The sequence below is a fragment of the Candidatus Eremiobacteraceae bacterium genome, from assembly GCA_035295225.1.
In the GTDB taxonomy this organism is placed as follows: Bacteria; Vulcanimicrobiota; Vulcanimicrobiia; order Eremiobacterales; family Eremiobacteraceae; genus JABCYQ01.
Genome location: DATGJI010000052.1, coordinates 1 through 230,686, shown reverse-complemented (window position 1 = coordinate 230,686; position 230,686 = coordinate 1). Strand labels below are relative to the sequence as shown.

205 protein-coding genes and 1 tRNA gene (1 of these 206 cut by a window edge) are annotated in these 230,686 nt (G+C 61.5%); 133 read left to right on the top strand and 73 right to left on the bottom strand.

Annotated features, from left to right (window positions below; all coding sequences use genetic code 11):
- The 3 genes in view from VKT51_09420 to VKT51_09410 are tightly spaced (at most 5 nt apart) and all read right to left on the bottom strand, a layout consistent with a single transcriptional unit that may run on beyond the window.
- Positions 1–135: the beginning of a hypothetical protein gene (locus tag VKT51_09420; protein ID HLJ84376.1), read on the bottom strand. 576 nt of this gene lie to the left of the window's left edge; the window shows 135 of its 711 coding nt (coding positions 1–135); its start codon is at positions 133–135; the stop codon falls past the left edge of the window.
- Positions 132–1,124: a slipin family protein gene (locus VKT51_09415; GenBank protein HLJ84375.1), complete on the bottom strand. Its 993-nt coding sequence runs from the start codon at positions 1,122–1,124 to the stop codon at positions 132–134. Before VKT51_09415 ends, VKT51_09420 begins: the two co-directional genes overlap by 4 nt.
- Positions 1,125–1,129: 5 nt before the next feature.
- Positions 1,130–1,516, bottom strand: coding sequence for a GntR family transcriptional regulator (locus tag VKT51_09410; GenBank protein HLJ84374.1), 387 nt, complete (start codon positions 1,514–1,516; stop codon positions 1,130–1,132).
- Between the two features lie 684 nt (positions 1,517–2,200).
- Between VKT51_09410 and VKT51_09405 the strand changes: the two genes are divergently transcribed.
- From VKT51_09405 to mqnC, 7 genes are all read left to right on the top strand, one after another.
- A complete protein-coding gene (locus VKT51_09405; protein HLJ84373.1) occupies positions 2,201–2,698 on the top strand; it encodes a hypothetical protein in 498 nt (165 codons plus the stop codon).
- Between the two features lie 43 nt (positions 2,699–2,741).
- Positions 2,742–4,475 carry a ribonuclease J gene (locus tag VKT51_09400; GenBank protein ID HLJ84372.1) on the top strand — a complete coding sequence of 578 codons (1,734 nt, stop codon included), beginning with the start codon at positions 2,742–2,744 and terminating at the stop codon, positions 4,473–4,475.
- 5 nt (positions 4,476–4,480) lie between these two features.
- Positions 4,481–5,389, top strand: a complete 909-nt coding sequence (locus VKT51_09395) for an ABC transporter permease (protein ID HLJ84371.1) — start codon at positions 4,481–4,483, stop codon at positions 5,387–5,389.
- A 119-nt stretch (positions 5,390–5,508) separates the two neighbouring features.
- Positions 5,509–7,746: a DNA translocase FtsK gene (locus tag VKT51_09390; protein ID HLJ84370.1), complete on the top strand. Its 2,238-nt coding sequence runs from the start codon at positions 5,509–5,511 to the stop codon at positions 7,744–7,746.
- 53 nt (positions 7,747–7,799) lie between these two features.
- Entirely contained in the window at positions 7,800–8,888 is a 1,089-nt protein-coding gene (locus tag VKT51_09385; GenBank protein ID HLJ84369.1) for a CofH family radical SAM protein, read from the top strand.
- A 3-nt stretch (positions 8,889–8,891) separates the two neighbouring features.
- Positions 8,892–9,728, top strand: coding sequence for a menaquinone biosynthesis protein (locus VKT51_09380; GenBank protein ID HLJ84368.1), 837 nt, complete (start codon positions 8,892–8,894; stop codon positions 9,726–9,728).
- Positions 9,721–10,806: a cyclic dehypoxanthinyl futalosine synthase gene (gene mqnC / locus VKT51_09375; GenBank protein HLJ84367.1), complete on the top strand. Its 1,086-nt coding sequence runs from the start codon at positions 9,721–9,723 to the stop codon at positions 10,804–10,806. The genes VKT51_09380 and mqnC overlap by 8 nt, the downstream gene beginning before the upstream one ends.
- Positions 10,807–10,894: 88 nt before the next feature.
- Here mqnC and VKT51_09370 read toward each other — a convergent pair whose 3' ends face one another.
- The 3 genes from VKT51_09370 to mnmA form a co-directional block, all read right to left on the bottom strand.
- Positions 10,895–11,485, bottom strand: coding sequence for a hypothetical protein (locus VKT51_09370; GenBank protein HLJ84366.1), 591 nt, complete (start codon positions 11,483–11,485; stop codon positions 10,895–10,897).
- 12 nt (positions 11,486–11,497) lie between these two features.
- Positions 11,498–12,115 carry a hypothetical protein gene (locus VKT51_09365; protein HLJ84365.1) on the bottom strand — a complete coding sequence of 206 codons (618 nt, stop codon included), beginning with the start codon at positions 12,113–12,115 and terminating at the stop codon, positions 11,498–11,500.
- A 103-nt stretch (positions 12,116–12,218) separates the two neighbouring features.
- Complete coding sequence (gene mnmA / locus VKT51_09360) at positions 12,219–13,340, bottom strand: tRNA 2-thiouridine(34) synthase MnmA (GenBank protein ID HLJ84364.1); 1,122 nt, start codon at positions 13,338–13,340, stop codon at positions 12,219–12,221.
- 129 nt (positions 13,341–13,469) lie between these two features.
- Between mnmA and VKT51_09355 the strand changes: the two genes are divergently transcribed.
- The 8 genes from VKT51_09355 (at position 13,470) to secA (ending at position 22,306) form a co-directional block, all read left to right on the top strand.
- Positions 13,470–14,258 carry a helix-turn-helix domain-containing protein gene (locus VKT51_09355; protein HLJ84363.1) on the top strand — a complete coding sequence of 263 codons (789 nt, stop codon included), beginning with the start codon at positions 13,470–13,472 and terminating at the stop codon, positions 14,256–14,258.
- 7 nt (positions 14,259–14,265) lie between these two features.
- Positions 14,266–14,754, top strand: coding sequence for a YajQ family cyclic di-GMP-binding protein (locus VKT51_09350; GenBank protein ID HLJ84362.1), 489 nt, complete (start codon positions 14,266–14,268; stop codon positions 14,752–14,754).
- Positions 14,754–16,139 carry a 30S ribosomal protein S12 methylthiotransferase RimO gene (gene rimO / locus VKT51_09345; GenBank protein ID HLJ84361.1) on the top strand — a complete coding sequence of 462 codons (1,386 nt, stop codon included), beginning with the start codon at positions 14,754–14,756 and terminating at the stop codon, positions 16,137–16,139. Before VKT51_09350 ends, rimO begins: the two co-directional genes overlap by 1 nt.
- Positions 16,140–16,154: 15 nt before the next feature.
- Positions 16,155–17,495: an LCP family protein gene (locus VKT51_09340; protein HLJ84360.1), complete on the top strand. Its 1,341-nt coding sequence runs from the start codon at positions 16,155–16,157 to the stop codon at positions 17,493–17,495.
- 37 nt (positions 17,496–17,532) lie between these two features.
- Positions 17,533–18,315 carry a polysaccharide deacetylase family protein gene (locus VKT51_09335; protein ID HLJ84359.1) on the top strand — a complete coding sequence of 261 codons (783 nt, stop codon included), beginning with the start codon at positions 17,533–17,535 and terminating at the stop codon, positions 18,313–18,315.
- 244 nt (positions 18,316–18,559) lie between these two features.
- On the top strand, positions 18,560–19,117 hold the full coding sequence (gene raiA / locus VKT51_09330) for a ribosome-associated translation inhibitor RaiA (GenBank protein HLJ84358.1): 558 nt from the start codon (positions 18,560–18,562) through the stop codon (positions 19,115–19,117).
- 144 nt (positions 19,118–19,261) lie between these two features.
- The gene (locus VKT51_09325) at positions 19,262–19,501 is read left to right on the top strand and encodes a hypothetical protein (GenBank protein ID HLJ84357.1); all 240 of its coding nucleotides are present in this window, start codon (positions 19,262–19,264) and stop codon (positions 19,499–19,501) included.
- A 63-nt stretch (positions 19,502–19,564) separates the two neighbouring features.
- Positions 19,565–22,306, top strand: a complete 2,742-nt coding sequence (gene secA / locus VKT51_09320; GenBank protein HLJ84356.1) for a preprotein translocase subunit SecA — start codon at positions 19,565–19,567, stop codon at positions 22,304–22,306.
- 1,181 nt (positions 22,307–23,487) lie between these two features.
- Here the strand turns inward: secA and VKT51_09315 are convergent.
- Together VKT51_09315 and VKT51_09310 are read right to left on the bottom strand one after the other, a co-directional pair.
- Positions 23,488–23,898 (bottom strand): hypothetical protein, encoded by a 411-nt coding sequence (locus VKT51_09315; GenBank protein ID HLJ84355.1) that lies wholly within the window; start codon positions 23,896–23,898, stop codon positions 23,488–23,490.
- 57 nt (positions 23,899–23,955) lie between these two features.
- Positions 23,956–25,068 (bottom strand): hypothetical protein, encoded by a 1,113-nt coding sequence (locus tag VKT51_09310; protein HLJ84354.1) that lies wholly within the window; start codon positions 25,066–25,068, stop codon positions 23,956–23,958.
- A gap of 97 nt (positions 25,069–25,165) precedes the next feature.
- On the opposite strand from VKT51_09310, the gene VKT51_09305 reads away from it, so the two are divergent.
- Together VKT51_09305 and VKT51_09300 are read left to right on the top strand one after the other, a co-directional pair.
- Complete coding sequence (locus VKT51_09305; protein HLJ84353.1) at positions 25,166–26,410, top strand: MFS transporter; 1,245 nt, start codon at positions 25,166–25,168, stop codon at positions 26,408–26,410.
- 69 nt (positions 26,411–26,479) lie between these two features.
- Positions 26,480–26,884, top strand: a complete 405-nt coding sequence (locus VKT51_09300; protein ID HLJ84352.1) for a VOC family protein — start codon at positions 26,480–26,482, stop codon at positions 26,882–26,884.
- Positions 26,885–26,977: 93 nt separating this feature from the next.
- Here VKT51_09300 and VKT51_09295 read toward each other — a convergent pair whose 3' ends face one another.
- Positions 26,978–28,177: a hypothetical protein gene (locus tag VKT51_09295; protein ID HLJ84351.1), complete on the bottom strand. Its 1,200-nt coding sequence runs from the start codon at positions 28,175–28,177 to the stop codon at positions 26,978–26,980.
- 400 nt (positions 28,178–28,577) lie between these two features.
- Between VKT51_09295 and prfB the strand changes: the two genes are divergently transcribed.
- Positions 28,578–29,657, top strand: a complete 1,080-nt coding sequence (gene prfB, locus VKT51_09290) for a peptide chain release factor 2 (protein HLJ84350.1) — start codon at positions 28,578–28,580, stop codon at positions 29,655–29,657.
- 9 nt (positions 29,658–29,666) lie between these two features.
- On the opposite strand, the gene VKT51_09285 is transcribed toward prfB, so the two are convergent.
- A complete protein-coding gene (locus VKT51_09285; protein ID HLJ84349.1) occupies positions 29,667–30,014 on the bottom strand; it encodes a hypothetical protein in 348 nt (115 codons plus the stop codon).
- A 63-nt stretch (positions 30,015–30,077) separates the two neighbouring features.
- Between VKT51_09285 and VKT51_09280 the strand changes: the two genes are divergently transcribed.
- The 7 genes from VKT51_09280 (at position 30,078) to VKT51_09250 (ending at position 37,305) form a co-directional block, all read left to right on the top strand.
- Positions 30,078–30,560, top strand: coding sequence for a hypothetical protein (locus VKT51_09280; protein HLJ84348.1), 483 nt, complete (start codon positions 30,078–30,080; stop codon positions 30,558–30,560).
- 517 nt (positions 30,561–31,077) lie between these two features.
- On the top strand, positions 31,078–31,977 hold the full coding sequence (locus VKT51_09275) for a glycosyltransferase family 2 protein (GenBank protein HLJ84347.1): 900 nt from the start codon (positions 31,078–31,080) through the stop codon (positions 31,975–31,977).
- Positions 31,974–32,675, top strand: a complete 702-nt coding sequence (locus VKT51_09270; GenBank protein HLJ84346.1) for a uracil-DNA glycosylase — start codon at positions 31,974–31,976, stop codon at positions 32,673–32,675. The genes VKT51_09275 and VKT51_09270 overlap by 4 nt, the downstream gene beginning before the upstream one ends.
- Complete coding sequence (rlmN, locus tag VKT51_09265) at positions 32,672–33,793, top strand: 23S rRNA (adenine(2503)-C(2))-methyltransferase RlmN (protein ID HLJ84345.1); 1,122 nt, start codon at positions 32,672–32,674, stop codon at positions 33,791–33,793. The genes VKT51_09270 and rlmN overlap by 4 nt, the downstream gene beginning before the upstream one ends.
- A gap of 7 nt (positions 33,794–33,800) precedes the next feature.
- The gene (locus VKT51_09260) at positions 33,801–34,703 is read left to right on the top strand and encodes an ATP-binding cassette domain-containing protein (GenBank protein HLJ84344.1); all 903 of its coding nucleotides are present in this window, start codon (positions 33,801–33,803) and stop codon (positions 34,701–34,703) included.
- Positions 34,700–35,992, top strand: a complete 1,293-nt coding sequence (locus VKT51_09255; protein HLJ84343.1) for an ABC transporter permease — start codon at positions 34,700–34,702, stop codon at positions 35,990–35,992. Before VKT51_09260 ends, VKT51_09255 begins: the two co-directional genes overlap by 4 nt.
- Before the next feature lie 20 nt (positions 35,993–36,012).
- Positions 36,013–37,305, top strand: a complete 1,293-nt coding sequence (locus VKT51_09250) for a glycine--tRNA ligase (protein HLJ84342.1) — start codon at positions 36,013–36,015, stop codon at positions 37,303–37,305.
- A 2-nt stretch (positions 37,306–37,307) separates the two neighbouring features.
- Here VKT51_09250 and VKT51_09245 read toward each other — a convergent pair whose 3' ends face one another.
- The 5 genes from VKT51_09245 to VKT51_09225 form a co-directional block, all read right to left on the bottom strand.
- Positions 37,308–37,805 (bottom strand): hypothetical protein, encoded by a 498-nt coding sequence (locus tag VKT51_09245; GenBank protein ID HLJ84341.1) that lies wholly within the window; start codon positions 37,803–37,805, stop codon positions 37,308–37,310.
- A 113-nt stretch (positions 37,806–37,918) separates the two neighbouring features.
- Positions 37,919–38,224 carry a hypothetical protein gene (locus tag VKT51_09240; protein HLJ84340.1) on the bottom strand — a complete coding sequence of 102 codons (306 nt, stop codon included), beginning with the start codon at positions 38,222–38,224 and terminating at the stop codon, positions 37,919–37,921.
- A 74-nt stretch (positions 38,225–38,298) separates the two neighbouring features.
- On the bottom strand, positions 38,299–38,658 hold the full coding sequence (locus VKT51_09235; protein ID HLJ84339.1) for a helix-turn-helix transcriptional regulator: 360 nt from the start codon (positions 38,656–38,658) through the stop codon (positions 38,299–38,301).
- A complete protein-coding gene (locus VKT51_09230) occupies positions 38,655–40,544 on the bottom strand; it encodes an alpha/beta fold hydrolase (GenBank protein HLJ84338.1) in 1,890 nt (629 codons plus the stop codon). The genes VKT51_09235 and VKT51_09230 overlap by 4 nt, the downstream gene beginning before the upstream one ends.
- On the bottom strand, positions 40,544–41,311 hold the full coding sequence (locus VKT51_09225; GenBank protein ID HLJ84337.1) for a 3-oxoacyl-ACP reductase: 768 nt from the start codon (positions 41,309–41,311) through the stop codon (positions 40,544–40,546). Before VKT51_09225 ends, VKT51_09230 begins: the two co-directional genes overlap by 1 nt.
- Positions 41,312–41,469: 158 nt before the next feature.
- Between VKT51_09225 and VKT51_09220 the strand changes: the two genes are divergently transcribed.
- Complete coding sequence (locus VKT51_09220) at positions 41,470–43,338, top strand: aspartyl protease family protein (protein HLJ84336.1); 1,869 nt, start codon at positions 41,470–41,472, stop codon at positions 43,336–43,338.
- A 57-nt stretch (positions 43,339–43,395) separates the two neighbouring features.
- On the opposite strand, the gene VKT51_09215 is transcribed toward VKT51_09220, so the two are convergent.
- Positions 43,396–44,136 carry a beta-ketoacyl-ACP reductase gene (locus tag VKT51_09215; protein HLJ84335.1) on the bottom strand — a complete coding sequence of 247 codons (741 nt, stop codon included), beginning with the start codon at positions 44,134–44,136 and terminating at the stop codon, positions 43,396–43,398.
- 255 nt (positions 44,137–44,391) lie between these two features.
- Between VKT51_09215 and ppdK the strand changes: the two genes are divergently transcribed.
- The 5 genes from ppdK to rpoD all read left to right on the top strand — a co-directional run bounded on the left by ppdK (position 44,392) and on the right by rpoD (position 53,011).
- Positions 44,392–47,481 carry a pyruvate, phosphate dikinase gene (gene ppdK / locus VKT51_09210; protein ID HLJ84334.1) on the top strand — a complete coding sequence of 1,030 codons (3,090 nt, stop codon included), beginning with the start codon at positions 44,392–44,394 and terminating at the stop codon, positions 47,479–47,481.
- 7 nt (positions 47,482–47,488) lie between these two features.
- Complete coding sequence (locus VKT51_09205) at positions 47,489–48,733, top strand: hypothetical protein (protein ID HLJ84333.1); 1,245 nt, start codon at positions 47,489–47,491, stop codon at positions 48,731–48,733.
- 104 nt (positions 48,734–48,837) lie between these two features.
- Complete coding sequence (locus tag VKT51_09200; protein HLJ84332.1) at positions 48,838–49,920, top strand: deoxyguanosinetriphosphate triphosphohydrolase; 1,083 nt, start codon at positions 48,838–48,840, stop codon at positions 49,918–49,920.
- A 37-nt stretch (positions 49,921–49,957) separates the two neighbouring features.
- Complete coding sequence (gene dnaG, locus VKT51_09195) at positions 49,958–51,751, top strand: DNA primase (protein ID HLJ84331.1); 1,794 nt, start codon at positions 49,958–49,960, stop codon at positions 51,749–51,751.
- A 57-nt stretch (positions 51,752–51,808) separates the two neighbouring features.
- A complete protein-coding gene (gene rpoD, locus VKT51_09190) occupies positions 51,809–53,011 on the top strand; it encodes an RNA polymerase sigma factor RpoD (protein ID HLJ84330.1) in 1,203 nt (400 codons plus the stop codon).
- A gap of 76 nt (positions 53,012–53,087) precedes the next feature.
- Here rpoD and VKT51_09185 read toward each other — a convergent pair whose 3' ends face one another.
- Positions 53,088–53,360, bottom strand: a complete 273-nt coding sequence (locus VKT51_09185; GenBank protein ID HLJ84329.1) for a hypothetical protein — start codon at positions 53,358–53,360, stop codon at positions 53,088–53,090.
- Between the two features lie 113 nt (positions 53,361–53,473).
- Between VKT51_09185 and VKT51_09180 the strand changes: the two genes are divergently transcribed.
- The 6 genes from VKT51_09180 (at position 53,474) to VKT51_09155 (ending at position 60,468) form a co-directional block, all read left to right on the top strand.
- On the top strand, positions 53,474–55,030 hold the full coding sequence (locus tag VKT51_09180; GenBank protein HLJ84328.1) for a peptidylprolyl isomerase: 1,557 nt from the start codon (positions 53,474–53,476) through the stop codon (positions 55,028–55,030).
- A gap of 47 nt (positions 55,031–55,077) precedes the next feature.
- Positions 55,078–55,698, top strand: a complete 621-nt coding sequence (locus VKT51_09175; GenBank protein HLJ84327.1) for a TetR/AcrR family transcriptional regulator — start codon at positions 55,078–55,080, stop codon at positions 55,696–55,698.
- Positions 55,699–55,730: 32 nt separating this feature from the next.
- The gene (locus VKT51_09170) at positions 55,731–57,848 is read left to right on the top strand and encodes an alpha/beta fold hydrolase (GenBank protein ID HLJ84326.1); all 2,118 of its coding nucleotides are present in this window, start codon (positions 55,731–55,733) and stop codon (positions 57,846–57,848) included.
- 82 nt (positions 57,849–57,930) lie between these two features.
- A complete protein-coding gene (gene modA, locus VKT51_09165; protein HLJ84325.1) occupies positions 57,931–58,593 on the top strand; it encodes a molybdate ABC transporter substrate-binding protein in 663 nt (220 codons plus the stop codon).
- Positions 58,577–59,404: a molybdate ABC transporter permease subunit gene (gene modB, locus VKT51_09160; GenBank protein ID HLJ84324.1), complete on the top strand. Its 828-nt coding sequence runs from the start codon at positions 58,577–58,579 to the stop codon at positions 59,402–59,404. The genes modA and modB overlap by 17 nt, the downstream gene beginning before the upstream one ends.
- Entirely contained in the window at positions 59,401–60,468 is a 1,068-nt protein-coding gene (locus tag VKT51_09155; GenBank protein HLJ84323.1) for an ABC transporter ATP-binding protein, read from the top strand. Before modB ends, VKT51_09155 begins: the two co-directional genes overlap by 4 nt.
- Before the next feature lie 83 nt (positions 60,469–60,551).
- Here VKT51_09155 and VKT51_09150 read toward each other — a convergent pair whose 3' ends face one another.
- The gene (locus VKT51_09150; protein ID HLJ84322.1) at positions 60,552–61,580 is read right to left on the bottom strand and encodes an NHL repeat-containing protein; all 1,029 of its coding nucleotides are present in this window, start codon (positions 61,578–61,580) and stop codon (positions 60,552–60,554) included.
- A gap of 776 nt (positions 61,581–62,356) precedes the next feature.
- On the opposite strand from VKT51_09150, the gene VKT51_09145 reads away from it, so the two are divergent.
- The 16 genes from VKT51_09145 to VKT51_09070 all read left to right on the top strand — a co-directional run bounded on the left by VKT51_09145 (position 62,357) and on the right by VKT51_09070 (position 79,047).
- Entirely contained in the window at positions 62,357–63,094 is a 738-nt protein-coding gene (locus VKT51_09145; protein ID HLJ84321.1) for a flagellar basal body rod C-terminal domain-containing protein, read from the top strand.
- Entirely contained in the window at positions 63,091–63,870 is a 780-nt protein-coding gene (locus VKT51_09140) for a FliM/FliN family flagellar motor C-terminal domain-containing protein (protein HLJ84320.1), read from the top strand. The genes VKT51_09145 and VKT51_09140 overlap by 4 nt, the downstream gene beginning before the upstream one ends.
- The gene (locus VKT51_09135; protein ID HLJ84319.1) at positions 63,867–64,136 is read left to right on the top strand and encodes a FliM/FliN family flagellar motor switch protein; all 270 of its coding nucleotides are present in this window, start codon (positions 63,867–63,869) and stop codon (positions 64,134–64,136) included. The genes VKT51_09140 and VKT51_09135 overlap by 4 nt, the downstream gene beginning before the upstream one ends.
- An 8-nt stretch (positions 64,137–64,144) precedes the next feature.
- Positions 64,145–64,795: a flagellar type III secretion system pore protein FliP gene (locus VKT51_09130; GenBank protein HLJ84318.1), complete on the top strand. Its 651-nt coding sequence runs from the start codon at positions 64,145–64,147 to the stop codon at positions 64,793–64,795.
- On the top strand, positions 64,753–65,070 hold the full coding sequence (locus VKT51_09125; GenBank protein HLJ84317.1) for a flagellar biosynthetic protein FliQ: 318 nt from the start codon (positions 64,753–64,755) through the stop codon (positions 65,068–65,070). The genes VKT51_09130 and VKT51_09125 overlap by 43 nt, the downstream gene beginning before the upstream one ends.
- 3 nt (positions 65,071–65,073) lie before the next feature.
- Positions 65,074–65,787, top strand: coding sequence for a flagellar biosynthetic protein FliR (locus VKT51_09120; protein HLJ84316.1), 714 nt, complete (start codon positions 65,074–65,076; stop codon positions 65,785–65,787).
- Positions 65,784–66,869: an EscU/YscU/HrcU family type III secretion system export apparatus switch protein gene (locus tag VKT51_09115; GenBank protein HLJ84315.1), complete on the top strand. Its 1,086-nt coding sequence runs from the start codon at positions 65,784–65,786 to the stop codon at positions 66,867–66,869. Before VKT51_09120 ends, VKT51_09115 begins: the two co-directional genes overlap by 4 nt.
- A complete protein-coding gene (locus VKT51_09110; GenBank protein HLJ84314.1) occupies positions 66,806–68,914 on the top strand; it encodes a flagellar biosynthesis protein FlhA in 2,109 nt (702 codons plus the stop codon). Before VKT51_09115 ends, VKT51_09110 begins: the two co-directional genes overlap by 64 nt.
- Complete coding sequence (locus VKT51_09105; GenBank protein ID HLJ84313.1) at positions 68,911–69,573, top strand: HD domain-containing protein; 663 nt, start codon at positions 68,911–68,913, stop codon at positions 69,571–69,573. Before VKT51_09110 ends, VKT51_09105 begins: the two co-directional genes overlap by 4 nt.
- A gap of 114 nt (positions 69,574–69,687) precedes the next feature.
- Positions 69,688–70,989, top strand: a complete 1,302-nt coding sequence (gene secD / locus VKT51_09100) for a protein translocase subunit SecD (protein HLJ84312.1) — start codon at positions 69,688–69,690, stop codon at positions 70,987–70,989.
- An 8-nt stretch (positions 70,990–70,997) separates the two neighbouring features.
- Positions 70,998–72,254 (top strand): protein translocase subunit SecF, encoded by a 1,257-nt coding sequence (gene secF / locus VKT51_09095; protein ID HLJ84311.1) that lies wholly within the window; start codon positions 70,998–71,000, stop codon positions 72,252–72,254.
- Positions 72,217–73,137, top strand: coding sequence for a cation diffusion facilitator family transporter (locus tag VKT51_09090; protein HLJ84310.1), 921 nt, complete (start codon positions 72,217–72,219; stop codon positions 73,135–73,137). The genes secF and VKT51_09090 overlap by 38 nt, the downstream gene beginning before the upstream one ends.
- 246 nt (positions 73,138–73,383) lie before the next feature.
- Complete coding sequence (locus VKT51_09085) at positions 73,384–74,607, top strand: hypothetical protein (protein ID HLJ84309.1); 1,224 nt, start codon at positions 73,384–73,386, stop codon at positions 74,605–74,607.
- 101 nt (positions 74,608–74,708) lie between these two features.
- Positions 74,709–75,992 (top strand): hypothetical protein, encoded by a 1,284-nt coding sequence (locus tag VKT51_09080; GenBank protein ID HLJ84308.1) that lies wholly within the window; start codon positions 74,709–74,711, stop codon positions 75,990–75,992.
- 346 nt (positions 75,993–76,338) lie between these two features.
- Positions 76,339–76,920, top strand: a complete 582-nt coding sequence (locus VKT51_09075) for a hypothetical protein (protein HLJ84307.1) — start codon at positions 76,339–76,341, stop codon at positions 76,918–76,920.
- A 1,404-nt stretch (positions 76,921–78,324) separates the two neighbouring features.
- Entirely contained in the window at positions 78,325–79,047 is a 723-nt protein-coding gene (locus tag VKT51_09070; GenBank protein ID HLJ84306.1) for a hypothetical protein, read from the top strand.
- An 822-nt stretch (positions 79,048–79,869) separates the two neighbouring features.
- Here the strand turns inward: VKT51_09070 and VKT51_09065 are convergent.
- On the bottom strand, positions 79,870–81,747 hold the full coding sequence (locus VKT51_09065) for a hypothetical protein (protein HLJ84305.1): 1,878 nt from the start codon (positions 81,745–81,747) through the stop codon (positions 79,870–79,872).
- A 155-nt stretch (positions 81,748–81,902) separates the two neighbouring features.
- Here VKT51_09065 and VKT51_09060 point away from each other — a divergent pair, with 155 nt between their 5' ends.
- Positions 81,903–82,697 carry a hypothetical protein gene (locus VKT51_09060; protein ID HLJ84304.1) on the top strand — a complete coding sequence of 265 codons (795 nt, stop codon included), beginning with the start codon at positions 81,903–81,905 and terminating at the stop codon, positions 82,695–82,697.
- Positions 82,698–82,806: 109 nt separating this feature from the next.
- The gene (locus tag VKT51_09055; protein HLJ84303.1) at positions 82,807–83,451 is read left to right on the top strand and encodes a hypothetical protein; all 645 of its coding nucleotides are present in this window, start codon (positions 82,807–82,809) and stop codon (positions 83,449–83,451) included.
- Positions 83,452–83,525: 74 nt separating this feature from the next.
- Here VKT51_09055 and VKT51_09050 read toward each other — a convergent pair whose 3' ends face one another.
- From VKT51_09050 to sat, 3 genes are all read right to left on the bottom strand, one after another.
- A complete protein-coding gene (locus tag VKT51_09050) occupies positions 83,526–84,353 on the bottom strand; it encodes a PHP domain-containing protein (protein ID HLJ84302.1) in 828 nt (275 codons plus the stop codon).
- Positions 84,350–84,916 (bottom strand): adenylyl-sulfate kinase, encoded by a 567-nt coding sequence (gene cysC / locus VKT51_09045; protein HLJ84301.1) that lies wholly within the window; start codon positions 84,914–84,916, stop codon positions 84,350–84,352. Before cysC ends, VKT51_09050 begins: the two co-directional genes overlap by 4 nt.
- A gap of 142 nt (positions 84,917–85,058) precedes the next feature.
- On the bottom strand, positions 85,059–86,231 hold the full coding sequence (sat, locus tag VKT51_09040; protein HLJ84300.1) for a sulfate adenylyltransferase: 1,173 nt from the start codon (positions 86,229–86,231) through the stop codon (positions 85,059–85,061).
- 211 nt (positions 86,232–86,442) lie between these two features.
- On the opposite strand from sat, the gene VKT51_09035 reads away from it, so the two are divergent.
- From VKT51_09035 to VKT51_09025, 3 genes are all read left to right on the top strand, one after another.
- Entirely contained in the window at positions 86,443–87,360 is a 918-nt protein-coding gene (locus VKT51_09035; protein HLJ84299.1) for a sulfotransferase, read from the top strand.
- Positions 87,357–88,346 carry a sulfotransferase gene (locus VKT51_09030; GenBank protein ID HLJ84298.1) on the top strand — a complete coding sequence of 330 codons (990 nt, stop codon included), beginning with the start codon at positions 87,357–87,359 and terminating at the stop codon, positions 88,344–88,346. The genes VKT51_09035 and VKT51_09030 overlap by 4 nt, the downstream gene beginning before the upstream one ends.
- A 163-nt stretch (positions 88,347–88,509) precedes the next feature.
- Positions 88,510–89,529, top strand: a complete 1,020-nt coding sequence (locus tag VKT51_09025) for a sulfotransferase (GenBank protein HLJ84297.1) — start codon at positions 88,510–88,512, stop codon at positions 89,527–89,529.
- Here the strand turns inward: VKT51_09025 and VKT51_09020 are convergent.
- Complete coding sequence (locus tag VKT51_09020) at positions 89,513–90,553, bottom strand: glycosyltransferase (protein HLJ84296.1); 1,041 nt, start codon at positions 90,551–90,553, stop codon at positions 89,513–89,515. The genes VKT51_09025 and VKT51_09020 overlap by 17 nt on opposite strands.
- A gap of 60 nt (positions 90,554–90,613) precedes the next feature.
- Between VKT51_09020 and VKT51_09015 the strand changes: the two genes are divergently transcribed.
- From VKT51_09015 to VKT51_08965, 11 genes are all read left to right on the top strand, one after another.
- Positions 90,614–91,570, top strand: a complete 957-nt coding sequence (locus VKT51_09015; protein ID HLJ84295.1) for a sulfotransferase domain-containing protein — start codon at positions 90,614–90,616, stop codon at positions 91,568–91,570.
- 119 nt (positions 91,571–91,689) lie between these two features.
- Positions 91,690–92,982, top strand: a complete 1,293-nt coding sequence (locus VKT51_09010) for a nucleotide sugar dehydrogenase (protein ID HLJ84294.1) — start codon at positions 91,690–91,692, stop codon at positions 92,980–92,982.
- 99 nt (positions 92,983–93,081) lie between these two features.
- Positions 93,082–93,528 (top strand): hypothetical protein, encoded by a 447-nt coding sequence (locus tag VKT51_09005; protein ID HLJ84293.1) that lies wholly within the window; start codon positions 93,082–93,084, stop codon positions 93,526–93,528.
- A 53-nt stretch (positions 93,529–93,581) separates the two neighbouring features.
- Positions 93,582–94,553, top strand: coding sequence for a polysaccharide biosynthesis/export family protein (locus tag VKT51_09000; protein ID HLJ84292.1), 972 nt, complete (start codon positions 93,582–93,584; stop codon positions 94,551–94,553).
- Between the two features lie 29 nt (positions 94,554–94,582).
- Positions 94,583–95,431, top strand: a complete 849-nt coding sequence (locus VKT51_08995) for a hypothetical protein (GenBank protein ID HLJ84291.1) — start codon at positions 94,583–94,585, stop codon at positions 95,429–95,431.
- Between the two features lie 81 nt (positions 95,432–95,512).
- On the top strand, positions 95,513–97,663 hold the full coding sequence (locus VKT51_08990) for a polysaccharide biosynthesis tyrosine autokinase (protein HLJ84290.1): 2,151 nt from the start codon (positions 95,513–95,515) through the stop codon (positions 97,661–97,663).
- A 30-nt stretch (positions 97,664–97,693) separates the two neighbouring features.
- Positions 97,694–99,703: a nucleoside-diphosphate sugar epimerase/dehydratase gene (locus VKT51_08985; protein HLJ84289.1), complete on the top strand. Its 2,010-nt coding sequence runs from the start codon at positions 97,694–97,696 to the stop codon at positions 99,701–99,703.
- A complete protein-coding gene (locus VKT51_08980; GenBank protein ID HLJ84288.1) occupies positions 99,648–101,033 on the top strand; it encodes a nucleotide sugar dehydrogenase in 1,386 nt (461 codons plus the stop codon). The genes VKT51_08985 and VKT51_08980 overlap by 56 nt, the downstream gene beginning before the upstream one ends.
- Complete coding sequence (locus tag VKT51_08975) at positions 101,030–101,986, top strand: hypothetical protein (GenBank protein HLJ84287.1); 957 nt, start codon at positions 101,030–101,032, stop codon at positions 101,984–101,986. The genes VKT51_08980 and VKT51_08975 overlap by 4 nt, the downstream gene beginning before the upstream one ends.
- The gene (locus VKT51_08970; GenBank protein ID HLJ84286.1) at positions 101,983–103,503 is read left to right on the top strand and encodes an O-antigen ligase family protein; all 1,521 of its coding nucleotides are present in this window, start codon (positions 101,983–101,985) and stop codon (positions 103,501–103,503) included. The genes VKT51_08975 and VKT51_08970 overlap by 4 nt, the downstream gene beginning before the upstream one ends.
- A 1-nt stretch (position 103,504) precedes the next feature.
- Positions 103,505–104,671, top strand: coding sequence for a DegT/DnrJ/EryC1/StrS aminotransferase family protein (locus VKT51_08965; protein ID HLJ84285.1), 1,167 nt, complete (start codon positions 103,505–103,507; stop codon positions 104,669–104,671).
- Between the two features lie 231 nt (positions 104,672–104,902).
- On the opposite strand, the gene VKT51_08960 is transcribed toward VKT51_08965, so the two are convergent.
- Positions 104,903–105,247, bottom strand: a complete 345-nt coding sequence (locus VKT51_08960; GenBank protein ID HLJ84284.1) for a hypothetical protein — start codon at positions 105,245–105,247, stop codon at positions 104,903–104,905.
- Between the two features lie 88 nt (positions 105,248–105,335).
- Between VKT51_08960 and VKT51_08955 the strand changes: the two genes are divergently transcribed.
- The 5 genes from VKT51_08955 to VKT51_08935 all read left to right on the top strand — a co-directional run bounded on the left by VKT51_08955 (position 105,336) and on the right by VKT51_08935 (position 111,774).
- A complete protein-coding gene (locus VKT51_08955; GenBank protein HLJ84283.1) occupies positions 105,336–106,472 on the top strand; it encodes a hypothetical protein in 1,137 nt (378 codons plus the stop codon).
- Between the two features lie 209 nt (positions 106,473–106,681).
- Positions 106,682–107,956 (top strand): hypothetical protein, encoded by a 1,275-nt coding sequence (locus VKT51_08950; GenBank protein ID HLJ84282.1) that lies wholly within the window; start codon positions 106,682–106,684, stop codon positions 107,954–107,956.
- 114 nt (positions 107,957–108,070) lie between these two features.
- The gene (locus tag VKT51_08945) at positions 108,071–109,351 is read left to right on the top strand and encodes a glycosyltransferase (GenBank protein HLJ84281.1); all 1,281 of its coding nucleotides are present in this window, start codon (positions 108,071–108,073) and stop codon (positions 109,349–109,351) included.
- 105 nt (positions 109,352–109,456) lie between these two features.
- The gene (locus tag VKT51_08940) at positions 109,457–110,659 is read left to right on the top strand and encodes a glycosyltransferase family 4 protein (protein ID HLJ84280.1); all 1,203 of its coding nucleotides are present in this window, start codon (positions 109,457–109,459) and stop codon (positions 110,657–110,659) included.
- Positions 110,656–111,774, top strand: a complete 1,119-nt coding sequence (locus tag VKT51_08935) for a sulfotransferase domain-containing protein (GenBank protein HLJ84279.1) — start codon at positions 110,656–110,658, stop codon at positions 111,772–111,774. The genes VKT51_08940 and VKT51_08935 overlap by 4 nt, the downstream gene beginning before the upstream one ends.
- 95 nt (positions 111,775–111,869) lie before the next feature.
- Here the strand turns inward: VKT51_08935 and VKT51_08930 are convergent, their stop codons facing one another.
- The gene (locus tag VKT51_08930; GenBank protein HLJ84278.1) at positions 111,870–113,069 is read right to left on the bottom strand and encodes a glycosyltransferase family 4 protein; all 1,200 of its coding nucleotides are present in this window, start codon (positions 113,067–113,069) and stop codon (positions 111,870–111,872) included.
- 174 nt (positions 113,070–113,243) lie between these two features.
- Here VKT51_08930 and VKT51_08925 point away from each other — a divergent pair, with 174 nt between their 5' ends.
- The gene (locus VKT51_08925) at positions 113,244–114,251 is read left to right on the top strand and encodes a sulfotransferase (protein HLJ84277.1); all 1,008 of its coding nucleotides are present in this window, start codon (positions 113,244–113,246) and stop codon (positions 114,249–114,251) included.
- Positions 114,248–114,697 carry a hypothetical protein gene (locus VKT51_08920; protein HLJ84276.1) on the top strand — a complete coding sequence of 150 codons (450 nt, stop codon included), beginning with the start codon at positions 114,248–114,250 and terminating at the stop codon, positions 114,695–114,697. The genes VKT51_08925 and VKT51_08920 overlap by 4 nt, the downstream gene beginning before the upstream one ends.
- Here the strand turns inward: VKT51_08920 and VKT51_08915 are convergent.
- On the bottom strand, positions 114,677–115,714 hold the full coding sequence (locus tag VKT51_08915; GenBank protein ID HLJ84275.1) for a sulfotransferase: 1,038 nt from the start codon (positions 115,712–115,714) through the stop codon (positions 114,677–114,679). The genes VKT51_08920 and VKT51_08915 overlap by 21 nt on opposite strands.
- Positions 115,715–115,828: 114 nt before the next feature.
- On the opposite strand from VKT51_08915, the gene VKT51_08910 reads away from it, so the two are divergent.
- Complete coding sequence (locus VKT51_08910; protein HLJ84274.1) at positions 115,829–117,307, top strand: sugar transferase; 1,479 nt, start codon at positions 115,829–115,831, stop codon at positions 117,305–117,307.
- On the opposite strand, the gene VKT51_08905 is transcribed toward VKT51_08910, so the two are convergent.
- Positions 117,291–118,208, bottom strand: a complete 918-nt coding sequence (locus VKT51_08905) for an XrtA system polysaccharide deacetylase (protein HLJ84273.1) — start codon at positions 118,206–118,208, stop codon at positions 117,291–117,293. The genes VKT51_08910 and VKT51_08905 overlap by 17 nt on opposite strands.
- A gap of 89 nt (positions 118,209–118,297) precedes the next feature.
- On the opposite strand from VKT51_08905, the gene VKT51_08900 reads away from it, so the two are divergent.
- Complete coding sequence (locus tag VKT51_08900) at positions 118,298–119,599, top strand: polysaccharide biosynthesis C-terminal domain-containing protein (GenBank protein HLJ84272.1); 1,302 nt, start codon at positions 118,298–118,300, stop codon at positions 119,597–119,599.
- Here VKT51_08900 and VKT51_08895 read toward each other — a convergent pair.
- The 5 genes from VKT51_08895 to VKT51_08875 all read right to left on the bottom strand — a co-directional run bounded on the left by VKT51_08895 (position 119,592) and on the right by VKT51_08875 (position 123,833).
- Positions 119,592–120,155, bottom strand: coding sequence for an SIS domain-containing protein (locus tag VKT51_08895; protein ID HLJ84271.1), 564 nt, complete (start codon positions 120,153–120,155; stop codon positions 119,592–119,594). The two genes, VKT51_08900 and VKT51_08895, sit on opposite strands and share 8 nt — an antisense overlap.
- A 76-nt stretch (positions 120,156–120,231) precedes the next feature.
- Positions 120,232–121,245, bottom strand: a complete 1,014-nt coding sequence (locus VKT51_08890) for a hypothetical protein (GenBank protein ID HLJ84270.1) — start codon at positions 121,243–121,245, stop codon at positions 120,232–120,234.
- A 317-nt stretch (positions 121,246–121,562) separates the two neighbouring features.
- Positions 121,563–122,807 carry a DUF6596 domain-containing protein gene (locus tag VKT51_08885; protein ID HLJ84269.1) on the bottom strand — a complete coding sequence of 415 codons (1,245 nt, stop codon included), beginning with the start codon at positions 122,805–122,807 and terminating at the stop codon, positions 121,563–121,565.
- On the bottom strand, positions 122,807–123,142 hold the full coding sequence (locus tag VKT51_08880; protein ID HLJ84268.1) for a YciI family protein: 336 nt from the start codon (positions 123,140–123,142) through the stop codon (positions 122,807–122,809). Before VKT51_08880 ends, VKT51_08885 begins: the two co-directional genes overlap by 1 nt.
- Positions 123,143–123,269: 127 nt before the next feature.
- On the bottom strand, positions 123,270–123,833 hold the full coding sequence (locus VKT51_08875) for a hypothetical protein (GenBank protein ID HLJ84267.1): 564 nt from the start codon (positions 123,831–123,833) through the stop codon (positions 123,270–123,272).
- Positions 123,834–126,445: 2,612 nt separating this feature from the next.
- Between VKT51_08875 and VKT51_08870 the strand changes: the two genes are divergently transcribed.
- A complete protein-coding gene (locus VKT51_08870) occupies positions 126,446–127,705 on the top strand; it encodes a hypothetical protein (GenBank protein HLJ84266.1) in 1,260 nt (419 codons plus the stop codon).
- A 690-nt stretch (positions 127,706–128,395) separates the two neighbouring features.
- On the opposite strand, the gene VKT51_08865 is transcribed toward VKT51_08870, so the two are convergent.
- From VKT51_08865 to VKT51_08835, 7 genes are all read right to left on the bottom strand, one after another.
- Positions 128,396–128,713, bottom strand: a complete 318-nt coding sequence (locus tag VKT51_08865; protein HLJ84265.1) for a hypothetical protein — start codon at positions 128,711–128,713, stop codon at positions 128,396–128,398.
- 121 nt (positions 128,714–128,834) lie between these two features.
- Positions 128,835–129,920, bottom strand: a complete 1,086-nt coding sequence (locus VKT51_08860; protein HLJ84264.1) for a hypothetical protein — start codon at positions 129,918–129,920, stop codon at positions 128,835–128,837.
- Between the two features lie 56 nt (positions 129,921–129,976).
- Positions 129,977–130,975 carry a hypothetical protein gene (locus tag VKT51_08855; protein HLJ84263.1) on the bottom strand — a complete coding sequence of 333 codons (999 nt, stop codon included), beginning with the start codon at positions 130,973–130,975 and terminating at the stop codon, positions 129,977–129,979.
- Between the two features lie 117 nt (positions 130,976–131,092).
- Positions 131,093–131,344, bottom strand: coding sequence for an alanine-zipper protein (locus VKT51_08850; GenBank protein HLJ84262.1), 252 nt, complete (start codon positions 131,342–131,344; stop codon positions 131,093–131,095).
- Positions 131,345–131,565: 221 nt separating this feature from the next.
- Positions 131,566–134,430, bottom strand: coding sequence for a hypothetical protein (locus VKT51_08845; GenBank protein ID HLJ84261.1), 2,865 nt, complete (start codon positions 134,428–134,430; stop codon positions 131,566–131,568).
- Positions 134,427–134,675, bottom strand: coding sequence for a hypothetical protein (locus tag VKT51_08840; GenBank protein HLJ84260.1), 249 nt, complete (start codon positions 134,673–134,675; stop codon positions 134,427–134,429). Before VKT51_08840 ends, VKT51_08845 begins: the two co-directional genes overlap by 4 nt.
- Before the next feature lie 163 nt (positions 134,676–134,838).
- On the bottom strand, positions 134,839–135,354 hold the full coding sequence (locus tag VKT51_08835) for a hypothetical protein (GenBank protein HLJ84259.1): 516 nt from the start codon (positions 135,352–135,354) through the stop codon (positions 134,839–134,841).
- Positions 135,355–135,535: 181 nt separating this feature from the next.
- Between VKT51_08835 and VKT51_08830 the strand changes: the two genes are divergently transcribed.
- The 6 genes from VKT51_08830 to VKT51_08805 all read left to right on the top strand — a co-directional run bounded on the left by VKT51_08830 (position 135,536) and on the right by VKT51_08805 (position 142,622).
- Positions 135,536–136,594 carry a hypothetical protein gene (locus VKT51_08830; GenBank protein HLJ84258.1) on the top strand — a complete coding sequence of 353 codons (1,059 nt, stop codon included), beginning with the start codon at positions 135,536–135,538 and terminating at the stop codon, positions 136,592–136,594.
- Complete coding sequence (gene cas1, locus VKT51_08825) at positions 136,515–137,909, top strand: CRISPR-associated endonuclease Cas1 (GenBank protein ID HLJ84257.1); 1,395 nt, start codon at positions 136,515–136,517, stop codon at positions 137,907–137,909. Before VKT51_08830 ends, cas1 begins: the two co-directional genes overlap by 80 nt.
- 112 nt (positions 137,910–138,021) lie before the next feature.
- Complete coding sequence (locus tag VKT51_08820; GenBank protein HLJ84256.1) at positions 138,022–138,675, top strand: DUF6610 family protein; 654 nt, start codon at positions 138,022–138,024, stop codon at positions 138,673–138,675.
- On the top strand, positions 138,665–139,381 hold the full coding sequence (locus tag VKT51_08815; protein HLJ84255.1) for a hypothetical protein: 717 nt from the start codon (positions 138,665–138,667) through the stop codon (positions 139,379–139,381). Before VKT51_08820 ends, VKT51_08815 begins: the two co-directional genes overlap by 11 nt.
- Positions 139,382–139,412: 31 nt before the next feature.
- Entirely contained in the window at positions 139,413–140,312 is a 900-nt protein-coding gene (locus VKT51_08810) for a hypothetical protein (protein ID HLJ84254.1), read from the top strand.
- 39 nt (positions 140,313–140,351) lie between these two features.
- A complete protein-coding gene (locus VKT51_08805; protein ID HLJ84253.1) occupies positions 140,352–142,622 on the top strand; it encodes a restriction endonuclease in 2,271 nt (756 codons plus the stop codon).
- Between the two features lie 16 nt (positions 142,623–142,638).
- Here VKT51_08805 and VKT51_08800 read toward each other — a convergent pair whose 3' ends face one another.
- On the bottom strand, positions 142,639–143,256 hold the full coding sequence (locus VKT51_08800) for a hypothetical protein (GenBank protein ID HLJ84252.1): 618 nt from the start codon (positions 143,254–143,256) through the stop codon (positions 142,639–142,641).
- A gap of 143 nt (positions 143,257–143,399) precedes the next feature.
- On the opposite strand from VKT51_08800, the gene VKT51_08795 reads away from it, so the two are divergent.
- From VKT51_08795 to alr, 8 genes are all read left to right on the top strand, one after another.
- Positions 143,400–143,936, top strand: coding sequence for a hypothetical protein (locus VKT51_08795; GenBank protein HLJ84251.1), 537 nt, complete (start codon positions 143,400–143,402; stop codon positions 143,934–143,936).
- The gene (locus tag VKT51_08790) at positions 143,933–144,460 is read left to right on the top strand and encodes an adenine phosphoribosyltransferase (GenBank protein ID HLJ84250.1); all 528 of its coding nucleotides are present in this window, start codon (positions 143,933–143,935) and stop codon (positions 144,458–144,460) included. The genes VKT51_08795 and VKT51_08790 overlap by 4 nt, the downstream gene beginning before the upstream one ends.
- A 4-nt stretch (positions 144,461–144,464) precedes the next feature.
- Positions 144,465–145,469: a GNAT family N-acetyltransferase gene (locus VKT51_08785; protein HLJ84249.1), complete on the top strand. Its 1,005-nt coding sequence runs from the start codon at positions 144,465–144,467 to the stop codon at positions 145,467–145,469.
- A gap of 146 nt (positions 145,470–145,615) precedes the next feature.
- Complete coding sequence (locus VKT51_08780) at positions 145,616–147,001, top strand: hypothetical protein (protein ID HLJ84248.1); 1,386 nt, start codon at positions 145,616–145,618, stop codon at positions 146,999–147,001.
- A gap of 141 nt (positions 147,002–147,142) precedes the next feature.
- Positions 147,143–148,579, top strand: a complete 1,437-nt coding sequence (locus VKT51_08775; protein HLJ84247.1) for a hypothetical protein — start codon at positions 147,143–147,145, stop codon at positions 148,577–148,579.
- An 89-nt stretch (positions 148,580–148,668) separates the two neighbouring features.
- The gene (locus tag VKT51_08770; GenBank protein HLJ84246.1) at positions 148,669–150,849 is read left to right on the top strand and encodes a bifunctional (p)ppGpp synthetase/guanosine-3',5'-bis(diphosphate) 3'-pyrophosphohydrolase; all 2,181 of its coding nucleotides are present in this window, start codon (positions 148,669–148,671) and stop codon (positions 150,847–150,849) included.
- 7 nt (positions 150,850–150,856) lie between these two features.
- Positions 150,857–151,306 carry a D-aminoacyl-tRNA deacylase gene (gene dtd / locus VKT51_08765; protein HLJ84245.1) on the top strand — a complete coding sequence of 150 codons (450 nt, stop codon included), beginning with the start codon at positions 150,857–150,859 and terminating at the stop codon, positions 151,304–151,306.
- Complete coding sequence (gene alr / locus VKT51_08760; GenBank protein ID HLJ84244.1) at positions 151,303–152,373, top strand: alanine racemase; 1,071 nt, start codon at positions 151,303–151,305, stop codon at positions 152,371–152,373. Before dtd ends, alr begins: the two co-directional genes overlap by 4 nt.
- A 103-nt stretch (positions 152,374–152,476) precedes the next feature.
- On the opposite strand, the gene VKT51_08755 is transcribed toward alr, so the two are convergent.
- Together VKT51_08755 and VKT51_08750 are read right to left on the bottom strand one after the other, a co-directional pair.
- Positions 152,477–153,022 (bottom strand): TlpA disulfide reductase family protein, encoded by a 546-nt coding sequence (locus tag VKT51_08755; protein ID HLJ84243.1) that lies wholly within the window; start codon positions 153,020–153,022, stop codon positions 152,477–152,479.
- The gene (locus VKT51_08750) at positions 153,019–156,162 is read right to left on the bottom strand and encodes a hypothetical protein (protein ID HLJ84242.1); all 3,144 of its coding nucleotides are present in this window, start codon (positions 156,160–156,162) and stop codon (positions 153,019–153,021) included. Before VKT51_08750 ends, VKT51_08755 begins: the two co-directional genes overlap by 4 nt.
- A gap of 524 nt (positions 156,163–156,686) precedes the next feature.
- Here VKT51_08750 and rpsF point away from each other — a divergent pair.
- The 7 genes from rpsF (at position 156,687) to VKT51_08715 (ending at position 162,531) form a co-directional block, all read left to right on the top strand.
- Positions 156,687–156,968: a 30S ribosomal protein S6 gene (gene rpsF / locus VKT51_08745; GenBank protein ID HLJ84241.1), complete on the top strand. Its 282-nt coding sequence runs from the start codon at positions 156,687–156,689 to the stop codon at positions 156,966–156,968.
- An 89-nt stretch (positions 156,969–157,057) separates the two neighbouring features.
- The gene (locus VKT51_08740) at positions 157,058–157,498 is read left to right on the top strand and encodes a single-stranded DNA-binding protein (GenBank protein ID HLJ84240.1); all 441 of its coding nucleotides are present in this window, start codon (positions 157,058–157,060) and stop codon (positions 157,496–157,498) included.
- A gap of 82 nt (positions 157,499–157,580) precedes the next feature.
- Entirely contained in the window at positions 157,581–157,838 is a 258-nt protein-coding gene (gene rpsR / locus VKT51_08735; protein HLJ84239.1) for a 30S ribosomal protein S18, read from the top strand.
- A gap of 22 nt (positions 157,839–157,860) precedes the next feature.
- The gene (gene rplI / locus VKT51_08730; GenBank protein ID HLJ84238.1) at positions 157,861–158,310 is read left to right on the top strand and encodes a 50S ribosomal protein L9; all 450 of its coding nucleotides are present in this window, start codon (positions 157,861–157,863) and stop codon (positions 158,308–158,310) included.
- Positions 158,311–158,333: 23 nt separating this feature from the next.
- Positions 158,334–160,229, top strand: coding sequence for a Lon family ATP-dependent protease (gene lonC, locus VKT51_08725; protein HLJ84237.1), 1,896 nt, complete (start codon positions 158,334–158,336; stop codon positions 160,227–160,229).
- Positions 160,226–161,566, top strand: coding sequence for a replicative DNA helicase (dnaB, locus tag VKT51_08720; protein HLJ84236.1), 1,341 nt, complete (start codon positions 160,226–160,228; stop codon positions 161,564–161,566). Before lonC ends, dnaB begins: the two co-directional genes overlap by 4 nt.
- On the top strand, positions 161,566–162,531 hold the full coding sequence (locus VKT51_08715) for a sulfotransferase (protein ID HLJ84235.1): 966 nt from the start codon (positions 161,566–161,568) through the stop codon (positions 162,529–162,531). The genes dnaB and VKT51_08715 overlap by 1 nt, the downstream gene beginning before the upstream one ends.
- On the opposite strand, the gene VKT51_08710 is transcribed toward VKT51_08715, so the two are convergent.
- Positions 162,528–163,448, bottom strand: a complete 921-nt coding sequence (locus tag VKT51_08710; protein ID HLJ84234.1) for a sulfotransferase — start codon at positions 163,446–163,448, stop codon at positions 162,528–162,530. The genes VKT51_08715 and VKT51_08710 overlap by 4 nt on opposite strands.
- Before the next feature lie 121 nt (positions 163,449–163,569).
- Between VKT51_08710 and VKT51_08705 the strand changes: the two genes are divergently transcribed.
- From VKT51_08705 to VKT51_08680, 6 genes are all read left to right on the top strand, one after another.
- A complete protein-coding gene (locus VKT51_08705) occupies positions 163,570–165,069 on the top strand; it encodes a hypothetical protein (protein ID HLJ84233.1) in 1,500 nt (499 codons plus the stop codon).
- 221 nt (positions 165,070–165,290) lie between these two features.
- Entirely contained in the window at positions 165,291–165,827 is a 537-nt protein-coding gene (locus VKT51_08700; protein ID HLJ84232.1) for an arsinothricin resistance N-acetyltransferase ArsN1 family B, read from the top strand.
- A 66-nt stretch (positions 165,828–165,893) separates the two neighbouring features.
- Entirely contained in the window at positions 165,894–166,970 is a 1,077-nt protein-coding gene (locus tag VKT51_08695) for a multicopper oxidase domain-containing protein (protein HLJ84231.1), read from the top strand.
- Entirely contained in the window at positions 166,967–167,992 is a 1,026-nt protein-coding gene (locus VKT51_08690) for a multicopper oxidase domain-containing protein (GenBank protein HLJ84230.1), read from the top strand. Before VKT51_08695 ends, VKT51_08690 begins: the two co-directional genes overlap by 4 nt.
- A gap of 163 nt (positions 167,993–168,155) precedes the next feature.
- Complete coding sequence (locus tag VKT51_08685; GenBank protein ID HLJ84229.1) at positions 168,156–169,442, top strand: hypothetical protein; 1,287 nt, start codon at positions 168,156–168,158, stop codon at positions 169,440–169,442.
- Between the two features lie 153 nt (positions 169,443–169,595).
- Positions 169,596–169,671: transfer RNA gene (locus VKT51_08680), tRNA-Thr, on the top strand.
- 9 nt (positions 169,672–169,680) lie between these two features.
- Here VKT51_08680 and VKT51_08675 read toward each other — a convergent pair.
- Positions 169,681–169,989, bottom strand: coding sequence for a cupin domain-containing protein (locus VKT51_08675; protein ID HLJ84228.1), 309 nt, complete (start codon positions 169,987–169,989; stop codon positions 169,681–169,683).
- Positions 169,990–170,297: 308 nt separating this feature from the next.
- On the opposite strand from VKT51_08675, the gene VKT51_08670 reads away from it, so the two are divergent.
- The 3 genes from VKT51_08670 (at position 170,298) to VKT51_08660 (ending at position 172,092) form a co-directional block, all read left to right on the top strand.
- Positions 170,298–170,756: a hypothetical protein gene (locus VKT51_08670; protein HLJ84227.1), complete on the top strand. Its 459-nt coding sequence runs from the start codon at positions 170,298–170,300 to the stop codon at positions 170,754–170,756.
- 262 nt (positions 170,757–171,018) lie between these two features.
- Positions 171,019–171,801, top strand: a complete 783-nt coding sequence (locus VKT51_08665) for an SDR family oxidoreductase (GenBank protein HLJ84226.1) — start codon at positions 171,019–171,021, stop codon at positions 171,799–171,801.
- Between the two features lie 72 nt (positions 171,802–171,873).
- Positions 171,874–172,092 (top strand): DUF1059 domain-containing protein, encoded by a 219-nt coding sequence (locus tag VKT51_08660; GenBank protein HLJ84225.1) that lies wholly within the window; start codon positions 171,874–171,876, stop codon positions 172,090–172,092.
- Between the two features lie 14 nt (positions 172,093–172,106).
- Here VKT51_08660 and VKT51_08655 read toward each other — a convergent pair whose 3' ends face one another.
- A complete protein-coding gene (locus VKT51_08655; protein ID HLJ84224.1) occupies positions 172,107–173,816 on the bottom strand; it encodes a GAF domain-containing protein in 1,710 nt (569 codons plus the stop codon).
- A gap of 130 nt (positions 173,817–173,946) precedes the next feature.
- On the opposite strand from VKT51_08655, the gene VKT51_08650 reads away from it, so the two are divergent.
- Genes VKT51_08650 through VKT51_08640 form a run of 3 tightly spaced genes read left to right on the top strand, consistent with a single transcriptional unit; the run spans position 173,947 to position 178,776 of the window.
- A complete protein-coding gene (locus VKT51_08650; GenBank protein HLJ84223.1) occupies positions 173,947–175,602 on the top strand; it encodes a peptide ABC transporter substrate-binding protein in 1,656 nt (551 codons plus the stop codon).
- Positions 175,590–177,239: a peptide ABC transporter substrate-binding protein gene (locus VKT51_08645; protein ID HLJ84222.1), complete on the top strand. Its 1,650-nt coding sequence runs from the start codon at positions 175,590–175,592 to the stop codon at positions 177,237–177,239. Before VKT51_08650 ends, VKT51_08645 begins: the two co-directional genes overlap by 13 nt.
- Before the next feature lie 10 nt (positions 177,240–177,249).
- Positions 177,250–178,776: an amidohydrolase gene (locus tag VKT51_08640; GenBank protein ID HLJ84221.1), complete on the top strand. Its 1,527-nt coding sequence runs from the start codon at positions 177,250–177,252 to the stop codon at positions 178,774–178,776.
- Here VKT51_08640 and VKT51_08635 read toward each other — a convergent pair.
- Complete coding sequence (locus VKT51_08635) at positions 178,773–179,720, bottom strand: YafY family protein (protein ID HLJ84220.1); 948 nt, start codon at positions 179,718–179,720, stop codon at positions 178,773–178,775. The two genes, VKT51_08640 and VKT51_08635, sit on opposite strands and share 4 nt — an antisense overlap.
- Before the next feature lie 54 nt (positions 179,721–179,774).
- Here VKT51_08635 and VKT51_08630 point away from each other — a divergent pair, with 54 nt between their 5' ends.
- Positions 179,775–180,209, top strand: coding sequence for a VOC family protein (locus VKT51_08630; protein HLJ84219.1), 435 nt, complete (start codon positions 179,775–179,777; stop codon positions 180,207–180,209).
- Positions 180,210–180,287: 78 nt separating this feature from the next.
- On the top strand, positions 180,288–180,488 hold the full coding sequence (locus VKT51_08625) for a hypothetical protein (protein ID HLJ84218.1): 201 nt from the start codon (positions 180,288–180,290) through the stop codon (positions 180,486–180,488).
- A gap of 21 nt (positions 180,489–180,509) precedes the next feature.
- Here the strand turns inward: VKT51_08625 and VKT51_08620 are convergent, their stop codons facing one another.
- Both VKT51_08620 and VKT51_08615 read right to left on the bottom strand, forming a co-directional pair.
- A complete protein-coding gene (locus VKT51_08620) occupies positions 180,510–181,067 on the bottom strand; it encodes an NUDIX hydrolase (GenBank protein ID HLJ84217.1) in 558 nt (185 codons plus the stop codon).
- 181 nt (positions 181,068–181,248) lie between these two features.
- Complete coding sequence (locus VKT51_08615; GenBank protein HLJ84216.1) at positions 181,249–181,479, bottom strand: hypothetical protein; 231 nt, start codon at positions 181,477–181,479, stop codon at positions 181,249–181,251.
- Between the two features lie 315 nt (positions 181,480–181,794).
- Here VKT51_08615 and VKT51_08610 point away from each other — a divergent pair, with 315 nt between their 5' ends.
- The 4 genes from VKT51_08610 to VKT51_08595 are packed head-to-tail and all read left to right on the top strand — an operon-like array spanning position 181,795 to position 188,308.
- Positions 181,795–182,577, top strand: a complete 783-nt coding sequence (locus VKT51_08610) for an ABC transporter ATP-binding protein (protein ID HLJ84215.1) — start codon at positions 181,795–181,797, stop codon at positions 182,575–182,577.
- Positions 182,578–182,582: 5 nt separating this feature from the next.
- Positions 182,583–184,205, top strand: a complete 1,623-nt coding sequence (locus tag VKT51_08605; protein HLJ84214.1) for a hypothetical protein — start codon at positions 182,583–182,585, stop codon at positions 184,203–184,205.
- Between the two features lie 49 nt (positions 184,206–184,254).
- A complete protein-coding gene (locus VKT51_08600) occupies positions 184,255–187,518 on the top strand; it encodes an efflux RND transporter permease subunit (protein HLJ84213.1) in 3,264 nt (1,087 codons plus the stop codon).
- Between the two features lie 7 nt (positions 187,519–187,525).
- Complete coding sequence (locus tag VKT51_08595; GenBank protein ID HLJ84212.1) at positions 187,526–188,308, top strand: enoyl-CoA hydratase; 783 nt, start codon at positions 187,526–187,528, stop codon at positions 188,306–188,308.
- Positions 188,309–188,355: 47 nt separating this feature from the next.
- On the opposite strand, the gene VKT51_08590 is transcribed toward VKT51_08595, so the two are convergent.
- Entirely contained in the window at positions 188,356–188,880 is a 525-nt protein-coding gene (locus VKT51_08590) for a hypothetical protein (protein HLJ84211.1), read from the bottom strand.
- 24 nt (positions 188,881–188,904) lie between these two features.
- Here VKT51_08590 and VKT51_08585 point away from each other — a divergent pair, with 24 nt between their 5' ends.
- Complete coding sequence (locus VKT51_08585; protein HLJ84210.1) at positions 188,905–189,483, top strand: DNA-3-methyladenine glycosylase I; 579 nt, start codon at positions 188,905–188,907, stop codon at positions 189,481–189,483.
- 35 nt (positions 189,484–189,518) lie between these two features.
- Here VKT51_08585 and VKT51_08580 read toward each other — a convergent pair whose 3' ends face one another.
- Entirely contained in the window at positions 189,519–189,845 is a 327-nt protein-coding gene (locus tag VKT51_08580) for a zinc-ribbon domain containing protein (GenBank protein ID HLJ84209.1), read from the bottom strand.
- A 189-nt stretch (positions 189,846–190,034) separates the two neighbouring features.
- Here VKT51_08580 and VKT51_08575 point away from each other — a divergent pair, with 189 nt between their 5' ends.
- Positions 190,035–190,742, top strand: a complete 708-nt coding sequence (locus tag VKT51_08575) for a TMEM175 family protein (GenBank protein ID HLJ84208.1) — start codon at positions 190,035–190,037, stop codon at positions 190,740–190,742.
- A complete protein-coding gene (locus tag VKT51_08570; protein ID HLJ84207.1) occupies positions 190,739–192,748 on the top strand; it encodes a S9 family peptidase in 2,010 nt (669 codons plus the stop codon). The genes VKT51_08575 and VKT51_08570 overlap by 4 nt, the downstream gene beginning before the upstream one ends.
- A 158-nt stretch (positions 192,749–192,906) precedes the next feature.
- Here VKT51_08570 and VKT51_08565 read toward each other — a convergent pair whose 3' ends face one another.
- Both VKT51_08565 and VKT51_08560 read right to left on the bottom strand, forming a co-directional pair.
- A complete protein-coding gene (locus VKT51_08565; protein ID HLJ84206.1) occupies positions 192,907–196,062 on the bottom strand; it encodes a TonB-dependent receptor in 3,156 nt (1,051 codons plus the stop codon).
- A gap of 223 nt (positions 196,063–196,285) precedes the next feature.
- Complete coding sequence (locus VKT51_08560; GenBank protein ID HLJ84205.1) at positions 196,286–196,516, bottom strand: hypothetical protein; 231 nt, start codon at positions 196,514–196,516, stop codon at positions 196,286–196,288.
- A gap of 366 nt (positions 196,517–196,882) precedes the next feature.
- On the opposite strand from VKT51_08560, the gene VKT51_08555 reads away from it, so the two are divergent.
- Positions 196,883–197,557: a hypothetical protein gene (locus tag VKT51_08555; protein ID HLJ84204.1), complete on the top strand. Its 675-nt coding sequence runs from the start codon at positions 196,883–196,885 to the stop codon at positions 197,555–197,557.
- 64 nt (positions 197,558–197,621) lie between these two features.
- On the opposite strand, the gene VKT51_08550 is transcribed toward VKT51_08555, so the two are convergent.
- The 3 genes from VKT51_08550 to VKT51_08540 are packed head-to-tail and all read right to left on the bottom strand — an operon-like array spanning position 197,622 to position 200,009.
- The gene (locus tag VKT51_08550; protein HLJ84203.1) at positions 197,622–198,230 is read right to left on the bottom strand and encodes a response regulator transcription factor; all 609 of its coding nucleotides are present in this window, start codon (positions 198,228–198,230) and stop codon (positions 197,622–197,624) included.
- On the bottom strand, positions 198,227–199,108 hold the full coding sequence (locus tag VKT51_08545; protein HLJ84202.1) for a trypsin-like peptidase domain-containing protein: 882 nt from the start codon (positions 199,106–199,108) through the stop codon (positions 198,227–198,229). Before VKT51_08545 ends, VKT51_08550 begins: the two co-directional genes overlap by 4 nt.
- Positions 199,095–200,009 carry a trypsin-like peptidase domain-containing protein gene (locus VKT51_08540; GenBank protein HLJ84201.1) on the bottom strand — a complete coding sequence of 305 codons (915 nt, stop codon included), beginning with the start codon at positions 200,007–200,009 and terminating at the stop codon, positions 199,095–199,097. The genes VKT51_08545 and VKT51_08540 overlap by 14 nt, the downstream gene beginning before the upstream one ends.
- A 115-nt stretch (positions 200,010–200,124) precedes the next feature.
- Between VKT51_08540 and VKT51_08535 the strand changes: the two genes are divergently transcribed.
- Positions 200,125–201,963: an ABC transporter ATP-binding protein gene (locus VKT51_08535; protein HLJ84200.1), complete on the top strand. Its 1,839-nt coding sequence runs from the start codon at positions 200,125–200,127 to the stop codon at positions 201,961–201,963.
- Positions 201,964–201,967: 4 nt separating this feature from the next.
- Positions 201,968–202,534, top strand: coding sequence for a dihydrofolate reductase family protein (locus tag VKT51_08530; protein HLJ84199.1), 567 nt, complete (start codon positions 201,968–201,970; stop codon positions 202,532–202,534).
- A gap of 73 nt (positions 202,535–202,607) precedes the next feature.
- Here the strand turns inward: VKT51_08530 and VKT51_08525 are convergent, their stop codons facing one another.
- A complete protein-coding gene (locus VKT51_08525; GenBank protein ID HLJ84198.1) occupies positions 202,608–202,979 on the bottom strand; it encodes a VOC family protein in 372 nt (123 codons plus the stop codon).
- A gap of 133 nt (positions 202,980–203,112) precedes the next feature.
- Between VKT51_08525 and VKT51_08520 the strand changes: the two genes are divergently transcribed.
- The gene (locus tag VKT51_08520; protein HLJ84197.1) at positions 203,113–203,715 is read left to right on the top strand and encodes a TMEM175 family protein; all 603 of its coding nucleotides are present in this window, start codon (positions 203,113–203,115) and stop codon (positions 203,713–203,715) included.
- On the opposite strand, the gene VKT51_08515 is transcribed toward VKT51_08520, so the two are convergent.
- Entirely contained in the window at positions 203,712–204,428 is a 717-nt protein-coding gene (locus VKT51_08515) for a pirin family protein (protein ID HLJ84196.1), read from the bottom strand. The genes VKT51_08520 and VKT51_08515 overlap by 4 nt on opposite strands.
- A gap of 144 nt (positions 204,429–204,572) precedes the next feature.
- Between VKT51_08515 and VKT51_08510 the strand changes: the two genes are divergently transcribed.
- A complete protein-coding gene (locus tag VKT51_08510) occupies positions 204,573–204,926 on the top strand; it encodes a helix-turn-helix domain-containing protein (GenBank protein ID HLJ84195.1) in 354 nt (117 codons plus the stop codon).
- 19 nt (positions 204,927–204,945) lie between these two features.
- Here the strand turns inward: VKT51_08510 and VKT51_08505 are convergent, their stop codons facing one another.
- Positions 204,946–206,004 carry an ion channel gene (locus VKT51_08505; protein ID HLJ84194.1) on the bottom strand — a complete coding sequence of 353 codons (1,059 nt, stop codon included), beginning with the start codon at positions 206,002–206,004 and terminating at the stop codon, positions 204,946–204,948.
- Positions 206,005–206,392: 388 nt separating this feature from the next.
- Between VKT51_08505 and VKT51_08500 the strand changes: the two genes are divergently transcribed.
- The 5 genes from VKT51_08500 to VKT51_08480 all read left to right on the top strand — a co-directional run bounded on the left by VKT51_08500 (position 206,393) and on the right by VKT51_08480 (position 212,256).
- Entirely contained in the window at positions 206,393–206,884 is a 492-nt protein-coding gene (locus VKT51_08500) for a peptidylprolyl isomerase (protein HLJ84193.1), read from the top strand.
- A gap of 8 nt (positions 206,885–206,892) precedes the next feature.
- Positions 206,893–208,146: a branched-chain amino acid ABC transporter substrate-binding protein gene (locus VKT51_08495; protein ID HLJ84192.1), complete on the top strand. Its 1,254-nt coding sequence runs from the start codon at positions 206,893–206,895 to the stop codon at positions 208,144–208,146.
- 61 nt (positions 208,147–208,207) lie between these two features.
- The gene (locus VKT51_08490) at positions 208,208–208,699 is read left to right on the top strand and encodes a (2Fe-2S)-binding protein (GenBank protein HLJ84191.1); all 492 of its coding nucleotides are present in this window, start codon (positions 208,208–208,210) and stop codon (positions 208,697–208,699) included.
- Entirely contained in the window at positions 208,696–211,140 is a 2,445-nt protein-coding gene (locus VKT51_08485) for a molybdopterin cofactor-binding domain-containing protein (protein HLJ84190.1), read from the top strand. Before VKT51_08490 ends, VKT51_08485 begins: the two co-directional genes overlap by 4 nt.
- A 111-nt stretch (positions 211,141–211,251) precedes the next feature.
- Positions 211,252–212,256 carry a xanthine dehydrogenase family protein subunit M gene (locus VKT51_08480; protein HLJ84189.1) on the top strand — a complete coding sequence of 335 codons (1,005 nt, stop codon included), beginning with the start codon at positions 211,252–211,254 and terminating at the stop codon, positions 212,254–212,256.
- A 1-nt stretch (position 212,257) separates the two neighbouring features.
- Here the strand turns inward: VKT51_08480 and VKT51_08475 are convergent, their stop codons facing one another.
- The gene (locus VKT51_08475; protein HLJ84188.1) at positions 212,258–214,450 is read right to left on the bottom strand and encodes a hypothetical protein; all 2,193 of its coding nucleotides are present in this window, start codon (positions 214,448–214,450) and stop codon (positions 212,258–212,260) included.
- A gap of 51 nt (positions 214,451–214,501) precedes the next feature.
- Positions 214,502–215,272: an RDD family protein gene (locus tag VKT51_08470; GenBank protein HLJ84187.1), complete on the bottom strand. Its 771-nt coding sequence runs from the start codon at positions 215,270–215,272 to the stop codon at positions 214,502–214,504.
- Between the two features lie 51 nt (positions 215,273–215,323).
- Here VKT51_08470 and VKT51_08465 point away from each other — a divergent pair, with 51 nt between their 5' ends.
- Entirely contained in the window at positions 215,324–216,298 is a 975-nt protein-coding gene (locus VKT51_08465; GenBank protein ID HLJ84186.1) for a stage II sporulation protein M, read from the top strand.
- 113 nt (positions 216,299–216,411) lie between these two features.
- Here the strand turns inward: VKT51_08465 and VKT51_08460 are convergent, their stop codons facing one another.
- Genes VKT51_08460 through VKT51_08430 form a run of 7 tightly spaced genes read right to left on the bottom strand, consistent with a single transcriptional unit; the run spans position 216,412 to position 223,695 of the window.
- Positions 216,412–217,761, bottom strand: coding sequence for a DUF58 domain-containing protein (locus tag VKT51_08460; protein HLJ84185.1), 1,350 nt, complete (start codon positions 217,759–217,761; stop codon positions 216,412–216,414).
- Positions 217,762–217,764: 3 nt separating this feature from the next.
- On the bottom strand, positions 217,765–218,754 hold the full coding sequence (locus VKT51_08455) for a MoxR family ATPase (GenBank protein ID HLJ84184.1): 990 nt from the start codon (positions 218,752–218,754) through the stop codon (positions 217,765–217,767).
- Positions 218,702–219,919 carry a DUF4350 domain-containing protein gene (locus VKT51_08450; protein ID HLJ84183.1) on the bottom strand — a complete coding sequence of 406 codons (1,218 nt, stop codon included), beginning with the start codon at positions 219,917–219,919 and terminating at the stop codon, positions 218,702–218,704. The genes VKT51_08455 and VKT51_08450 overlap by 53 nt, the downstream gene beginning before the upstream one ends.
- Positions 219,916–220,866 carry a DUF4129 domain-containing protein gene (locus VKT51_08445; GenBank protein ID HLJ84182.1) on the bottom strand — a complete coding sequence of 317 codons (951 nt, stop codon included), beginning with the start codon at positions 220,864–220,866 and terminating at the stop codon, positions 219,916–219,918. Before VKT51_08445 ends, VKT51_08450 begins: the two co-directional genes overlap by 4 nt.
- Positions 220,863–221,876 (bottom strand): hypothetical protein, encoded by a 1,014-nt coding sequence (locus VKT51_08440; GenBank protein ID HLJ84181.1) that lies wholly within the window; start codon positions 221,874–221,876, stop codon positions 220,863–220,865. The genes VKT51_08445 and VKT51_08440 overlap by 4 nt, the downstream gene beginning before the upstream one ends.
- Positions 221,873–222,796, bottom strand: coding sequence for a hypothetical protein (locus tag VKT51_08435; GenBank protein HLJ84180.1), 924 nt, complete (start codon positions 222,794–222,796; stop codon positions 221,873–221,875). Before VKT51_08435 ends, VKT51_08440 begins: the two co-directional genes overlap by 4 nt.
- Entirely contained in the window at positions 222,796–223,695 is a 900-nt protein-coding gene (locus tag VKT51_08430; protein HLJ84179.1) for a hypothetical protein, read from the bottom strand. The genes VKT51_08435 and VKT51_08430 overlap by 1 nt, the downstream gene beginning before the upstream one ends.
- Before the next feature lie 64 nt (positions 223,696–223,759).
- On the opposite strand from VKT51_08430, the gene VKT51_08425 reads away from it, so the two are divergent.
- Positions 223,760–224,728: an asparaginase gene (locus VKT51_08425; protein ID HLJ84178.1), complete on the top strand. Its 969-nt coding sequence runs from the start codon at positions 223,760–223,762 to the stop codon at positions 224,726–224,728.
- Positions 224,729–224,754: 26 nt separating this feature from the next.
- Here VKT51_08425 and VKT51_08420 read toward each other — a convergent pair whose 3' ends face one another.
- The 6 genes from VKT51_08420 to VKT51_08395 form a co-directional block, all read right to left on the bottom strand.
- Positions 224,755–225,870 carry an amidohydrolase family protein gene (locus VKT51_08420; GenBank protein HLJ84177.1) on the bottom strand — a complete coding sequence of 372 codons (1,116 nt, stop codon included), beginning with the start codon at positions 225,868–225,870 and terminating at the stop codon, positions 224,755–224,757.
- 2 nt (positions 225,871–225,872) lie between these two features.
- A complete protein-coding gene (locus VKT51_08415; GenBank protein ID HLJ84176.1) occupies positions 225,873–227,219 on the bottom strand; it encodes a phosphomannomutase/phosphoglucomutase in 1,347 nt (448 codons plus the stop codon).
- A 186-nt stretch (positions 227,220–227,405) separates the two neighbouring features.
- Positions 227,406–227,816, bottom strand: coding sequence for a GNAT family N-acetyltransferase (locus VKT51_08410; protein ID HLJ84175.1), 411 nt, complete (start codon positions 227,814–227,816; stop codon positions 227,406–227,408).
- 8 nt (positions 227,817–227,824) lie between these two features.
- Positions 227,825–228,607: a PhzF family phenazine biosynthesis protein gene (locus VKT51_08405; protein ID HLJ84174.1), complete on the bottom strand. Its 783-nt coding sequence runs from the start codon at positions 228,605–228,607 to the stop codon at positions 227,825–227,827.
- A 3-nt stretch (positions 228,608–228,610) separates the two neighbouring features.
- Entirely contained in the window at positions 228,611–230,059 is a 1,449-nt protein-coding gene (gene glnA / locus VKT51_08400) for a type I glutamate--ammonia ligase (GenBank protein ID HLJ84173.1), read from the bottom strand.
- A 152-nt stretch (positions 230,060–230,211) separates the two neighbouring features.
- Positions 230,212–230,686 (bottom strand): hypothetical protein (locus VKT51_08395; protein ID HLJ84172.1); only part of this gene is annotated, 475 nt, incomplete at its 5' end.

Genomic DNA, 230,686 nt, shown 5'->3' with positions numbered 1-230,686 from the left:
CCCGACAGCGTCGCGCTTGATCGTCACTGTAGCCGACGAGACCTGTCCGCCGGTTGCGATATCGTATGTGTACGTGCCGTCGGGCGGCGCGGCCGCAGCCGCAACCGCCGCGGCAAGAAAAACCGCTGCGATCATCCGTTTCCTCCTGAAGCTGGGGAAGGCGGCGCGGTCGGGCTCGCTGCCGTCAATCCTGGCAGCGCCCCGCTCAAAGCCGACAACCCCGTTATCGCGCCCAGGCCCATCGTCTCGACGGCCGTGCTCGGCACGATGATCATTGCCCCTCGCTCTTTCAAGCCTTCGTAGAGCATATTCATAGCCCGCAAGTGCAGCGCTACGTTGTTGCCTTCGTATTGCTTCGCGGCTTCCATGAAGGAAGCCGCGATCTGTCGCTCGGCGTCTCCGAGGATAACGCGTGCTTCGCGCTCGCGCTCTGCTTGGGCCTGTCGGGACATGGCATCCTGAAGGTTGTCGGGGATCTTGATATCGCGGATCTCGACCGACTGCACCGTGATCCCCCACGGTGTGGTTCGGGCGTCGATGGTGTGCTGGAGCTTGTCGTCGACGGCTTGTCTATTGCTGAGGAGGTCCGAGAGGTTCGTGGTTCCGATGATGTCGCGCAGCGCGGTCTGGGCCGCCCATCCGATCGCGTCGCGGTAGGAGGCGACTTCAAGCGCGGCCTTCTTGGCATCCCACGCTACCCAGAAGAGCACGGCGTCCACGTCGACCGGCACGGTATCCTTGGTCAGCGTTTCTTCAGCGGTGAATGTGCTGGTCTGCACGCGTTGATCGATCCACGCCGCGATCGTGTCGACCGCAGGTATAAGGAAGAACACGCCGGGGCCGGCGAGCGCGCGGAAGTGGCCGAACCGCAAGACCACCGCGCGTTCCCACACCGTTGCGATCTGCAGTGTGACGAGGAGCAAGACGGCGACGATCAGCGCGGTGACGACGCAGACGGGATTGCCGATCGTCGCGGTGCCGATGACGCCGGCGAGCGTGATGATGCCCGCCAAGAGCCACGATACCGGATTGCCGAAGTGGATGGATGCGGTTCCTTGCGCCACGGCGCCCGAGGGACCCGATGCGTCCTTCGAGGCGGATGGCGTGCTGGTGATGATTGGCATCTCCATCATTCTCCTTCGTGGTCTTCGCGCGCGATGCGCGCCACAGCGTCGATGAGTTCCTTGGGTGCGAAACCGAACGCTCGCGTTTCCCCGAGCGCGCGGCGCGCGATGTCGTTCAGCCGCGTGATCCGCGCAGCGTCGTCTTCGGGCCGCCCGCCGCCCGCGATGAATGTTCCGCGACCGCGCTTGCTGACGAGGACGCCCTCGCGTTCGAGCGCGGCGTAGGCGTGGTTGACCGTGTTTGGGTTGATCGCAAGGGCCACAGCGACTTCGCGTACCGTCGGCAGTTGGTCGCCGATGCGCAACGAACCGCGGGAGATCGCATGCAGCACCTGCTCTCGGAGCTGGACGTAGACCGGAATGGCGCTTGCCGAATCCAGGTGGAAGAGCACTACTCGTTCATATCCTGTCTCATTGTCCTAGTGGTTTAAGACATCGTAATCATAGCGGTCAAACGGGTAGCTTGTCAAGCGTTATCGTCAGCGATCCGATTGACCGAAATTTTAGGTCGTATGACCGAAATTCCGGTGCGATGCCTTGCGGATTTAGTATACTTGTCTCATGAAAGGCAATAGCCTAGATCAGAGATCACGAGCCTTCGGATCTCTGCTGCGAACGGACATACTCATTCTGCTCGCACTCCTCGAAGAAAGCTACCCGCGCGAACTTGCACGCTTGACGGGTTCCAGTTTGTCGTCCGTCCAGCGGATCGTCGCAGCGTTCGATGCCGAAGGTCTCACGGCGTCGCGGATCATCGGAAAAGAAAGGCGCGTCTCTGTCAATCCTCGATATTTCGCCGCGCGCGAACTCGGCCGGCTCCTTGCCAGACTAGGCGAAGCGAGAGAAGACCTCCGAACACTCGCGTCGACGTTGCGGCGTCGTCCAAGACGCGCTCGAAAAACACTTTGAAAATCGGTCAATTCTCTTCGCCCAAGAGGTTGATATCGACGTCGTACGGCGATGGAGCGCCCGCGAAGGCCACATGTTGAAGTTCGAATCGTTCTTGACGTTGCTCCAAAGCCACAAATAAGCGGCGGCCGGTTTCCGCGCGGCCAGCGACGCGGGATACGCGCGCCATGACTACGCTCATTGCGGCCGCAGCTCTCAGCGCATTGCTTCACGCGCGCCCGAAACGGAAGCGCCACCCGGCGGCGCCGCGTTCAACGCCCATAGCGACCGAGCGCGTCATCCGGCGCCGCGTTGTCCGGCTTGCGGTGATCGCCGCGCTCACACGCCGCGAAGCGGCGCTGGAAGATTTCTTGGCGCTCACCGAGACGGAGACGCCCCTCGTCAGACTCGATACGGCGATGAATCTCTCCGATATCGAGGTCGGCCCGTCTTCGATCATACTCGATTTTCTCGGCAGCCCGATCGTACACGCCAGAGTGCGCAATCAGTCTCACCAGCCGTTCACCGGCTTGCTCATCGCGCACGTCGAAGACGCCGCTGGAAGAAACGTCGACCTCGCATACGCCGTGGATTCGATCGCGCCCGGCGAATCTCGCTCGATCGAGATGCTCTGCCCGGCACAATTCCAACCGGCCGCATTGCGATGGACCTTGCAGCCCTGGTGAAACACGTGGGGGCAAATAGCGCGCCGGCGGCGAATGAGCCCATATGCTACATGAGTTTTTCCCGGTCGCGAGCACGCGCGATTCAAATGACCCTTTGCCCGATCCGCCCCGCGACGGCCAATACCTCCGAGTCATCCCCCTAGGCGGTTGCGGCGAAATCGGCCGCAACATGACGGTGTTCGAGACGCGCGATGACATCGTGGTCGTGGACGCCGGCGTCCAATTCCCGGAAGAAGAGATGCTCGGCGTCGACCTGGTCATCGACGAGATCACCTATCTGCTCGAGCGCAAACGCAAGGTGCGCGGTCTGCTTCTGACCCACGCGCACGAAGACCACATCGGGGGCGTTCCTTACTTCCTCGCCCAACTCAACGTGCCGGTGTATGGGACGGACGTCACGCTTGCGCTGCTGCGCGGCAAACTAAAAGAGCACAAGATCCAAAACGTCGTCACGCATATCGTAGAAGCCGGCGAAACCGTCACGGTCGGCGGCATCGGCGCGCACTTCATCAATGTCACGCACAGCGTCGCGGGTTCGTGCGCGATCGCGCTGCATACACCGCTCGGCACGGTCATCCACACCGGCGACTTCAAGTTCGACCAGACCCCCATCGACGGCAAGCCGACCGACATGGCCGCGCTCGCCGGTTACGGCAATGAAGGCGTGCTGCTGCTCTGTTCGGATTCGACGAACTCGGAGCTTCCCGGTCATACGCTTTCGGAGCGCGTGGTCGGAGAGACGTTTGCCGACATCTTCGCGCGCGCAGAAGGGCGCATCATCGTCACGATGTTCGCTTCGAATGTGCCGCGCCTGCAGCAGACCGTGGACGCGGCGGCGCGCCACGGCCGCAAGATCTGCTTCGTCGGCCGCAGCATGCTCAACGTGTCGAGCATCGCCATGGAGCACGGCTACCTGAACATCGAGCCTTCGCAGCTGATACGCGAGCACGAGCTCGCGTCGTATCCGCCGGAGCGCATCGTCATCTGCACCACGGGCAGCCAGGGCGAGCCGATGTCGGCGCTCACCCGCATGGCAGCGCGCGATCATCGGAAAGTGAAGCTCGTCCGAGGTGACACCGTCGTGATCTCGGCGACGCCGATCCCCGGCAACGAACGCAGCATCGGGCGGACGATCAACAATCTCTTCCGCCTCGGCGTCAATGTCATCTATGGCAAGCAGCGGCTGGCGCACGTCTCCGGACACGGTTGCCAAGAAGAGCTGCTGCTCATGCTCAATCTCACGAAGCCCAGGTACTTCATCCCGGTGCACGGCGAATACCGAATGCTCGTGCAGCATGCGCGGCTCGCGTTCAAAACAGGACTCGAGCAAAGTGACGTCTTCGTCGTTGAAAACGGCGACGTGATCGAGTTCACCGATCGAGATACGGTCGCGCGCGTCGGCAAAGCGCCCGCAGCGCCTGTCTACGTCGACGGTCTCGGCGTGGGCGATGTCGGCACCGTGGTGCTGCGCGATCGCCGCCATTTATCGGGCGACGGCATGATCATCGTCACCGTCACGATCGATAGCGTCGACGGCAAAGTCCTGGCCGGACCGGACATCACGTCGCGCGGCTTCACGTTCGACCATTCGGCTTCGGCCGACGGCGTGCTCGACGAAGTGCGGCGCGAAGCGCACACGATCATCGAAGAGGGCGCCGACGCCGGCATCACCGAGTGGACGGCGATCCGCGACGACATCCACAAAGGACTGTCCAAGTTCGTGTTCGACCGCACAAAACGCAGACCGATGATCGTTCCGGTGGTCATGGAGATCTAGGCTCGATGGCGCTTGCCGCATCGACATACGCCGATGCCGCGCTGCACGAGGCGCCATACGTTTCAGTGTGGGCGGACACATGGCGACGTTTTCGCAAAAGTCCGTCAGCGCTCATCGGGCTCACCATCATCGCCGCGCTTGCCGTCTGCGCGATCTTCGCGCCGGCACTTTCGGGTTGGCGCGATCCGCTTGCCCAAAATCTTGCGCCCGCGGCCACGACGCTGCCCCCGTCGTTAGCCCACCTTGCCGGGACCGACAAACTCGGGCGCGATATCTTCACGCGGCTCGTGTTCGGCGCGCGGCTTTCGGTCGAGATCGGTTTCGTCTCCGTCGGAATCGGCCTGTTGCTGGGCACGTTCATCGGCATGACGGCCGGCTTCTGGGGCGGTTGGCTCGACTCGGTCGCGATGGGTTTCATGGATGTGATGCTTGCGTTCCCAAGCATCATACTTGCGATCGCCGTCTCGGCCGTGCTCGATACGCGCGTGAGCGACGTCGTCAAGTTGTTCATCGCCGTCGGCGTCGTCGGCATACCGGTCTATGCGCGCATCGCGCGCGCGTCCGTGCTCGCCGTCAGAGATATGGAGTACGTCGAAGCGGCGAAGGCCATCGGCAACGGCGTACCCGCGCTGCTGCTCAAGTACGTGTTGCCGAACATCATGGCCCCGCTGCTGGTGCAGGCCACGCTAGGCGTCGGCACCGCGGAGTTGGATTCTGCCGGACTGTCGTTCTTAGGTCTCGGCATCCAACCGCCGACCGCGGAATGGGGTTCCATGCTCAACGACGCGCGCGATTACTGGCTGTCTGCTCCGTGGGCGCTGCTCTTTCCGGGAATCGCGATCTCGCTGACCGTGCTCGGCTTCAATCTGCTCGGCGACGGCTTGCGCGACGCGCTCGACCCAAAATCTCGATGAGATGATGTGGGGCGGACCTTTATGGTCCGCCGGCGGGCCGTGAAGGCCCGCCCTACATTCGCGATGCGCAGGCAGCGTTTGGCGCGCTATCGAACATCCGTGCGCATGGTTGGGGACGCATGAGCCGCGCGAAATCGGCCGCTAGATCGCGCCGAGTCGACCCGTTACCGGGCCTCACGCTCAATCTGGAAATCCTTGGCATCGGCGTGCTCTGCGTCGCGCTTCTGTGCGCGCTTGCGCTCTGGCTGCCGCGGGGCCACTCAGGCACCATTGGGCCGATCGCCAACGCGACAATGCACGCATGGTTCGGCGGCGGTGCCTGGATATTGGTCGTCGCGCTTGCTACGATCGCCGTCATCATCTTCCTCGAACTGCACGTGCTGCGCATGATGGCGATGTTCGCCGGCTGCGCGATCGCGGAGTTCCTCGTGCTCGATGCGCTGCTCGGCATGGGCGGCCGCGGCGGCATCGTTGGTAACGCATTGGCGCACGGGTTGGTGTGGCTGGGCGGCTCGGCCGGCGCGACTATCATACTGTTCTTCGCCCTCGTCGCGTTCTTCGTCGCGCCGACGGGAATCTCGCTCAAGCGCGTTTTCGGCGCTACCGCCATCGGCGCCGCGCGAGCGGGCGCGAATGCCGGCAGATTGATCGGCGCCGGCGCACGAGCGTTGCAGCGACCCATCGATAGAGTCGATGCCGTCGAGCACGCCGCAATCGCCCCGGCCGCCATCGGGCCGACGCTCGTTGTCGAACCGGAGATCGAAACCGACGACGACATCGAACCTGCCGCCGCGGACCCGACGCTCGTCGTCGGTCAGGATCACATCGAGCCGCTCACTCGGGTAAAGCCGGCGCAATCACCGGCGCCGCTGGACGTCATCAGACCTGCCGCTCCCGAACCTAAACCGCAAAAACAAGTGCGCCAGCCGGTGAGCGCCGGCGGATACCGTCTGCCCGATTTGTCGTTGTTCAATCCGCCGGAAAAGCGCGTGCACGACGAGACGAGTGCGGCGAAAACACTGGAAGAGACGCTTGCGTCGTTCGGCGTCGAGGCGACCGTGACGCACATCGAGCGCGGCCCGAGCGTGACGCGCTACGAGATGACGCCGGGGCGCGGCGTGAAGGTCAGCGCGATCAAATCGCTCTCCGACAACATCCAGCTCGCGCTCGCCGCGCAGAGCGTGCGCATCGAGGCGCCGATTCCCGGCAAAGGCGCCGTGGGCATAGAAGTGCCGAACAGCGCGGTTTCGATCGTGTCCATGCGCGAGATATTGGACTATCTCCCGAAGGTCGAAGGCAAACTTTCCATCGGCTTGGGCAAAGACATCACCGGCCGCGCCGTGATCGCCGACCTCGCGCGCATGCCGCACTTGCTCGTCGCCGGCGCGACCGGCGCCGGCAAGAGCGTCTGCCTCAACGTCATCCTCGCATCGCTTCTGTCGACCTGCACGCCCGAACAAGTGCAGCTGCTGCTCGTCGATCCGAAGCGCGTCGAGTTGACCGAATACAACGGCATCCCGCACCTCATCAAGGAATGCATCACCGATCCGAAGCTCGCAGCAGGTGCGCTCTACGAACTCACGCGCGAAATGGATGCGCGCTACGAGCGCTTCGCACGCGCCGGCGTTCGCAAGATCGAAGAGTACAACGCGGAGAATCCGGACGACAAGCTTCCTTATATCGTCGTCATCATCGACGAACTCGCCGATCTCATGCTCGTCGCTCCCACGCGCGTCGAGACGAGCATCTGTCGCATCGCGCAGCTCGCTCGCGCCACCGGCATCCATCTCGTGGTCGCCACGCAGCGGCCGTCCGTGGACGTCATCACCGGGCTCATCAAGGCGAACATCCCATCTCGCATCGCCTTCGCCGCCTCATCGCAGGTGGATTCGCGGACCATCCTCGATATGGCGGGCGCCGAAAGACTGCTCGGCCGCGGTGATATGCTCTATCTGCCCATCGATGCGCCGAAACCGATCCGCGTGCAAGGCGCGATGGTGGCGAGCGATGAGATCGAGCGCTTGTGCGAGTTCTGGCGCGGCCAGGACGACCCGGAGAACCGGCTGGATTTCGAGCTCACCGAAGTCGAGGAAGACGGCAGCGGACCATCCGACGAATTGGCCCTAGACGCGACGAAGATCATCATCGAACGGCAGATGGCGTCGGTCGCGCTTCTCCAAGCGGAATTGAAGGTCGGCCATCCGCGCGCGGTGCGCCTGATGAAGATACTCGAGGAGTATCGCGTCGTCGGTCCCGCCGAAGGCACGAAACCGCGGAAGATCCTCGTCGGCGAAGCCGACATGCCGCAGCTCGAATCGCTCCTCGCACCCCGGCGCTCCGAGCAGACGCTGTTGTAAATCTCGCTGCGAGCGGAGGCTGCCCGCAGGTTGTGCGAGAACCGAAACGAGCCGTGACCACGACTGCAGCGATGGGCGCAATCGCAGAGAAGATCCGCGCCGGAGTGCCGCTCGACCGCGCCGACGGCGTCTTTTTGTACGAGCGGGCGCCGTTCCACGAACTGGGCCGGCTCGCGCACGAGGTCCGCACGCGCAAGAACGGTGATCGCGCGTACTACGTCTTCAAGCGCTATCTCAACACCACGAACATCTGCTACGCAGGCTGCAAATTCTGCTCGTTCGCCGCATCCGAAAAAGAAGCGCGCGCGGTGCGCATGTCGGTCGAAGAAATTCTCGACAAAGCGTGCGCCGAGCCGGCCGATTACGACGAGCTGCACATCGTCGGCGGCCACGATCCCAAGCAGACGAGCCTCGAGTATTGGATTCCGATGATCGCCGAACTTCACGCGCGCATACCGCACGTGCAGCTCGCGCTCTTCACGGCGGCCGAGATCGACTATATGTGCAAGCGCGCACGCTGCTCGTACGAAGACGGGTTGACGCGCATGCGCGACGCCGGTCTCACAGCGCTCAACGGCGGCGGTGCGGAGATCCTCGTCAAGCGCGTGCGCGACATCGTCTGCCCGCACAAGGCGTCGGCCGAAGAATGGCTGGAAGTCCATCGCGTCGCGCACCGCCTCGGCATCCGGACGAATTGCACGATGCTCTATGGTCACGTCGAGAAGATCGAAGAGCGCGTCGAACATCTCGCGCTGCTTCGCGAACTGCAGGCGCAGACCGGCGGCTTCAAGTGCTTTGTGCCGTTGCCGTTCCACCCGGAAGAGAACGATCTCGAAGAGTACGGATGGACCGACGGCATCGATGACTTGCGCACCATCGCCGTCTCGCGGCTCATGCTCGACAACGTCGACCACATCAAAGCGTACTGGATCTCGTACGGCATCAAGATCGCGCAGCTTGGCCTGCACTTCGGCGCCGACGACATCGACGGCACCGTGCATAACGAACAGCAGATCTATCGCGATGCGGGCAGCAAGACCGATCAGAGCACGCCTGCGCAAGAACTGAAACGGGCGATCGAAGAAGCGGGCTTCGTGCCGACCCGGCGCAACCTGTTGTACAAGGTCTTGGAACCGGCGTAAGCAGTGATCCGCTGCGGCCGCATCAGTTACACAAACGATCTGCCGATATACGCCGCGTTCGACGCAGGCGCCGTCGACTTTCCGGGGACGCTTGTCGCCGGAGTCCCCACTGCGCTGAATGCGCGCTTGTCCGGCGGCGAACTCGACATCAGCCCGATCAGCTCATTTCATTTCGCGAAGAACGCAGATGCGTTCATCCTGCTCCCGGACGTCTGCATCGGTGTACAGCGCGAAGTGCGCAGCATCTATTGCATTTCGCGCAGACCGCCCGCCGATCTCGCGGGAGTGAAGATCGCGGCGACGCGCGAGAGCGCGACCGGCCGGAACCTCTTCGCAACGATCTGCGCCGAGCGTTACGGATTCGTGCCCGACTTCGTCGAGTCAGATGATCCGCTTGCCGCATACCGCGCCGACGGATCGCCGTGTCTGCTGATCGGCGACGCGGCGATCGACGGGTTCTTCGCCGCGGAAAAGGGCGAGGCGCACGACATCGGCTTGCTCTGGCACGAGCTGACCGGACTCGGCATGGCGTACGCGGTCTGGGCGGTTCGCCGCGCAGTCGCAGCGGACCGTCCGACCGACGTCGAGTCGGTGGCGGCCGCGCTTCGGCGCGCCAAGGCCTGGGGCGCCGAGAACATCGATAGCGTGATCGCGGCGGCGCAATCGGCGCACGCTCGGCCAGCCGGTTTCTACCGCGACTACTTCCGGACGCTGAATTTCGACTTCGACGGCGCGGCGCGGCGCGGTCTGATGCGATTTTTCGAGCTCGCCGTCAGACACCGGCTGCTCAACGCGGTGCCGCACCTTGAGTTTCTGCGCGAGGTCCACACGCATGTCTGAAATCGCAAGTCTGCTCGATCGCGCCGCCGGCGGCGGGCGTCTCACGTACGACGAGGGCGTGCGCGTCTATCGGGAAGCCGACCTTCATGCCCTTGGCGCGGCTGCACACGCGCGGCGCGAGCAGCTGCATCCGGGCGACGAAGTCACGTACGTCATCGACACGACTATCAACTACACGAACATCTGCAACGTCCACTGCACGTTTTGCGCGTTCTTCCGGCCGGAGGGTCACGCCGAAGGCTACACGATGACGCACGAGCAGGTGCTCGAGCGCGTCAAGTTCGCCGCGGATCAAGGCGCAACACAGATCATGGTGCAAGGCGGCGTCAACCCGGATCTCCCGATCGCCTACTACATCGATCTCTTCCGCGCTATCGGCGAGCGCTTTCCGGATGTGGACATCCACTCGCTTTCCACGAGCGAGATCTGCGGCATCGCGAAGCGCGAGTCCATGAGCATCGAAGATGTGTTGACGACGCTGCGCGCCGCGGGTTTGAAATCGTTGCCGGGCGCCGGCGCCGAGATCCTCGTGGAGCGAGTGCGCAAGCGTATTTCGGCGCGCAAGATCGACGACGACCGGTGGCTCGAGGTCATGCGCATCGCGCAGCGGCTCGGCATGCCGACGACGGCGACCATGATGTTCGGCTCGATCGAGACCGATGCGGAGCGCATTCGCCATCTGGACGTGCTGCGCGAGCTGCAAGACGAGACGCATGGATTCACGGCGTTCATTCCGTGGTACTACGTGCCGTTCAAGACCCCGCTCAAGGGCAAAGAGGCGACAGGCCTGGAGTACTTGCGCGTCCTCGCGGTGAGCCGCCTGTACTTGGACAACTTCGACCACTTGCAGTCGTCCTGGCTGACGCCGGGGTTGAAACTCGGTCAGCTCGGACTGATGTTCGGTTGCGACGACATGGGCGGAACGATTTTAGAAGAGAAAGTCGTCACGCTCGCCGGAAGCACGAACACGGCAAATCGCGCGGAGTTGGAGAAGAACATCCGTCGCGCCGGCTACCGGCCCGTGGTCCGCGACACGTACTTCAACCGCCGCGACTACCCGCTCGCCACCGCCGGCTAGATTTCCGCTTGGATGTTGAAGGGGCCGACGCCAGTCGGCCCACGTAATTGTTCGCCGGGCCGACTGGCGTCGGCCCCTTCATCGCCGATTACCGGGCGGCGACGCGGAAGAATTCGATCAGTGTGTCGACGGGCGGAGGAAGCGGCAGCGATTTCGTCACGCCGGTGAAGAAACTATCGCACACCGCGTGCGGCGCGAACGACGCAAAACGTTTGACGAATTCCTTGACGTTGAGGTCGGTCGAATACGTCGCAAGCGGGCCAAGCGTCTTGCGGAAGTTGAACGACGCCGCCATGATGTACCAGAGCGAGTCAACGCCGTCGACGCGGATCGCGAAGGCATAGAGCAGCTCTTCTTTCGTCACGGTGACCGCGCCCTTGGAGACGTCTTTTCGGATCGGCGTCAGCGTGGCTTTGGCGACGAACTGCACCGACGCCGTGGCAGCCGGATTCAATTCTTTGAAATGCGCAACCGACTCATGACGGACGCGCGCGCCGTGAAGCGCGCGGATACGTTCGACGGGAACGATGACTTCGGTCTCGTCGTCGTCAAGCGTGACCCGGATCTGCTTGGCGGCGTCATCGAAGAAGAGCGTCTTCACGCGCGAGTTCGGCGGAAGCTTGACGCCGAAGTCGGAAATCGCCGAGTCGTTGATCGTTTGGTCTGTCTGATCGGTCACGCCGATGACTCCTTACGTGGACCACGGCTCGCTCGTGTAGTTCTGGACATGCTGATCCGGAAATTCGCCGCTCAGTTTCGTCTGTACCAGTTGTTCGAGCAGAGCTCGCCCCGCCTCGTCGGCGAGATTGACGGCCACGATCTGATATGGCGCCTCGGGATCGTTGGCATTGGTCGCCGCCGACTCCACCATCAGGTTATCGGCCGGATCGTACCAATCGCGCGTACGCGTTTCGCCCTGCGTGACGAGGACATCGTAGTACTCGACATGGCCGCGGCGGTGCACCTTTTGCGCCTTGACCGACGCTTGAAATTGATCGTTCATCACACCTGGCGCAGCGCCGAACGGCCCTTTGTACGCAGGGTCTTTGATGATCGTGATCACGACTGCGCGATCGTTCTCGAGTATGATCTGACCGAACGGATAGATCATCACGTCGGCGTTGATGCCGCCGACTTTGAACGGTCCGCTCGAAGTCGGCTTCCCTAGGATGGCCTCGATCTTGTCACGCGTCACGCCGGGGACGACGCCCGGCCGATAGCCGAATGATTGCGGCGGTGTCGTCGAGCATGCTGCGAAAGCGAGAATCGCGGTCGCCGCAGCGAAACTCGCAAGCGATTGTCTGATCATAGTACCTCACAAGTTCGTAGGTGTGTACCTCTTACCCATCTTGGAAGGCGGGCCAATGTAGGGCGGGCCTTTATGGCCCGCCGGCGGACCATAAAGGTCCGCCCTACGAGGCGATCACGCCGGAGGCCAGCACTTCGACATCTGCCTCGTCGTAGAGCACGAGCAGTTGCCCCGGTGACGCCATGGGCACCGGCTGAACAAGAGAAACTCGCAGGCCGCCGTCCGCGGTCAGCCGTGCCGAGGCTTCGATCGGCGTACTGCGGTACCGGCAGACGGCGCGACCATGCGCGACGCCGCCCACGAATCGTTCCGGTCGCACGATATTCGCATCCGTGCAGTCGATGACGGCGCGCGCAAGATCGGCGCGCTTGCCGACCGTGACGGTATTCGACGCGCGATCCGTCGACACGACGTACCACGGACCGCCGGCGCCATCCGTCACGGAAAGACCCTTGCGTTGTCCGACGGTGTAGTTGAGCAGACCATCGTGCGTGCCGACGCGCTTACCCTCGACCGAGACAATAGGACCTGACGCCGCGCTCTCGGGAAATCGACGAGCGATGAAACCCCGGTAGTCGCCATCGACAAAACACAGATCCATAGAGTCGGGCTTGTCGGCGACATCGAGGCCGCGCTCACGGGCGACATCTCGCGTTCGATCCTTTGAGAGTTCGCCGAGCGGGAGCACGAGTGCGGCGAGTTGATCCTGCGCAAGTCCGGCGAGCATGTATGACTGGTCCTTGCCTCGATCGACGGCGCGAAGGAGATGCGCGCCGTCATCGTCGTGGGCGATGCGCGCATAGTGGCCGGTGACGATCGTGTCGGCTCCCAGCACTCGGGCGAAGTCGAGCAGCGCGCCGAACTTGACGAAGTTATTGCAGGCGACGCATGGATTGGGCGTGCGGCCGGCCAGATATTCGGCGCAGAAATAATCCACCACAGCTTGCTCGAACGCACGTTCAAAATTGACGACGAAGTGCGGAATCCCGATCGCCGCAGCTGCGCGGCGCGCATCTTCGTACGCGGTCGGTCCGCAGCACTGGCGCACTTTTTCGCTCAGCTCGCCATCGCCCGGGCTCCAAAGGCGCATCGTGACGCCGACCGCGTCGCGACCCGTTTCGCACGCCAAAGCGGTCGCCACGGCGCTGTCGACTCCGCCGCTCATCGCCGCCAGCGCTCGCCCCGAAAGGCGCAGCTCCGAATCCGGCGCCGCCATCGTTTGCATGATCACTCGCTGTACCGGTGCGTCCCGCTAAAGGACAATGCTACACCTCCTTTAATTCTTCAATATCACGCCGCGTCCATTCACGCAGATCTGTCGTCCGGGTGCGGCCATCCATACGCGAGAGCGCCCATGTCAGGCATCGGCCAGCGACTGATCGACGCTCGCGAAGCGCGCGGGCTCACCGCCGCAGACGTCGCCAAGAAGCTTCGCATTCGTACGATGTTCGTCGACGCGCTCGAACGCGAGGATTGGCGCGCGATCGGCGATCCGATCTACGCGCGCGGGTTTCTGAAGAACTATGCGCGGCTCGTCGGCCTCGACGCCGACCGTCTGGCGGCGGAGGCGAACGAAGAGATCTCTGCCGATGACCCGCGCCCGGCGATCAGCGCCTTCGTGCCGATCCAAAGAGGCGTGATCGATTCGCGCGAGAACCGCGCAAACGTCTTGGCATGGGTCGTTCCGATCACCGGCGTCGTAGCGGCGCTGCTCGTCGCGCTGGTCGTGGTGAATGGAATCGGATTGCTGCGCGGCGGGGGAAACGCCGGTGCCGTCGCGACGGAATCGTCGCCGTCGCCGACGCCGCTTCCGAGCGCATCGTCCGTCGACGCGAACGCTGCCGGCGAAGAGATGGCAGCCAGCCAATCAGCGCCCGTGGATCTGCGAATCGCGGTGACGCAGCCGTGTTGGCTCTCGGTGACCGTAGACGGCAAACGCGTGCTGTACTCCACGCTGCCGACGGGGAGCGTGCGAGAGTTTCGCGCCGATCGAGAGATCACGTTGCGCGCGGGCAACGCCGGCGGCATCGTAGCGACGATCGACGGCAAGGACATCGGCTCGCTCGGGCGAGTGGGCCAGGTAGAAGATCGAGTGTTCGCGATCGCGACACCGGCACCGGCGCCGACGAGCGGCGCGCAATGAGAGAGGCATGAGCGAATATTCGTTTGACATCATCTCCAAGGTGGAGAAACAGGCTCTCGAAGACGCAGTCAATCAGGCGGCGCGCGAGATCGCGACGCGTTTCGATTTCAAGAATTCGAAATCGTCCATCGAACTCAAAGACACCACCATCACGATCGTCGCCGACGACGATATGAAGCGCAAGAACGTCATCGATATCCTCGCAGGCAAGGCCGTCAAGCGCGGGATCTCGCTGAAGGCCTTGGAATACGGCAAGCCGGAAGCCGCATCCCAGGGGACGTTGCGCCAAGTCGTCACCATCACGCAAGGCATCGCGACCGAACGCGCAAAGAAGGTCACCGAAGCGATCAAGAATTCGAAATTGAAAGTGAGCACGAAGATCCAAGACGAGCAAGTGCGGGTCAGCAGCAAGTCGAAGGACGACCTGCAGAAGACGATGGAACTCGTGCGCGGGATGGATCTCGATTTCGCGGTGCAGTTCGTGAACTTCCGCTGATGGCCGTCGCGGCGCAGCGGCGCGTCTATCTTGCGAGTCTCGGCTGCGCCAAGAACCTTGTCGATAGCGAAGTGATGCTCGGATCGCTCACGTCCGACGGCTGGGCCGTCACGACCGAAGCGGACGACGCCGACGCGGTCATCGTCAATACGTGTGCCTTTATCGATCCGGCAAAAGTGGAATCCACCGATGCGATCATGCGCTACGCAGCTGCCAAGCGACCCGGTCAGACGCTGGTCGTCGCGGGCTGCTTGGCGCAGCGCTACGGCGCCGACCTTCGCGAACTCATCCCCGAAATCGACGCGGTGATCGGCACCGGCGCGTTTCCGAAGATCGGCGAGATCATCAGCGAATCGTCGGCCGGCGGGCGGCCGTTGCATCTCGAGGATCGCGATGCGTACGTCGAGCGCCTCGGCTTCTTGCCGCGCATGGTCACGACGCAGCGAGCCACCGCATACTTGAAGGTATCTGAAGGCTGCAACCACGTCTGCGCGTTCTGCATCATTCCGACGCTGCGCGGACTCGGAAAGAGCCGCACGATCGCATCGCTCGTCACAGAGGCACGGGCGCTGGTCGCCGGCGGAGCGCGAGAACTGAATCTCGTCGCGCAAGACACGTCGGACTACGGCCGCGACATCGGCCTCAAGGACGGTTTGCCGGATCTCATCCGTGCTCTCGACGAGATCGAGGATCTGCGTTGGGTACGGCTCCTCTATCTCTATCCCACGTCCGTCAAGCCGTCGCTCATCGCAGCGATGCGTGCATCGTCCAAAGTCGTGCCGTACGTGGACATGCCGCTGCAGCACGCGCATCCGGTCGTGCTTCGCGCCATGCGCCGTCCACCCGATCCCGAGCGCTACCTCGAGCTTTTCGCCGCGCTGCGCGAGGCGTTGCCGGCTGCCACGATACGCAGCACGTTTATCATCGGATTTCCGGGGGAAACCGAGGAACACGTCGACGCCTTGATCTCGTTCCTCGAACGTGCAAAGCTCGACCGCGTCGGGTTCTTCACCTATTCACGTGAAGAGGGCACCGCCGCGTACGCGTTAGCCGATCAGATCCCGATGCGCGCGAAGAAGGCGCGTGCGGCCCGCTGCCGCGACGTGCAGCGCCGCGTCGCAAACGCGAACGACGGCGCGCGGGTCGGCGAGGAGCTCGACATTCTCATCGAGGGAACGCGCACGCTGCCTGTTGGATCGCCTGTTCGCGACGCGCTGGGCTCCCGGGCGATCTGCTTCGGTCGATCGGTTCGGGAAGCGCCCAACGTCGACGGTCTGGTCTATGTCGGCGGCTCTCACACCGTCGGCGAATTCGTCCGAGCGCGCGTGATCGGACACACGGAATTCGACCGCTACGCGCAGCCGCTCGTCGCCGCAGAGCGGTAGAAAGAAGCGCACGACGTGCCCGACCCAACCGAGGGAGACTCGACGCAACAGCCGTTCGATCCGGCCTCGCAAGGCGCGGATCTCGACTACGTTGCGGATTCAGTCGATCATGACGTCGCCGCAGACGTAACCGCTGCCGCGCCCGCAGGGCCGCCGCCGGGACGCAAGCGCACGATCGCGATCGCGGTGGCCGCGTGTCTCATCGTGCTGGTCGGCGCCGGATTCGCGGGATTCGTGCGCGACCGCGGCCGCGAAGCGTTTCCGGGCCTCTTCGAGCCTGATCTCACGCAAGTATTTGGAAAACCGAAATTGCGCGTGCTCGTCCTCGGCGAAGACGACAATTGGACCGGGAACGACGAAGTGTACACCGCCCTCTCGCGGTCCGACACGAACATCGCGGTCTCGATCGATCTCAAGAGCAAGAATATCGGCGTGCTCTCGATTCCGCGCGACCTCTGGCTGGACATACCGAAATCCGGATACGGCAAACTCAACGAAGCGATCGCCGATGGCGGCCCGGAGCGCACCGAAGCGACGCTTGTGAAGAACCTTGGCACGCCCGACTTCGACTACTACATGGTGTTGAAGATCGACGCCACGAAGAATCTCGTCGACGCGATCGGCGGCTTGGACGTGAACGTCGAAAAAGACATGGACTACGACGACAGCTGGGGCCACTTCCATGTGCACCTGAAAAAAGGCTATCAGCACCTGAACGGTGATCAGACGGTCGGCTATATACGCTATCGTCACGACGAAGAGGGCGATTTCGGCCGCATGCGCCGGCAGCGGCAAGTCATGCAGATCCTCGCCGCGCGGCTCAAAGACCCATCGATCGCGCTGCACGTGCCGCAGCTTCTTTCGATCGTGACAAAGAATGTTCGCACCAACATGCCATACGACAAGATGCTCGCGCTCGCATACGCCCTCCGCGACATCACCCCGCAAATGGTGCACACGGGTGAGGTACCAACCGACATCGGCTACACCGATGGCCAATCGGTGCTCTATCTGCAGCCGCAAGCATCCGCGCAGATCGTGCACAAATATCTCGTCGTCGGTTTCGATGGTTCGTTCGACCCGTCGACCGTGAGAGTGAAGGTCGAGAACGGGTCCGGCAGGCCGGGCGCCGCGGCCGCGATGGCCGACGCGCTGCGTCAAAAAGGCTTCACGGTGATCGAGACCGGCAATGCGAAGCGCTTCGGCGCGGCGCACACCTCGATCGTCGGGCCGAATCAGACGATCCTCTCCATGGTCGCAAAAGATGTGCCGGTGGCTAACATCAAGACGACCACGGGACCCGTGGAAGGCGGCGACGTCGAGATCGTCGTGGGCCAGGACTATCGCATTCAATAGGGCATGGCGCTGGGCGGCCGTCATCGCGATTGCGATCGTGACGGTCATCGTCGCGCGGCGCTGGATACACCACGCGCAACTCGAACTCGTGCCGGTCATCGTTCCACCCACGACGCCGGCGACGGAAATCGTCAATCCTCCAGCCGCCTCGATCGCGGCCCGCATGTGGCTCGACGTCCGCGACACGTTCTCCCATCCGGCGCGGCAACGGCTTGCGGTGTTGACGTTCGACGATGGTCCGTATCCGGTGACGACCCCCGTCCTGATCGATCGGTTGAGCGAATTGCGCGTGCCTGCCGAGTTCTTCTTCATCGGCCGCGACGCGCGCGAGCAGCCTGCGATCGCATCGCAAGCGATAGCGGCGGGCGTGGGCGTCGGCAATCATTCACTGACGCATCCCGAGATGTCGACGCTTCCGTATTCGAACCAAGCCGAGGAGATCGCCGACGGCGCTGCGGCTATTCTTGCGGTCACGGGTGTGCGGACGACGTATTTTCGCCCGCCGCACGGCAACTATAACGCCGATACGATCGCAGCGGCCCGAGCCGCCGGCGAGACCGTCGTCCTCTGGGACGTCGATCCGGGTGACTGGCGAACGGTGACGCCGGATCAAATAGTCGACGCGGTGACCGCGCAGGCCAAGGCGCCGGCGGTCATCATCCTACACAACGGAAAAGACGCGACGGTCGAAGCGCTTGGACGGATCGTGGCGTCGTATCGCCAAGCCGGTTTCACGTTTGTCTCGCTCGACGAGCTCCGGCAGCGCGTGCCTCTGGCTGAGATCAACGACCCGCAGCGCGTCCCCATGTCAAAAATCTGAAGGGGCCAACGGTAGCCGGCCCAAATCTCGAAGACCTCATGCGTCGTCAAATAATCAAGACTCGCCCCCGCACGCCCTACATCATCGCGCGTATCGTGATCATTGTAGCGCTTCTCGCGGCCGCGGTGGCCGGCGGAGAATGGTATTCCGCCCACCACCACGCGCATGCAGTGGCGCCATGGCAGGAACAGGTTTTTTCCGGCATGAACTCGCCACGCCCGCTCCGACCTTCCGGGTGACGAGCATGCAACTGTTGATCAAGGGCAAGAACCTTCGCGTCACCGATGCACTGCGCGAGTATGCCGAAGAAAAGATCGGACATCTCGAACACTACATCGATCACGGCATCATCGACGGCCACGTGACGATGCGCACGGAACGCAACGACCAGATCGTCGACGTCACGCTCAATCTTCGCCACTATCTCATCAAAGCGGAAGAACGATCGCCGGACATGTACGCATCGATCGACTTGGTGCGCGACCGGCTCGAACAGCAGATCCGCAAATATAAGACGCGCCGGCGAGAACGGCACCATCGCCAAAACGGCAGGATCAGCGCCGCTGAAGTCGGGCTTGCCGCTGTCGAGCCTGAAGAGAGCGCAGACGATGTCCCGAGTGCGCCCCGCATCGTCCGTTCGAAGCAGTTCGCCGTCAAGCCGATGGACGCAGAAGAGGCCGTGCATCAGATGGAACTGCTCGGCCACGATTTCTTCGTCTTCTTGAATGCCGAGACGGAACAAGTCAACGTCCTCTACAAGCGCAAAAGCGGCGACCTGGGCCTGATCGAACCCACGGTCTAACACGCCCTCGTTCTACCGAAGGGGCCGACGCCAGTCGGCCCAGTTCATTTTCGCCGGGCCGACTAGCGTCGGCCCCTTCAAACAAGTCGCCCCCTCCAAACTAGTGGGGGCCGAGCTAGCCGGCGCCGAATATACCAAGACCGTATGCTCATCTCACTCGTTCTGGCAGCCGCGCTCATCGTTCCCGATGCCGCGCGCCTGCCGGCCAGGTGCAATGCCACCGCGATCGCCCGCGTGATCGCCGTCTGCGCCACGCAGCACGTCGCCGATCGCCCGGCCGCGCGTCTCAACCACGACGTCGCCGCCCCGAGCGAGGCGCTCGTCCGGCGCGAGGCACCTCCGATTCCCGCACCCTCATCTCTGGCAGTCCAGCTCCGGCGTTAAGACGGCGCGGCCCTCATCACCGCCGCACTCGATCTCAAAACGCAACCGGAGGAACCGCAAACCTTGTCTGTATTCACATCGATCAAATCGTGGGTCGACGGAAACGACCGCGAAGTCGCACGCCTGCGCAAAAGGGCGCTGCGCATCAACGAGCTTGAATCGTCGGTCGCGCAGCTCAGTGACGAAGATCTGGCGCGCAAGACCGTCGAATTCCGCGAGCGGCTCGAACAGGGCGCGACGCTCGACGATCTGCTCGTCGAAGCGTTTGCCGTCTGCCGCGAGGCGGCCAAGCGAACGCTCGGCATGCGTCACTTCGACGTCCAGCTCATCGGCGGCATGGTCTTGCACGAAGGCAAGGTCGCAGAGATGCGCACCGGCGAGGGCAAGACGCTCGTGGCAACCCTTGCGATCTATCTCAACGCGCTTGCGGGCAAAGGCGTGCACTTGGTCACGTCCAACGACTATCTCGCGAAGCGCGATGCCGAATGGATGGGTCCGATCTATCGTTCGCTCGGCCAGAGCGTCGGCATCATCCAGCATTTCTTGCCGCCGCACGAACGTCGCGCGGCGTACGCGAGCGATATCACGTACGTCACGAACAACGAAGCGGGCTTCGACTATCTGCGCGACAACATGGCGCCGCGCGTCGACTATTGCGTGCAGCGCGACCTGAACTACGCCATCGTGGATGAAGTCGACTCGATCTTGATCGATGAGGCGCGCACGCCGCTCATCATCAGCGGGCCGCCCGAAGCCGTCCTCGGACCGAACTTCAAAGATCCGACCCACATATACGAGCAGTTCGCGCGCAACATCATGCCGCAACTCGTGCGCGACGAAGATTACACCGTCGACGAGAAGATGCACGCCGTGCCGATCACCGAAAAAGGCGTCGCTAAGGTCGAACGGCTCCTCGGCGTGCAGAACCTCTACGACACCGTGAACCTCGAGCTGACGCACCAACTGCAGGCGGCGCTCAAGGCGAAAGAGCTTTTCCGCAAGGACGAGCAGTACGTCGTGCAAGATGGCCAGATCATCATCGTCGATGAGTTCACCGGCCGGCTCATGCACGGCCGGCGCTACTCAGACGGCATTCACCAGGCGATCGAAGCCAAAGAAGGCATCAAGGTGAAGAGCGAGGATCAGACGCTCGCCACGATCACCTTCCAGAACTATTTCCGCCTGTACAAGAAACTCGCCGGCATGACGGGTACCGCGAAGACCGAGGAGCGCGAATTCCGCGAGATCTACGGCCTCGACGTACTCGTGATTCCGACGAACCAAGCCGTCGCGCGCCGCGACCACGACGACGTCGTATACAAGAACGAAGAGCAGAAGTTCAAGGCCGTCATCAACGAGATCGTCGAGCGGCACAAGGCCGGGCAGCCGGTGCTTGTGGGCACTCGGTCGATCGAAAAATCCGAGCGTCTTTCCGGCTACCTCTCCAAGCGCGGCATTCCGCACAACGTGCTCAATGCGAAATACCATGAAAAGGAAGCTGAGATCATCAAAGATGCCGGCCTGCCCGGCAAAGTGACGATCGCCACGAACATGGCCGGCCGCGGCGTCGATATCAAACTCGGCGAAGGCGTGACCGCTGTCGGCGGCCTGCACATCATCGGCACGGAGCGTCACGAATCGCGGCGCATCGACAATCAGCTGCGCGGCCGGTCGGGTCGGCAGGGTGATCCGGGCTCGTCTCGCTTCTATGTCGGACTCGACGACGAACTCATGCGGATCTTCGGCGGCGACCGCATCAAGGGCATCATGGAATCGCCGCTCTTCAAGCTCGAGGACGACACGCCAATCGAGGCGGGCATCCTCACGAAGAGCATCGAGAACGCGCAGAAGAAAGTCGAAGCGCACCACTACGAGAGCCGCAAGCACGTCCTCGAATACGACGACGTCATGAACAAGCAGCGCTCGGTGATCTACGCGGAGCGCCGCAGCGTGCTGGAAGGCTGCAATCTCCGGCCGTCGCTGACCGAGATCGTTCGGCTGAAGAGCCAGCAAGCCGTTGATTCGAACTGCGCCGACACCGTGCATCCGCACGAGTGGGATCGCCCAAGGATCATCGCCGAACTCGAGCAGTCGGTGCACGGCATTTCCAAACGAGTCACACCCGAACAGTTGCTGCCGCTCTCCAAAGAGGAGATGGTCGATCTGCTCGCGCGCGAAGGCGACCAGATCTATACCGATAAGGAAGAGCGGATGATCACGCGCTATCCGCAGCTCGAAGAGCAAGGGCTGCGCGACGGTCTGCGGATGCTCGAGCGCGGCACGATGCTGCAGATCATCGATCGGCTCTGGATCGACCATCTGTACACGATGGACAGTCTCAAACAGGGCATCGGCCTGCGAGGCTGGGGTCAGAAAGACCCGCGCGTCGAGTACGAAAAGGAAGCATTCGAGCTCTTCGAAGATCTCAAGGTCACGATACAAGACGACTTTCTGCAGGCGATGTATCAGGGCGATGATTTCCACATCGTCGTGCAGCCGCCGCCACCACCGGCCGGTCTTGCACCCGAAACGCAGCAAGCAAACGGCGCCGCATTGCCTGCGGCCGAATCTGCACCGTTTGAAACCGCGGGAGCAACTGCTGGAGCAGCAGCCGGTGCGATGGCCGCAGGCCGAACGCTGCCGCTCGATCCAAACGCCGCGAAGCGCTTCGACCAACTTCGTTCAAACCGCGACGACACCGCGCCGCGACAACCTGTTCGCAAGACCGAAGGCGCACGCGTTGGCCGCAACGATCCGTGCCCATGCGGATCCGGCAAGAAGTATAAGAAATGCCACGGCGCATAACGCTGCTCGGCCTACTTCTGAGTTATGTGTGCCTAGGCTGTTCTGGTAAGACGGCTTCTCAGGTCTATGGAGCGACAGCGCCCACTGGCTCTTGTTTGGAATTTCTTCCGACGACAGCATATTTCAAAATGCAGCACTTGTCAGATTTGGATCGCCGTTGGATGTTGGCCATTATTAAGTCGCTCCCGGTCGCAGATCAGAAGCAGGTTAGGTGGACGCGAGTATCAACTGACGGCAGACGGTACGCAGTGCTGTACATCAACGAGGTCTCACAGCCCCCTGTCGTCATCGCGGACCGATTTGGACCGCCACACGTGATTGACCGCAGATACGCAAATGCAGCTCTGCAACACATGTACGTCTGGCCTTGCAATGGAACAGAGTTCGCAGGCCCCCCCAACGCGTGAGTTGAGGCCGATCGGCCGTTTTGTCATCAATTGTGCTTCACAGGGCTATTAATGCGAATGCACGCCCGACTCGGAGGGCCTCTATCACGCCCTTAAACGGAGGTCTCAATCAAAATGATTCCATTAGGCCGCTCAATTCTCGCGTCGATGTTCGTCACGGCGGTTGCACTTGGTGCCAGGGGTGATCCGCTACCGTCGGCGACGACATCGCCAGTCGCGATATCTTCGCCAGATTTCGTGGGTGACTCGAGGCCAATCCTAACGATGGGCGGGAACTTTGCGGCCGTAATGGTCACGGCGTGTCAAGAATTGACACGCCAATACCATGTCGCATGCAGCGACAAGTCGATTGTCGGAGGCAAGATTGCCATCTTTGACCGCGGCGACCACTACAGCGTCCTTTTCCTTCATGAGCCGCCCCGAACTCTTGACGATTTCTACGCCGAACCGGTTTACAAGTGATGGTTTTCTGGCATCTGATCTACGGAGCCCGCGTCAAGTAGATTCCGCATGCAGACTGGTCGCGCCAGCCACCGAAGTTCCTTCGTGGTCGGCGTCGACGCCGTGGCGACGGTTGAGAAGTAGGAAAACGATATCCTCGCCCAGGTGAGCGCTCAGCGCGAGTTATCCAGCAACCTGGCCGTCGACGGCGCCTGAGTCAAGCCGGAACCTGTGAAAACCCCACGTCTCGCTCGCATCAACTTGCGAAATATTACGCTGCAAACCTCACAACGTTCGCGCTCGGCCTGCAAATTTGCGATGCGGAGTTACGTCTCAAATCATCGGGCTAGCATTCGGCGCGTTTGAACGTCGCAGATTCCACAATCCGTACGCCGAGAGGATCGCGGAGAAGGCGGAGGTCACGGCGAGCGCGAGGAGAGTCCAAACGAAGAAAAATGTTCCGCTGGACTCGGCGAGGGCTCCGGCCGGCAGTCCTCCGGCTCGGTTCACGTGAACGGTAAAGACTACCAGTCCCGCGATCGATCCGAGGAGCATGATCACGTGCCCCGATCGCCGATCGGCGAGCACGAGCGACCCGTATAGCCAGATGACGAGGACAGCGATTGCCACGACGTTCAAGACCGGGGACCTATCGGTCCCATAGACGATGTCATCCGTAAAATGAAGCGAGAGGAGGATGATCGAGAGCACGGACGTGGTGGTTAAGACGGTGCTGCGCTTCATGCGAACTCCTCGGTCGGAGGCGGTAACTTCGGATATCTGACGTTGGAAACGCCGACACTAATATGTCAGCTGAACCAAGAACTCTCCGCTCCATAGGGTTTCAAGGTTAGCCCGGCCCCAGCCGCTCTGTCCGATATACATGCTTGTGAGCCGCCAGTCTGCAGGGTTTGAGTCCATCAGCCCATCGGGAGAGCCCCCGCTGATGAGCGCTCTTAAGCGCGGGGCGAGGTTGATGCCGTTCATAGTCAGCGCGTCTCCTTGATTGAGGAGATTATGTCCATAACTCGTGATGGGGTCGCCAATGCAGTACGGTTGGGTGCCCTGGCAAAAGAATTCAGTCGGCGGACCAGAGACACAGCCCTGCCCGGGCAGGGTGCCCTGGTAGCATTCTAAGGCGACCTCCAGCTGGTAAAAAAGAGTTTGGCCTGTTGTCGAATTGAAGATGAGAGACGGTATGACTTGGCTCTGATTCACTCCGCATTCAAAACTCGACGTGGATTGGGATGCCGCCAAGACCGTAATGGTTCCCTGGAAGTCAAGGTTTGTGATCTGATCCAAAGTGGGAATGGCTCCGCTGGGATAGGCGCCGGCCGGTAGAATACCACTCGGATTTGTCTGGACGAACCCTGGGCCGTTTGGCTGAAGAAAGAAATCAAACTCTTGGGGGATTGAGCCGCAGTACGTCGTCGCGGTTTGACCTAAGGTAGTCGAGGTCCAAGTCGCTGAAGCTGGATTACTTTGAAAAGTCACTGACATGGGATCATAGGCCGTCGCCAATGTGGATGAGGTGTATAGAGTCTCGGTCGACGAAGGACTTGTGATCACAAAAGGCTTCCAGTTCACCCCAGACTGTTGGCCCCACGACAGGACATTCCAATTGGCGCCAGAGCCGGTTGCATATACGACCGGATAAGGGAACAGAGTGCTAAGGAGAGCAAAGTTGTTCGTGGCATTGAATGGTTCTACGATGCAATTGCCTGTGCAACGCTTGACCGGAGGCGGCGGTGCAACACCTGCAGATCCGCCGCCGCCACCGCACGCCGACAGTTGAAAAAGCGAACAGAGCGTAAGACCTTCAGCGAACAACACAGCGAAGCGAACAACGGCATACTTCCGGTTCATCGGAAAACCTCCGTAGGGATCGACTTCCCGGTTCTTGCGCAAAGCCAATGACTGAAAGCCAATCTACCACACTTGTGTTAGTCAGCGTGTGCGACTTCGGACCTGCAGGTGATTTCACATTCCGGGAAACGTCGGTGACGTCCTAATGTCGGATCTTCCTAAGCCCGGAAATCGCCTCTGGCGCCATCCTGACTTCGCGAGGCTTTGGACGGGCCAGACGATCAGCCTGTTTGGAAGCAGCATCACCGCGCTCGCACTCCCCAGCGTCGCAATTCTCACGCTGGGTGCACATGCATACCAAGTCGGCTTACTGGAAGCCGCTCAATTCTTGGCGTTTCCCATGTTGGGATTGCCCGCTGGCGTTTGGGTAGACCGGTTGCCCCGCAGAGCGGTCATGATCACCGCCGACGTGGGTCGCGCCATGGCGCTCGGATCCGTTCCCCTAGCCTGGGCCAACCATATGCTCACGCTCGGGCAGCTCTATGTTGTTGCGCTCGTCGTCGGCGTCCTAACCGTTTTTTTCGACGTGGCATATCAATCGTATCTGCCCACGTTGATCGATCGGGTCGACTTAATAGAAGGCAATTCGAAACTGGAGATCAGCCGCTCGGCTTCAGATGTGGCCGGCAACGGTTTCGCGGGCATTCTCATACAGTGGCTTGGCGCTCCGCTGTCCGTCCTCGTTGATGCGCTGTCGTTCATCGGTTCAGTGGTCGGTCTCGCGGCTATTCGGAAACGCGAGGTAGTGGCATCTTCCTCCGCGATCTCAACCGGGTTCTTTCAAGAGCTTCGCGCCGGCGTCGAAGTAGTTTACAAGAATCCGGTCTTGCGCAACATAGCAGCATGCACGGCCACAAGCAATCTCGGCAGTGCTATGATCGGAGCCGTATTCCTGATTTTCGCGTACAGAAGTCTGCATCTCGCACCAGCGCTCGTGGGCGGCGTGCTTGCGTTTGGGAATCTCGGCGTTGCGGGCGCATTTCTTGCCGCCGGCATTGCACGTCGGTTTGGATTTGGCAAGACGCTGTTGCTGACCAGCATCATGGGCGGGGTCGGCATCCTTGTCACGGCGCTCGCCGCTTTCGGCCTTCCCATGATTTTCTTGTTGCTAGCGCAACTGCTTCAATCATTTGCCTACCCAGTCTACAATGTCAATCAGGTGAGTCTTCGCCAAGCCATCGTCGCACCGTCACTGCAAGGCCGGATGAACGCAACGATGCGCACGATAGTTTGGGGGACGCTGCCGATCGGCAGCGTACTCGGGGGAATAATCGGAAGCACGATCGGCGCGTTGCCGACAATCGTGATCGCGGGGCTTGTGTCCTTGGCAGCGGCTTTGTGGATCCGCTTTAGTGCCGCCTTTCGGTTCACCAGCATACCAACCGCTTGACGACAGGATATCGACAGTCCGGGAAACGAACCGCCACGCCTCACGCATCTCAGAGAAAGGTCATACATGTTGGAGTTGCAACCTTACCTTTTCTTCTACGGCAAGTGCGAAGAGGCGCTCAATTTCTACAAGAGCATCTTTGGCGGCACGATCGACTCGCTCATGCGCATGAAGGAAGCGCCGCCCGAAATGCCCGCGCCGCCGAACTGGGGCGACAAGATCATGTATGCGCGGTTCGAATCGGGGGCGGTGAAGTTCAGCGCTTCGGACGGACGCCCCGACACGCCGAACGTGGACGGTAACATCTCGTTATCGTTATCGACGCGCGATGAAGCTGAAGCGACGCGGATCTTCGACGCGCTTGCCAAAGGCGGCGAAGTCGAGATGCCGCTCGGCGAGGTGTTCTGGAGCGCCAAGTTTGGCGTGCTCAAGGACAAGTTCGGTCTCGAATGGTTTGTCAACTGCGAGAAATAGCAGGCCGTCGCACCCGCTCACAGAGCGAACAAGCCAAAAGAAAATCGGCCGCCCCAAAGGCGGCCGATGGCGCATAACGACGCTTATGTCGATTTAGTGGCAGATCGGCCCCGCCCCGTGCGTGAACGTGCCGCCGAGCGAGTAGAATCCACCGGTACCTATTGACGGGCTCTGGCGATAGAACCACGAGAAGAACGCCAAGTCTTGAACCTCGTAGGTGAACCCGTTGTCAGTCACATTGAACGTCGTGCCGCTCAAGGGGTCGCCGACCTCGAGGTTGTTCTGGCAGCCCGAAACTTGACCGGTGTGGCCCCACGCGGGCGTTGGATTGTTGCCGAGCGGATCGTCCATCCACTCGCCGATCTCGTGGCTCAACGTCGCAGTATTCCAGCCGTTGAAGATACCTTGATCGACGTACGCAGACTCGCTGTAGGTCTGCGTGGCGGTTCCGCCATTGATACCGACCGCCTCGTGGTAGCCGAGCGTGCAGCAGTTGCTCGGGCTGTTCTCAAACAGAACCGTGTTGTAGTTGATGCCAAGCGCCAAGTCGCCGGGCTTGTTCACAAATTGCTTCAGCGCGGCTTTGTAGCCGGCGTCAAACCAGCTGAAATTCACCTCGCCAAGAGGCGGGCAGCCTCCTTGGCTTTGCGTGAAGCCTTCATTGGAAGGTACGGTGACGTCGAACAGAATCGTGCCGTCTTGTTTGAGCACCACGTGATAATTCGTGCTCTTGACGTATTTCCAAAAGTTGGCGCGTTGGAAAGCATCTTCGAACTGCGTCTTGCCGACGTTTTGGCCGTTCGAAATATAGTCGATGTTGTTCGCGATGATGGGCGAACCAAGCACGCGCGAGACGACGGAATGGCTGTCTCCGCATCCGGGCAGGATCGGGCTGAGCACGACGCCGTTTGAGAAGTGGAAACGAAGTTCGACCAAAACGAATTTCACCGTCGTGCTGCTCTTCTGCGTGAGCAACGGGCTCGTACCAACCATCTTGAAGGCATATTTCTTTTGATTGACGGGCGAGACGATAGAAGCGCTCCAAAGCGGAACGGTCTTACCGGTGGCTGCCTGCGTGTCGAGAGTGGTCATGTCGACGCCGTCGGGCGGAACGACTCGGTATATCTCTTTATAGTTGTGGCGCTGCGCCCACGTGGAGGTTTGCGCTGGTGTCGCAACGAGATGAGATGCCTGGAACGAGGGCACTGCCGCGACGGCCGACCGGCCGCTTGCGAGCGCGACAAAAGCCAATGCCAAAATCACCAACGACGATCGAGTCGTGCGTACTGTCACCGGTGTCTCCTTCTTAACAAAAACTCAGACAGCGGCCATAGACCGGCGCGCTATTGCTGACGATGCCTGGCTTGCCGCAAATCGGCGCGCCTCCCTCCGGACTTTCGACCCAGGCCTGCTGTGCAATGCTCTAGCTGTCGCTTGCCGTCTAAGGTTTTCATGTTCACGCTATCGCGGGCAGTTCGCCGGATATTCGCGCCGAAAGGTCTCACGACGATGCGGTAGGCAAATGCAATGCGAGAGCGGCCATCTTCCGATGATGGCCTCCTGAGTTGGCAGCGCATCGATCTTCAGTCCGCCGATTTTCGAATTCCTTGAGACATCGGCGGGTCCGCGGACGGCGGACCATGAAGGTCCGCCCTACATCCGATGAGACATATGAACGAGCAGTTGAAGACCGATCTCGCGCGTATCGACGACCGCCTGCAGACGCTGCGGGTGCGGCTTTGACTATGCCGAAAAAGTCCGAACCGTAGACGAACTCGAACGGGAAACCCACGACCCATCCTTTTGGAACGACGCGCAAGCCGCCCAGAAGCACATGAAACGGCTTGCCGACATTCGCTCGGACATCGACCCATTGACCGCTCTGGGCGTGCGCTCCGCCGAGCTCTCTGAATTCGCGCAGCTATCGGACGCCGAGCCCGCGCTCGAGGCGGAGATCGCGGCGGCGGTCGCGGCGCTCGCAAACGATATCGACGCAGCCGAAATGACGGCCGTCTTCGACGGCGAGTACGACTCGCACGACGCGATCGTGAGCATCCACGCGGGGGCGGGCGGCACTGAAGCGTGCGACTGGACGTCGATGCTCTTGCGCATGTATCTCCGCTGGGCGGAGCGGCACGGCTACCGCGCTGAGATCGTCGACAGTCTTGACGGAGACGAAGCCGGACTCAAAAGCGTGACCATACTCGTCCAAGGCAAGAACGCATATGGCTACTTGGAGAGCGAGCGCGGCGTGCATCGGCTCGTGCGCATCTCGCCGTTTGACGCTGCAAAGCGGCGCCACACTTCGTTCGCATCGGTCGACGTGACGCCGGAACTCGAAGAGACGGATAAAGAGCCGGAGATCCGTCCGGACGAGATCGAGATCGAAACATATAAGAGCGGCGGCGCCGGCGGTCAGTATGTCAACAAGACCGAGAGCGCGATCCGCATCATCCACAAGCCGACGGGAATCATCGTCGCCTGTCAGACGGAACGTTCGCAGCTCGCAAATCGCAACCGCGCGATGAAGATGCTTGCGGCCAAGCTCGCGCAGCGCGAGCGCGACGAGCGCGCCGCGAAACTTGCCGCGCTCACCGGCCAGAAGAGCGCGATCGAATGGGGCAGTCAGATCCGTTCGTATACGCTGCAACCGTATACGATGGTCAACGATCACCGCAGCGACGTCAAAATCACCGACGCGCAAGGAGTGCTCGACGGTGACCTTGACCCATTCATGTGGGCCTATCTGCAGGGACGCAGGCGCTCGAAGTAGCGCCCGCGGTCAGGAACGGTGGAGGGCCATGCCTTCCGCGTTCAAGATGTAGATCTGGTCGGCGTGCCGCTGCCCGAGCAAATTCTGATCGTAGTAGACTTTGACGAGCATATTCCGCTGCAGGCTCGTCATCTGATACGTGGTCTTGCCGTCCGACGAGAACAGCTTGTTGAACTTCGGCAGGATCAGAAAGCTAAGGGTCTGCGTGGCCTCCGTGTTGACCACCTTGATGTTGTTCGTGGAGACGTGGACGACGTAACCGGTCCAGATCTTATCCACGGCAGCGGCCGGCGCGGCCGGCAACAACCAGGACGCCACTGCTAGCGATAGAACGAATAGCAAAAATTTACGTTTCATAGCTGTTTTATCCCCATAATTTCGAGCGCGTAAACACTCGGTAGCCAGAAAGGTTAAGGTCATATGACCGGCATCGCTTTCGTCGTAGCGGCATTGATCGCTCTTAACGGCTCGCCGCAGCCCATGGACTCACCGGCGCCCGCGCCGCCGGCCGCGACGGCGCAACCCGCGCCGGCGATGTCAGCCCCCGTTCCGGCTCCGGCAGCCACACCCGCGAGCCCCGTGCAAGTCGAGTCGTGTAACGTGTCATATAACGGAAACGTGCTGGTCGGAACGACCGGCAAGCTCGTGATCAATTTCACGAACTATGGAAGCGTCGCGGCAGACGTCATCCGCTTTCACGTGCAGTACGGCGATCAGAGTCTCTTCATCCGCGACGTCGGCACGTTTTCGCCGGGGATTGAGATACAGCACAAGTTCAGTTCGTTCGAAGGCGACTTGCAGCTCTCACCGCTACTGACCGGTCAGAAGCCGGTGATGTGCACGGTCGCCTGGTCGCACTTTGTCAACGGCACGATCTGGCCAGCGGCTGCGACGACACCGTGAGATAGGGCGGACCCTTGCGGTCCGCCAGGCGAACCATAAAGGTTCGCCCTACAGCGAAGCCAGGCGAACCATAAGGTTCGCCCTACAGCAAAGAAAAGGTTCGCCTCACCACCCGCCCGAAAATACCACACGTATCAATCCCGCGGTTCGCTAGAGATAGACCAATGTGCGAGCACGACGGGGAAAGGGGGGTGGTCGCCGTCAGTACAGACAGTCCGCGTTTTCACCAGGACCTAACGGTCGGCGAAGCATTCGCTCTGCACCCCGGTGCCAGAGCGGTCTTCGCGAACTTCCACTTGGGAGGCTGTGCAAATTGTTCGATCTCTGAGTTTGAGACGATCGAACAGGTCAGCGAGGGGTACGGGATTCCGTTGTCAATGATTCTGGACGCCCTCAACTCCCTTGACGGAGCACCCCATATGCCGGCAGAGAAAGCATCCTGACGGCAGGCGCGCAAGCGCCATGAACGAGCGCCAGAAATGGCGCTCGTTCTTTTTTCTAGAACAGGCGCGAGACCATGGCGCACGTATCCGTCATCATCGTATCCTACAATGCCGCCGACGAACTCGAGCTGGCGTTGCGGTCGATAGGCGCGCTGCCCGAAGTTGTCGCTGACCCCAGGCTCGCCGAAGTCATCGTTTCCGAAAACGGATCCGCCGACGACTCCGTGGCGCGCGCCAAGGCGGCATATCCCGGCGTTCTCGTGATCGAGAACAAGGCAAACCTGGGCTTCGCAAAGGCATGCAACATCGGCGCGCGCGCGGCGACGGCGCCGCTGCTGTTCTTCTTCAATCCGGACGCGCGCGCGAAGCCCGGCCTGCTCGCGAACGCCCTCGCATATTTCCAGACGCATGCCGACGTCGCGATGGCCGGCTGCAAGCTGCTGGACGAAGATGGCCGGCTCGCCGAATCGTGCGGCGAATTCGACACCTGGTGGCAATCGTTTCTGCGGAGCTCGGCGCTCGGCGATCTGCCGCTCTTTGCAAAACAGGCAAACGGCTACGCGCTGCGCCAGTGGGACTACTCATCGGAGCGCGACGTCGATCTCGTCGTCGGCGCCGCGATGTTCATCCGCGCCGACGTCTTCAAGCGGCTCGGCGGATTCGACGAACGCTATTTCCTCTATCACGAAGAGATCGATTTCGCCCACCGTCTTCGCGACGCCGGCCTGCGCGTGGTCTACCTGCCGCAATGCGTCGTCGTGCACGGCAGCGAGAAGGGCGGCTCAAAGAAGACCTGGGGTGCAGCCGGCGTCTTGGGCTGGCGGCAGCGGAGCAGAAGGCTCTACTGGATCAAACGCCACGGTTACCTTTGGTACTACTCGTTGTGCGTAGCTCTCGCGGGTCGATACGTCGTCGCGCTTGCGATTCTCGTCGGTGTCGTGCTCGCGGTGCGCCGCGCGGTTGCACCGCCGTGACCGACGAGCGCGCCATGGAGCTTGCCGCGCTTCACGCCCGCGTCGACGCCTGCAGGCGCTGCGCGATCGGGTCGACGCGCACGAAAGTCGTCTGCGGTGTCGGCGACCCGCGCGCTCGGCTGGTAATCGTCGGCGAAGGCCCGGGCGAAAACGAAGACCGCATCGGGGAGCCGTTCGTCGGCCGCGCGGGCGAACTGCTCACGAAGATGCTCGCCGCCATCGATCTGCGCCGCGACGACGTCTTCATCACCAACACGATCAAGTGCCGCGCGTGCGTCGTCGAGGGCGGCCAAGTGCGCAATCGCGCGCCCATGCAAGAAGAGCTGGCGAACTGCCGCCAGTACCTCGATGAAGAGTTGGCCATCATAAAACCTCGCGTCATCCTTGCGCTCGGTGCGCCCGCGGCGAAGTCGTTCTTGGGTGCGGCCTTCTCCATCACGCGCCAGCGCGGTATCTGGTACGCAGGACCTGCCGGCACCGACTTGATGGCCACGTTTCATCCGGCATATCTCTTGCGTTTGACGGGCGGCGAGATGACCCAGGTGAAAAAACTCGTCTATGCCGATTTGCTTGCCGTGCGCACGAAGCTCGATGATGCGATCGCCGATGAGGGGCGGCCGGAGAACGCGTCGCCGGCGACGAAAACAGACGATGAAGGATCGCCTGCACAGCTAGCATTTGGAGACCTCGTCGATTGACGCATTCCGCTCTTGAGACCACGGCGCCGCCGGCAGCCCGCGATGCCGCGGTCATCTGGTGGTCGTCGCGCGTCAAAGAGGCAGGCTTCGCTTCGACGGATGAATTCGCGCAGGCGCACGCGCTGCCGCGATATCGCCTCGGGCAGATCTACCGCGCAGCCACCAAGGAGCTCATCGAATCGTTTGAGCGCATAAGTGTGCTGCCCGCAGAATTACGGGCGACGCTTTCGAAGACGCTGTCGCTTTCAAGCGTCACCCTGGAACGTGAGGCCACGTCGAAGGATGGCCAGACCACGAAGTTTCTCTTCAAACTTTCGGACGGTAAGCAGATAGAAGCCGTCCTCATGCGGCACACCGGCGGCCGGACGACGGCGTGCATCTCGTCCCAAGCGGGTTGCGCCCTGAAGTGCGATTTCTGCGCGACCGGCCAAGGCGGTTTCTTCCGCAACATGTCCGCGCTCGAGATCTTCGACCAAGCCGTTTTCGTGGCGCGCCGGGCGCGCGCCGAGAATCTTCCGCTGACCAACCTCGTCTTCATGGGCATGGGCGAGCCTTTTCTGAACTACGATGCGGTGATGGATTCGGTCGCACTGCTTAACCACGGTGAAGGGTTCAACCTCGGCGCGCGCCATATCACGATTTCGACTGCGGGCGTGGTTCCCGGCATCGACCGTTTCAGCCGCGAAGGCGTGCAGATAAATCTCGCGATCTCGCTGCACGCCCCCGACGACGATCTGCGCACGAAACTCATGCCGATCAACAAGAAATGGCCGATCGCCACACTCATGAAGGCGGTCCGGTCATACATCGCCGCGACCAATAGAAAAGTGTTCTATGAATACTTGATGCTCGCCGGCGTGAACGACCGAATCGAAGATGCGAAACAACTGGCCGACCTGTTGGGCGGCCCGCTCCATCACGTGAACTTGATTCCCTACAACGCGACGGACGCGTCGTTCACGCGATCGCAGCCGGCCGCGATGCGACGATTTCAAGAGCTCTTACGCGCGCGGGGTGTTCCATCCACTATCCGCCATACCATGGGCGACGACATCGCGGCGGCGTGCGGGCAATTGCGCGTCGAGACGCTCTCGACATCAGCCTCGAGCGCACGGTAAGGAGATCATGTTAGAAGTCGACTCCATCTCGAAAGCCTTTCGCACGGTTCAAGCCGTCGACCGTCTCTCGTTCACGATCGAGCGCGGCCGCGTCTTCGGCTTGCTCGGACCGAACGGCGCCGGCAAGACGACCACGATCCGCATGGTCCTGGATATCATCGTCCCTGACAGCGGCGAAGTGCGTTGGGGCGGCAAGCGCGTGGACGGCGATCTGCGCCGCACGTTCGGCTATCTGCCCGAAGAGCGCGGCCTGTACCCCAAGATGAAAGTCGTCGACCAATTGATGTTCCTCGCGCGTCTGCACGGCGTTGACGACGACGCCGCGGCAAAGCGCGTCGCGGAACTGGCGGCGTCGCTGAACCTCACGGAAAAACTCCAGTCCACGCCGGCCGAGCTTTCGAAAGGCAATCAACAGAAGGCGCAGTTCATCGCGGCGATCGTGCACGATCCGCCGCTGCTCGTGCTCGACGAGCCGTTCTCCGGCTTCGATCCGATCAACGTCGAGGTGGTGAAGGCTTCGATACGCGAGCTAGTGGCACGCGGAACGACCGTGATGCTCTCCAGTCACCGCATGGAGCAAGTGGAAGAGCTGTGCGAGGATATCTGCATCATCGATCGCGCCCGCGCGGTTCTATCCGGCAACCTTCGTGCGATCAAGACCGGTTGGCCCGCGCGCTTCGTGCGCATGACCGCCATGCCGGACACCGCATTCCTGCGCGCGTTTCCGGATGCGGCAATCCGGCCGTCAAATGACGGTTTCCTTGCACTGACGATTCCGGCGACGACAAGTCCGGCCGAATTGCTGCGCGCAGCGATGGCGGCAGGGTCAGTCGACCACTTCGAAGTGGTCGAGCCCTCGCTCAACGACATCTATCTCCACGCGGTGAAACCGGAAGAGGCGCACGCTTGAACACCACCTGGATTCTCATCAAGCGCGAATTCATAGAACGCGTCAGGCAGCGGTCGTTTGTCGTCGCGACACTGCTCGGCATGATCGGTATCGTGCTCCTCGCTTTCATGCCCGCCGTCTTCGGCTCGTTCGCCAAATCCAGCGCAACGCGTCTCGGTATTGTCGGACCGGACGCAAAGATCGCAGACCAAGTCCTCGTCGCCGTCCGCCCGACCGGCGATCGAATATCGATTCTCCAGACGCGCAGCGCCGGACCGGACCTCCCGCCATCGGCGCGTTCGGCGTTGGATAAGGATCAATTCGACGCAGTGCTCGTGGCATACCGCGACGCCCGCGGGGCGCTCGGCTTCACGTACTATCCAAAATCCGCGGCATCGCTGCAGGACGGGAACACGATACAGCGCGGTCTGCAAGACGTCGTGCTGCGGACCGTCGGTTCGGGTGCGCTCCAACGCGCAGTGCAACGCGCCGAAAAATTCCCGTTCGCGGTCAAAAGCCTGAACACGCGGTTCAAGAGCGAAGGCGAGGAATTCTTCGCGACCGCCATCGTCTACGTGCTGCTCATCATTCTCTATATCGCCGTGCTCGTCTACGGCGTTCAGGTCGCGATGGGCGTCATCGAAGAGAAGGCCAATCGCATCATGGAGATCATGATCGGCGCCGTGCGGCCGTCGCAGCTTCTCGCGGGCAAGATCTTCGGGATCAGCGCCGTCGCGCTCGTCCAATTGGTGCTCAACGCGATCGGCGCCGCGATCGCGTCGGTGATCGCGGGCGTGATGTATGCGCCGGCCGCACAACAGATGGCTTCGTCGCCGGCGTCGCAGGCGGCCGTTTCAAGCGTGTTGAGTCAAGGACTGCCTCACGTCCCGTGGTCGACGCTCGGTTATCTCATCGTGTTCTTCTTCTTGGCGTTCTATTCGTATTCGGCGCTGTACGCCGGTATCGGTTCGCTGCTCTCGAAACCCGAGGAAGTGCAACAGTACTCGATCGTGTTCATGCTGCCGTTCATCGCCGCATACTTGCTCGCCATTTTCGCGTTGAGCAATCCGGACGCGCCATTCGTGATGTGGGGATCGTTGATCCCTCTCATCAGTCCGCTGTTGATGTTCACGCGCATCGCGCTCGTGCCGGTGCCGTGGTGGCAGATCGCAGCCTCCGTCGGCCTATCACTGCTCACGATTTGGGGCCTGACGATCCTGGCCGGCAAGCTCTATCGAGTCGGTGTGCTCATGTACGGCAAGCCGCCCTCGGTCAAAGAGATCTGGCGCGCGCTGCGTGCCCCCGCATGACAACACGGCCGAAACCGACGATGGAAGAACTGACGGCGCTTTGCAAGCGCCGTGGTTTCGTCTTCCAATCAAGTGAGTTATACGGCGGCGTCAACGGCGCTTGGGATTACGGTCCGCTCGGCGTGGAGCTGAAACGCAACGTCCGCGAAGCGTGGTGGCGCGATATCGTCGTGCTGCGCGACGATATCGTAGGGCTCGACACCGCCATCCTCATGGCACCGGCCGTCTGGCGCGCATCGGGCCACCTGGACAATTTCCACGATCAGATGGTGGACTGCAAGACGTGCAAGAAGCGCTGGCGGGCCGATCAGCTCACGTCGGAGCGCTGCCCGTCGTGCGGCAACGCCACGCTCACCGAACCGCGCGCCTTCAACATGATGTTCAAAACTTCGATAGGCGCAATGGAAGATGCGTCCTCCGAAGCATATCTGCGACCGGAGACCGCCCAGGGCATCTTCGTGGACTTCAAACTCGCGTATCAGACCGCGCGCAAGAAGCCGCCGTTCGGAATCGCGCAGATCGGCAAAGCATTTCGCAACGAGATCACGCCCGGCAACTTCATCTTTCGCTCGCGCGAATTCGAACAGATGGAACTCGAGTACTTCGTTCCGAGCGATCCACCCGACGAGGCGATGCGATGGTACGACTACTGGGTCGAAGCGCGCTACGAGTGGTGGATGCGGCTCGGCGTGCAGCCCGAGCGCTTGCGTAAGACGCCGTATTCCGGCGCCGATCTCGCGCACTACAGCAAGGCGACCACCGATCTCGAGTACGATTTCCCGTTCGGCTGGGGCGAACTCGAAGGCATCGCGCATCGCGGCACGTTTGATCTGACCCAGCACGTGGCTGCGAGCGGAAAGGACTTGGCCTATTTCGACGAGGAATCCAAAGAAAAATACCTGCCGGCGGTCATCGAGCCGTCGCTCGGCGTGGATCGCGCGCTCTTGGCTTTCATGCTGGACGCGTACGAGCGTGAGACCGATCGCACGGTGCTCCACTTGCACCCGCGCCTAGCACCGTACAAAGTCGCGGTCTTTCCGCTCGTGCGAAACAAACCGGATATCGTGGACTTGGCGCGCCGCGTCGAACAAGGCCTCCGGCCGCACGTGCGCACGACGTTTGACGATTCCGGCAACGTCGGAAAGCGCTACTACCGGCAAGACGAGATCGGCACGCCGTTCTGCGTGACGATCGACTACGACTCGCTCGATGGGAACGACGCCACCGTGCGCGATCGCGACACGAAAGAACAAGTGCGCGTCTCCCTCGATATGCTCGAAGCGCATTTACGAACCGCCTTGGGAAGGATCTAAGGCTAGCGGATGCCGCCTTCGGACGAGACCGTCACTCGGCCGAGGAAGTGGTGCGCCACGCGGATGTAGTGCAGGTCGCCCGGCACCGGACCATGATAGCGCGCGATCGTCTCAACCGGGTTGACTTCGTACCAGCCATGGCGATATTCATGCGTCGGCTTATCGTGCTGAATCGTGAGGTTGCCGGTCACTTCCACGAGTTCGCCGCGGTGCAGGTGCATGCCGCGGATGAAATATTTCATCGCCCGATAGCGAACCGGAGCTTCCACCACCACGAAGTTGCCTCGGTGGTCGATCAAGTAGACTTCGAGGTCGCCGTCGATCTCGGGTGATTTATGCGAGAAATATCCGACGACATCGACTTTCGAGCCGACGGTCGCCGTCTGAATCGCGGCGATAGCGACCCGCTGAGGAGCGGGCGGCGGCGCCGCTTGCGCGCTCAAGGATACGACCGTCGCAGCCGCGGCGGTCGTAAGAGCGAGTAGAGATCTAAAGTTCATCATGAGAATGTTACCAGACTTCGCTTAGATATTGAAGGGGAAATCGAATGAAGCCGCGCTTTGCGCAAAAATAAAACGGCCGGCGTGATGCCGGCCGTCATCCTCGAAGGGAACTACTTGGCGGTCTTCTGGAACTTGTCGACCGTCTCGTGCTTGGCGGCTTTCGAGATCGACTCGGCGACCTTCAGGGCGTAGCCCTTCTGCAGCTCGAGGATCTGTGCCGTGAAGCCGAACGCGTTCTCGATGACTTGCGTGGGGTTCGGCATCGATTCGAAATTGAACGCGGTCTTGCCGGACATGTAATCCGACGTGGTCTCGCGCGCGGTCTGGAAGCCGGCGAGGCTCGCGTCCTGGACCTGCTTGACGGCGGTGATCACGTCTTCTTGGACTTTGCTGATGAACTCGTTGTAGGTCTTCATTTGCTTGGTGCTCCTTAGTTGACTTTGCATATTGCTGAATGCGTGCTAAGTATACCAAGCAGATGCTGTGCCTGTCAAGGGCGCTCGATGAAGCCCCGGTAGATCCGAAGGAGCGTGTCCTTCTGGTCTTTGCTGAGGCGCGAATCGCCGTGAATCGCCTGCTCCACGCGTCCCGCATCGTGGCCCTTCGTGCCGGCGTCGTCGTCGAGGAGGCCGGCCTGGTTGTACATAGTCTCGGCCGAGATCTGCAACGCGCCGGCAATGCTCTTGAGCACCTCGGCGGACGGCTTATAGAGACCGCGCTCAACCTGGCTCAAGTATGGATTCGAGACTTTCGTCATCTCCGCCAACTGCCGTAGCGAGAGATTCGCAAGCTCGCGCTGCGCGCGGATGAACTCGCCGAGATCGTTCCAGGGATTCTTCTTGCCTGTCATCGCTTCGTGCGCCGCCGTCGCGATGTCGCAGGCCGACTGACGCCGGCCGCCTTGCGGATTTTTGCGTCACGCGAAGCGGGTTTCGCGGGCCTGCCGTTCGCAGATTTGCCGTTCGCAGACTTGCCGTTGGCGCGGAGCGTGGTTGGGCGTTTTGCGCGCGTCGGCTCTGACAGCGGACCAGTCTCTCCGCGCACGTACAATCCGGGCGCGGCGTCGCCGTTCGGCAATTTCGGCGGCGCGACAAGCGCGCCGGAGCGTTTCTCAGCCCAAGCGAGCCAATGCTCCCACCAACTGCCCGCGGTAGCTGACGCGCGGGCGCGCCAGTCCTCCGCGCTCGTGCCCTTCGGCACGACGCCCGATGTCCAATACTTCGACTTCGGATTGCCCGGCGGGTTGACGATTCCGGCGACGTGGCCGCTGGAGGTGAGCGTGTAGGTCGCTTCGCCGGCCGTGAGTTGCGTCATGCGATAGGTAGCGTGCCACGGCGCGATATGGTCCGTCTCCGCGCCGAGCACGTAGAGCGGCGTGCGGATCTTGCTCAAGTCCACCGGCACCCCGAGGATCTTGAAAGCACCCGGCTTGACGAGAGCGTTTTGGAGATAGCACGAGCGCAGGTATTGCGAGTGCATGGCAGCAGGCATGCGCGTGCTGTCGCCGTTCCACGCGAGGATGTCGAACGCCGGCGGCTTGCGCCCCATGTACCAGTTGCTCACCACGTAGTTCCAGACGAGATCGTTCGCGCGCATCCAGTCGAACGTCCCCGCCATCGCGTCCGCTTCAAGGTACCCATGCTCGTCCATGCGCTTTTCGAGCCGCGAGATCGTGGACTCGTCCGTGAAAATCCCAAGATCGCCCGGCTCGGCGAAATCGATGAGCGAATTCGTGAGGGTCGTCCAGCCGATGCGATCCGCTTGTCCTTTCGCTTGGAGGTAGGCAAGCGCCAGCACGGCGAGCGTGCCGCCCAAACAGAGCGCCGCGATGTTGACGCGTTTGCTGCCGGTGATCTCCTGCACGCGATCGAGCGCCGCGAGCAGACCGAGCTTCAGATAGTCGTCCATCGTGAACTTCGCCATGGACGAGTCCGGATTGCGATACGAGATCGCGAACACCGTGAACCCGTGCGTGACGGCCCACTCGATGTACGACCGGCCGGGCGCGAGGTCCATGATGTAGTACTTGTTGATCCACGGCGGGCTGCAGAGAATCGGTTCGCTGTGCACGCGCGGGGTCTGCGGTTCGTACGCGAGCAATTCGATCAACTCGTTGCGCAACACGACGCGCCCCGGTGTGGCCGCGATGTTCTTGCCGAGGGCGAAACCGGAAGCGTCAACTTGGCGCGGCCGGCCGTTGTTGGAGCGCACGTCTTCGAGAAAATTCTCCATGCCGCGCAGCAAGCTTTCGCCGCCGGATGTCATCGCTTCGCGCACGACCGCAGGATTGAGCCATGGCACGTTGCTCGGCGCCAAAGCGTCGACCATCATCTGTGCTGCAAAGCGCGCCTTGCGCCGCGTCGCTTCCGGGAGCCGCGACGCCTCGACCAGCTGGACGAGCGCGCGCGAGCGGAGCAGATAACTCTCAAGCAAAGCCGCAAGCATGGGATTGGTCCGCCAGCCGTCGTCAGCGAAGCGGCGATCGCCGGAGGCCGGCGCGGCAGCGCTCTCCGGCGTCTCGCCGGCAAAACGTCGCAGCGCGTTCATCGCAACGGCCTGTTCGGACATCGCAAGCGTGCCAAGCCAAATGGAGAGTCGCGCGGGATCGAGCATGACATCGTTGATCGCCGCACGCAACGCGTCACCCAATGACGCCGGATCGACGCCCGTGACGTCGAGCCCATAGGCGATCTCTTCGAGCGGCGGCACCGTAGGAGTCGGGTTGGTCGCTCCCATCACATGTACCAGCCTCCGTTGACGCTCACGACTGCTCCGGTCAGATAGCCGGAGCGATCGTCGACCAAGAAGCGCACGACGCGCGCGATCTCGTCCGGCTCGGCGAGCCGCTTCACCGGCGTGTCGTTGACCGCGGCTTCGATCGCCGCGGGCGGCATCGCCGCCACCATGTCGGTGCCCACGAATCCAGGCGCCACCGCGTTGGCGGTGACGTTCGCGGCGGCGCCCTCAAGCGCGGTGGTCTTGGTGAGGCCGAGCAGACCGGCCTTCGAGGCGGCGTAGTTCGCCTGACCGAAGTTGCCCGCGAGGCCGACGACCGAACTCATGTTGACGATGCGCCCGCGCTTTTGTTCGAGCATCTGACCGAAGACCGCCTTGGTCATGAAGAACGGTCCGGTGAGGTTTACGCGCAGCACCGCGTGCCACTGATCGGTCGACATCTTTCGTATCGTCTTATCTTGCGTGATCCCGGCGTTGTTGACCAAGATATCGATGCTCCCGCGAGCGGCGAGAACTTCCGCTGCCGTGCGCTCGCAGTCCGCGTATTCTCCTACGTCGCCCTGAATGAACGAGAGCCGGCCTGCGGCATCCGCGGGCAGGCTCTTCGACAATGCGGCCGCTCGATCGCGATCGTCGGCCAGGCCGGTGATGGAGACCGCCGCCCCGTCATTCAACAGCGATCGCGCGATGGCCGCGCCGATGCCGCGTGCACCGCCGGTCACGATGGCGACGCGTCCGGAAAGTGTCGTTGTCGCTGAATCTGTCATGCGCTAAGTCTACCTAGCAACCGCTTTGCGCGTCAAGAGGAATCCTTGTAAATGTAGGGCGGGCCTTTAGGGCCCGCCGGCGGACCGTAAAGGTCCGCCCTACATCGCAATCGCATGAACAAATGAAACGTTTTGCACCGCCAACGGTAAGGATGCATATGAGCAACTTTAAAGTCGCTGCCGGAGCGCTATTGGTCCCCGGGTTGATCCTCGTCTTCTCCGTCGGTGTCTCGGCGGCGCCAAACGCGCAGGCAAGCGCGGTCATACGAAAATCTGCAGACGCGATGGGCGTCGCGGCTTTACACGGCGTCCGAACAATGCGGATCGACGCGGCCGTCTCAGCCGTGGGGCTTTCGGGGACCGGTAGTCAGTGGCTCGATCTGACGGCGCCTCGTTTTGCCGAGCACGCCTCACTGTTGCCATTGGTGCAAGACGATGGTTACGACGGCAACGTCGTTTGGAGCCGCGATCGCTCGGGTCTCGTCTGGAACGACGGAAGCGACGCAGGCCGGTCGACCGAGATCGACACGGCGTATGCGGCGTGCGGGGCGTTGTGGCGGCCGGATGCGGCAGGCGCATCGGTCACGTCCGCGGGAACGCAATCCGACAAAGGACGCACGTACGACGTCTTGTCCGTCGTTCCGTCGGGGTCGAAACTTCCGATCGCTCTCTGGTTCGATCACACCACGCACATGCTCAGTCGCGAGATCGTCGTCAACGGCCCACAAATCAGCACGACGACGCTTTCCGACTATCGCCGCGTCGGCGGCGCGATGTTTCCCTTCGCTGTCCACACCGAGACCAGCGATGGAAATTCATCGGACAGCAAAGTCACGCGCGTCGTGATGGATCCGCCGGGCGCCGACCAGCAGCTTCAGCGGCCCGCGTCCGCGGCGCATGATTTTTCGATGGCAAATGGCGCGACGTCGACCACCGTGCCGTTCACGCTGCATGAGAACCACGTGTATCTCCACGTGATGCTCAACGGCAAAGGGCCGTACTTGTTTATCTTCGATACCGGCGGCGCGAATATCATCGACCCGCAAGTCGCGCAAGAGATCGGCGCGCTCGGGAAAGGCAACTTGCAAGGAACTGGAGTGGGAGCCGCGACCGAGTCGTTCAGCTTTGCGGACGTGGATACGCTGCAGGTCGGCGACGCTGATCTGCGCCATCAGCTGTTCGCAGTGGTCCCCGTCCGCGCCGGATTCGGCGTTTCGACCGGCATGACCGTTGACGGACTCATCGGCTGGGAAGTGCTCGCTCGCTATATCACGAGCTTCAACTACGGCGAGAATCAGGTCGTGCTGACTTTGCCCGGAAGCGGGGCGGCACCCGCGGACGCGCACGTCATCCCCTTCGTCTTCGCGGGGACTCAGCCGCAAATCGCGTGCACGATCGATGCCATCCCGTCAGAATGCGCGATCGATACCGGCGCGCGTGATTCACTCACGCTCTTCGGCCCATTCGTCGCCGACCATCCCGAGGTCGTGCCGCAGGCGCAGACCGCTGTCGGCATCAACGGCTTCGGGGTCGGCGGTCCGTCGCTCGGAAAATTGGGGCGACTGCACAGCATCGGCATCGCCGACCTGCAATTGAGCAACCTCATCGCCGACTACACGGCCCAGACGCAAGGAGCGTTTGCCGCGCCGTTCATGGCGGCGAATCTCGGCGGGAATCTCTTGCGCCGCTTCGATGTCACGTTCGACTACGACAAACAGACGATGACGCTGGTTCCCAACGCAGCGTTCAACGATCCGGATCAATACGAACGGAGCGGCCTCTTCTTGGTGACGCAGAGCGGAAAAATCATCGTCGCGAACGCGAGGCCCGGCACGCCGGCGGCAGACGCCGGGATCGGGCGAGGCGACGTCATCACGACGATCGACGGTTCGCCGATCGGCTCGATGACGCTTGAAGCCGTGCGTGCGATCTTCACGAAACCGGCCGGGACCGTGATCCATCTCGGACTGACGGCGAAGGACGGAACGCAACGGACAGCCACGCTTACGCTGCGCGACTACGTGTAGTAGAAGAAGGGGCCGACTGTCGTCGGCCCCTTCTAAAATGCGCCGGCGTCGGCCCCTTCACATATCCAGGCCGCCGTTGACCGTATAAACAGCGCCGGTTATGTATGCGGATTCTTCCTCTAGCAGGAAGCGGACGACGCGCGCCACTTCGTCCGGCTTGCCAAGCCGGCGCATCGGTATCTTCTCCACGACCACATCGAGCGCGGCTTTGGGAATCGCGCCGACCATCTCTGTTTCGATGAACCCGGGAGCGACGCAGTTGACGGTGATGCCGCGGCGCGCCATCTCGAGCGCGAGACTCTTCGAGAAGCCGAACAGGCCGGATTTCGAGGCGGCGTAGTTCGCTTGCCCCACGTTACCGGTCTCGCCGATCACCGAGCTGATGTTGACGATGCGCCCGTAGTTGCGCTCGATCATGTGCTCGAGCAGCTGCTTGGTCATGTAAAACGCGCCCGACAGATTAGCGCGCAGCACCGCGTGCCAGTCGTCGATGGTCATCTTGCGCACCGTCTTGTCCACGGTGATGCCCGCGTTGTTGACGAGAAAATCGACGTGGCCGCGTTCGCCCAAGACCTCTTCCACGACGCGCTTGCAGTCCTCGGGGACGCCGACGTTGCCCTGGTGGATCGAAACCGAGTGACCCGCCGCCGTCAGCGACTTCTGCAGCGCTTCCGCGCCGGTCTTATCTTTTGCGTAGCCGGCAGCGACGTGTGCGCCTTCGCGAGCCAACATCGTCGTGATCGCGGCTCCGATGCCGCGCGTACCGCCCGTGACGATGGCGACGCGATCCTTGAACATGCAAGCCTCCCTGACTGTGAAGCAGAGCCGCCGTATTCCACCGCGGTTCAACGCATCCTCGGCTCGCGCGTCTGTGTCGTATACGTCGAATCGCGTGACACGAAATTTCTCGCGAGCGCGTCTGTCGAGAAAGGTTATTTCTGCGGGACACGAATCGTCTTAGGTGGATGCCTGCGCCCAAACGGCCGTCGCCCGCCCGACAAGAGGCGGTGCGGCCCTTTTATTGGCAAGCACCTCGCCCTGAGGAATCTCCTTTTGAAGACTGGCAAGTCCGTCAGCAAGACCAAGGCCGTCACATCGAAGAAGCCGGCCGCCAAAGCCGCGATATCGGCAAAGGCCGCGAAGCCGGCGAAATCCGCAAAATCCGTCAAGTCCGTTAAGGCAGTCGCGCCGGCGAAGCCAGTCAAAGTAGCAAGCTCGGCGAAGAACGGCAAGCCCGCTGCTCCGGCCAAAGGCCAGAAGCTGAGCGCGGCCGCTAAGACGATCAAGGCCGGCGAAGCGCTTGGACTCGTCATGGCGGAAGTCACGGAGACCGTTCCGGCTGCTCCCGTTGAAGTCTTGATCCCGCCGCTCGGCCATATCGACCGGCGGCCGATGCCGAAGTTGCCGACGCAGCGCGTGAAGACGCCGAAGAAGCTCGATCCTCCGAGCAAACTCCATCTGGGCAAGATGACGTACGCGTTCGAGGATGGCGGCGCGGACATGCGCGACCTTCTCGGCGGCAAAGGTGCGGGTCTCGGCGAGATGACACGCATCGGGTTGCCCGTTCCGCCGGGCTTCACGATCACGACCGAAGTCTGCCGCCGCTACGTCGAGCTCGGCCGCCAGTTCCCGCCTGGATTAGAAGAAGAGATCCACCGGCGCATCGCCGAGCTCGAGCGCAAGACCGGGAAGGAGTTCGGCGGCGAGACGAACCCGCTGCTCGTCTCAGTGCGCTCGGGCGCGCGCGTCAGCATGCCCGGCATGATGGACACCGTCCTCAATCTCGGGCTCAACAACCGTACGTGCAACGCGCTCGTCGTGCTGACGAAAAACGATAAGTTCGCCTGGGACGCCTATCGGCGATTCGTCCAGATGTTCGCGACCGTCGTGTTGGGGATGAAGCGCGATCCATTCGATGAGGTCATCGAACGCTACGTTGCCAAAGCGCGCATCCCGTCCGAGTCCGACCTCACTGCGCTCGCGTTCCGCAATATGACGAGCGAGTTCAAAGCGCTGGTCCGCCACTATACGAAGAAAGATTTCCCCGAAGACGTCTATTCGCAGCTGCGCATGGCGGTGGACGCCGTGTTCAATTCGTGGAACTCAAAGCGCGCGCAAGAGTATCGCAAACACGAGCGCATTCCCGACTGGTGGGGCACGGCAGTCAACGTCGTGACCATGGTCTTCGGCAACATGGGCGAAGATTCGGGTACCGGCGTGGCATTCACGCGCAACCCGTCCACCGGCGAGAAAAAACTCTACGGCGAATTCTTGCCGAACGCACAAGGCGAAGATGTCGTCTCCGGCAGCCGCACGCCGTTCAGCATCGCCGAGCTCGACAAGCGCAGTCCGAAACTGTTCAAGCAGTTCCTCGAGATCGCGGCGACGCTTGAGAAGCACTACCACGACATGCAGGACATCGAGTTCACGGTCGAGCGCGGCAAGCTCTATATTTTGCAGTGCCGCTCGGGCAAGCGCAGCGCCGCCGCCGCGATCCAAATCGCCGCCGACATGGTCAAGGAACATCACATCACGCGCGACGAGGCGGTGATGCGGATCGACCCCGGATCCATCCAGGCGCTGCTGCACGCACAACTCGACGACAAGGTCAAAGTCAAACCGGCCACTCGCGGACTGAACGCCGCACCCGGTGCTGCGACCGGCGTGGTCGCCTTCGAGCCTGATGAAGCGGTTGAACTCAAGCGCCAGAACAAACGCTGCGTGCTCGTGCGGCCCATGACGACGCCGGACGATGTGCACGGCATGATCGCGGCCGAGGGCATACTGACATCGCAGGGCGGGGCGACTTCGCACGCCGCCGTTGTGGCACGCGGGATGGGCAAGCCGGCGGTGGTGGGCTGCGAGGCCATCCTCATCGACTTGCGCGCGCGCCAGTTCACGATCAAAGGCACGAACACGGTCGTGAAGGCCGGCGATCCGATCACGATCGACGGAACGACCGGTTACGTGTATCTCGAAGAGATGCCGATGCAGGCCGCGCGGATCTCGCCGCAGTTCCAGCATATCTTGACCTGGGCCGATGAATACAAGCGGCTCGGTGTGTGGGCGAACGCCGACACGCCCGAAGACGCACAAAAGGCGCGCGATTTCGGCGCCGAAGGCATCGGGCTCTGCCGCACCGAGCACATGTTCATGCAGCAAGAGCGGTTGCCCGTCGTGCAAGAGATGATCATGGCGGAGACGCCGGATTCGCGCCGTAAATGCCTCGAGCAGCTGCTGCCGATGCAGCGCGAGGACTTCAAAGGCATCCTCAAGGCGATGAAGGGCCTGCCGGTCACGATCCGTCTGCTTGACCCGCCGCTGCACGAGTTTTTGCCGTCGCTCGAAGATCTGCTCGTCGAGACCACCGAGCTGCGGCTGACGAAGTCCGACGCGACATTGCTCGCGAAAAAGGACAAGATACTGCGCCGCGTGCGCGCGCTGCACGAGAGCAATCCCATGCTGGGCTTGCGCGTCTGCCGGCTCGGCATCGTCTATCCCGAGATCTATCAGATGCAAGTGCGTGCGATCGTCGAAGCCGCAGTCGAGCTGCGCAAGGAGAAGGTGGACGCGCGTCCGTTCATCATGATTCCCGGCGTGGGAACCGTCACCGAAATGATCGCGGTCAAAGGGCTTGTCGTCAAGGAAGCCGAGCGCATCATCAAAGAGGCCGGCGTGAAGCTCAGCTATCAAGTCGGCACGATGATCGAGCTGCCCCGCGCATGCTTGGTGGCGCACCGCATCGCGGATCACGCCGAATTCTTCTCGTTCGGCACGAACGATCTGACGCAGACCGTGTTCGGCTACTCCCGTGACGACGCCGAAAGCACGTTCATCCCCGCGTATCTTGAGAAGAAGATCTTGCGGGAAGATCCGTTCCAGGTCATCGACCGCGACGGCGTTGGCGAGATGATGCGCATGGCGATGGAGCGCGGCAGATCCACGCGGCCGGACATCAAACTCGGGATCTGCGGCGAACACGGCGGCGATCCAACGTCGGTCACGTTCTGCCACGAGCTCGGGCTGGACTACGTCTCCTGTTCGCCGTTCCGCGTGCCCGTCGCGCGAATGGCGGCCGCGCAAGCGGTACTTCGCGAACGCGCCGCAGCCGACAAATCTCCGAAGAAGAAGGATCAGGACTGACGCGGTGATGTTCGTCGCGCTCGCGGCCGCCGTCTCGCTGGCGGCCGGCGCGTCCTCTCCCGGCGTTCCGCAAGCGACTGCATCGCCGATAGTCCCTACAGAATCAGAAAGGGCGCTTTTCGAGCAAGGCCGTTCGGTGGAGCGGATCATGCTCGCGCTCGCTCACCCTCAGATATTCTCAATCGCGCTGCTGCGCGATCGCTCGCTAGCTGATCTCACAGCCTCCGAGACGCTGTTGGCTACCGGACCCGACGCCAAGAATTTTTCGCACCTAGCAGCGGAGCTAGAAACCCTGAGGCCTTTCATCGACCGCGGCGATAACGGCGTTGTCAATGGCGATCTGGGCGGCGGCGCATTCTTCGAGCCGTATATGACGAAGTCGCCGCCGAACCCCGAACAATGGTGGATCGTAGAGGCCGGGATGGCATCGGTCGACACCGACGCCGCGCGGGCCGACTTCATGGCCACCATGTTTCAATCCATCCATCCGTCGTGGCTTGCAGGGCACATGTCGTGGTCCGGCCGCTTCGCTTCGATCATGCCGCCGGGAAGCGCTGCGGTCGGGTCCGCATCACAACCTCAACCGCTCTCGCAGATACTTGCGTCGCCGTCGCCCGGGGCATCCAAAGCACCAAGTCTAAGCGAGACCGAACTCGAGTCGTATCAAGCTGCCGTCTCGAAGGCGCTTGCGGACGTATTCCCCGAACCTGCATTTCCAGCTGTGGCATACGGAACGGGCGACATCGCAGATGGTCGGCGCGGGATTGCTCTCGTGACGGCCGCTCAAATGCTCGACTCACCGTCGCTCCTCGGACAGCGCGAATCGCAGTCGTTCATCGACGAGTTTTTCGATTCTTTCGCGTCCAGCACGACAGATGCAGCATCGCGGACCGCGCTAGCTTCCGCGCGGGCACAGTTCGCCATTCCGGTTCATGCAGAAGACTACGGGTCCGACTCGCGCATCAAGGCCTTCTATAGCGGCCTCAAGGGCGTGACGATGAACGGTGCCCGGCTGAACCGGGAGCGCCTCGGCGAATACGCTGCGTTGGCCTTTGAAAATGCAACGTCGCTTAGAAATCTCAGCGACGACTCGACTATCAGGACACAAATAGGATCCCTATCGAACCTCGATGCGGCAGTGCCGGGACTTGCGAACGCACGCCTCGCGCTTGCTTCGGCCAAGTCGGGCGATTGGCTCGATATTCGCGCCAAGAGCCTCATCGTCGTCAACCTCATCATGGGTTCGAATTGAATCCACGTCGCCGACGCGCCGAGCGCTTCACCCCGCGTGAGAGAGGGTCCGCATCCGACGCGCCCGGAATCTGACCGGTAGGGAAGTGTGAACCGACTGGAGCCATGACCAAGACCCTTTCGATCCGCGAAGAACTCGAGGCCCGCGAAGCCGCAACGCTTTCGCCCCACGCGGCTTTAGCTAGCAATTCGCGCGGCCGGCAGATGCCCGAGCCGGAAGATCCCATCCGCACGTGCTTCCAGCGTGACCGCGACCGCATCATCCACAGCAAAGCGTTCCGCAGGCTGATGCACAAGACGCAAGTCTTTCTTTCGCCGCTCGGTGACCACTACCGCACGCGTCTCACGCATTCTATCGAGGTCATGCAGCTTTCGCGCTCCATCGCGCGAGGGCTCATGCTCAACGAGGATCTCGCCGAGGCCATCGCGCTCGGCCACGATCTCGGGCATTCGCCGTTCGGACATGCGGGCGAATCCGCGCTCACGGAAATCGGCTCGCAATACGATCCGGAATTCAAGTTCATCCATTCCCAGCAGAGCTTGCGCGTGGTCATGTACCTCGAGCGCCGGCACGACGCGGAGGGCTTGAACCTCACCGAAGAAGTGCTCGACGGCATCGCTAAGCATAGTAAGAACAAGGGCGCGCTTGCCGGATGGGCCGACCTGCCGTTCACGCTCGAAGGTCAGATCGTGCGTTATGCGGACCGGCTCGCCTACATCAATCACGACATCGACGATGCGATTCGCGCGGGCTTGATCGCGCAGGACGACCTGCCGCGCTCGGCGCTCGCGGTGCTCGGGTCACGCGGCAGCATCCGCGTCCAGACGGTCGTCGAAGATATGATCGCCGCTTGCCGCGGCAAGAACCAGATCAAACTTAGCGATCGGGTACTCGACGCGGTCGAGACGATCAAAGAGTATATGTACGAGCGCGTCTATCTCAACGCCGAAGCCAAGACCGAAGAACCGAAGGCGCAGAACATCGTCAAGCGGCTGTTCTCCTATTATATGGAACACCCGAGCGAGATGCCGCCGGAATTCGCCGAAGGTCTGTCGCGTGGCGACACGCTCGTCCGGCGCGTCTGCGACTACGTCGCAGGCTTCACCGATCGCTACGCGATCAAGAAATTCAAAGAACTCTTCGTGGATCCGCTGGAATCGCTGTTGCCGAAAGAGTGGGACGTGTGATGGCGCCGCGTATGCTTGCGGTCCCGGCGTAGCACAGATGCCATTCGATGCCGGCGTCGTTTCCCAGATCCAAGCGAAAGTCGATCTGCTCGCTTATGTCAGCCAGTATGTGACGCTGAAGAAACGCGGCCGCGAATATCTCGGACTCTGTCCGTTCCATGCCGAGAAGACGCCATCGTTTTCGCTCAACGCGGACAAACAGCTATGGCACTGCTACGGCTGCGACGCCGGCGGCGACCTCATCAAGTTCGTCCAGCGCTACGAGAACGTCGACTTCCCCACCGCCGTGCGCATGCTCGCGCAGCGTGCCGGTATCAGCCTTGAAGAAACGCCCGGAGCGGCGCGCAGGCGCAGCGAGCGCGAAGCGATCTACGAAGCCAACGCAGCGGCGCAGCGTTTCTTTGAGACAAGTCTGCGGCGCAATAGCTCGGCGCAAGCGTATCTCAAAAAACGCGGCATAGACGACGCGACGGCTCGCGCCTTCGGAATCGGCTATGCGCCCGATGCCTGGGACGAGCTGGGCAAATCGCTCGCGAAGAGCAGCATCGAGCCGCCTGTGGCGCATGCGGCAGGTCTCGTCAGGCAGCGCGAGCGCGGCGACGGCTACTACGATTTCTTCCGCAACCGCCTCATGCTGCCGATCTACAATCTCACCGGCGAGGTGATGGCGTTCGGCGGGCGAGCGCTCGACGACGAACAGCCCAAGTACCTCAACACGCCGAGCACCTCCGCGTATGCGAAAGGCAAACACGTCTACGCGCTCAACGTGGCGCGCCGCGCCGCGTCGGCAGACGGTGCGCTGATCGTGGTGGAGGGCTACCTCGATGCGATCGCCTTGCATCAAGCGGGTTTTGCAAACGCGGTCGCGAGCTTGGGCACGGCGTTCACGCCGGAACAGGCGCGCGAGCTGCGCCGCGTGGCAAGCAATCTTTATCTCTGCTTCGACGGTGATACCGCAGGCCAGGCCGCGACCGCGCGCAGCATCGATATGCTCGTCGAAGAAGGTCTTGCGGTGCGCGTCGTGACGCTGCCGGCCGGCACGGATCCGGATGAAGTCGTGCTCGGCGGCGGACGCGAAGCGATTCAAGCGTTGCTCGATGCGTCCACGCCATGGGTCGATTTCAAGATCGACATCACGTGCCGGCGCATCGCGGCGCGCTTTGCGAACAAAGGCGAGATCGCGCGCGAAGCGCTCGCCGTGATCGCGCACGTGCGCGATCCGATCGAACGCGATCAGTACGTCAAGGCCATGGCGCGCCGTTTGGACATTGATGAGGGCGCGCTGCGGCGTGCGAAGTACACGCCGGCGGCAAGCGCGGCGGTCACGGGCGCGCGTCGCGACGCCGATGCGCCGATCGTGCGCGCGCCGCATACAACGCGACCCGAACCGCCGTCGATCGAACGCGACCTATTGCAGATCGTGCTGAGCCGACCAGTATTTTTGGGCGTCGTCGCGGCGCGTGTGACGCCGGACGATCTCGAGGATGATCGCTTCCGGGAAGTTTTCGAGCAGCTGCTCGCGCACCGCGATGAAGTGGAGCGCGGTCTCAATCCGGTGAGCGTTTTGTCCGAAAACGAAGGGAGTGGAGAATTCGCAAAACTCGCGCTTTCGGCGCCCACGATGAGCGTCGAGGAAGATGAGCGGCGCCTCGCGCGAGTACTGGAACGCTTCGACCGCAGACGCGCGGAGCGGAGGCTTTCGAGCGTTGATGCAGAAATGAATGTGCTTCTGACCGAAGGACGTGCGGTGCCCAGCGCTTTGCGCGATGAATACAATGCGCTCGCGGTGCGCTTGTTCGGGCTTGACGCAGTGGGGAAGGGGGTGAGCTAGCGCGTGGCCACCACAAAACGGCCGAAGACGGCCGCGGATCCAACGAAGATTTCCAAGGTGACACCGATTACCGACGCACCGTCGGCACAAAACGGCGCAGGCGCTCCCGCATCCACAACTCGCGACGCCGCCGTGAAAGCGCTGATGGAGCGCGGCAAAGCCAAGGGCTCACTCACGTACGAAGAGATCGCCGCGATTTCGGCGGCATTCGACGAAGACGAACCCGATAAAGGCAACGAGCTCGTCGAAGACGTGATGGCGCAAGGCATCGAGATCACGGACATGCCCGATGCCGTCACCACCGATAAAGAGGGCGCCGAAGAGCCCGAAGAAGTCGACCTTACCGCGATTTCGTCGAGCATGTCGCTCGACGACCCGGTGCGCATGTACCTCAAGGAGATCGGCCGCGTGCCGCTCCTCGGCATGTCGCAGGAACAAGAGCTCGCCAAAGCCATCGAGGGCATGACGGACGAACTCGAACGCGCGCGATCGAGAGGCGTCAACCCCGACATGCGCACGGTCGACGCCGGCGATGCGGCGAAGCGCGATTTGACCGAGGCGAACTTGCGCCTGGTCGTGAGCATCGCGAAGAAATATGTCGGGCGGGGCATGCAGTTCTTGGACCTCATCCAAGAAGGCAATCTCGGCCTGATCCGCGCGGTCGAAAAGTTCGACTATAAGAAGGGCTACAAGTTCTCCACCTACGCCACGTGGTGGATTCGCCAGGCGATCACCAGAGCGCTCGCCGATCAAGCGCGCACGATCCGCATTCCGGTGCACATGGTCGAGACCATCAACCGATTGGTGAAGATCTCGCGCCAGCTGCTTCAAGAACTCGGTCGCGACCCGTCGGTCGAAGAGATCGCGCGCGAGATGAATCTCACGTCCGACAAAGTGCGCGAAGTGCTCAAGATCGCGCAAGAGCCGATCTCGCTCGAGACGCCGATCGGTGAAGAAGAGGACAGTCATCTCGGAGACTTCATCGAAGATCCCGAGGCCGTCGCACCGGCCGACGCTGCGTCCATGACGCTGTTGCGTCAGAAGACCGGCGATGTGCTCAAGAATCTCACCGATCGCGAGCGTAAAGTTCTCACGCTGCGGTTCGGTTTAGAAGACGGACATCAGCGCACGCTCGAGGAGGTCGGCCAGGAATTCGGGGTCACGCGCGAGCGCATTCGTCAGATCGAGGCGAAGGCGCTGCGGAAATTACGGCACCCGAGCCGCGGGAAAGCGCTCAAGGATTACTGGCAGGCGGAATAACCCAAAATCCGTTTTTTGTAGGGCGGACCTTTACGGTCCGCCGGCGGACGATAAACGTCCGCCCTACATAATCCGCCTATTTCGAAGCTTTTTTGCCTTCTTCGATCAGCTTCTTGACCTTTTGGCCGCCCTTCTGACCGATCGTCTCGTAGAATTTCGGCCCGTAGCGCGCGCGCGTTGACTCGCCGCCCTTTTTGCCCCCGAGTTTGCCTATGCTCTCGTAAAACTCGTGGCCATGCGTGCTGCGAGTCGCCTCGCCGCCTTTACGCCCGATGTTCTCGTAGAATTCGGAGCCATATCGTTCCTTGACGGTCTGGCCGCCCTTGCGCCCCGCCTCGCGGACCGACATTCCCCCCTGAGGCTTGTTGTTTTTTGCCATCTGGTATCATCTATATTACCCTCGTGCCGCAGCCCGAAACGAACAAAGGCCACCTCTCAGCGCGTGGCGTACCGGAATATCATATGCGACGCTCTGCAGGACACGCGTTCATTTTCGTTGTCTGTCTCGCGTCTTGTGCGCTCCTCGGCGCAGCTCCGACGCCCTCGCCAATTTCGGTTCCGGCGACTGACCAAACACCGCGCGCCACGACGCGGCCGAAACCCATACCGACGCCGAAGCTCACACCGCCGCCGGCAACCGCCGGCGCGAACACGCCGGATGGTATCATCGGCCCGCTCGAGCGCAACCGGAAGACAAACCCGTCGGCGCTTGCTCGCTACGTCGCATCCCAGGATCCGGCGCTCGCGGCACGCGCGGTGCTGGCGCTCGGCCGGCTGCGCAACCCGGCGGCGATACCGATGGTCGTTGCCGTCCTCGCCGATCCGGCGCGGCCTTCTGTGGTCCGCCAAATGGCAGCCTTTTCTCTCGGATTGCTGGGCACGCGTCAGTCGACAACGCCGCTGATCAACGCGACGCGCGATGCAGATCCCGCCGTTGCGGCTCTTGCATGCGACGCGCTCGGGCGCTTCGCGGGCGACGCCGCGGTCGGACCGCTGACGATCGCCCTCGCTTCGCGCGATGCCGTTGTGCGCCGGCGCGCTGCGATCGGCATGGGAGAAGCGGGGTTGCCCGCGACCACGCCTGCGTTGAGCAACGCCGCGCGCTCGAATGCGTCGCATGCCCTAGGCGCCACGTTCAATCGAGAGTCTGATCCGGAAGTCCGCTGGCGTCTCGCCTGGGCCATCGCCCGCGGCTACTATGGCTCGTCAGCGCCGGTGATGCGCCGTATGCTCGGCGATCGCGAAGAGCTCGTGCGCCGCTTCGGCGTGTACGGTCTCGGAAAACTCAAAGATCGCGCGAACGTGACGGCCGTGCGGCTCCTCGCTCGCGATCCTTCGTGGCGGGTGCGCGTCGAAGTGCGCAACGCGCTCAAAGCGCTGCGCGATCCGACGGTCGTCAACGTCACGCCGCCACCGGTGCCTGCCTCGGACAATTTCTTGCCGAAGCCTGTCGCGACCGGCGCGCCGATCGGCGATCATCCGCAAATCGCATTCGTGACCACGAAGGGCACGTTTGTCGTGGAGCTGTTCCCGGACCAGGCGCCTTATCAGGTCGACAATTACGTCTCGCTCGTGGATCGCGGTTTCTACAATCACACGAAGTTCTTCAGAGTCATCGCAGATTTTGTTATCCAGGGCGGCGATCCGACGAATACGGGCAACGGTGACGCAGGTTACACTATCCCGGCCGAGCTGAACCCGCTCGAGCAACTAACGGGTGTCATCGCTTTAGGGTTGAACTACGATTCGAAGACGAACACGCCGTTGCTCGATTCGGGTGGAAGCCAGTACTACCTCACGCAATCGCCGCAACTGCACTTGGACGCTGCGTTTTCCACGTTCGGCAGAGTGGTCAAAGGGCTTGCGGTGGTAGATGCGATTCGCGAACACGATCCGAACGTGCAGGACAATCTTTCCGATATCGCAGTGTCGGTCTATCGTTGCGAGCCGGTCACGCTGCAGACCGACGACGTCGAGCGCCGGCTGCGCAACGATGAGATCGGATACAACCCGCAGTGAGCGGCTCGCGCTGAACCTGTTTCCTCTCGCCGACGGATAGGACGCACGTGGCCAATCGCAGGCAACACATCATCGAGGCAGCGGGCGATATCGTCTATCGCAAGGGATTCGCCGGCACGACCGTTGACGATATGCTGCGCGCCGCCGGCGTGGGCAAAGGTAATTTCTACCACTACTTCCGCAGCAAAGACGACCTTGGGATCGCGATCATCGACGAGATCGCGAAGGGTCTCAACGGACCGGCGATGGACGAGATATTCTCGGTCGCAAAAGCGCCGCTGACTCGCTTGACCGACTACATCGAATACGTCAAGCGCCGGCGCCACGCCGATAATTGCGGCGAACCGCTTGCGAATCTCGCCGCCGAGCTCGGCCACGTCGAACGATTCGGCGATCGCGTACGCCGCGCGTACGTGGTGCTGTTAGACCGGCTCGAGAGCTGCGTGGCCGAATATGCTTTGGAGCGCGGCGCGGCGGTCGACGCCCGCATGATCGCGCGCTCGATGTCGATGCAGATCGACGGCGCGTGCTTGCTTTTCAAAGTCGATCGCGATAACGCATCGTTCGATGCGGCGATGGACGCTATCGTGCCGTCTGTTGAGACCGCCGTTCGCGCCGGCGCGCCGCAACAGCCCAGCCCGTCTCCTCGAACGACAGCTCAACGCTAGACGGTCAAGCACTGCTCTAGGAGTCTTGTGCGATGCGAGCACGCGAGCCGGACGCGTCGGGGTACGTCTCACGAGGCGCCGTCAGCCTCTATTACGAGATCTTTGGAACCGGGTCGCCGACGGTGCTGTTCCTCCCGACGTGGTCGCTCGTCCATTCGCGCGTATGGAAAGCGCAAATCCCTTACTTCGCTCGCCACTTCCGCGCCCTGACGTTTGACGGCCGCGGCAACGGCAAGTCGAGCAGGCCGGTCGAGCCAGCCGCGTATTCGCGTCAGGAGTTCGCCGACGACGCGATCGCCGTGATGGACGCGACGAAGACCGAAAAGGCGATCGTCGTCGGTTTTTCGATGTCGGGCGTGGACGCTGCCATGCTCGCGGCCGACCATCCGACGCGCGTCGCCGGCGTGGTGTTCATCTGCCCGGTCAGTCCCTTCGGCGAAGCGCTTCCCGAGCGCAAAGTCTCATGGAATGATGAACTCTCATCCACCGATGGCTGGGCGAAACACAATCGTCACTACTGGCTTCGGGATTACGAGGGTTGGCTGCGATTTTTTGCCGGCAAGCTCTTCACCGAACCGCACTCCACCAAACAGATCGAAGATATCGTAGGGTGGGGACGCGAGACGACACCAGAAATCCTCATCGCCACATACGAGAGTGAGGAGCCGGCATCGAGTTCCTTTGCAGACGCGACGAAGGCAAGAGACGCGTACAAGAGGATACGATGCCCGGTGCTCGTCATCCACGGCAGCGACGACGCCGTTATCTCGCAGACGAGCGGCGCGGGCGTCGCGGAGGCGACGAACGGTGCGCTCGTCGTCCTGCAGGGCGCCGGTCATGCCCCGCACGCGCGCGATCCCGTGAAGGTCAACCTCGTCATGCGGGCGTTCGCCGAATCGGCGGAGCCGTCGCACACCCCGCTGAGGCGCTGGCCGCGCGGCAACCGTCGCCGCAAACGAGCGCTGTATATCTCCTCGCCCATCGGACTCGGACACGCGCAGCGCGACGTATCGATCGCTCGTGAACTCCGTCGAATCCGGCCCGATCTTGAGATCGATTGGCTCGCGCAAGACCCGGTGACAAGGGTGCTGGCCGCCGAGGGTGAGCACATTCATCCCGCAAGCCGTTTCTTGGCCAGCGAGAGCAAACATATTGAAAGCGAATCGGCGGAACACGATCTCCACGCATTCCAGGCGATCCGCAACATGGACGAAATCCTCGTCAACAATTTCATGGTCTTTCACGACATCGTACGAGACGAGCCGTACGATTTGTGGATAGGCGACGAGGCGTGGGAGCTCGACTATTACCTGCACGAGAATCCCGAGGAAAAACGCGCGCCGTTCGTCTGGATGACGGACTTCGTCGGTTGGATTCCGATGCCGGACGGCGGCGAGCGAGAGCGGGTTCTCACCGCGGATTACAATGCCGAGATGATCGAACAGATCGCACGCTATCCGAGCCTGCGCGACCGCTCGATTTTTGTCGGCAACTTCGATGACGTGGTGGGGGATCGCTTCGGCCCGGATCTGCCGCTCATCAGCGAGTGGACGAAGACGCATTTCGATTTCTCCGGGTACATCACGGGATTCGATCCCGCACAATTCGTCGACCGCGCTCAGCTGCGCGCGGAACTCGGCTACAGCGCGGATGAGACGGTCTGCATCGTCACGGTGGGCGGTTCGGGCGTCGGCGCGCCGCTGCTGCGGCGAGTCATCGATTCGTATCCGTTCGCCAAGCAGCGCGTGCCGAGCTTGCGAATGATCGTCGTCGCGGGGCCGCGCATCGATGCCGCCTCGTTGCCAACCGCTGACGGTTTAGAAGTGAAGCCGTACGTCCACGAATTATACCGGCATCTCGCAGCGTGCGACATCGCGATCGTGCAAGGCGGTTTGTCGACAACGATGGAGCTCGCGGCCAGCCGGCGACCCTTTCTATATTTCCCGTTGCGCCATCACTTCGAGCAGAACTTTCACGTCCGGCACCGCCTCGAGCGCTACGGAGCGGGTCGTCACATGGATTACGAGGTCTCGACGCCGGAGGTCATCGCTGCGGCGCTGGCAGAGGAACTTGGCAAGGCCGTCACTTCGAAACCGGTTGAATCAGATGGCGCCGCGCGCGCGGCCTCTCGCATCGCCGAATTGATCTAGATCCGCGCTTCTTCGTTGTGCGCGGAGCACAACGCTCGCATACGGCCGCGCCGAAAGCGGCTCCATGATTGCTAGCATAACTTTGACAGTTTTCGCAGCCGCATCGCTCCACGCCGTGATGCCCGCGTTGGGACAGGCGTATACGACGGCTCATCCCGGTGTCACGCTGCGCTACGATTTCGACGGCAGCCAAGTGCTGGCCGCGCAGTTGAAACAAGGGGCGAGCGCAGACGTCTTCGTCAGCGCAGACTCGAAGACCATGGATACTGCGCGAACGGACGGCACGGTCGAACCTGCGGTCGTGATCGCCCGTAACGTGCTCGTGGTGGTCACGCCGCCGTCATCACCGGTCCACGCCTTGACGGACCTCGCGTCACCGAACGTGAAGGTGGCGCTCTGTGTGGATACGGCTCCATGCGGACGCTACGCACGGGCGGCGCTGAAGGCTTTGCACATCACGCCGAATGTCGCGACAGAGGAGATCAACGTCGAGGGTGTCGTGGAAAAAGTCGTGCTCAACGAGGTGGATGCGGGCATCGTCTATCAGACCGACGCCGTCGGCGCGAAACCAGGGACGTTGAATACTATCGCCATACCGGCCGAGGATCAGACGGCCGTGAATTACCCGGCGGCGGTCGTCACCACGAGCGCCTCGCAGGCCGACGCGGCTTCGTTCGTGACATTCCTAACCTCGCCGCAAGCGCAAGCGATTCTCAAGACCAGCGGATTTGTCCCCATCCACTGAAGACATCCGCAAGGGCGCGCTGATCCGCGACCGCCTGCTGGCGGTCGCCGCTGTCATCTTCGCGGCTGCCTTTGGCGGCTTCATCGCCTTGCCGCTGGCCGCGCTCCTCATCCACGTGCCGGTCAGCGCCGTCGGCTCCATGATGCAGCGCTCGATCGTGGTCGACGCCTTGCGCCTCTCGTTTGAGACAACACTGGCATCGGCCGTCTTGATCGTGCTCGGCGGCACGCCGCTCGCCGCGCTGCTCGCGCGCACGTTCAAAGGAAGAGATGCGCTCGCTTCGCTGGCGACGCTGCCGCTCGTCTTGCCGCCCGTCGTGGCCGGACTCGGATTGCTCCTCGCCTTCGGCCGCAGCGGACTGCTCGGACGCTTCCTGGATCTCTTCGGCATGCACGTGCCGTTCAGCATCGCCGCGGTCGTGCTCGCGCAGACGTTCGTCGCCGCGCCGCTCTACGTCATCGCGGCACGATCCGCGTTCGAACGAACGGATCGCGATCAGCTCGACGCTGCGGCGACGCTGCGGGCATCGCCGGCATACGCTTTTTGGCGCATCACATTGCCCGCGGCTCTACCTGCGCTGTGCGCCGGCCTAGCGATGGCGGCGGCGCGCGGACTTGGCGAGTTCGGCGCAACCATCACCTTTGCGGGCAACTTGCCCGGCGTGACGCAGACGATGCCGCTCGCGGCTTACGTCGCCGCGCAATCCGACATGGACGCGGCGGTGACGATCTCTGTGGTGCTCGCCTGCGTCGCATATGGCGCGCTGCTCGGTTCGGGCGCGCTCGCCAACCTCGGCAGGCGGACGCGATGAGCCTTTCCGTGTCTGTCCATGGAAGCACGCCGTTTGCTTTTGCTGCTGAGTTCGACGTCGAACGCGGCAGCACGCTCGCGCTTGTCGGCGAGAGCGGGGCGGGCAAGACGACGATCCTGCGCTGCATCGCGGGGCTGCACAAGCCCGAACGCGGCCGCATCACGTGCGACGGAACGACATGGTCAGACTCCGAGCGACGAGCGTTCGAGCCGCCGCACCGCCGAAGTGTCGCCGTGACGTTTCCCAACGGCGCGCTCTTCGGGAGGATGACGGCAATCGAAAATGCGGCGTTCGGCCTGCGCGCATCAGGTTGGAGAGCGCGCGAGGCCATGTCGCGCGCGCTCGAAGCGCTCGAGGTGACCGGTGCGGCGCATCTCGCGGCGCGGCGCGCGGATTCGCTCTCGAGCGGCGAGACGCAGCGCGTGGCGCTTGCGCGCGCGATCGCGCTCCGCCCGGCCGCCCTGCTGCTCGACGAGCCGCTTTCGTCCGTGGATGTGCGCGCCCGTCCAGCGCTTCGCTCGGCCTTGATCGCCGCCATCAAAGACTCCGCGTCGGCTACGGTGCTCGTGACGCACGATCCGGCGGATGCGATGCTCCTCTCCGAGCGGCTCGCGGTGGTGGAAGCCGGGATCGTCGTTCAGCGCGGCACCAGCGCTGAACTACGCCGAGCACCCGCGACGGCATACGTCGCTGCGTTTGCCGGCGTGAACCTGTTCTCTGGAGTCGCTCGGGCCGAAAGCGACGGCACAAGCACGGTCCGACTAGCCGGCCAGTCAGATGAAGAAGGGCTCGTCGTCATGGGCGCGTGGTCGGGCCCCGTTGCGGTCGTGGTGGAACCCGACGCAGTGACCGTCTCGAGAGAGCAGACGTCGACGTCTGCACGCAATCGGTTTACCGGCCCTGTCGAGAGCATGATCCCGGATGGTGGCGTCGTCCGCGTCGCGATCGCGTCAGATCCGCCCATTATCGCGCGGATCACCGCTCGCTCGGCGACCGCGCTTGCGCTCGAGCCGGGAGCGCTCGTGCATGCTACGTTCAAGGCCGGCGAGGCACGCGTTTCTTAGCGGAGATCGGCCGTTAATTCAGCGTCTTGATGTTCAGGGCTTAGTGGCGTTGGTCTTCACATACACCACTTCAAGCAACTAAACTAGAATATCGCAACGCCAATCGCTTCCGGCATTCCATCGTTAGGAGCGTGAATTGTGGTGACCGGAAGAACGTTGCCGTTCGCACCTGGTGCGTACGAAGTGATGTAACCCGGGGTCGAATTCGCTACAAAGATGCGACCGGTGGGACTCACCGCGATTCCGAGTGGAGAGGAGAGTTCCGTCATCGGTCCCGAGATCGTTCGCAGGGGACTGACGTTCCCGCTGGCGTTTGGCGCAAAGACCGTTATACTGTTTGCTTGGTTATTCGTAACGTAGATTTCGTCGATATTGTCAACTGCGACGAAGCCTGGAACGAGCAAGCCAGTTGACGAGCCTATTATGGTCGCCGTCGGCTTGGCATTTCCGGCAGCGTTTGATCGGTAGACGGTCACCGAATTATTGCCCAGGTTCGCGACGACAAGTTCGTCGTTGGCGTTGACGGTCACGCCAAAAGGTTTGTCGAGGGCGGTGTTGGAGCCGATGATCTTTCGGATTGGCGTCAAGTTGCCATAACGATTCGCAGCGAAAACGCAGATTGAATTGAGATTATAATTTGAGACGTAGAGGTTGCCTTTCGAATCGAACGCAACCCCAGCAGGCCCATTCAAGCCCGTGTTACCGCCAGCGATGGCGTTGAATATGGATTCATCCCCCGTCGCGCCTTGCGGGTAGATAAGTACCGCACTTGTGCTGAGATTCGCGACGTACAAAAGCCCACCGCGCGCGATGGCGATCTGCCCCGGCGAAGTGAGGTCGGTTACTCCCCCTCTTAAATCACTCAGCGGCGCGATGATGCCGTCGCCGTTCATAGGGTATCCCTCGATTGACGGGCCCAATGTTGTAGCGACGTAGATCATCGGAGTCACGGCTCCAATGTTAGACCAGGGCCCCCATGACGGAATCATCGCCGCGGCTTCCTTGGGGAGATGTTGAGACCCGGAGCGATCTTGAATGGCCGCCGCGCCGCATCCGAATGTTGAGACGGAGGTCACCACCATGATCGCTGCAGCGAGGTTGGTCGTGCGCATGACTTCACCTTAGAACGCCGGATGATTCGACCATTGTGGGTCGAACGAAGTCTTGTGCCTTGAGGGAGGCAGACCCTTGGCTATCTGTTTCCGGCCGAGCTCGAGCGCCGACTACTTAGGCGACTAAGTCGGGCTGACCGTCTCACGAAATGCCCGGAATACCTAACGTTCATAAGTAAGTTAGTCCACGGTATTCTCACGTGGCGCAAATTACGTTGCGGAGCTAACAGGCGCGCGAAGCCTCGCATCGTGAAATATAGGCTAATTCTCGCGCGGCGGCAATATCCGGGACCTATGCGTCGGTCACAATCGGCGCATGGACTCGCCTGGATACCGCATTGCCATTTCGGATCGCGCGTTCGCCTTTGACGGCGCATATCGTCTAGCGACAACTCTAAGCCTCGCGGACCGCGCGGCGTACGGATTGCGCCGTTATGAAGCCCATAATCTCGTCGGCGGATTCGCCGTCGTACTGCAGGCGGCCGCCAAAGCGGAGCGGACTTCTACGACCCCCACAGTCCACTTGAGCAAGCGATGTTTGCCCTACTACAAATCTTGCTCTGCATCGCGTCCGGCCCCACGCAAGCCGCTCGAACTTCCGTACAATACTCGGCGGCCATTTGCTACTGAAGTTGGCAAGCGATGCTTGCCCCACTACAAGGCTAGCCGCACGCCCGTTCTGACGGTTTCATGTGCCACGGTGCGCGCGTCGATCGGGGACGTTACGATCCATGCTGTGGCGATGCGCGGTCGCGTCTTCATCGGAGTGCGCGGCAATGCTTGATCCGCAGGTGATTCTTGCCGATGCTCGCCGAGGCTCGATTGAAGGAGCTGTCGGCGATGCGCCCGATCGGCCGGGACTGCTCGTCGGAGAGCCGGTATCGAACGATGTACGCACCACCGTACCAGCCGGTTCGCCGCTTGCGGTAGCGATCAACGGATCCGGACTCTTCGTCGTGCTGCGAAACGGCGTAAAGCGCTATGCCCGCCGCGGCGACTTCCAGATCGACGCAAAAGGACACCTCACCGATCGTTCGGGTTCGCTTGCACTAGGCTTCCGCGTCAACGATGCGGGCGCTCCGACTTCGGGTCTGGTCGTCTGCCAAGTGCCCGCCGTCGATATGGCGGCGCAACGATATTCAAGCTATCGCATCGATGAGCGAGGCATTCTCTTCGGCGAAGCCGAGCGAGTCGATGGCACGACTGGCCGACGCCAGACAAGGAGCAACCCTATCGCACGTTTGGCGCTGGCGATCTTTCCGGCGCCCGAACGTCTCGCGCGCGATGGCGACGTGCTCTTGGCGGCAACGAGCGCTGCCGGCGATCCCGTAATCGTCTCTCCCGGAGAACCGGGCGTATCGCGCTTACGAGTGCGCATGCTTGAGGCCGGCACGGTCGATGTCGAGGGAGACCTCGCGCGCCTTTGGGCAGCCCGACGGCAACTGGATGCGCAAGTCGCAATCGCATCAGCCACCGACCGCGATGCGCGCACGGCGCTTGGTCTCGTGAAGTGAGCACGACGCATCGGCGCGTGATCTGGTCGCGTCCGAATCGCGCGCGCTGTTCGCCGCCGGAGTGGTTGCCAAAACTTGCGCAAGGAATCGCACAGCGGTCCCGTGAGACGTTCCGCGGACACCTCGACATCACGTATGGTGAACCGGAGCGCGGCGTCTATGCAAGTGGACCGGCCGGCGACAGAGCCTGGCTTGCGCTCCACGACCTTGGCGTCGCCTGGTGCACTGTCGACTTGCGCTCGCAGGCGGCGCTGCTCGCGATGGTTATCGGCGGACAGGGCGCGGAGCGTGAAACGCCTATCGAGCGGTCGATCGTCGGTGAAGCCATCGAAAGGTTGATCAGCGTCGACGACTTTCGCCTTGTTCGATGGTCCGAGACGGCCATCGAAAGACCCGCCGGCGATTGTTGTTGGCGCTGCAATGTGGAAGTAACGTCGCAGTCAACCCGATGCGCGATCCTGCAGCTCTTCGCGCCCGCCACCGGTCGCGATCTTGTGGGAGAAGCGAACGAACCATGCGTTTCCGCGCGAGACATCGGCCGCGTGCCAGTGAAGGTTCGGTGCGAACTGCGTAAGGTCAGATCGTCGCTAGCGCGGATCCTTGCCTGGACTCCGGGAACAATCGTGCCGCTAGATTCGCACGCTCTCGCGCGCGTAGACCTGCTCGTCGAAAACTCCACTATCGCAAACGGCCGGCTCGGTTCGGTGGAGACGTACACCTTTGCGCGTGTGCGTGCCGTGGAGATCGAGCATCTCGCCGCCGCGCCGGCCGCGTGAACGCGGCGCGCGTTTCGCTCGATGATCTCGCCGACGTATCGCTCGACGTGCGGATCGTCCTCGGTCGCGGGTCCGCGAAAATCTCCGATGTCCTTGCCTATGCACCGGGGTCTGTGGTTTCGCTCGACGTCGCGCCCGACGCGCCGGTCGCCCTCCTCGTCAACGGCGTTGCGGTCGCCGAAGGCGATCTCGTCCTTGCCGACGACGGTACGTTGGGCGTCGAAATCCTCAGAGTAATCTCGGGCGCGGAAGGCGCCGCATCCTAGTGCACGTCATGACGCATCATCCTGCGGCACTCCCGCAGGCCGGCACACCAATCGACCTCGTGCTCGGCTTCTTCGCGCTTTCAATCGTGCCGCTGGTCGCGATCGCCGCGACATCGTTCACGCGAATCATCGTCGTGCTGGGTCTGCTTCGGACGGCGCTGGGCAGCGCATCGCTTCCGCCAAACGCCGTTCTCGCTGCGCTTGCGATGATGCTGACGGCGGCCGTCATGGCGCCGACGCTTTCGAAAATCGATCGCATTGCGGTGCGGCCGTACGTCGCGCGGCAGCTCACGCCGACACAAGCCATCGCCCGAGGCATCGAACCGCTACGCGAGTTCATGCTTCGGCAGGCGCGACGATCGGATGTCGCGGCCTTTTCCCACATCGCGGGCTTGCCGCCGAGCGATCCGCGTAACGCGCCCTTCATAGTCGCTGCGCCCGCATTTCTCGTCGGAGAATTGCGCACAGCGTTCGCTATGGGCTTCGCGCTGATGTTGCCGTTCGCCGTGATCGATATGGTCACCGCGGCGGTGTTGATGTCGCTCGGCATGTTCATGGTCTCACCCACGTCCATCGCTCTGCCGATCAAACTGCTCTTATTCGTGGCGGCCGACGGATGGACGCTCGTGGCTTCCGCGCTCGCCGCATCGTTCAAGTGATACCGGCGGCTGCCGCGGCGCAAGCGCTCTTTGCTGTTGCCATGAAAACGGCGGCGCTCATCGCGCTGCCGACGGTCGCAGCCGTGGCCGCCGTCGGCGTCGCGGTCGGCATCATACAGACGATCGTGCAGGTGCAAGACCAAAACGTCTCGTTCCTACCGAAGCTCCTTGCGGTGGGAATGATGGCGGCCGCCTTCGGCGGCCTCGCCTTGGCGGAGCTAGTGGCGCTATTTCAGGAGATCGCTCGCGTGCTGCCGGCGATAGCGCGCTACTAGACGATGTTCGCGACGCCGGCCTTTGCGATCGGGTTTGCGCGGGCAGCTGCATTCGCAGCGGCGATGCCGCTCGGGCGCGCGCGCTCCGTTCCGCGCGTCACTCGGGTCATCATCGCGGTGGCGCTCACGCCGCTCTTCGCGCAACACGTATCGCATGCTGACGCAAACGTCGAAGACGCAGCCTCGCTCGCGCGCGCCGCGTTGTCCAACGCCCTGCAAGGCGCCGCGGTGGGCCTATGCGCCACTATCGTCGCCGGCGCCGCCGCGGCGGCCGGAGCATTGTTCGACGCGGCCGTCGCGTCGCAGACACTCCCCGTCCGCGACGTATTCGGAGAGTCTGGGCCGATCGCCGGATTGAGCGCCACGCTGTTCGCTTGGTTCTTGATGGGATCCGGCGGCTTCGAGCGACTGGTCACCGCCTGCATATCCGGACCGGGCGGAACGCCGCACGTACAAACGGTCGCGCTGCTGGGATCAGCGTTTTTGCAGATCGCGCTTTCCGCCGGCGCACCGGCGCTCGCCGCGCAGGCGTTTGCCACGATCGTCGCCGCGCTCATCGCACGCATGGCGCCGCGCATCAACTCGCTCTTCCTCGGCGCGCCAATCACTTCGATCCTCGGTCTTTGCGCGCTCGTCATCGGGGGCACGGCTTTTGTGACGGCGATAGCCGAGATCGCGTGGCGCACAGCGATCGCGCCCCTAGCCATGCGCCCATGAACGACGACGAATCGCGCTCGCTTCCTCCGACGCAGCGACGAATTGCCGACGCTCTTGCGCGCGGCCAGTGCGCGCGCAGCCCCGTCGCTGTCTCAGCCTTCTCGATCGCTGCGATGTGCACGCTTGTCTCCGGGGTGCCGAGCGGTGTCGCCGCGTGGCGCACCGCATTCGACTCGACCGTGCGATCCATAGCAGCCGGCCACATAGAACCACACGAGCTCCTCTCAAATGCTTTCGCGACGCTTGAGAGCACGACCACGTGGATCATCGTCGCGATCGCGTGGGCGGCCGCTACCAGCGCGGCACTCGCCGCGGCGCAGGCGTGCGGCAGACTATCGTTTGCGACGGGAGCGTTTCGAGTGCAGCCGGCGCGATTGGCGATCGGATCCGGACTGACGCGACTGGTGAAACCGGATTTCCTCGGGGCGATCGTCGGAGGCGTCGGCGCCATCGCCACGGCATACGTCGCGTACGTCGTCGCGCGTTCGTGGTCTCAAATATTCGTTGGCGATCATTCGTTCACGGATACATTCGCGCTGCTCGGGGCTGCGATCGCCGATCTCTGGCGCCGCACGGCCATTGCGGCACTCGTGCTTGCGGCTGCCGACATCATCATCCAACGCCGCCGCTTCCGCGATGGCCTGCGGATGACGCCCCGCGAATTGAAGGAGGAGCGCGCAGAAACAGACGGCCGGCCCGAAGTCAAAGCGCGCCGCCGAGGCGTGGCGGCAAAGCGGGCGCGCGACGTGCGCATCGCGGCGATCAAGCGCGCGACCGCGGTGGTGACCAATCCGTCACATATCGCGGTCGCGCTGCGCTATGCGCCCCCGGACATCGACGTTCCGGTCGTGGTCGCGCGCGGCGCGGACTTGCGCGCCGGCATCGTTCGGGGAGGGGCGGAGAACTTCGGCGTGCCGATCGTGGAATCTCCGGAACTAGCACGGATGCTGTATGCGCAGGTCGAGCTTGACGCGGCGATTCCGGAAGCGTGTTATACGGCGGTGGCAGCGATCTTCGCGTGGATCATCCGCACGCGTGGAGCGCTCGCCGGCGCGGAGTCCGACGCGCCGCAGGCGACGTGACGAACGCCGGACCGGGCGGAGCCGTGCTTGCAGGCGCGGTGCTTGCCATAGTCGCGATGCTGGTCGTGCCATTGCCGCCGGCGGTGCTGGACGCTTTGCTCGCGCTCGACATCATGGCCGCATGCACCGTTCTCGTGGCCGCGCTTTCCGTGCAAAACCCGCTCGAACTCTCGGCGTTCCCTTCGCTGGTGCTCATCGCCACACTGTTCCGGCTTAGTCTCGATGTCTCCGCAACGCGGCTGATCCTCACTCAAGGCGACGTTCCAGGCGGTGCCGGAACGGTTATCCCCGCATTCGGCGAGTTCGTGATGCGCGGCAACGTGATCGTCGGGCTGCTGCTCTTCATCATCCTTCTCGTCGTCCAACTGGTCGTCGTGACCAATGGCACGCAGCGAGTTGCCGAAGTAGCAGCGCGCTTCACGCTCGATGCGATGCCGGGCAAACAGATGGCGATCGACGCAGACTTGCACGCAGGACTTCTGGATCCGGCGACGGCGCGCGTCAGGCGCCGCGCCGTTCAGGCCGAGGCCGACTTCTACGGTGCTATGGATGGCGCCGGCAAGTTCGTTCGGGGCGATGCGATCGCTGCCGTCGTCATCGTCGCCGTGAATCTCATCGCGGGCTTTGCCATCGGCGTGCTGCAGAAGCATCTCGACCCTGGGGCAGCCGCGCAGACTTTCGCCCTGCTCTCTATCGGCAACGCGATGGCGACGACGCTGCCGGCATTTCTCATCTCGACTGCGGCGGGCGTTATGGTCACGCGCGCAGCGGGCGACACGGGCCTGGGGGACGACCTCGCGCGTCAATTGTCGGCGCACCCGCACGCGTTGCGCGCGGTCGGCGGTGCGATGCTCCTCCTCGGGTTAGCACCGGGCATGCCGCACATCGCCTTCGTCGCGCTCGGCGCCGGCGCGTTCGGAATGGCGTACATCGCCGATCGCGCGCGCGAATCTGCCGATCGCGCGGCCGCAACAGAAGAAGCTCGACGAAAACGATCGGAGGCGCGTGGACCGTCCGGCGCCGTCTCTCTGGTCGGCGTCGATCAGCTCGCGATCGAGGTCGGTGAAGCGCTCTTGCCGCTGCTCGAAGAGCCGGCGGGCTCGGCGCTGCTCTCGCGCATCGCAAGTCTTCGAACGATCGTCGCCATGGAGCTTGGCCTGATCTTGCCAAGCGTGCGCGTGCGCGATGATCTGCGCCTCCCCACGCGCGGATATGCCGTACGCGTGCGCGACCGCGTCGCGGCGCGCGGCGAGCTTCACCCCGACCGCAGCTTGGCGATCGGTGACGATCCGGCGCTCTCTGCGATGCCCGGCGAGCCGTGCCGCGACCCGATAACGGGAGAGAAGGCCGCGTGGGTATCGCCGCGCGACGGCGAGCGGCTGACATCCAGTGAGAGCGCCGTCGTCGTAGATCCGATCGCCGTGCTGACGTCAGCGCTTGCCCGAGCGGTGCGCACGCACGCGCATGCGCTGCTCGGACGTCAAGAAGTGCAGGCGCTTTTGGATCACGTGCGGCGAACGCATCCCGCGGCAGTGAAGGGCGTCGTACCGGAATTGGCGAGCCTCGGTCTTGTCCAGCGCGTGTTGCAGCATCTCGTGCGCGAGGGCGTTTCGATTCGCGACGTCGTCGCGGTCCTGGAAACCATCGCCGATGAGGCAGAAGGGACAAAAGATGCCGTCGCGATCGGTGAAGCCGTCCGCTCAAGACTCGCAGCGGCCATCTGCGCCACCGTCGCGGATGCCGACGGCGTGATCCGCGCGACGATTCTGAGTCCGAACGTCGAAGAGCGAATGACCGCAGCGCTCGTCGTGAGCGATCGCGGTCCATTGGTCGGACTCGATCCCCCACAGGCGCTCGCGATCCGCGATGCGTTGCAGAACATGCATGCGCGCACAGGCCGGCGCGCCGTTATCGTGTGCCGAGAGAAACTCCGACCTGCATTGGCGCGGTTCGTGGAAAGCGCCGGCGTGGTTGCGACAGTCCTCGGCATCCATGAGATCGCGCCGGGGTATGCTCTCTCAATAGAAGAAACCGTATCCATATGAAGCGTTTCAACGAACTCCGCAGCGACGCCGACATCCTCGCGCTCATCGAGGCGTCCAACCGGGTGCTCGCCGCGATGAACTACACGGATCACGGACGACGTCACGTGACGCTCGTGGCGCGCACCGCAGCCAAAATTTTGGGAGATCTGGGTTTCGATGAGCCGACGCAGGATCTCACGGCGATCGCCGCACTGCTGCACGACATCGGCAACGTCGCCGGCCGGAACTCGCACGCCGCGGCGGGCGCCACGATGTCCTATGCGCTGCTCACGGCGCGCGGTTTCTCCGTCGCCGACGCTGCCGACGTCGCGGCGGCGATCGGCAATCACGACGAGTCCGAACACGGCGTGCCGGTGAACGTACATGGTGCCGCGCTCATCATCGCGGATAAGGCGGACATCCATCGCTCGCGCGTGCGGACGAGCCGAGCCGATGACTTCGACGTCCACGACCGCGTCAATCACGCCGTGACGACAGCGCAGTTGAAGACGGACGCGGCGGCAAAACACATCGTGCTGGAACTCACCGCCGATCTCTCCGGCGCCACGCTCGCCGAAATATTGGAGATATTCGAGGCGCGATTTGCCATGAGCGCGGAGGCCGCGCGATTCTTGGGCTGTTCGTATGCCGTGAGGGTGAACGGCGAGCAGGTCGCGTGAGATGGAGGTCGGTCCTGCAAGGCGGCGGGACGTGACCCGGCGAAAGCCGACGGCCGTTCAAACGTGGGCGACCGTTGGTCGCCCAAGTACAATTATGAGGACGATTTCCAAACAATGTTCTGGTTTCGTTGGAAGCATCCCATCAAGATGCTCGTCATCATCGGCCTTTGCGTCGGCTGCTGGTTCCTTTTCACGCCCGTCGCCAAAACGGTGCACCTCGGCCTAGACCTGCAGGGCGGCTTGCGCACGCTCGTGGAGCTCGAGCCCAACGACCAGTACAAGACGATCACCGCTGATCTGCAAGACGAAGAGCTGCAAGTGCTCGAGAACCGGCTCAACCAGCTCGGCACGAGCGAGATAACATTTTCGAAAGTCGGTCTTGACCGCATCAACATCGAGATGCCCGGTCTGACCGATCCGCATCAAGCGCTGCAGCTGATCCAGCAGGCGGCAGTGCTCGAGATGCGGCCGTTGACAGCGGCGCAAGTCAACAAGGCGCTGGCGCAGATCGGCGGCGGTCTGAACCCGTCGTACGATCCAAAATTCGACTCGTACAAAGCATCCGGACCGCCCGTCATCACCGGCGACGACCTTGCGCACAGCGAAGTGGCCTACGGTCAGGGCGGCGGCGCACCGGTCGTGACGTTCACGCTGAAGAGCGATGGGGCGCGGCGCTTCCTCGAGTGGACGCGCAAGAACATCGGCAACCCGCTGCCGATCTTCCTCGACAAAAAGCTCGTCGAAGCGCCCACCATCCAGGGAGCGATCGGCGCGTCGGGCCAGATCGAGGGCAATTTCACCACCGATCAAGCCGTGCTGCTCGCGAACGAATTGAATTCCGGCGCGCTAAAAGTTCCGACGCGCGTCATCGAAACGGAAAACGTCGGCCCGGTGCTCGGCAAGATCGATCTCCAGAAGTCGCTGACGGCCTCGCTCGTCGGGCTCGGCATCGTGCTGCTGTTCATGCTCGTGGTCTACCGCGTGCCCGGCTTGCTCGCCGACCTCGCGCTCGTCGTCTACTGCTTCCTCATGCTCGGCTACGTCACGTATTTCGGGGTCGTGCTCACGCTGCCGGGCATCGCCGGATTTGTGCTCTCCATCGGTATGGCCGTGGACGCAAACGTGCTGATCTTCGAGCGCATCAAAGAAGAGCTGTGGGCCGGGCGCACGACCCGCGCGGCGGTGGGCGTCGGCTTCAAGCGCGCCTTTACCACGGTCTTCGACTCGCACGTCACCACGATCGTCGGCGCCGCGGTGCTGTACTGGCTCGGCACCGGTACGGTCAAAGGTTTTGCGCTGACGCTGCTCGTCGGCACCGTGTTCTCGCTGTTGACCGCCGTTAACATCACGCGCGCCTTCACTGACGTGGTCGTGGACAACGACATCGCGAACCAGCCCGTCTGGTACGGGGCATAGAGGCGGGCATGTTCTTTCGCAATCTGAAGTGGGATATCGTCGGCCAGCGGAACATCTGGTTCGGCGTGTCCGGCATCATCATCATCGCCGGCATCATCGCGCTCTTCATCCATCACGGTCTGCCGCTCGGCCTTTCGTTCACCGGCGGTTCCACGATCGACGTCAAGTTCAGCCAGTCGGTGACCGAAGAGCAAGTGCATTCGGCGCTGATGAAGATGGACGTAAACGCGATCGACGCAGGCGACCGGGATGCCGCGAAACAGACCGCCATCCGCGCCGAATACGCCGATATCATCTCCGGCGCCGAGACGCTCCAGCTCGCGACCAAGAGCGGCGACATCGCGCAAAACGATCGGATCACGATCTCGACGCAAGGCGCCATAAGCGATCCAAGCCCGATCTACGACACGCTCGACAAAGCCGGCTTTAAGGTCGATCGGGGGCAGAGTCAGAACACCGCGGTCGGACCAAGTCTGAGCAAGGAATACCTGCAGCGGTCGCTGCTCGCGCTCGTGATCGCGCTCGGACTGCAGCTGCTCTACATCGCATTCCGCTTCGGCAATCAGCTGCGCTTCGGCGTCATCGCCGACATCGCGCTGCTGCACGACGTCATCGTGATGGTCGGCATCTACGCGCTTGCGAACCGCAAGGCCGACGATGCGTTCCTCGCGGCGCTGCTCACCGTCATCGGCTACTCGGTCATGGATTCGATCGTCATCTTCGACCGGATCCGCGAGAACGGCCGGCTCATGGCGGACCAGCCGTACGACAAGATGGTGAACGTCTCGCTGCTGCAGACGATGACGCGGTCGGTGTATACGCTCGCGACAGTGTTGATCGTGTTGTTCGCGCTGTACTTCTTCGGCGGCGATACCTTGAAGAATTTCGCCTTCGCGCTCTTGGTGGGCGTGACGAGCGGCGCGTATTCCTCCATCTTCATCGCGAGTCCGCTGCTCGTCATGTGGCAGCAGCGCACCGCGCGCGCTCGGGCCGGGGCTCACGCCGCGGCGCTCGCGCGTGAATCCTCGACCCGCCAAGCGCCGGCGACGCAGAAAAACGCGCAATCGGCGGCGAGAGCCGCAGAGACGGCCGACCGCGCGAAGCGGGCGAAGACGAAGACCCCCACCGGTCCGCCGCCGCGCTACCGCCGGATGCGCGATCGCGTTCCCGCGAGCGCGAACGCCGACGGCGGCGACGACGCAGGCACCGTGAGATCGGACTTCGAGAATGGCGCAGACGCCGACGGAGCCGACGAGGCTCGCTGACGCCGCGGAGCGCCTGCGCCGGACCGCGGCGTCGCGCACACAGGCACTCCTAGGTCCGCTGATCTCCAACACGATCCTCGTCATCGTGAAGCTTGCGGTTTGGTTCTTGTCCGGTTCGGTCAGCGTTCTGTCGGAAGCCGTCCACTCGGCGACCGACGTCTTCGTGACATGCGCGCAATTGCTCACGGTGCGCATGGCCGCGCGCCCGGCCGACGACAACCACGCCTACGGCCACGGGAAATTCGAAAACGTCAGCGCTGCCGTCGAAGCGCTCTTCATCGCGGGCGTCGCGGCGCTCGTCGTCTGGCAGGCGATCGCACGGCTCCGTGCACCTGGGCCGCCCGCGCACCTGGATCTCGGCATCGCCGTGATGCTCGGCTCGAGCATCATCACGTATTTCGTCTGGCGCCGTGTCCGCGCGGTCGCAGCCGTGGAACAGTCGCCGGCGCTGCTCGCCGAGGCGACGCAACTGCAGGCGGATATCTGGACTGCGCTCGGCGTCGCCGGCGGGCTCATCGTAATCCGCTTCACGGGCTGGAGCATCATCGACCCGATCGTCTCCCTGCTCATCGCCGGGCTGATCGTGCGCGCGGCATATGCGGTGACGGTGCACGCCGTCACCGATCTGACCGATGTCCGTCTCCCGCCGCACGTCGAGGCACAGATCCGCGCGATCATCGAAGAGCATCACGACTTGTTCGTCAGCTACCACAAGCTGCGGACCAGGCGATCCGGCGCCGGCGAATTCATCGACTTCCACCTGCAGATGAAAAGCGCGATGCCGCTCAAAATCGCTCACGATCAATCCGATCTCATCGTCGTCGCGATCAAGAAGCGGCTGCCGCACGCCAACGTCCTCATCCACCTCGAGCCCGAAGATTAGAAAAAGCCTATGAGAAAAAGCGCTCATATGAGGCCTGAACGGGCTAACCGAGGGGGCCGACGTACTGAAGGGGCCGACGATAGTCGGCCCATTCGGCTCAATACGCTAACCTTGCGCGGACAAGCGCGCGCTCCCAGCGAAAGTCGCAAGCCAGGATGCGGCATATTATCGCATCCGTACAGCGCCTTCTAGTTTGAGGTAGTGATGCGCATCCGATTGCTTATAAGCGGTTGTCTAGCGTTATTGGTGACCGGATGCGCGAGCCGGCAAGCCGCGCCGCTGCCCGGACCGCTGCATGCGGCATTGCCGTCGGTCGTGCAGACGGGCAAGCAGCCCGTGCAGTGGACGCAATTCCTCTGGGGCGGCTCGACCACGGTCGACGATGACACGCGCATCATCACGGGACCGGACGGGAAGATGTGGTATTCGGATGCGAACGGAGCGCAGATCATCCGCATGACGATGTCCGGCGCGAGGACGCTCTTCCCGCTCAGCTATAACGGGGGCACTCTCTTCCATCCCGAGCAGATGACGGTGGGCGCAGACGGCAAGTTCTACATCTTGCCGTTCGGCGTGCCGTTGATAGGCGTCGTGACGACGGCCGGAGTGCTCACAACGTATGCGATACCGAGCGGCGACGTCAGCTATCTCAACGGCATCACGAAGGGCCCAGACGGAAACGTCTGGTTCGTCGAGCAATCGCATGTCGCCAAGATCACGCCGACCGGTGCGATCACGGAGTACACGTTCGCCAGCGGCGACACGACGAATTCGCAAGGCGCGATCACGGTCGGCTCGGACGGTAACCTTTGGGTGACCGAACCGGGCAACAACTTGCTGACGCAAGTCAACCCGAGCACCGGCGCGATGGTCTCGACGAACATCGATTGCCAGGGATACAGCGTCGTCAGCGCTGCCGACAAGAATCTCTGGGTGAATTGCAATTTCGAGCTTGCACGCGTCACGACCGGCGGCGCGGTGACCACATTTCCGACCGGCTTCACCGTCAACGCCCAACCGAGTTCGCTCGCCGTCGGCCCCGACGGCAATCCGTGGTTTGCGGTGACTTCGAACAACGTGATCGGCGAGTTCAACACGTCGACCGATCAGATGACGATCGATTACCCGCCGAACGCCTTCAACGCGGACTACGCGCTGACGGCCGGACCGGACGGCAACGTCTGGGCCGTGGATAGCGGCGGCGACATCGATGTGTATATCATCAAGATACTCACCGTCACGCCGAAGAACCTGACGTTTACCTCCGGCGGGTCCATGAAATCGATCACGGTGAGCGAGAACGGGACCACGAGTTGGACCGCAAAGAGTTCGAAGACGTCCGTGGCGACGGTCGCAAACGGGTCGTCCGCGAATATCTTCAACGTGACATCCGTCGCAGCCGGCAAGGCGCAGATCACCGTCAGCGACGGCAAAGGCAACACGTTCAACGTCTCGGTCACGGTGCAATAACATGTAGGGCGGACCTTTGCGGTCCGCGGTGTAGGGCGGACCTTTACGGTCCGCAGTGTAGGGCGGACCTTTATGGTCCGCCTAAGGGGTGACAATCGATCATGCGTATCACGGCATCATTCATTCTCGCGATCGCGATCTTGTTCGCCGGCTGCAGCGCGCGCCAAGCGATGCCCACGACCGCTGCGGCGCCAAGCCACAGCGTGACTTCGCCGCAAGTCGTGCAGACCGACAAGGAGCCCATCCACTGGGAGCAATTCGCGTGGGGTGATCCTAGCCTCGTGCCGCCGACCGTGGACATCATCACCGGACCCGACAAGAACATGTGGTACACGGACTACTTCGACTCGACCCTGATAAAGATGACGATGGCGGGGAAAACAACGTCGTTCCCGCTTTCGTTCGACGGCGGCATGATGCAATTTATGCCGTCGCAGATCGCGGTCGGCGCGGACGGCAATTTCTACATGCCCGACTACAACGCGCCCGTCTTCGGCGTCATGACGCCCTCCGGCGTGCTGACCACGTATCCGATCCCGAGCAAGGACACGTCGCGCTACAGCGGCGTCACGCTCGGACCAGACGGCAATGTCTGGTTCGTCGAATTGGGTCACATCGCGAAGATCACGACGGCCGGCATGATCACAGAATATGCCTACCCGTCGAATGACACGACGAACTACTACGGCGGCATCGTTACCGGGCCGGACGGCAACCTCTGGGCGACCGAAGCCGGCGACTCGCTGATCGACAAGATCGTCCCTTCGACCGGCGCGATCACCACGTATAGCCTGGGCTGCTCCGGGTTTGGCATCGTGCTCGCGAAGTCCGACAACGATCTGTGGGTCAATTGCGGCAATCAAATGGCGCGCGTGACCACGGCGCCGGCCGTCACCATCTTCCCGACAGGCTATCAGGTGCTGCAAGACCCCGCCTCGATCACGGTCGGGCCGGACGGCAACCCGTGGTTCGTCGCGTCCGGCGCGGCCAACGTCATCGGCGAGATCAGCGGCGTGAATGAAATCGAAACGGTGTACTTCCCGCCGGGAGGCTTCGCGACGGATCAAGCCATCACGCTTGGCCCGGACGGTAATCTCTGGGCCCTCGACGACCATCAGAAAGTCGACGTCTACATTCTGAATCCGCTCAACGTCAGCCCGCGCAACATCGTGCTGGCTTCGTCCGGCGCGACCGCGACCATCACGGTTTCCGAGAAGGGCGTCTCTTCGTGGACGGCGACGAGCAACAAGACATCGGTCGTGACCGTGGCACAGGGAACGTCGAATAAGAAATTCGTCGCCACTGCGCACGCGGCGGGTACGGCGCAGATCACGATCGCCGACGCGAAGGGAAATAGCGTGCTCGTCTCGGTGACCGTCCACTAACCAATAACATGTAGGGCGGAGCTTTACGAGCCGCCCCGTCAACCTTACGCTACCGTGCCTCTGGATCCATGGCGGGCGATATAAACGTTCTTCGAGTTATGCTACACTGCGAGTCAAAGCAACGATAGGCGGTCGCTGGACTCCGTGGCAAATTCTTCCAATTTTGAAAATGGCGAAAGGCGAAGAGCTACGAGAAGGCCTACAGTCTCTATACGCCGGGGGTTTTTGTTCTGGAGTCCACGTCATGCTAGAGATGTTGCTCGTTGGTGTTAAACACGATGCAACAGGTTCCACGATGAGACTAGTTCGAGAGTAGAACCGCTAGCTTCCATGCGAAGGCTGCAAAGTGGGAAATTTCTATACGAATATCACTCTCCAGAATACGACCACGGAGAAGGTTCGGGCTATACTCGTTGATCTAGGACGCCGCGCTGTAATTTCGCCGACCTCCGATCGTTACACGGTGGTTTCCGACGAAGAGTGTGAACTGCAAGATCGGAGCATTCTCAAGAATCTAGCGGCTGAGCTGACCAAGCGGGCAAATTGCCAAGCACTTGCCGTCCTAAATCACGACGACAGTTATTTGACATATGATTTGTATGACAACGGAGATTTGGTCGACTCATACTGTTCGCTGCCTAACTACTTTACGGATCAAGGGCCGGACACTCCGGTCGGCGGTGATGCAGCAAAGCTTCTCAAAGTGTTCGGCGTTGCGGGAGATGCCAAGGAAATGGAGAGAGTCCTGCGAGCCAGCACAATCGAGGAAGATTCGGAGTCTGTGTTCGAGTTAGATCGACACCGCACTATCGCTTCTCTTTTGCAAATGCCAAGTTTCGTCGCGGGATTTGGCCATGATTATGTTTCGACCGGATACGTTCCCGACGGCATCGAGAAGCGTCACCTAGTCACGACGGGCGGAGAGTAGCGGCTACGATGGGGTCCAACTCACGGCGGATAGCGAGATTCGCTCAATCGCCGCGGATGTCATGACTTGGATCGATCGATCGGCCACACCGACGCCAAGGGATTTGTTCGCATTGCATTGGTTGTTGGGTTGGTTGCAGGTAGCCGTGATCGAGCTGCCGGCCGTCACATCCGAAAAGCAATCAGCCGCGGTTGCGCAAAGCTCTAAATCGCACGTCAGTCGATTCGCCACACTCACAGAGAGATTTGGGCGCATCGGCCTCGGCAGGTACCATAATGTTCTTTTTCCGCCAGACGATAGGAGTGGGCCGACAGAAACCTCGCTGGCCGATGACCTGGCCGACATATACCGTGACTTGGAGAGCGGTCTCACGTGCGCGTGCGAGGGAAAATACCTCGACGCTATATGGGAATAGCGTTTCCTATATTCTAGCCAATGGGAGTATCATCTCGCGGGTGCTCAGACTTGCCTGAGGCAATACCTCGAACACAACGCAGCGTTATGGTTCGATCCGCCCCACATGGAGTAACATCTACGATGGCGATTAACGCGAGGTCGCTATGCGTTTGGCAAGGTTACTTACTCGCCACGCTGCTGATTCTGTTCGTGCCGAGCTGCAATGTTACAAGTCAGATCCGTCTACCAGGATGTCTCGATAGGACGGTCGTGCGAACCGATCGCGATAACGGAAGTGTTCGTGGTTCGGTGGTTACTCTCGGCGACGGTCGCTCGTACAAAAATCTCGGGATAGAGGACGAGACCAGTACGTCTGGCGGTGTCACAACTCCGTGGTCGATCCCGCGGGGTACCTCCGTCATAGTCTGTCCAGGCAGCTCCCCTAGCATCTACGAAATATCGCTCGATCAAATTGGTACCCAGTATCATCAATTTCGGATCCTCAAGCAACCGGCCGCCAAACGGCATACGAGAGCGCATCCAGGGGAAGAGAAATTGAAGTGATGACCCCGGGTCGACTGGCCGTTCGCTTATTGGTGCAGGCCGCCGTGACGAGTATTGTACTACCAGTCATTATATGGATCGTCTGTTGGCCGCCTACCGTGGGTGCATTCTTACTCACCTACGCGGGGAGTTTTATTGAATACGGTATTCCGTCAGCTGTAATTGTCTTCTTTGTGGTACTTCTCGCGAGGCGATTCTCGCTTGTTTTCTTGGAGACGCAAGCCGTTCAATTTGCCGCAATTATAGCTATGATCTCAGTCACGGCCACGATCATGTTCTTGCTTGCCTGGCGATCTCCGTGTATATCCTGACCCCCGGGGCGCACCAAAGGGGATCATTTAGCTGGATCCGCTTCTTGACCGCGGGTGCTCAGGCATGCTTGAGGCAATACCTTGATCAAAACGCGGCATCATGGTCCAATCCTCCGCATTCGGAGTAATATCTATGATGGGGCTTAGCACGAAGTCGTTTGGTGCACGTATTATCCCAATCGTTATTATGGGATATTTGTCAATCATGCCAGGTCGGGTCGAAGCCGCCGATTTGAAAGGAGTCGCTGGCCTCGGAATAAGCAGTTGTGCTCTCGGTGGTGGCGGCGTTCTTTCCGCGGTACCGACTTCGAATTCGGTCCAAGGCATACGGTATGTCTTCCAAGACCTTCACGGGAAAATCGTTGGAGAGCAATGGGAGATCGGGCGCGATATACAGCCGTCCGATAGCTACCTTATCGCAGGCGCAGAATCCATTGAGCGTTCCAATGTTCACTCAATGCGCTGCACTTTTCTCATGCCGGAGCAATTTCAACCCTGTGGACCTGAACTAGAGGTGGATGAAGGGCCCGATATATATCTCGCATCGATTCAGATTACACCAACTTCGATCTCGGTTCGGTTAGTGGCGTTCTACAATAACTTCTTTTCGAGAGGCAACTACAAGCTTAAAGATCAGCTCTACTTTATCCAATTAGATACCCATGCGCCGATAGAACCCCTCGTTACGGGAGTTAAATCACAAGCCTTCGTCTTTCGACTTTCCGGCGTCGAGGCCGGGAGACACAAGCTCTCGTACGGGATCATTTCATCTGACTATTCGATGCCGCCTCATCTTGAAAAGCTTGAGAACTGCGATTACCTGAATATCCCGAACGGCGTCGACCAAGACAGGTGATGAACAACAGGGGCATTGTAACGTGATGTTTCGTTCTCTGTGGTTCAATTCGAGCGATTTATGAGACAAGATGGTATCGGTACGTGTCAAGGGTGTTCGCACGAGTTTCCGTACTTCTTGATTCACAACGGGTTTAACGATAGCTCATATGCCTATTGCGATATCTGTGGACTAACTGCCATTCTCTCGGCGTACAGTCATCATCCGAGCGGTGCGCCTTTCGAGCCGTTCCAAAAAATCGGCCCTGGCACGGAGCCATTTTTGCAGCGATGTTCGTGTGGTGGGCACTTTACGGCTGCTGCGACACCCAGGTGCCCGGCATGTCGTACATCGTTGTCGCCAGTCGCTGCGAGAAGCTGGATAGAGGCAAACGCTGCGGGAACGAAGCGCGGCTGGCGATGGGAACTATCGTGGGACGGACTCTACTGCATCGTAATTGACGGGCGCTCTGCGGATGATCCGTGGATCGAGGGGGGGGCGCCGCCGGTGCGATAGCGATGAACGATAAGAACCTGTAGCGTGTCCGTGTTGCGGATTTCTAACAATTGAAGAGCCTCGATCGAAAAATATGTGCCGTTTGCAACTGGGAAGACGATCCAACCCAATTTGATGACCCCGACTACGGCGGAGGCGCCAACGTGTCGTCGCTCAACGTGTCGAAGAAAGCGTTTAATGGAACCGGTGATAACTGATAACCGGTTTTGGTGCGAACTTGCGCGATTGTAGCGTCCGTTTTGAGGGCTAATCCTTATTAACCCGACGTAGTGTGCCACGACGCCATATGGCACTGAGACGCCTGAGACAACCGAGCGCGAAACGGCGCTAGTGATAGTCCGGGCTCGACACGGTCAGCTGGATCGTCGCCGCGCCCTTCTTCGCGAATAGCGTTGAGTGATCGGACTTCAATTCGCAGATCTGCGTCACCGTCGCGAACACATGGAACGGACCGCTGTCTCCGTCCGCAGCCGCGTCGTATTCCCAGGGGATGTCTACCGTTTCGGTGCCGGGCGCGAACGGCGGCGTCGCGGGCTGAAAACCAGACCACACATCATCGGGCTCTGCGAGCAGCCAGCCCTTTCCAGGTACGAGAGCCTTGACGGGCTCCGGATTACCCGCGGGTCCGTGCGACTGTCCGTTCTCCCACGTGTAGTATCCGTTCGCCACGTAGTTCGCGTCCTGCTCGCGCACGCCGATGTTCTCAAACGACACGGTATCCGGCTGCAGATAGACGTTCGCCGCGAATCCGATGTCCGGCCATCCATGGTGATGATGAATCGTCTTGCCGGGAATGCGCTCGAACAACAGCGAGCTCGGGGCGATGACGTCGAACGTGATTGACGCGGTCGCCGAATCCGATGTGTCGACCGCCTCGATCGTCTCGGTCGCCGGCGTTATGCTCGCGGTATAGATGCTCGTCTTGCCGCTCGGCGTGACGCTCCCGTCGCCGCCGGAACTCGAGATAGACCAATTCGCGCTGCTGCCGGAAAACGTCAGCTTCACTTGTTCGCCGACGCCGACCGTCAAGCGCGATCGATTCGAAGGATGGGTCGCGAACGTCTGCGAGGTGATGGTGGGCTTCGGCGTCGGTGACGGCGCGGGCGTCGGGTTCGGTTGCGGACCACCGGGTTGCGGCGCCTGCGTCAACGGCTGCACTCCGGTGTTTCCCGGGTTGTTCACGACGTTCGAAAAAGGAACCGGCGCGCCGGAGTTTGCCGGCCCAAGGCCCACGAGCTGCGTGCTGCTGACGAGCTGTGCCGGCAGCACGCGGACTTGATAGGTGCCCGGCGTGGCATAGTTGCCGTCCGTGACGAAGCGTATGTACACGCGATCAGAATATCGGCTCCACGGCGTCGGTCCGGAGCCGCCGGCTTCGAGCGGCGCGAAAGGAACAAGCTCTTGAGCGAGCTGCGCAAATGTCGGCGGCGGCTGGGCCATCTCTTGGCGCAGCGTCTGCATCTGTAACACCGCTTGACCCGCCGGACCGATGCGGCTTAGCGCGTCCTCGAACGACGGCATCCCCGGCAGCTTCGACGCGACCTGATCGTACTGACCCTGGATACGCGTTAAGACGTCTCCCTCGAGACGCGGCTTCAGATCCGGGATGACTTTGTCGACGATAGCCCGTTGTGCCGCTTGCATCGCGCTATACGGGAGGCCCGCTTGGATGTTCCACGACAGCACCTGGAGCGCGCCGTGGTTCAGACCGAAAGACGGTGCGCGCGAATTGAGCGCACGGAAGACATCGGCGGCAGAGCCGTGCAGCGGCGCCACGAGGTACCGGTGGCCGCTCGGACTGTGCGCGGATGCCTTCATGCAGAACACATCGACCGTGAACTCGTAGTCGCCGGGTGGAAGCATGATGGTGCCGTCGGTGGTAGCGCGCAGCGATTTGATGATATTGGGCGCCGCGCGCGGGGCGAACGGCGCTCCGGGCAGCGCGGCGGTGGGATATGCGTCGGACGGCGAGAGCACGATAGGCAATTGATCGCCGAGGGATTTGCCGAACTCGGAGAGCGCGGCGCGGACAGCGATGTCTTGCGGATTGCCAAGTGGAATCGGAATCGGAAAGCGCGCGACGCTCGCGCTAGGATTGGCGAGCAGCACGAAGGCGGTCGAGATCGACGCCAACGCAAACGCTGTCCACAGGTGTACTGCGCGCAGCCGCATGGCGGAGAGATTTGGTGCGAAGAGCGCGATCACCCGCCGACTGCCCCGTACGGCCGCTAACGTTGCCTGGCCCAAGCGGGCGCGCTCGTCGTTTTCGTTGTGTTCAACGCGATCGATAGAAAGAAGTTGCGACTATGGGGCGTTCAAGCGTATAATCCATCTGGAACACCGCCGTTGCAACGACGCGTGTGAATTTGCAATTTCTGCCGATTGTTAAGCAGCCAAATGACACACCCTCGCGTGTCGTATCCATCAGCCGCAAGAGCGCGGCCTTGGTTGAAGGGACCTCTATGAAGACAATTACACTTCACGTTCACCCGCTCGCGCTGGCAGCCATCGTCGCGCTGGGCATACCTGCGGTCGCGGTTACGGCAGGGACGATACTGGCCCCACCGGTGACTGTAACTGGCGCGGGTTCAGGCGCGCTCTTTAGCGCAACGAATAATGGGATTGGCGCGGCCATCATTTCAACGTCGCTTAAGGGCAAAGCGATCGTAGCGCGCGGGCAAAGTACCGGCGTCTATGCAGTTACGACCAACCCTAGTCTTACGACGCACACCGACGCATCCGGTGTGGGCGGATACGATAGCTCAACGGATCAAGGCACCAGGAATAACGGCGTGTATGGTCAGTCGAAGTACGGTAGCGGTGTCAAAGGTTCTTCAGCTGATGGCTTCGGCACGGTAGAAACATCAAACTTCGGAGTGGGCGTGTCCGGTAGCTCCACTTACACCAACGGCGTCGTTGGTCAGACAAGCCAACCGTACGGCTCGCCCACTTACAGCGCTTCCGGCGTCATGGGAGTCGACGCGACGGGAGCTCTCAATTTTTACAATAGCGGCGTGTCTGGCACGTCGTCGTGGGACCGGGGTGCTCGGCACATCAACCCAGGGCAACGGCGTCGTTGGTCAGACAAGCAACTCATATCCAAACAATACGAACTTACAAGGCGGGTACGGAGTCATCGGCGCATCGACGAATAACAGTTCCTACAACAACGGTGTGTTGGGCATGTCCCCGGGAGGGGTCGGGGTTGGGGGAGTTTCGACAAACGGTCCAGGCGTGATGGGAACGTCGACAAATATGATGGGAGTGAATGCTAACTCTCCCTACATAGCGCTGGAAGCTGTCAGCCAAGGGCGTTCCGATTCCATTGGGGCTTTTGTTATCGGCGATTTTGAAGGCGTCGTCGCCGAAGCGCCGGCGGGGACCGGAACGTATCCATTAATCCTAGCCGACCAGACCGCAAAAGTCCTCGACTTTACTAACCGCAACGGTGACCTTTTTGTGCACGGCACTATCAATAGCTTCGTCCGTGTGCGAAACGGAAACACTGTCGTCTCGTATGCGGCCACGTCGGCATCGCCGACGGTAGAGGACACGGGTTCGGGCCAGTTGATCAACGGTACGGCGATTGTAAGCCTGGATCCGACATTCGCCCAATCGATCGACCAACGACAGGTGTACCACGTGATGCTCACGCCTGATGGCGACACTCGCGGACTGTATGTCGCGAGCAAGGGCCCTGAGGGATTTGTCGTCCGCGAGGTGCAAGGCGGACACGGATCGCTGAGCTTCGACTATCACATCTACGCAGCGACGCTCGATCACGGTACCCAGCGAATGCTCATGATGACACCCGCCCAAGCATCGTTATTTGTGCCGCACGTGAAAACCGTCGCCAAAGATGCGTTGAAGCTGCACCTAAAGTTGCCGCGCATTGTCCATCTGCCTTAGAAATTCGGGGCAAACGCGGAGATTGAACGGGCCGACTAGCGCCGGCCCATTCAGTAGATCGCTTTCATAACTACTTAGGCGGCGCCGCTGAGGCAGCGATCCACGCGGTCGAGGAACGGTTGTAAACGCTCCCGCGGGAACATGATACCCGGAAGCGGGTGCGTTTCGGGAGCGTGGAAGTCGGTGCCGCCCGTCGTGAGCAGCCCGCGCGAGTCCGCGAACGCATAGAGCATCTTCTGATATTCTTCATCCGCGGACGGATGCACGACTTCGACGCCGTCCACCCCAAGATCGGCGATCTCGGCGAGGTGCCGTTCTTCGCGCAGCCGCTTGGGATGCGCGATGACCACGATCCCACCCGACTGGCGAACCAGCGCGATGATGTCCGCTGACGTGAGCCGCTTGAGCTTGACGAAGCCCTTTTCGCCATCGGCGAGATACTTGTCGAACGCCTCTTGCGTGTTCGAGACGATGCCCTTAGCCACGAGCGCCCGTGCGAGATGCGGCCGCCCGACCGAGCCTGCGCCCACGACCTGCGCGCGCACGTCGTCGTACGAGACATCAACACCGAGCCCACGCATGCGTTCGATGATGGCCTTCATCCGAACTACGCGCTCCTCACGTTGATGGTTCAGCGCGGCTAAGAGCGGACAGGACGGATCGGTGATGCCGTATGCGAGGAGATGCACGGTGTGTCCATCGTGCTCGGTATCGACTTCCAGACCGGGCACGCACGACGCCGCGAGATCAGCCGGCACGGGATACGCGCCGATCGTGTCGTGATCGGTCACCGAAAACCGTTCGAGCCGCTTCGCGCGGACCTCTGCGAAAAGCCGCTCCGGCGGCCAGATGCCGTCGGAGCAGTTCGTGTGCAGCTGTAGATCGATGTAGGCGTCGCTCATCGAGCGGCAGCAACCTCCGCGACGGGCGCCACGTAGCCTTGCTCGACGAGATAGCGCATCACGCGGTCGGCGCTCTCATCGGGCGTCTCGTCGTTGGTGTGAAGGTGCAGCTCCGGGCGTTCGGGCGCTTCATAGGGATCGGAGACGCCGGTGAACTCTTTGATCTCACCGCGCATCGCCTTGGCGTACATCTCGACTTTGCCGTCGCGCGTGGCGCAGATCTCAAGCGGGCAATCGGCATAGACCTCGATGAAGTCCTCACCGACCATCTCGCGCAATTCATCGCGCGTGGCGCGATAGGGCGAGATGGCGGAACAGACGACGCCGACGCCGTTGCGCTGCAGAAGATGGCCGACATAGCCGATGCGCCGGATGTTCGTGTCGCGGTCTTCTTTCGAAAAGCCGAGACCCTTGGAAAGGTGCGTGCGCACGACGTCGCCGTCGAGCGATTCAAGATGCCGGCCGGCCGCTTGAACCCGCTTTTCGAGGATGCGTGCGATGGTGGTCTTGCCGGAGCCTGATAGCCCGGTGAACCAGATGATGAAACCCTTATCGGTGCGCAAGATGTGCGATGCTCCTTACAAGCGTTGGCGTGTTGACGTGCTCCACGACTATCGTTCGGACGCCCCGGCCCACGGCCTCTGCGCCACAAAGCACATTTGTCTGGGTGAGAGGTCCCAATAAGCGCTGGGACCTGCGGCGCCTTTAGGCGCTCGTCCCGGCCATTGCAGCGATGAGCACGTCCGCCACCTCAGGGCGCGAGAACTCCTGTGGAGGCCGTTGACCCGACCGCAGCATGTCACGCACTTTCGTGCCCGAGAGGGCCACCCGGTCCTCGGGCTTGTGCGGACACGTCTTGGTCGTCGCCATCCCCTCGCAAACGTTGCACCAGAACGAGTGCTCGAAGCGCATGATCGTGATGCCGAGCTCGTCTTCGATATCATCGAAGATTCGCTGCGCGTCGAAGGTTCCGTAGTACGTCCCCACACCCGCGTGATCGCGTCCGACGATGAAGTGGCTCACGCCGTAGTTCTTGCGCGCTATGGCGTGGAGAACTGCTTCGCGTGGACCGGCGTACCGCATGGCTGCGGGGAAGACTCCGAGCACGGTGCGGCCGAGGGGATAATATTTTTCGAGCAATACCTTGTAGCACTGCATGCGGACATCGGCGGGAACGTCGTCGCCCTTGGTCTTGCCGACGAGCGGGTGCAGCAGAAGACCGTCGACGCTTTCGAGCGCGACTTTCTGCAGGTATTCGTGCGCGCGGTGCACGGGGTTGCGCGTCTGGAAGCCGACAACCGTGCGCCAGCCGAGCTCGGCGAACTTGGCGCGCGTCTGCGCCGGTGTGAGCGCATGTTCGGGGTAGTCCGGCTTCGGCATTGAGATCAGCGTGATTTTGCCGGCGCAGTAAAACGGCGGCGCGTCAAGCACCGCTGCCACGCCCGGATGCTCGCGATCGGATGTGCCGTAGACCTTGCTCGTTTCGCGCTCGTGGTCAGCCTGAAAGATCTCGGAGATCTCAATCGTAGCGACCATATTGAAGGAACCGTCGACGAGCGACGCGGTGTCGCCGGGCTTCAGCCGCTTGGCGAGCGACTCTTCGATCGGCAGCACGATGGGAATCGGCCAGACGAGCCCGTTTGTCAGGCGCATTTTGTCCACCACGGATGAATAGTCCGCCGAACCCATGAAGCCTTCGAGCGGCGAGTATGCGCCCGTCGCGATGCAGATGACGTCGCAGAGCGACCTCTCGGAAAGAGCGATCTTCGGCGCCGTCGCTGCGTCGGCCGCAAGCTTCAGGGCCGGCCCTGGCTTTGCCACCCGGTCCACGAGCGTTCCGCCATGCGGCTCTACGAGCAGTGTCTTCGAATTGGACAAAACAGCCTCCAAACGTATACGGGCCGCACTGGCCCAACTGCTTTTTCCACGCTTTGCAATGGCATACCTCGGCATGCTGTCGTGACCGTGGGCTCAACCGTTGCTTGGTCGAGCGCGGATTGCGGCGGTGCGAAAGGTTTTCGGCGCCGCTCGAAGCCAAGCAATGTAATATGAAGTCCGTCAGGCACGTCTGTGTCGCCTGGTATCTGTCGTGAGCAGGCCGATCATCGACCTCGATCCCGATCCGGCGACCGCAGTCCTGGTCGCGGGCACCGGCCGCAGCGGCACGGCCTGGGTGTCGAACATCATCAACTACGCGAACGAGTATCGCTTTCTCTTCGAACCGTTCCAACCATATCGCACCGAAGAAGTCAGCAACTTCAACTATCGTCAGTACATGCGGCCCGACAACACGGATCCCGCGTTCGTACAGCCCGCCCGTCTCGTCCTCAGCGGCGCGATCCGCAATCCATGGGTGGATCGCTACAATCACCGATTCATCAGCCGGCGACGCGTGATCCCCGAGATCCGCGCGAACCTCATGCTCAAGTGGCTGCGCGACCGATTTCCAAAAACACGGATCATCTGGCTGCTTCGCCATCCGATCGCGGACGCGAATTCGCGGTTACGGTTGGGCTGGAAGAACCATCTCGATGAGCTCCTCAGCCAAGAAGCGCTGCTCGACGACCACATAGGCACCTTGCGCGACGAGATCGCGGGCGCAAGCACCGAATTCGAACGGCAACTTTTCCTGTGGTGCGTCGAGAACTACGTGCCGCTGCGTCAGCTCGCGCCGGGCGACGTCCACGTCGCGTTCTATGAGAACTTTTGCGAGCGGCCGAAATTTGAGATCGACCGGCTCTTCCACTATCTCGAGCGGCCATACACGCGCGCGATCTTCAATAAGCTGTGCCGGCCCACGCTGCTCAATCGCGACGAAACGCGAACGGTGCGGCGGCACGATCTCGTGGACAGCTGGCGCGCGCATACCCTGCCTCATCAGATCGAACGCGCGCTTGAGATCCTCGCGATGTTCGGCCTCGACGCCTTGTATGGTGAGGATGCCATGCCGAAGCAGCTCAATCCGTGGGCTGCTCGGCCGAACGCCTATGAGCGGACGCACGCATGACTCACATCCTGCTGCAGACCGCCCACCATCTGTTCCGCGAGGCGCGCACCGCCTCACGCGTGTTCGGCGCGCAATTCGCGTACGCGAGCCATCGCTTTTTCATCGACGTCGGCGGCGATCATCGGTCCACCGTGCTGCTTGCCGGCAGCGGCCGCAGCGGAACGACATGGGTGTCGGAGATCATCAACTTCGACCACCGCTACCGCTATATGTTCGAGCCGTTCCACCCTGACAAAGTTCCGAGCAGCAGAGCATTCGGGGCGATGACCTACTTGCGGCCCGACGCGCGCGATGATAAGCGCTTAGCGGTCGCGAGAAGCGTCCTTGGCGGCCGACTTCGAGCGGGGTGGGTCGATCGCTACAACAAAACGTGGTTCTCAAAGGGCAGGCTGGTCAAAGACATCCGCGCCAATCTGTTCCTCAAGTGGCTGAGCTTGAATTTTCCAGGAATGCCCGTCGTGTTGCTGCTCCGGCATCCGCTTGCGACCGTCGCGTCGCGCTTAAGCCTTCACTGGCGCCCGCTCACTGACGCATACCTCTCAAACCAAGAGCTCGTCGAAGATCATTTGAGCGGCGTTGCCGACGAGATGGCGGCAACGAGTGATCCATTTGAGCAGCAGATGTATCGCTGGTGCGTCGAGACGATCGTGCCGCTCCGACAGTTCGCGAAGGACGAAATCCACATCGCTTTCTACGAAGGCTTTGTGATGGACCCGGACCGGGAGATTTCGGGACTCTTCGACCACATTGGCCGCGACTACGATCCGCGTTCACTCGGTGAGCTGTCGATCCCGTCGAGCCAAGTTCGGCGACGCAAGAGCGCGATCGCGACGCACGCCGACCCGCTCACGCAATGGCGAAACGAGATCACGCCGTCGCAAGTGAAGCGGGCTCTCCACATCCTCGGGCTCTTCGGATTGGATCGGATCTACAACGACCACCCGATGCCGGATCCGGACGCCGCGCGCGCATTGCTCGCGATGTAGGGCGGACCTTTACGGTCCGCCGCCATGCGATGTAGGCGGACCTTTACGGTCCGCCGCCATGCGATGTAGGGCGGACCTTTACGGTCCGCCGGCGGGCCATAAAGGCCCGCCCTACATTTGGTTGCATAAAGGCCCGCGCCATATCTTTCCGATATCATCTCTCGTGACGAACACGACGCGAAGGCGGGCGCCGACCCCGGCCGGAGAACGATTCAGGCGGCGTCTTTCCATCATCAGCCACGCGCTCTATCTCGACGTGAATCGCGATTACCGCCGCACGCTGCTCCTTACGGGCTCGGGCCGCAGCGGTACGACGTGGGCCGCGGAGGTTGCGAATTTCGATCATCACTACAGAGTCATGGTCGAACCGTTCCATCGCGGCAACGTGCCCGCCGTGCGAGCGTTCGCACGCCGCCAATATCTGCGCGCGGAATCCAACGATCCGACCTATCTGGGCCCGGCGACGGCGATCTTCACCGGTGCCCTCCGCGACGCGTGGGTGGACGGCCTCAACCTGCCCGGCGTCTACACCCAGCGCATCGTCAAAGACGTTCGCACGACGCTTATGCTGGGCTGGATGCGCGCGCACTTCCCGGGCATGCCGATCGTCTTGCTGCTGCGGCATCCGTGCGCGGTCGCGCGTTCGCGCGCGCAGCTGGGCTGGGACGACATCCGCGAAGATTACCTGACACAGCCGGATCTGATCGCCGACCACCTCGGGCCCTTCGTCGCTGCCATCCGCGCGGCTCGAAGCGATTTCGAACGGCACGTCTTTGACTGGTGCGTCGAAAATTACGTGCCCTTCCGGTCCTTCGCGCGCGGCGACATCCATCTCGCGTTCTACGAAAACCTCTGCGTCGATCCCGCGGCGGAAGTATCACGGCTGTTCGCGTTCCTGGGCCGGCGATACGACAACCGGGTGTTCGAGAACATGACGACGCCATCCGCATCGGTGCAGGTCACGGCTGTCGACCGCAGCCGGCCCAGACCGTCGCTCGACGGCGCGCGCCTCGTCGAGTCGTGGCGCAACAACGTCGCGCCGAGCGATGTCGAGCGCGCGTACGCGATCGTCGAATCATTCGGGCTGGAAAAGATCTATGGGCGGTCGTCCATGCCGGACATCGCGGGGGCGGAGGCGACCTTTTCGGGGCGCGCGGCGGGAGCGGTCAGAGGGCCTTCGTGAACGGCGCCGGGCGATGGGCGAGGCCGCGCAAAAAATTGACGGCGTACGCGATGTGCACGATCGGGAAGACGACGCAAGCGCAAAGATTCGCCGCAAACGGTGCATGGCCGCGGCCGAGCACGAGGACGCCTAGCGCGTAGACAAGGTATGCGGGCAGCAAGAACCACCGCCATGGCGAGATCGCCCCGGCCACGAGCACGATCAATCCCGCGATGACGATGGCATGCCGCCATCGCCACTCCTGCGGATACCGGCGTATCGTCTGCGCACGCCAATATCCATATCCCGCCCATTGGCGCACCGTGCTTCGCGCACCGCGCGTCACGCGATAGCGGTTAGCGACCGGAATGAGCAGCATGCGCCAACCCGCAGCACGCAACCGAGATTCGAGCTCCGAATCTTCGTTCGCGATCCAATTCTCGTCGAAACCGCCGAGGTGCTGCAAGAGTCCTGGCCGCCAGGCGCCGAGATACATCGTGTCCGTGAACTGCGGTTTCGTCAGCGACTTGACGCCGAGACGAGCGACGCCGAGCGGATGCGTCAGCAGCGCGCCGGATAGCTGCGTCGAAAACGAACTGCCGTCGTCCGGCAGCTGAAGGCCGCCGACACAGCCGAGATCCGGCGGCCCATTCGAAAACGCCGCGACGATGTCTTCGATATACTTCGGCCCGTATGTGGTGTGCGCGTCGAGACGAACGATTAGATCCGCGTTCGTCAGCGCGCGAATGCCGGCGTTGAGCGAGATCGGGATACGCCGGCGCGGATTGCTCACGACGCACCCCGCGATGTCGCCTCTCGCAAGCCAGTGCTCGATCATGTCCCGGCCGTCATCGGACGAATCGCCGTCCACGCCGACGAAATACAGACGCCGGTGATCGATCGTCTGCGCCGCGATGCTCTTCAGCGTTTGGGCAAGGTTTGGCGCCTCGTTGTAGAAGGGCATGACGAGACCGATGCGCGCGATGCGCGCATCGAATGGCAGAGCGACGTCGGGTCCTGCCGGCGATTCCAAGGCGGAGGCCATGTGCGGGCGAACAATGCTTCCTTTCGCTCGCGATTTCCTCGTGAAGCCGTGCATAGAGCGGTGCGCGCCGTGCGAGCGCTGGCGGCGCAGGTCCACCTCGATATCGGCGGCGATCAGCGCGCAACGGTTTTCTTAGCCGGCAGCGGGCGCGGCGGCACGACGTGGATCGCCGAGATCATCAACCACGACAACAAGTATCGCTTCATCTTCGAACCGTTCGCCGCGCTGCACGTTCCCATGTGCCGCGCGTTTTCGAATCGGCAGTATCTGCGAACGGGCGATACGCGGCCCGAGTTCGTCGAACCCGCGAAGGCGATCGTGTCGGGGAAGATCCGCAACGGTTGGACGGATTTCTATAACCGGCGGTTGATCAGTAAGCGGAGGTTGATCAAAGATATCCGCGCCGGTCTGTTTCTTCGCTGGTTGTCCGACTTGTCGCCGGGGATGCCCATCGTCTTGGTGCTGCGCCATCCATGCGCGGTTGCGGCATCGCGCGTTCGCTACAGCTGGGGATTCGACATGTCCGAATTCCTCGGCCAGAGCCAACTCGTCGCCGACTATCTGTCTCCGCTGCGCGACCGGTTGGCCGCCATCTCCGACCCGTTCGAAGCGCACGTCGCGCGCTGGTGCATCGAGAACATGGTGCCCGTGCGCCAGTTCTGCAAAGGCGAGATCCACGTCGCCTTCTACGAATCGTTCAGAAGCGACCCGCGGCGCGAAGTTTCGCGGCTCTTCGAATTCTTGCAGCGGCCGCTCGACGACGCGGTCTTCGCGCATATCGCGCGACCATCGTCTATGGCGTGGGAGTCCGCGGGCGGGATCAAACAAGGCGGATCCCGGTCCGACGGCTGGAGGTCGCTGATCACAAACGCGCAAGCCGGCCGCGCGCTCGACATCCTGAAGTGGTTCGATCTCGACCGCATCTACGGGCTGGATCCCGCACCGCTGGTCTCGCCCGAAGCCGTGTTGCCGCACCGCGTCATTAGGCCGAAAGACTCACCCCTCACGCCACATTAGGCCCGTTGGGTGGCCCACCGCAGGCTAGTTCGTTCTTCTTGCGACGTGCCGCCAACGGCTAGTATGAGGTGGTCACATCTGCGCCTGCGCGTGCGTCGGCCGCATCTCCCGAGGTTTGCATGACCGTCACCATCCTTGGACTTGGCTATATCGGATTGCCCACCGGCTCCATGCTCGCGCTGGCCGGTCACGACGTCAACGGCTACGACGTGAGCGCAGACGTGCGCGCTCGATTGCGTGCCGGTGCCGATCACATCGCAGAGCTGGAAGTGAGGACGCTCGTCGCGCAGGCGCTCGCATCGGGCAAGCTCCGGATCGTCGACGACGTGACACCCGCAGACGCATTTCTCGTGTGCGTGCCGACGCCGAATGCGAGCGACGGCCGCCCCGACCTCAGCTACGTGCAGGCAGCCGCAAAGGCGATCGCATCGCATCTGCGCGGCGGCGAGTTGATCGTCCTCGAATCGACCGTGCCCCCCGGAACGCTCGATCGGATATTCGTGCCGGCCTTGCGCGCGGCCGGCGTCGACCCCGATAGCGTTGCGCTTGCGCACTGCCCGGAACGCGTCATCCCCGGCGCCATCGTGCGCGAGCTTCGCGAGAACTCACGCATCATCGGCGGGCGACGGCCGCAGGATGCGCAGCGCGCGCGCGAGCTCTATGCATCCTTCGTCACCGGCGGATTGTTCCAGACCGATGCCACGACGGCCGAACTCGTCAAGGTCGTTGAGAACACATTTCGCGACGTCAACATCGCGCTCGCAAACGAACTCGCCGTGCTCTGCGAAGAGCTCGGCGTGGACGCGTGGGAAGTCATCAGGCTTGCGAACGAGCATCCGCGCGTGAACATCCTCAGCCCGGGTCCGGGCGTCGGCGGTCATTGCATCCCGATCGATCCGCAGTTTCTCGCAGACGCACATCCGTTCACGACAGAACTCATCCAGACCGCGCGACGAGTAAACGCGCGCATGCCGAATCACATCGTGCGCCTCGTCCGCGATCACGTGCCGAGCGGCGAGCGTCGCAAAATCGCGCTGCTCGGCGCTTCGTACAAAGCAGATGTCGACGATTCGCGTGAGAGCCCGACCGAGCGGCTCGTGGCGCTCTTCGAAGAACACGGCTACGAGGTCGGCGTCTACGATCCGATCGCGCGCGGATTCAAACACGGCCTGAGCCCCGATCTCGACTCGGCCGTGCGCGATGCCGAGGCAGTCGTGCTCGTCGTCAATCACTCGGTCTTCGCGTCGATCGAACCGGAACGCGTCGGAGCGCTCATGCGAGGTCGCGTGCTCGTCGACGCGCGCAACTTCTTCGATGCCGAGGCGTGGCGGCGCGCGGGGTTTACCGTGGCGACGCTGGGCAAGCGCGCAGCGCGCGCGTTAGGACCTACGTACCAACACGCGACCTTATAAGGTCGCTTGGCCTAGCCCGGAAGGGGCAAAGACCGCATGGCGCCGCGTTGCACATCACACTAGGATGAGACAGTAATGGCTCTATCAAGCGTCAAGCCGATGAAAATCGCTCTGGTCGACGACCAGAATATCGTCCGCGAAGCGTTCGCGGGGCTTCTGGAGGAATCCGGAATCGCCGAAGTCGTGGGCTCGTACCAACAGACCGATCTGGCGCCCGACGATCTGCGGCGCAAGGAGGTCGGCGCGATCATCGTCGGCTTCGAAGCGCAGATCAACGACCCGCTCCACACCGTCTCGTGGCTGGCAAAGTCGCTGCCGGGTGTCCCGATATGCGCACTTGTCGGGGGCGGACAGCCTGGGCTCGTTCAAAATGCGCTCAACGCAGGCTGCTCGTGTGCGGTAAGCACAGCTTCATCCGTTGAAGTGTTGGGAGCGGCGCTTCGCTCGCTTGCGCTCGGTCAGGCCTGGGTGGACCCCAATCTCGGGGGGCGGCTATTGGCCGCCGAATACGGGGCGCGCGACCACAATGGGCATAAGCATAAGTAACGCCAGAGTCACTTTGGCGCACTAACATAGGTGATATGAGGAATCTCGTGAGTATGTCTGTCTCGAAATCTGCAAGTCTCTTAACCGCGCTCGGGTTCGCCGCCGCTATGATCTGCGGGACGGCGGGGGTCGCGCAGGCTTCGCCCATCGGTGAGGTCACGCCGGCCCCCGCTGCGGCACCGGTCGCCGCGACATCTGAGTACATCATCCACGCCAACGATCAGTTGAACGTCCAGGTCTTCGGCGACTCCACGCTTTCGCAGTCGGTCACGGTGCTGCCGTCAGGCGACATCTCGTATCCGCTTATCGGCCGCGTGCACGTCGCCGGCGAATCCCCGGAAGCGGCGAGCAAGACGATCGCTGCCGCGTTGAAGAAGTACGTGCGCAATCCGGTGGTCACCGTCATTCTCGCCCAGCAAGGCGAGATCAACGTCCTCGTGTTGGGCGGCGTGCAGCACACCGGCAAGTATCAACTGACTTCGTCTGCACGGCTCACCGATGCGGTCGCCGCTGCCGGCGGACTCGAAGGCACGGCGCAAGCGTATCCCACCGCGAAGGTCACCGACTACGCGGGGCATCTCGAAGAGGTTTCGCTCCAGAAACTCTACGGTCTGGGCGACACGTCGCAGGACGTGCCCGTGACCGACGGTTCCATCGTCTATATTCCGTCGCCCGAGACGATCGACGTGGAAGTCTCCGGCGCGGTGGATCACCCGGGCGAGATTGAGATCGCGCAAGGTGACAAGCTTTCCATGGCGATCGCGAAGGCCGGCAATAGCGATGCTGCTGACGGCGACTTGAACAACATCACCGTCACCCGTACGGTCGCCAGCGGCCAAGTGCAGAAGTTCAACGTCAATCTCTACGACGCGCTGCAGAATGGGCAGACGACCGCGGACCTGACCATGCAGAAAGGTGACGTCGTCTTCGTTCCCAAGTCGAAGCACGGCATCAACGGCAACGGTCAATCAAATCCGCTCTACTTGCTCCTCATAGGGCTACGAAATCTGTTCCCGCACATTTAACCCCCACAAGTAAGGAGACGAATTAGTTCATGAAGAGCATGCAATACGTCGGCGCCGTCAGCGCCGCAGCGGTGCTGACCGCAACGCTGATCGCCGGCTGCGGCGGAGGCGGAGGTTCCACCCTGCCGGGACCCGGCCCGCGGCCATCGCCGAGCCTCGGCCCAAGTCCCTCGCCAGTGCCGTCGCCGGTGCTGCAAGCGATGGGCATGCAGGTGGCCACCGGCGGCACGTATGGCGGCGGATTCTCGTACGCTCCGGCAGCGAACGCGGGCATCGTCTTCAGCTGCGGGTGCTTTCCGCAGGCGGGAACGAGCACGGCAGATGCAAACGGCGCCTTCAACGTGACGTCACCGGCGCAACCGACCCCAGCCGGTTCGCCGTACGTCATGGTCGCTTCTCGAAATTACATCGTCGTCGCGCAAGCAGCGTCGGGCTCGCAAGGTTGGACCTTGATGTTCGAAGGGCACGGTCCTTCGACCACGCTCGCCCTGGGCGACAGCGGCGCAGTAATGGCATCAGCCGCAGTCAGCGATGTCTTCACGACCGCGGCGGCGCTGTATGTCTATAAGAAATCGTCGCAGTGTCCGCCGTCCGGCTGCAACACCGCGTTTGACGACTGGAACTTCAACACGGTGCAGGCGTGGGTGCAACATCTCGAAGCCGCACCGAATTTCGCCGAATTGACTTTGCTGAACGATATCGCAGCGCAATCGTCGGCAAACAGTTCGCTGTTCCCGTCAGCGCCGCTCTGGAATCCGGGCCAAGCGACCAATGCGACGATCAACGCCGACTTGAACAGCGTCACCGGCAGCGAAGCATCGATCCCAACGCCGTGTCCGGGCGGTCCGTCTGGATGCACCGGTACACCGACACCATAACCTACCACGCGGCCGGCGAGGCGAACGACATCGCGGACGCCTCGCGGGCCGGTCACTAGAGAACGAGAGGCCAGACCGATCATGTATCAATTGCCCAGCAATGGCCACGTTTCGGCCTTGCCGGACCAGTCGCGCGAGAACGACTTCGTCAAGATATTCTCCACGCTCAAGCGGCGGAGCAGAACGTTCTGGGCGATCTTCGGAGTGTTCTTCGCCATCTGCCTCGTGTACGCGTTCCTCTGGCCGAAATCGTACGTCACGCAGATCGAGCTCCTCACCGGCAATTCGTCGCAGAACTTCAACGGCGTCAATACGGATCTGCCGGTGCTCAACGCGCTCGTCGCCGCGGGCGGTGTGCAGTCCGTCGAAACCTATGCGACACTTTTGCAGGACAAGAGCGTCGCTGCTCAGGTCATCCAAAACCTCGGACTCAAGCACATCGACGCCTACGACCTCCTGAAATACCATATCTACGTCGCTCCGGTCACGAACACGCAGATCGTGACGCTGCAGAGCTCCTGGTCCACGCGCGAGATGTCGGCGAAGATCGCGAATGAATTCGGCAAGGTCCTGATCGAGAAGCAGCGCGGCTTGATCGCCAACCAATCCGTCGTCGCGATGCAGTATCTTTCAACCCAGATACCCGTCGCGCAAGCGGCCATGACAAAAGCCGATGCAGCGCTCGCATCGTTTCAGAACACGCACGTGATCGGAGACTCCACGGCCCAAACGCAGGCCACGGTCGGCCAATTCACCGACACCGCGACGCGCATCGCGCAAGTCGAGGTGGATCAGCAGCAAGCGCAAGCAGCGCTCGGCAACGTGATGGGGCAAATCGACGCCGGTGCGCGCACGATGGTCGGTGGAACCACCGTGCAACAGAATCCGGTGGTCACGCAGCTGCAGCAGCAGCTCTCGCAAGTCCGCGTGCAGCTCGCGTACGCGCGCAAGCAGTACACCGAAGCGCATCCCACCGTGCAAGCGCTCGAGCAGCAGGAAGCCCAGCTGCAGAAAGAGCTGTCTTCCCAACCGCCCACCTACGTCGCCTCGAACACGATCGTGCCGAACCCGGTCTCGCAGACGCTGGATCAGCAAGCCGCGAGCCTTCGCTCTCAGATCGCCGGGGACGAGCAGCAGCTGGTCACGTTGCGATCCCAGCAGCAGCAAAACGAAGCGCAAGTCCGGCAACTGCCGACGACCACGCAGACCCTCGCCAATCTGCAGCGCGAAGCGCAGCTCGCCGAAGGCGTTTACACGTCGTTGAAGCAGCACTACAACGATGCGCTCGTCGCAAAAACACTTGCCCTCTCGGATGTCGCCGTGTCGGAGCCCGCCAATCCGCGGTTCGCCTCGGTCAAGCCGTCGTGGGTCCTCGTGCTCGGGATCGGACTCGTCTTAGGCCTGCTGCTCGGAGTGAGCGGCGTCTTCGTCATAGACTTCTTCGACAACACGCTCAAGGACGAAGCCGATGTCGCCCGCGCGCTGCCTGCTCCCGTCTTGACGAGCATTCCCGATCTGGAAGCAGTGGATAAGAGGATGCAAGCGCGGCTTCCGCAGCTCCGCGCGATGACGATCGAGGCATACCTCCAGCTCGTGACGGCCATCCGGTTTTCATCCGACAAGCCGCTGCGCACCCTCGCCATCACAAGCCCGACAGAGGGCGACGGAAAGTCAACCGTCGCGCTCAGCACCGCTATTGCGATGGCCGAGATGCGGCCGCGCGTGCTGCTCGTCGACGCAGACATGCGCCGCGGCGTTCTGCACGACCGGCTGGGCGTTCCCAATCACAACGGTCTGTCGAACGTCGTCATCGGCGATGCGATGCCGCAAGACGTCATCGTCAAGACGCGCTACGCCAATCTCGACTTGATGCCGTCGGGCGCACACGCACCCAATCCGGTCAAGCTGATCCAGTCGGCGCGCTTCGATGAGATCGTGGCGGGTTTGCTCGAGACGTATCAGATGGTCATCTTCGACACGCCCGCGCTCTTGCCGGTGATCGACGCGGCCGCGCTCTCGGCCAAGACCGACGGCGTCGTGCTTGTCGTCGCCGCCGGGCGAACCGATACCGACTCGGCGAAACGCGCGATCCAACGCTTGCAGTTCGCGGCGACCTCGAACATCTTGGGCGTCGTGATGAACCGCGCCCCTGCCGCAACCGGCTATCCCGGTTACATGCTCGAAGCTTCGACGGCGGCAACGGTTCCGCTGACGGGCGATCTCGAGAACTGACCGGCAGAAGAGCTTGAAAGTGCGAATCACGTGTCGGCGAGCGTAGGAGACGGCGAGAGACCGGACAACGGCCGGTCGCGCTCACTCATCAGCCTGGGATTCGACGTTCTGGTGGCGGTCGGCGCGTTTGCGGCCGCCGGCATCTTGACGGGGACGAAGATCGCTCCGACGTTCGCGGCCGTCGTCTTTTCCATCATTTTCCCGGGCGTCATCCTCGCCTTCATGACCGCCGGATTTGAATATCTCCATGGGCGCATGGCGCGACCCGCGCCGCGCGCGCTGTTCACGCTCGTCGGCGCGGTCGCGGCGACCGGCTTGTTGATCGCGCTCAGCCGAGCGATCGACTTCGCGTGGACTCCGCTCTCGGCGACGCTCGCCTCGGCCTTGTTCCTCGCGATCCGCCCGATCGCGCGCGCCCGCCGTGGCGCTGAGATCGGTACCGTCGCCCGCAGCAGAAAACCGCACGCCAAGCGGACGCTTGTCGTCGGATCGAAAGACGCCGCAGCGGCGCTCATCCGGCTCATCGCCGCGCGCGACGATCTTCCTTTCGACGTCGTCGGCTGCATCGACGACTCGCCGGTCCGCAAAAGCGTCGAAGGAGTGGCTGTTGTCGGGGCGGTGGACCGGATCGCCGAGATCATCAAGCGCTTCGAGGCGGAGTGCGTCATCATCGCCGCGACCAATGTGTCGCGCGAGCGCGTCCGCGACATCAATGACTTGTGCTCCGGCGTTTCGGCGCCCGACGGTGGACGGATCGTGGTCAAGGTGTTGCCCGAGGTCGCGGAGATGCTCATGGGCACGATCCAAGTCGGCCGCCTGCGCGACGTCAGTCTGGAAGATCTCCTGCGGCGCAAGCGCGTGACTATCGATGCGCGCCTCGCCGCGCCGCATCTACGCAACCAGATCGTGCTCGTCACGGGCGCCGGCGGTTCGATCGGCAGCGAACTCTGCCGCCAGATCGCGGCATTCGAGCCGAAACTGCTGCTGCTGCTCGGCCATGGTGAGAACAGCCTGTTCGCCATCGACCAAGAATTGCGCTCGAGCCTCGGCTTCACGCAGACACGCATCATCGTCGCCGACGTGGCCGATGTGGCTCGTGTGCGCCGCACGTTCGCGCGATTCCGCCCCCATATCGTCTTCCATGCCGCGGCCCACAAGCACGTGCCGATCGTCGAGGACAACGTGTGCGAGGCCGTGCGCAACAACGTCCTTGGCACGCAAGTGCTCGCGCTCGCGGCCGCCGCGAGCGGCGTCGCGAAGTTCGTGATGATCTCCACCGATAAAGCCGTCAATCCGAGCAGCATGATGGGCGCGACCAAACGCGCCGCAGAGCTCATCTGTCAGTCGTTCGAAGGCCGCACCGGAACGGAATTCGTCTCGGTACGATTCGGCAACGTGCTCGGCAGCCGCGGCAGCGTCATCAACACGTTCAAGCGCCAGCTCGAGAGCGGCTCGCCGATCACCGTCACGCATCCGGACATGGTCCGCTACTTCATGACGATACCAGAGGCGGTCACGCTCGTTCTCGAAGCGATGGCGATCGGACGCGATGGCCAGGTCTTTGTCATGGATATGGGCGAGCCGGTACGCGTCGTCGAGCTCGCGGAAAATCTCATCCGTCTCTCGGGGCTGCGGCCGTACGAGGACGTGGATATCGTCTTCACCGGCATCCGGCCCGGCGAAAAGCTCTTTGAAGAGATGCTCACCGCGCGCGAGCGTGAGAACCCGACCATCAACGAACGGCTCTTCATGGCGCAGCAGGAACGCATCGAATACGATCGTCTTTCCGACACGATCGGCAGGCTCGATCTCGCCGTCCGCACTCCCGATCCGGAGACGGTCGTCAAGTTGATGAGCGCCCTTGTGCCGTCGTATACGCCGAGCCCGCACTTGATCGGCGAGCGCAATGGAGTCGCAACGCAGATAGCGGCGTCGTCACCCGCCGCCGGCAACGGTGCGGTTCACTCAGCTCTTCCGAACATCGATGGTGCAGCGTCGAAAGCGGCTGACCTCGCGGGAGCCGCCGATGCAGGCGCTTGAGACGATCGAGCGCCCCAATCACCGGGAGCTGCTGAAGCAGCGGATCATCGCGCGCACGGCCCGCGTCGGCGTCATCGGCATCGGTTTTATCGGTCTGCCTCTCGCCGTGGCCCACGCGAAGGCGGGCTTCGACGTCGTCGGCGTGGACCACGATCATATCCGGGTTGCGCAGCTCACCAAAGGGCTCAACTATCTTCGCGATGTCCGCGACGACGATCTTGCATCAGCCGTGGCGAGCGGAAAGTTGACCGCCACCACCGACTTCGATTCCATCCGCGATTTTGACGTGATCGTGATCTGCGTGCCGACGCCCGTCACCGCGAGCAAAGACCCCGACACATCGTTCGTCCGGCGCACGGGCGAACTGATCGCCGCGCAACTGCTGCCTGGCCGGCTCATCACGCTTGAAAGCACGACGTATCCCGGGCTTACGGAAGACGTGCTGCGGCCGATCTTCGACTCATCGGGCCTCAAGGCAGGCGAAGATTACTTCCTCGCGTTCTCACCCGTGCGTTCTGATCCGGGCAACGTCGAGTTGAGCGCGCTCAACGTCAACAAGATCGTCGGCGCGCTGACGCCGGCGTGTTTGGACGTCGCAACCACATTCTACAAGCAGACGATTCCCGAAGTCATCGCGGTCTCGAGCCCCAAAGTGGCCGAGATCACCAAGGTGTTCGAAAACACCTTCCGCGCGGTCAACATCGCGCTCGTGAACGAGCTCGCGCTTCTCTGTGACAAGCTCGGCATCAACGTCTGGGAAGTGATCGAAGCGTCGGCGACTAAGCCGTACGGCATCATGCGTTTCGATCCTGGGCCGGGCGTCGGCGGACACTGGATCCCGCTGGACCCGTTCTATCTCGCCTGGGCCGCGCGCCAACACGATTTCCACCTGCGCTTCTCGGAGCTTGCGGCCGAGATCAACATCCTCATGCCGCAATTCGTCCGCGAGAAGGTCATCCGCCAGCTCAACCTTGGCGGCAAGCCGATGCGCGACGCGAACATACTCCTGGTCGGTATGGCCTACAAGAAGAACGTGGACGACTGGCAGGAATCCCCCGCTCTGAAATGCATGTACTTGTTCGAAGCAGATCAAGCCATCGTGACGTATCACGACCCGCACGTGCCGAGTTTTCGGGATCGAAACGGACGCTTGCGGCACTCGGTTCCTCTCACGCCGGAACGATTGAGCGCTGCCGACTGCGTGTGCATCATGACCGACCACGACGAAACCGATTGGGATATGATCACGACCCACGCGACGTCCATCTTGGACTCGCGCAACGCCACTCGCCGCGTCAAGCACGATCGGGAGAAGATCGTCCTCCTATGATGGCATCCTCGGACGTCTCGAATAGCGGCCGATCTCCGTCGACGCGCGGTGAGCGGCAGGCGACGGTCCTGCTTCTCGGATTCCCGCGGCTCGCGAAACCGCTGCTGCAAGCGTTGGGCGACGAGAATCTCCGCTGCGTCTACGGTCGGTTCTCAGCGTTGCGCGTGCCGTTTTGCGACGTCGTCTACCAAGTCGGCGGCGGACCTTTCGTGCGACCGCGCATCTTTGACGTCTGCAAAGCGATGCGCCGGCCCGTCATCAAGCATTGGGTCGGCAGCGACGTCTTGCGCGCGCGCGAACCGCGGGTCGTAGAGCAGCACGCCACCGGACTGGTCGAAGACTGGGCGGTCTCCGCCGAGCTCGTCGAAGAGCTTCGTCACGCCGGGATCGCCGCAAAGCAATTCCCGCTGAGCGCGTTGAGCGCGGTCGACTTGCGGCCGATGCCGCCGGAGCCGCTGACGGTTCTGGCGTATCTGCCGAGCCCCAAATTCGATTTCTACGGAGGCGAGATCGTCCTCTCGCTCGCCGAGCGTTTCACAGACGTCCGTTTTCTCGTCGTCGGCACCGACGGCGCGGGCCGCATTGCGCCGGGCAACGTGACGTTCCTCGGCCATCAGCTTGATATGGACGCGGTCTACGCGCGCTCGCACGTCCTCCTGCGGCTGCCGCGGCACGACGGTCTCTCATTCATGGTGCTCGAAGCGCTCAATCATGGCCGGGAAGTCATCTGGAATCATCCATTCGAGGCGTCGCGGCTTGCGCTGACCGAGAACGAAGCGGCCGCGCAGCTTCGAGAACTGCGCTCTCGTCTGCGGGCGGGCGAGTTAACACCGAATATCGCCGGTCGCGAGTACGTGATCTCACGCTATTCGGGTGAAGGTGCGCGCGTCGCCATTCGCCGCGAGCTGACCAAGTTTGCCCGCGCGGCGACGCTCCGGGGATCCGCGCTGTGATTTATCTGCCGGTGCTCGGGCCAACGCAAATACCGAAGCTGTCGGCGTGGGGCTGGGTGGCCCTCGGCGTTGCGGTCGGGGTCTTCGTCTTTCTCTTGGCATGCGCGTTCCAACTTGCGCTTGGCGATCAAGGATGCACGATCGCGTTTGGACTTTTGTCTGGCTATTGCGGGACCAAGACCGGCATCGCGATGGCGATCGCGGTCCTCTTCATCCCGCCGGCTCTGATCTTCAGCATAAAGCGCCCGTGGATCTTCCCGGTCGCCTTTTACGCGCTGCTCGTGCCGTCTGATTCGTACTTGAACCTCACGTCCGGAAGCAGCGCAACGAAACTCGCCGGCGGAATGGCGCTTCTCGCCGTGCTCTTCTGGGTCGCGCGCAAGCGCCGCGTCGTGAATCCGGGCATCTCCGCAGTGATGTGGATAGGTTACTTCGTCTGGGCCACGGCCTCGCTGCTCTGGGCGGTCAACGTGGACGCCAACGTGCTGACGTACTACGGCACGCTCGTGTCGCTCATCGTGCTCTATCTCGGCTTTATCATCGTCCCCGTGGAAGAAGACGAATTCAAGCTATTGCTGGCCGCCTTCATCATCGGATCGTGCATCGCAGCGATCTTCGGCGCCATTGTTTTCTCCAGCGGCCAGTTCATCAACCAGGGGCGCCTCAAAGGGCACTTCGACACCGAGGGCAACCACCTGTCGTCGGATTACTTCGCTGCTTCGCTGGTGTTCCCGATCGGAGCGGTCGTCATGGCAGCCCTGCGAGAGCGGTGGGGCTTTAGAAAAATCGTGTACCTCGGCGCCTTTGCGATTCTGATGGTCGGCCAATATGTGGTCGGTTCGCGAGGCGCGATCGTGGCCGATGCGGCGACGATCGGTTATTTCTTCTGGAAGAACCGCTACCGCGCGCAACTCACCTTTGTCACCGTGTGCGGACTGCTCGTGAGCTTCATCTACCCCAACGTCTGGCTGCGCTTCGTCGCGCCTGACCGAACCGGAGCGGACAACGGCGGCTCGGGCCGCATCCCGATTTGGAAAGTCGGCCTTGTCGCCGCCAAACACTATTGGCTCTTCGGCGCGGGTCTCGACAATTTCGGAACGGTGTACAACAAATATTTCCTCACGGTCTGGAACACGTTCTACACGAACTGGAACCGCGGGCCGCACAACATCATACTCGAAGTCGTCGTCGAGCTGGGCGTCGTCGGCACGATCTTCCTCTTGCTCGGTTGGTGGTACACGTTCAAAGCCGTGGATTTCATCCCGAAGGGCCATCGCCTGTACGACATGCGCATCATGATCGAAGGCGGAGTGTTCGGCACCTTTGTCAGCGCACTGTTCGTGCACATCATGCATCAGAAGTTCACGTGGTGGATGTTCGCGCTCGTACTTGCCGCGCGCGCCATGGCAAGCAGCGTACTGCATGCCGAGCGAACGGCTGTCGTCGTCGACGGCAGCGCCGCTCCGCCCAAGCTTTCAACTTTGCCGCCGCCGCCGATGCTGGAGAGGGTACCATAGCATGCGATCCGAGTTCTTGCCGTATTGCCGGCCGTACATCGAAGAAGACGACATCGCAGCCGTCACCGACACGCTGTCGCGCGGCTGGCTGACAACGGGTCCAAAAGTCCGCGAGTTCGAGCAGCTTTTCGGCGCCGCCGCCGGCGTAAAGCATGCGGTCGCCCTCAATAGCTGTACGGCGGCGATCCATCTCGGTTTCCTGGCGCTTGGTGCGGGCGAAGGCGACGAGATCGTGATGCCGAGCCTGAGCTTCGTCGCCGGCGCCAACTGCGCCGTACAGATCGGCGCAAAGCCGGTGTTCTGCGACGTGGACCCCGAGACGCTCTGTCTGTCGGTCGAGACGATCGAACGCGTGGTGACGCCGCGGACGAAGATCATCATGACCATGCATTATGCCGGCCGGCCGGCTAACGCGGCGCCCATCGTGGCGTGGGCCAAGCCGCGCGGCATAAAGGTCTTCGAAGATGCCGCCCTCGCCATCGGCATGCTAGACGACGGACAATGGTCGGGAACGCGAGCTGACGCCGCAGCGTACAGCTTCTATGCGACGAAGAACGTGACGTCGGCCGAAGGCGGCATGTTCCTGACCAACGACGATGCGCTGATGGAGCGAGTCAGGATTCTTGCGCTTCATGGGATGGACAGAGATGCTTGGAAGCGCTATACGTCGGCCGGATCGTGGCGCTACGACATCATGGAGCATGGCTACAAAGACAATATGCCCGACCTAGCCGCCGCCCTCGGCATCTCTCAATTGAAGAAACTCGATACGATGCAGCGGCGCCGCGACGAGATCGCGCAACGTTTTATCGCGGGCGTGGAGCAGATCCCCGGCGTTTCCGTCGGCGGTCTTGGCAAACTCGGCTCAAAGGATCGGCATAGCTGGTGCATGTTTCCGATCGTTGTCGACGAACGCGAGGCCGGCGTCGGGCGCGACCAGCTTATCGAAGATCTCAAGGCCAAGAACATCGGCACGAGCGTTCACTATATTCCGAGCCATCACTTCACGGCGCATAAGGACCTCACGGCGGATGTGCCCGTCACCGAAGAGATCTGGCAGCGGCTTATCTCGTTGCCGCTCTTTCCGAGCATGAGCGACGCCGACGTCACGGACGTGCTCGAAGCCTTGCGAACGAGCGTTCCGGGGAAGGTTTCGCAGGCCGTCTAGCGCGCCTGGCCCGCCGCATCGCGCCTGCGTCGCTCTGACGCGGGCGTCTTTTTTATTCCTACGTGATATCAATCACTCGCCGCTTCGCGTGTGATTCGCGTCCCCTCGCCGCGTGATTCCTCGCATAGTGAGCGCGTCTGGCCAACCGCTAAGATTGGCGTGAAGACTCTTATCGGAAGAGGCGTTTCGTCGTATCTACGGCGGGCGCCGTGAGCGCGAGGGGACGATGGGTCACAGGTCTGTTGGGATCGCAGCGATATTTGCCGTTGTGGCGGCGATGTGGCTCGCGGGCTGCGGCGGTGGCGGCGGGGGCGGACCGATTCCGAATCCTCCGAGCCTATCGCACGGCGGCCATGGCGGCGCATCGCCGACACCGACTTCGACGGTATCGCCGGGTCCAACGCCGTCCACGTCCCCCACGCCGACCGCGTCCCCAACGCCTTCCGCGTCTCCCACACCACGGCGCTCGCCGTCTCCTACTCCAACGCCTTCGGATCCGCCGTCTCCGACGCCCACGCCTTCGGATCCGCCATCTCCGACGCCCACGCCTTCGGATCCGCCGTCTCCGACGCCCACGCCGTCTCACACGCCATCTCCGACGCCTACACCATCGCCCACGCCCACGCCTACGCCCACGCCGTCACCAACTCCAGGCCCGATCGCCATGACTCACATGATGACGCTGATGGATTTCACGACACTCAATGGGCCGATCTCGTTCTCGTGGCAGCAGATGGCGCCGTATCTGACGTGGGCTATGACGCTCACGCCCGACTCGGTGAACGCGCACGCGGCAGGTATCCACACATTGCTGTACTCCGATCCAAACCGCGTCAACGTCAATTCTCCGGAATACTCGAACGACGAGGCAGAATACGCCCACGATTGCACCGGCAGCCGCATCACCATGCTCAATAAGCTGCTCACCACATACCTTACAGATCCAACCTCCACGACGCTGGCAGGCCTCTGGCAGCAGCAGGTCTCTAATGAAGAGGGCGGCTGGGGCGGCGTATACGATGCGGTGTTTGAGGACAGCGCCGACGTCGTCGGCAACGTCAGCGCGATGCCGTGCAACTTCGATCAGGTCGCCTGGACCGCGAACTCTCTCGCGCAAACGTCCGCACTCGGCGCGCCCGTGATCTTCAACGGATTGGGCACGCTCGTTGACGGCCCGACCCAGATCAGCCCGGATATCGCCCTGCTCCCCGTCAGCATTGGCGGAGAACTCGAAGGTTGCTACTCGAACCCGGATCCCAACGACCCGATGCCTCATAGCAAGGTGTGGGCGACCTATGAGAACACGGAGATCCAAGTGGTCGCGTCTGGGAAACTGTTCCTCTGCAGGGGCTTGAGCGAGCTGCCGGACACGACGTCGCAAGCATATCGCATCTACATGTATGCCTCTCTCCTCTTGACCTACTCTCCGTCGAACACCATCATTTCAGAGAAGTTCACGCCCGCTAATAACGGCTTTGGTGTCGAACCCGAGAACCAGCTAGTGGCCAAAGACCCGATCGTGTCAGCCCCGAGCGACATCAGCCAGCTGATGTTGGGCACCGGCGTCTATGGCAGGCAGTACAGGAACTGCTACTACGCCGGCAATTGGGTCGGCCCGTGTGCCGCGGTCGTCAATGCCGACAGCGCCTCGTACACGCACGCTTATCCGTACGGGAATGAATATCACCATACGCTCGTCTTGTCAGGCGGTGATATATTGGACGGCGGCAGCGCATCTATGCATGGTCCGGCGCCGCCGCCCGAAATGCCCGGCGAGTCGGCGGAGATCGTCTTCCCCTGATTCGGCGGATCTAACACACTTCCAAAGGGCCGACGCGCGTCGGCCCTTTGCGCTAGTCGCCGACCTCATTACAGAGCGCACGCTGACGTTGCCGTGCATGCGTTCGTGACCCTCGTTATTGTCCATATGACGATCGCTTGCGCATAATGATGCCAGTCGCGCGGCATTGCCGCGCGCAATCAACGTGAGCAAAGTGAGCACCGATTCCAATGAAAAGATTAGAGCTCTTGGCGCGCGCATTTGCGGGCGCCGCAATGATCTCGCTGACAGCGTGTTCCGGATCGACGAGCGCCATGCCGCACGTCTCGCAGCCGATACCATCGCATGGAACCGTCGGCAGCCCGAACACCGTTCCCGCGCATGTCATGACATTGGATGTGTACGATAACTCGGGGACAGGATTCACGCCCAACCCCGTCTCAGCCGCGCCCCATTTGACGTGGGCTGCTTTGCAGCCCGCCGATGCGAATGCGTTTGCGGCGGCCGGCATCAAGACGATATTATACACGGATCCGAATCGCACCGCACCCGGCGATCCGCTCTATACGAACGATGAAACCACGTTCGCACATGACTGTTCGAATAACCGGATCACCATACCGGGAAAGCCGACCACGACGTACCTGATGGACCCGTCATCGCCGGATCTCCAAGCGCTGTGGCGCACCTACGTCGCCAACGTGTTCTCGTGGGGCGACCACTTCGATGCAGTCTTCGAGGACAATGCCGGGATCGCACATCCGGTTTCTACGCTTCCCTGCAATTTCGATCAGACGGCTTGGACTGCCGCGAGCAACGCGATGAACCAGGCGGTCGGTGCCAGCATCATGTATAACGGCCTTGGAAATCTTGCGAGCGGCATCCAGAACGTGAGCCCGGCGATCGGTCTGAACCCGACGGCGATCGCGGGCGAACTCGAGGGCTGCTATTCAAACGGCGATCCCCTCGACCCCATGCCGCACAAAACGGTTTGGCAGACCTACGAGACGACCGAGATCGCGATGGTCGCTGCAGGCAAGCCGTTTGTCTGCCGGGGATTGGGCACTTTGCCCGCGTCGACGTCGCAGACCGAGCGGATGTACATGTATGCCTCGTTCCTCCTCACCTACGATCCGAATACCGCGATCATCTCGGAGAAATTCGCGACGCACGCGCCTATGATGGTCGACCCGGAAAGCCAATTCGTGGCGCTGGATCCCCTCGTCCCCGAGCCGGCGCTGATCACCGATCTTCAGAGCGCGAATCTGACGTTCGGACGCCAGTATGCCGATTGCTACCTCAATGGCGTTGCGGTCGGTGCATGCGCTGCGGTCGTGAACGCGGACAACTCCAAGGCCTCACATCCGTTTCCATGGCCAGGGGTGTATCAACACACGCTCGTGCTTCACGGCGGAGCGATATCAGACGGCGGGTGGGCGGGCTGGCACGGCGCGCCGCCGCCTGCCGTGCTTCCGGGCGAGTCGGCAGTCATCGCCATCCAGTAGCGATAAGAACGGCGCTCTGCTCGCCGCGGCGCGGCGGCGAGCAGAGCTCACCCGCGCCCTGGGCCTCCTTGCAGTACGGGAGGCCTTGCTATTTTGCGACCGTAATAGCCCGTCGTGAAGCGCGTGCTCCTCATCGCCTACTATTTTCCGCCACAGCCCAAAGCCGGCGCCTTACGCGCCGAATACCTCGCGAAAAATCTCCCGCATGCGGGATGGCAACCGACGGTCCTCACCGTTTCGTACCCTGGTCAAGCGCCGGACGGATTCGACGTCGTTTCGGCACGCGACTACGGACCCGACGCCGCGACGCCGCCGTCGAACGGTGGCCCCGCCGGAGGAGTGCGCAAGCAGGCGGCGATTGAGACCACCGTAAAGTCGCTCATCAAGAGCGTGGTCTATTTTCCGGACAATCACGTCGGATGGCTGATACCGGCGGTCAATGCGGCGCGGCGAGCAATGCGCGCGGAACGATTCGATGCCGTGCTGAGCACAGCGCCCCCGTTCACGGCGCACTTCATCGCCCGTAAGGTCACAGCCGGCACCAACGTTCCTTGGATCGCCGACTATCGCGACTTATGGTCCGGTCCCCCCGGCCGCGACTACCTCCACGGCTCTGGGCCGCTCCGCCTCCGCATCGAATACGCAATAGAGCGCTGGCTGCTTCGCTCGGCCACGTATCTCACGGCAACATCAGAAGCACAAGCCGAGGCGCTCTCAGAAAATTTCGGTAGGCGCGACGTCGCGTGCATACCGAACGCAGTCGACGCCGGCGCTTGGGATTCGATACCCGACAGCGTCCCGAGAGATTTTACGATCTGCTATACGGGCAAACTCTGGCCAGGGCTGCGAATGCCGGACGCGATCTTCGCGTCCGCCGCGCGCCTCCGGACCGAGGGCGATCCGGCCGGACTCGCAGTCTCTTTTGACTTCTATGGAGAAGATGCGGACTTGGTGATGGAGCGCGCACGCGCTTTCGGCGTCGCCGATATCGTGCGGGCGCACGGCGAGGTGAATCGCACGCGCGCCCTCACCGCGCAACGCGAAGCAGCCGCTCTGCTGCTCCTGCTCGATACAGAGGATACGGCCGATGCGGTTCAGCTCGGCAACCCGGGAAGCAAGGTATTTGAATACGCCGGCGCCAGGAGACCTATCTTGGCCTTCGGACGAAGAAACACCGTCGTCGAAGACATGCTCCTACAGAGCGGTCTGGGCTCGCTTGCCCGCGACGAGGCGACGTTTGCAGATCAGCTGCGCGAACTGCATCGCCGGTTCTGCGATGGGATTTTCGAGCCGCCGATGGTCGGGAATTGGACGCCGATGACACCGCGCCGACTCGGGGCGCGGTTTGCTGAAGTGCTCGATGCAGCTCTGCAACCGAAGCCCGCTGCGCGATGATGAAGCACACGAGTGGGCCGAACGTCCCTGCCGGCACCCGATTGCCCCACGGCACAAAGGCATAACTGCCATGTTCGGCATGCGTGCGATTCGCTACAATGAGACGTGCGTTTGGTTCCACATCATGCGGCTGTCCTGATGCCGGAGGATCTCGGCCGGATCGACCCGGGCGTTGGCGCTTCTGCGCCGGTACCGCTCGTGCACGTCGTCGACGGCGTGCTCCTCGGTAAGGATTATCTCTGGGGGAAAGAACAGGTCATCCTCAATCTCATGCAGGCGCAAGCAAAAGGCGACCGTTTCGCGCCATCGCTCGCAGTTTTTTCCCCGTGTCTCCTGAGCGAACGCATTGAACAGGAATCGCTTCCCGTCACCGTTCTCGACCAGCGCGGAAACGGTTCAGCATGGCGCGGACTCAACGCGTTCGCGACATATCTGCGATCGCACCCGGGGACCGTCGTGCATACGCACGGGTTCAAAGCGAACGTCGTCGGCCGGATCGCGCGCGCGATGGGCGCACCGATGGCCGGACTTGTCGCGACGTCGCACGGTTTCGACAACTCGGCGACGCGGCTCTATGCGTACAACGCCCTCGATCGGATGACGGCGGGCATGAGCGACATGGTCACGATGCCGGACGAGAGCATGCTTCGGCGGTTTCCACGCAGCGCGCGCGTGAAATTCATCCCCAACGCGATTCCGGATCGCGAGCTTCCGACTGAAGAGGAGCGTGCGCGCGGGCGCGCGCGCTTCGGGTGGTCAGACACCGATTTCGTCGTGGGCGCAATGGGCCGCGTCTCGTTGGCTAAAGGCGTGCCCGAGATGATCGCTGCGGCCGAGCTGTCGTCGCCGCCGCTGCACTGGACGATCGCCGGCGTCGGTCCGATGAAGGCCGACATCGATGCTTGCGATCCCAAGCGCATCAGCGCGGTCGGATACGTTTCGCCCTCCGACGAATACGTCGCTGCGATCGATGTCTATCTGCAACCGTCGAGGTCCGAGGGCCTGAGTCTGTCGCTGCTGCAAGCGATGCGCGCCGCGAAGCCGATTGTGGCGACGAGCGTCAATGCGACGGTGCTCGCGATTCGCGACGGCGTTGACGGCCTGCTCGTCGAACCGCGCGATCCGGCAGCGCTCGTCGCCGCCGTCGAGAAGGTCCGCAACGATGCTTCGCTCGCTCAACGGCTGGCCCGATCCGCGCGCGAGCGTTTTGAAGCTTTGTTCCGGATCGAAGCGCAAGCGGCCGCATACGACGAACTGTACTCGAGCGTCATAGCACATCGTAAGCGCGAGGAGCCTGCGGCAAGATGAGTTCATTCGGCGTCGCTTTCAAGGATGCGATCACCCCGATCTACAGGCCGATGTATAACCGGCTGCGGTCGACCATCATGGTGGACCGCAATGCGGATCCTCGACGGACGTTGTTCATCTCGACCGGCGGCCGGACCGGCGGCACGTGGGTGTCGCAACTCGTCAACTTCGATGGCGCGTACCGGTTGATGTTCGAACCGATCAGCCGCGAACGGCTGCTTGTCACACCCGACCTCGCTCCGTCGCTGCCGGACAATCGCTTGCAATATATCCGGCCGGATTCCACGGACGCAGATTTGATCGGCCGTGTCGAAGCCGTCATCACCGGCCGCTACCGCCAACCGCTGACCGATCAGTATAACTACACACCGCGCATCGTGTTCAACAAGCGGCTCGTCAAAGAGACGAAGTCGAATCTATGGGCGAAGTGGATGCACGAACGCTTTCCGCGTATGCCTATCATGCTGCTGCTGCGCCATCCCGTGCCGGCGGTCATGTCGCGCTATTTCAAGTATTTTGACCTGCCCGTCGACCAGCGAGCTTCGGTCGACGATCCAGCGCGGCGCCAGCGCGAATACGAGACGCTCACGCTCGGCCAACCAGAGCTCTTGGCGGATCATCTCGGCCCGATGCGCTCCGTCATCGAATCGGCGCGCTCCGTGTTCGCCCAGCGGATGGTGGTCTGGTGCATTCAAAACTATGTTCCGCTGCATCAATTCGCGCCTGGGCAGATCCACGTCGCTTTCTACGAAGACTTCTGTCTGAATCCGGTCGGTGAGCTGCGCAAACTGCGACACTATCTCGGAGAGGAACTGAGCGAAAACGAAGTCGCTCGCATCGAGCGCCGCAGCACAAAACCGTCATCCACATTCCATCGCACGGCCGTGCACCATTTCCAAGAAGTCGAGGCGATCCGGGGATACGAACAGATCGCGAAATGGCTCAAGCGGATCCAACCGCAAGAGCGGCGCGAAGCGGCGGAGCTGCTGCAGGCGTTCGGCCTCGACGCGATCTACAGCGCCGACGATCCAAAGCCCAATCCCAACGGCGCGAATCTGCTGATGCGCGCAAACGCGCCGGTGAAGGGGCCGACGTCAGCCACGCGGGCTGACTAGCGTCAGCCCCTTCAAAAAGTGGGCTGACTAGCGTCAGCCCCTTCAAAGAACAGTGGGCTGACTAGCGTCAGCCCCTTCAAAAAGAGCCCCTTCGATCATAGAACGGCGGCGTGGCTCGATTCGATCGTGTCGCAAATTCGGCGCCAGTCGTACTGGGCAACGCGAGCCGTCGCACACCCGCGCACGTGCTCCCAGAGGGGTGCATCTCTGAGAATTCGCAGGATCGCATCGGCGAACGCGCCCGGTTCCTGCGCGCAGAGCAGTTCGTCACCGTCGCGATATTCGAGTCCGAAGGCGCCCGCCGGCGTCGTCACAACTGGCCTCCCGGCGGCCCATGCCTCTAGGATTCGCAGGCGCGTGCCGCTGCTCGCGAGGATCGGTGCCACGACGATGCGCGCGCGAGCCAACTCGTCGCGCATGTCCGCCGGATTGGGCGAAGGCGTGACGCCGGGATAGGCCCCGAGTTCTCGGACCAACTCAGCGTTCATCCGGCCGGCGACGCGAATCGTGCAAACGCCGTCCTGCACGGCTTGAGCAAGTTTGGGCAGCACGTCCGCCATGAACCAGCGCAAGCCTTGTTGATTGGGGCGCCAATCCATGCTGCCGGAAATGAGTATCGTCGATGGTTCGGATTGGCGATTTGCTACCTCGGCGTAGCGCGCGACGTCTACGCCATTCGGCACGACGACGGCGTGGCGCGCATCCATGCCGCAGAACTCGACGAGATCGCGAATGTCGTCTTCCGAGCAGGCGGTGATCAGGACCGCCCGCTGAGCGAGCTCGCTCTCGATCCGTCGAACCCTCTCGGCGTCGAACAACGCGAGTGCGCGCAACGGGCCCGTCTCGATCTCTGCGCGCCGGTGGAAGAGCGCGTACTCGCAGTTGTGCGAAGCGTACACGATGGGCGGACAATTGCGTCGCGGCAGCGCGCAGCGTATCGGAAGATCGTCGACATGGATAGCAGCATAGTCGCGCTCGTCGACCAATCGCTGGACGTGGCGGATGAGGCTGCTCGAGACCTGGCCGGCCGTGAAAAACGATTCGCCGGGTGCGAGGCTTGCGGCGGCGCGCCCGATGCGGCCGAGCACACCGCTCGGCGCTTGGATCTGCGCTATCGTCGCGCAGGCGGCCGCAAATTCCGGCGACGGCGGCACCGGAGTTCGCTCCGAGATCACAACGTCAACGTCGAAGCGGCGCGCCAGGCCGATGACCATCCAATAGTTACGGATGAGGGCGCCGGCGTTCAGATGCCATGGCGCTTCCAAACACAGGAAAAGGATGCGCGGTCGCGTCACGCATCGTGCTTCGTATGTCCCCGCGTTCAACCTTGCGAAACGACAAGGCCTAAAGCGACGAGACTCGCGGGACTTTGTACGTCACGGGCGATGGGACCGAGGCCCTACCGGTTAGAACTGCCGATACCGTATACTTTACGGGTTGAAAAACATGCTGTACGAGAACGACCAACAGTGGCGCTGAAATCCACCTGGAAGACCGCGATCCGGCCGTTGTGGAACCGCGTCCGCAGCGCGAGCGTCGTCGATCCGGATCCAGCCGTCGCGCGCACCTTGTTCCTGTCATCGGGAGCCCGAACCGGCAGTACGTGGGCCTCTGAAGTCATCAACTTCGACCACGACTTCCGCTATCTATTCGAGCCGTTCTCCATGATCGCTCCGCTGCGGCCCTCGTGGGCGCCTACGCTCGAACCCGACGACCGCTTGCGCTACATCCGGCCGTCGTGCACCGATCCGGATCTGAAGGCTCAGGCCGAACTCGTGCTGAGCGGGCGATTCCGCCATCCCGAAGTCGATCAGTATAACTACAACAGCCGCGTCGTCTTCCACCGGCGTCTGGTCAAGGAGACGAAGTCAAACCTGTTCCTGAAGTGGCTGCACCAGACGTTTCCGACCATGAAATCGATACTGCTCCTGCGCCATCCCATTCCCACCGTGCTTTCGCGCTTGTATAAGAAATCCGACACCGACGCGGGCGTGCGGACCGCCGCATATCGCACGCTGATGTTCGGCCAGTCCGAACTTGTCGCCGACCACCTCACGCCGTTTCGGGCCGTCCTCGAATCGGCGGACACGCTGATCGAGCAGCGCTTGGCGGTCTGGTGCGTGCAGAACTATGTGCCGCTGCGCCAGTTCAAGGCCGGCGAAATCCACGTGATGTTCTACGAATCGCTCTGCATGGACCCAGCCGGCGAACTCAAACGGCTCGCCGCGTACCTGGGCGACGAGTTGAGCGATGCGAAGCTCGAGAGGGCGTTGCGCCGCGTCCGGCGGCCGTCATCCACCATACATCGCGATGTCAAGGAGTTCCCAAGCGGCATCGACGTGATAGGAAGATGGCAGAAGGAGGCACGCGACGAGCATCGCGCGGCGGCCTGGAAACTGCTCGCGGCCTTCGGCTTGGACAAGATCTACGGTGACGACCCAATGCCGAAGGTACTCCCGGAGCAGGCCTTTCTATGAACCGCACCCGGCGCTTCGCCGCTGCGGCGGTAGTGGGAATCGCGGCGCTGATCGCCTCCTACTATTTGTTGGGCGGCCCGCTGCATCTGTCGCTCTATTTCCCGATCACGCAATCGGTCGTGACGAAGAACGATCACGTCTTCGTGCTTCCGCCTGGGCCGAGCCCTCCGCCCCTAGCCGGGCCGTTGCCGAAACCAACGACGACGCCCACCCAGCGGCCGCATCCGAGCATGCGAGTTCCGACGCACACCGATATGATCTTGCATGCCACGCCGAAGCCGATCTCGTTCACGCCGACGCAAACACCGATCACGCCACCCCCGGCGCCGAGTTATCAGCCCGTCACGCCGCCCCCGTACGGACAAACGATACCGCCCGTGATCTTGCCGCATGCCGGAGTCCCGCTGCCCGGCGCAGTATCGCCTTCACCCAGCAGCTCGCCCTAGCATGGCATTCGCAGCCTCGACATTGGGCATCGGCTCGGCGCCGTAGATCTTGTCCAGCCCGAACGCGCGGAGGATGCGCAACCCGGACTCCATCTCCTCGTCGCTCACCTTTTTGCGCCAGCGGCTGACCACTTCCCACCCGTCGGGCATCTGCGTCACTCCGCCGTGCTGCATGGACTGCGACGGAATACGGATGCGCGCGAGCGCGGCATCGTCGACCGGCCGACCGAGGAAACCGAACAAACGGCGAAGTTCGGATTGCGGATCCACGCAGAAATTCTCGTAGAAAGCAAGATGGATGGCGCCGCGTTGGAATTGACGGAGCGGCACATAGTTTTGAACGCACCAAACCGCGATGCGCTGCTCCCAGACCGTTTTCGCGGATTCGAGGACTTCACGCATCGGCTCTAAGTGATCCGCGACGAGATCGGTCTGGCCGAAGACGAGCCGGAGGTAATCGCGCGTGCGACCGACCGGGTCCATGTCTATGAGGCGTCGCGCGACAGCATCTGCCTGGAAATATGCGTATGCGCGCGACCGCACGGTGGGCATCGGATGCCGGAGCAACAGGATGATCGGCAGGCCGGGAAATACTCGCGCTAACCAGCGGATGAAGAGATTCGATGTGACTTCCTTCACGAGCCTTCGCCGGCTGACCAAGCGGCGGTTGTAGCGGTCGGTACGCGCATCGTGAAATCGGCCGTCGAGGATCTGCAGCGCTTGCTCGCGCAAGTCCGGGTCTTCGTCGTCGGGCCGAATGTAAAGGATACGCCGGTCGAAGGCGGTCTGCTCATGGTTACGCGGAAGGAGCGGCCTCGATAAGGACGGTTCGTACATGAACCGATACTCATTATTATAGTTGATGAGTTCCGCGACCCAGGTGCTGCCGGTGCGCGCTCCGGACGACAGAAAGACCGAGTTGCGCCAGTCGCGCCCCACATCGATCGTGAACGTGCTTTTCACGCGAAGGTAGGGCGGAACGGCGATATCTTTCACGAATCGCACGAGGTCACGCATGTCGAAGGCTTCTCCGAACCGTATTGCGCCGCACAGTGAAGCCGTCGGCGGCTGCTTGGGCCTTAAGCCCCTTGATGGTCTCGCGCCGGGGCCATACGATATTTGAGCATGGATGTGAAGATTCCCCGACCGCAAGGCGAACCGAAGATCTCCACGTTAGATCCCGCGTTGCAGTTGTCGATCCGGTCGGCGCGCGCCACGAGGGCCAAGGCCGCGCCGAGGACGTACAGCCGCGGTTGGAAGCTAGCGCTCTTCGCGCTCGATGTCAGCATGCTGGTGCTCGCTGCGTACGTCGCAGGGGGCATCGTCGAGGGGCGCTGGGCTTTCCCGCAATTCGAGCGGGATCTGATCCATTATTCCATATGGCTCATCGCGATTTGGCTCGTCATCTTCGAGCGCGTCGGTCTCTATCATAGGTCGTTTGCGCTCTCGGTCAGAGATGAGTTCTACTACACCGTCTTGGCGCTCATCATCGGCGTCCTGCCGCAACTCACGGTGTTCACGATCGTCCCCAGCATCTCCACGTCGCGCTTGGCGCTCTTGGCCACGCTTGGATGCGCGATCGCTGCCGTCGGCCTGGCGCGCGTCGCCGTCCATGCCATGCGCAACTCCGCCGAACGCGGCAGACCGCGACGCATCGCGATCGTGGGCCACGGCGACCGCATCTCGTCCGTGGCGCAGTCGCTCTCTATGGCCGAAGGGTCGGTGCTGCTGCGTCTCGATATTCCGGATATCGATGCGACGGTTCAGAACGTGGCGTTCGGCGGACGCGCCGGGCTAGAGGGAATCGACTGGTTCGTTCGCGCGCGAGAGTGGGGCTGCGATACGCTGCTGCTCACCGAAGTGCTCCCGCCGCACGTGATGCCGCATCTCCTGGCAGTCGCGGCACAGCACAACATCAAATTCGCGTTCGCACCGCCGCGCGTGCAAGTCCACGCATATTCGCTCTCGCTGCAGCTCGATGGTCAACAAGCGCTCATCGTGCCGTCGCAGCTTCGCTCGTGCACGCCCACCGCCCGACTGCTCAAGCGATTGCTTGATCTCACGATCGCGAGTGCCGCGCTCATCATCCTGTGGCCGTTTCTCGCGCTGACGGCGCTCATCGTCTGGCTCGACTCCGGCCGGCCGATCTTGTACCGGCAGACCCGCGTCGGACGCGACGGCGAACTTTTTGACATCCTTAAGTTCCGTTCCATGCGCACCGACGCTGAAGCGTCGGGACCGACCTGGGTCTCGACCGGCGATTCACGCACAACGCGCGTCGGCGCGTTCTTGCGCAGCACGAGCCTTGACGAGCTCCCGCAGCTGATCAACGTGATCCGCGGCGACATGTCGGTCGTCGGACCGCGCCCGGACCGTCCGATCTACGTCGAAGAATATCGGAAGCTGCTGCCGCGCTACGACGAGCGCCACTTGGTCCGCCCCGGCATCACCGGTTGGTCGCAAGTCCACATGAAGCGCGTGACGATGCCCGAGGATGAAGGCGAGAAGTTGAGCTACGACCTTTTCTACGTCGAGAACTGGTCGCTGTTCATGGATCTCTCGGTGATCTTCAAGACCGCGTTCGAGTTTCTGTTCAGGCGGGCTGCGTAGTTCCGCCGGCTTTCGCCGGAATCAGACCGTCGCCGCCGGCCGGCGCATATCGCGAGAGCGGCGGCATCGTCGCGATGACATCGCTCATCGTGCCGAATCGGAACGTCCGCAGCAGCGCCTCGAGATTGCGCTGGAAACCGGCGAGATTCGTGTAGTGGCGAAGACGCGACTTCAAGCGCGTGCGGATACGCGGCTGTCCTGGGTCGATCTCCCACGGGTGCAGATAGACCATCGCGGGGCGGCCGGAGTCCAGTATCTTGCGCATGCCGAATCGGTTGAACCACAACGGCAGCATGCGCAGATAGCCGCCGCCGCCGACCGGAAAATCGTAGCGCAGCGCTCGAAATGTCGACATCGGAAATTCGGTCACCGTCGCAGCGTCGCATTCGATCGCGTACGGCCGCACCGGCGAGCCGACGATACCATAGTGGTCGTGGTAGATCGGAAAGATGCTCGAGTCGCGGGTGAAGCCGCATCGAGCCAAGACGTCGAGCGCCCACATGGAGCGCTTTGTGATGGAGAAGGTCGGCGCACGGTAACACGCGATCGGGGCGCCGGCGGCATCTTCGATCGCGGCTTTCGCGCGCCGCGTGTCCGCTTCGAATTCCTCGGGCGTCAGCGTATAGATGAGCCGATGCCAGTAGCTGTGGCACCCCAACTCGTGGCCGGCGTCGCGGATCTCGCGGACAAGATCGGGAAACCGCTCCGCGACCCATCCGAGCACGAAGAATGTGCCGCGCACGTCGTGACGCGCGAATATCTCGAGCACGCGTCTCGTGTTGTCCACCACGCGCGAGGGAAAGGCCGGCCACTCATCGCGGCGAACGTCGCGCGCGAACGATTCGGTTTGAAAATAGTCCTCGACGTCGACGGAGATGGCGCTGAGCGGTTCGCCTTGCATCTTGCTTTGAATTCCCTCCGGCCTGCGGCGCGCCCTCCGGTCGACAAGTGGATGTGCGCCGCATCCACATGTCGGCGTCATAGAGCGCGATGAGAAAACGCGAGCAGACGACGCTCGGTCAGGATAGCGTCCGCACGCTTATCTTCACGCTGGGTCAGTCGTTTTTCGGTGCTCTGACCGGCATCGCGGTCGCCAAAGCGATCGGTCCGGCCGGCAAAGGCGAGTACGCGCTTTTGCAGTTGTTTCAGGCGGCCGCCAGCGGTGTCACGGGCAATCTCGGTCTGTCCATAACGTACGAACTGACACGAATGCGTAAACCGCTCGCAGAACTCGTGAAGCCCCTGAGCGTCATGCTCGCGCTGCTATCTCTGATCGAATGGGCCGTCATCGGTGTCTGGGTGTGGCTCAAAGGTCCGGCGCCGGCGCCGCTTCTCTTCGCGGCGGCAGTGCCCGCATTGATCGTTTTGTCATGGCAGGGGCCGATCTTCCTCGGCTTAGGCTGGATACGATCGTTGAACGTGCAAGGTTTGGCGTTCGCGATCGGCACGTTTGCGGCATCCATCGTCACGTTGTACGTCTTTCATTTCGGCACGCTTGGTGCGATGTGGGGCTGGGTGGCGAGCGTTTGGGGCATCGCCATCTCGATACTCGTGCGGACGGCACCCGAAGCCAAGGGCGAACCCACGGAACCGACGATGGCCGTCGTGGGCCGGCTCTTAGGGTTCGGTTTGAAAGCGGGCGCGGGCGGCATTTTTGGTTTTATCAATAGCCGCGTGGATTCAATCGTCATCGTTTCGCTCGCCGGAGCGGCATCGTTCGGCATCTATTCCGTAGCGGTGTCCGCGGGAGAGCTTCTCCTGAGAGTTTCACGCTCGGTCGCGCAAGCCGCAACCAAGCGAGTTGGATCTGCTAAGCGCGAAGTAGCCGCGGCGCTCGCCGCCAAGTCCAATCGCGCGAGCTTTGCGATCATCGTGTCGGCTGGTCTCGTCGTATTCTTCATCGCGCCGTGGCTTGTCGATACTCTTTACGGCGCACCCTTTCACGCGGCGGCACTCGCGCTGCGAATCCTGCTTCCCGGCATCGCTGCGATTTCCGCGAACGGGATTCTCTCGACGTATTACAACTATCAGATGGGCAAGCCCATCTTCATGGTGTTCACGTCCGTGATGAACGCCGTGGTGGAGACAACGTTATGCCTCATCCTTGTGCCCCGTCTCGGGCTGAACGGAGCAGCACTCGGGTGTACGCTCACGTATCTCAACGCGGCCGTGGTCTCGACATGGTATTTCTGCAGGCATTCGGGGCTGTCGCCGCTGGCCGTCTGGTTGCCGACTGCCGACGACTTCAAGACCATCGTCCGCACGCTTCGCGATCCGAAGGTGACTACGTAGACAGGAGCGCGATCTCGCAGAGCTCGCACATGATGTGGCCGAGCGCGAGGTGCACCTCCTGGACCTTCCACGATGGCCCGGTGGGGCCGACGATCGCGATCTCGGCGTCGTCTACAACCGGTCCGCCGCCGTTACCGGTGAAGACGATGCGCACCGCGCCGATTTCCTTCGCGGCGCGGAGGCCCTCGATCACGTTCTTCGACGAGCCCGATGTCGTGAAGCCGATCGCCACATCACCGCGCCGGCCGATCGCGCGCACTTGGCGTTCGAAGACGCGCTCGAATCCGTAGTCGTTCGCAATCGCGGTGAGCGCGCTCGTATCCGTCGTGAGCGCGATGCCGGACCATGCGGGGCGCTCGGCAAGAAAGCGGCCGGAGAATTCAGCCGCGATGTGCTGCGCCTGAGCGGCGCTGCCGCCGTTGCCGAAGAGAAGCACCCGGCCCCCTGAGCGGATCGCACGCACGATTTCCTCGACCGCGCGCTCGATCGGCGGCCCGTAGTTCTCGCCTATCAGCAGATCGCGCCGCTCGTCTAAACAGTCGGCAAAGGTCTTCATCGGGCGGACTTTCCGTCACGCATGCGACGCGGACCTTTACCGAGACGGCGTGCCGCGACCGAAGTCGCCCGCGTCGTCAGGGCGACGAACTTGGGGCGGGCGTCGGCAGATGATAGACGCCGACTTTATTCGCTTCTCGTTCGATGAACCAGATATTGTTGTCCGGACCGTAGCTGACGTTGCCGGCGCCTGCGTTGTCCGTCGGGATCTCGATCGGCGCATCGAATGCCGATGTGTCATAGTTGTATCCGGACACCGAATCGAGGCCGGAATCTGTGAACCACACCTGATCATCGTGGTCTTTGCCGTTCTCATTCTTCCCATCGTAGCCGTGATTGACCGTATCGCCCTCGGTCAGGTACGCTGGAGCGCTGCCCGCGAACGGCACCCTGTACTCGGTTATCAAGCCTCCCGGCACCCTCACACGCGCGATTTTTCCCACGAGAGGCTCTGTGATCCACACGTTTCCATCTTCAACGTAGGTGATGTCTTGGACGCCGCTATTCTGCGTCGGGACTCTGAATTCGGTGATGACGCCCGTCGACGAGATCGTCCCCACTTTGTTGGCTGCGTGCTCGACGAACCACATGCTGCCGTCTTTATCTTTTGAAATGCTGACGGGGTCGCTACTGGGCGTCGGTATGGGATATTCGGAGATCACTCCAGTGTCGACATTGATCGAGGCGATCTTATCGGACCTTGACTCGGTGAACCACACGAGTCTCGTCGCAGCATCGCCCGTCCATATGCCCATCGGCACACTGTTGGGCGTGGAGATCGGATATTCAGTGATCGAGCCTGTGGGCGTCAACCGGCCGATCTTGTTGGCTTTGGATTCGGTGAACCAATAATTATTGTCTGGTCCGCCTCCGATAAGGTCCGGTCCAGCGTCGCGCGTCGGCGTGGCGTATTCGAAGAATTCGCCGGTCGTCGTGAGAATCGCGACTTTCGACGCAGCGTATTCAGTCACGCAGAGATTGTATCTGCAGTGACTGATGCCGCGCGGCTTTGCACCGATGGTCGGTATCGAATACTCGACCATGAAATTTCCCGTAGGCGGGGGAGTGGGGCCGATCGGCGGAGTTTGCACGACATCCGGTCCGATTCCGTGCAGATCAGAACCAGCCGAAGAAACAGCAAGATTTTGAATGTTTCCGCAGCCTTGCACTAATGCAATGGTGGATGTTAGGGCGACAAACGCACGACTGAAACGAAGTAGATCGTAAGAAATCATAGATTTAGTCCTTTTCTTACAAAGAAAAGTCTTTGGAACAGATCCGAACCCCAGAAGCGTCAATTCGCCGCGCGCGTCTGATTGGACCTCGTGACTATGTCCAGGTCAAATGCGGGAATCCGGCCTAGTCAGAAAGGCAAACAACGATACCACACAGCGAGCGCTCTCTTGCGTTACTCGCACGCTCGCGCTCGCCGGTCGAGGAATCGTCGCTCCGTCGGATTGCGCGCGACGGCCGCGGCGTTTTGGAAACTCTTGCGCGCCGACGCTGCGTTCCCGCTGCGCAATTCAAGTTCGCCGATGGCGGCATGATAGAAAGGATAGTCGGCAAGGCGTTCAGCGCCTTGAATCGCGCGGATCTCCGCGAGCCCCGGGGCCGGACCGTCGGCTTGAGCAATCGCGATCGCGCGGTTGAGCGCTACGATCGGCGAAGGCTGCAAGTTGAGCAGCTTGTCGTACAGCGACACGATCTCTGCCCAATTGGTTTCTCGCGAACTCGCGGCGTTAGCGTGCACGGCGGCGATAGCAGCCTCAACATGGTATTCGGAGATGTCCGATCCAACCGCAGACAGCTCGAGCAATCGTTGCCCTTCCTTGATAAGCGATGCGTCCCAGAGCGTTCGGTCTTGGTCCGCGAGCGGCGTCAGGTCCCCGGCCGCGTCGATTCGCGCGGGCAGGCGCGCGGCGTGCAGCCACATCAGCCCGCAGAGCGCGTAGGTCTCGGGTGTGGCGGCGGGCGCGAAATCGAGAAGCAATGCTGCCAGGCGCATCGCCTCGCGGCACAACTCGGCGCGAACGACGGACTCGCGCGATGCGCCATGGTAACCTTCGTTGAAGAGGAGATAGAGCGCGCGCCTCACGGTTGTGAGGCGGTTTGAGAAGTCGCGGTCGGTGAGGTCGAAGAGGCGTCTCGCTCCTGCCAGGACGCGCTTTGCCCGCGTGATGCGCTTTTCGATCGCCGCTCTGCCGCTTAAGAACGCAGCCGCGATTTCGGCTGCGCCGAACCCGCAAACGAGATGCAGGACGAGCGCGACTTGCGCTTCTTCCGACAGACGGGGATCGCACGCCGAGAACATCATGCGCAGAAGATCGTCTTTGATCGAGCTCGGCTGGAAGTATTCTTCGATCGTCGGGACGAGCGTCCACTCGCTCTCATGAAGGCGATCGAGCTCGGGAGAGAATTCTCGGACCTTGCGCTCTTTGCGCAAGACGTCGATAGCGCGATTCTTCGCAGTCGCCATCAACCACGCGGCCGGATTGTCGGGAACGCCGCGCAACTTCCACGTCTCCAAGGCTCGGCAGAAGGCGTCTTGGACGACGTCTTCCGCTAAGCCGAGGTTGTGCATCCCGAAGATTCGCGCGAGCGTGGCGACCATTCGCCCGGACTCACGCCGGAAGAGATGCTCGTCTACCGACACTACATCTCCATGACGGGCCGGACTTCGACCATTCCTCCGGTGTCGAAGATCGGGCAGCCCTTCGCGAGGTCCGCGGCGTGCGCGAGGTCTCGTGCTTCGACCAGCGTATAGCCGCCGACGACGTCCTTTGTCTCCGCATAGGGGCCATCGGTGACGACTTTCTGCTTGCCTTTGACGACCTTGCCTTCGGCCTCCAGCGGCTGGCCGCGATCTTTCATGTGGCCCTTCTGACCGAGTTCGGTCATCCACGCGACCCAGCGCTGCATGACCTTTTCCGATTCCTCGGGGGTGTTCGCGCGCTCGCCGCCGCGATAGATGTAGAGAAATTCGCTCATCGTCATAGTCTCCTTGACTTCAAGAGTTCCGCAACCGGGCGTGTTTCGCTTGCCCGTACATCGTGACGACGAACGGAATGGCAGGGTTCGGACATAATTTTTCGAGCGTTGTTGGACTAGCCGCCCATTAGACGGCGCCGGCCGCGTCCTGTTCGGCGTTGTAGGCGCCGACGGCGCGCGCGAAGTCGCGACCGTCGACCGCGTCGTAGAATCCGTTGTGCGTCTCGCTCACGCCCTGATCCGCCCACGCATCGTAGTTCGCGCGCGATGTTGGGGCATGGACGGTTGGGCCGGCGGCGTCGCTGTACGACGAGTGGAAAGGACCGAAGGCCTTCGCCTCGGCATGCGCGAGGACGATGTCCCTCACGGCCGCCGCAGCGGTGTGTGCAGCTGTTCGAAGTTCGGTCGGCAGCCGTTCGTCCGAAGCGACGGCATCGTATATCGCCTCGGCCGGCCGGTCCGCGTGCCAAGGCATCCCCGTGCGGTCGAATCGCACCATGCCGTGGACGGACCGCAGATCGGCTCGCAGCGCGGCCAGTTGCCCGGAACCGCGGGGCAGCGAAGCGGCGGCATCGTCGAACGAGCGCACAGCGCTTCGAACCGCCGCCATTTTCGCGGGCGCGAGATCGAAGACGTCGAATGCTGCGGCCGGATGAAACGTGTCGCCGGCCGCACCGTAGCGCGTTCGCATGGTGGCGTCCACAACGGCGCGCGGCCAGTCGCCTCCCGCGCTAATGGCGTCGGCGACTTTCGCTGACGGTACCCCCGGCGCCAACATGGTCTCGGGGGAAGCCGCCAAATATCGAACGCCGCTGCGTGAGAGTGCGTCTGCGAACCCAAGGGGATACTACACAATGTGGCTCAAACGTCCGGTTTTCGGGCGTTGCCTTGTTAGCTGCGTTTGGATCCGTGACGCAACGACAACAAACGTGGAACGAGGGCGGTTAACGAACTACTAGCTGAAGCGGGTTTGACTTTAGCGTACAAATTATTGCATAAGGAACGCCATAGCCGGTATAAACGTCAGTCGAAACCTGAATGCGGTAGACGCCCGGGGACAAATCGTATTGGGCGCCGATGTCGAGAGCCCTATGGTAGACGTTGCCAGTTCGCAGATCAGCATCCAATTGACCGTCTGATGTAAAGCCCGTTGGCATACCTCGCACCGTCTTCACTAACGTGTCATCTTGTCTGCGGATCGTCACCTTGTATTCGTCGAGATTACCTCGGCGGGTGATCACGATGTGCGGCCCCGTGTTTCTGACGTATATTTGAGCTAGGATTGGCCCACCGCTCTTAACGGATCCCGGTACGACTACGCCGAGTTGAAGGTCATGTGCGGACGGCCCCCACGAAACTCCCGATAGCGTATTGGGGTTGGGAAAGTCGCCCATCGTCCAGCCCGAACTCGCTGAAACCATGGTTATCAACGCTACAAGTGACGAGATGCGGATAAACTTTTTCAATTGACTAACCTCAAACGAAGAGTTCAACATCCCGGAGGATATATACATGGCCAAGATGGTTCGTCCGACGGCTGAGGGCTCGAAAGTATCGTCGCAGGGTTGACTGTATCACTTCCTGAGGCGAGACACCATTGTCCGGCGGAGCAATGCGGCGTGGTATAGTCGGCTTGGCCCTGCCACTGCCACGTCTGAGTACCCATCGGTATCCAGATCGGATTGTATACCATGTGACTTCCATTCGACTGGGGCTCAAACATAAACCAGTCTTTAAATTGGTCGGACCTATTCAATGAGGTGCACGGTGACGGACTTGAAAGCTCTGTTCCCGGGCTATCGGTACTCGTCCACTCTTGGTTCGTCGAGCCCGCTAAGATGGACGTGTACCCTTGGTAGAGCGGGCCGCTGTCCGAGTTAAACCCTGTTGTTGTTGCGGCAGAATCACAGCCTTGAGGTGCGAATGAGTCTGTCACGATGTAGATCTGCTGCGAGCCAGCAATATTTCCAGCAAAGTCTTGAGCCGCGTCTGCTTTGTAGTGCCAAACGACCCCTGTGTTACCTACAACTCCGGCTCCGAACTCAAGGTAGAGAGACGCTGAGTTCCGACTAGTCCCCACTTGAACAGTTCCAGCGGTCGCGGTCATGCTATCGACCTTCGGCGCCTCAACCGTATAATACGCCGTTTCGCCGTCATCCGATAGTTCATAATGGTCTATACCCGAGATGTGAGCGGTGACACTCACTTGGAATGTCGTTCCGGGTGCGGTGCCGGCGAGCCAGTAGAACTTTGGATTCGTCAACAATGAATCAGCGTTCGTAAACGGCGATGGCGGATCTCCGCTGAAGTCGTATCCAGCGATCGGGTTTCCGTCGATTGTCCATGCTACATCGGATAACGCATATGAACCGGTTCCGGTTCCAGGTTTGACTCGAACACTCAGATTCATTTGGTTTCCGACCACAGTTGGAGGCGGACCAGCAGGGCTGCTAACGGGCACAGGATTGCCGGTCGACATATCGTCGATTTCCAGGACAGGACATTGGCCGGCGTTGACGCTACAAAGATGGTTTTCGAGCTGATCGACTGATGAAATGATAGCCCTTGGGGACGGGCTGGCCTGCACAACGATTCCCAGATATGTACCTAGGGGAGTATCTGTGGTCGATTCATCGGTAATCGAGAAAGTGCCTGGTACTGGGATCGGCGATGAAGGCATAACGTACGTTGTGCCAACCCTAACGGTAGAAGTTGTCACAAGAACCGTTTGATTTTGCGGGCAACCGTTGCAGTTGATCGTTAGCCCGCTGATTGTCATGGTTTGACCCGCTATTACGCAGTAACCGCCGGAGGGACATTCATCCGTAGTTGTGTCAGTATCAGTCGGTCGTATCTTGTGACGTCGAAAGATCCGCAGGTGCGATTTCGGAGCCGGGGGTGCAATTGTGAACCACATTCCCTTCTTAGTGTGCGCTTCGTGAACGGCAGGCGGCGGGCTTATCGCAGAAGCCGGACCTCCGGACTGATGAATGGGGGGAAGGGCCGAGTTCGATCCGTTCGTACATCCTGAAGCAATCGCTAATGCCAAAATTGCACCGGCGACAATGCAAGCGTTAAAATGCTTCAACTCGTCCCCCCATTGGACCGCAATGAGTGACTCCGTGGTTTGTGAGCAACTGTATTACCTCATGGTCGTGGCTGACCTCCTCGCGATTCGCAGGTATTCACTGAAGCGTTAGATTAGTTCTCATCGGCTTGCGGCGTGATCTACGTGGCAAATTGTCCTTTTGATTAAACCGAACCTAAGGTTGCGTTCACCTGCTGACCGGGAGATCGAGAGTTATGACCGCCTTGATGAACAAATTAATCTCAGGTGCGTTTTTGATACCGCTAACAGTAGTCTCCGGACTATCGTTGCAAGCGTGCTCCGCTTCCGGCATGCCTGTAGGCGCGGCGAAGAAAGTAATGGGCGGTCGATTTGTTGGCCCGAACGTTATCCAAGACGGCAATCCGCCCGACTGGGTTTACTTCCCGACTCTTTATCCGTCGACCAATACCCCTTCCGGTATTGCGATTGGGCCCGATGGAAATGTCTGGTTCACCGAGTCAACAGGCCACAGCCTAGTGCGAATCACGATGTTTGGTGCGCAGTATCCGATCGTTTTGCCCCCCCACTACAACCCTGGTGACTTGGCCGTTGGTTCCGACGGAAAATTCTATATGAACGATTATGCGAAGAACGCAGTGGACAAAGTCACAATCGATGGGCTGCACGTCACGCAATATGTCGTTTCCGGAAGCATGTTTCAAAATGGAATAACCGAGGGCCCCGATCATAACATTTGGTACACGCGAAACGGTTTTGTCGGCAAGATAGCGACCGGAGGCAAAGTCACCCAATACCCTGTGTCGGGCGACGCGGTTGGCATCACGAGCGGGCCGGATGGCAACGTCTGGTTTACGGTGGGCAGCGCCATCGACCGGATAATACCATCGACCGGCGTGATAACCTCGTTTCCAGTTTCGCCTGGCGCGGTAGGGATCGTCACGGGACCGGACGGGAATCTCTGGTTTACTTCCTCGACGACCGTTGGGAAAATGACCCCAAGCGGTGTGGTAACGAATTACCCGACATCGTTCGAACCCGGATTTTATATAGCGGTCGGGCCGGACGGCGCACTTTGGTTCCCGGGTTTTCTTACCAATGAAATTGGTCGTGTCACGACGAGTGGCCAGTTATCCTACTTCTTCCCACTCGCCGGATTCGGTGGCAATCCCGGCTCTATAATGGCCGGTCCTGATGGCAATGTGTGGTTCGCCGATGCTCAACAAGCTATTGGCGTCTACGTAATAAGACAGATCTCAGTCAATCCGACAGGATGGATCGCTAGCGGAGGCGGCCAGAACGTTACCGCAACGGTTACCGAGACCAATTACTCGGGCGCGTGGACGGCAGTGAGCTCCAACCCGCCAATCGCCACCGTTGCCCAAGGTACAAATTCAAACCAATTCATTATAACATCCGTTGCTCACGGGAGGGCTCGGATCGAGATTTCAGACTCTGTTGGCAATCGATTTGACGTTAGTGTATCCGTCCACTAACACTGGGCGAACGGAACGAAGCTCACAAAGACTCCACTCGCTCACCACAAGAAGCGCAAAAGCGTGAGGTCGATCCAATCCGCGCTCCGCACTGGTGACAAAATCTCTTGTCAGTGCCAGCAACCGTCTCCAGTACTGCCGGGGCATCGGAGGACTCAAGTGCTGGTACGCTCGCAGGTCGAGCGATGGCCGGAAGCGCGTCTGCTGCGTTCGCGGACGGAATATATGGTTTTCCACACCGCATACACATAAACGTTTGTTGCCACCTCTCAAACAGCGGTGGCCATTCCTTCGAGTTGTACCGTGTTTGGCTAACCATATATGCGATTGTGAGCCCGCCAGCGATAAGTCCGATCACAATCGCCGTAGGTTGACCTGTGAAGAGCATGATCATCTCAATGATTAGGAGTGTCCACGCAACGCAGCCGACTCGCTTCTGAGCAGGAGGTGCCGCACGCATTGAGAGGACACTTTGTTGCGTTCCTCTCGTTGTGGAAATAAGTGCTCCCGCTTCACCGAAGGCACCGCCAGCCGCGCCCCCTGAAATGGCGGTAGCATTCTGAAACTTCAGCCCGCCCTCGTGAATGATTTGAAGTCGCTGCGTGTTATCGGACCCACAACTCGGGCAACGTCCTAGCATGAAATACTCAATCCCCAAAAAATCCAGGACAAACGCTTGTGCCGATACACCTACTGTCCGTTCTCCGTCTCCCGATACCCCGCCGCGTCGGCTTCTTTCTTGCAGACGTACGCGCCATGCTTCGTGCGGCCATACCATCGCTCACCCTTGAGATGGTAGATGCCGCTGTTTGTGTTGAGCCACACGACGGTATCCGCTGGACAATGCTTCTGCGCGCCGTCCTCCGTCGCGAACATCGGAATATCGGCCTGGATCGACGCAGCCAGCGCGACTGACGACGAAGAATTTGCGACTGAGTTCGACGGTGAGTAGCTGAGTGCAAGTGCGGCGACAAATGCAAACGCCGCAAGACTTATGACCCGACGCATAGTGCGCTTACCCCCTCAATGCCAAACCTCGCGACCACAGAAACGGCCGCTAAAGCTGGGCGTTGTGGTTTCGAAGTCGGTAGTTTGGACGCCTGTCGCGCCTCTGGCGGCGTCAGGACGTTTAAAGCCCTCGGCTGCCGCTATCCCCTCTTGCGGGATCTAGTCGATCCGCCGCTCGCGTCGCGCGATCAGCCCAGTTCTTAAGACTCGTGGAAGCTGAATCGAATCCTCCTGCGGCATCGAGGCGCGCGCTCACATACGAACGGATGAGTTGTGCCTTGTGCCAAGCGTTGACTTCGGCGAGTAAGGTTTCAAGCTGTTCCCGTTCTTTTCGTTGCCGTTCTTCGCGCGCCCATCGCTCTTGTTCTTCGCGAGCCCTCTGCCGCTCAGATTCCTCCCATTCGATACGCCTTTGCCGCACAGGCGCGACCGCCGCAAGTAGGCCTAAGATGATTGAATCGACCTGATTTTCAAGTGGCGATGTGGGTTTGTCGTGCCAGCGTCGTCGAATCGTTGAACGAACATAGCTTTCGATCTGGAGAATCAGCGACCCCGACGATTCTGTCTTGATGTTCCAGTCCCGGTTCTGATTCCAACTATAACGTCTGTCGTCTTCTGTCAGCGGAACCTTAACCTGCCTATACGGCTCTTTGACCAAGACCTCAATGATTTCGCCTGCGAGAGTAACTTTGAAATGCGTTTTGTCTTCTGCGCTAACGCTGCCCTCAAGCCGCTCGACTTCGCGAAACAGGATGCTGAGAAATCGCCGCCTTCGACGCTCCACAGCATCCGGCGTGAATTGGTCGCGGACTTTCCAGCCCGCCACGATCGGGTGGGACCGAACTGATTGCGGTATTTCCCATGGAACGGTTCGAGACTTTGTAAGAGCAATGAGACTGCCGACGTCATCGGGGATCTCGAACTCGACTTCCGCCGGACGGCGAATCGAAGATCGGATAACGATATCGGAATTCCTGTTGGCGAGCGACTTGGGCAATCGCGGTCTGCGACCCACGCGCTTACCGTTTCGGACTTTGGCCCAATAACCGGCCGTCGGGAGCGGAATATTTGCGCGCTTACAAGCTTTTCGCAGTCCAACATCGGATATACCAAATCGGGGTGCGATCACGACAAGTGGTTCGGCCCAGACCAATTCATACAGAGCCTCGCGCGAGACACGCTGGCTTGGGCGATTGTCGTAGTACATTGTGCCGAGCCCTCAATTCCGTGAACGCGACTTGTACCCAATATATGCAGCTGCAACTATCTCTGCAGCATCTCTTTGAGATTGAACCGGTTGCGGTGCCATGTGAAATAGCCTTGGGTCTTTGGGTTCCAAGCAAGACATTTGATCTTAAGAATGGATTTTGTGGCACTTTCAACGCCGCTTGATTTAATGTCACAACGACCTTGGCTGACGAGTCCGCTGTCGTCTACGATTATGTATCCAGCTTCGTAGAGAGCATCGCAACCATACTTGCACATTGGCGCGACGATATGTTTGAAATCTTTAAGTTCTTTGAGGCTACATTCGGACCGCTTCTTTATGTGACTTGCGACAAGAAAATCAACGGAAAACTCTCGCCCGCACATGCAACAGGTTGATACAATCTTGGTTCCAAAGAGCTCTTGACGAAGAAAGCGCTGCTCCTTGCGTCGTTTGACGAGAGCCGGCGAGTTGAGGTCATCGAGATCCTGATACTGACTCGAGACCGCTTCAAGGTACTCGTCAGCGCTCGTCTCGGGCTGGTATAGCCTACTAGACAGCTCTAGTGCCCCGGAGATCCGACTACTCTTGGTCTCATCAAGAACATTGAATCCCCTCACAATGTTATTCGGGTTGTATCCGGCGAGTTCGTTAAATTCGGCGTATGACAGATTCATCGCGGCAACTTCGTCGAGAAAATAAACATACTCCCAGGTTTCACCCGCGTCGCTATGCCGCCACAGCCTCTGGGACAGTTTGGGTGCATGAACCTTATCGACAACGAATGATGACGCAAAGAATCGCTTATTGGCGGCGAACAAGGCCAGGTCTCCGGGTTGAATGCGATCCCATTTGTTGGCATTGACCCTATTCTTGCCAGGAGTGACTCCCCAGGTTGGTATGGCCTTGCGATTTCCGAAGCGGCTCTTGAGCTTGTTGACATCCGAGTTGGCAACTAGAGACAATACAGTCGACACATCCACTGGGCTAACAATTGTGTCGATGAAGTGTTCGTTTGCTTCGGACTCGCCGGTTGGTTGCAAAATGACGTGCATACTTTCATCCTCGAATCGGAATCTGGACATCCCGCAGAGTACAGCTTCGCATTGGCAACCCAAGATCTACAATAGAAAGTTGGCTTACGCCAGGATTTGGGGGGCCAAAGTACTGTGTTACCTAGAATTGATCGCGTCGACTGCATCTTGGGCCGAAGATTCGGCGTTACTGGCCGCGCTTGCGGCGTCTTGCGCGTTGGAATCTGCTTCGTCTGCAGACACCTGCACGGAATTCACTTTTTGAATCAGAATTTGGAATTGTTGCTTGTCATAGTTGCGAATTTGCGTTGCCTCAACGTGGATCAGTGCTCCAAGAATAAGTGTCGCCATGATTAAACCGGCAGATTTCCGAACTCGCTCAAGCAGCATGTTGAATGCCTTCCAATTTCTCGCGTGTGATTTATCGGTCAAAATAACTTTGGACCTACCGTGTCGTAAAAATAGTTGTCGTTGCCCTCAAACACTGGATAAGGCTTGCTCAGCGGCCTCCTGCAAACTATCGCTCGAGACACCTGGAATCGGAAATGGTGCGAATCGCCACCTGACAAGACACAATAGTGCGGATTCGATAACAGGGAAACAACCGCGATTCAGATCGTGCTGGGGTCAACAGCAACGAGCGGGGCTAACCTCAATATCTGGCCCCGGATTTTTTCGTGCGGTCTCGCGTAGCCCTGCAATATATCCCGCCACCGACGCTCCGACATTCCCAGGGCCTTCGCGACTCGGCCTTGTCGATGCTTCGCAAGAACGCAGACTGCCGCGTTAAGTTCGGGATCGCTTTCATCTTCGTAACTGACGGGGTCCGCGCACTCCAGGGAGGCGCCCTTGTCCTCATCTAGTCGGTCGATCTCTTTACCGATACGAATTGGTTCAAAGTCCTCCAAGTGAAGGCGTCCGAGAAGACCTCGCGTGTTTGCCTGGCACGGGCATCCGTCCGGCCCAGCGGCCTTTGCCTCTGGATGTGTCGCATAGCGGTCGATGAATTCGGTCATGCTCGAGACGGGGACGCTGTTCGCGAGTCCCGTACCGCTCCAGTCGAGGGTTACCAGCTCTCCAGTCTTGCAATCAATCCATTTAAGTCGTCTCGACTTGGCTGCGCTCTGCTCGAATGGAGCTATCGGTTGAACCCGATCCCCATCCTCTATTGCGGGTACAACCGTTTGAATAAATCCAAACGGCTTGATTTGGTCGGCGTACGCCCTTGATTTATTGAACTGTTTGAATTTCCGATAAACTTCCGTCTGCGACAGCGGTAGCTTGCGGCGTACCGGCCCGTCAAACTTGATTAATTTAGAACGCCACTTCGAGAACGTATAACCGTAGCGTTCCCCGCACTCCCTAATCAAGATGCGCAGCCAGAGGCGGCGAGACAGCTTCTCTGTGTTTTCCTTGTTGGTTCGACCAATAATTCCGCCCAGACCGCTCTCAGACGCTTTGATTATCTTGAAATGTCTTGATTTCTTGAATAACACGTATCGCTTGGCAGAGATGACCCAGCAGCGGACATTTTCGTGCTCAATTTTCAACAAATTGGGCACTAGTCGAGGATCGTATGGATTCAAACAGTTGAATTCTTGAATGATTTCGCCGACTTGATTTTGCGAAATGCACGGAATGTCAACCGGGCAATCGTCACCCGATACGATTGCTAGACTATCGGTGTCACAGAAGGCGAAACAGCCCCCGGCAGCGTTGACCCGACATTCTGCCATGGCGAGCATGAGGCGCGATCCAGCGGTAACGAACGACGCAACTATCGGGTTGCAAAATCGACCCGGACGCTCGTCTTTGATATTCTTGGAATGAAATTGGTCGTCCGAGTAGACGTCACCGGTGGGCGTCGATTCCGCCGGCGACGGCGTGACATTGACCTCGAAGTTGATTCCGTACGATGCCCCAGCCGCGAACTCTTTGAGAGCTTTATCAAGCCTGCCCAGGTTTTCATCTGACCCGTCTTGATTTGCGCGCTTTGCCTTTTGGCGTTCTTCCACGACCGTCTTGAATATCTGATCGTCAGGATCCAACGTGGCCTGTCCGCGCAAGCGCACTGGATGCAGACTCTGCCTCCCCTTGGGAACGAATTCAACCGCTTCGACGATCTCCGGTGTCGTGTTGCCGAGAAGTCTCGCCTGCACGACATCGGCAAGACAATGCCACCGAAGCTTGTGGCTCGTAAGGTGGGTCACGCTGATCGCATACGGTTGGTCGGAATTCAAGCGAAAGCGCACCGGCAAAATGTCGCCATCGGCCTTGACTCGCACGAGCATCCGTAAGAGCGGCCAGGTCTTTGGGTCGAAGAGTCGGTTGATGGTAATTCGATTTAGCAACTCGCGCGCTTTACGAGTGCATTGGCGAGGTCGAAGTTTCTTTGCTTCGATCAACGCTTGGAGATTTTGGAGCTGAAAGACCGTAGGGTACATGGACGTAAAGTCTACGACCGTCACTGGCACATCGACACGGCGAACACGAGCCTCTGCGCGTCCACCGAAATACGCGCTGCTCGCGTAGCCGAAGTACTTGAGGTCGAACTTGGGCTGCGTTTCGAGCAACGGTTGATAGCCCATCAGGCTCAAGTACTTCTTGCTGACGCTTGCCGTCGAGTAGAGGCGCGTTATCGGCAGCGTGGATTCGGATTGATGGAGTTCATTTTCAAGGGAGGCGAACGGATGCATCAGGTATTCGTCTCGAAGTCGTTCATATAGTGCCCACGTCGCTTCGACGTCTATGTGCGCGTATCGAAGTGCGTCGGGCGTCACCTTTCCAAGATCCTCTGTCTTTGATTTGATTATGGACGCGCAAAATCGTCGGCCCGCCGAGCGCAATGTGTGTCGCTCACCGGTCAGCGCGGTGACGAGCGTACTCAAGTCAAGGAAGCGGCCTGCGAACATCGGACGCTCCCATTTTGCGGGGAACTTCTTGAAGGCGAACCGGATGAACGCGGCTTTCCCAGAGATCGGCTCAATGCCGATACGTGGCCAGCGTATCCGGTTGGAGAGGGTGAACATGAATCGCTTGCGGTTTCTCCCGGTGCCAGTCGTTACACCGAGGGCGATACGTGAGATATCAAACGGAAGGTTGAACCCGACGCAGAGCGAGCCAAGCTGGTAACATTCCGGGTAGAGCACCTTTTCGACAAACTCCGTCAAGGTCATAATTTCGATTTCGTTTTTCTTTGCGAACTCTTCGACGATCTGTCGATCTTGTGGGCGCAGGTCATCTGGGCAGAAAACCCCGTCAAGAACCTTTTGTCCGTCTTCGTAGAGAGCGAAGAATCCATAGAGCAATTTCTGCTTTCTGTCCGTCGAGGTTTCGGTATCCCAGACGAGAGCGCGCTGGCCAAATGGGCGGCTGCGGAATGGCACCGTCGTTATCGTACCGTGTTGATAGCGGTCCTCGGGGCGCGGGTCCGGATGAACCCACGCCCTTACAGCAGTTGAAGACACGCGGATCATCGAGGTGCGGGCTCTGCGATAACGCGATACCAATTCTCGCCGTAGGCAGCTGTCAAGTCCGCGGACGCCTTCACATCCCAGGCACTCCAAGCAAGAAACGCGATCAGCAGCACGAGCAAGAGCATTGCGCCGCCTTGCAGCATTGCCGCTTGTCTCAAGAGCGGATCCTGGTTCGTGTTCGAACGCAAATCAGGATCAAGATCTTCCTGTCGATCGCTGATCTCGTCATGGCAGTTACGACACAACCAGACTGTGGTTTCGCTGTTATTGTGGCCTGCGATATGGTGCCGCTCAAGTGAGCGCGGCTTATCGTAACCACAGATGCTACAACGCGGCGTGTCGGCTTTGAGGATTTGAAGTCGCTTCTCGGTCCGAATGAGCCGCTCGATTTCTTTATTATGATCCATCTCAGTTGTTTCCGACGGAGCTATAGATTTCAAGAACGCTCAACTCGCCCGCGCGAGCAAGCCGGTTCAAGATGCGAGTATCGGTAAGAAATTCGTAACGCTTTCCGTGGACGGCGATGGACTTGTTTCGAAATTCCTTTAGCGCACCGAAGTCGCCGTGGCTAACAAACGCTTTCACGGCGTTATGGTATTTGGCGATCTCCGTCGCCTGACGCGAGCTGTGTGTCACCAGCGTTGTCCTGCCGGTCGGAGCGTAAAAGACAAGCTCGCGACGGAGGCGATCACTATGGCGAACGCCGTACCTGCCGCGCTGCCGAACGATGGCTGATCGAGCGTATCGCAGCACCGTCGGTACCGTCGTTCCAGATTCGCGAGCAGCCTGGGTCAACGACTTTGCATTCCCTTCACGGATAAGCTTGATTGCATCCAGGCTGCTTCTATAACGCATCTCCTGGCTCGTACTGAGCGCTGTGAGCCGTATGCGGCTGGCATTGTGCGATTTGAATCGTCGTTGCATCGTTGCGCCCTCCTTATGGCGCAACAAGTCAAATTACGATTCTCGAAGTTTGACCCTTGTAATTTTGCGTGCTTCTGTGACAAGTTCGACGGGAGCAAAATTCGGCTTAGTCGTATTCTTATAGATGGACACGCAGTCACACTCGTTGGGTGAAGTCATCACAAGACTTCGAAGCCGCGGCGTGTCGCTCACTCCGTCCATATGGAAGACGCTGCGCGACGGCAACGTGGTGCCGCCGCTCAAGCGTATCCCTGGCACAAAGACCTATGGAATGACCGCAAGCGACGAACGGAGGTTGATTAAGCTACTCACGGTCAAGGCTCAGCTCAAAGGAAGATTTCGGTTGGGTGCCCTTGCCCTGGAACTCGCTATTATCGGGGATCGAGATATCCCCTGGGAGCTTGTCAGGACAGAGCTGCGGACGAGGTTGAGCCACTTCTTCGGCCTCGTGCACCGGGCGCTAATTCGTCAGACGCATTTGCCCGGGTCCAAATCCTACACACTCGAAGACATTAAACGGTCCGCGAAGTCCCTGTCGCGTAAAATGTTGAAAGGCGTTCGAACGGAACCTCGATACCTTGACTGGCGTGAGTCGCTGGAAACTCTTTTAGTGGCAATTTTGGGTCAGATCTACTTGCAACTCGATCCACATGAGCTAGAACTCGACCTTCAGTCGGCCCTCCAAGCGTTTCTGGTTCTTTATGACCGCGAGAGGGGGCGGCTTGGCATGACTCGTTCCGAGATTGCCACCGTGGCAAGAGCGGTTGTGTTTATGCTTCGGCCGATGATACCGTGGTTTACAAGAGATGAATCGCAGAACAGTCTTTTCAACGCGGTAGTCCGCGCGACGCATGACGACCTCCAGAGTGCGCTTCGGATCGGACCGTCGTTAAACGAAACGTTGCGATTGGGTCTCGACCAAGTTAGGCGAGCCTTGTCGGATGCAAAGGTCACAAAGCTCAATAGCATCGTCCTCAGCGAGGATTTCCGGGGTCTCCTCAAAGTTTTCATTTTGGTAACCATTCTGGAGTCGCGCTCTAATCCCAACGCGCTGCCGGTGCTTAATGAACTTCGCGGCGGATCATCGCCAACTGCGCTGTCTATCCTTTCGAATCTCGCTGGAATGCTAACTAGTATGACCAAAGCAGAAAGGCTGCGACATGATCGAGCGAGCGCAACCAACGCCAAGGGAAAGCGAAATCCTCGTCGTCGAAGGATACGTCGCCGAAATCAAAGTTGATCAAGGTCACCTGATAATCTGCGATGGCTTCCCGAGCGAAGGATCCGGTCGCGAAATTCACTTCCCACGAGGCAAGTGCGCTATTGATCGGTTAGTTGTTCGCGCACCCGCCGGGGTTATCACTATCGGGGCACTCGACTGGTGCAACCGCATGGGAATTTCGGTCGCGATAGTCGGCTCCGACAGTCGTCTCATAAACTGTCTCATTCCAGACGCTCCTCACGATGGCCCGATTAAGCGAAAGCAAGCGATAGCCGGAGCAACGGATTTTGGAGTGGATCTTTGCCGGTGGCTCCTAAGACGAAAATTTTCCTCACAAATCGAGACGCTTTTTGCACTTGCCTCGATAACGGTGGACAAAATTAACGCCAAAATTAGCGCAAATCCTAGCCCCGAAATTCTAGTCAAAGCTTTGGGCGAAGAGATTCGTTTTTGCGAGGCGGCCCTATCGACTTGCAATACCCTCGACGGCTTCTTAGCCCTCGAAGGGACTGCGGCTAAGTCGTATTGGCGTTTTCTGACGGGAAGAGCCCTTCCGTGGCCCCTGTGGACCCAAAAGCGCATTCCGGCGCATTGGCGAGCCATTTGCGCGCGAGATACGGGCAGTCGGAGCCAGGTGCGGGATGCTCGCGACCCGTTCAATGCTATTCTGAACTACAGCTATACGCTACTAGAGGTCGAGGCGCGGATCGCATGCGTCGCCCACGGCCTGGACCCCGATCTGGGGCTACTCCACGTCGATGACCGGCTTCGGGAGTCGTTCATCTTCGATTTTGTCGAACCGCTGCGCGCCAAAGTGGATCTGTCGGCTTTAGAGCTGATCTCGAAAGCTGGTTTGCGTCCGTACATGTTCCATGAGCTTCGGGATGGCGTCGTGCGACTCGACCCGGATTTCGCCAAATCGCTAGCGCAAAATCTCATGCCGAAGATGCGGGGTCCGGCGATGGATCTCGCGAGTCAGTATGTGACGCAGCTTCGGAAAGTGGAGATTCCGTACAGACTTCAGCGGTTCGGAGGCAAGCGAAGTACTCTAGCTCCCGAAGCGGTTTCGGCAGCGAATTGCGGCTATTGTCAACAGCCGCTCCACAAGAAATGTCTTAAGTTCTGCGGTCGCCGGTGCTATCTACGGCACACGGTTGAGATTCGGCAGCCGATCAAGGCGGCTCAAGCAAAGCTGTCCGAGATGAGGGCGCAGGGGTTGAGTCCGGGGCATGGAGGCAGGGCAGCTGAAATTCGAGGCGCAAAGATTGCTGCGAGCAATCGGCGACGGCTCGGTGAAAAACGCGCGCGCCGGAGGCAACAGGAAGCCAAATGACGCAAAAGTCTGTGAGACGCCGGTCAATTGTGACCTTAATGGTGAGTCGCCACAAGTCGATTAGAAGAATTCTTACACAGTCGATATTTCCGTTTTGCTCTCGCCGGATTGGGTGGCCGTGAGCCTCAAAAGCGTCTACAAGATCATTTGCTACGGTAAAGAGATTGCCAGGAAGGCTCGACGACTGGGATGGCTGCCTGGTGCGCGATACACGAACTTAAGAGATTTGAGGGGAGTGGAATCGGTCGGCATGATCGATGTCGACTGGGAAAACTACGATTTTGATCGGCACCTACGAGCGGTCAAGCTGCATTGTCCGTTGTTCACGGTCGCGCGAGACCTCGATGATGTACGCAGGCTTTCCGAACTAAAGGAGCAGGCTCAGAAACTGCGCGAGTATGCGTCATGGGTTATCGTTGTGCCCAAAATCAGACAATTTAATGTGATTCGGCCCAGCATTTCTCATCGCCGCCACGTCTTGGGCTTCAGTATGCCATCAGGCTATGGGAAGACGCTTACTCCGACGGATCAATTTTTGAGCGCCCCAGTTCATTTGCTGGGTGGGCGACCGCTTGCGCAGCGTCAAATGGCTCAGTCAATGGACGTAGTTAGCTTCGATTGCAACTCTATTACAATTGATGCGGCCTTTGGCAAATACTTTGACGGCCGAGGTTTTCAACGACATCCCCGCGGGGGCTACGTTCGATGCATATTGGAATCCATGCGCAGCATTAATGAACTTTGGGACGACTACCGTGTCTCTTGACGACCCACGATCTCATCGAAGTGAGTTCCTGCTCAAGGTGTACGACACGTATAACGCCGAGATCGGTCGCCACTTCGGGCTTGCATGGCAAGCCGTGTCAATTTTTGCGGCCTCGCTGCTCGCCGTTGCCACGTCGGCTATTCATTCCGATGTGTTACCAACTTGGATCGTCGCGTCACTTTACATTGTCCTTGTAACATGGGCAATCCAGGTTGTCTTGGACGCATCATTCTGGTATAACAGAAACCTTGTCGTGATCGCGAACATCGAGCGCCAATTCTTGAGTGATGACGACGACCGGAACATTCAATGGTACTTCAAGACTCACAGGCCAACAAACAAGCCCATAACGTTCATGCGCAGTTTACTACTGTTTCTGCTTGTCACGGCGCTCATCGTCGTAACGTTCTATTTTGTTTTTCCGGCGCTCGCAGGGCAATCATGTTTTTACAACATGGCGCGGAACTATGTGCCTGCCTTGGTGTTAGTCTTGGCAATCGCTGTGTTGCGGGGTTTCTCTCAGGAGAAAAACAGAGAATATACTGATTTTCTGACACATGCTCCCGGAGTTGATCGTGGTGCCCCAAAGTTTCCAGCTCCGGAACATGACTTCTCGGAGCGGCCGGGACTTTCGCCCTTAGCGAAGGCCGTCGCGTGGTTGGAAGATACCTTGTTAACCTGGATTGGAACTAGTCTTCGTCGCTAGATTTACGACCGTTTAGTCCCGAGAGCGCCACGTGAACATTAAGTGGACAATATCCGATGATGGTGAGTGGTCGTTCGCCGAGCCGCTCCCGTTGACTTTCAATCCGATTTATTCACGTGATCTGCCGCGGTACTTGACAGCCTTCAACAGACTATTTGAGGCAGCGAAGGCTAAATCTGAATTCGACTTCATCCTGGCGCTTGTACACAAGGAACGCGATCTCTACTCCGACCCGTTTGAAACGACAAAACGAATCTTTCCCAAAATTATCGCTCTCCACGCGTCGCTGCCAAACTATGATCTTGAAGTTACCATTGGGCTCTGGCTTTACGGCCATATTGTCGAATCATACTACCCGTATCAAGTTGTAGCTGATTTGATTCACATCGCTTCGGGCCACCCTCACCGAACCCTAGTTTTTGAGCGCGATGGCGACGGAGCTGAGCTGTCTCCCGGCCGAAAGATACAACAACTCCGACAGCTAACCTCGGACCCGATCCATAGGGCAGCACTAAGACCGTTCAGAGAGTCCTGGAACGCAAACTTGCGAAACGCAGTTTTTCACTCCAACTACACGATTGTGGGTGATAAAGTGAGATTGCCAGGAATGAGAACGGAGATGCCTGTGATAACTGTGATGTCCAGAGTAAATAGAAGTGTCGCTGCGTTTGAGGCGCTTCTGCACGTCGAGGACTATCACCGGCGACGGTACACCAGGCCGGTAGAGATAGAAGCTCCCGTCTATTTCGCGCACGAGGCGGGTACTTCTGTAACCGTTCTGGTCCGAGACAACTATGGACCAGTTGGCATTTATTCGACGGTTAGGGACATCGACGTCGAATCACCTGTGATACTGGGAAGAATGACACGCTCAGAGTACGAGCTCGTGCAGAAGGGCATTTTTCACTTTCCAGCGGCGCGGTCCGATTAAGGTGGTTCGGCATCGTTACGCGGTTAGGCAAGACAAGATATGCAACAAGACTCGAACGATTCTCGCAAGTCACGCGTAGTTGGGTCACCTTCAGCCGACTTCAATCTGCATTCGCTTGGGTGGAAGGCCTTCCAAGATCTGTGCGCGACAATTCTACAAACCGTTCTTAATCGACCCGTTCAAACATTCGCCGCGACACATGACGAGGGCCGCGACGCGACATTCCGCGGCGAACCACCAAACGCCTTAACTGTAGTCCAATGTAAGTCCACTTCAATCGCGGATTCTCTCATTTCGCTTTCAGACCTGAAGGACGAAATTGGAAAGGCGGCACGACTAGCTGCCAATGGACTAGCTGACTCATACATATTGATGACCAACGCAAGATGTACGGCAAAATCTGAAGCCAGAATTAGGGTTGAGTTTCTAAGCATTGCAGGCATAAACGATTTCTCAATATATGGAGCGGACTGGATCAACCTCCAAATTGCACAAGACAAGAGATTACGCGCGCTCGTACCACGACTTTACGGTCTAGGAGACCTCAGCCAAATTCTCGATGAGAGAGACTACGATCAAGCCCTGGAAATCCTAACGTCTATGGGGCCCGACCTTTCGAAGCTTGTGGTAACGCAAGCTCAGCAAAAAGCGGCAGAAGCGCTAATTGATGAGGGTTTTGTGCTTCTTCTTGGAGATCCCGCGACTGGCAAGTCTACGATCGCAGCCGGGCTAAGCGTTGCTGCAATTGATTTATGGCGAGCACGTCCATTGAAATTGACCTCTCCAGAAGAGTTTAAGGATCATTGGAATCCGCACGAACCCGAGCAGTTGTTTTGGTTTGATGACGCCTTTGGTACAACCCAATACCAGCTATCTGTTGCAGACCACTGGAATCGTATTATTCCTCACATGAGAGCGGCACTTACTAAGGGCGCGAGAGTACTTCTTACGTCGCGCACATACATATACCAGCGAGCGGTACTAGACCTAAAAATAGACGCCTTTCCATTGTTTAGGGACTCGCAAGTCGTAATACAGGTACGCAATCTTTCGCTCGCAGAGAAATCTCAGATTCTTTACAATCACATCAAACTTGGCGGTCAGTCGAAAACATATAAGAAACAAATCCAACCGTTCCTGCGCGGCGTTGCGGAGAATAAGTGGTTCTTACCGGAGACGGCCCGACGACTCGGCAACCCTGCGCTTACTCAGAATTTGCAATTCACTCAAGCCGCCGTTCGTCACTATGTCGAGAATCCTTTACCAATGTTGCTGGAGATCATTCAAACTGCGGACAGCCATACCCGCGCAGCGCTCGCAATTGTGTTTATGTCGGGCAATCGATTGCCAAGTCCCATCGAGTTAACAGATGCATCTAAGAATGCTATCAAACGGTTGGGATCTAACGAAAGTAGCGTCTACGTCGCGATGGAGGCGCTAAAGAACAGTCTTGTAAAGCTGGTAACAGCCGATGGGTCGAAATATTGGGCATTTCAGCATCCGACAGTCCGAGATGCCTTCGCGATCTTCGTAGCCAATAGCGCAGAACTTGTCGATATCTATATTGCTGGCACACCCATCGACCAACTCGTCGAGGAAGTCGTGTGCGGCGCCGTTTCCATACTTGGGGCAAAAGTTTCGGTTCCGAGACATCGCTACGATTCCGTCGTCGAGCGCCTCGGAACTCTAAATACCGAAAAGGTTGCCTCATTCTTGATGACCAGATGTGATCGAAGCTTTAACGAGCGCTTCCTACAAGCGTATCCGGATTTCTTCGCGAAGCTTTGGCCGCCGAACGCATACGCAATCTACCTTCCACTCGGGAAACTCGTTGTGCACCTTGCGGCTTTGGACTTACTGCCCGAGGACGTCCGCACAGCGTTCGTCAAGAACTTCGAAGCAACAATTGAGGCCGGCGACCTCGAGCCGATGGCTGATGAGATGATAACTCAGGTGTTGACCGACGACGAGCGGTCGGACATTCGCGGATTCATTCGATCAGAGTATTTTAACCGTTTTGACGAATATATTGATTTATTTGAAGCGAATTGGGATTCTGGAACCAACCCTGAGGAGCATTACTCTTCACTATATCGCTCACTAGAAGTAGTCGAGGAGATGGGTTTTGCTGATCCTAAAGTAACGAAGGAAATCGACTCGGCTAGAGCCATGATAGACGACAAAATCGCTGAGTTGGAGGATCAATTTAATCCAGGTGATGACTCTGATCAATATTACGGTGACGACATAGGTGGCGGCTCCATTGAGCCCGCTGTAGATGATTCAATTTTCTCAGATATCGCTGAGTAGGTTCTGCGTCGAGCTTTCAACTATCGCGTCCCCTATCGCGGGAAACCGGACGTTTGGGTTGCTTTGTGTAGTATCCCTCTGCGAACCCAAGCGAAGCCATAAGACATTGGTTGGCGACGACGCCCTGAACAGAATCATCGGCTCCAGGATGCGAGCGCGCAAAGGCGGCGCGGCCGTCGCGGATAGCGCCCGCGATATCTTCGATTGACATGAAACCGCCGCTCTCGTCCGCCTGAAGGCCGCCGCCGTCGCCCCCGCCGTGATCGACAAGGTCGAGCCAGACGTCGGAATGCGCGAATGCGGGATCGGATGCCCTTGCCTCAAGAGTCCGCTGGACAAATGCGGTGAGCGTCTGGCGGCTGGACATATCCTTGGGAGCTGTGACGCGCGTGATGTGCTGCGTACCAGATTGGATGATCGATGACTCGGTTCGAAGGTCTCCCGCCCCGAACGGCGTGCGCGGCATCGACGTGGTATCTTCGACGACGGCCTTGAGATCGGGATTGGCGGCGGTGGTCTTGATGAAATCGGTGACGTTGCGTTCCTGCGCGGCGTCGAGATTGTTATCGCCGTCTCGATAGACGCCGAAAACGACATGGTGACGAGTGGTCTGACCTACGGCGATCGCATCCATGACAAAGCCCTCCGCAAGCGCGCTACAGTGCCGGCGCGTTCACGTTGCGCGAAGAAGCCGTCAAGGCGTGGGGAGGGCCCAGGTAGAGATAAGGACGCCGCCACGGATGCGGCGAACGCCCGAGCGTGCAAAGCACCCTTGAAATGCGGTGGCGCGCCGGCGCCGTCTGGTTTTACTGGGCGGCCGCGTTCGCGGTCGCAGCGGCCGTGCTCCGCGCGTACGGCCAGACCTGGGCGGGAGCTTTGAGCTTCGGCGTCCTCCAATCGCCCCTGACGGCTGCGGCGCGTGCCGGCAACAGTGTCGGCGCTCTCGCGATAGCGGTCACCTTCATCGTCTTCATCGGATGGTTCGCTGGTACGGGAAAGACATGGGCATTCGCGCTCGGCATGCTTGCGTACGCGGCAGACGGCGCGCTCTCCGTGATGGATCGCCAGTGGGTCGCCGTCGCGCTGCACGTCATCATCTTATTCTTCATCTATCCAGGGATGGTCGCGGCCGGGATGCGCCGAGAGAACGAAGCCTTGACGCGCGACCTTGCGATCCGCGCTGCGCTCGCGAAAGACAAAGCGTCGCGCCCAGTCACGAACGACGACGTCGTGAAGCCTGCGTCGGCGGATCCGCTCGACGCGCCGGCTCCGTACCGGCCCGGCGTGTCAGCGCCGCCAACCGACGAGGAATGATCTTGGACGCAAGCGAGCTGAAAGCGCTCATCCGATCGATACCGGATTTTCCCATTCCCGGCATTTTGTTCCGCGACGTCACGCCGCTCTTAAAGGATAAGGTTGCATTTCGCTCAGCAGTCGATCTCATGGCCGCGAACTACGCGAATGCGAAGGTCGACTACGTGGTGGCGATCGAGGCGCGCGGTTATATCTTCGGCGCGCCGATCGCGTACAAGCTCGGCGCCGGATTCATCCCGGTACGCAAACCGGGCAAACTGCCCTACGAGAAGATCAACGTCGACTACGAGCTCGAGTATGGGACCAATACGCTGGAAATGCACGCCGACGCGCTTGCGAACGGCGAACGAGTACTCGTCGTCGACGACTTACTCGCGACCGGCGGAACGGCTGCTGCGACCGCGCAGCTTTTGAGAAAATTTGGCGCGCACGTTTTGGGCTTCGCCTTTTTGGTCGAACTGAAAGAATTGGGCGGCCGCGCCAAACTGCCCGGCGTGGACGTTCGCTCGTTCGTCGAGTACTAAGCGCATGATCGGTGCGGCGTCCGGGCGCGGCGAAAACGCGGTCCGGCGAATCACGCGCGTGCCGATGGAAGAGTGGCAAGCGTCCGATGCCGCTTCGCCGGCGCCGACATTCTTCGCGCGTCCGGGTTGGGCTCGAGCGCTCGCATCGGCGGACCCGCGTTTCAAAGTGTCACCGGCCCGCTGTGAATTCGCGGATGGCACTTTCGTGGACGTGCCGCTCGTCGCCGAACGCGGCCGGCTCGGTTGGACGGAGTACAGCGGCTTGCCGCTCGAAACGTACACGATCGCGCGCGAGCGCGGCGGCGCGCTCGCAACACCGGAGCGCGCCACTGAAGCGTTCCGAGCGATCGTTCGACGCCTTGGCCAGCGGTGCCGAATCACGCCGTGGCCCGCAGCCTACGCCGACATCGATATTTCAGACTGCGAGAACCGGGCGCGCGAAACGTCGTTGATCGATGTCTCGGGCGGCGCAGAAGCGGCCATCGACCGAATGGAAGGTGTCGTGCGCCGCATGGCAGGTCAGGCCGAACGGCGCGGCGTCGTGTGCGCGCGCGTTGCCGACCCGGTCTCGGCCGTGGACGAGTACTACGCGATGCTGACCGCCGCGGCCGCGCGATGGGAGCGCGGGAGACCGAGTTTTTCCAAAGCGCTTTTGCGCGCGGTCGTGGAGTACGGCGGACCGGACGTTGAAATATGGTTTGCACGATTCGAAAATGCGCCGATCGCCGGCGGCGTCGTGTTGTTCGGATCCGAGGAGCTCATGTTCTGGAGCGCCGCGATGCTCTCCGAGCAAGCGACGCTGCGTCCGAGCAACGCGCTTAATGTAGCACTCATCCGACGAGCCGCCGAGCGAGGGGTTCGTTGGTACAACCTCGGCTCGAGTGAAGGTCTTCCCGGCGTCAAGCGATTCAAGGAAGGCCTCGGTGCATTTTCCGTCGCGTACAAAACGTTCGAGCGCACTTCCGCATTGTATGCCGCATACCGGAAACTGCGCGCGAAAAAGAAATAAAATCGGACCCATAGGACCAAAGGGCGGCAGGCACTCTTCCCCAAGCGACAAATCATTTCATCAGGTTCGACCGCCGGGAATATCCGGCGCGAGAATCTTGTTGTGAGATGACGATCGCGGCACTTGGGGGGCTACGACTGATCACCTTGAAAAAGATTTTTGTTCGCATTGCGATGCTCGCCGCCGCCGGCTGTATAACGTCGGCGGTATCCGCGTGCGGTCACAGCGCGCTCGCACCCGAGCCGTGGCTCACCACCGCGCCGATCGACGGATCGGTCGGGCCCGGCGGCGGTCCGACGATGTACGCGAAGAGTCCGTACTTCGAAGATACGACCGACGGTTTCCACGCGATCCAGATCTTCGACCAGGACAGAAATAACATCATCAGCGTACCCGAAGCTGCCGATAGCGGCAATCGATACGGCGCCGTCTGGGGCAATCGCAGCGCGACCGCGATCGCGTGGCAGACGCGCAACGCCGGCCTTAGTCCGCTTCTCTACACCCCGTTCGACACCGATTCACCGGATCTCGGGCACGGTCTGAGTTGGTGGAAGGCGACCCATCCGGATTGGATCCTTTACGAGTGCGATCGCACGACGGTCGCATACGTGAGCGGACTTCCAGAAGTGCCGCTTGATTTCGCAAATCCCGCCGTTGCCGCATATCAGTCTGCCACGCTCGGCTCCTACGCTATTGCGAACCAATATAGCGGCCTCGCAGCTGATATCGTCGACATGACCAACAACACCGGTAATCCCCAGCGCGGACGCGGCGGATGCGGTGTTTGGAAGAACAATCACACGAAGTGGGTCCAGCGTTTTTCAGGCCAATCAACCGACCCGCTCTGGGACGCCGCGCTTATCTCCTGGGCGAAAACGCTGAGCTCGGCGCTGCATCATTCGTTCGCAACGCCGCTGGCGCTCGCGGTGAATACAAGCCCCGTATCCTATGCCGGCCCGGTCAACGGCGCGGGCGGCGACCCGAACGTCCGCAGTCTCTTCGACAACGTGGACATCGTGTTGGATGAAGCCGGTTTCTCGATTTGGGGGAACTACGTCGGCGACACAGGTTTCAACAACGTCGTGCATTGGGCGGAGTACGTGCAGTCCCAAAGCAAGGCGTTTATCTTGGCCGACGATTGGAATCTGCAGAAGAGCGTGCCGACCACGCATGAAGTCGACTATTCGCTGGCCACGTACCTGATGGGGAAAGAACAAGCCTCCGCACTGTACATCGGCAAGAACGACATGTACGGCGCGCAGAACTACTATCATCAGTACACCGCTTCGATCGGGAAGGCGTGCGCCCCGATGTACGGCGGCCCCAACGATCAGAAGTTCAAGGGCGAGCGGGTGTACCTGCGGGTGTACAGCGGCGGCCTTTCGATCGTCAACGTCGACCAGCACAAGCAGTTCCAAGTCAAACTGCCCAAACCGCAGTACACGAACATCGAGGGCGGCACCGTGCGGAGCCCGGTCACCATCGGACCCAATTCCGGGCTCGTCCTCTTGAGCCCGGGCGGGTGTTCGTAAGCGAGGACACTGTTCTATCCAACGCACCCTCGATTGTGAGGGCCGTCAACGTAGCTGAGTAGCCGTCTCCATATAATGAGGCTGCGCTTAGAAAAAGCGCATCTCGTTGTTTGGGGAAACGACTTGAATATTCGGCTATCGTTGAAGAGGAACGCCGCCCTGCTCGCCGGCGCGGCCCTCGTCTCACTGAGCGGCTGCGGCGGGCACGGCGCGGCAAACGTGCTCGGGCTCACCGTACCGGGTAGTGCGACACAGTCGGCGGCGTCGCAGTTCGTGATCGGGCAAGTACCGGAATCGAACCCGCCGATGGGGGGACCGCCGCACCAACCGCCCCCGCACGGTCAGGGTTTCTTCCCCGACACGACGGTCGGCATCCATGCACTTCAGATCTTCGACCAAGACCACGGCAACATGATCACCATCGGTCAGGGCATCGCTGACGGCTCGCGCTACGCGTCGGTATGGGGCGTGCGCACACCGAGTATGGCGGTCGCGTGGCACACGAACAACGTCAACCTCAACGCGCTGATCTACACGCCGTTCGACACCGACGCCACCGGCAGCGGGCTCAACGAACCGACTTCATGGTGGCTTGCGAATCATCCGGACTGGATCTTGTATGAATGCGATCGTTCCACGATCGCCTATGTGGGCGGACTTTCCGGCGTGCCGCTCGACATCTCAAATCCGGCGGTGATCAAGTATCAGATGTCGCTGCTGGGCGGCTTTGCGGAGGCGAACGGCTACAACGGGGTTGCCGCGGATATCGTCTCGCTCGACAACAACACCGGCCATGTCGATTCCGGCCACGGCGGCTGCGGCGTCTGGCAAGCGAATCACACCGTCTGGGTGCAGAAATTTTCCGGCGCGAAATCGGATCCGGCGTGGGCGACGGCCGCGATCGGATGGGTGACGTCGGCGCACGCGGCATTGCACAATCCGCGGACCTATTCGCGTCCGCTCGCGCTCGCCATCAACACGGCCGTGAACGGGTATGTCGCGCCGGTCAACGGTGTGGGCGGAGACCCTGGTGAACGCGCGATCATCGGCAACGCGGACATCGTGTTAAACGAGTCGGGATTCGCGGACTGGGGCGGCTACGTGTCGGACCATGGTCTCGTCAACGCCGTCGGCTGGATGGAATACGCGCAATCGCTCGGCGAAGGCACCCTCGTGGCGGACGACTGGAATCGGCAACACCAGCCGCCGACAATCCCGCAACTCGATTATTCGATCGCCACGTATCTGATGGGCAAAGAGCAAGCCGCGGCGCTCTACGTCGGCAGCAATTCGATGTACGGCAAAGAGAACTACTATCCGCAATATCATGCGGCGGTGGGCACGGCGTGTGCGCCGATGTACGGGGGCCCGTCGGATCCGCCTTTCACCGGCGAGGATGTCTTCTTCCGCAAATACAGCGGTGCGCTCGCTGTAGTCAATGTAAGCGCCAAGAAGACCTACGTGGTGAAGCTTCCAAAGTCGTCGTATACGAGCATCGAGGGCGGCCAGGTCAAGAGCCCGCTATCGATCCTCCCGGATACCGGCTACGTGCTGCTCACGACAAACGGCTGCAGTTAATCAGGTCTGAAGGGGCCGACTGACGTCGGCCCCTTCATCTTCCCGGCGAGGGGTTCTTCGCGTAATCGAATAACTAGAACCCGAACGCCATGGCTTCCGATTTTTCGCACCTGCTCGAGCGGGTGAAATCGTACCAGCCGAACCTCGACGCCGCCTGGCTCGAAGGTGTGTACACCTTCGCGCTCTCCGCCCACCACGGCCAGACACGCGCCAGCGGCGAAACCTTTATCTCCCATCCCCTCGAAGTGGCCACGATCCTCGCGGACCTCGAAATGGACCCGGCCTCGATAGCCGCGAGCTTGCTCCACGATGTGGTCGAAGACACGACGATCCCGTTAGAAGAAGTCGAACGGCGCTTTGGACCTGAGATCGCCGGGCTCGTCGACGGCCTCACGAAGCTCACGAAAATCCCCTACCAATCCAAAGAGGATATCCAGGTCGAGAACCTGCGCAAGATGTTCCTCTCGATGGCCAAAGACATCCGCGTCATCATCATCAAACTGGCAGACCGCCTGCATAACATGCGGACGCTGCATAGCCTGCCTCCCGCCAAGCAGCACGACATCGCGCAGGAGACCCTCGAGATATATGCGCCGCTCGCGCACCGTCTCGGCATCTATAAGATGAAGTGGGATCTCGAGGATTTGGCGTTGCGCTACCTGGATGCCGCCGGCTATCGCGATATCGCCGAGAAGGTCGCAAAAAGGCGCAACGAGCGCGAGCAGCTCGTCGACACGGTCGTGCAGCAGGTGTCGCAGCGATTCGCCGCAAGCGGGATCGAAGCGGACATCAGCGGCCGACCCAAGCACTTTTTCTCCATCTATCAAAAGCTGCAACGCGGCAAAGAATTCTCCGATATCTTCGATCTCATCGCGATCCGCATCGTCGTCGACTCGGTGCACGATTGCTACGGCGCGGTAGGCATCGTTCACAGCCTTTGGACGCCGCTTCCAGGCCGCTTCAAAGACTATGTCGCCATGCCGAAGACAAACGGCTATCAGTCCATCCACACCACCGTGATCGGACCGGGCGGCGATCCGCTGGAGATCCAGATCCGCACTCGCGAGATGCATCGCACGTCCGAGTATGGCATCGCCGCGCATTGGCGCTACAAAGAGGGCGGCCGCGGCGACGATCTCGATCAGAAGCTCTCATGGCTGCGCTCGCTGCTCGAATGGCAAGAAGACATGCGCGACAGCCGCGAGTTCATGGAACATCTCAAACTCAATCTCTTCGACAACCAAGTCTTCGTCTTCACGCCCAAGGGCGACGTCATGGGCCTCAGCGTGGAAGCAACGCCGCTCGATTTCGCGTACCACGTGCACACATCGGTGGGCCATCATTGCGTCGGCGCAAAAGTGAACGGCAAGATCGTGCCGCTCGATTATACGCTGCACACGGGCGACATCTGCGAAGTGATGGTCAACAAGAATAGCGCCGGGCCATCGCTCGACTGGATCTCGATCTGCAAGACGTCGAGCGCGAAGCACAAGATCAAGCAATGGTTCCGCAAGAACCGGCGCGACGAAAATATCAGTTCCGGGCGTGAGGCATTCGAACGCGAAGTATCACGTCAGCAGCTCGGCTCGATCGCCACGGTACCCTTCATGACAGCGCTCGCGTCGCGCCTGAATCACGCGTCAGTCGACGATCTCATGGCAGCGATCGGTTTCGGCGATCTCTCGCTGCAGTCGATCATCGCAAAGCTGCGCGAAGAAGCGCGCAAGCAAAACGTCATCTCGCTCGATGGGCGATTGAAATCCTCAGTGCTTCCGGCGCGCCGTCCAAGCGTCCGTCGAGCGGCCTCCGGCATCTCGGTGCTCGGCGCCGGCGACGTGCTCGTCCGTTTTGCCAAATGCTGCATGCCGGTGCCCGGCGACCCGATCCTCGGATTTATCTCGCAGGGCAAAGGCGTGTCCGTCCACCGCGTTGATTGCCCGAACGTCGGTCACATCATGTCGCAGCCGGAGCGGCTCATCGACGTCGCCTGGGACGCCGCGCCGCGCGAATCGCACCAGGTCGACGTCGAAGTGGAGGCGCTCGACCGCCCGGGACTCCTGCAAGACATCATGGCCGTGCTTTCCGAGCAGAAGACGAACGCGACGTCGGTCACCGCCCGCGTCAAACGCGACCGCACCGCGACGATTTCGTGCAGCCTCGAGATCCGCGATCTCGATCACTTGAGCCGCATCCTCGGAAAGGTCTCGAAGGTCCGCGACGTCCGCAACGCCTATCGCGTCACGAAGCGGGAAGCGCGCGCCGGATCGTAGCCCAGCGATGAGAGCGGTCGTCCAGCGCGTCACTTCCGCGAGCGTCGCTGTCTCCGGCACGGTCGTCGGCGAGATAGGCCGCGGTTTTCTTGCATTGATCGGCGTCGCCCGCGACGACGGCGACGCCGACATCGAGCTCATGGCATCGAAGATCGCCGGCTTGCGCATCTTCGACGACGCGTCCGGCGACATGAATCTGGGCTTGCGCGACGTCGATGGCGCGATACTCGCCGTCTCGCAATTCACGCTATACGGTGACGCGCGTCGCGGGCGGCGTCCGTCCTTTATCGAAGCGGCGCCCGGCGAAGCGGCGCGCGAGATCTTCGATAACGTCGTGGCGCGGCTGCGCCGCGAAGGCCTGACGGTAGCCACCGGCGAGTTCGGCGCGGACATGCAGGTCCGGCTCGTCAACGATGGCCCCGTGACCATTCTCCTCGACTCGAGAAAGTCGTTTTGAAGCAGCCGCGTCTCACGGTGGACTCGTCTGCGATCGAACGCAACGTCGAAGCGTGGCGGCGCATCGTCGCGCCGCGCATGCTCTGGCCCGTGGTGAAGTCGGATGCATATCGCATGGGTGCGGCGACCGTCGCGCAACTCTGCGTGCGAGCGGGCGCGCCCCGTGTGGCCATCGTGGACGTGGATGAAGCGTCCGCTTTGCGCGCCGCCGGAGTGGACGTTCCGCTCGTCCACGTCGCGACCACGCCGAGCGATGTCCTCGCCGACGCCGTGCACCTGAACGTGATCCCTACGGTTGAAGACGTCGGCGCTGCGCGCGCGCTATCGGCGATCGCGCAGTGGAGAGGCGGTCGCGTCCGCGCGCACGTTGCGGTCGACACGGGCACCGGATGGAGCGGCGTGCCGGCGTGGCGGACCCCAGCGTTTGCTTCCGCGGTTTCCGATCTTGACGGCATCGACTGGGAAGGCGCGTGGACGCACGTCGCAAGCCGTGAGTCGCTGCACGATCAATCGGTGGCGTTTGCGGGAGCGCTCGCTTCGCTTCGGCTCGCCGGGCTTGCCGTGCCGATCGCGCACATCGGATCGACGGGCCCAGTCGTGTGGGGCTGCGGAGGCGACGCGGTGCGGATCGGCATCGGGCTGTATGGGGCTTCGCTCGGCGACGCGTCGATAGCGACGCAGTTAAAAACGGCCGTCGAAGTGCATGCGACGGTCGTCGCGTACAAACGCTTCGACGTCGCCACGCCGCTCGGGTACGGCGGGCACGACGTCGCTCAGCCTGGCGATGCCGTCGCCACGCTCCGGCTCGGGTATGCGGATGGGATGCCTCGAAAACGCTCGACGAGCGGCGTCGTCCGGCTGCGCGGCGCGGCGTGCCGGATAGCCGGCGCGATCGGCATGAACTTCACGATGGTGTTCGTTCCGCCGGAGATCAGAGATGTGTTGAACGTCGGCGACGATGCGCTCGTGATGGGCGAGGCCGACGGCGTGCGGCTCGATGATCTCGCGGCGGCCGCCGATGTGACGCCGCACGAGGTTATCGTCGGCTTCGGCGCCGCCCTCCGCTAAATGTAGGGCGGACCTTTATGGTCCGCCGGGCAAATGTAGGGCGGACCTTTACGGTCCGCCGGGCAAACGATGCTTGCCCTACTACGACCCGCCGGGAACATCGTCAGTGTGAAGCGGCGGCGGCGAGGCGTTCCAACGCATCGTACTGGAGCGGGCCCGTCACATCTGCCCGGACGATGCCGCCTGCGTCGACCACGATCGTCGTCGGCATCGCGCGCGCACCCAGCACCGTCTTCGTATCGCGTCCGCTGTCGATAAGGTACGGATACTTGATCCCATACTGTCTCCGGAATGCGTCCACCTGACGCGCGCTCTCCGCGCGATCGATCCCGATGACCGCGATGCCGTGTTTGGCGGCGTCAGCCGCGAAGCGCACGAGGTCCGGAGTTTCGGCACGGCACGGAGGACACCACGTCGCAAAAACGTTCACGAAGGTGACGCGCCCCCGCTCCGGCGCAAAATCCACCGGCTTACTGTCAGGCGTGACGAGATTGACCGGCGGGAACGGCCGGCCGATCGCGATCTGCGCGGGCTCGCCGCCCGCGACGCGACCGAGGGCGCGCGCTACTCCTGCGCGATGCGCATAGGCAAGCGCAAACGCCGCCGCAGCGATGCCGATCATCGCGATGACGACGAGCGAACGCTTCACAGACCGGGCGACCATGCCGCTGGGTTTTGGCTCGTGTGACCGACGCTCGCGACGTGGAACGTGCCGGCCTTGTCGATCCAACCGTAGACGACGACCGCACGTCCGAGCGGCAGCACGCCCAGATGACGCGCGGCGCGCGCAGGCGCGATGTCGAGTACGATGAGGCGTCCATCCCGCAGCCGGAGCGTTAGCGAGTCCGCCGACACACGCATGACGATACCGGTCAATCGGCGCTCAACGCCGGCGGACGGTGCTGCGTTCGGCGCGGGAAAGACCGAACGAGAACCGATGAGGCCGAAGACCTGCACTTGGTTTGTCGACGGGACGAAAACTTTTCCGTTCGCGACGAGCGGCGTCAAAAAGCCGTTGTTCTGCGGATTCGACCAGCTGCCGGCGGCTTGCTGGAACAGCAGCTTGGAGACATCGGTCGCATCGTACGCCTCGAGTTTGAGAGGCGAGCTGCGATCGATCAGCCAGACGATCGCCGTGCCGGGCTGCTGGCCGTCCGACGAGACGATCGGCAGCGAACCGCCGTATCCCGCGTTACTCGTACCGGTCGAAGAGAGCGCGAGCTGCGGCACGCCGGAGCCGTTGACCGCAAGCGAAAATGCGAGCAGCGGCGCACTGTCGGACTGACTGTAGACGAACTGGCCGGTGGGACCGCTGTAATACGCCGGTCCGCCCCAAAGGCCGTTGCCCGTATTGGGGATCGACTGCAGCGCGCCCGCATCACCCGATTTCACGTGGCCGAGACGAGATCGATCGAGGAGGTACAGCGTCGAGTACTTGCCCTGTGCGACCGCCGTGAACGGAACAGCGGCGTTCTGCCTCGGCAGCAGCATGACGCCGCCCGATCCGAAGTCCACATCACCGTTGTTGAGATCGTTCCAGTTTGCAGGCGCGAAATAGTCCGTGACCTTGGACATATCGGGCGGCAGCCTGAGCACGCTCTCGCCGAAGTTCTTGCCGCCCGCATGATCGGCATCGAACGAACCGTTGCCGGTCACGACGAAGACGTCGCCCTTCTCGTCGAAGGCCGGCGCAAATCCGGTCATCCACACGCTGCTCAGCAAATACGAATCCGTATCCTCGGCCGTCGAAAACTTGGCGGTCTGATTGAGCGACGCGTCGTAGCGCAGGATCCATCCCACGATATTGCCCGGATTATTATCGCAATGCGATCCAATGCCGACGTAGACGGACCCGCCGCTTTCGGCCAAGCTCGTGCGGTTCTGCTGGTTCTGCCCGATGAACTTTATGACGGTGCCGTTGCTGAGCACGGTCGACGCCGTGATTTCGACCGGCGGGATTTGATCTTTCAGCGTGGCGATATCCAGCGCATGCAGCTTGGTATGGAAGACAAACGGCTTGGGTTCGGTCTGCGCGACGAGATAGATGCGCCCGAGCGTACGATCGATGACTGGGGTGGAGGTTATCCCGTACTCCGGCCGGATGTCTTCGCAGCCGACATCCGAACTCGATTGCGAGGTGCCGAGATTTGCGCGGTTGATGAGCGCGTTTGAGTCGGCGTCGAACTCGTAGACCGAATCGTGTTCCGTGACGACGACGACGATGTCGCGCGGGCCGGCAGGCAGCGGATACTGATGAAGATAGAGCGGTTGAGCGAGGACATCACCATCGACCGGCAACGTGAAGATATGCCCGAATCCGCTGGAGGCGACGTTCGTGGTGTTGAGGATGCTCTCGTTACGGTTCCAACCGGTGCGGAAGAGATCGTTGTGGTACGTGAGCTCGTCCATCGAGGTTGAATTCAGCGCGCCGGCCAGTGAAGGTGCGGCAAGGTGCGCCGGCGCGATAGCCGCGTGCGCGAATGCGAGCGTGTTGACGAACGGTCGCGAGATTGTGCGCCGGTTCGAGTCTTGGGTCGGCTGCGTGATGTCGGGCCCGGCGGCGAATGCGAGGTCAGGCCGCGGAATAACGGGCGCGCGCGACGCCATGCCCAGGCCTACAAGACGATCGTCGGATGTCAGCTGCCAGATCTGACGCGGACCGTCGACACTCGTCGCGATCGTGACGGAGTTTGCCAAACCCGTTTGATCATCGGCCGCGATTGCGAGCATCTGCGCGTGCTGTGCGGCGCGCGCGAAAGTGAGAATGGTTCGATCGGCCTGCGCCGCGACTGCGCCGTTCGCGCTCGGCAGCGAGAGGACGTGCGCGACATCGCGCGCGTCGCGGCCGTAGGCGCTGTCGACGACGGAGAAGACCTGCACCGAGCGCATGGCGTACCACTCGAGCGCAGTGGTGGACGCGTCACCGGGCAAACGCTCGTTTCTTGCAGCCATCCGCGCATACGCGTTTTCCGCCGAGCCGGCGCTCCACACGCGGTCGCCATATTCGAATATCGGATGCAGGCGCGGGTCGAGAAGTCCGTGAGCCAGCGCTGCGATCCCAAAGACGTAGGCATCCGTCGCGCCCACCGGGAGAACGAACCAAGGATCGGCGCCTGTCGCATTCGCGAGCGCGATCTCGTACTCGGGCGCGACACCCGCGAGCATCGCTTGCGTCACGCGCGAGACGCGCGGCCGCAATGGCCAGACCGACGATTGCGTGTCGAACTGCGCGTCCGACCACGCGCCGAAGCGCAGCGTCTCCGTGCCGGCAAACGAGCGCACGTAGTGCGGAAGGAAGGGCTGGGTCGCGTAGGATGATTCAAAGCCGGGCAATATGAGGCGAATATTGCGCGCTGGGTCGCGAGGGTCGATGGCGACGAGATGTACGACGAGCTGTGCAGTGGGCGAAGTCACCGAAACGACTGCTCGGCCCGGGCCGTGCGCAACGATGTTCGCGCCGTCGAAGTCGAAAAGTCCGGCGCCGTCGTAGAGGAGCGTGTAGTTGCCGGTCGGATGAAGTTGGCCGGCCGCGTAGATGAGCCGAGAAGCAGTCTGCCTCGCTCCAAGCGAGGTGACCTGGCCGTCGCCATCTTCCGCGAGCGGTGATGCGCTGAGCCAAGGCGTCGATTGCTTGAGGGCATCGACGAAGACGATCAGTGTTTGCCGGCCGGGCGCAACCCAGGCGGGCTCGGAGCCTACGCGCGCGGACGCCGGCAAAGCATAGCACAGCGTTACGAAAAGCGCGATGATCGCAGGTAGACTCGCGAAGCAAAATCGACGATCGATCACGGCTTCTCAACACCCATCGGCTCGGCGTTCGGCTACGCCGGCCGCAGCCACCTATGTCCGCAGCCGCGCAGAGATAAAGATAGGCCGCGTGGTCCATCTGGTTGTCCCGAAGGGCTCCGTAAGCCATACATTTGTGGCCCGCCGGCGGACCATAAAGGTCCGCCCTACATCCATCGCGGACCATAAAGGTCCGCCCTACATCCTTGCGGACCATAAAGGTCCGCCCTACATCCATTGCGGACCATAAAGGTCCGCCCTACATCCATTGCGGACCATAAAGGTCCGCCCTACATCCATTGCGGACCATAAAGGTCCGTCGTACGTCGATTGAGTTGTCACGCCTCGCTCGCGTGTGATATACTTCTCGGGCTCGCCGCGCGATTTTCTCAATCGCGGGTGGCGGGATGCTGCGTCCCAGCCGTTTCGGCAGGGATGATCGCTCCTGCCGATTTCCTTCCTGCTCGTCGGCGCCGCGTTTGCGGTGCGCGACAAGCCTTACGCCCAGAGGGAGGCAGCGCACTTTCGTGGCGCATTACGAAATCACGTATATTCTTCGCCCAGCCCTTGAAGATCCGCAAGTCGACGAGGTGGCGGCGCATTTCTCCACAGTCGCAAAAGACAATGGCGGCTCGGAGATCGCTCCTGAACGCATGGGCAAGAAGCGGCTGGCCTTCGAGATCCAAAAACTCCGCGAAGGTCACTATGTCTGCATGAAATTTGATGGAACGGCTGATTGCGCGAAAGAGATCGTGCGGCAGATGCGGCTCCACGAAAACATCATGCGGGCACTGCTCATCCGCCTGTAGATCAACAGGCGCTCGCGCGCTTTCCGCCGCGGGCTCTATCGCCCGCTACGGCGGCCTTCGCGTCTTCGAATATAGCAAGAGGTGTAGCCATGGCCGGTTCATACAATCATATCGTCCTCGTCGGGCGGCTTGTCGCCGATCCGGAACTGCGTCAGACGCAGGACGGCACGCAAGTCTGCTCGTTCCGCATCGCGGTTGACCGCCCGAAGCGACGCGACGCGGCCGAAAAGCAGACCGATTTCTTCGGCGTTTCGGTGTGGCGTCAGCGAGCTGAGATCGCTGCGAAGTACATGCAGAAAGGCAAGTCGGTCCTCGTCTCGGGGCGGCTGCAGATCCGCGAATACACCGACCGCGACAACAACAAACGGACGGCGGTTGAAGTCACAGCCGACGACTTCCAATTCATGGATTCGCGCAGCGACGGCGACGGCGGCGGAGCGCGCCCGCGCGCTGCGGCACCGCAGAGCGCGACCGGCACGGAACTGCCCACCTACGAATACAGCGACGCCGACGAAGAAGTCCCGTTCTAGCAGCCGATGTAGGGCGGACCTTTATGGTCCGCCGGCCGACCGTAAAGGTCGGCCCTACACAAACGAGAGGTAAGCAACACCAATGCCCCCAGCAAAGTCGAAAACCAAGAAACGCGCAGCCAAGGATCGCAAGCCGAAGCGTAAGGTCTGTTCGTTCTGCGTCGAAAAGATCGAGGATCTCGACTACAAGGACGCGCCGCGGCTGCGCAAGTACGTCTCGGAACGCGGCAAGATCTTGCCGCGCCGTATTTCCGGCAATTGCGCGCGGCACCAGCGCGCCCTCACCGACGCGGTGAAGCGCGCGCGTGTGATCGCACTCATGCCGTTCGCAGCCGACTAAGAGAAAATAGAGGCGTCGCAGCGTGAAAGTCATCCTCAAGTCGGATGTCAAGGGAATTGGCAAAGCCGGCGCAGTCGCTGAGGTGGCCGAAGGCTACGGCCGCAACTATCTCTTGCCTCGCGGGCTTGCGATGGAAGCCACGAGCGGTTCGCTTGCGCAACTGGCCGTCACGCGTCAGGCTAAAGAGCGGCGCGATGAAAAAGCGCTCGCCGAGGCGCGCGCTCTCGCCGCGACGCTTGAGAGCAGACCCGTCGAGATCCACGCCAAGGGCGGCGAGCGCGGTAAACTCTTCGGCGCGGTGACGAATTCGCAGATCGCCGAAGCGTTGCGCACCGCCTTTGCGATAGACGTCGATAGGCATAAGATCGATCTCGCTGATCCCATCAAGGCCGCCGGCGAATATACTTGCGCCGTCAAGCTCGTGCCCGGCGTCACGGCAAAAGTCATCGTGCGCGTCGTCGCCGGCGCCTAAGCGCCGAGCGCGGTACAAAATAAGTGGCGAAGATCCAAAACGAGAACGCGGTAGGCCGTCAGGTGACGGCGCTCTTCGAAATGCTCGCCGGTCTCCTGGGCCCCGATAAACTCGTGCTGAAAGCCGGCAAGCTCGACGCGCTGTCGCTCATGCGCAGCAAGTCGCTGACGAAGCGGATGCTCGCGCTGCAGCGCCTCGTCTTCGAAGACCCCACGATCGACAAACTTCCTGCGCTCTCGTCTATGCCGAGCGCGCTCGCCGCCGTGGAAGAAGAACTCGCGGACATGATCGCGCAGCGCACGGTCGAAGAAGATATCGAGAAGAAGGTCGGCGTGAAGATGGCGGAGCGCCATCGCGACTACATCAAAGATCTCAAGCTCGAGGCGCTCAAGGAAGACGGCGGCCCAGAGACTTCGAGCACGCTGAAGAAGAAGGAAGACCTCGACGCGCTCGAGCGGCGCGGCCTTCCGTCGTCCGCGCTCGCCGTGCTTCGGCCTGCGAAACTTGAGGACGTGGTCGGACAAGACGCGGCTGTGCGGGCGCTCCTCGCCAAAATTGCGTCTCCCTTTCCACAGCACGTCATTTTATACGGGCCGCCCGGTGTCGGCAAGACGACCGTCGCGCGGCTGGCGCTCGAAGCGGCCAAAGCCGCATCGTACTCGCCGTTCGCAGCCGACGCGCCGTTCGTGGAAGTCGGCGGATCGACGCTGCGCTGGGATCCGCGCGAGATCACCAATCCGTTGCTCGGCTCGGTCCACGATCCGATCTATCAGGGGACGCGGCGCGATTTCGCCGAGGGCGGCGTGCCTGAGCCGAAGCTCGGTCTTGTGACCAAAGCGCATGGCGGAGTGCTTTTCATCGATGAGATCGGCGAACTCGATCCGATGATGCAAGTGAAGCTGCTGAAGGTGCTTGAAGACAAGCGCGTCACGTTCGATTCATCCTATTACGACGAATCCGACGCAAACGTCCCTGCCTACGTGAAAAAGCTGTTCGCCGACGGGGCGCCGGCCGACTTCGTGCTTGTCGGCGCGACGACACGCCAGCCGGAAGAGATCGATCCCGCCGTCCGCTCGCGATGCGCCGAAGTCTATTTCATGCCGCTCGCGCAAAGCCAGATCGCCGAGATCGCGCGACGTGCTGCGGTGCGGCTGCAGGCGACGCTCGACGAAGGCACGGCCGACCGCATCGCCGAGTACACGCTCGAAGGGCGCATGGCGGTGCAAGTCATGGCCGATGCGTTCGGCGTGGCGCTCTACCGCGCGAGTCGCAGGCCCGAGCAGGCCGCCGACACCGTCCGCGTGACGGACGCCGACGTGCTGGAAGTCATCCACAGCCGGCGCCTGAGCCGTCACACACCCGTTCGCGCCTCGGCGCGCCGCGAAGTCGGCAAAGCGTTCGGTCTCGGCGTCCATCGGTTCATGGGGAGTCTCATCGAGTTTGAGGCAGTTTCATTCAAGTCCGCGCGCGCCGGAAAAGGCGCGGTGCGCTTCAACGAGACCGCCGGTTCCATGGCGAAGGACTCCGTCTTCAACGCCACGTCCGTCATCCGAGCAGTCTGCGGCGTGGACCCGGCGGACTACGACCTGCACGTCAATGTCGTGGGCGGCGGCGCGATCGATGGCCCGTCTGCCGGGCTCGCGGTATTTTCGTGTCTCTATTCCGCTTTGCGCGTCGCTTCTATCCCGCAGGACGTGGCGATGACCGGCGAAGTGGGCATCGGCGGTGCCGTGCGGCCGGTCGGCGGCATCCCCGAAAAACTGTTCGCGGCGCGGGCAGCCGGCATGCGCGCGGCGCTCGTGCCGCGCGAGAACGAGCACGACGTGCCGCAAGAATTGCGCGGCATGGATGTGGTCCTTGTGTCCGACGTCCGCGAGGCGTTGGCTGCGCTCGGCGTCGAACTGCCGCCGAACCAATGAACACCCTCGAGCGCATACCGCCGCAGAATCTCGACGCCGAGCAGGCGGTGCTCGGCGCGCTGATGGTAGACCGCGAATTGATGTCGGCGGTCGGCGAGATCGTGCAGCGTTCTGATTTCTACGCCCCGCACAACGCCACGATTTTTCACAGCTTGCAAAATCTCTACGAACGCGGCGAACCGATCGACAAGGTGTCCGTCGCGGAAGAACTGCGGCGCCGCAACCTGCTCGAAGAGGTCGGCGGCGTCGAGTTCTTGAGCCGGCTATTGGAATCGGTCCCCACGACCGCGTCGGCCGAGTACTACGCGCGCGTCGTCGCCGAAAAAGCGGTGCTGCGGTCGTTGATCGGCGCGGGAAGCCGGATCGCGCAGATCGGGTTCGAGCCGTCCGATGACGTGGACGAAACCCTCGACCGCTGCGAGCAGATGATCTTCGAGATCGGGCGCCGCCAAGGCGGCGGGTTCGTGTTGGTCAAGGACCTGCTCAAGCCGGCCTTCGAGTTGATCGACAAGCTCTATCACCAGAAAGGTCAGGTCACCGGCGTACCTTCGGGATTCCATCGTCTGGACCAGTTCACGGCGGGCTTCCAGCCGGGTGAGCTCATCATCATCGCGGCGCGACCATCCATGGGCAAGACATCGCTCTGTCTGAACGTCGCGATGCACGCCGCGCGCGATGCCGACAAGGCCACAGCCGTCTTTTCGCTGGAGATGAGCAACGAACAGCTCGTACAACGATTTCTCTCCAGCGAAGCCAAGCTCGATGCGCAGCGTCTGCGCACCGGCAACATCAAAGACGAGGAGTGGGGGCATATCACGGCGGCCATGGGCGTTCTGGCTGAAGTCCCGATCTACATCGACGATTCGGCCGCGCTCACGGTGAGCGAGATCCGATCGCGCTGCCGGCGGCTCAAGGCGAATACGGGTCTTGACCTGATCATCGTGGACTATCTGCAGCTGCTGCGTTCGACCAACCAACGCGTGACGAGCCGCGTGGAGATCATCGACGAGATCTGCCGCGGTCTCAAAGCACTTTCGAAGGAGCTCAAGGTGCCGGTCATCGCGCTTGCGCAGCTCAACCGCTCGCCCGAGATGCGCAACGACAAGCGGCCGATGCTTTCGGATCTTCGCGAGTCCGGCGGCATCGAACAAGAGGCGGACGTCGTGGCCTTCATCTACCGCGACGAGTACTACAACCCGCCGACGCCCGAGAACGAGAATCTGGCCGAGATCATCATCGCCAAGCAGCGCAATGGCCCCACCGGCACGGTCTTTCTGCGCTTCGACAAGAAATACACGACGTTCTCTGACGTGGACCTGGACCACACGCCGCCATAATGCCCACGATCGCAGGCGTTGCAAAACAGCTCAGCCGCCTTCGCGGCCAGATGTTCGTCGACACAAGCAGACAGCACCGCGACTCGGTCCTGATCAGCTCGATCCAGCGCAGCGGAACGACGTGGTTCAGCGACGTCATCAATTACGACAACGCTTATCGATCGATGTATGAACCGTTCCACAACCGGTACGTACCCGAGGTCAAGCACTTCAAGATCTGGCAGTATCTACGCCCGGAGGATGACCGGCCGGAGTTTCTCGAGCCCGCGACCGCCATATTCGAAGGGCGCGCTCGCAACGGCTGGATCAGCGCGTACAATACGCGCATGATCGCGCGCCGCCGTCTGATCAAAGACGTCAGGTCGCTCATGATGATCGGCTGGATTCGTCAGCACTTCCCGGATATGCCGGTCATCGTGCTGCTGAGGCATCCGTGCGCGGTCTTGAGTTCGCTCTTGCGCTTGCAATGGCACCGCAACGCCGCAGAGATCATCTTGTCGCAGCCGCAGCTCATGGCGGATCATCTCGAACCCTTTCGCGCGGAGATCGAATCCGCATCCGGCGACGCCGAGAACCACCTCGTCGGATGGTGTGCGAACTACTACGTCGCGCTGCGGCAGCTCGCCGGAAGGCGCGTCTTCGTGGCGTTCTACGAGCGCTTCTTGGCTCAACCGCGCAACGAGATCGCGCGGCTCTTCGCATTTTTGGGGCGGCCCTTCGACGATCGCGTCTTCGAGCAGATGAAAGTGCCGTCCGTTCAGGCGAGAGTGACCCGCAGCGGGGACGCAAGCGCGGTCTTGACCGGCGGCGACGTGCTCGAGGGCTGGCGAAAATACGTCACGGCCGAGCAGACGGATCGCGCGCTCGCGCTGCTCAGACGATTCGGCCTTGATGCGATCTATGGGGCAGAGACCATGCCTCTCGTGAGCGACCTCACGGCGTTCGGAATTCCGGCCGGCGACTAAAGAGGCCGGAGCGGATCGGGCGTGAGCGGCATCGGGCCTTCTCCGTAGACGGTATCAAGCGAAAAGGCGCGCAGCAGGCGCATGCCCGCGTCAACTTCCGCGGACGACACACTATCGCGCCATTCGTCCACGAGGCGAGCGGTGCCGCTGCGGATCGGGCTTTCATCGCGCGCGGTGAACGACGGTTTCGCGAGCATTTCCAACGCGGTCGTGCTGTAGGGTCGGCCGAGATATTCGCACACCTCCTGCAGCGTGCGAGCCGGCTCGCAGCAAAGGTGTTCGTAGAACAACACGTGCGCGTCGCCGCGCCGCAGTTGCCGGAAAGGAACGTAGTGCTGGACGCACCAATTCGCGACATGCTGTTCGAACTCGCCGCGAGCGCCGCCGATCAGGTCACGAAACGGCGCGATATGGTCGTCGAGGAGCGCCTGCTGCTCTAGGAACGGGTCAAGCCGCGTTGGCCAGCTCTTGACGCGCCGAGAGTGGGCGACCGCAAACGGGTGGCGCACGAGCAAGACGATACGCACGGAAGGAAATCGGCGATGAAGCCACGCGATCCAAAGATTGGCGTGCGTTTCTTTGACGATGCGGCTCGTCGCGAAGAACCGTTTGTTACGCCTGTCGACCGTCTCATTACGGATACGACCGGCCAGCACGCTTTCGGCCGCCGCAGCGTATGGCGGCGCGGGATCGTCCGGCCGAAGGTACAGTCCGTACGTGAAGAGCGCCGTTTGCGCGACGCGCTCGCCGTTGAACGGCTCGTACATGTCGCGGTAGCGATTGTCGAAGTTCAGCATGGCAGCGGCCCAGGTCGTGCCGCTGCGGTGCGAGCCCGCGAGAAAGACGGTCTTGTCGATTCCGCCCGCGTCGAAGAATTGCGAACGCACGAAGCGTTTGACCGGTTTGGGAATGGACATCCTGAGAGTTTCGAACAAACGGCTCATACGAATGATGGCTTGATACTTGCGCGGGTTTGCAAGAACGACCTTCGCGCGACAAATCCCCGCGTCACGACGGTGCGCTGAACGCATGCGCTTCATGGCGATCCATTCGGGTCCGCTCGTGACGTGGCAGGCGCAAGCGATCCGATCGCTGCTTGATCTGCCTGACACGACATTTGTGGGCAGCCGCAAAATCCCGGCGACACGCGAGATGCGCGTTCCTGCGGCGCTGATCGGTGCTTCCGCTCGCCGTGCCTATGTGGACGAGGCGCAAACGCCGGCCATCCCACGGGCGAACGATCCGGACGGCGACCCCGATCTATGCCTCGCCTTCGACGGCGCAGCCGCTGCAGAAGCGCCGCGCACTGAGCTAGGGACGTGGCTGTTCGACGCCGACGGCTGCGAGCCCGCGCCGGGACTGAATGCGTTCTGCGACGACAGCGACTTCGTGGAGGCGCGACTGCTGCAAATCGATGCGGGCGGAGCCGTCAGACTGTTGCGCTCGGGCGTTTTCGGTGTGGACAGATTTTCGCCCGAAGAGACCGTCGGCGGTGTGGCGGGAGAACTCTCGCAGTGGCCTGCGTCGGTGCTGAGCGCTATCCGAAATGGATTCACCGATTTCCAAGCGGCGCAGCCGCCGCGGCCTGCGCGGATATCGAGGGGCGCGGCCGTGACGCGAGCCGTTCTTCGACTCGGCTGGCGCCGGGCGATCGCGCGGGCCGAGAAACCGTTCTACACGTATGCGTGGAACATCGGAACGGTGAGAAAGACGCCCGCGCAGATCGCGCGCGAAAACGCATTGCCGCCTGTGTCGTGGTGCGAGGCAGGCAACGGGCGATTCCTCGCCGACCCGTTCTGCGCCACGATCGACGGCGTGCAGACCGTGTTCTGCGAGGAGCTCGACGCGTCGGTGAACCGCGGCATCATCGTCCGTTGCGAGATCAAGGAAAACGCGATCGTGCCGCTGGAGCGCGTGCTCGTCGAGCCATATCATCTCTCGTATCCATTCGTCTTCGAGAGCGAGGGTTCGTGGTACGGAATACCGGAAGCGAATCAAAGCGGAGAAGTGGCGCTCTATCGGCTCGACAATTCCGGGCGTGAGTGGCGAAGGCAGTGCGCGCTCATCCCTGGCGTTCGCGGTGTCGATAGCACGGTGTTCTCCCACGGCGGCAAATTTTGGCTGATGTGCGGCGTCAGCGACGACGGACCGAACCACAAGCTTTTCGTCTACCACGCTGACGCGCTCGAGGGCCCGTGGCGTCCGCACGTCCGCAATCCGGTGAAGATCGACATCCGCTCATCGCGTCCGGCGGGCGCACCGTTCATGCTCGACGGCAATCTGCACCGGCCTGCGCAGGATTGCACGCGCAACTACGGGCGCCGTTTGTCGATCCAACGAATCACCGCGCTCGACGAGCGATCCTTTGAAGAACACACGATCGCTGTCATCGATCCACCCCGAGGGAAGTACTCGCTCGGTCTGCACACGATGTCGGCGATCGGCGACTCGACGCTCGTCGACGGTATGTATCGCACGTTTTCGCTGCGCGCCGCACTGTTCCGCGCGCGTAGGTCGTTTCGCAAACGGTTCCGCTAGCGCGGAGATTCGCAAGCGCGTTCGCCTCGGCCATCCTAACAAATCCCGGCGCGTCCCCTTCGATATCTGGCCAAAGGCGCTTCATCATGATTTCCGTATTGTTCTTGCATCATTTCCACGTCATTTCCGCGCTATTTCCGTAATAGGGCAAGCATCGCTTGCCCATCTCGTTAGCGCGAAAGCGCGTAGGTCGAAGGCCCTCCGGAATACGAGGTCGCAAGATGGAGATCAGACCGGTGATTCTCGACGACGCCGAACAGATCGCTGCGATATACGCGCCGATCGTCGAGCACACGTCCATATCATTCGAAGAGCGCGCTCCAAGTGTCTCGGAGATGCGCGAAAGGATCCGGTCGAATACCATTACGTATCCATGGCTCGTCGCAACGTCGGGCGATGACGTTCTCGGCTACGCATATGCGAGCGCCCATATGGACCGGGCTGGCTACCGCTGGTCGGTGAACTCGAGCATCTACGTACGAGAAGACGCCCGCGGTCGCGGAACCGGCAAGACTCTCTACGCTGAACTCTTCCGGCTGCTCGAACAGCGGCGTTTCCACGCGGTCTTCGCCGGTATCGCGCTTCCGAACGACGCTAGCATCGCGCTGCATCGCAGCCTCGGATTTGCGCTTGTCGGGATCTATCGTGAAGTCGGCTTCAAGTTCGGCGCGTGGTTCGATACTTCGTGGTGGCAGCGCCGCCTATCGGCTGAGCCAAGAGATGACCGACCGTCCCGACCATCGGAGGGGACGAGGTGAACCGCCTTAAAGATTCGTTCACTATCGCGACACCATAAACCACCGCTTACAGCTGGAGGTCGCCGCATGTCCTTACGCTTTGCGTCTATTTTGCTTTTTGTCGTCGGAATCGTCTTCGCCAGCGTGCAGCCGTCTCAAGCCACCGTGCGAACATACTATATCGCGGCGGACGAAGTCGTCTGGAACTTCGCGCCAAGCGGTCGAGACCTCATCGCGCAAAAGCCGTTGCCGCCGCTATTGCCGCTGCAGCTGGGCTGGCAATATCGAAAGGCGATATATCGCGAATACACCGACGCGACGTTCACGCACCTCAAACCGCGCGCCGCGTCCGACGCATACTTGGGTCTCATCGGCCCCGTCATTCACGCCGTGGTCGGCGATACGGTTGTCGTCGTCTTCAAAAACAACGCCAGGTTCCCGCTGACCGTCCACGCGCACGGTCTGTTCTACACGAAGTCATCCGAGGGAGCGCCGTATTTGGATGGGATTCCGGCGTCGTACAAACCCGGCGACGGTGTGCCGCCGGGCAAGACGTTCACGTATACCTGGCAAGTTCCGACGCGCGCCGGACCCGGACCCGGCGACGGTTCTTCAGTGCTCTGGATGTATCACTCGCATGCGGATGAAGTGCGGGATGTCAACACCGGCCCCATCGGACCGATCGTGGTGACTGCAAAGGGGATGGCGCGGCCGGACGGTACGCCGAAGGACGTGGATCGCGAAGTGTTCGCGATGTTCGCGGAGTACGACGAAAGCTCGAGCCGATACTTCGCATCGAACGTCGCGGACCCCCGATTAAATCCACGCCACGTCAAGGCGGCTGGGCCATTCCTCTTCGACGACATGCTCTGGACGATCAACGGCTTCTCGTACGGCAACATGCCGATGCCCACGATGCGCCTCGGCCAGCATGTCCGCTGGTACGTCATGTCGACGATGAGCGACTTCGACTTTCACACGCCGCATTGGCACGGACAGACGGTCGTGTCGAACGGCATGCGAACGGATCTCATACAACTCTCGCCGATGTCGATGGTCGTGGCCGATATGACTCCCGACAATCCGGGGACTTGGCTCTTCCATTGCCACGTCAACGTGCATTTGGCCGGCGGGATGGAAGCTCGCTATCAGGTGCTGCCATGAAGTCCGTCGCGGCCATCGCGTTCGCCGCGTTCGCGCTTGCGCTTGGGATTTGCGAGCCGGCCGTGGCTCGCGAGCGCGTGCACTACATCGCCGCCGATGAAGTGATCTGGAACTACGCGCCGCTTCGCATGAATCCGATCGACGGGTCGAAGCTGCCGCCGCTTCTGCCGACACAGCTCGGTTGGACGTATCGAAAGGCGTTTTACCGCGAATACACCGATGCATCGTTCACGCGCTTAGCCTCGATCTCGCCGAGCGATCGATACCTCGGTATCGTCGGGCCGGTCATCCACGCCGAAGTCGGCGACACCGTGGTCGTCGTGTTCAGAAATCGAACGCGCCTTCCGCTCGATATCGCGCCCGGCGGCCTGCGATCCATCCCGAAACCGTCCGCGGTATCGCCCGGCGCGACGAGGACGTTTCGCTGGCCGATCGGCGACGCCGACGGCCCGGGCGGGCAAGACGGCAGCTCAGTGCTGTTCGTGTACGAATCCGATGTGAATCAGACCGCAGACGAAAGCCTTGGGCTTATCGGACCGCTGATCGTGACGCGTCGTGGTCAAGCGCGGGCCGACGGTTCACCGATCGATGTCGATCGGGAGATGGTGGCTCTGTTCTCGGTACAGGACGAGTTTCAAGATCCGTTCCTTTCCTTGAATCTCGCGAATCCCGCGATCAACCCGAGACATTTCACCGGTCATGAGAAGACGTTCGAGAACGACAACTATATCCACACGATCAACGGCTTCGCATGGGGCAATATGCCGACGCCCACCATCCGGATGGGCGAACGAGTGCGATGGTACATGCTCTCCACCTCGACGCCGGCCGATGGGCATATACCGGTTTGGTCGGGACAGACCGTTCTGTCGCAGGGTAACCGAAGCGACTCGATCCAACTGGTCACGCCGCATATGATCGCCGACATGGTGCCGGATAACCCGGGTGTGTGGCTGTTGGTGTGCACGCTGAACATCCACCTCATGAACGGCATGGAAGCCCGTTACAAAGTGGTCAAGTGAACCACAAATAAACGAAGGGCCGACAAACAAATGAAGGGGCCGACGCCAGTCGGCCTCGTTTTCTCGCCGCTGGTGCGCCCGACTCTAGACAACTCGCCTGGGCGGTGATACGTTGTTGCTGATCAGCTACTATCGCGATCGGAAGTGCGAAATGTCGAGCCGCTTGTTTGCTCTGTTGGTCCTCTCATCCGGCATTTGCGCCGGCTGCACAAGCGGGGCATCGCTGCCCGCGGCCCCGGGCGCGATTTCCCCACACACGGCGTCGCTTTCGGAGGGCTCGCCGGACATCACGCAAGGCAACGACGGTGCGAAATTCACCGATGTCCTCAGCGTCAGCGATACGTGCGAAGCTGGGCCTGGACCAGCAGGTCTTACCACCGGGCCGGACCACACCGTCTGGTATATCGATGACTGTCTGAACTCGGTTTACAAGTTCGACATGAAACGGGCGATCGTCACCACGCAGCTCAACGGCATTCCGGAATGGATCACCGAGGGTCCCGACAGCAATATGTGGGTCACGATTCGCAATAGCGCCAAGATCGCTAAGGTGACGCCGCGCGGATCCGTTACCTACTTCAATCAGAGCTGCACGAACAGCCAAACGTCGTTGAATGAGATCGCGACCGGCGCCGACGGCAACTTGTGGTTCACCACATTCGGTAGCTCGTTACCGGGCACGGGCATCGGGAAGATCACACCAGCTGGCGTTGCCACGTGCTTCTCCACGTCGCGACCGTTCACGGCCGGTATCGTCGCCGGGCCCGACGGCAATATTTGGTTCGCCGAACCGCAAGCTCCCACGATGCTCGGGAAGATAACGCCCGCCGGCGTGTTGACCGAATATCCAGATCCCGAATTCTGCGTCGGAATGATCACCGCCGGCGATGGAAATCTCTATTGCGCTTCGTTGCACGGCATCGTTCGCATTGATACCCACACCGCCGCCGAAACCGTCGTGACCCCGTTCGGCGAGACCACAAGCCTTGCGACGTCCGGAACTGGCGCCGATGCTGTGTTGTACTACGCGGATGGCCATACGAAGCTCGAAACGCTGCATCTATCAAATGGCAATGTGACGCGAGACCTGATTCCCTCCAACCAGGGTCATGCGGTATACGTGGCATACGGCCCCGACAAGAATCTCTGGTATACCGCGCACGGAAATCAGGGCTCGAGCTTCGTGAGCGTGGACCTCTTTCGAATCCTCACCGCTGTCCCCGCTGCTCTCACTCTAGCGGCTGGCCAATCTCAACAGGTCACGGCGTCCGAAACGCATTTCACTCTCCAAAACTTCGCCGGATCGAGTTCCAACACCGCGGTTGCGACGATCGTGCCGGCCGGGCAACGAGGCGTATTCACAGTGAAGGGCATCGCTGCTGGATCGGCCGTGTTGACGATCCACGATACGACCTTCAATTCTGTTACGATCGGTGTCACCGTCCAGTAGTTGGCCTTGGATGACCGAGCAGATCGGTAGTGCGGCTACTGCACGATCACGCTGCATGTTCTTGAAGGCTCGCAGAAGTAGCGGGACGAAACGGCATTTTTCTAACGGGATGGGAAGCGCCCAAAGTCCGTCAAATAGTGTTTCCGCAGGTGTGCCGACGTAGCTCAGCTGGTAGAGCGGCGGTTTCGTAAACCGCAGGTCTCCGGTTCAATCCCGGACGTCGGCTCCATGTTAACCCTTAATATGCTGGCGGCGCGTAGACGTTGAACGTAATCGCCGGCGAGTCGCTATCGTTGCCGAACCGGTGCGGGACTTTGCGGGGCACGACCACCACGTCGCCCCTGCGCAGCACGGTTCGCTCTTCGCCAATCTCTGCAACCACCTCGCCCTCGAATACCAGGAGCGTCTGCTCGCTCTCCGGGTGCTCGTTCCCAAAACCCCCGCTCCACTCGCCTGGTTGCAGCGTCATGATCGCGGTCTGACTCTTCGTCAGGGTTTGCAGCACGATGAAACCGGCGTGCGCCTGTTCGATGTTGGTCGTATTCATCAAAATCAGCTCCTCCCGAATATAAGGGTACCGGTGCGAAACCCGTCTTTAAGTGGCCTCCTCGTCCTGCCTGTCGGGCAAGGAGCAGCTCGTGGTCGATGTCGTGTCGATATTGCCGCCCGGCGACGTCGCACGACATAGCAAATCGGTACGAAGCGATCTGGGCGTAGAGACGATTTCCGAGTTAGGCGGTCCGATAGATCACAGTCGGGGGATTCCCCGGGACTTCAAAACGCTTTCGTCGAAGCCAAGCTGGCTTGCGACACTTCCGCGAGCACTACTGCAAGGGACAATGTATGGCCGGCGATTTGGAAACTGAATTCAATGAACGACGAGCCGAGGCCAAGGCGCCGTTCAATGATTCGAACGAACTGGTCGCTGCGGTCGGCGTCATGCTCCGCGCGGGCACTCGGATTTGCGCTGAAACGATTCGCGGAGCCGTTCAGGACGATGCTCGCTTGTCCGGCGCGCTTACGCCGCATTCCGAGGAGTTGTCCGAAGGCAATTTCAAACTTGAGTTTACGGGCAACAGCTTTGACGTTCGCGTCGATGGGCAGATATCGTACAATCATTCGAAGGCGATGTTTGACAGGCCCGATGAACCCGGCTGGACTTCGTTTGAGATAAGCGCGACGGTAACCGCTTACACCGACACCACCGAATCGGCTTCAGAGAGAATCGAAGCGCGCTTTCAGCCGGACGGCACCGCCGTGATGGCGGTGACGCTCGCGATCGAGGCGGCGGTAGCCGACCTGGCTCGCAGATAGTTCCGGCCAGTTTAGCTCCTACATCGGTCGGGCAAAAATGAGGACGATTGCGGCGCGTCGTTCCGCCTTGATGGGATCGTGCGACCGGCAGTTCTAGAAGCGAGAACGCTCGATGGCGACACAGTCAAAAGCAACCGAAATGCAAATGGTTCCGGCACATCTCATAGTCTCACCGATCCGCGCGAGCTGTACGTCAAGCCGCCTTTTGAGAAGCAGTCTCAGCCCTGGCCTGGTCTTGCGCATCAGATGACCCCGCGGCCCGATCACGGCGAAACGAGCTATCGGGGGGCGTGGAGATCTGACTGACCGCAAAGCGCTCATCACCGGCGGCGACTCGGGGATCGGCCGAGCGGCGGCGATCGCGTATGCGCGCGAGGGAGCGGATGTCGCGATCAGTTACTTGCCGGCGGAGGAGGCCGACGCGCGAGAAGTTGTCGATCACATTCGCGCCGCTGGTCGGAAGGCGGTGTCGCTCCCCGGTGATATCCGCGATGAAGCATTTTGCGAAAAGATGGTCGATCAGGCCGTTCGCGATTTAGGCGGCATCGATATTCTCGTCAATAACGCCGCCCGGCAACATAGTCATGCTTCAATTCTCGAGATCACCACCGAGGACTTCGATTGGACGTTCAAGACAAACGTCTACGCGATGTTCTGGATAACGAAAGCTGCCGTTCCTCACATGCCGCCCGGCTCTGCGATCATCAATACGGCGTCGATCAACGCGTATGATCCTTCGGTGAATCTGCTCGACTATGCGTCGACAAGAGGCGCGATCATGATCTTCAGCAAGTGCCTGGCCAAACAGCTTTCCGAACGCGGCATCCGCGTCAACGCTGTCGCTCCAGGACCATTTTGGACTCCGCTCCAAGTGAGCGGCGGTCAGACTCAGGAGAATCTCAAGACCTTCGGCGAGGATACACCGCTTGGACGTCCTGGGCAACCTGCCGAGCTTGCCCCTGTCTATGTCGCGCTCGCTTCGACGAGAAATAGCTATGTCACCGGCCAGGTATTCGGCGCGACAGGCGGCAGCGGCGGACCGTAATAGACAGGTTGAGCCTGCCGCGCATTTGGGTACAATCATTGGTGGAACGCGCGCGGCGCGGGAAAGGGTACTATGAAGACGTTGACATGCAAGGACCTCGGTGGAACATGCGACGAGAAATTGTCCGCAGGATCATGGGACGAGATGGTGACAACGATGACGAAACACGTCATGGAGAAGCATCCGGACGTCGCCAAAAAAATGGAAGCGATGCATAACGAAGACCCGAAACGTTGGAGCCGAGAAACTAAGTCGAAGTGGGATGCGGCTCCCGAGCAATCGGTGGTGTGAGAACCACGGCTGACCTACGACTCACGGGCCATCAATCCTCGAGCTCGACGGCGGGCGCTTTCTAGATCGATCGTCCCCGCCGCGAGCTCTTTCACGAGCTCGGCTCGATCGGCCGCTTCGATCGCGGCAAGTGCGGCCGCCACTTCGCGAGCGAGGGACCGAAGCAGCGCACGCTCTTCAGGATCGTAGTTCTCCTCATCGACCCTGTTGCCGATGACGATCGCGCCAAGCACGCGGCTCTGCACCGCCATCGCAAATGCGTACCCGTTTGAACCGAGCCGGCTCGGTACGTCGGCAAGATCGACGTCCGCCAGAGAAGCCCGAAGGCGCACAAACACTGGATCGTCGCCGTCGACGCTCGTCGGGAATGACTCGGCTCCGGAAACAGCAGAGGTGCGATACTGCGAACCATGCTCGAGATAGATCGCCGCGGCAGAGCACTTCAGCGACTCGCGCACGATCTTCGCGGTGCGGTCCAAGAGCGCGTCCGCTTTGCGTATGTAACGCGCTTCGTCGATAAAGCAGCGTATCGCCATGTCAGCCGCACGCCGATCGCGGAAAAACACGCGATCGATCATGCTCTCGACACGTTTGTAGCCGAAGTCAAAAAAGAACGCCAGGGCGAGAGCGGCGATCGATTGCGCGATGATGCTGTCGTTGCGCGAGAGCGTCATGCGCTCCACCAACGAGCTGATCACCGCGAAGATTCCGAAGACGAGCGTCGTGACGATCGTGAAGACGATCGCCCGGTTGATGACAAAGCCGACGTCGATGACGCGATGGCGCAAGATCGCGTAGGCGTAGCCGATCGTGATCACGACGCTCGTCAAGACGGCCGCACGCAGCGACGGGAAGAGCAGCCACGTGACCACACCGGAAAATCCGACGACCGTCGACCAGAACAGCCAGCGAACGCGCTGCCGCTGGATTCCCCGAGCCCGGAAGAAGGTGAAGGCGAGCACGCCGAACATGACCGCGAGCGCGAGCACGAGCGCGGGATAGCGGACATCGTAGAGCCAGGCGATGAAACATCCGGACGACGCTCGCGCTAGGGAAAACGCGATCGCATTCGCACAGAAGAGCAGCGCGCACGCGGCGACGACCGCCCGACAGACGGCAAGCGCGCGAGCCGGAACGCTGCTCGCGGCAAGATCTTCAAACGTGAGATACAGCGCATACGCGGCGCAGCCGGCAAGCACTTGTGCGACCGCTTCGTAGACATTGCGCAACAGCGGCGCCAACAGGCCGTCGCTCACCGGCAAAAGCGCCATCGCAAAGGCGGAGCTGGCCAGGCCGTAGTGCAGCGATGCGCGATCTCGTCCGCGCCACAACAAGAACAGCCCGACCAAGAGCGTCACGAACTTGACGATGACGGACGGGGTCCACAGCGCCGCCGATTCCGGCGCGCCGACGCGCTCGGCAATCGTCGCCGTGACCCCGGCGCGCGTCACCGCGTAGTCGATCCGATCGCCCGCGCTGCTCGAGTCCTGCGTCGCAAGAACGCGGTCGTCAACCGTCATCCCATCCAGCGCGAGCGTATCACCGCGATGAAGCGGTGACCCGGGTCTCGCAAACGCAGTCGAGACAACCGTCAGAGCGCAGGATCCGCTTGGGGCGAACGTCGCGCCTGGGCCGCTTTCGCGCGGCAGCGACGCGATTTGGATCGCCATCATGCCGACCGCAAAAGCGGTCACGACTGACGACACAAGCGTGCGCCGGTTCACGCCCACACATTCTCCCGATGAGAAGCGGCGCCTCCGGCCCGCGCCGGTGCAGGATGGACCTCGCCAACCCACCTAAGTACGGCATGAGTCCGCCCAATGCACGCTGCCTAGACCTGAGGTACATGCACCCATGCACCGATCGATATCCGCATTGATGCTCGCCGTCGCGCTCAGCGCGACGCTCGCCGGCTGTTCGAAAGTAAGCACCCAAGCCGGTGCACCAGCGGCCAATGAGGGCAATCCGCATACGATTCCCGGCGTGCTGCGCTGGGCGGGCGTCGCCGAACCGGACACGATGGATCCGGTGGTCGGCAATCAGCAGATCGAAGTCGACCTCTCTATGTTCTGGGCAGGCTATCTTTTCAATTGGAGCGACCAGAACGAGTTCGTGCCGGAGCTGGCGACTGAAGTGCCGAGCACGACGAACGGCGGCATCAGCAAAGACGGGCTTACCATCACCTACCATCTACGCAAGAACGTGAAATGGCAAGATGGTGCGCCGTTCACGGCCGACGACGTTATCTTCTCGTACAGCGCGGTGATGAACAAAGCGAACAACGTCGGTAGCCTTGTCGGCTATTCCGACATCTCCTCGATCGAGAAAAAAGACGACTACACGCTCGTCGTGCATTTAAAAGAGCGCTACGCGCCGTTCATAGCGGCGTTCTTCACGATGTCGGGCACGCCGTATCCGATCCTCCCCAAACACATCCTCGGAAAGTATCCCGACATCAACAAAGTGGACTTCAATCGGATTCCACTAGGAACCGGACCGTATCGCGTCGTCGAATACGATAAGGGCCGACTGATCAAGATGGTGGCCAATCCGCTCTACTGGCGCGGCGCGCCGAAGATCAAGGAGATCGACTATTCTATCATCCCGGATGAGACCACCATTCTCACACAGTTGGAGAGCGGCGAACAAGATTTCGAGTACAATGCTCCGTCATCGCAGGCCCTAAGCCTCGCGAACATCCCGGGCGTGCACGTCTATCACACGCCGTTCACCTCATATCGCGAGATCGCGCTCAATCTCCACAATCCTATCCTCGCCGATCTGCAAGTGCGCCGCGCGCTGGCGTACGCGATCAACAAGACGGACCTCATCCACAAGGTCTCGCACGATCTCTACGTCGTCGCCGACACCGACCAGCCGCCGTTTCTCTGGGCGCATAACGCGCATGTCATGACGTACGATTACAATCCGGCAAAGGCCAACGCGTTGCTTGACGCCGCCGGGTGGACCATGGGCGCGGACGGCTATCGCCACAAGAACGGCCAGCTGCTCGAGCTCGCCATGACGGGCGCTACGGGCGCCGCAGAGACCGCGAATCTGGAAACGGTCGTTCAATCTGAATGGAAAGCCATCGGGGTGAAGGCGGATGTGAAGAACGTCTATAGCGGCCTGTTGTTCGCGTCGTATGGCGCGGGCGGCATTCTGCAGACGGGCAAGTACGATACCGCGTTCTATTCTTGGATCAACGGTGTTGATCCGGACGATTCCGTCAACTTCATGTGCGATCAAACACCGGATAAAGGCGGTCAGAATAACAACTACTTCTGCGATACCCGCGTCGACGCCGCCGAAAATGTTGCACTGACCGAATACGATCAGGCAAAACGTAAAGCGGCGTACGACACGATCCAGGAAATTCTTGCGGAACAAGTCCCGACGATCTTCATCTGGTACACGGCGCGTCAAGACGTCGCAAACGTCGACTTGAAGGGGTACAAGCCCGCGCACGCCGTGACGACGTTCTGGAACACCTGGGAGTGGAGCATCTGAGCGCCGCACGTCGCGGCGCGGCGCTATTGGCCGCGGTCACCGCGGCCGCGATGCTCTGCGCGTGCAGCAAAGTGGGTTCGAGCGTCGGCGTCATCCCGCGCGCCCACCCAGGTCAAGTGCGGATCGTCGGCGCCGGATCGATCGATTCGCTCCTGCCGGAGCTCGCCGGCATCCAATCCGCGGTCGATCTCGGCATGTTCTGGGGCGGCTGGCTCTTCCTCGTGAACGACCATGGCGATCTCGAACCGGATCTCGCTACCACAATTCCGAGTCCGCAAAACGGCGGGATCAGCGCCGACGGCAAGACGATCACGTACCATCTGCGCACGGGAGTCAAATGGCAAGACGGTGCGCCCTTCGGCGCGCGCGACGTGATCTTCTCATGGCACGCGATCATGAATCCGGCGAACAACGTCTTGAGCCGATCCGGTTTTGACGATATCGCGTCGATGGATGCGCCCAACGATCACACGGTCATCGTGCACCTCAAGCGGCCGTACGCGCCGGCGATCGCGCAGTTCTTCGGGCCGGGTCCCGACCCGATGTGCATCCTGCCGGCGCACATCCTCGCCGATCTGCCTGACATCAACCATGCGGCGTACGACACCAAACCGATCGGCACCGGACCCTTTATCGTCCAGTCGTACCAGCAGTCGACAGGCGTCGTGCTCATCGCCAATCCAAACTACTGGCGCGGGCCGCCGAAGCTGCACGAGATCGACTACCTCCTCGTGCCCGACGCGAACACTCGCGCGGTCATGATGAAGACGGGAGAAGCCGATCTGTACTACGATCCGCCGAACTCGCTCTTGCCCGATCTTTCAGCGATCGACGGCGTGCACGTGCTGCACACGACATTCAACGAATACTGGTATCTCGTCTTCAACACCAAGCATCCGCCGCTCGACGACGTGCGAGTCCGGCGAGCGATCTCGATGGGCACCGACCGGGAGTACATCGTGAGGACGGTCATGCACGGCGCGGCCGCGCCCGCGCAGGGCGACCAGTTGCCGGGGACGTGGGCGTACGATCCAACGGTCAAAGCGCCTCCGTACGATCCGGTCGCGGCGCGCGCGCTGCTCGACGCCGACGGCTGGCACGCCGGCGCCGATGGGATACGGTCGAAGGGCGGCACGCGACTTGCTATCGTGTTCGCATATTCCTCCGGCCGCGGCGACTCCGTTCGTCTGGCGCCGATCTTCCAAAGCATGATGCGGGCCATCGGCGTCGACGTGCAGACCAAATCGTATCCGACAAGCCTGTTCGAAGCCGCGGCGGCGGACGGCGGTATCCTCAACTCTGGAAAATTTGATGTCGCGCACGACGGTTGGATTTCCGGCGTCGATCCGGATGACGACACGCTTTACGCGTGCGATCAGGTGCCGCCGGCAGGCTACAACCATGCGTTTTTCTGCGACAAGCGCATCGATGAGCAAGAGTCGATCGCGCTGACCCACTACGACCGGCCGACGCGCGCGCGCGCGTACTCGCGCATCGATTCGCTGTTGAGCGAAGACGCGCCGTACGATTTTCTCTACTGGACCAAACGCGACGACGCCGTTCGCAACACGCTGCACGGCTATCGGCCCGCGCCGTCCGTCACCGAGTTCTGGAACTCGTGGCAATGGTCGCAGTAGCTCCGGCCGCATGAGCCGCTTTGCGGCATTCGTCAACGCGCGCCTAGGCACACCGGGTGGATTCGTTCCCAAGGCTTCGGGAGTGCTCGTGCGCGACGGCCGCATCGAACGCGTCCTCGAGTCTACGCCGACCGGCCTTGGCGCCGATGTCGAAGTCATCGACTGCCGCGGGGGCGCTCTCTATCCCGGCTTCCACGATTGCCACATGCATCTCACCGCGACGGGCTTGCAGTCGGGCGAGCACGACATCACGGCGTGTCCGGACGTCGGTGCGATTCTGGCGAAGATCAAACGGATCAGGGAACCCATCGTGTTCGCCGCATCGTACGAGGACCACCGGCTCGCCGAGGGGCGCCCGCCGCTCCGCAAGGAGTTGGACGCGGCAGCCGGAGACCGTCCGTGTCTCCTCTCGCGCATCGACGGCCATTCCTGCGTGGTGAACAGCGCCGCGGCGGCGCTGTTCGGCGTCGCAGAGAAGCCGGGCGCAGAGCGCGACGAGCGCGGCGATCTCACCGGTCGGCTCTTCGAAGCGGCGAACTATGCCGCGCAGAACGCGATGTTCGCAGCGCTGCCGTTCGATGCGCTACGGCGCGCCGATGGCCGCGCAGCCGAGATGGCGCTCGCGGCGGGCATCACGACCGTGCACAACGTCATCGAGGGCGATCCGTCGCTCGAGCACCTGCAGTCGGTCTACCGTTCGGACGCGAACCAGCCGGTGCGCGTGATCTCGAAGTCGTGCACGTTCAGCGTTGCGAAAGCGCGTGCGCTCGGCGGCCGGGTGTTCGGCGGTGACATCTTCCTCGACGGATCGATCGGATCGCGAACGGCTGCCGTGGGAGAACCGTATCAAGACGATCACAAGCACGGCCACGGCAGCCTGTACGTACAACCAGAACAACTCAGCGAGCTCTTCGATGAAGCCGCCGAATCGGGTCTCTCCCTTGGGGTGCACGCGATCGGCGATCGCGCGATCGGTGAGGCGATCGCCGCATGGGAGACGGTGACGGCACGACGCGGTCCGCTTCGCGGCCTACGCCCGTCGATCGATCACTTCGAAGTCGCGCTCCCAGACCAGATCGAACGCGCCGCGCGCTGCGGTTTGCTCTTATCGATGCAGCCCGCGTTCGATTACCTATGGGGCGGTGACCACGGCATGTACGCGCGCCGCTTCGGCGCCGAGCGCGCCGCCGGCATGAACCTCTTCGCCACCGCGCGCCGCGCCGGATGCATCGTGTGCGGCGGGTCCGATAGTCCCGTGACGAAGCTCTCTGCGCTTCTTGGCATCCACAGTCTCGTGAACCACCACATCGCGGGTGAACGCCTCTCGATCGACGATGCGCTGCGCGCCTACACAGCCGACGCCGCGCTGCTCGCGTACGAAGAGAACGAACGCGGCACGATCGCGCCGGGCAAGGCAGCTGATTTTGCGATACTCGCGCAGGCGCTTGACGAAGTGCCCGTCTCGCGCATCAAAGACATCCCCGTCACGATGACCGTCATCGACGGCGAAGTCCGATTCGACGCCGCCAAGCATTAAGCGAAGCGCTCTGCGTAGACGCCATACGCGTCCTTCGCCCGGTTCATGACCGCCGTTCTGAACTCTTCGGGTGCGAGCGCTTCAACCGAGCCACCATATCCCAAGACGTCGCCGATCGCGGTCTCCCGCGATGGGTACGAGACGCGTGCTCTTTGGTCGTCAGCGTCGAAACGCGCTTCCCACCATGCGAGCGCATCTCGCACCTCGTTTTCGTCGCGGATGATGCGAAGCTCGACTTCGTAGCGCGGGGCGCGGTCGGAGAGCGCCGCGCTCCATTCACGCCAGAACGACTCCAGGTTGAAATCCGCGGGCCATTCGAAGCGCTCGGTCGTCGCCTGCGCGTCGATGATGCGCTCCGCACGAAAAACCCGCATCTCCCCGCCCGATCGTGCCGGCACATACCAGATTCCGGCTTTTGCGACGAGTCCAAGCGGCTCGACGACGCGACGCGTGACTTTGCCCGCTCGGTCGCGATAGTGCAGCGCGACACGAAGATCGCTCCAGATCGCGCGCTGCAATTCGGCGAGATGTTCGCGCGGCTGTTCGGCTTGCGTCCAGCGCTTGGCGTCGATGAAGATCCGGCCGCGAGCGCGTTCAGCCGAACGACGTTTGTCGGCCGGCAGCGCCCCGGCGAGAAGCTCGAGCGATCGCGATAGGCTGCCGCCGAGCCCGAGGTCGGCAAGCGGATTCGAAGCGGAGACGAAGAGAGCGCGGATCTCTTTCTCGCCGAGGTTCGTGAGCGCGGCCCGATAGCCTGAGGCAAGCACGACGCCGCCGCGCGCGCCGCGCTCGGCGTACACGGGCACGCCGGCCGCGCTGAGGGCGTCCACGTCGCGATAGACGGTCCGCGTGGAGACTTCCAGCGCTTCGGCCAGGACGTGCGCCGGCATGCGGCCCTTGGCCTGGAGGGTCAGCAGCATCGTCAGGAGCCGGTCGCTCTTCATGCGTCAAGTATTGCAAATATATATGACAGTACCTGTCATATATGAGGAGTTAAGATGGCAACATTCCGGGCCGGCCAGAGCGTCGGCCTCTCCAGCACCGATGAAAGCGAGTTGACTCCGATGAGCAGCACAGCCACCGCGGTTTCGATCACGGGAATCGACGTCACCACCTACCTCGTCAAGGACCCGAAGCGCGCGACCACGTTCTGGCGCGACGTCATGGGACTGCCCTGCACGTGGTCTTCTGAGCAAGGCGCGGAGTTCGAGTTGCCGGACGGCGCTACGTTTGGTCTGTGGCGCCTCGACGACGGCAATTGGTATCCGGGCAACGGCATCATGTTCCGCGTTGCCGACGTGAAGGCTGCGGCAGACCACTTCCGGACGCGCGGCGCGAAGATCGGCGAGCACATCGAAGCAAACGAAGCGTGCTACATGGCGTTCGGTGAGGACACCGAAGGCAACACGTTCATCCTACACCAACCGAAATAGAATCATGTATGGCGGGCCATTATGGCCCGCCATTGTTCTTGCGCGGATGAGAAGCGGCGATCGCGTTTGGGGGTTCACATGCACACATATTCGACGTCGGCGGTCGATCAGCGCCGAGATGCGCTCATGGCGGAAGCTGATTCTGGGAGGCTTGCGCAGCTTCAGATTGAGCCGGGCAAGCCGGCGCGACGTCGTCTCGCCGGCTTACTCGTGGAGATCGGCTATTTCGTCGTGAACGCTGGCATCCGGTTGGATCGGAGCCGTGCACACGTGGATTGATGCCCGTTTAGAGCAGCCCCGTCACACTGTTCGTAGCAAGCCGAGGTGGTCGAGGGCCGTGTATATCGCGGCGACGTGGCTCTGCACGAATACTTCTCCGGATCGCACGTGGGCGAGCACCTCTCGCACGGGCACGAGCATCGTTTCGATATTTTCCGTCGCATCGGGCGCTGCGCGGCCGGTGGGTGCGGCATGCCGGCCCAAGAACAGATACAGCTTGCCGGTAGAGCTCGTGGGATCGGCAGCGAATTCCGCAAGCAGCTCGAGCGCCGGCGCGACGTAGCCCGTCTCTTCCTCTAACTCGCGAACGGCGCAAGCGAGCGGATCTTCACCGCGTTCGAGCGCACCGGCCGGAAGCTCGAGAACGATGTCGCCATAGCCATGCTTGTATTGGCGGATCATCACGACTCGGTCATCGGACGTCATCGCGAAGATCACCGCGAAGCCGTCGTGAACCCGCACGAAATACGGATCGACCAGCGTTCCGTCGGGTAGGCGACAGACGTCGCGGCGCAAGGTGTACCAGGGCGAGTCGACGACAAGCTCGGACGAGACGATTTCCCATTTGCGATGCGGCATCAAGCGTACCTGGCCGACGGCTTGGCCGCCGGAAGCGTGTTTCCCCGGGACGCGCGGCGACGGCCGCACCTATTCCGACTCGAATTTCGTAAAAAGAGAAGAGCGACTGACGTTCGCCCTGCGTCAGCCGCTCTGATACTATCTGACTTCGCCGCGCTCCGTGCCGCTCGAGCGCCGCTCGTCAGCCCGCGCGGTGCAGCCGCGATTCCAGCACCGCGACAAGTTCCGCTCTGGGATTCTGCACGCCGTTCCACGTGGCGCGCAGCCGGCGAATCGCTTCAGCCAGATCGGGTCGTTTGTACAGATCCGTCAGCCATTTTTCGAAGTCGCCATTTTTGAAGTGGCGCTTTATCTCGGCGGGCTGCAGCGCTTTGAGGTGCATCGCTAGTTCCCTGGGGTCGTCGGTCTTCACGGCGAACCAACTCTTGTGGCCACGTGAGGCCGTGCCATCGCCGCTGGAATGAAAGATACGATCTTTCACTAACAGTAACTCGCTTTCGAAGTTGCTCGTCTGCTCAATCTATACCCAGACGCCGATGCAAAATCTCGCTCCAGTTGTCCTTGCATTGTAGTCCGTTGGTCCTGTGAAAGCGTCAAGAGTGACCGCGCGCACGCGGCCGACCGACCGCTTCAACGAGCAACGAACATACGACGAAATTCCATGAGCCGGCGTTACATGGTCAAAGCGGGAGCGTCCCGGACCGGCCTTGCGCCGATACTGTAAAGGATGAGCGCTCCACTGATCGACGTCTCGCGGCTTCAGAAGAGGTTCGACAAGACGGTCGCCGTCAATTCCATTTCCTTTACCGTCGAGGCCGGCGAGATCTTTGGTTTTCTCGGACCGAACGGCGCGGGAAAGACGACGACGATCAAGATGCTGACGGGGCTCCTGCGCCCGACATCGGGACGCGCGCTCTTAGGCGGTTTCGACGTCGTGCGGCGGCCCGAAGCGGCCAAGCGGCTCTTCGGCTACGTCCCGGACGAGCCGAACCTCTATCCGAAATTGACAGCCGTCGAATTCTTGAACTTCGTCGGCGATATCTACGGACTGGATCTGTCGCGCAAACGTTCGCGCATCGCAGAACTGCTCGATCTTTTCGAACTTCGCGCGAACGACGGCGAACTGCTCGAAGCATACTCGCACGGGATGAAGCAAAAAGTGGCGCTCTGCGCCGCGCTGCTGCACGAGCCGCGCATCTATTTCCTGGATGAGCCGACCGTCGGACTGGATCCGAAGAGCGCCCGCCTTCTCAAAGACATCTTGCGCGCCGTGACGCGAGCGGGTTGTGCCGTCATGATGTCCACGCACATCATGGAGATCGCGCAATCCTTGTGCGATCGCGTGGCGATCATCAATCGCGGTTCGATCGCCGCGATGGGGACCGTTCAGGAATTGCGGGACCTGCAAGGCGACGCGACGCTCGAAGACGTCTTTCTCCACGTCACGGGCGGAAAGGCCGATGCGGCCGTCGATAGCCGCCTTACCAATTTCGTCGCCGGCAGGCGGTGAAGCAGTTGTCCGTCGTTTCATTTCCGCGCCGCCGCGGTCTGGCACTCCAGTCGATCCTACTCACGGTCGATTTGCTGCGCATTCGTGCGCTTGCGGTGCGTCGCGAGTGGTCGAGTTCAACGATCCACGTCGCAGCGCTGACCGCCGGTGCCACGCTCTTCTGTCTTATCTATCTCGGCACGTATCTCGGCGTCCATGCGCTCTGGCAAGCGGGCGCGATCGGCCTGCTCTCGACCGTTCCGCCGTGGGCGCTGCTCATCTACTTGCTGACGGATGTGGTCATCGCGTTCGGCCAAGCCTTGGGCGATCTTTATGCATCGCGCGACATACCGCTCCTCATGACGATGCCTATCCGCGTGCCCGCGCTGATCACATCGAAATTTGTGCTCGGCGTCGTGCAGAACGAACTTTATGCTGCCGTGTTTCTCTTGCCGTTCGTGCTCGGCTACCTGAGCGCGCTGGAAGCGCCCTGGATCGCCTATCCGGTGATGATGATCGGCGTCGCGGTTTTCCCGGCCATCTTGTACGCGGCGCTCGTCGTCGTCACTATCCTCGCGCTGCGCGTCGTCCCGGCGCGGCTCGCCAAAGAATCTCTCTGGCTGATCGGCGCGGTGGTCCCGACGGCGTTTTGGATCACGATGTTCTACCGGATCGCTCACATCACGGGCGACGTGACCGTCATGAGCTTGCCCACGCCGCCCGGATGGCTGCCTAGCACCTGGCTCGGCTGGGCGCTTGCGGCGTTTGGCGGCGCGTCGCCCGGCGGCGTCGGTGCGGGTGTCGGCTGGACCGGACTCCTGCTCTTCGAGACGTTCGCCGTGTGTCCGCCCGCGCTCTGGCTGGTGTCGTATGCGTTCGCGCGCGGTTGGAGCGATTCGTTCGCGACCGGCGCCGCGAAGTCGGTCGATTCGCTGAGCGCGATCTCCCCGAGACGAAGCGGATTACGCGCTCTTGTCCACAAGGATCTCCTGACGTTCGTCCGGACTCCACAGCTCTGGTTCAACCATATAGGCGCGCTCATGTTCGTGGTCTATCTGCTCGTCGGTCACGCCGTCCAGACGCCGATCTTTCCGCTGACCATCCAACTCGCGATGGTGCAGATCGGCTTCGTCGCCATCTTGGGCTCCATCACTCCGGGAATGACCGCGCTCTCGCTGGAGCATGCCGGGATCTGGTTCCTACGCTCCGCCCCGCTTGCGTCGCGCGACGTCCTCAACGCAAAATTGCTCGTACCGTTCGCGCAAACGGGGACGATCGCGGCGATCGGCGGCGCGCTCCTCTCCGCGGGCTACGGTTTTCCGATCGGTTGGCGCATCATCGTCGTGGCGTTCGGAATCCTGATGGCCGCGTGTTCCGTGAGTTTCGGCGTCGCGTTCGATACGCGCTTTCCATCGTTCGCTTGGGAGAATCCAAACGCGATCAATCGCGGTCCGCGCATGGTGATCCCATTTCTGAACGGTCTAGCGATGCTTATAATTTGCTGTGGATTTCTGTTCTTAACGCGCGATGAATGGCCCGGCGTAACCGGTCTCGTCGCCGGCATTGCGATAAGCGTGGTGTTCACCGCGTTGATGGTATGGCAGACGCTAGTCCGCGCGAGCAGAAACCTTCAAGACCTGGAAGTTTAAGGTACGGCTGAAGGAGGTCGGGATTGCAAGCCGCAAGCGCATACATCGGATGTCCATAGCAAGATTTGCAGTCACCCGCCGGGTCGCCGTTGCGATGCTGTCGGCCGCCATTGTAGTCTTGGGTCTGTTCGCGGCGCCTAGGCTCGCAGTGGCACTCTTGCCTTCCTTCGCCCCGCCGGTCGTCTCGGTCAACGTCGCCTATACCAACGCCTCGCCCGAGACCATCGAGACCACCGTGACGCGGCCGATCGAAAATGCGGTCAGCCGCGTTTCCGGCATCGACATCCTCGAGTCCACGTCCTCGCAGGGACTCTCCACCGTTCGCGTCCAGTTCGTCTACGGCACCGACATCAACGCCGCGGCGGTGGACGTCCAGCAGCAAGTTGCCCGCATCCGAGCGTCGTTGCCGAACGATCCCAATCTGCAAGAGCCGCAGATCATCAAAGCTGATCCAAACGCCACGCCGGTGCTCGTGTTGGAAGTGACCGATCCGTCTCGCTCGCCGCGCGACCTTTCCGACATCGTGGTCAATCAATTCTCCGACGAACTTGCATCGGCGCCGGGCGTGGGCAGCGTGAACCTCTCCGGCGTCACGCAACGTGCGATAATGGTCGAACCGGATGCGCATCGTCTCGCGGCAAACGGACTCACGCTCAACAGTCTGATGACCCGGATCAGCAACGAGAACGTGGACCTGCCCGCCGGCGTCGTGCAAATCGGCCCGCAAGAGTTCGGCGTACGCACCAACGCGCTCTACACGGCGCCGGATCAGATCGCCGACACGATCGTGACGTTCCAAAACGGCGTGCCGATACGGCTGCGCGACGTCGCGAACATCACCGACTCGATCCAAGAACAGCGGGTGTTCACGAGGCTCAACGGCAAGCCGTCGCTGCTTCTCACGGTCACAGCTCAGCCCGACGCGAACATCGTCGAAGTCGCAAACGGCGTCACCGACAAGATCAACGATATCAAGCAGCGCTTCCCAACCGTTCAGTGGGCCACGCTGCTCGACCAGCGCGAATTCATCCTCTTGGCCTTGGCGTCGCTCGAGCACACCGCGATGTACGGCGCGATTCTCGCAGTCCTGGTCATTCTGCTATTCTTGCACTCCTGGCGCGCAACCGTGATCGTGGCGGTCTCGCTACCGGTCTCGATCTTGGGCACGCTGTTCGTCGCCTACGCATTTCACGAGTCCATCAATACCATCACGCTTGGCGGCATAGCGCTTGGAGTCGGTTTAATCGTCGACGACGCCGTAGTCGTCATCGAGAATATTTCGCGTTTCTTAGGGAAGGGATTGGCTCCGTCCGCGGCCGCCGAAGGTGCGACCGTTCAAATCCTCGGCGCAGTCATGGCCTCGTCGGCGACGGTCATCACGGTATTCTTCCCATTGCTGCTGATACCGGGTTTGCAAGGTCTTATCTTCGGGCCGTTCGCCATCGTCGTGATGAGCGCAGTCGCCATCTCGCTCATCGTGGCCGTCACCGCCGTTCCAATGCTCTCGGCCGAGCTCTTGCGGCGCCGCGGAGCCAATCATACGGAGCCGAATTCTGCCACACGGCCAGGAGGATCGTTCTCCGCCGCGTTCGACCGCACGTACGAGCGCCTCGAGCGCACGTATCGCTCGGCGCTGTCGTTCTGTCTCGACCGTCCGCTCGCGGTGCTCGGCACAGCCGCGGCACTGTTCACGCTCACGGTCGTGGCCATGCAGCTTGGCGTTGTTTCGACGGAGATATTCCCGGCGTCGGATTCGAGATTCTTGCAGTTCGATCTGCAAGCGCCGAACGGCACGGCCCTCAATGTCATGAACGCGATCTCGCTCACAGTCGAGAAAGCGCTCGCCGATGATCCGCGAGTCACCGCCGTGGGTTCCACCGTCGGACAGTCGGGCTTCGTTTCCCGGCCGGTCACCAACCGCGCCAGCATCCAGGTCGCGCTAAAGCGCGGCACGAGCGGGCCGGTGGCCGCGGCGTTCGTCAAGGAATGGCACAAGAAGCTCATGGATGCCGCGGCCAAGCAGCCGAACACCCCGGACGGAGCAGCACTGCATAACGCGATGGTCGGGACGATCGTTCGCGGTCAGACCATCGATATCGTGCAGCGTCAGATATCGCAAGGGCAGACCGCGCTCGAGTTAGAGATATTCGGGCCGGACATCAACAAGCTGCTCGCCATCTCCGATGATGTCATGAACCGGATCTCGCAGATAGCCGGTGTCGACACGCCCGACAAGAACGTGACGAACTCGCAGCCGGAGATCGACGTCACCATCGATCGCACGCGGCTTATGGAAGCCGGGATGGGGACGGGCGACTTGGCGCAGTTCGTCAGCACGGCCACGAATGGATCGATCGCGTCCTACTATCAGATCAACGGCATCCAGTATCCGATCGTCGTGCAGATGCCCGCCAACCAGCGCCGTTCTTACCCGTCGCTGCAGTCGCTCGAGTTCACTCCCATCGGTTCGTCCACGAGTGCGGCAAACGCGACGGGTGCGGCGAACGCAAAGGGCATCCAGCCGACGTCTACTCTCGGCAGCATCGCGACATTGACCGAGGGTCTTGGACCATCCGCGATAAGCCGCGAAGACCGCCAGCGGCGCGTCGAGATAAGCGCGCCCATCAGCGGCCGGCCGCTCGGACCAATATTGGTGGACGCAGCCAAAGTCATGAACAACTATCCGATGCCGGCAGGCTATCGCTGGGAGTATGGCCCCGAGATCCAACGCGGCGAGACGAGCTTTAATTCGCTCTATCTGGCCGTCGGTCTCGCGATCCTGCTCATCTACATGCTGCTCGCCGCGCAATTCGAATCGTATGTGGACCCGCTCGTCGTCATGACGTCGATTCCGTTGTCACTGGTCGGCATTATCGGTTCACTGGTCGTGACCAATCGCGCCTTTGGTCTCACCGCGTTCATCGGTTCGCTGATGCTCGTCGGCATCGCCGTGAAAAATGCTATCCTCGTCATCGAATTCACCAAGCAGCTGCGCGAAGATGGCGTTGATGCTCGTGAGGCGCTGCTTCACGCAGGTCCCCTGCGTCTGCGGCCGATACTCATGACGACGTTCGCCACAATCGGCGGCATGCTGCCGCTGGCGCTCGGCATCGAGACCGGCAGTTCAACGCAAGCGCCGCTGGCGACAGTGGTCATCGGCGGGCTCATCACCTCCACGTTTCTATCGCTGCTCGTCGTGCCCACGCTGTACCTCGCGATCGCTCGGCGCAGCAAAGGCAAGTTCATCTCGCGTCGCCGCACCCCGGAAGCAGAACCCACGGCGGCCGAAGAGCACGTTCCGGTTCTGAGCTGATCTTCGAATGCAGCAGCAGCAGCGTGCCAGCGATAATGTGATCGTCTCCGTCAGCCCGCCGGTGGCCACGCTGACGCTCAACCGGCCCGACAAGCGCAACGCGTTGTCGCTCCAGCTCATGCGCGACTTGACTGCAGCGTTTCGCGCGGTCGGACAAGACGAGTCGATCCGGGCCATCGTCCTGAAGGCGAGCGGAAAAGTTTTCTCAGCCGGCCACGATCTTTCGGAGTTTCCCGGCCGCGACGAGACGTTCTATCGCGAGTTGTTCGATGCGTGCGTCGAACTGATGACGGAGATCCAATCGGTGCCGCAGCCCGTCATAGCGCAAGTCGAAGGGATGGCGACCGCCGCCGGATGCCAGCTCGTCGCGACGTGCGACCTTGTCGTCGCCGCGGACACGGCGACCTTTGCCACACCCGGAGTCAAGATCGGATTGTTCTGCTCCACGCCGATGGTCGCGCTTAGCCGCGCGGTTCCGCGCAAGCTCGCGATGCAGATGCTGCTCACCGGCGAGCCGATCGATGCACAGCGTGCGCTTGAGGCAGGCCTCATCAACCTCGTCGCCGCGCCGGAGAAGGTGGAAGAGACGGTCGCAGCGCTCATCGCGAAAATCACGCGCTTCAGCCCGTTTGTGATCGGGCTCGGCAAGCGCGCGTTCTACCGGCAAGCCGAGATGGCGCAAGACGATGCATACGCGTTTACGAAAGACGTCATGTCGCGCAACGCCGCCGCCGACGCGGCGCGCGAAGGCATCGCCGCCTTCCTGGAAAAACGCCCACCCCGTTTTTGATGTGGGGCGGACCTTCACGGTCCGCCGGCGGGCCATAAAGGCCCGCCCTACAATGAACGCCCGCAGAGCGGCGTCTTCGGATGCGAAATCAGTTCGTCGCGAGTCGGCGCTCGCAGATTCGTATCTTCCGCCACTAAGACCGTCGTGATCGTGCCGCACGAGATCACCACGTCGTCGCCGAAGAAACCAAACGGGCCGTGCCGCCCGTGGAGCGTCTCCGCCGGCCCGCCGGCGCCGCCCGGCAGCACGACCGGTATGACGGTGCCGTCGGGAGCGACGATCGAAGCGATCGTCAACTGCAGCCGCCCGCGCCGCCAGAACGATCGTGCGCGCCGCGCTGCGACGATCGAGCCCTTGCCGAGCGAATTCTTCGGCACGACGAGCACGCCATCGACGTAGACGTCGTCGATCGTGGACACGCCAAACGATTGGCCGGCGCGGGCCGATCGCGATGACAGATCCGAGAGAATGCGGACGCGTATGGTCCGGTCGCTTTCGAGCGTGAGATCGAAGGCGTTCGACGGCGCTTGAGCATCGCGCGCTGCGATGCAGAGCAGGCTGAGGATTGCCACGCATGCCAGGCGAACGCGAACGTCATGACGCTTAAAATCGCTCATAAACGGATGCCGAAGTTACGGCCGGCCAAAGCCCAATCCTTGAGAATGCGCCGACGCTGCGATTGGGCCACGAACGAACCCGAGCTGACGTATCACGATCGCGAGTGGGGCCGGCCGACCAGAGATGAACACCGTCTGTTCGAATGCCTCGTCCTTGAGGGCGCGCAAGCCGGGTTGTCATGGAATACCATCCTGCGCAAGCGAGACGGCTATCGCACATCGTTTGCGAACTTCGATCCCGCCAAGGTCGCGCGTTTCAACGCCGCGCGCATCGATGCGCTTTCGAAAAACCCGGCGATCGTGAGGCACAGGCAAAAAGTGCAGAGCGCCGTCGCAAATGCCAAGGCCTTTCTCGCGATACAAGCCGAGTTCGGCTCGTTTGCACGGTATCTCAAATCGAACGCCGGCGCGTCACCCGACACATTGAGCAAAGACCTCCGCTCACGCGGCTTCAACTTCGTCGGTCCGACGATCGTCCGCGCGTTCATGCAGGCGATCGGGATGCTCGACGATCACCAGCCTCACTGCTGGCGATATAAAGCGAAAAGCCGGCCATAACGGCCGGCTTTCCTTCGTTTGGATGAGGTGCGCGGTTAGTACGCGCTCCGCTGCTGCTGGAAGCAGTCGCGGCAGTAGACGGGCTTGTCGCCGCGGGGTTGGAACGGCACTTCGGCCGGCCCTCCGCAGCTCGAGCACGTGGTTCGGAACATCTCGCGTGGGGCGCCGCCGCCGCCGCCGCCGAAGCGGCCGCCGCTGGCGCCTGAGGATCCACCGCGGCTCGCCTTGCGCGCTGCGCGGCAATCCGGGCAACGGCTAGGCTTGTTCTGGAAACCCTTTTGGGCGTAGAACTCTTGCTCGCCGGCGGTGAAAGTGAACTGCTGGCCGCAATCCACGCAAGTGATAAGTTGGTCGGTAAACACCTGGTTAAAACTCCCATTGCGCTCCGTGAGAGAATCACGGAAGCACTCGTCAGTGATTCGTTTCGGTTGGGGTGCTGACGATCGCTATGGGAGAACCGAGGTTTCCAATTTCGACGTCTGGGGGAGAAGCTCGCCCTACCACAGACCAAAACCACAAGAATGATATCACTATTGCCTAGCGGAAGGCAAGTGCCGTACCGCTTGGTGGTCCAAGGCCTCGAAATATCGCTGCCCGAATGGGGCGCCGTGGACCTCGGATCAATCTCATTTAACAAGCCGCGCGTCGAAGCTTTTAGCGACGGCGTTTTTGCGATAGCCATCACGCTCCTCGTGTTGGGCTTTCAGGTTCCGCAGCCGGCGCCAGATGCCGACGCCGGTCTCGCGCGCGACCTGCTCGCGATGTGGCCGCAGTACGTCGTCTACGCCGCGAGCTTCGCGACCATCGGCATCATGTGGATGAACCATCACTCGCTCTTCGACCATACCGAACGGATCTCGCATGGCGTGATGACCGCAAATCTTGCGCTCCTGATGCTCGTGTCGTTTCTGCCGTTCCCCACTTCCGTGCTCGGTCGTTACGGAATCACGCCGGTTGCCGTGGTCTATTACGGGTTGACGATGGTCGGTCTGTCGCTGTGCTTCAATGTGTTGGGTTATCTCGCGTCGCTTTCGCCGGCGGAACCGGCGCGGCTGCTCGATTTCTTGCGCAAGCGGAATCTATGGAACACCGCCGGGCTGCTCGGTTACGTGGTCGGCATCGGCGTGGCGCTGGTCGAGCCCGTTTGGACGATAGCGCTCTACGCCGCGATGGCGGCCTACTATCTTTCACCGGCGGCGCTGCGCGGCAATCCTGCGGCCCAAGCCGCTCGCGTCGCTCCCGGAGAGGGCCTACGATGAATCGTCTTGTCTGTGTCCTCGCATTCGTCGCCGCTGCCGCGGCGCTGACAACCAGCGCGCCGTCCGCGGCCCTTGGTCGCACGTTTGTCCTGGACGACCTGAAGCGATTGGTGGACATCCAAGAGCCGCAGATCTCGCCCGACGGGCATACGATCGCCGTCGTCGTGATCCGCCCCGATTACACCGCCGACACATACGATACGACGCTAGAACTTGTGGACGTCGCTTCACATACCCGTCGCGCGCTCACGTCTGGACGCGACGGCGTGAACTTCCCTCGCTGGTCTCCCGACGGCGGACGCATCGCGTTCATCGCGCAGACGAGCGGAGACAATCCGACGGCGCAAGTCTTTGTGCTCAGCCTAGCCGGCGGAGATGCTCGCCAAGTCACCAACGCCTCAAATGACATCCAACAGATCGCGTGGAGTCCGGATGGCAAGACGATCGCCTACGTGACGGCCGACGATCCAAAGACGCCGCCGGGTGCGAACAAATACGATGACGGGTTTGTCGTGAACAACAACGACTTCTTGGCGACGGCCGCCGCCACACCGAATCATATCTGGCTTGCGGGTTCGGACGGCGCGTGGCATCGCCGCCTGACATCGGGTCCGATGGGGTTGCCAAGTATGAACGCGACGTACGCGACGACGTCCGCGATCCGCTGGTCCCCCGACGGCAAGTATATCGCGTTCGCTCGGCTGCCGACCGCAGTCGAAGACGACGAATATCTGCAAGATGTCCAGGTGGTCGACGTACGCACGGGTGCCATCCACAAACTCACGTCCGGTGTTTACCAGATGATGCCTGAGTTCTCTCCCGACGGAGCGCAGTTGCTCTTCGCGTACCCGCACAACGGCGATTACAATGAAGGCAACGAGATATTCGCGGCGCCGACCGCAGGCGGGCCGGCGCGCTCGCTGACCGCAGCGCTCGACCGCAACGTCCTCATAGCGAAATGGATGCCGGACGGCGCAAACGTTCTGCTGGCCGCCAACGCCGGCACCGCGAGCGCGCTTTGGCTGCAGCCGGCCGCCGGCGGCGCGGCACAGCGCCTCGATCTCGGCGACGTCAATTGGATCAACGACAGCGATTGGGAACCGGTCACGGTCGGACACGGCGGCTCGATCGCATTCACGGGCAGCACCGGAACTGATCCGACGGAGCTCTATTATTTGGCCACGCCAAATTCGCCGCCCGTCAAGTTGACAAATCTCAACGATCCTGTGGCGTCGCTCGATCTTGGGAAGACCGTCAACATCGATTGGCATGCGGACGGCTTCGCTGAAGATGGCGCGCTCACGTATCCGCCCGGCTACACGCCGGGGCGAAAATATCCGCTCGCGATCTTCATCCACGGCGGCCCGATCTGGGCGTCGAACGCGTCATTCAACGATCTGGCGCAGCTGTTGGCTTCGGCTGGATTTCTTGTGCTGCGGCCGAACTATCGCGGCAGCGACAACCTCGGCAACGCATACGAGCGCGCCATCTCGCCCGATGCCGGGGCGGGGCCGGGCCGCGACATCATGGCGGGCATCGCCGCCGTGGAAAGTCTTGGGATCGTCGACGAAAAACGGATCGGCGTCTCAGGCTGGTCGTACGGCGGTTACATGACGTCGTGGATGATAACGCACTACAAGATCTGGAAAGCCGCGGTCTCGGGCGCCGCGGTTGACGACTGGGTCATCGACTACGACGTCGCAGACGACCACAAGGCCGACGCATTGCAGCTCGGCGCAACGCCGGACAGCGATCCCACGCTCTATCGCGCTGTATCACCGTTGACGTACGCCGCGGACGTCACCACGCCCACGCTCATCATGTGCGACACGGGCGATCCGCGCGTGCCCATACCGGAATCATACGAGTTCTATCACGCGCTCAAGGATCACCACGTTCCGGTCTCGTTCGTGGCGTACCCAGTCGACGGCCACCTGCCGCCGGATCCGATACGCAACGCGGACATCGACCGGCGCTGGGTGGCGTGGTTAACGGATCATATGTAGGGCGGACCTTCATGGTCCGCCGGCATGCCGAAGGGGAATGTAGGGCGGACCTTCATGGTCCGCCGGCATGTCGAAGGGGCCGACCTCAGCCGCTCCCACGCAACGTTCGCTTGCGCCGACTGGCGTCGGCCCCTTCAACCGGCCCGTTCAGTCGGTCGTCAATACTTCCAGCTGATGAACGCGGTGTAGACGCGCGGCGGTCCGTTCTTCTCCGCCTCGTACGGGAACGGACTGTAGTTGTATTGGAACGGTTCGGTCGCGGCGGCGGTGTTGAGGCCCGACGTGGCGCACGGCACGCCGAATCCGCAGTTCTGGTAGAACGGGTTGTTGATCGGCACGACGCCCGTGTAGTTGCCCAACAGATTTTCTCCGCGCAGACCGACGGTGTACTCGTTGCCGCCTTTGCCGAATTGCTGCGAGATCGTCATGTCGACCGTCGCGAGCCCCGGTCCCTTGAGCGACCCCGGGTCATTGCCTTCAGGCGTGCCGCGCGACCCGACGATGGTCGTGCCGGTCGGATCGGTATAGTAGTACGCCTCGGATGAGCCGTTGGGATTGTTGACATCCGTGTTCAGCACCTGGACGGGGACCGTCTTGCCGCTCGCGAGCGTCTCATAGATGTAGACCATCTTACCGACGCCGTAGCGATAGCCAGATTCGTACGGCACCGTCATGGAAACATGCAGTCCGCTCGGGGAGTCGTAGACCAAGTTCGCAGTGGCCGTGATCGGCGCGACGTACGAGACGTGGAAGAAGTGATTCGCCGCGACGGCCGCATTGTTCACCGACGGGAAGAAGTCGGAATCGTAGTTCGCAAACGTGTTGTCGTACGTGACCGAAAGCGAACCGGTGAGTCCGCGCTGATGGTGCACATCGAACGCCAATTCAACGCCGGTGTTCTCGTTGATGCCGGCGTTGTATTCGTGCGTCGGGCCGAAGACCGGCAAACCCGTGACGGAGTTGTTGAACAGAAACGACGAGCTCGAGACGACGTAGTCCGTGCCTTTGCGGTAGTACGGCGTGATCCGCAGTTCTTTCCCGCCGCCGAAATCATGCTCCCACGATGCATCGTAGTTGATGGCTCTCTGTGGGCGCACCGGCGTATACGGTTCGAAGTTGTTCGTCGCGAGATCGAGCAGCGTCTGTTGATACAAGTTGGTGATATGGTTCGTCGTGCCGAAACCCGGCAGCGCGACGAAGCAGCCGTTCGCGATGTTGCAGTTCTTCAGCGACGTCGGGACGTCGTACGAGTTCTCAACACCTTCGAGCGGCACGAATTCGATATTCTTGCCGTAAGAGAAGCGCAAAACATTGCGCTCGCCGAGTTGATACGTGAGTGCCAGCCGTGGGCTTACTTGGGACGGAGCCGTCACGTCGGCGCCGATTGCCTGACCGGGTATCGTGGTCACAATGGGATTCGCCGGATTGGCCGGGTCTGGAGAGACGGTGTACGTCATGTTGGCTTGTGCCGCATTTGCGGGCAGGCTGTAGATCTGTTTGTCGAAGCGCAGCCCGAACACAACGGTGAAGCGATCGGTCGGCTGCCAGCGATCCTTCACGTAGACGTCGTAGCGGTGGATCGGATCGTTGGATTGCGAATTATCGGTGACATAGCGCTGCAGCGGCGCAAGGGCGGCACTCGTCGGCAAGTTCGCAGGAGACCCATTGATCGTCGCGCCGGTCGCGTTGATCGCCGCGTTGAGCGGCGCGATGTAGCAGCCGCCCCAGCCGCCCGACGGACCCGGCCCAGGGCCAAAGGCGCTGAAGGCGCCGAAGGGCGCGTTGGTGCTGCTAAGGCAGCCGGTGTCCTCTAGCGGCTCGGCGAGGTTATCGAACCACGGGAAGATGGCGGAATTTTGATTCTTGAAATACGTGCCGTCCGCTCCGAAGGCGATCTCGTGGTGCGCGTTGATCTGATCGGTGAAGTCGGCGCCTATGCCGAGCCCAGTCGTCTGGAGATCCTGGTACGTGTCCGAAAACGATCCTAAGTTGTACGGATAGCGCGAGACGAGGTTCTCACTTGTCCTGTGCAGCGTGATGTCGCCAAACGAAGACGAGGTGAACTGACGCTTGAAGTTGACTTTATCGATCACCGTGTTGAACGTCTGCGTGTCGGCCACACCGATATTCTGGTGGACGAGATGCTGACCCGGATACAGTTCGAAATAGTCGCTGAGCGGAACCGACAAGAAATTACCGCTGTCGTCCGAGATATTCTCAGTGCCCAGTACCTCTGTCATGTTGTTCGTGCCATACGGCGCGATTTGCCCGTCGACCAGATAGCCGAAGTTTATCGTCGATCCGCTGAGTTGGCTCAGGAACTGTATTTCGTTAGACTGGTCCTTACCGAAATGATAGAAGAAATTCATCAACTCGTCGTTGAGGGTGAAATAGTCCTGGAGCGCAAGGTTCGCGGGCAGAATCGTACGCTTGTCGCCATATTCCGTGCCGTCGCGCTGGCCGTCGTACGAAAAATAGTATGAGAACTTATTATCCGGCGATGCGCTGCCCCAGTCCATGGAAAGCTCGTGTCCAAACGTCGAGAACGTGGCCCGGCTCGTCGCCTCGCCCGCTCCGGGGTAAGCGCCGCGGTTGACGACTTCGTTGATGACGCCGGAGTTCGTGTTGCCTTCGGAGACATCGTAGCCGCCGGTGGAGAGCTGCACGCTACGCACGCCGTTCAGCGACGCGGCGTTGAGGAACTGGCCGGTCACCGCATCGGTGTTGTCGACGCCGTCCAGTTCGTATCCGACATCGTTCTCGGCGCCGGCGCGGATCGTGGGATAGCCGGCATTGTCGGTGGTGACGCCGGGCAGCGCGTTGAAGGCCTGGAAGCCGTTGGGATCCTGCGGCGTGCCGTTCAGGTTCGAGAGCGTCGTCTGGTTGATCACGTACGTGTCGGCCGTCTGCGTCGGCTGGATGAGCGACGTCGTGCCGCGGACGGTCACGCGCGCCAACGTCTTTGCTTCGGTGAGCATCCGAGCGTCGACGCGAAGACTCTGATCCTGCGTCGTCGTCGCTCCCGGAATCGTCACCGATTGGAAGCCGGTCTTCGAGAACGACACCGTATAGGTGTCAAGCGGGAGGCCGTTGAGCGCGTAAAAACCGTTCGGGCCCGTGACGGTTCGCGTGGAGTACGACGGCGCCGCGGCGGAGACCGCAACGCCGGCAAGGGCGTGCCCCGAGACGTCAGTGACATAGCCCTGAATGCCGCCGGTCGTGCCGGCCGATGACGGCGAGTTCCACATGACGCTCACGAAAAGCGCCGCGACGGCCAAAACAAAAAAAGTGGCGAGCCGTGAGGTTCTCATCATGATAGCCTTCCGCAAGAAACGCCCGAGTGTCGACGCAGACGTCTGCAATAATGATAAGGCGACGGGTTCTTTTGCATGCGCGAAAAGTCTTGCGCGTTCGGCATTCATCTTATTCTTGCCGAATTAACGAGCTCATAATGAAAAAGGAGCGCGTTTTTATTCGGCCGCGTCCCTTCTCATGTATCGTGCTTCGAACATCATCATGTTTTCTCCGACGTAGCGATCATTGCACCGGATGAAGGCGTGCGCCCGACTTCGTCTTCGCGTGACGACCGCGATCGAGTCGCATTCCGGCGTCGACGACGAAGTAGCCAAGCTCCACGAGCCATCCGGCGATGCGGCGACGAGCGGGATAACCACGACGACCCGCAAGCCGCGCAAGCCGGCGCGAATCAGCTTCAGCCAAGAACGCGTCTCGACGTTGGCGCGCGGCCGACCACGTGTAGGTGTGCATGTGATCTCTCCTCCTTTCCATAGCAAACTAGAGGCTGCGTCGCGCGTGTGCGAACGCAGCGGTATAAATGAAGAGACCTCCGCTTTGCGGAGGCCTCGACTCTCACGATGATCTCGAGCCCTTAGGCTCGTTCGATCACGCTCGATAGAGTCGACGCTCCCCGCGAGGCGCTGCCGCGCCATTGCTGACAAGCCGGCGCGCCGCAACAGTCGGAATCACGGCGAGGCCGTGGTTTCCGCTGGTGCAATTCCGCGTCGTGGTCATCTGCATATCGTAAAGTGTCCTCCGCTTGTCAAGAAGGTTCACAAAATAGTACCATGCGCGCACTGCGGGTGTCAATGCTCGAAGGACTGAACTTTGCACGCGATGATCGATCTGCGACGAATCGTCGCTCGACTCTCCGCCGCCTATGGTGCGGCTCGCAGTCAACCGCCTCGCGATCCATTCGCTCTCGTTCTCTACGAGAATATCGCGTATCTTGTGACCGACGATCGCCGCCGCGCTGCCTTTGACGCCCTGCGCCGCAGCATCGGTCTGACGCCGCGTCAGATATCGGAAGCATCGGAGGCTGCGCTGGTCGCCGCTGCTGCAACCGGCGGAGTCTATCCGGAACTTCGCGCGGCTCGCATGCGCGAAGCCGCTCGCCTTGTACTGGAAGAATTCGGCGGCGACGCGGCGACGGTCTTGCGAGAGGAGCCGAAGCGCCGTCGCCGGCTTCTGAAGAAATTTCCGGCGATCGGCGAACCCGGCGTCGACAAGATATTGCTCTTGAGCCGGACGCAGCCGGTGCTCGCGCTCGATTCGAACGGCTTGCGCGTGCTCACGCGACTGGGTGTCGCGCAAGAGAAGAAGAGTTATGCGCAGACGTATCGCGCTGTCCAGGCGGCGGCCGGAGATTTCAGCGAGCGCGATTTTGATCTGCTCATCGAGGCGAACGACGTCTTGGCTCGGCACGGACGAGAGATCTGCAAACGGAATGCGCCGCTATGCGAGCTTTGCGTTATCAAGCGCTCCTGCGAGTATTACGAAAGGCGGACGTAAGCTGGGCCGACTGGCGTCGGCCCCTTCAGCATAGTCGGCCCCTTCAGCATAGTCGGCCCCTTCATCACAGCATCACCAAACCGCGGCGGACGCCTTCGGTGACCGCCTCGGTTCGCGAGCCGACGTCGAGCTTTGATAGAATCGAAGCGACGTGGAACTTCACGGTGTGCTCGGAGATGCTCAACTTGCGGGCGATCGATTTATTCCCCGTTCCGGCGGCGAGCAGCCGCAAGACGTCGCGCTCGCGCGGCGTCAATCGAGAGTCGTCGTGAACGTCGCCCGTCCAGCGCGCTTCGGGAGCGACGGATCCAAGAGCGAGGACCGTCTGCGGCGCGACCACCACAAGGCCAGCAGCAGCGGCTCGGACAGCCGCGATGAGCGACTCGTCGGCGGTCTCGATCGGAAGGACGCCGCGCGCACCCCAACGCAGCAGCGCTGCGGCCGCGTCACCCGATGCGTCGGTGAGGACGAGCACGGCGCTCGGAAGCGCTGCAATGCTCCGCGCATCGCCCGCCTGACCAAGATGCACGACGAGGACATCAGCCGCCTTTGCGTCCGCGGCATTCGCGACGGTGGAAGTTCCAGTTAGTTCGAAATCCGGCTCTCGATCGATAGTCGATGCGATCGATTCTCGCAGCTCCGGAGCATCGCTCGCGATGACGACGCGGATCATGCAGCGCGGTCGGCGCGCCCGTTCGACGAGCCGATCGTCACAACGATCTCGCGCGGCGCACCGCCCCGCACGACGGCGACGCGCAGCGTTGTTCCGGGATCGCGATCGCCGAGTTCGTTCTCGAGCACGCCCGGCCGATCGAACGGTCTGCCCTCAACGCTGACTAACACGTCGCCGGCTACGATGCCCGCGCGCGCCGCGGGCCCCCCGGGCGCGACCTCGGCGATGAGCAGCCCGAACGCGCCCTTCGTCCCATCCAACCGTACTGGCTCGGCCGTGATGCCTAACCAAGACCTGTCACCGCGCAGCCGAAGAAATCGCGTGACGCTTTCGCTCGGCACCGCGAGTGCCAGGCCATACGCGATCATGCTGTTCACGCCGACGACTCGCCCTCGTGCATCCATGAGTGGACCGCCGGAATTACCCGGTGCGAGCCTGACATCCGCTTCGATCCAACGATGGATTCGGCCGTCCGCATCCGCCGGCTTCCGATGGACGATGCCAAGGGTCAGCGCGCCGGCGATGCCCAACGGCGCGCCGAACGCCGCCACGATGTCTCCCACGCGCAGATCGGCCGCTCTTCCTATGGCCGCCCCACGCACATCGGCTGAAGGCGCGTCAAAGCGCACTTCGGCAAGATCCCTTTGTTCGTCTCGGAACATGACCTCGCCGCGAACGGTCGAGCCGTCATGGAGCTTGACCTGAGCTTTGCGAGCCGAACCAAGCACGTGCGCGTTGGTCACGATGGTCTGGCGGTCCCAAATGATACCGCATCCGCCGCCGCGATTGTTCACCGAGAGCTCAACGGTCGAGCGAGCGGTCATCCTTGCGAGCTCGGTGCCCACCTCGAGATCAAATGCCATGTCAGTCGGATTCATAAGCTGGGCGTTCGCCGATCACGATGTCGACTTCGACCACGCGACCGGCGCGGATGATCGACGCCCTTGCCTTGCGGCCCGCCGCGTTGTCGCTCAGGTAGGCGAGGACGTCGCGGACGTCCGCGACCGAACTGCCGTCGAGCGCGATCAAGACGTCGCCGAGGAGCAGCCCCGCCTGCGAGGCCGGTCCGCCCGGCTCGACCGACAAGATGATGACCGCCTCTTCGTTCTCGATCTTCAATGCCTCACGAACGTCGTCCGGAATCCGGACTTGCTGCATCCCGACCCCGAGGTAGCCGCGGGCCGTGCCGCCGCGAGTGAGCAAGGCTTGCACGGTGCGATCGACCGTTGCGGCCGGCAGCGTCAGAGCCGTTTGGCGTGAGAGCCCGCTCGTGTTGATGCCGATGACGCGCCCCACCGCATCCACCAGCGGTCCGCCGGAGAACCCGCTATACAATGTAAGGTCAGGTCTGATGAGACGCTCGACCCGGCCTCCCTGCCATGTCCGCCAGGGACCGCCGAGCGCGCTGATCACGCCCATCGTCGCGGCGACGCCGTCATCGTCGGACCGGGCGATCGCGACCGCGATCCGCCCGACCGCAAGATCCTCCGGCGGCGCAAAATCAGCAGTGCGCAATCCGGAACCGTCAAATCGCAGAACCGTGAGATCCACACCCGGGTCGCGACCGACGAGTTCTGCGGTCACGGAACGTCCGTCAGGTAAGGTGAGTTCGATATCCGCATCGCGCTTCACGGTATGATCTGCGGTCACGACGATGCCTTCGCGCCAGTGGACTCCGCTTGAGGTAGCGCGCCGTCGCGCATCGACGGCGACAACAGCGTCGGACGCCTTGGCAACGGCCGCAGCGACGTCGTCGGAAAGTGATACAAGTGCGCTCAAAGTTGGTGGCTCCATTTAGCGTGGGCACGCGATGCTTGCCCCAGTACGTAACAGTATGACACCGCCGCGCCTGTCGCGCAGCCGGTAAAAAGGCTAGGCTTCAGCCGCAGGTGATGTGCGGGTTGGCGGTGCGGGCGAATCGAAGCGCGTCGGCATGCTCGGCTCCAGTCCATTCGCGATCATGCACTCGCGATCGTACGATCCAAAGGACAAGAAAACGCGTCCGCGCGTCGACTTGCGTCGCGTCGCGCGCTACTTCGCCCCGTACGTCCGCGAGGAGACGCTGGCGCTCGTGTGCATCCTCGCGTCGGGAGCGCTCGGACTGCTGCCGCCGCTGTTCACGTTGCGCATCATCGATAGCGCGATTCCGCATCACAATATGACGGAGCTTCTGTTCGACGTCGGCGGTATGGTGGGCAGCGCTCTCGCCTCAGCTGCGATCGGAGCCGGGCAAGGCTATCTCAACGCCATCGTCGGCGAGGGGATCATGCGCGACATGCGCGACGCGCTCGTGAGCCATCTGCATCGCATGCCGCTGTCGTTCTTCACGTCTACCAAGACCGGCGAGATCATGAATCGCGTCTCAAGCGACGTCGATGCGATCGATAACGTCGTGACCGGCACACTCGCCTCCATCGTGCAGAACGTGGTCTGGATCCTCACGACCATCGTCGCCATCTTCATCTTGGATTGGCGTCTCGCGCTGCTCTCGCTGGTCGTCATCCCGGTGATGGTCGTGCCGCTCGATCCCGTCGGCTCGCGCATGTACGCCGTGCGCAAGCAGACCCGCGAGCAGCGCGACGTCATCGAGAGCCTGATCCAAGAGACGCTTTCGCTTTCCGGCATCACGTTGATCAAATCGTTCGTGCGCGAGAATCGCGAGGCCGTGCGCTTCCACGACGCGGGCACGCAGCTGATGAAGCTCGAGATCAATCTTGCGATGGTCGGCCGCTGGTTTCTCGCGATCGTCATGGCATTGCTCGTCATCGGCCCCGCGATGATCTGGCTGGGCGGCGGCCTTCTCGCAGTCCGGGGCGTGATGACGATCGGCGTGATCGTCGCGTTCGTGCAGTATCTCGCGCGCTTGTACGGACCGGCGTCGGCGCTTGTGGGCGTGCAGGTGCAGGTGGTGAGCGCGTTTGCCGTCTTCGAGCGGATCTTCGCCTATCTCGACATGCCGCCGGAGGTTCCGCGCTCCCCAAGCGCGATCGATCTCGGACTGTCGAAGGGCACGATCGATTTCGAGAGCGTGCGATTCAGCTACGCGCCCGATCGCGTCGTGCTCGATGGCGTGACACTGCACGTCCGGCCGGGTCAGCTCGTCGCGCTCGTCGGCCCGAGCGGCGCGGGCAAGACGACGATAGCCAATCTGGTGCCGCGCTTTTACGATCCCCAAGAGGGCAGCGTGCGCGTGGACGGCCACGACGTGCGAGATTTGGAATTGGAGAGCCTGCGCCGCAATATCGGGATCGTGACGCAAGAGACGTTTCTCTTCCATGCGACGATCGCAGAGAATCTGCGCTATGGCAAGCCGGATGCGAGCCTTGAAGAGCTCCAGGCCGCGTGCCGCGCCGCGAATATCGATGCGTTCATCTCGACCCTACCGGACACGTACGAAACCGTCGTCGGAGAGCGCGGCCATAAGCTCTCAGGCGGCGAGCGCCAGCGGTTGGCGATCGCGCGCGTGTTGCTCAAGGATCCGCGCATCTTGATCCTTGACGAAGCGACAAGTTCGTTAGACTCGACTTCGGAATCACTGATCCAAGATGCGCTCGTGCCGTTGATGCGGGGAAGGACGAGCCTCGTCGTCGCGCACAGGCTTTCGACCGTACTGCGCGCCGACGTCATCTACGTCATCGATCGCGGTCGCGTCGTTGAAGCGGGAACTCACGGCGAGCTTATCGCGCGCGGCGCCGCCTACGCGGCGCTCTATGCCGCCCAATTCAGGGAGTGACGAAATGCGCAAACTGATCTATTCCATGAACACGTCGCTCGATCTGTTCGTCGAGGACCGCGATGGCGAGTTCAAGTGGTCGACGCCTGACGTCGAAATACACAAGCACTACAATGCGCTGTTCGCTACGATGAGAACTCACCTCTACGGGCGACGCTTATGGGAAGTCATGGCGGAGTACTGGCCCACGGCGGCGTCCGACCCTGAATGCACACGAGAGACGCTTGAGTTCGCGCGGTTCTGGAACGCCGCCGAGCATATCGTCTTCTCGCGGTCGCTGCAAAAGGTCGAACACGGCGCCCGACTTGTTCGCGATAACGCCGTAGAGGAAGTGAAAAAGCTGAAATCCGGCGAGGGGACGGACATGTATGTCGGAGGCCCCGACCTTGCCTCAACGTTTATCGAGGCGGGCCTCGTCGATGAGATCCATGCTTACGTCAGTCCGGTCGCCATCGGCGGCGGCAAGCCGTTTCTTCCCGGCCTCAAGACGCCGCTCGAGCTGACGCTGGCTGGTATCCAGACGTTTGCAAGCGGGGTCGTGCAGCTCCGCTACGTTCCGCGGATCAAATGAAGAAGCCGACACGACCCGCTCGTCATTTACCAAATGAAGGGGCCGACGCCAGTCGGCCCATCATTTGCGTTGGTCATTTGCGTTGGTGGAGGATGAATCTGTTGCCCTCAGTGTCCTTGCCAAACGCCATGAAGCAGACTGGCGTATCTTCAAGCTGACCGTCGTCCTCGAGTTCGACGCCGTGGGCCTTGCACATGGCGATCGTCGCCTTGATGTCATCCGTTGCGAACAGCACGCCGCTTCCTTCGTGCCACGGCGAATCGGACGGCTTGTACAATCCGAATGATTCGCCGCCGGGGAAAGTCCACTCGGCGCCCGCTTCGCCAAACGTCATGGTCGGCTCGAATCCGAGAAGTTCCGTGTAGAACTTCTTGGCGCGAGGCACATCTTTCGCGAGGTAATAGGTGGCATCGATGCCTTTGATCTTCGTCGCGGTCTGCGCCATCGGTCACTCCTTCAAATCGGTAACGCGTAGCTGAGGACGACGCGATTTCGTCAACCGGCTACGACATCCCGTCGCGGCGTCTTGCGTCGGCGAGGGCCGCCCATCCGACTGGCCGAACGCCGCCCTCGTGGCTATGCAATCGTCTCGGGGCGATCAGGAACACATACTTCACCGCCTCGAAGCATTCAGCGACATCGTGATCGCATTGACGCTGTCCGGTCTTGCGTTTTATCTGCAATTGCCGAAGTCCGTCCAAGATGTGGTCTCGCATCCTGCTCCCTACATCGCGTTCCTCGCAAGTTTCGCGATCGTACGCTCCGTCTGGTGGATGCATAATCGGCTGTTCGCATATTTCTTCTATGCCGACGCGCTTTCGATCGTGCTGAACTTCATGCTCCTCGCGTCAGTCGTCATGCTCGGCGTGGCGCTGCAGATATTCTTCAAGTTCGCCGACGAGGCGCAATCGGTCGTGACATATGCGGGATGTCTAGGCCTCGTGTTTGGCCTGATGAGCGTGCTCTTCGCAAAGGGCCTTAGAGACAACCGCATCGTCCAACCCGCAGACATCCGGCGCGAAGGATTGGGGCGCGCGCGCCGATGCGGCATCGTGTGCGTGGTCATGCTGGCGTCGCTCTGGGCGCTCCCGTATGGAGCCGAGGCGGTGGAGTATTGCTGGCTTGCCGCCCTACCACTCATCACGCTCACGCGATGGTCGGAACGGCGAAAGTCTGCCTAGAGCGCCGGCAGATCCCAGAGCACGATTTCGCCAGACCCGCCCAAGGTGAGACGATCCACGGCGCCGATTCTGACCGCGTCGCCTTGCATGAGCCGAGCGCCGTTCGCATCGATCGCGCCGCCGGCGACGAACAAGAATCCGAGCCGGCCTGCTGCGAACCGATGCTCCAAAGTCGCTTTCTCGATGTGCGCGACGCGAAGCGCGGCGTCTTGCCCCAACCGAATCGCGGCATCCGGCAGAGATGCTCCGCCGGCGATATCGAGCCAGCGGTCGAATCGATCTGCGAGCGTGAAATCGCGCTGCCCATACGCGGGCACCCGTCCGGCGCGGTCCGGCACGACCCACATCTGTACGAAATGCAGCTCCGACGCGCTCGAGTGATTGAATTCCGAATGCCGCACGCCGGTACCGGCGCTCATATACTGAACGCCGCCTGGTCCGACGACGCCATGGTTGCCCATGCTGTCCTTGTGCTCGAGATTTCCGTCCAGCACGTACGTGACGATCTCCATGTCGCGGTGCGGGTGGGTGGGAAAACCCTCGCCCGCCGCGACGTGGTCATCGTTGAAGACCCGCAACGCTCCCCAATTGACGTTCGCCGGATCGTGATAGTCGGCGAAGCTGAAGGAGTGGTACGTCCGCAACCAGCCATGATCGGCGAAGTAGCGGTCGCTGGAACGCTGAATGTCGAATGTCTTTGTCGGCGCGCGCAAATATAGGTCCCCCCGAGCCCCGATTATGCCTTGCCTGCTTTGCTTCTGTCAAGTATGTTGCTAATAAAAAGTAGGTAATGTACCGCTACCGGGTCCAATCGGCTATCGAGCGGCGGTACCGCGTGGTATAATGGCCCAAGAATAATGAGCGAACAATCGGGCGGCGGGTCGAGCGATTTCTGCCCACGCTTCCACCACGCCATCGAACTGATCGGCAAGCGCTGGACCGGTGCGGTTCTCCGCGCGCTCTTGCGCGGTCCGCGCCGATTCAACGAGCTGCTCAGCGCGATTCCCGATCTTTCGGATCGACTGCTCGCCGAACGGCTGCGCGAACTCGAGAGCGAAGAAATCGTCTCGCGTCACGTCGACCCCGGTCCTCCGGTGCGCGTGGCATACGAATTGACCGCGTCCGGCAAGGAATTGGAGACAGCCCTTCGTTGTGTCGGCGAGTGGGCCGAGCGTTGGGTCGCGCCGCCGAAACGAAAACGCACAGCCTAGTCTAATATCCGCCCTACGTCTACGAATGGTGGCGAACGCTGCTTCGATCGCCGATCCATTGCGCCGGCGGTATAGCCCAGTAACGCGCGATGTTGTTGAGCGGCTCCGAATACCGTTTGCGCACGTCGCAGAACTCCTTCCAGGACCGCTCGGCATCGCGAAGCGTATAGCCCGCCGCTTCTAATCGAGCGCGGGCGTCGTCGTACTCTCGTCGTTCGACGCCTGCCGCCCCCTTGAGCGGCATGCCGAAGAAGTCAGCGAAATCGTGGGTCGCGTGCGTGCCGAGCTCGATGAGCAGCGCAGCCTGGCCGGTCGACTCCCCATCCACCGTGGTGAGCAACAATGTGGCAGCGTCGAGCATGGCGCCGAGTGCGCCGATCCACGACGCGTTGTCGTGCGTTGAGCGGAAGTAGAACAAAATGGGATACGACAAGTGTGAATCGAGGATCTCCGCGATCCATTTCTGCATTTCGGCAAAACTCTCGCTCATATGCGACCGGATGTCGAGTTCGGCGTAGGTCACGAGAAACGCGACGCCCGATGGCGGAGCGCCCGCGCGGGCGTCCGTGATCGCAACCCGCACCTCGCGTCGCTGAAACGATGAGATGATCGAGAACAAGAAGGTCAGCACGACAGCGACGATGCCGAGCCCAAGAGCGCCCGCGACGATCGATGTCAAACGCGCGGCAAGCGTCGTGGCGACAAAGTCTCCGAAACCGATCGTCGTGAAAGCGGTTCCCGCGAAGTACACCGCTTCGCTGAAACTATCGATGGCCGGCTTGATCTGCGCGCGCATGCCGTAGTCGATCAATCCAAAGCCGACGATATTGCATGTCTCCCAGAGCGCGAGGAGCGTGATGAGCACAAACGGCGCGAACATTCCCAAGAAACTGTCGCGCCGATCCATGTTGCGCATCGAGAGGCCGATCGACCGCCAGTAGGGCCAGAGCGAGCGCACATAGATCACGCTGAGCCGCGCGCTCACGCTGACCGGCCGAGGCACGAGCACGGCGAAGAAGATGTCCGCTAGCACCCAGATCACGAGCAGGGCACCCAAGACGATGTAGAGAGCGTCCATCGGGACCATGCTTTGCGCCGCGGCCGCGGCCGACCCTTGTCGCTGCATCGAACGGACGAGCGGGAGCAAAGTTCGACCCGGGATCGTTTTTCGAGGTCTGCCGCGCACGCCGCACGTGGTCTACGATTGAATGCATGTCGGACATCGCATCGTATTGGCGCGAACAGACGCGCAAGCGCCGCCTTCGGGCGCGCGAACTCGGTCTCTGCGTGATCTGCATGAGTGCACAGGCTCGGGCGGGCCGCCGGACGTGCGCACGATGTTGCGCCGCGGCCACCGCCGCGACCAAAAAACGACGAGAACTTCGGCGCGGAACGCCGATAGATATAGCATAGGCCTTTATGGCACGCCGCCAAATCAGACGTTTCGGACACTGGAGGTCGCAAGGATGCCAACTCACGCGCCACCGACACCCGAGGAATCGGCAGCAATCTACGCCGAGGCGAAAAACCTCGCGGTCCGTATCAAGACGAAGCGCGGCGACATCGTCTTCGAGTTTTTTCCCGATGATGCGCCGAGCACAGTCGCGGCGTTTGTCAAGCTCGCGCGCGCCGGGTTTTACAACGGCCTGACGTTTCACCGCGTCGAGCCCGGCTTTGTCATCCAGGGCGGCTGTCCGCGCGGTGACGGAACGGGCGACGCCGGATACAAGCTCAAAGCAGAATTCAACGATCGTCAGCATGTGCTCGGCACCGTCGCGATGGCGCGCGCCGCGAGTCCGAACTCAGCGGGATCACAATTCTACATCTGTCTGGGAGATGCCAAGTTCCTCGACAAGCAGTACACCGTCTTCGGCCGTGTGACGCAGGGCATAGACGCAGTCAAAGCGATTCAGGTCGGCGATGTAATGGAATCAGTGGTCGTCGAGTCAAAGGCATAGGGGGAACCATGACTCGTTTAACCAGTTCGGGGCGCCGCGCGTCCATCATCGCCATCGCCGCGCTCGCTGTCGCGACCGGCGCTTGCGCGCACGCAGGCTCGGCAAGCAATGCAAGCCAGCCGGGCATCATCAAGATCGGCGTCAGTCTGCCCATCACGGGCGTTGACGCCTCCGACGGTGTGCCCGCTGCCGAAGCCGTCAAGCTCGCGGTGGCCGATGCCAATGCACGCGGTCTCGTGCCTGGTTTTACGCTGCAGGCCGAAGTGCTCGACGACTCAGTCAACGGCTTGCACAACGCCAAGCGCGGTGGAGAGAATTTTCAGCGCCTCAACGACGATACCGCAGTGCTCGGCGTGATTGGTCCCCTGAACAGCGACGTTGCGCTCACCGAAATACCTCTGTCCAATGAGGACGGTCTAGCGCTCGTCAGTCCGGCGAATACGAGTCCCGAACTCACCAAGGGCACGCGTGCGCTCGAATTACGCCGCGCGCACCCGGATCAAGTGACGTACTTCCGCGTCTGCACGACAGACGACATTCAGGGACCCGCCGGTGCGACCTACGAATATCAGCAGTTGAAAGCGCGCACGGCCTATGTGGTGGATGATTCCAACACGTTCGGGCGCGGCATCTCCGACGAATGGGCGCGTCAGTTCACGAGCGAGGGTGGCCGAATTCTCGCGCACGAGCATTCCACCGGCCAGAGCGCCGACTTCGCATCGGTCGCGGCGCGCGTCAAAGCCGCGCATCCCGATATCGTCTTTTTCGGCGGCGAAGCCGGCACGGGCGGCGCAAGATTCAAGATCGCGCTCGATGCCGCCGGTCTCGGGGGCATTCCGTTCGCGTCCGGCGACGGCATCCAGAACGCCGAATATCTCAAGCTCACCGGCCAGGACGCTGAGAACAGCTATGCGACGGTCGCAGCGGTGAATGCCGATGCGCTGCCGTCAGCCGGAGAATTCGTGCGCATGTATCGCGCTCACGTGAACGCGCCGCTCGGCGCGTACGCCGCGAACTCGTACGCCGCCGCGCAAGCGCTCATCGCCGCGATCGCGCAAGCGAGCTCGGATGATAAGGGTGCGCTTCCGTCGCGGGCCGACGTGCTGACGAAATTACGCAGCACTCAGAATGTGCCCACGGTGATCGGCTCCTTCTCGTTCGACGAGAACGGCGATACGAGCGAGCATATCATCTCGATCTATAAGGCGCGCGCCGGCAAGTGGGCCTTCCTTTACCAACGGGATTTCGCGTCGGGCCCCTAAAATCAATGGAGTCGACGGGCTGAACGCTCGTTCCATAGGTTGAACGGGGCTACTCTTATCAATGTCCATCGCTCCAGCGAAGATTCTTGCGTCGCTTTCCATCAACGGGAGCGTCGTGGAATGCGCGTTCAATCCGAATAAGACGTTGCTCGAAGTCCTGCGCGAAGATGTAGGGCTGACGGGAACAAAGCACGGCTGCGAGATGGGCCACTGCGGCGCGTGTACCGTGATCGTCGATGACAAACCGGTGCTCTCGTGTCTGGCGCTCGCCGTCGAATCGATCGGCCACGCGATCAGGACGATAGAAGGTGTCGCGTCCGAAGGCACGTTGCATCCGGTGCAGCGCGCGTTAGCCGCGTCGGGCGGCGCGCAATGCGGCTACTGCACGCCGGGCATCATCATGAGCGCTGTCGCACTGCTCGAGCAGAATCCGACGCCGACGCGTGACGACATCGCGCAAGGTTTGAGCGGCAACCTCTGTCGCTGCACGGGCTATTCCAAGATCATCGAGGCGGTCGAAAACGCCTCGGCGGATCTGCGGAGCGCGCCGTGAGCGACGAGCGGGTCGTCTCGACCGCAACGAATCCGGACATCGACGCCGCAGGCTTCACCGCCGACTCGAAGGTCGAGAGCATTCTCATCGCGGCGGACTCCAAGCCGGCCGCCAAACCCGAAGGTTTTTCGGTCGTCGGCAAAGCGCTGCCGAAAACAGACGCGTACGCCAAGGTCACGGGCGCGGCGTTGTATGCGGACGACATCGTGCTGCCGCGAATGCTGCATGGCAAACTGCTGCGCAGCACGCAGGCGCACGCGCGCATCAAGTCGGTCAACGCATCGCGTGCGCTGGATCTGCCCGGTGTCGTCGCGGTGATGACGGGCGCCGATCTTCCGGTGAAGTACGGCATCTTGCCGTCGAGTCCGGATGAAGAAGTGCTGGCGCGCGACAAAGTCCGTTATGTCGGCGATCCGGTGGCCGCAGTCGTGGCCGACGATGAGCTGACCGCGGAAGAAGCGCTCGAACTCATCGCCGTGGAATACGAGCCGCTGCCCGCCGTCATGACGATCGACGCCGCGCTGCGGACCGATCTTCCCAAGCTCCACGACAATCCGCGGCGCACGAACAACGTGCACAAGGAAGTCCATTTGGAGTTCGGCGATCTCGACGCCGGCTTCGCGGCCGCCGACCAGGTCTTCGAAGACGAATTCTTTTTCGAAGGCAACACGCACGCGCCGATGGAGCAGCACTCCGTGGTCGCCTCCGCTGGGGCCGAAGGCAAGTTGACGATCTGGGCGTCCACGCAGACGCCGCACTACTTGCACCGGATCGCGGCGCAAGTGCTGCAGATGCCGGCCTCGCGGATCCGCGTTATTGCGCCGCCCGTCGGCGGCGGATTCGGCGGCAAGACCGAGCCGTTCGCGCACGAACTTGTCGCCGCGTTCTTGGCGCGCAAGACCGGACGTCCGGTGAAGATCACGCTCACCCGTGAAGAAGTCTTTTTCGCGCACCGCGGGCGGCATCCGGTGAAGATGAAGATCCGCACCGGCGTGAAGTCCGATGGAGAGATCACGGCGTGCCACCTGCAGACGTGGCTTGACGGCGGCGCGTACGGATCGTACGGCGTCGCGACGACGTATTATACCGGCGCGCTCGCGACCGTCACGTATAAGATCCCGGCATATAAGTTCGACGGCTGCCGCGTGTTCACGAATAAGCCGCCGTGCGGGCCGAAACGCGGACATGGGACCACGCAGCCGCGCTTTGCGTTTGAATGTCATATCGACAAGATCGCAGACGCGTTGGGCCTGGATGCGGCAGAGTATCGCAAGCGCATTTCGGTCGACGAGAACACCACGACGGTGAACGGCTTGCGCGTCACGTCGTGCGGCCTTCGCGAATGCCTCGATGCCGCGGCGCAGCGCTCGCGCTACGCCGAGAAGCGTAAGATGTTGCCAAAGGGCAAGGGAAAGGGAATCGGTATCGCGGCGAGCGCGTACCTCTGCGGTGCCGGGCTTGCGATCTATTGGAACGAGATGCCGCACTCCGGAGCGATTGTGAAAGTCGATCGCGGCGGCGGCGTGACGATCTACTGCGGCACGAGTGACTGCGGGCAGGGTTCGGAATCGATGCTCGCGGCTATCGTCGCAGAGACGCTCGGCGTGGATGTCATGGACGTCAGCGTCTGCGCGAGCGACACGGATCTCACGCCCGTGGACCTAGGCTCGTATTCAAGCCGTGTGACGTTCATGGCCGGCAACGCCGCGCGGCAAGCGGCTGACGGCGTCCGCGAGAAGATCGCCTTGGTCGCGTCGGAAAAACTCGGCGTTTCCGCCGCCCAGATCGGATTTGCGCGCCGCCGCGTGTTCGACGTCAACGATCCGGCAAAATCTCTCACCTTTCTGGAGGCCGTGCAGGCGGCCGAAGCGCGCTTCGGCACGCTCGCCGCTCCCGGCTCGTATGCACCGCCGCGCCACGCGCCGGAATTCAAAGGCTCCGGCGTCGGGCCGTCGCCGGCATATTCGTACAGCGTGTGCGTCGCAGAGGTGGATGTCGATCTCGATACCGGCGAAGTGCTCGTCGAACGGATCACGCTCGCGCACGACGTCGGGCGCGCGATCAATCCAGATTCGGTGGAAGGTCAGATCGAAGGCGGCGTCTACATGGGAATCGGTGAGGCGCTGATGGAGGAGTCTGCGTTCCGCGGCATCGAGCACAAGATCCCTAATCTGCTCGACTACAAAACGCCCACATCGCTCGACATGCCGCCGATCGAGACGATCATCATCGAGACGAACGACCGCGAAGGACCGTATGGCGCGAAAGAAGCGGGTCAAGGGCCGCTCAATCCCGTCATCCCGGCCATCGCGAACGCCGTCGCACATGCGATCAAAGGGCGCGTCTACGCCACGCCGATAACGTCGGACAAAGTGCTGCGCGCGCTCGATGCCGATGGCGGCGCGGTGCTGCGCGTGCGCCGGGCCCCCGCCCATGCGTGAATGTAGGGCGGGCCTTTACGGCCTGCCGGCGGACCATAAAGGTCCGCCCCACAGCGGAAGCCGGCGGACCATAAAGGTCCGCCCTACAGCGGAAGCCGCGAGCGTTAGCTGATGCTGCGCTTGCCGCCGTTCGAATATCACGCGGCGACGACCGCTGAAGAAGCCGTCAGTCTGCTCGCGCGCTTTGGTCCGGACGCGCTGCCGGTATCCGGCGGCACCGATCTGTACGCCAACATGAAGCAGCGACTGTTCACTCCCAAAGTTCTCGTCGGCCTCCGGCCGATTGCGGATCTTCAGTACATCGCGTACAACGCGGTGACCGGCCTCGCACTCGGCGCGCTCGCCACGCTGACGGACATCGCGGAAAGCCCGGTCGTGCGCAAGTACTATCCGGCCCTCGCTCAAGCCGCGGCGCTCATCTCCACGCCGCAGCTTCGCAATTCGGGAACGATCGGCGGCAATATCTGCCTCGACACGCGTTGCAACTACTACAATCAAAATCTCGATTGGCGCAAAGCGCTCAACTTCTGCATGAAGAAAGACGGCGACATCTGCCGCGTCGCGCCCGGTAGCCCGAAGTGCGTCGCGGTCAACTCGTCGGACACGGCACCGGTGCTGCAGGCATTCGGCGCGCGCGTGCATCTCACGTCGCCGGCTGGAACGCGAGAGTTGGCGATCTCGGAGTTCTTCCTCGATGACGGCATGGTCGCGTGGGCCAAGCGCCCCGACGAGATCGTGACGAAGATCGTCATCCCGCCGCCTTCAGGCGACACGCGCAGTTCCTATCGCAAACTGCGCTTGCGCAATTCCTTCGACTTCCCGATCCTCGGCGTGGCGGCTGTCGTGCAGCTCGACGGAGCGGGCCAGTGCGTCGCCGCGAAACTCGTGCTCAACGCCGTGTCATCGAGGCCCGTGGAGGTCGCCGATGCCGCGAAAGTGCTCGTCGGCTCAGCCCTCGGTCCGGAGACGATCGCCGACGCGGCCGATGCTGCGTTCCGCGTAGGCCGTCCGCTCGACAACACGAGCGCGACCATCCCCTACCGCAAACGCATGGTCCGCGTCTTTGCTCAGCGCGCGCTCGAAGATGTCGCGCGAGCGGTGCCGCTCTCCGGCTGACTCACGTCCCCGCGCCGCCGCCGACATGTAAGATGAACTTGACGATCATGCGGTTGAGCGTCGCGCTCGCCGCGGGCGACCCGAAGTTCACATAAAGCTCGTCTTGGTTCGCGAACCGTTCGTGCAGCCCAAACGAGAAGTTCTTGCCGGGCGCAGCGAAGCCGCCGCTGCCGGAGATCGAGCGAAACCCGATCGATATATCCGCCTGCTCGCCTAACGACTCGTCGAGCGCGATCCGGCGCAGCCACTGATTGTCGGCGCCGAAGTCCTGATAGCGCTCGCGCGTGCCGTCCGTCTCAAGCGAAAGCGTGAGCCGCTCGCCGATCCTGTGCGAGGTCGAAAACGTGTACTGCTGAAGGTAAGCAGGCGTCGCCGCGCCCCCGGGAGCGTCGCACACCGCGGGGCCGCCGTTGGGCGGCGGCAGTCCGAAGGAACCGCCGGAGAAGTTGACGTTGATCGGAGACGAGGAAGCGACGTTATATCCGATGCCCAAGCCGCTGGAATTAAACGCGTTCGTCTGACCGCCGCTGTAGTGGGGATAACACGTCTGGTACTGCCGCAGCTCACTATTGCTGAAGATCGGGTAGATCGAGATGAGATTCTTGAAGTCGATCGTCAGATCCGCGAAAGCATCCGCTTCGTGCACGGCGCCGGACCGGTCCAAGTAGCGGTCGGCCACCCCTGTGAAATCCCATGCCTTGATGATGCTGCCGTTGCTGCCGGCGCCGGCGAACTTCAATATGCCTACGGGTCCTCTGATGTCGTTGATCTGCGTGAAGCCATCGATCGGATTGAAATAAGGTCCGATGTCCTCGGTGCCCGCGTAGATCGAGTACGCCTGTCGGTTGATCCCGATCAACCCGATGTCGTCGCGCGCCAATGCCGCGTCGGGGACGAATGTGCCCCACTCTTGCGCAAGTTTGAAACCGGCGCCGATCTCCGTCTTGGGATTGAAGTAGATCGAACCGAATTGCGCCGAGTCATCGATACCGTTGATGCGGCGCGCGATCACACCGTCGCCGAAAACGCTGAGCGCCTGATCGGATGTCGAGTTCAGAAGACCGTACGCCGAATCATCGAAGCCTGAGCCTTTGACGTCGAGCAAGCCGATCGAATTGTGACCGGCCGTGCCTTCGACTTTGAAGCCCCGGTCGAACTTGCCGATGCCGGGGCTATAGAAAAGCGCATCGGAATCGTTGATATTGAACACCTGCGGGCTCACGAAGTTCGCGCCTTGGGAAAAGAACGGCCGGTATTCCGCGAGGAATCGCTGAAATTCTTGCGGCGCGATCGTCTGCTGATCGATCTCGACATTTGAGAAATCCGGCGCAAGCGTGCCGACGGCCGCGAGTGTGTCCGTGAACGGCACGGTGAAGTCGAGCCCGACCGCCGGCGGGGTGGTGGGTTCGAACGCACCGCTGTTCACTTGGAAAAGTCTGCGATCTGCGCCGAGCGATGCGAGTCCGTAGAGGTCGGCGCGCGGCTGCGGGCGCGCGGCACCGGCACTGAGCTTGATCCCGGACAGCTGCGGCCAGTACTGCGAACTGCTGATGTCCTGCATGTTCGCGTCAAAGGCCCACGAGTATTTCTCGTCCGTCGCTGCGATATGCCGCTCGAAGTTTATCCGCCACGCCTGGACGCCCGAAGACTGCGCGCGCAGATCCTTCAGCGGGATTTCGAATTCGGCGGTCCAGGTCGTGCCGTGCACGTTCGCCGCCGCGACCCACGGCGGCGAGTAGCGGCTGGACTCCATCGAGTCCTCGTAGCGCACGCCTCGCGGCGTCACGTAGAAGTCGTACATCTCGCTTCCCACTCCACTCGTATCCAGGCTCACGCCGACATAATCGTCGAGGCCGGATCCGACATCGTTCGTGGTCTGCTTCGCTGTGATCGGCACGCCAGGCTGTTGGCAGACGAACGCGACGTAGATGTTCTTGTCGTCGTAGAGCAGGTATGCAATGGTGTCGAGACTCGCGGGCTTTCGCAGGGTAAAATTTGCGAAGCTCTTCGCAGTGAGTCCGGTCTGCCAGATCGGATCGCTCGCGGTGCCGTCCAACGCCGGCACATGCGTCGCGACGACCGCTGGAAATGAGTCTTTGCGATTGACCGACGCCGAAACCGGCAGCCAAGGAGTCGCACAGAGCATACAGACAAACGCAAATGGAGCAAGAAGCCGTGCCGGAGCTGCCCTCATGATCGGTATATCATCGTGTCGTGAAAAAGTTTCCGGCTTCAGCAGATCGCGCTACCGTCGGCGGGCGGCGGCAACGCGCATCAGCAGTTCGTCATCGTCGAGCGTGCTTGCCTCGGGGCCGAGTTTCGGCCGTAATGCCGTCGCCACCCGTTGCGCGAGACTGCGCGCGACGTCCGGCTGGAGCTGTCCGCGCCGAGCGATGTAACGGTCGACGAGTTCGATCTCCTCGGGCGTCAACGCAGCAGTACCGCCGATTCCCATGGCCGGCTGCGGGTCGCCGTCTCCTTCGAGCCAGCGCTTTGGATCGGTCACTTCAAACGCGCGATCGCGGACCACGATCGTGCCTGCGGCGAGATCCCCAAGCCGCTTGTTTTGAGCCGACACGACCGCGCTGATGGCCGAGAGCGCGTAGAAGAACAGCGCCGCTTCGAGCACCCGGATCAGGTTGCGGATGACCGATTCCGAAAACCCGATGGGGTAGCCGCCGTCGCGGACGACGCGGATGCCGATAACGCGCTTTCCCGGCGTCTGCCCGTTCCAGAGCGCTTCGAACGCGATGAAATAGCCGAAGTAAATCGCAAAGATCGCAAAGATCGCCGCCGCAGTTATGATGGATTCCACTTGCGCCGGTTTTATGTGCATCGACCCCAGAAACCGATCGATGCCCGAGCTTGCATAGCCGAAACCGACGAGGAGCCCGATCGTCAGGATCGTCTGTATGACGAGATCGACGAGAATCGCGAGAAAGCGGCTGCCGAGGCCTGCCAGTTCGTAATGAAAGGCGATGCTCTCCGGCGTGCGCACGACTACCGAACGCTCCATGAACGGTCCTTATCGGAGGGCGTGTCACGCAGCCGGCCGAACGGCCGCCGCATGACGCAACGTAGTTTCGTCGAGCGACGCCAATCCGGGTGGTCACAGCTCGAGGCGATCGTCGCAATCGCTGAGCGGCGCGGTCTGCGCGGGCTCGAGGCCGAACAAGTCGCCGAACTCGGACGGCTGTATCGTTGGGTCACTTCGGATCTTGCGTATGCCGAGGGCCATCGTCTCGATCCGGCGTTGCGCGCTTATCTCAACCGCCTCACGGCACGCTCGCACGCCTACGTGTATGGCGGCACGGTAGAGCGGGGCCGGGCGCGCGTGGCGCGGTTCTTCGCGGAGACGTTTCCGGCGGAAGTGCGCAACTCCCGAGGCTACATCCTCGCGTGCGCCGCGCTCTTCTCCCTGGCCGCAGTCGTGGCCTACTATCTCGTGACCGTCAAGCCCATCGACGCATTCGCCATTCTACCTGCGGAGATGGTCCAACCGATCCACAAGAGCTTGCACGACAGCAACTTCGCATTCGACCGCGATTATGCAGCGACGATGTCGAGCGAAATCATGACCAATAACATCAAGCTCGCCATCCTCGCGTTCGCCGGCGGGATGACGCTCGGCATTGCAACGCTCTATCTGCTGTTCTTCAACGGCTTGTATCTCGGTGGAACGGGTGCGCTGTACGCCAACGCCGGATTCGGTTACGATTTCTTCGCCACGATCGCGCCGCACGGTGTGATCGAGCTGACAGCGATCACGATCGCCAGCGCGGCGGGAATCCTGATGGCGGCGGGTGTGATCGCGCCCGGGCGCCTTCGGCGCATCGATGCGCTGCAGCGCAACAGCCGTCGCGCCGGCGTGCTCATTCTCGGCGTGTGCGCGATGCTGGTGGTTGCCGGCACGATCGAGGGATTTTATTCTCCCCAGCGATTTCCGCCGGCTGCCCGACTTGGGATGGGCGCCTTGACCGCGGCGGCCATGACTTGGTACTTCGGGTTCAGCGGCCGCCGCCGCGCAAGGGAATCTGTGTAGGGCGAACCTTTAGGGTCCGCCGCGCAAAGAATCAATGTAGGGCGGACCTTAATGGTCCGCCGGCGGGCCATAAAGGCCCGCCCTACAAGAGCGGCGGGCCATAAAGGCCCGCCCTACAAGAGGCTGCGCGCTTTGACTTCCACGTATGCGTTGATGAGCGACGTCGTCAACTTCGCCGCCGGAACATCGATGACGGCGACACCGCGCTGCGTCAAAACCGCGGCCGCCTTGCGCCGCTCCGAACGCAGCGAGGCAGCGACACCGGCGCGGTACGCGTCGATCGCCGACGTTGGTTCGAGCGCGAGGGCGGCTTCGACGGCTTCATCGTTCATGAGCACGCAGACGACGAGGTGGCGAGGAGAGAGCATCGCCACGTTTGCGAGCACGGTTGCTGACGCGACCGGATCGAACATGTCGGTAAAAAAAATGATAAGGCTTCGCTTCGGCTGACGAGCGCGCAAGTACGCGAACGCGCCGGAGTAGTCCGATTCCTCGAAGCGCGGCTGAAGATCGAAAGCTGTCTGCGTCAGCGCGGACGCATGATGCGCACCCGAACGCGGCGCCACATGCTCCAGCACGCTGCCGGCAAAGGCCATGAGCCCGACTTTGTCGTCGGCGAATCCCGCGATCGCCGCGACGGAGAGCGCGGCGGTGACTGCGTAGTCGAACTTGCGCTGCAAACCGATGCGCGGCATCATGAGCCGTCCGGCATCGAGCACGACCATCACGGTCTGACTTCGCTCGATGTCGAACTGCGACGCCATGAGCTTGCCGCGCCGCGCGGTCGCCTTCCAATTTATCGAGCGGAATTCGTCGTTCGGTCCATACTCGCGCAAGCTGTCGAACTCGCCGCCCGGTCCGCGCAGATGCATGATGCGAAAACCTGCATCGACCAATCGACCGCGCCGCGCCAGCTCGCCGTAGCGTTCGACCGCCGAAAGATCCGGATACACGCGGATCTCGCACCCTGCCAGCACTATCCATCGCCGGCGGACGAGGCCGATACCGTTCTCGGCGGTCACATACAGGTCGGAGAGATCCCCTTTGCCACGCTCGCGCGGCATGATGGGAAGCTCTGCCGTTGTCTGCCGGCGCGCTCCGACGACGCCGCGCGCCGCATCTTCCGGCAGGTCGAGAATGTCGAGCGGCGTGTCGACGATCTCAAACGCGAACGGTGTCGCGCTTCGGTTGCTGACGCGATAGCGAAGCACGGCCGCGCTGCGCAGCGCGAGATGATCGACCGGCAGCCGCTCCACGGTGACATCGCGGCGCCCGGGCCCGACCATGACGTCGGCCGCGGCGAATCCCACAAGCACAAACCCAAGCGCGGCTGCGACATAGGCGAGAACGTGCACGAACTCAGCAGCAGCTGCGACGACCGCGATCGCACAAAGTGCGGAGACGAAACGCGGCGTCACCCAAGGGAAACCCGCGGTCCAGCGGCGCCGTACTTTGCGAGCCACGTGTCAGGCCGGTCCTGCAGCAGTCGGATCCGGCTGCGCTTCTTTGGGAACGGGAACCGCCTGCAGCACACGCTCGACGATCGCCGTCGCAGTGACACCTTCCACTTCGGCCTCAGGCCTGACGATCAACCGATGCGACAACACGACCGGCGCGGCATCCTTCACGTCGTCCGGCGTGGCGTAGTCGCGATCGTCGATGGCCGCCGCTGCCTGCGCGGCCAGCAACAGATGCAATCCGGCGCGCGGGCTTGCGCCAAGCGTGAGGTCGGCGGCGTTGCGCGTGCCGGCTACGATATCGTAGACGTAAGCGCGCAGACCCTCGGAGAGATGAATCGCACGCACATCGGTGCGCAGCGCGGCGATTTCGTCGACCGATGTGACAGCGGCGACGCCGGCGCGCTCGAGCTCATGCGCGTCGAAACCGGCTGCCGATCGCGCGAGCAACTCGAGCTCCTGCTCCCTGCTCGGATAACCGGTCGCCGATTTGACCATGAATCGATCGAGTTGCGCCTCGGGCAGCGGATACGTGCCCTCGTACTCGACAGGGTTCTGGGTCGCACATACCATGAACAACGGCGGCAACGGCGCGCTGACGCCGTCGATCGTCACTTGGCGCTCTTCCATCGCCTCGAGCAGCGACGATTGCGTCTTCGGCGGCGTGCGATTGATTTCGTCGGCAAGCAAGAGGTTTGTGAAGATCGGCCCGTGCCGCGTTGAAAATTCGCCCGACTTCGGATTGAAGACCGTCGTACCGACGACGTCGGCCGGCATCAGATCCGGCGTGAACTGGATGCGGCGGAAGTCGGCTCCCATGAGCAATGCGAGTGCGCGCACGAGGAGCGTCTTGGCCGTACCCGGCACGCCTTCGATCAGCACGTGACCGCCGCCGAGCAGCGCGACGAGCAGCGCGAAGATCGTGCTCTCCTGTCCGACGACTACCTCATGCAGACCGTCGCGCAGTCGTCGTGCGGCGTCCGAAACCGATGCGGGCATATGGCGCGTATTCCTTTCGAAGCGTTGCTGCGACGCGGACTGCCTGGAGCAGTTCCGTGTCGGTAGGGCGTTCGTACGATCGTAGACGATTGAGCTCGAGGACCCTGTCGGCCGTCGCTCCGCCGTCCGGCCGGTGACGGAGCGCTTCCGCGACGCGCGCGATCGGCGTGCCTTCGCCTAGACCGAGCGACGACGCGACATCGCGCAGGCATGCGTCCGCGACCGATCGCAGCGCGATGCGCGCCGCGCCGCCGCGTGCGAGGAGCGCGGCCATGGACGCGAGATATTCCGACGATGTGCGCTCGGTCTCGACCGGAAGACGGGTCACCGGCCCGAAGCGGAAGAGCGATCCGACGAGCAGCAAGACGAACGCGGATCCGAGCAGTGCGGCGCCGATGCGCATGGGCGCGGGTAAGACCGCCCAGAGCGAATCACCGCTCTGGAAACCGTGCGAGAATTCGTCAAATGCCACGACCTTCGCTCGATCGCCGCCGGCGGTCAGCGCATCGTACGCGAATCGGGCGTTATCGGCGCGCGCGAGATTCCGGTTTTGAAACAGCGAGTCATCGGTGATGACGACGATGTTGCCCTTCCCATAGCCGTACGTCGAGGCGACGAGGCCCGCACCGTCGGCGGCAAGCGGCGTTTGCGTCTGCGCCTGACGTAAGGGAATGCGCAAGTTGGAATCGCCCGCGAGATTTGCGACGCCGGACGTCAGCGGCGTGGAGACCGCGGGCCGTGCGCGATCGTTCTTCACGTGTGCTGCGTCAACAGGCGGCGCTTTGAGTTCGTCGGGCAGCGGAACCGCGCCGATGACGACGAGGCGTCCACCGGCTTTTACCCAGCGTTCGAGCGAGTCGAAATCCGCCGGGCTCTCGTTGAGAAGTCCGAACGGCGAATCGGCGATCACGTACGTATCGACGCCCTCATCGAGATATGCCGGGCGCCGCTCAAAACGCTCGACGCGCGTGCCCTCCGCCCGCAAGACGTCGTACAGCGCGCGATAGCCGCCAGGGTGCGCGTCGTACGTGGATTGCGAATCGAATGTCGGCTGAGCGCCATGGAGGCGGACCTCCAGGTATGCGATGCCGCCGTATCCGATCAAGACGATCAACGCGGCGATGGCCTCGAAGATCGGAAACGAGCGCCGCGACTTCCCGCTCACTGTCGAACCCCGACGAGCGGCGTGAACCGGGAATATGACGCATCCGCTGACATCCACTCCCGTTCGGTCGCATCCTTGTCGGCGTATGCCACATCGGTGAACGCGCGCGCCAAGTCGTCAAACGGCGATGCCGCGCGCGCGGCGGCAAGCCGCACCGCTCGACGATACTCACCCGCCGTCCGCGCGGGATCGTAGGCGACGCGGCCCGAGCGATCGAGCACGACGAGCGCCGCTTGGAATAGAAGCGCTACCGCGCGACCGTACGATCCTTCGCCCGCCGCGCGACGCGCTTCCGCATAGCTCAGATCCGGATCGCCCGGCGCGGCGATCTCCGTTCCGATCCGTTCTTCACCGCGCCGGCGCGAACGCCGCGCGACGAGCATCAGCGCGACGCGGACGATGAGGTATAGGAGCGCGGCTGCCGCAGCCGCGACCGCGATGATCGCAATGATGTCGCCGAGCGCAACCGACGAAGAGCCGCTCGCGGCCGCGCGGCCGAGGAACTTCGACCAGAGCTCTGCCAAGCGTTTTAGGAGACTATCCAGCCACGATTCTTTTTGCGGGGCCGGCGGCGCTGCATGCGCGACGGCGTATGCGGGATCCGACAAGACCCTTTTCGCAACACCGCCCACATCATGAAGCGGCGAGATCGAAGCCGCCTGTTCAAGTGCGGCCGTACGCCGCAAAGACGCAGCGAGCGCACTCAGGTCGCGAGCCCGGTCCCGCGGTTTTTTCTCGGTCCAAGCGCCGTCCAGACCAGCCTTGAGCCAGGTCTCGAGTTTTCCCGAGACGCGAATCGCAGTGACGTCGGAGGCTGTTGGGCTCTTGTGCGCGGCGGCCCGATCGAGCGCGGCCGCGGCCGCCGTGATGTCCTCAGTCGTCGCCGCGATGACGGGCGTTGCGCACATCGTCAACGCCGCGCCGAGCGCGATGACCGACCATCTCACGCCCCAGCGATCGGCTGCGCCGCTCCGCCTCCTGCGAGTTGCCGGGCGAGATGTTCCAGATCGAATCCCTCACGCCGGATGCGCGCGTCGTAATAGTACATCGCGACGATGGCGAACATCAGCGGCGTGTAGATGACGGTCATAAGCGTCAGCGCGCCATAGAAGAGCGGTGCGAGTACGTCGGGCGTCGGCTTGAAGACGACGTATATCGCCGTCCCCAAGCCTCCGACGATCAGCTCGAGCGCGATGATAACGCCGGTGATGGCCGCTGCAACGCCAAACGATCGCCAATATGCGCCTCTGGAGAAGACGCGCGCAAAGCCGGAAGCGAACGCCTTGATCGGATCGACAGACTCAACGACGACGGCGGCGAACGAAAGCGCCCATGTCATGTACAACTGCTGCGCGGTCAAGACGAACCAGATAATCAACGGAAAGACGACGATCGCACCCGCGACGGCAAGCGCCGCGGGCATATGTGCGCCGGCGGCGATGATGGCAGCAAAGACGAAGGTGAGGAGTACGAGCAGGATCACAAAGGCGAAGTAGCCGACGAGGAAAGCGACGATCCACAGCACAGCCAACAACAGCACGTGCGCCCAGCGGCGAAAAGCGTCGCGATAGCATTCGGCGAGGCTGATCCGCTCGCCAAGATACGAACGCGACACGCCGGCGATCACCGCCGCGTTGGCAAAGGGCAGCGCTATCACCGAGAGCAGCATCGAAAGACCCATGAGCGGCAGACTGCGCACGTAGGCGCTCGTGAATTGGCTCACGTCCGGCTGAGGCGGCGGAGCATTGGGATTCTTAAAAGCGCTCGTCATCATGGAGATGTCGAATCCGAGCATATCGCGCGAAGCAAGATACTGGAGCAGCATCGTGGGAACGATCACCACGACGAGCGCGCCGGTCAGCACGAGGACGTTCCTGAGATAGACGGTGAAGCCGCGATCGAGCATCTCGCCAACGCTCATCGGGCGAAGATTAACGGCCGGCGCTTCGCTGCTCATCGCGCTGCGCTGTTCTCGCGGTTCTGTGCGGCATCCTGGATTGCGGAGTATCGCGCGTTCGCATCGAGGTAGAAAATGGTGCCCGCGACGTTGACGAAGGTGGCGATCGCGACGCCGAGGAGTACCTCCAACACGCGGGCCACCACTACTTGATGCGTCACATCCACAGCAAATCCCGCAAGCGCGAATGAGAAAATCACCGCTAGCACGTCAAAAGCCAGTATTCCAAACCCAAATACAAACGATCGCGAGACCGCGGCCTTGGTCATTGTCATTCGCCATCCCGTTCTCATCGCTCGGACGACACCTGAATCGTCGAGCGCGACAGCCCCAAAAGCGCAGTAACCCCATGCCTCGAGTGCGCAGAACAAGAGGGCAGCGGACAGAGATATGGCAGCAGTTAGGACAGCGGGTGAACGCGCGGCGGGCCACATCAGCGCCGGAAGCGCCCATATAATAACGATGACAATGAAGATGAGGAAGGCGATGAATACTATCGCGAACTGCTGGGCGACAAGTCGATACAAGACCCTTAGTGACTTCGGAATCACCTGAACTGCGGCTGGGCGCTCACCGCGCAAGATTCGCTCGGTCAGGTTTGCGACGAGACAAGCCGCCAGAACCGAAACGGCAAGTCCGAGTGCGATAAATATCCAATCGCTCGCCAAGGATTTCTTCGTCGGATCTTGGGAAAGCCGGAAGAATTGCGAGATCAAGCGCGGATTTGCGACGACCGTCCCGAGGGCCAAGTCAAATCGGGCTTGCGCCGAGCGTTGAATCCAGTCCTGGAGAGCGACGAATGGAATGTTGAAGATGCCATAAGCAAGCGTTAGTTGCAAGAAATTTCTCAACACGACGTGTACCGCGCGATCGAAGATCTCTCCAACGGACAGAAGCCGCGTTGCGTTTGGATCGTTCATCAGAACCGGCGTTCTCTGCGTGCCTTTCCATCGAGATAGAACAACGCACCAGCTACGTTGACAAACACGGCCAGTTCGGTCAATCCGATCAATCGTACTGCGCTGGCAGCATAGTTCTGATGAATCGCGATGCCGATCACTGCAATGATGTAGAAGAACAACATGCCGACGACGACGATGGCCCACATACCAAATCCGAAGAGCAAGGACCTGACGGCCGCAGATCTGCGAAAGCACATCCGCCATGCGCCGACAAGCGCTCCAAAAGGTCCTACGTCATCAAGCGTTGCGGCGCCGAACGCGCAAGTCGCCCACGGAACCGCGCCAATCGCGAACAGGGACGTTATGATGGCAACCACCACGACGAATGCCATAGCCGCCTTATCGGAAAAGGGCTGATTCGTCGCCACCACCCAAATGACCACCGCCACGAAGTATACCGCCGCCACCACGAAGATGCCGCTGGCAACGCCAACGACGGAGAGCAACGAAACCCAGACGGACCTCGGCCAGCTCCGAAACGCCCGCCGTAAGGAAGTGGAGAAAGAAGGTCGATCACCACTCGCGGTTCCGGCCGTGAACGCAGCGATCGCAGCGCCGGCGAGTGGAAAGACGATGAGTCCTAGGGCTATGAGCCACCAGCCGTTTGCGTCAAGTCGGTTCGACGGCGATATTGGATTGAACGCAGGCGATCGGTCCGGGTGGGCGATAACGGATTCGATCGCTCCGTAAACTCTTACAGCGAGGGCACGCTCAACCCACGAAAATAAGAGCACATACGGCAAGAGAAACGCCCCAAAAGTGAGCGTCAACGTCCAAACATTCCTGAACAAGACGCTGATCGCGCGATCGAATATTTCGCCAATGGAAAGAAGCCGCGCTCCTTGGGGAACGTCCATCGCTTCCGCCGTTCAATCTTGTGGGAGGTCGTCCCCGCCACGTGCTCCGAAATGCGCGAGTACGATGGAAGCAACCGGAAAAGTCGTCGTCACCCGCGGTGGGATAGAAGAAAGCGCGCATGCGATACGATTCGCAGTGGCTGACGCAGATGGCCGCATCGTCGCTTCCGGCGGCGACGTCGAGCAGCCGACGTTTCTTCGGTCTTCAGCAAAACCGCTGATCTGCGCTGTTGTCGTCGCAAGCGGGGCCGCAGATCGTTTCGGGTTCACCGAACGGGAGATCGCACTGATCGCTGGTTCGCACAGCGGCGAGCCATTTCATATCGAAGCGGCGCGAAGCATGCTCGCAAAGGCCGGCTTGGACGAGGGCGCACTGCGCTGCGGTCCACACGCTCCGTACAACGCAAGCGCGGCAGCCGCACTGGCAGCAGCGGGGATAAAACCGGGTCGCATCCATAACAATTGTTCGGGGAAGCATGCCGGCATTTTGGCACTTGGTATGCACCTCGGCGCCGGACCGGACGGTTATCTCGAACCAACTCATCCCGCGCAAGCGCTGATACTTCGCGGGTACGCGGTCATGCTCGAGGTGCCGCAGTCAACGTTTGCGGTGGGAGTGGATGGATGCGGAATTCCGGTGATCGCCACGCCGCTCTCCGTCGCCGCGCGGTTCTTTGCGCGATTCGCAGGGCCCGAATCTTTCCCGGCGGAATTCCGAGACGCGCTCGTGCGCGTGCGCGACGCCATGATGCGCTACCCGGAGATGGTCGCCGGCACCGGCGAATTCGACACCGATCTCATGCGCGCGTTGCCTGGCGACATCGTGTGCAAAGGCGGGGCCGAAGGATATCACGCAAGCGCATCGCTCACGCAAGGAATCGGCATGTGCGTGAAAATCGTGGACGGAAACTCTCGCGCCGTACCGCCGTTCGTCACGTCGCGTCTCGTTCCGAGCGGTGTGCTTGCGCAATACGAACGCGTCGAAGTGAAGAACAGAGCCGGCACGGTAACGGGCGAGATCTTCGCCGTCTGATCATCCTTCAGACAAACAGGGGCGAATCAGCCGTCGGCGTAGATCAGCTCGCCGCCGACGAAGGTGTGGGTCACGCGATTGCGTCGATCCCAGACGGTGAAATCCGCGCGCATGCCTTCACGCAAGGTTCCGATCTCATCGTCGAGCCCGATCGCTCGCGCCGGGGCCCACGTGGCGCATACGACGGCTTCGGGAAGCAGCAGGCCAGTTGCCGCGATGATGTTGCGCACGCCTTGGTCCGGCGTGAGCAGACTCCCAGCGATCACGCCTTCGCGCGTCACCGCCACGCCGCCCGACGCGGAGACCGCATCGGTCAGCGGCATCGCATCGGTCGTCGCGACAAGATTGATTCCCTTGAGCCGATAGAGCAGTGCGAGATGTTCCGGCGAGACGTGGACGCCATCCGCGATGACCTCGCAGAAGGCGGTTGGATCGAGCAAGTAGGCGGTGAGAATCGACGACTTGCGATGATGGAGCGGCGGCATGGCGTTGAACGAATGCGTGAGGATGGTAAAACCGTGTTCGATGGCGGCGTTGCCGATCGCATACGTCGCTGCGGTATGCCCCGCCGAGAGCACGACGCCACGCCTTCGCAGTTCCTCGGCGGCGCGCGCGGCGCCGTTGATCTCGGGCGCCATCGTGACGCGACAGCGGCCGGTCGTCCACGTGTCGAGCAAAGCTTCCACGCGAGCCGGCGTCGGTTCGAGCAAGAACTCTTCCTGATGGACGCGACGGAACTCACGATTGAGAAACGGACCCTCGAAATGTAAACCGAGCGGTCGCGCGCCGGTCAACGGCAGGCACGAGCGGCGCGAGATCGCAGTGGCCGCGTGCAGCATTTGATCCCACGGGCTCGTCATGATCGACGGAAGGAAGGCAGTGACGCCGTGCGTGGGCGCATCGGAGCACAGCGCCTCGAGCGCGTCGATCGGATCGCGATTGAACCAATAGCGACCGACGCCGTTGGTGTGAAGATCGATAAGTCCCGGTGTGATCGTGCTGCCCGCCGGCAATTCGTAGGTGAGGAACTGGGGACCATCCTCGATCGATGCGATGCGGCCGGCCTCGACCCGGATGCAGCCCTGACGAGCGCCGCCGTCGCCCATGGCGACCAGCGCGGGCCCGATCGTCGCGGAACGCATGGTCAGGCGCGGATCATAGCGAGCAATTCCGCGGTCTTGCGCTCGAGCAGCTCCGGCGTATCGGCTTCCACATTGAGGCGCAGCAGCGGTTCGGTGTTCGATGGCCGCACGTTGCACCACCAATCCGCATATTGGATCGTCACCCCGTCAAGATGGTCGATCTGCGCGTCGGCATAGCGCGCTTCCAGCTCCGCAAGCTTGGCGGGGATGTCATCGACTCGGCTGTTGATCTCTCCGGACCGCCGGCGCGAATCAAGCGGCGCGAGCAAAGCGCTGATCTTCTTGTTCTCGCGCGACATGAGCTCGATCACGACGAGCAGCGCGATGAGGCCGGAGTCGGCGAAGTAATGATCGCGGAAGTAGAAATGCCCGGAGTGCTCGCCGCCGAAGACGGCCGACTCCTCGCGCATCACGGCTTTGATGATGGAGTGGCCCACCTTGGTGCGGACCGGATGGCCGCCTTCGGCGCTGATGATCTCGGGGACGCTGCGCGAACAGATGAGATTATAGAGGATAGTCGCGTTCGGATGTTTGCGCAGCAGCATTTTCGCGACGAGCGCGGTCACCATATCACCGCCCACGAGCTCGCCCCGCTCATCCGTGATGAAGACGCGATCGGCATCGCCGTCGAATGCCGCACCAAGGTCCGCGCCGTGTGCGCGAACCGCGCGCTGCACGTCAGCCATATTCTCGGCTTCGATCGGGCTCGCCGGATGATTCGGAAATGCGCCGTCCAGCTCGAAGTACAGCGGGATCACTTCGATCGGCAGATGCTTGAAGATCGCGGGGACGATGAGACCGCCCATGCCGTTCCCGCAATCGATCGCGACCTTCAGCGGCCGTATCGCACCGCGGTCGATGAAGGAGAGGCAATGCTGTGCGAAGTCGTCGAGCACGTCACGCGCTCGGATCGAGCCCGTACGCGCAGGCGTGGAGAATCGCCCCGACACCGCGAGGTCTCTTATCGCGTAGACGCCGGTCTCGGCCGACAGCGCGATCGCCTTCTCACGGCAGAGCTTGAAACCGTTGTATTCTTTGGGATTGTGTGACGCGGTGATCATCGCGCCTGCGGGATACTCGAAGTTGCCGACGGCGAAATAAAGTTCGTCGGTCGACGTGAGCCCGAGGTCGACGACGTCCGCACCGGCCGCGGTCACTCCGCGGGCGAACGCCTGAAAAAGAGGCTCGGACGATGCGCGCATGTCGCGCCCGACCGCGACCGTCGAGCAGCGCAAGAATTCCACAAACGCCCGCCCGATCAGTTCGGCGGCGTTCTCGTCGAGTTCCGACGGATAGATGCCCCGGATATCGTAACTCTTGAAGATGCTTGGATCGAGCCGCGTCTGCATACCTATTTCGGCCACTGAAAGTTCGCAGGCACGTGGCTGAGGAAAACGATTGCCACGATCACGACGACGAGCATGGCCAGCAGACGCCACAATTTGGGAGGCTTGTCCATAGGAAGGGGAGAGTTGTCTTTTCGCCGCGCGCGGCCCTACCGCGTCAACTCAAGCGCATAGAGAAGTTCGCACGGGCTATCGGGGTCGGTCTGCGGTACCGACTTCCAGCCCGTCGTCTCGTACAGATGAATCGCCGCGGAACACGCTCTTCGTGTCGAGATCCAGGCCGCTCAAGCCGACATCGCGGGCAGCATTGACCGCGGTCTCAAGCAGCATGCGCCCGATTCCTCGGCCGCGGTGCGCATCGGACAAGAAAAACTTGGAAAGCGTGGCGCGGCCATTTCCGCGCGGCGTGACGATGACCGAGCCGACGACGCACTTGTCGACCTCGGCGACGAACGCCATGGCTCCAGCCGCCGCTTGGCCGAATGTCATCACGTCGCGATCGATGCCTTCGGGATCCGCTTCGACACCATATTCGCGCATCGTGTCGAAGACGATCTTGCGGACCGTGTCGCCGTCGGACGGCACGGCGCGACGGATCACCGGCGGATTCAAATCTCGATCGCGCCGACGAGATACGGCGCAGCGTGGCCCGACATCTTCACCCGGTCGCCTTCGATCGAGCACCAGAATTCGCCGCCGCGCTTTGAGACTTGGCGCGCCCGCATTTCGGTTTTCCCGAGCCGCTCGCTCCAGTACGGCGTCAGCGTGCAGTGCGCCGAGCCTGTTGCCGGGTCTTCCGGCACGCCGAGCCGCGGGGCGAAGAATCGCGAGACGAAGTCGACGTTCTCGCCTGGCGCGGTGACGATGACGCCATGCGCATCGAGTCTGCCGAGCGCCGCCATGTCCGGGGCGATCGATCGGACATCCCGCTCGCTGTCGTAGACGGCCAGATACGAAGTCGCGAGGAGCAGCTCTTTCGGCACTTTGCCGATCGCCTCAAAAAGGCCGGGCAGCGGCTCGCTCGGACGCGGCCGCAACGCTGGAAAATCCAGTTCCAATCGTTCGTCCTTGCGGTGGACGTGCAGCGGTCCGCTGCGCGATCCAAACGTCACCGCGCTGCGCTTGCGGTCGAGATGTTCGAACACGACGTATGCAGAGGCAAGCGTGGCGTGTCCGCAGAGATCCATTTCGACCTCGGGCGTGAACCAGCGGATCGCGAACTCGTCTCCTTCGGGGACGATGAATGCCGTCTCCGCGAGATTGTTCTCCGCCGCGATGGACTGCATGATGTCGTCGGAGAGCCACGACGTGAGGGGGCAAACGGCGGCCGGGTTGCCGCCGAATGCCTTAGGTGTGAACGCGTCGATCTGATAGAGCGGAATGCGCATCATCGATCACAGATCGTGGTAGAGGTAGAATTCGTAGGGATGTGGGCGGATCTTGACTTCCTGGATCTCCCGCGTCCGCTTGTAGTCGATCCACAGATCGATGATCTCTTGTGTGAAGACGCCGCCTTCTAACAAGAATGCGTGGTCCTTTTCCAATGCCGTCAACGATTCGTCGAGGCTGCCCGGCACCGAGCGGATCTTCCGCGCTTCACGCGCGGGCAAATCGTAGATGTTCGTATCGAGCGGACCAAAACCGGCCTTGGTCGGGTCGATCTTGCGGCGGATGCCGTCCAGACCTGCCATCAGCAGCGCGGAGAACGCGAGATACGGATTCGACGTGCAGTCCGGCGGCCGGAACTCGATGCGTTTGGACCGGCTGAAGCGCGGCCCTTTGAAGAAGATCGGCACGCGGATCGCGGCCGAGCGGTTCCCCTTGGAGAACGCGACGTTGACCGGCGCCTCGAAGTGCGGCACCAGGCGTTTGTACGAGTTGGTCGTCGGCGCACAGAACGCCATCAGCGCGTTGATGTGTGTGAGGAGACCGCCGATGTAGTGCAGCGCGGTGGTTGAAAGCTCGGCGTAGCCCTTTTCGTGATAGAAGAGATTCTTGCCGGCCTTCCAGAGGCTCATGTGCACGTGCATGCCCGAACCGTTGTCGCCGAAGAGCGGCTTCGGCATAAACGTGACGGTCTTACCGTACTTGCGGGCGACGTTGCGCGTCACATACTTGTAGATCATCACGTTGTCGGCTTGCGTCACGAGATCGTTGTAGCGGATATCGATCTCCGTCTGACCGGCCGTCGCGACTTCATGGTGATGCATCTCGACGGGCACGCCCCATTCCTGGAGCGAGAGCACCATCTCAGAGCGGATGTCCATGTGCTTGTCCGAAGGCGCGACCGGATAGTATCCCTCTTTCGGCCGCAAGGCGTAACCGAGGTTCGGGGTCTCTACGGAGCCTGAGTTCCAGTGCGCTTCTTCCGAGTCGATGACGTAGCCCATCATGTTCGGCTGGATGTCAAAACTCAGGTGGTCGAGGATGAAGAATTCGAGTTCGGGTCCGAAGTAAGCGGTATCGGCGGTTCCGGATTTTTTGAGGAAGGCGGCGGCTTTCTTCGCGATGCCGCGCGGATCGCGTGAGTAGAGCGCTTGTTCGCGCGGATCGAAGATGTCGCAGATGAACGAGACGGTTGGTACCGAGCAGAACGTGTCGACCCGCGCCGACGACGGCTCGGGCAGCATGATCATGTCGCTCTCTTGAATGGCCTGAAATCCGCGGATGCTCGATCCGTCAAAGCCGATGCCGTGGACAAACGCGTCCTCATCCACTTCGCCGGCCGGCACCGATGTATGCTGCCACATGCCCGGCATGTCGATGAACTTGAAGTCCACGATCTTGGCGCCGTGTTTCTTGATGAAATCCAATGCCGCTTTGGCAGGCGATGCTTTCGCCACGCTTTACCGCCCTCCATCATGGAACGATTCGCAAGCCGTAGAGCCGGCCCGCATGGCTGCATTGTACGCGCCCAGATGGCCGCGCGCATTTAGCCGCCTGTCGCACGTTCTCGGCGGCCGGTTCGACAAATGGCGATGGTCTGTGGATAGATTCAGGAAGGCGCGGGTTCGGCTGACCGGGCCTCCTCAAGCGCCTTGAGCCACATGCAGGCCGCCATCGCAAGCGCCTGCACTATATATATCTCGCCGAACGCGTAGGCGGCGGAGCCGACTATATCGAGCGCGGGCGCAACGCCGGGAGTGGTTCCGGTGCCCATCGCGAGATAAACGATCGCCCACATCGCGCCTGCGATTGGAACCATGATCGCGTACGCGACGGCGATGTTAAGCCCCAACAGAACAAACGAGCGCAACTGAACACCGGACGTCATACGTACAGACTCGATCACCGCCTTTAGTCCAGGCACGCCTTGCGCCGCGAGCACCGGAGCGCACACAAGCCGGCCGCATATGAATATCCCTACGGCGCTGCCCGTCAGGTCCGCGATGAGCGTATTGGGATTCACCTCGCGAAGGGCGCGGTCAAAACCGAACGCCCAAAGCCAAGGGATTACAGTCAACCCCGCA

Coding starts and splice junctions, on each gene's coding strand:
- VKT51_08805 (HLJ84253.1), top strand. CDS start 140,352: ATGCAACAAGACTCGAACGATTCTCGCAAGTCACGCGTAGTTGGGTCA.
- VKT51_09200 (HLJ84332.1), top strand. CDS start 48,838: ATGACCAAGACCCTTTCGATCCGCGAAGAACTCGAGGCCCGCGAAGCC.
- VKT51_08420 (HLJ84177.1), bottom strand. CDS start 225,870: ATGCGTTCCGCGACGATCGGGCCCGCGCTGGTCGCCATGGGCGACGGC.
- VKT51_09030 (HLJ84298.1), top strand. CDS start 87,357: ATGACTCACATCCTGCTGCAGACCGCCCACCATCTGTTCCGCGAGGCG.
- VKT51_09390 (HLJ84370.1), top strand. CDS start 5,509: ATGAGCCGCGCGAAATCGGCCGCTAGATCGCGCCGAGTCGACCCGTTA.
- VKT51_08595 (HLJ84212.1), top strand. CDS start 187,526: ATGCAGCAGCAGCAGCGTGCCAGCGATAATGTGATCGTCTCCGTCAGC.
- VKT51_08860 (HLJ84264.1), bottom strand. CDS start 129,920: ATGTACTACGACAATCGCCCAAGCCAGCGTGTCTCGCGCGAGGCTCTG.
- VKT51_09325 (HLJ84357.1), top strand. CDS start 19,262: ATGCTCATCTCACTCGTTCTGGCAGCCGCGCTCATCGTTCCCGATGCC.
- VKT51_08470 (HLJ84187.1), bottom strand. CDS start 215,272: ATGGAGCGTTCGGTAGTCGTGCGCACGCCGGAGAGCATCGCCTTTCAT.
- raiA (HLJ84358.1), top strand. CDS start 18,560: ATGCAACTGTTGATCAAGGGCAAGAACCTTCGCGTCACCGATGCACTG.
- VKT51_09000 (HLJ84292.1), top strand. CDS start 93,582: ATGTCTGTCTCGAAATCTGCAAGTCTCTTAACCGCGCTCGGGTTCGCC.
- dnaB (HLJ84236.1), top strand. CDS start 160,226: ATGAACACCCTCGAGCGCATACCGCCGCAGAATCTCGACGCCGAGCAG.
- VKT51_08880 (HLJ84268.1), bottom strand. CDS start 123,142: ATGAGCGAATTTCTCTACATCTATCGCGGCGGCGAGCGCGCGAACACC.
- VKT51_09280 (HLJ84348.1), top strand. CDS start 30,078: ATGACCGGCATCGCTTTCGTCGTAGCGGCATTGATCGCTCTTAACGGC.
- VKT51_08405 (HLJ84174.1), bottom strand. CDS start 228,607: ATGATGCGCATTCCGCTCTATCAGATCGACGCGTTCACACCTAAGGCA.
- VKT51_08875 (HLJ84267.1), bottom strand. CDS start 123,833: ATGCGAACGCGCTACGGTGCGGCCGGCGACACGTTTCATCCGGCCGCA.
- VKT51_09260 (HLJ84344.1), top strand. CDS start 33,801: ATGTTAGAAGTCGACTCCATCTCGAAAGCCTTTCGCACGGTTCAAGCC.
- dnaG (HLJ84331.1), top strand. CDS start 49,958: ATGCCATTCGATGCCGGCGTCGTTTCCCAGATCCAAGCGAAAGTCGAT.
- VKT51_08455 (HLJ84184.1), bottom strand. CDS start 218,754: ATGCCCGCATCGGTTTCGGACGCCGCACGACGACTGCGCGACGGTCTG.
- VKT51_08905 (HLJ84273.1), bottom strand. CDS start 118,208: ATGCAAGGCGAACCGCTCAGCGCCATCTCCGTCGACGTCGAGGACTAT.
- VKT51_08630 (HLJ84219.1), top strand. CDS start 179,775: ATGGCAACATTCCGGGCCGGCCAGAGCGTCGGCCTCTCCAGCACCGAT.
- VKT51_08710 (HLJ84234.1), bottom strand. CDS start 163,448: ATGTCCATTCCCAAACCGGTCAAACGCTTCGTGCGTTCGCAATTCTTC.
- VKT51_08510 (HLJ84195.1), top strand. CDS start 204,573: ATGAGCGAACAATCGGGCGGCGGGTCGAGCGATTTCTGCCCACGCTTC.
- VKT51_08900 (HLJ84272.1), top strand. CDS start 118,298: ATGAGAAAACGCGAGCAGACGACGCTCGGTCAGGATAGCGTCCGCACG.
- VKT51_08435 (HLJ84180.1), bottom strand. CDS start 222,796: ATGAACGATCCAAACGCAACGCGGCTTCTGTCCGTTGGAGAGATCTTC.
- VKT51_09010 (HLJ84294.1), top strand. CDS start 91,690: ATGACCGTCACCATCCTTGGACTTGGCTATATCGGATTGCCCACCGGC.
- VKT51_08980 (HLJ84288.1), top strand. CDS start 99,648: ATGGTGCAGCGTCGAAAGCGGCTGACCTCGCGGGAGCCGCCGATGCAG.
- VKT51_08870 (HLJ84266.1), top strand. CDS start 126,446: ATGACCGCCTTGATGAACAAATTAATCTCAGGTGCGTTTTTGATACCG.
- VKT51_08415 (HLJ84176.1), bottom strand. CDS start 227,219: ATGCAGACGCGGCTCGATCCAAGCATCTTCAAGAGTTACGATATCCGG.
- VKT51_08625 (HLJ84218.1), top strand. CDS start 180,288: ATGCACACATATTCGACGTCGGCGGTCGATCAGCGCCGAGATGCGCTC.
- VKT51_08845 (HLJ84261.1), bottom strand. CDS start 134,430: ATGATCCGCGTGTCTTCAACTGCTGTAAGGGCGTGGGTTCATCCGGAC.
- VKT51_09155 (HLJ84323.1), top strand. CDS start 59,401: ATGAGCCTTTCCGTGTCTGTCCATGGAAGCACGCCGTTTGCTTTTGCT.
- VKT51_08650 (HLJ84223.1), top strand. CDS start 173,947: ATGCACCGATCGATATCCGCATTGATGCTCGCCGTCGCGCTCAGCGCG.
- VKT51_09405 (HLJ84373.1), top strand. CDS start 2,201: ATGACTACGCTCATTGCGGCCGCAGCTCTCAGCGCATTGCTTCACGCG.
- VKT51_09070 (HLJ84306.1), top strand. CDS start 78,325: ATGATGGGGCTTAGCACGAAGTCGTTTGGTGCACGTATTATCCCAATC.
- VKT51_08785 (HLJ84249.1), top strand. CDS start 144,465: ATGATCGGTGCGGCGTCCGGGCGCGGCGAAAACGCGGTCCGGCGAATC.
- VKT51_09230 (HLJ84338.1), bottom strand. CDS start 40,544: ATGGGAGCGACCAACCCGACTCCTACGGTGCCGCCGCTCGAAGAGATC.
- VKT51_08705 (HLJ84233.1), top strand. CDS start 163,570: ATGGCGATCCATTCGGGTCCGCTCGTGACGTGGCAGGCGCAAGCGATC.
- VKT51_08525 (HLJ84198.1), bottom strand. CDS start 202,979: ATGGCGCAGACCGCGACGAAGATCAAAGGCATCGATGCCACCTATTAC.
- VKT51_08475 (HLJ84188.1), bottom strand. CDS start 214,450: ATGAGGGCAGCTCCGGCACGGCTTCTTGCTCCATTTGCGTTTGTCTGT.
- VKT51_08565 (HLJ84206.1), bottom strand. CDS start 196,062: ATGATGAGAACCTCACGGCTCGCCACTTTTTTTGTTTTGGCCGTCGCG.
- VKT51_09285 (HLJ84349.1), bottom strand. CDS start 30,014: ATGAAACGTAAATTTTTGCTATTCGTTCTATCGCTAGCAGTGGCGTCC.
- VKT51_08855 (HLJ84263.1), bottom strand. CDS start 130,975: ATGCACGTCATTTTGCAACCAACCGGCGAGTCCGAAGCAAACGAACAC.
- VKT51_09415 (HLJ84375.1), bottom strand. CDS start 1,124: ATGCCAATCATCACCAGCACGCCATCCGCCTCGAAGGACGCATCGGGT.
- VKT51_09350 (HLJ84362.1), top strand. CDS start 14,266: ATGAGCGAATATTCGTTTGACATCATCTCCAAGGTGGAGAAACAGGCT.
- VKT51_08640 (HLJ84221.1), top strand. CDS start 177,250: ATGAGCCGCTTTGCGGCATTCGTCAACGCGCGCCTAGGCACACCGGGT.
- VKT51_08570 (HLJ84207.1), top strand. CDS start 190,739: ATGAATCGTCTTGTCTGTGTCCTCGCATTCGTCGCCGCTGCCGCGGCG.
- VKT51_09315 (HLJ84355.1), bottom strand. CDS start 23,898: ATGAAGCGCAGCACCGTCTTAACCACCACGTCCGTGCTCTCGATCATC.
- rimO (HLJ84361.1), top strand. CDS start 14,754: ATGGCCGTCGCGGCGCAGCGGCGCGTCTATCTTGCGAGTCTCGGCTGC.
- mnmA (HLJ84364.1), bottom strand. CDS start 13,340: ATGCAAACGATGGCGGCGCCGGATTCGGAGCTGCGCCTTTCGGGGCGA.
- VKT51_08620 (HLJ84217.1), bottom strand. CDS start 181,067: ATGCCGCATCGCAAATGGGAAATCGTCTCGTCCGAGCTTGTCGTCGAC.
- VKT51_09145 (HLJ84321.1), top strand. CDS start 62,357: ATGCTTGATCCGCAGGTGATTCTTGCCGATGCTCGCCGAGGCTCGATT.
- VKT51_08995 (HLJ84291.1), top strand. CDS start 94,583: ATGAAGAGCATGCAATACGTCGGCGCCGTCAGCGCCGCAGCGGTGCTG.
- VKT51_08975 (HLJ84287.1), top strand. CDS start 101,030: ATGATGGCATCCTCGGACGTCTCGAATAGCGGCCGATCTCCGTCGACG.
- rpsR (HLJ84239.1), top strand. CDS start 157,581: ATGCCCCCAGCAAAGTCGAAAACCAAGAAACGCGCAGCCAAGGATCGC.
- VKT51_09020 (HLJ84296.1), bottom strand. CDS start 90,553: ATGGCCTCCGCCTTGGAATCGCCGGCAGGACCCGACGTCGCTCTGCCA.
- VKT51_08600 (HLJ84213.1), top strand. CDS start 184,255: ATGTCCATAGCAAGATTTGCAGTCACCCGCCGGGTCGCCGTTGCGATG.
- VKT51_08430 (HLJ84179.1), bottom strand. CDS start 223,695: ATGGACGTTCCCCAAGGAGCGCGGCTTCTTTCCATTGGCGAAATATTC.
- VKT51_08835 (HLJ84259.1), bottom strand. CDS start 135,354: ATGCAACGACGATTCAAATCGCACAATGCCAGCCGCATACGGCTCACA.
- VKT51_09180 (HLJ84328.1), top strand. CDS start 53,474: ATGCGACGCTCTGCAGGACACGCGTTCATTTTCGTTGTCTGTCTCGCG.
- VKT51_09130 (HLJ84318.1), top strand. CDS start 64,145: ATGACGCATCATCCTGCGGCACTCCCGCAGGCCGGCACACCAATCGAC.
- VKT51_08695 (HLJ84231.1), top strand. CDS start 165,894: ATGTCCTTACGCTTTGCGTCTATTTTGCTTTTTGTCGTCGGAATCGTC.
- VKT51_08425 (HLJ84178.1), top strand. CDS start 223,760: ATGGAAGCAACCGGAAAAGTCGTCGTCACCCGCGGTGGGATAGAAGAA.
- VKT51_08635 (HLJ84220.1), bottom strand. CDS start 179,720: ATGAAGAGCGACCGGCTCCTGACGATGCTGCTGACCCTCCAGGCCAAG.
- VKT51_09005 (HLJ84293.1), top strand. CDS start 93,082: ATGAAAATCGCTCTGGTCGACGACCAGAATATCGTCCGCGAAGCGTTC.
- VKT51_08495 (HLJ84192.1), top strand. CDS start 206,893: ATGACTCGTTTAACCAGTTCGGGGCGCCGCGCGTCCATCATCGCCATC.
- secF (HLJ84311.1), top strand. CDS start 70,998: ATGTTCTTTCGCAATCTGAAGTGGGATATCGTCGGCCAGCGGAACATC.
- VKT51_08505 (HLJ84194.1), bottom strand. CDS start 206,004: ATGGACGCTCTCTACATCGTCTTGGGTGCCCTGCTCGTGATCTGGGTG.
- VKT51_08950 (HLJ84282.1), top strand. CDS start 106,682: ATGAAAAGATTAGAGCTCTTGGCGCGCGCATTTGCGGGCGCCGCAATG.
- VKT51_08530 (HLJ84199.1), top strand. CDS start 201,968: ATGCGCAAACTGATCTATTCCATGAACACGTCGCTCGATCTGTTCGTC.
- VKT51_08850 (HLJ84262.1), bottom strand. CDS start 131,344: ATGCTGCTTGAGCGAGTTCGGAAATCTGCCGGTTTAATCATGGCGACA.
- VKT51_08915 (HLJ84275.1), bottom strand. CDS start 115,714: ATGCGTGACCTCGTGCGATTCGTGAAAGATATCGCCGTTCCGCCCTAC.
- VKT51_09395 (HLJ84371.1), top strand. CDS start 4,481: ATGGCGCTTGCCGCATCGACATACGCCGATGCCGCGCTGCACGAGGCG.
- VKT51_08550 (HLJ84203.1), bottom strand. CDS start 198,230: ATGATCCGCGTCGTCATCGCGAGCGATGCTCCGGAGCTGCGAGAATCG.
- VKT51_08790 (HLJ84250.1), top strand. CDS start 143,933: ATGATCTTGGACGCAAGCGAGCTGAAAGCGCTCATCCGATCGATACCG.
- VKT51_09090 (HLJ84310.1), top strand. CDS start 72,217: ATGGCGCAGACGCCGACGGAGCCGACGAGGCTCGCTGACGCCGCGGAG.
- VKT51_08895 (HLJ84271.1), bottom strand. CDS start 120,155: ATGAAGACCTTTGCCGACTGTTTAGACGAGCGGCGCGATCTGCTGATA.
- VKT51_08770 (HLJ84246.1), top strand. CDS start 148,669: ATGGCTTCCGATTTTTCGCACCTGCTCGAGCGGGTGAAATCGTACCAG.
- mqnC (HLJ84367.1), top strand. CDS start 9,721: ATGTCTGAAATCGCAAGTCTGCTCGATCGCGCCGCCGGCGGCGGGCGT.
- VKT51_09205 (HLJ84333.1), top strand. CDS start 47,489: ATGTTCGTCGCGCTCGCGGCCGCCGTCTCGCTGGCGGCCGGCGCGTCC.
- VKT51_09105 (HLJ84313.1), top strand. CDS start 68,911: ATGAAGCGTTTCAACGAACTCCGCAGCGACGCCGACATCCTCGCGCTC.
- VKT51_09080 (HLJ84308.1), top strand. CDS start 74,709: ATGCGTATCACGGCATCATTCATTCTCGCGATCGCGATCTTGTTCGCC.
- VKT51_09400 (HLJ84372.1), top strand. CDS start 2,742: ATGCTACATGAGTTTTTCCCGGTCGCGAGCACGCGCGATTCAAATGAC.
- VKT51_09235 (HLJ84339.1), bottom strand. CDS start 38,658: ATGACAGGCAAGAAGAATCCCTGGAACGATCTCGGCGAGTTCATCCGC.
- VKT51_09275 (HLJ84347.1), top strand. CDS start 31,078: ATGGCGCACGTATCCGTCATCATCGTATCCTACAATGCCGCCGACGAA.
- VKT51_08440 (HLJ84181.1), bottom strand. CDS start 221,876: ATGAGCAGCGAAGCGCCGGCCGTTAATCTTCGCCCGATGAGCGTTGGC.
- VKT51_09150 (HLJ84322.1), bottom strand. CDS start 61,580: ATGCGCACGACCAACCTCGCTGCAGCGATCATGGTGGTGACCTCCGTC.
- VKT51_08990 (HLJ84290.1), top strand. CDS start 95,513: ATGTATCAATTGCCCAGCAATGGCCACGTTTCGGCCTTGCCGGACCAG.
- VKT51_08965 (HLJ84285.1), top strand. CDS start 103,505: ATGCGATCCGAGTTCTTGCCGTATTGCCGGCCGTACATCGAAGAAGAC.
- VKT51_08560 (HLJ84205.1), bottom strand. CDS start 196,516: ATGCACACCTACACGTGGTCGGCCGCGCGCCAACGTCGAGACGCGTTC.
- VKT51_09185 (HLJ84329.1), bottom strand. CDS start 53,360: ATGTCGGTCCGCGAGGCGGGGCGCAAGGGCGGCCAGACCGTCAAGGAA.
- VKT51_08520 (HLJ84197.1), top strand. CDS start 203,113: ATGCAATCGTCTCGGGGCGATCAGGAACACATACTTCACCGCCTCGAA.
- VKT51_09355 (HLJ84363.1), top strand. CDS start 13,470: ATGTCAGGCATCGGCCAGCGACTGATCGACGCTCGCGAAGCGCGCGGG.
- VKT51_09365 (HLJ84365.1), bottom strand. CDS start 12,115: ATGATCAGACAATCGCTTGCGAGTTTCGCTGCGGCGACCGCGATTCTC.
- VKT51_08555 (HLJ84204.1), top strand. CDS start 196,883: ATGATCGATCTGCGACGAATCGTCGCTCGACTCTCCGCCGCCTATGGT.
- VKT51_08465 (HLJ84186.1), top strand. CDS start 215,324: ATGACGCAACGTAGTTTCGTCGAGCGACGCCAATCCGGGTGGTCACAG.
- VKT51_08610 (HLJ84215.1), top strand. CDS start 181,795: ATGAGCGCTCCACTGATCGACGTCTCGCGGCTTCAGAAGAGGTTCGAC.
- VKT51_09170 (HLJ84326.1), top strand. CDS start 55,731: ATGCGAGCACGCGAGCCGGACGCGTCGGGGTACGTCTCACGAGGCGCC.
- VKT51_08480 (HLJ84189.1), top strand. CDS start 211,252: ATGCTGCGCTTGCCGCCGTTCGAATATCACGCGGCGACGACCGCTGAA.
- VKT51_09115 (HLJ84315.1), top strand. CDS start 65,784: ATGAACGACGACGAATCGCGCTCGCTTCCTCCGACGCAGCGACGAATT.
- VKT51_08955 (HLJ84283.1), top strand. CDS start 105,336: ATGACTCACATGATGACGCTGATGGATTTCACGACACTCAATGGGCCG.
- VKT51_08690 (HLJ84230.1), top strand. CDS start 166,967: ATGAAGTCCGTCGCGGCCATCGCGTTCGCCGCGTTCGCGCTTGCGCTT.
- VKT51_09220 (HLJ84336.1), top strand. CDS start 41,470: ATGAGCAACTTTAAAGTCGCTGCCGGAGCGCTATTGGTCCCCGGGTTG.
- VKT51_08585 (HLJ84210.1), top strand. CDS start 188,905: ATGACGCTTAAAATCGCTCATAAACGGATGCCGAAGTTACGGCCGGCC.
- VKT51_08490 (HLJ84191.1), top strand. CDS start 208,208: ATGTCCATCGCTCCAGCGAAGATTCTTGCGTCGCTTTCCATCAACGGG.
- VKT51_08545 (HLJ84202.1), bottom strand. CDS start 199,108: ATGAATCCGACTGACATGGCATTTGATCTCGAGGTGGGCACCGAGCTC.
- cas1 (HLJ84257.1), top strand. CDS start 136,515: ATGATCGAGCGAGCGCAACCAACGCCAAGGGAAAGCGAAATCCTCGTC.
- VKT51_09305 (HLJ84353.1), top strand. CDS start 25,166: ATGTCGGATCTTCCTAAGCCCGGAAATCGCCTCTGGCGCCATCCTGAC.
- VKT51_08800 (HLJ84252.1), bottom strand. CDS start 143,256: ATGGATGCGATCGCCGTAGGTCAGACCACTCGTCACCATGTCGTTTTC.
- VKT51_09120 (HLJ84316.1), top strand. CDS start 65,074: ATGTTCGCGACGCCGGCCTTTGCGATCGGGTTTGCGCGGGCAGCTGCA.
- VKT51_09050 (HLJ84302.1), bottom strand. CDS start 84,353: ATGAGCGACGCCTACATCGATCTACAGCTGCACACGAACTGCTCCGAC.
- VKT51_08865 (HLJ84265.1), bottom strand. CDS start 128,713: ATGCGTCGGGTCATAAGTCTTGCGGCGTTTGCATTTGTCGCCGCACTT.
- VKT51_08920 (HLJ84276.1), top strand. CDS start 114,248: ATGAACCGCACCCGGCGCTTCGCCGCTGCGGCGGTAGTGGGAATCGCG.
- dtd (HLJ84245.1), top strand. CDS start 150,857: ATGAGAGCGGTCGTCCAGCGCGTCACTTCCGCGAGCGTCGCTGTCTCC.
- VKT51_08660 (HLJ84225.1), top strand. CDS start 171,874: ATGAAGACGTTGACATGCAAGGACCTCGGTGGAACATGCGACGAGAAA.
- VKT51_08500 (HLJ84193.1), top strand. CDS start 206,393: ATGCCAACTCACGCGCCACCGACACCCGAGGAATCGGCAGCAATCTAC.
- VKT51_09245 (HLJ84341.1), bottom strand. CDS start 37,805: ATGAACTTTAGATCTCTACTCGCTCTTACGACCGCCGCGGCTGCGACG.
- VKT51_09125 (HLJ84317.1), top strand. CDS start 64,753: ATGGACGCTCGTGGCTTCCGCGCTCGCCGCATCGTTCAAGTGATACCG.
- VKT51_08740 (HLJ84240.1), top strand. CDS start 157,058: ATGGCCGGTTCATACAATCATATCGTCCTCGTCGGGCGGCTTGTCGCC.
- VKT51_09225 (HLJ84337.1), bottom strand. CDS start 41,311: ATGACAGATTCAGCGACAACGACACTTTCCGGACGCGTCGCCATCGTG.
- VKT51_08795 (HLJ84251.1), top strand. CDS start 143,400: ATGCGGTGGCGCGCCGGCGCCGTCTGGTTTTACTGGGCGGCCGCGTTC.
- VKT51_08715 (HLJ84235.1), top strand. CDS start 161,566: ATGCCCACGATCGCAGGCGTTGCAAAACAGCTCAGCCGCCTTCGCGGC.
- VKT51_09250 (HLJ84342.1), top strand. CDS start 36,013: ATGGAAGAACTGACGGCGCTTTGCAAGCGCCGTGGTTTCGTCTTCCAA.
- secD (HLJ84312.1), top strand. CDS start 69,688: ATGTTCTGGTTTCGTTGGAAGCATCCCATCAAGATGCTCGTCATCATC.
- VKT51_09240 (HLJ84340.1), bottom strand. CDS start 38,224: ATGAAGACCTACAACGAGTTCATCAGCAAAGTCCAAGAAGACGTGATC.
- VKT51_08700 (HLJ84232.1), top strand. CDS start 165,291: ATGGAGATCAGACCGGTGATTCTCGACGACGCCGAACAGATCGCTGCG.
- VKT51_09215 (HLJ84335.1), bottom strand. CDS start 44,136: ATGTTCAAGGATCGCGTCGCCATCGTCACGGGCGGTACGCGCGGCATC.
- VKT51_08935 (HLJ84279.1), top strand. CDS start 110,656: ATGAGTTCATTCGGCGTCGCTTTCAAGGATGCGATCACCCCGATCTAC.
- VKT51_08675 (HLJ84228.1), bottom strand. CDS start 169,989: ATGAATACGACCAACATCGAACAGGCGCACGCCGGTTTCATCGTGCTG.